This window comes from Sediminimonas qiaohouensis DSM 21189, assembly GCF_000423645.1.
Lineage (GTDB): Bacteria > Pseudomonadota > Alphaproteobacteria > Rhodobacterales > Rhodobacteraceae > Sediminimonas > Sediminimonas qiaohouensis.
In genome coordinates this window covers 1-184202 of sequence record NZ_AUIJ01000003.1, presented here as the reverse complement: position 1 = coordinate 184202, position 184202 = coordinate 1, and the positions used below count along the sequence as shown (strand labels likewise).

The following is a 184202-nucleotide window of genomic DNA, read 5'->3' as shown; positions in this document are numbered from 1 at the left end:
CGCCCTCTTCGACGCGCGCGCCAAGAAGCACGTACATCGTCGCATCGCCGCCATCGTCGAGGATCATGTTCGCCGTGCCCTCGGAAAACTGGAAAATCCGGTCGCAGTAATCCCAGTATTCCTCAAGCGTCTCGCCCTTCACCGCGAACACGGGCGTGCCGCCCTCGGCGATCGCCGCCGCAGCGTGGTCCTGCGTCGAGAAGATGTTGCACGACGCCCAGCGAACATCCGCCCCGAGCGCAACAAGCGTCTCGATCAGAACGGCCGTCTGGATCGTCATGTGCAGGCTACCCGCAATCCGCGCGCCCTTCAGCGGCTGCGCGCCTGCAAACTCCTCCCGAAGCGCCATCAAACCTGGCATCTCCGTCTCAGCAATCGCCAACTCCTTGCGACCATAAGCCGATAGTGAAAGATCCTTGATTATGTAATCCGTGGTCATTTGTTCCGGTTTGTTCATTGTATCGTTCCTTTATCTTTTTTGATCCCGCGCGCGGGGCATCACTCGGCGGCTTGGGTGGCACCAAAGGTACGGGCCAACTCATCGGCCAGATCGGTACGCTCCCAGGAGAAACCGCCATCATCGGTGGCGTCACGGCCAAAGTGGCCATAGGCCGCGGTGCGGGTGTAGATCGGGCGCAGCAGGTCCAGGTGCTCGCGGATGCCGCGCGGCGTCAGGCGAACCATCTCGCGCAGGGTGCGCGCCAGCTTGTCTTCGTCCACACGTCCGGTGCCCAGCGTATTGACGTAGACGGCAACCGGCTCGGGGACACCAATGGCATAGGCCAACTGGATCTGGCACTTGTCGGCAAGCCCTGCGGCCACGACGTTCTTGGCCAGGTAGCGGGACGCATAAGCCGCTGAGCGGTCAACCTTGGTCGGGTCCTTGCCCGAAAACGCGCCGCCGCCATGCGGGGCCGCGCCGCCGTAGGTGTCGACGATGATCTTGCGCCCCGTAAGGCCCGCGTCGCCATCGGGGCCGCCGATGATGAACTGCCCGGTGGGATTCACGATCAGGCGGTCATCGGGCAGGCTCCAGCCATCGGGGAAAGCGCCCTCGATATAGGGTTTGACCATTTCGCGCACTTCGTCCTGGCTCACGCCCTCGGCGTGCTGGGTCGAGACGACGACAGTGTCCACGCCAACCGGCTTGCCGTTTTGATACTTCAGCGTGACCTGGCTCTTGGCGTCGGGGCCAAAGCCGGGCTGCTTGCCCGATTTCCGATCCTCGGCCATGTGGCGCAGGATGCGGTGCGAGAACTGGATCGGGGCCGGCATCAGCTCGTCGGTCTCGTTGCAGGCATAGCCGAACATGATGCCCTGGTCGCCGGCACCCTCTTCGCCCTTGTCGCCCTCATCGACGCCCATGGCGATGTCCGACGATTGCGCGTGCAGGCGGCAGACGACCTCGGCGGTTTTCCAAGAAAACCCGGGCTGATCATAGCCGATGTCCTTGATCGCGTCGCGTGCGATCTGCTCGACATCCTTGAGCACGCTGTCGGGGCCGCGCACCTCGCCGGCGATGGTGACGTGATCGGTGGTTGTCAGCGTCTCGCAGGCAACGCGCGCCTGCGGATCGGCGGCCAGGTACGCATCCAGAACCGCGTCGGAAATCCGGTCACACACCTTGTCGGGGTGCCCTTCGGACACCGATTCGCTGGTAAACAGCCAGGTCTTGTCGCTCATCTCGTTCCTCTCCTTCGATATTGAGTTGCGCCTGCGTTGATCAGGCGATCTTGCGGGGCTCACCCTCGTCGTCGCGATTGCGCGACGGGGTATAACCCAGGCTGGGAGCCAGCCATTTTTCCATCTCCGCAAGGCCCATTCCCTTGCGATCCGCATAGTCGGCCACCTGATCGGGGCCCAAACGCCCGATCCCGAAATAACTGGCCTCGGGGTGCGCGAAGTAGAACCCCGATACCGCCGCCGCAGGCCACATCGCAAAGGAATCCGTCAGGCTGATGCCGGTGTGACGTTCGGCATCCAGCAGCTCAAACAGCTTGGCCTTTTCGGTGTGGTCGGGGCAGGCCGGGTAGCCCGGCGCTGGCCGGATACCGCGGTAATTCTCGGCGATCAGGTCATCGTTCTCCATCGCCTCGCCCGGCGCATAGCCCCACAAGGAGCGGCGCACGCGGGCATGGAGCGCCTCGGCAAATGCCTCGGCCAGCCGGTCGCCCAGGGCCTGCACCATGATCGCGTCATAGTCGTTGCCCTCGGCCTTGAACTTGTCGGCAAGCGCGTGCACTTCGTCGCCCGTCGTGACGGCGAAACCGCCGATCCAGTCCGGCGTTCCCTTGGGCGCGACGAAATCGGCCAAGCTCATATGTGGCTTGTCACCGCTCTTGCGGCCTTGCTGGCGCAGTTGCGGCAGGCGTTGCGCCACGTCGCGGCGCGTCTCGTCCGTCCAGACCAGCACATCATCGCCCTCAGAGTTCGCCGGCCACAAGCCCACGACACCGCGCGGGGTGAACCACCCCTCGTTCACGATCTTGTCCAGCATCGCCTGCGCGTTTTCATATAGCTCGCGCGCCGCAGGCCCCTTGTCCGGGTGATCCAGGATGTCGGGGAAACGGCCTTTCATCTCCCACGTGCTAAAGAACGGCGTCCAGTCGATGTACTCGCGCAGCGTCTCAAGCGGCATGTCGTCGATCACGCTCAGGCCCGGCGATTGCGGCGCGGGCGGGGTGTAGTCATTCCAGCCGCCGTCGAACGCGTTGGCGCGTGCCGCTTCGATCGCGGTTGTCGCCCTGTCGCCGGTTTTCGATGCCCCGGCACGCATGGTTTCCTGCTCCTGCGCGATCTCGGCCAGGTAGGCAGGACGTGCCGTTTTCGACAGAAGCTTGGACACCACGCCAACCGCCTTGGAGGCATCATCGACGTGGATCACGCCGTTGTCGTATTCCGTCGCCACCTTCAGCGCCGTGTGCTTTTTCGAGGTGGTCGCGCCGCCAATCATCAGCGGCAGGTCCATTCCCTGCCGCGTCATTTCGCCGGCGACCTCGACCATCCGGTCCAGCGACGGCGTGATCAGTCCCGACAGCCCGACGATATCGGCTTTTTCCTCTTTGGCTTTTGCCAGGATATCCTCGGTCGGGACCATGACGCCCAGATCGACAACGTCGTAGTTGTTACACTGCAGCACGACGCCTACGATGTTCTTGCCGATGTCATGCACATCGCCCTTGACGGTCGCCATCAGCACCTTGCCCTTGGCCGACGTATCGCCCGAGCGGCGCTTTTCCTCCTCCATGTAAGGGAGCAGATGACCAACGGCGGTTTTCATCACGCGGGCGGATTTGACGACCTGCGGAAGGAACATCTTGCCATCGCCGAACAGATCGCCAACCACGTTCATGCCGTCCATCAACGGCCCTTCGATCACATCCAGCGGCTTATCAAGTTTCTGGCGCGCCTCTTCGGTGTCAGAGATCACATGCTCGGTGATGCCATGCACCAGGGAATGGGTCAGCCGCTCTTCGACGGTGCCTTCGCGCCATTTCGGGTCTTCGGTCTTGGAGGCCTCGCCGGTGCCCTTGTACTTGTCGGCGATCTCGAGCAGGCGATCAGTCGCGTCGTCGCGCCGGTTCAGCAGCACATCCTCGACATGCTCGCGCAGCTCGTCTGGGATATCGTCATAGACGGTGATCTGCCCCGCATTGACGATCGCCATGTCCAAGCCCAGCGGGATCGCGTGATACAGGAATGCCGAGTGCATCGCCTCGCGCACAGCGTTGTTGCCGCGGAACGAGAACGACACGTTCGACAACCCGCCCGAGACATGCGTGTGCGGCATTGCCTCCTTGATCATGCGGGTCGCGTCGAAAAAAGCGTTGGCGTAGTCGTTATGCGCCTCGATGCCCGTTGCGACCGCGAAAATGTTGGGATCAAAGATGATATCCCACGGATCAAAGCCGGCCTTTTCGGTCAACAGGTCATAGGACCGCTTGCAAATCTCGAACTTGTGCTGCGCGGTTTCGGCCTGCCCACCCTCGTCAAAGGCCATGACGACCACCGCCGCGCCATAGCGGCGGATGGTGCGCGCCTGTTCAAGGAACGGCTCTTCGCCTTCCTTGAGCGAGATGGAATTGACCACCGAGCGGCCCTGCACACATTTCAGGCCCGCTTCTATCACCTCGAACTTGGAGCTGTCGATCATCACCGGCACGCGGCTGATGTCGGGCTCCGACGCGATCAGGTTCAGGAACCGTGTCATCGCCTCGGCGCTGTCCAGCAGACCCTCGTCCATGTTGACGTCGATGATCTGTGCGCCGTTCTCGACCTGGCTGCGCGCCACGTCCAGCGCCGTGTCATAATCGCCGTCCATGATCAGCTTCTTGAACTTGGCCGATCCGGTGACGTTCGTGCGTTCGCCGATATTGATGAAATTGGCTACCGAGGTCATACAGCGCCCTCCTTGATCGCCCCGGCATCGACGCCGGGGGCTTCGAACATCTCAAGACCGCTCAGACGCATCCGCGCGACCTTTTCAGGAACCACGCGCGGCGCCTTGCCGGCGACCGCCTCCGCGATGGCGCGAATGTGGTCCGGCGTCGTCCCGCAGCAGCCGCCAACAATGTTGACAAGCCCCGCATCGGCCCATTCGCCCAGATGCGCCGCAGTTTCCTCTGGCGTCTCGTCATAGCCGCCCATCTCGTTGGGCAGGCCAGCGTTGGGGTAGGCGCTGATGCGGGTATCGGCAACCTCGGAAAGGGTGCGCACGTGCTGCCGCATCTCGCCCGCGCCAAGCGCGCAGTTGAGGCCCACCGAAAATGGCCGCGCATGCGCGACGGAGGTCCAGAATGCCTCGGGCGTCTGCCCCGTCAGGGTGCGGCCGGAGCGGTCGGTGATGGTGCCCGAAATCATCAACGGCGGCACCTCGACCCCCTCGTCGCGCAGGGATTCAATGGCATAGATCGCGGCCTTGGCATTCAATGTGTCAAAGATCGTCTCGATCAGGATCAGGTCACACCCCCCCTTGATCAGGCCCTCGGTCGCTTCGCGGTAAGCTCCGGCCATCGTGTCAAACGTCACGGCGCGGTAGCCCGGATCGTTGACATCGGGACTGATCGAACAGGTCTGGTTCGTCGGCCCGATCCCCCCGGCCACCCAGCGGGGCCGATCAGGGGTCGCCGCGGCCTCGGCCGCCTCGCGGGCGAGGCGCACGCTTTCGACGTTCATCTCTTCGACCAGGCCTTCCATGGCATAGTCGGCCTGGCTGATGGCGTTGGCGCCAAACGTGTTGGTGCACAGGATATCCGCCCCGGCCTCCAGGAAATCGCCATGAATGCGGCGGATCATGTCGGGTTGCGTCAAGCTGAGCAGCTCGTTGTTGCCGCCGACATCGCAGGAGTGCTCGGCAAACCGGTCCCCGCGATACGTCGCCTCGTTCGGCTTTTCCTGCTGGATCATGGTGCCCATGGCCCCGTCCATCACCAGTATCCGCTCGGCGGCGTGTTTCCTGATATCTGCTGTCATCGTCTTTTCCGTCCTCTCAGATCAGGCGGCGCATTCCGTTACGGCGCGCACCGGCAGGCCCAGTGCCCGGCATATCGCCAAGGATACGTCGGGCTTGTTCAGGGTATATATATGAAACGCGTCGACGCCAGCGGCCATAAGTCGCTGGCACTGCTGAGTGGCAACGCTGGTAGCGACCATTGCGCGCATCTCGGGCGTATCATCCAGGCCTGCGAACATCTCTTCCATCCAATCCGGGATCGAGGCGCCGCAGCCCTGCGAGAACCTCTTGAGGCTAGCGAAATTGGCAACCGGCATGATGCCCGGCACGATCGGCGCCGTGATCCCCGCGTCGCGGGCCCGGTCGATGAAACGCAGGACCGTATCGGTATCAAACGCATATTGCGTGATCGCGCGGCTCGCCCCAGCATCCAGCTTGCGCTTGAGGTGATCCAGATCACTTTGCGCGCTGGCGGCCTCGGGGTGCACCTCGGGATAGGCGGCGACGGAGATGTCGAAATCGGCCACGTTGCGCAGCCCCGCCACCAGCTCGGCCGCATCGTGATAGCCGTCTTCGGCCAGGCTTTCGCCTTCGGGGAGGTCGCCGCGTAGGGCAACAATCTTGCGGATGCCGCTTGCCCACAACTCTTTCGCCTGCTCATCGATCTGCGCGCGGCTGGCGCCGACGCAGGTCAGATGATGCGCGACAGGCAAGCCGGTGCGGCCCCCCACCATGTCCACCACCTTGGCGGTGCGGTCACGGGTGCTGCCCCCGGCCCCGTAGGTAACCGAGAAATATTCGGGGGCGGCGGCCTCGAGATGATCCACCGTTCGCGCAAGCGTCTTTAGGCCTGCCTCGGTCTTGGGCGGGAACAGCTCGAACGATACTGCAATCTGGTGATCGGGGGTTTGCCCGGTCATCGATGTCACTCCGTTGTTGGGAAACCGGTGGCGAGCCGGGCGCGGCCGATATGGCCGCCCCGGTGCCATTGCTTACGCAGGCTTGCGGAACTGCTGGATGCCCCAGGCGAGATGCCCGGCATCGGCCGCCTTGACCCAGTTCTCAAGCCCGACCGCCATCTTGTCGAGGTACTCGGCAGAGCTGCCGTTCTCGCGCAAGCGGTCGTAGTTTGCCAACAGCTCTTCGCGGACGCGGGCGTAGTGGCTGCGCAACTGCGCGGTCATCTCGTCCTGCTCGACCGTTTCAAAGCCAAGCGTGTCGGCCACTTCACGGTAAAACCGCATCGACCCAAGGCTATTGAGTTGCAGGCGGTCATACACGGGCTGCAAGACACCCGGCGCCACATCGTCGGCCTGCATGGGATCGGTAAAGATCAGATGCCCGCCGGGTTTGAGCACGCGGAACGCCTCGGCCATCACCTTGTCGCGCTGATCCGAGTGCAGGAATGCGTCCTGGCTCCAGACCACGTCAAAGCTATCGTCGTCGGCGGGCACGTCCTCGAACACGCCGTGCCGCACGCCAATCCGATCGGTCAGCTTGGCCGCGCGGATCTTGCCGAGGTTATATTCGTTCTGGGTCTCGGAAATGTTCAGGCACACCGCCTCGCAGCCGGTCTTGCGCACCAGCGTGCGCATCGCGCCGCCATAACCCGCGCCCATGTCCAGTACACGAGAGGTCTCGGTCAGCTTGGGCAGCTTTTCGATCATCGCCTCGATCGTGCGATCGCTGGCGGTGCGGATGTCGCTGGTTTCGTCATAAAGACCGATATGCAGATCCTCGCCGCCCCAAATGGTGGAGTAGAACGTATCGGCGTCGTCGCTATCGTAGTAATCCTCGGTGATGTCGCGAATATCCGTTTCGCCATCAGCCTTGGTGCCACCCCAGCGAACCAGGTGCAGCGCCGATTTTTCCGCCACGTGGATGAAGAAATCCGGCTCGTCCTCGGCATAGGTTTCCTGGAAATCGCCATAGGTGCGCACGCGCTCGAACCCAGCCTCGCCCAGCAGGCGGCGGACATAGTTCTTGCGAATTGGGCACATGTTCAGTGTGAAGGACTCACCATCGGGGAAGGTATAGCGCATCCGGCACAGACCTTCGTCAACGTGATCGGGCTCTGCGGTAACCTGGTCGCCGCAATAGTAATACTTGTGCTTTGTCGAAAAGCCCTGATCCAACATCGCGTCGTAGTTGCGCTGATCCAGGATCAGGATACCGTCATGCTTGAGCGCGGCATAGAATTCGGCCAATGCCCGGCGGCGATCGGATTCCTCGTAGAGGTGAGTGAACGAATTACCCAGGCAGATAATCGCGTCATACTTGCCGTTGATGTCCCGGTTGAGCCAGCGCCAATCGGCCTGCGCCGTCTTGAGGATCAGGCCCCGCGCCTGGCCATTGTGGAACGCCTTGGCCACCATCGCGGCAGAGCCATCGGCGGCTGTCACGTCGAACCCCGCCTCGGTCAGGCGCACCGAATGAAACCCGGTGCCGCACGCCACGTCCAGCACACGTTCCTTGCCGCGGGCGCGCAGAATGTCGATAAAGAACTGGCCCTCGCTTTCGGCGCGACCGCGCCAGTCGATCAACTCGTCCCACTTGTCCACGAAGGACGTGACATACTCCTTGCGATAGTGATCCGTCTCCCGATCGGCCAGCGGGTCTTCTCCGTATACCTGATCGGTCAGCGTCAATTCCGCGTTCTCGGCTTGATAGTCTGTCATGCGTCTCATCGCTCCATTTCTGCTGACACTCCGGCGGCGCACCCGCCGGGTCATCATCCGACCCGCCCGCATCCCTTGGGGGGTGCATTCCGGCCGGCCCTAGAATTTGTTCTTTGTGGCGGCCCGCCTGTTTTGGCGGCCTTGGGGCGCTTTCCGGTTTGCCCGGCACGTTTTCAGCGGCATGTTTATTAATTTGCTTGTCGAAGCTTATTTCGCCGCAAAGCTCCCCTGCTGCTATCGTTTCGCATACTAAAGGCGGCGTTTCAAGCTCTGTAAGCGACACTCCGCAAAGAGCTTCCATTCGCACAACAAACTATCTTTGCGCATTGCCTTTGATGCGCATTGCAGCAATTTGAGTAAACCTGGCGAGGCCGAACTCGCCTTCGGAACGCTCCGAACGGCCGATGACCGAGACGAGAGAACCCCCTTAGCCGCCACCACGAAGGCGCGAAACGGCCTCTGCCAACACCTTCAGGCCGGTCGCGAGGTCGGCCTCGTCAGTGTCCTCTTCAAAGGCGTGAGAGATCCCGTCGATGGACGGCACGAACAGCATCGCCGCAGGCATCAGGGCGGCCACGTTGCTGGCGTCATGCAGCGCCCCCGACGGCATGCTGCGCCAGCGATCCGGCGCAACATCCTGCGCGGCGGCGCGCAATGCCGCCTGCTGGTCCTTGTCCATCGCCACCGGCTCCAGCCCCAGCATCGGACCATAGCTCAATTCCATCGCCATATCGCCGGCCACCTCGGTTGCGGTATCGCGAATGATCGCCTCCATCCGCGCCAGCCGATCGGCGTCCATGTCACGCCATTGCATGGAAAACACGCATTTCCCCGGCACGATGGAGTGGGCGCCGGGCTGCACGTCGACATGCCCGATGGTCCAGACGGTTTCAGGCGTCACGACGTTGCGGAACCGATCATTCAGGCGCGTGTTGAACTCCGACAGCGCCTGAAAGGCATCCCGCCTGCGGTGCATGGGCGTGGTGCCGGCGTGGTTTTGCTGCCCTTTGAGCGTGATTCGCATGTCGCGAATACCCACGATGCCGGTGACGACACCCGCCGCTTCCCCCGCCTCATATAGCCATGGCCCCTGTTCGATATGACACTCGATGAACCCATCGAATCGGTCGGGCGCGACAAACCCCTCGGCCAGATGCGCCATCGCGCTGCGGGCCTCGGCAAAGGTGATGCCATCACGATCGGTCAGCGTATCCGCTTGTTCCAACGACAGGTTCCCGGCCCAGATGGAGCTTCCCGTGGTCACGCCAAAGCGCCCCTCCTCATCCTGGAAGCTGACCACCGACACCGCCGGGCCATCCGCCTCGCGCGCGCTGCGGGCGATCTCAAGCGCCATCATCACGCCCAACGCCCCGTCCAGCCATCCACCCTCGGGCTGGCTGTCGCTGTGCGAGCCGAGCAGAAGACTCTTTTCGCCCGCATCCAGCGGCGCCAGCCCCCACAGGTTGCCCACCGGATCGAAATGCGGCGTTAGCCCGGCCAGCCTCATTCGCTCGGCCAGCCACTTGCGCGCCTCGATATCCGCGGGCGAATAGGCGGGGCGCACAACGCCCTTGCCCACGCCGGCGGCGCCAAACTCCCGCAGCTTGTGCAGCTCCGCCAGAAATCTGTCTGTATTCACGTGCATGCCGGTCCCCCCTTGCCTTTACGGCGATCCAACACCGGCGCGCGGGCATTGTCCATGCCCCGGCGCGCCATCGTAAAATCCGCGCACGGTCAGGTCTTTGAGGTTCCGCGCAATGCTCTGGACCGGTGTTGACGTGTTGCGGACGTTGGATTCTGCGCCCTGCGCGAAATAGCGCCCGAAGGGCGCCGCGCATCGCCGCACCGCGGCCCGCCGATGCGCGCCTTCTCAACGTCCACAACGGCCCATCTCGCCATTGGCCAACTTGTGTCAGGCGGAGGACCCTAGTATGCCGCGCGAGACTAGCGAGGGAAGATCACGACATGACACATCTGTGGGTGCGTGCAGAACAGCGCGCCAACGAAGAGCGGGTCGGCCTGACCCCCGAGGGAACGGCCGCGCTGATCGCTGCGGGCATCCGCGTGACGGTGGAAGAAAGCAACATGCGCGCCATCGGCATCGACGGCTATCGCAAGGCCGGGGCGGAAATCGCGCCGCAAGGGACGTGGCCCGACGCGCCGCGCGATGCGATCATCTTCGGGCTCAAGGAACTGCCCGAAGACGGCACGCCCCTGCCGCACCGGCACATCATGTTCGGCCACGCCTTCAAGGGACAGCCCGCGGGCCTACGCCTGCTGGAGCGGTTCAAGGCGGGCGGCGGTACGCTGCTGGATCTGGAATACCTCGTCGATGATAACGACCGGCGCGTCGCCGCCTTTGGCTATTGGGCCGGGTTCGCCGGGGCGGCTGTATCGCTCAAATGCTGGGCGGCGCAACAACATGACAACGCCTGCGGCCCCGTCGCGGTCTATCCCGGGCGCGATGCCCTTCTGGCGGCATTGCGCAACGAGATGGATGCAACGGGCGCACCGCGTCCGCGTGCCATTGTCATTGGCGCGCTTGGCCGTGTTGGCACCGGCGCCGCCGACCTGTGCGAAGCCTTGGGCGTATCTGTGACCAAATGGGACATCGCCGAAACCGCCAGCGGCGGGCCGTTTCCCGAGATCCTGCAGCACGAGATCTTCCTCAACTGCATCCTTGCGCGCCCCGGCACGCCGGTATTCGTGCCCGCCGACGCAACACAGGCCCCGCGCGCCCTGTCGGTCATCGGCGATATCGCGTGCGACCCCGACAGCGACTTTTCCCCGATCAAGGTCTATGACCGGACGACAACCTGGGACCAGCCCGCGCTGCGCGTGCATGACGATCCGGTGCTGGACGTGACGGCGATAGACAACCTGCCCTCGATGCTGCCGGTCGAAAGCTCTCAGGACTACGCGGAACAGCTATTGCCATCACTGCTGTCGTTGACGGCACCCGAAAGCGGCGTCTGGCGCAGGGCCGAGGCAACATTCCAGGATCACATTGCGCGGCTCTGACGGGGCCGGCACAGACACAGCGACAAGGAGGATAAGATGACAATTCACTGGTGCGGCACAGGGCTTTCAGCCATCCCCGGCCTGCGGCGACTGCTTGAGGAAGCGCGCGACATCACCGTCTGGAACCGCAGCGTGGACAAGGCCCGCGATGCGGTTGGCGATCTGACGGACCGGATCAAACCGTTCGACATCGCCGCACTCGACAGCGCCCTGACCGAGGGCGATGTGGTGGTGTCGATGCTGCCGGGCGACTGGCATGTTCCGCTGGCCGAGCTGTGCCTTGCGAAGGGTGCGCATTTCGTATCGTCATCGTACATCGCGCCTGAGATGCGCGCGCTGGACGGCGCCGCCCGCGAAAAGGGGCTGACTTTCGTCAACGAAGTGGGCCTCGATCCCGGCATCGACCACCTGATGGCGCATCGCCTTGTCTCCGACTATCGCGCCTCGGACGCATATGATCCCTCCAACGAGGTATCCTTCATCTCTTATTGCGGCGGCGTGCCCAAGCACCCAAACCCGTTCCGCTACAAGTTCAGCTGGTCGCCACTGGGCGTGCTCAAGGCGCTGCGCTCGCCCTCCAGGTCGATCCGCGAGTTCGAGGAACTGCGCGTTGATCGCCCCTGGAACGCAATCAGCACCTACACCGCCCCCCTGCCCACGCCCGAGGATTTCGAGGTCTACCCCAACCGCGATTCCCTGCCGTTCATGGAGGAATACAATTTCGGGCCGGATTGGCCGGTACGCCAGTTCGTGCGCGGCACCCTGCGCCTGAACGGCTGGACCGATGCATGGTCCGATATCTTTCGCGAGATCGAAACTCTGGAAGGGGACGCGGGCGAGGCACGACTCAAGGAAATGTCCGACCAGTTCTGGCGCGACAACGCCTATGACGAGGGCGAGCCGGACCGCGTCGTGCTGTGCGTTGACCTAAAAGCCGACAAGGACGGCAAGACCGTCTGGCACAAGACCTACGTGATGGATGCATGGGGCGACGAAGGCAGCACCGCGATGGCGCGGCTTGTGTCGATCACCGTCTCAATGGCCGTCAATTCCGTGCTGAAGGGCGAACTGCCCGCTGGGGTCATCGCGGCGCCCTCCGATCCCAAGCTTGTGGAGCGGTGGATGCAGGAAATCGACAGCCAGGCGCAGCACTTGCAGATCGTAGATCACCTGCACGGCTGACCCAGACGCGACCCGGCGCATGAAAAGGGCCCGCCGGCGTGGCGGGCCTTTTGCACCGGATCAGGCTGGCACGGTAAGTAGCGGCGTGTGGCCTTGAGCGGCGGTTGGGCGACCCGGTTGAGAAGCCGCGCGGTGCCGACCGCCGGGTGGGCGCAGCAACGCTTGTGTTACGCACTTTATGCCAGCCAAATACCCCTGCATTTTCAGCAGCTTGATACGCTGCAAAAGCGCCCGCCCGAGGGGGCGGTCGGGCGCTGCGCGGCGGCGCGCAAGCGCGCCTCTATTCCGCGCGGGGCGCTACACTGAACACCCGCATAGTCCCGCAACACCCACATCCGGAAAACAATGCGCCCCGAGAATTCCCTCGGGGGCCTGGCGCCCCTGAGGCCTCAAGGTCGCTATGACCACGAAATAGAAAACGCCCGCCGGTGTGGCGGGCGTTCTCTTGCGCTTTTGATCCCCGAGGGGTGAGGCTTAGCGCGGGGTCTCCTGGGTCATGCCCGTACCCGTTTCGGCGCTGTAGACGCTCACCCGTTCCCCCACGTTGACCTGGTCACGCGGCGTGAAGATCTTGTCGGCATCCACCGAGCGCGAGCTCAGCACCGTGTCGGAGAAATGCGCGGCGTCGATCTGGACGTTGTCACGTGGCGTCAGGGTGCTTGCCGCGCCCGAATGGGGCGTCATGGCGGCAGCTGCGGTGCTCAGTCCAAGAGCGGCGGTCAGTGCGATAAGTGCGGTTTTCATGGTCTATCCTTTCGTTAGGTTGCTTCAGGATCATTCCTGATCTGCAACCAACATGCGCCCTGGAATCGGCTGTTTCAAAACACGTCCGATCACCTGCCCGTGCGCGGATGAGAGCGTGTGAAGACAAGCCCCGCGCTGCGCGGTGCAGCTCCCCGAAATTTCCATGAAAATAAGGCCATGCAACCGGATCAATATGAAACATCACTCACGGATCACGGCCGCGTTTGCCCAAGGTTACCGAATTCGTGATCGCGCTGGCGCCGCCGCCACGGGACGCGCCCGCCCTTCAAGGCGCACCTGCGCACAGGCCCCGCCGCAAATCCGCGCGAGTCACCCCCCGCGGATCAAATGGTCCTCTTCCTCGGACGCCGAAAGGCCAAGCGCCTCAAGACCGTTTTCCAGGTGATCCGACATGTGCGGCGATCCAAGCAGGTAGTCTGCCGTCGGCGTCGTCGCCTCGGCCGCTGCGGTTTCCAACGCCTCGTTCAACTCGTCCGGCTCAAAGCTGCCGCGGCCAATCCACATAAGCGCAACAAGCGATATCTGTTCCTCTTCGGTCAGACGATCCACGAACGCCCTCAATTCGCTTTCGGCGCGGTCGAGCTCGCGCGCCATGAGGATGATGTTGGCAACTTTGGTAACGCTGATATCAAGCATAGGGGGTCCTCCCGGGGTCAATGTTCCTCCGGTTGGTGGCTTATGACAAGGGCGGCGTCCTTGATCCTACGCAAAAAGGCGAAAATACACGCTGTCGGGCAAGAACCGGGACATGCGGAACAGCAGCGAGAACAACGTTGGAAAGCTGCGTGCGAATCGATTTGGGGTGCACATCAGCTCGAAAACCTCGCGCGCGGCGTGATCTGGCTCCATCAGGAAGGGCATGTGAAAATCGTTCTTGTCCGTAAGGCGCGTGCGGATAAAGCCGGGATTGGCAAGCTGCACCTGCACCGGCGTGCGGTGCAGATCAGCGCGCAATGTCTCGGCCAGTGACATGATGCCCGCCTTGGACGCACCATAGCCCACGGCGCCCGGCAATCCGCGGAACCCCGCAAGGCTTCCGGTCAGCACGATATGCCCGGCCCCGCGCGCGACCATGTCCGGCACGACCCGCCCCAACACGCGCATCGCGCCGGTCAGGTTCACGTCCGTCATCGCCGCGCCCGCATCGACCTCCCATTTGCCCGCCGTCATGGGCGTGTAGACACCGGCCAGATACACCACCCCATCCACCGGCCCCACGGCGCGCACGGCCTCGGCGACGTCCTGATCATCGCGCACATCCATCGGCTGAACCGTGGTTGGGCCCGGCAAGGCACCCGCCAGCTCATGCAGCTTACCGGCGTTGCGCGCCGACAAGATCACATGCGCGCCCGCACGGCTCAGGTGCCCGGCAAGCGCCGCGCCAAGCCCCTCGCTCGCGCCAATCAGCCAATACCGCTGTCCTCGCCAATCGATCATTTATCCTCCGCTCGCCTCTGCAGGCCAACGCGCGGGCGTGTCACCGCGACACCTCGTCCACCGGGGGCACGGGTCGCGGCCTATAGCGCGCGCCCTTCCACCACAGCCTGAGCGCCTGCCAATGGATCAACGCCAGAACCCTGCGCGATCCGAACGGCCGCCGCAGGATCGCCCCAAGCAGCCCCAGGGTGCTCAGCCGCCTGCGGGGGCCGACCAGAGTTGCGATGACGCCGCCGTTGCCGCCGGTGAAATCGATCCAGATGCCGATCCGATCGGGCCGGATGTCAAAGCGAAACTCGTAGCGACCCTCGACCGGCTGGAACGGCGAGACATGCAGCACCTTGCGCGCGCGCAGCCTGTCATGCGCCGTGATCGCGACCAGATCATCGCGGTGGCACAGGTAGCAATGGCGATCGCCGAAGGTGTTCGTCACCTCCGCTATGACCACCCGCAACCCGCCGCCACCATCGCGGCAGAGCCAGAACGACACCGGGTTGAACACATGCCCCAAAACCCGGGGCTGCGTCAGCAGCTCGATCCGGTCGTCGCCCGGCAAGCCATGCGCCTCCAGCACATCGCGCACCCAGTCCACGCCGCGCCCTTGCCGGAGCGGCCCACCATTGTCGCTGTCCCACAGCGATACAACATTGCCCCGGTTTCGGGAAAACAAGGCAGGTGCCGTCGGGGTTGGCGCGTCCGGTTCCAGCAGGACATAGTCCACCCCATAGCGGAACGCGTTTTCAACCGCGCCCTTGCGACCGTGCCATGTATGGCCAGCGATATGGTCGATCCTGCTCATTCGGCGGCAATCTCCAACGCCCCGGCGCGGCGGATGGCCTGCGCCACCTCGACGGCGCTCGACAGGCCATCCTCGTGGAACCCGTTGCCCATCCATGCCCCGCAAAACCACGTGTTGCCCGCGCCGTTCTGCGCGCGAATCCGCCCCTGGGCCGCCAGCGCATCCAAATCGTATACCGGGTGGCGCAGCGTGACCTGATCATAAATCAGATCCTCCCGAATGGGCCGCGTGCTATTGAGTGTCACGAAATGCGGATCATCCTGCGGGATCGGCTGTAGCGAATTCATCCAGTAGGTCAAATCGATCCGGTCGCTGCTTTTGCCTGCGGTTTCGGTATAGTTCCAAGACGACCAGACCGCGCACCGTTTGGGCATGATGCTGTCATCGGCATGCAGAACGATATCGTTGGGCTGATAGGCAATCGCGCCCAGATTGGCGCGCTCTTGCATCGTTGCGTCCGACAGCAGCGCAAGGGACACGTCGGAATGGGTTGCAAAGACGACCTCATCGAACCTTTCCCATTCGCCGCCCCGCGCCCGCACCTCGACACCCGAGGGAGTGCGCCGCACGCCGCTCACGGCACACCCAAGGCGCATAACCACGCCCTGCGCGCGCATCGCATCGCCCAAGCGGCGCACATATTCCAGCGATCCCCCCTGAACCGTGTACCATTGATGCTGCCCCGTGTGGCTCAGAAGGGCATGATTGTCGAAAAACCGGATCATCGCATGGGCCGGGAAATCCATGATTTTTTCCACCGGCGTGGACCATATCGCGCCGGACAATGGCAACAGGTAGTAATCGCGGAACCAATCGCCGGTGCCCAGCCGTTCAAGGAATTGCGCCAACGTGAGGCTACGATCCTGCGACACGCGCAGCGCATCGGCGTTGAACCGAAGTATATCCCGCAGCATCCGCAGGAAACGCGGATTGACCGCGTTGCGCTTTTGGGCGAACACCGCCGCCAGATCGGCCAACCCGTACTCAAAATCCCCGCCGCGCAAAGACGCCCCGAAGCTCATGTTGGATTTCACCACTGGCACATCCAGACGGCCAAACAGCTCGGCCATGTGGGGATAATTGGCATAGTTGAACACGATGAACCCGGTGTCGACCGGTTGATCGCGGTTCTTGCCCGCGACGATCGTCCGCGCATGGCCGCCCAGGCGGGGCTCTGCCTCGAACAGGGTAACGTTGTGATCACCCGATAACAGGTGCGCAGCGCCCATGCCGGAAATCCCCGCGCCGATTACCGCAACCTTGCCGTGCACCCTTGGGGCAGCTTCGAATGGCATGTATCATGCTCCGTCTTTTCAATGTCGTTGGCATGTTTACGCCGCGCGGCAGAAACCGGATGACAAAAACTTGCCATTCGTGTGATCCGAAGCGACCGGCGCGCCGTAAGTTGGGTATGTTGGCCGGATCGGATACCTTGATAGACGCAAAAGCCCCTTCGCCGGCACGGCATCGCCGTGCTACGCAAGGGGGTAGTGAAATGTCCGTGAACAAGGCCCAGCCGGTGACGATAGAAACCAAGACCTACGCCCAGGATTGGGTCGCTCATATCGAACGCATACGCGAGACCGGCGATACCCGCGCCTTCGCCGAGCTGTTCCAGCACTTCGCCCCCCGGATCAAAGGGTTCCTGATCCGCTCCGGCGCGAATGAGACACTGGCCGAGGAATGCACGCAGGAGGTCATGGCGACCATCTGGCAAAAATCACACCTGTTCGATCCGACGCGCGCATCGGTGGCGACCTGGGTGTTCACGATTGCCCGGAACCGCAAGATCGACGCGCTCCGAAAACAGCGCCGGCCCGAGCCCGAGGATCTGACCTGGGGCCCCGAGGCCGAGCCGGATCAAGAGGACGCGCTTAGCCTGCAACAGGAATGCGCACAACTGAGCCAAGCCATCGCCGCCCTGCCCGAAAAGCAGAGAAAACTGATTGAAAAGGCATACTTAGGTGAACTGTCCCACAGTGAAATCGCCGAAGAAACCGGTCTTCCCCTTGGCACGATCAAATCCCGCATCAGATTGGCGCTGGATCGACTGCGCCACGCAATGAAATGAATACCTCAATGACCGACATCAAACACCACCTGACCGATGCCTTGCTGATGGCGTACTCTGCCGGCACCCTGCCCGAGGCTTTCAACCTCACCATCGCGGCGCACCTGTCGATGTGCGACGACTGCCGCGCCCGCTTGGGGGCCTTTGATACCGTTGGCGGTTCCGTGCTGGAGCAGTGCAACCGCGCACCGATGGATCAAGGCAGCCTTGAGGCGACGATGGCCCGGATCATGTCCGCCCCCACGCAGGCCGAGGACGGCAAGCCGAAACCCGGGGCCGCATCCGACCTGCCCGCACCGTTGGTCGACTACGTTGGCGGTAGCCTCGAATCGGTGAAGTGGCGCCCCGTCGGCATGGGCGTGAAGCAGGCAATCCTACCCACCTCGCGCGAGGCGACGGCGCGGCTTTTGTTCATCCCCGCCGGCGCCGCCGTGCCCGACCACGGGCATCGGGGGACCGAGCTGACGCTGGTACTGCGCGGGGCGTTTCAGGATGAAACCGATCATTTCGGACCCGGCGATATCGAGGTGGCGAACGAAGACCTGCATCACACCCCCGTGGCCGACATCGGGGCGGATTGCATATGTCTGGCGGCAACCGATGCACCGCTGCGTTTTCGCGGCCTCATCCCGCGTATCGCGCAGCCATTCCTGCGGATTTGACGGGCGGGGAGCGTGGCCGCTCAGGTCCGCCCGAACAGCCGCTCTATATCGGATAGCTTTAGCTCGACATATGTCGGGCGGCCATGGTTGCACTGCCCCGAATGGGGGGTGGCCTCCATTTCGCGCAGGAGGGCATTCATCTCTTCCGCGCGCATGCGGCGTCCTGACCGGATCGACCCGTGGCATGCGACGCGGCTCAGGATGGCCTCGAGTCGGGATTGCACCGACAGGCTCTCGCCCTCGTCCGTCAACTCGTCCACGATATCCAGAACCATGGCGCGTGCATCTACTTGGCCCAGCAACGCAGGCGTTTCCCGCACCGCGACCGCGCCGCCGCCGAACGGCTCGATCACCAGCCCGAGGCGCGCTAGGTCGTCCGCGCGCTCAAGCAGGCGGGCGCTGTCGCCCTCGGACATCTCGACGATCTCGGGGATCAGCAACGCTTGTGCCGCGACGCCGTTTTCCGCCAGTTGCCGCTTGAGTTTCTCGTAAACCAGCCGCTCATGCGCTGCGTGCTGGTCCACGATGACCATGCCGTCCTCTGTCTGGGCGACGATGTAGTTCTCATGCACCTGCGCACGCGCCGCACCTAGTGGCAAGCGCTCGGACACCCCTTCGCCGGTATCGTCGTCCATCACTGCGGGCGCGCCGGAAACCGGCTCGACCCGGGCGCTGTATCCGGCGCCGAGGTCGGCAAACCCAGGGACCTGCGCCTGATAGGCGGCCGCGCGTGCGCCGGGCGAGGGGGTGCTCATTTGGTAGGGTCGCGCGGCATTTTCGCTCTGCTCGGGGCGGAACGCACCCAGCGTCGCGCTGGCCACGGTCGAGGACGCGCGATGCCCCGCCTCGGCCAGCGCGTGACGCAGCGCCGATACAATCAGGCCGCGCGCCAGCCCCGGATCGCGGAATCGCACCTCGGATTTGGCGGGGTGCACATTGACGTCGACCAACTGCGGGTCGCAATCGAGAAACAGCGCCGCCACCGGGTGCCGGTCACGGCTGAGGAAATCGTGGTAGGCGCCGCGCAACGCACCGACCAAAAGTTTGTCGCGCACGGGGCGGCCGTTGACGAACAGAAACTGCGCCACCGCCGAGCCCCGCGAATAGGTCGGCAACGCGGCATACCCCGTCAGGTGCAACCCCTCGCGCTGCGCGTCGATGGGAAGGGCGTTCTGCGCGAACTCCGCCCCCAGAACCCGAGAAAGCCGCCCGTGCAGGGCGTCGAACATGTCGCCGGTTTCCGCATCCGCGCGAAAGCTGACGCGCCCTTCGCCGCCGCCGGACACGTCCCGTAGGACAAAGCTGATGAACGGCTCGGCCATGGCCAGCCGTTTGACCACGTCCGAGATCGCCTGCGTTTCGGCCCGGTCGCTGCGCAGGAATTTCAGGCGCGCGGGCGTCGCGTGGAACAAATCGCGCAGCTCGACGACCGTTCCGGTATTGAGCGCCGCAGGCGCAACGCTGCCCACTTGGCCGCCGCTGACGGAAATGCGTGCTCCGTCATAGCCCTGTGCGCGGCTGGTAATGGTCAACCGCCCAACCGCGCCGAGGCTCGGCAATGCCTCGCCGCGAAACCCGAAGGTGTGAATATCAAGAAGGTTTTCACCGTCGATCTTGGACGTGGCATGGCGCGACAGCGCCAAGGGCAGCTGATCGGGCTCAATGCCGCAGCCATCATCGACCACACGGATCAGGCTCTTGCCGCCTTCGGCAATCGCCACGTCGATCCGCCGCGCGCCCGCGTCGATGGCGTTTTCCAACAGCTCCTTGACCGCCGAGGCGGGGCGCTCGACCACCTCGCCGGCGGCGATGCGATTGATCGCCGCATCGTCAAGTTGCCGGATGTTAGGGCGGATATTGGGGGCGTGCGTATTCATGCCACAAAACCTAGCATGTCACCCGCGATTCTGCCACAGGGTTTGCGCGGCGTTCAGCCCCCGGTGGCAGAGTTATACCACGCGATGATCGCCTCGCGCTCTTCCCCTTCCATCCATGACAGATTCGCCGGCGGCATCGCGTGGCTCAGGCCCGCCTGAAGGTATATCGCGCGCGCCTGCCCGGCGATACGCGCCGGCGTGTCCAGGTGTACCCCCTTGGGCGCCCAGTGCAGGCCGGGCCAGCCCGGCTCGGCCGTGTGACACATGGAGCAGCGGCCAAGCACGATGTTCTGCACCTCGTCGAACCCTTCGGCGCTGGCAAACTGCGTGGCGGCGCCATTCATCGCCTCGCTCTCGGGGTCGGCACCATGCATCGGCGCGGTGCTCAGCCACATGATCGCGGCAAAGATCAGCGCGCTCAGACCCCAAGTCCACCACGGCCGCCCCTTGCGGGCATGCATAGAGTTGAAGAAATGCCGGATCGTCACCCCCATCAGGAACACCAGGCTGGCAATGATCCAGTTGTTGTCCGTCGCAAAGGACAGCGGGTAGTGATTGGACAGCATCAGGAAGATAACCGGCAGCGTCAGGTAGTTGTTGTGTGTGCTGCGCAGCTTGGCGATGCGGCCATATTCCGGGTCGGGCCGCCGCCCGGCAATCAGGTCGGCAACGACCACCTTCTGGTTGGGGATGATTACCAGGAACACGTTGGCCGTCATGATCGTGGCCGTCACGGCCCCGACATGCAGTAACGCCGCCCGCCCCGTGAACACTTGTGCGTACCCAAAGGATATGGCCACGAGGACCACGAAGAGCACCACCATCAGAAACGTCGCGTTGGTCTTGAGCGGCGATTTGCACAGCGCGTCGTAAATCAGCCACCCCACCGCCAAAGACGCTGCCGAGATGCCAATCGCCACCGGCACAGAGATATCCATGACCGCGGGGTCGATCAGGTAAAACTCGGCGCCCCAGTAGTACACCACCGCCAACAGGGCGACACCCGACAGCCATGTGGCGTAGCTTTCCCATTTGAACCAGGTCAGATCCCCCGGCATGTTATCCGGCGCGACCATGTATTTCTGGATGTGGTAAAACCCGCCGCCGTGCACCTGCCATTCCTCGCCATCGGCGCCCGAAGGCAGGGTGCGATCACGGTGCAGGCCGAGATCCAGCGCGATAAAGTAGAACGAAGAGCCGATCCATGCGATCGCAGTGATCACATGCAGCCAACGTATGGCAAATTCCAGCCACGCGCCCAGTGTCACCACGTCCAGCATCGCACTCTCCCTCGCTCGGTTCCTGCCTGACAGGCTATCGCAGGCACAACTTGTCTGTTAATCCTGCAAATCATGAGAACAGTTTCAAGAATTGCCTGAAAGTGGCCTATATCAACAATATCCGCATGTTCGTGCGCGTGCACGATCTGGGCAGCATGAGCGCCGCCGCCCGCGATCAGCGCACCTCGCCCGCCGTTGCCTCGGCCCGGATTGCGGAGCTTGAGAAGTATCTGGGCGTGCGCCTGTTCAACCGCACGACCCGCGCCCTTAGCCCCACAGAGCACGGGCGGCGGTTTTATAATGGGGCCTGCCGGGTGCTGGAGGCAATCGAAGACGCCGAATCCGACGTCATGGAAACCAGCCGCACGCCGCGCGGCACGGTCTTTGTCGCGGCGCCGTTGGGGTTGGGCAGGCGGATCATCGCGCCCGCCATTCCCGCCTTTCGCACCGACTGGCCCGAGGTTGATATACGTCTGCGCCTGTCGGACCGCGCGATCGACCTGACGGGCGAGGGCCTGGACATGGCGTTTCGTCTTGGGCCGCTGGACGACAGCGATTTGAAGGTGCGGGTCATCGCCGATTGCCCACGTGTCCTGTGTGCCGCGCCTGCGTACCTAGAGCGGCGGGGCATCCCGCGCGACGGTGCCGATCTGCTGGCACAGGGGCATGATTGCCTGATGCTGCGGTTTCCCGGCGCACGCGAATTCCGCTGGCCCTTGCGAACACCGGACGGGCCGCGCCCGTTCGAGGTGTCTGGCCCCCTGGAGTCCGACGATGGCGAGGTTTTGACAAACTGGGCGCTTGAGGGGGCTGGCATTGTGATGAAACCCCTGTTCGAAGTGGCGCCGCACCTGGCCAGCGGCGCATTGGTCGAGGTTGCCCGCGACACGCCGCCGGTATCCGTGCCCCTGGCCTGCCTGTCGCCCAGCCGCCGGCATCGCGACCTGAAGGTCAGATTGCTAAGCGATTTCATGGCCACCCGGTGCAAAGAGGCATTGGCAAACCTACATGCGATGCACCGCCCCGGCCCCGCGCCGGAAAACACCCAACCGCAGGAGACCCCTTTATGAAGACCGAAACAGTCGAAAACGCCGTTCTGGAAACATGGACAGTGGAAGAGGTGGCAGACGCCTTCGACAGGGACGACATCGTGCTGATCGATGTGCGCACGCCGCAAGAGTACATGTTCGAGCATATCGAGGGTGCGCTTTTGATGCCGATGTCGTTCTTCAGGGCGGACAAGCTGCCGGGCCAATCCGACAAGCGGATTGTTTTCCATTGCGGCTCTGGTGTGCGGTCCGAGCGCGTCGCGCGCGCCGCCATCGCCGCCGGGTTTGACCGGGTGTCGCATATGGGCGGCGGAATGGCGGCGTGGAAAGAGCGCAAGCAGCCCTATATCGGCACCAACATGGCCACCGGCGCGCCGCAGGCCGTCACTGCCTGAGCGCCTTGTCAGGCAGCCGCGGCACGGCGGCGGGCGCGGGCCTGCCGCCTGTCGGTATAGATCAGGTAAATCGCCAGCGCGGCCACCACCACCGCGCCGCCCAACACCATCGCGGGCGTGGGCGACTCGTCGGTGCCCATCCAGACCCATAGCGGGCCAAGGATCGTCTCAAGCAGCAACAGCAGGCTGACGTTCGAGGCGTGCGTGAACCGCGATGCCAGCGACAGCGTCATGAAGGAGACGGGCAGGATCACCAAGCCCGTCACCGCGATGGCCAGAACACCGCCATCGGTCATCACCCCGGGGCCGGTCAGGACCACCCCCATCATCCCGGCCAAAAGCGCCCCGCACCCGATGCTGAGCAAGATCGGCACGGTGGGCCTTGCCCGGATCACCACGAAGTTGAGCGCAAGCGACGCCGCAACCGACAACCCCGCCAGCGCACCCCATAGCGTATCGAGGCGCAGCGCGGGCGCCCCCGCCCCGTGATTGCCGCCGAACACGGCCACGCCGATCCCTGCAAGAACCACCGCGATGGTGAGCCATGTCGACGGGTGCGTTGCCTCGCCGATCACGAGGCGCGCGAAAATAGCGGCGAATACCGGCACCGTCGCCACCCCGAACAGCACCACCGAGACCGGCGCGGTGGCGATGCCAAAGCTGAACAGCGTCGCGTTGAAAAACTGGCACACCACGATCGTCAGCCCCGCGCCCGACGCAAACGCCTGCAGATCGGCGCGGCGGCTTCCGCCACGCATGACCGCCCAATAGGCCAGCAGGACACAGCCCATCAAACTCCCGCGCCAGCCCAGCATCTGGAACCCGTCCATGTCCGACCAACGCATCAGCAACGTGTCCGGCGTCAGCACCAGCGCACCGAACAGCGCAAGGAATATCCCGAACATGGGGTGGCGTTGCATGGTCTCTCCTGTGGGGCGGGTGTGCTACCGCGTGGTGATAGCCGCAATTCCGCGCGGATCCAAGGGATGGCCGTAAAAGGTCCGGACACGCGCAGCAACGAAAAAACCCGGGCGCTTTCACGCCCGGGCCAGTCTGTAAGCCTGATCAGGAAGGAACGATCAGCCTTTCGCGAACTCGGGATAAGCCTCCATCCCCAATTCGGCCATATCGAGACCGTTGATCTCGGTTTCCTCGTCCACGCGAATACCCATCACGGCCTTGAGGATCAGCCACACGACCGCCGAGGTCACGACAACGAACACACCCACGATCACGATCGAAATCAACTGCGTACCAAACGATGCACCGTCATTTGTTACCGGAACAACCAGCGTGCCCCAGATACCGGCAACAAGGTGCACCGGGATCGCGCCGACAACATCGTCGATCTTGAGCTTGTCGAGCATCGGCACCGCGAAGACGACGATCACGCCGCCAACGGCACCGATCAGGGTTGCCGCGCCCAGGCTGGGCGTCAGAGGTTCGGCGGTGATCGACACCAGGCCGGCCAACGCCCCGTTGAGCACCATCGTCAGGTCAGGCTTCTTGTACAGGACCTGCGACAGGATCAGCGCGGCAACCGCGCCGCCCGCCGCGGCGGTGTTGGTGTTGGCAAAGATGCGGCTGATATCGGCCGCGTCTCCGACGCTTCCCATCGCCAGTTGCGATGCGCCGTTGAAGCCGAACCAGCCCAGCCACAAAATGAACGTGCCGAGAGTCGCCAGCGCAAGGTTCGAGCCCGGGATCGGTACGGTCTTGCCGTCCTTGTTATATTTGCCAATACGCGGGCCGAGGATGATCGCGCCGGTCAGAGCCGCCCAGCCGCCAACCGAGTGCACGATCGTCGAGCCGGCGAAATCCGAAAACCCGATTTCCGACAGGTAACCGCCGCCCCAGCTCCAGCTTGCCTGAATCGGGTAGATCAGCGCCGCCAGAACCGCCACGAAGATCAGGAACGGCCACAGCTTGATCCGCTCGGCCACGGTGCCCGAAACGATCGAGGCGGTGGTCGCGACAAACATCAACTGGAAGAAGTAATCCGACCCGGTCGAGGCATAGTCGTACGCATCGGCGTTGGCCGCCGTGACGCCCACGGGCTCAAGGATCGCAACGCCAAGCGCGCCCAGCCACGACGGCACCATCCACCCATCGCCGGGATACATCAAAACGTAGCCGATCACGTAGTACATGATGGCCGCGATCGAGAAGAGCGCGATGTTCTTGGTCAACTGCATGGTCACGTTCTTGGCGCGCACGAGGCCGGCCTCAAGCATGGCAAAACCGGCCGCCATCCAGAACACCAGGAAACCGCCGATCAGGAACAGCAGCGTGTTGAAGATAAAGACGGAGTCGGTCGGCACAGCCACCGCTGCCTCCTGTGCAGAGGCAAGGCCGGGCAACAGCGTCAATGCGCCAACCAGCCCAAGTTTCTTTGTACGTGTCATTTGCATCTTTCCTTTCGAGGGAATGTGTTCACTGTCTCGGGCACGCGGATCACAGGGCATCTTCGCCCGTCTCCCCGGTGCGCACGCGCATCGCCTGCTCAAGATCCAGAACGAAAATCTTGCCGTCACCGATCTTGCCGGTTTTCGCCGCGGCGATGATCGCTTCGGCAACCTGGTCGGCCATCGCATCGTTCACCGCGATTTCCAGCTTGATCTTGGGTACGAAGTTCACGGCATATTCGGCGCCGCGATAAATCTCGGTGTGGCCGGATTGGGCGCCAAAGCCCTTGATCTCGGTCACCATCATGCCGCGCACGCCGATGTCGGTCAGCGCTTCGCGAACCTCCTCGAGCTTGAACGGCTTGATCGTTGCTATGACTAGTTTCACCTTGATCCCCTTGTGGTCTGCGGCGAGGTGCCCCGCCTGTTTGCAGTTGCAGCAAAGCCGCCTCTTCCCCAGCCACGAAAGGGAATCATCGGGATCCCACTCGCAAAATTGCAGATATGTGCACAAAATTTCACCAAATATGACGATTTGCGTAATTTGTGTGCATGATTTATATGGCTTGCGATCCTCACACAGGGTCAACATTTCGTCGGCCAATGCGTATGATGCGGCAAACAAGGCAAAGCCCGGGCAGAGCAGAACATGAGTGATTCAGGCCGAAAGAAGTCGCGTCTCGTGGCTGATAAACGCTATTCCAAGCGCAAGCCGGCGCCGCAAAAGCGCCGCAAGGCCCCCGCCCGGCGCCGCCCAAAGCGCGGTGCGCGTGTGCGCAATCCCCTGCTGCGGCTGTTTCTGTGGATCGCGCATCTGATCTGGCGCGTGACATGGGCGTTAGGCTGGCGAATCGCGCTGGTCAGCGTGCTGATCATCGGCATTGCGACCGGGTATGTTTACGCGACCCTGCCGCCCGCGGGCCAACTGCTTGATGGACGGGCAAGCGGCTCTGTAACGCTGATGGACCGGGAAAACGCGGTGTTTGCCTGGCGCGGGGACCAGTTCGGCGGCGTGGTCACGGCCGAAACCGTCTCGCCGCACCTAAAAAACGCGGTCATCGCTACCGAGGACAAGCGATTTTACAGGCATATAGGTCTGGACCCGATCGGAATCGCCGGCGCGATCCGCATCAACCTGCGCGAGGGACGCGGGCCGCTGTCGGGCAACGGTGGATCGACCATCACGCAACAGACCGCGAAACTGCTGTGCCTTGGCGTGAAATACGACCCCGATGTGTGGGAAAGCGAAACCGCCTACGAGGCGGATTGCCGCGAAAGCTCGCTCTGGCGCAAGGCGAAGGAGGCCATCTATGCCCTCGCGCTTGAGGCGAAGTATACCAAGGACGATATTCTGTCGATCTACCTGAACCGCGCCTACATGGGCGGCGGCGCCTACGGGGCCGAGGCCGCGTCGCAGCGGTTCTTCGGCAAGTCCGCGGCACAGCTTACCCCCGCCGAAAGCGCGATCCTTGCCGGGTTGCTAACCGCGCCGACGACGTTGGCGCCCACCAACAACCTTGAACGCTCGCGCAATCGCGCGTCTGTGGTGATCGGCCTGATGCGCGATCAGGGGTACCTGTCGGATTCGGCCGCGCGCCAGGCCCTTGCGAATCCGGCAACCCTGTCCGAGGCTGCGGAATCGCGTGCGGGTGGATACTTTGCCGATTGGGTGATGTCATCGGGGCCCGATTTCTTTACCCGCAACACCAGCGAAGATGTGATCATCCGCACCACCCTTGATCAGCGCATCCAGAAGGCCGCCGAGGATGGCCTGACCGAGATATTCGAGAACAAGGTGCGCGATGATTCCGAGGCGCAGGCTGCGGTTGTCGTGATGTCCGCCGATGGCGCCGTGCGTGCGATGGTCGGCGGGCGGCAGACCAAGGCGATCGGCGCGTTCAACCGTGCCACGCAGGCCCTGCGGCAGACCGGCTCGGCGTTCAAACCCTTTGTCTACGCGACCGCGCTTGAACTGGGGTATTCGCCGCTCGACACGGTAGAGGACGAACCGCTTACCATCGATGTTCCCGGCTCTGGCCCATGGTCACCGAAAAACTACGACCGCAAGTTTCGCGGCACCGTCACGCTGGCCGAGGCGTTGCGCAGCTCGCTCAACGTGCCGGCGGTCAGGATCGCGCAAGGCGTCGGATTGGACCGAGTGCGCCGAGTCGCCGCCGATTTCGGGATCGAATCCGACCTGGCGCTTGGCCCGGCATTGGCGCTTGGCGCGTCCGAATCAACCCTGATCGAGATGACGGGCGCCTATGCTGGCATCCTGAACGGCGGTAGCGCCGTGACGCCCTATGGCCTGGAGAACCTGACCATGCTGGGCGAGAAAGAGCCCGTCATGACCGCCACCGGCGGCATCGGTGAGCGCGTCATCCGGCGCGAGGCCGCGCAGAAGCTCACGTGGATGATGAACCGTGTCGTCAACCAAGGCACCGGGCGCCGCGCGGCGCTTGATGGCTGGCAAGTGGCGGGCAAGACGGGCACCACACAGGCCGCGCGCGATGCGTGGTTCATCGGCTTCACCGCCGATTACGTGGCAGGCGTCTGGATGGGGTATGACGACAACACCCCTCTGACCGGGGTCACCGGATCGGGCCTGCCCGCGGAAATCTGGCACGAGGTCATGACCCGCGTCCACGAAGGCGCCGCGCCGCGCCCCCTGCCCATGCAAGAGCCGGATGCCGCCACGCAGCCAGACCCGCGCGCCCCAAACCGGCGCTCCCGCCCCGAAAGCGGGATCGAGCGGCTGCTGCGTAGCATTCTGGGTGGCGGCTGAGGCGCGGGCGGGCGTTAGCCAGCCTTGCGAAGGTCCGCGATCATGCGATCGATATCGCCGCCGCGTGCATCCAGCATGGCGCCGATCTCGGTGCGTTCGGTCAGCAACATGTTGATGCCTTCGATGAACAGGTTGAAGAACTTGTCTGCGCCGCTCCTGTCGGACACGAGGAAACTGACCGCGAAAGGCGCCTCGCCCCGCAGGTGTGCCGTGGTCTTGACCTCGTAGAAGCTCTTTACCTTGCGGGCGCTGTCCACGACGATCCGGCCGCCGATGAACTCGCGAAAGCGCTTGCCATATTTCACCGAGATGTAGCGCGCGAACACGTCCGTGAATTCACGCAACTGCGCCGCCGAGGCCCGCCTTGCATCAACCCCAAGGGCATACCGCGCGATCGTGGGCACATCGGCGTAGCGATCGAATATCTTCTCGAAATCGCGGAACATCTGGGATTCAGAGCGGCCCGAGGAAATCACCGCGTTGATCTCGGCCACCAGCTTGTCCACCAGCACCTTGGCCCGTGCCTCGTCCAGCGCCCAAGCCATGCCCGGCCGCATCGCCAAACCCACGGCACCAACCGCCAGGCCAAGCGCCGCGCGGCGGCTGAGGCTATTCGGCGTAGGGGTCTGCATACGGGTCTGCGTAGGGATCTGCATATGGGGCCTCATAAGGGTCTGCTACACCGGCATCGTCGGCCGAGTCATAGGGGTCGGCATAAATGGCATCCATATCCCCGCCCAACTCGAAACGGCGCGACTGCAAATATATCATCCGCGCCTGCGCATAGCTATCGGCGCTTTCATACAGCACCGAATCAACCATGTCGCTGTAGCGGTTCCTTTCGCCAAGGCGCTTGGCCACGCTGGCGGCTCTGATGTAGTGGCGGTCGGGGCTTGGCAGGGCATAGGTTAGTGGATTGGTGAATAGATCCACCAGCTTGCCCACTACGTCGCGCTCGGTCGAGGGGCCTAGGACCGGCAATTCGATATAGGCCCCCTCGCGAGCGCCCCACACATGCAGGGTTTCGCCAAAATCGGTATCTTCCTCGTTCACGCCGAATTCCGACGCCGCGTCGATTATCCCACCAAGCCCGAAGGTCGAGTTGATCGCGAACCGGAAAAGATTGATCGCACCGCCGCGCGCATCCCCCTGCAAGACATTGTTCACGATCAAGCTGGGCGCCGACAGGTTGTCGGCGAAATTGCCGACATTTTCCTGCATGCCCCTAGGGATGACGCCGCCATAGACCTTGCCGGCGGGGCGCACGAACGTTCTGTCCAACGCACGATTGAGCTCATGCGTCTTGCGGTTGCTCTGCTCATAGGGATCGAAGATGCCGCCGCGTGTTACTGATGGATCAGGCGCCGTGCAGGAGGCCATGCCCAGCACGACCGCGAGGGCGGCAAACCGTACAAGAACATGGGCGCGGAAGCGGATCATCGGAAATTACCAGGACCAGTGCGAAATGCGTGATACGTCCTGTAACCTAATTCGTCGTGCGGTTGAACCCATACCGCATGAATGTGTTGCACTGAAGCTGTGGCAGATGGGCGACAATCGGCATGCCTGCCCGTTGGCCCGGGGGCGCCGCACGACGCGCGCCGGAATTCGATTTTCAATTACTGTAATTCCGGTTAGCGTCCGCGCGAATACCATTGTCGGAGGATCCAATGACCAGCGCCATCGAAACACGTCTTGCCGATCTGGGCGTCACCCTGCCCGACGCGCCCAAGCCTGCCGCCAACTACGTTCCCTTCGTGCAGGTGGGCGACATGGTCCATATCTCGGGGCAGATCGCCAGCGACTCGAGCGGATTGATCACCGGCAAACTGGGCAACACCATGTCCACCGACGAGGGTGCAAAGGCGGCGCGGGCCTGTGCGATCGCCCTGCTGGCGCAACTCAAATCCGCCTGCGACGGCAATTTGGACAGGCTGGTGCGGGTGGTCAAGCTGACCGGATTTGTTAACTCTACCCCAGACTTTACCGAGCAACCGCAAGTCATCAACGGAGCGTCGGATTTCATGGTCGAGGCATTGGGCGATGCCGGGCGCCACGCGCGGGCCGCCGTATCGGCGCCATCGCTGCCCATGGGCGTGGCGGTAGAAATCGACGGGCTGTTCCAGATAGCATGACAATCCTTCCCGATGCCTTCCTGAAGGCCCCGATCGCTCATCGTGCACTGCATGACCTCGCGGCAGGGCGCCCGGAGAACTCGCTCAGCGCGATCCGTGCCGCGATCAAGTCCGGCTACGGGGTGGAGATCGACCTGCAACTGTCCTCGGACGGGCAGGCCATGGTGTTTCACGACTACGACCTGGGCCGCCTGACCATCGAAGACGGCCCGATCCGCAAGCGCAGCGCCACGGAACTGGCGCGCATTCCGCTCAAGGGCGGGCGCGACACCGTGCGCACCCTGCCCGAGGTGCTTGGACTGGTCGCCGGCCAAGTTCCCCTGCTGATCGAGATAAAGGACCAGGACGGCGCCATGGGCGGCAATGTCGGGCGCCTGGAGCAGGCAACCGCTGACGCCCTCGTCGGGTACGAGGGCCCTGTTGCCGTGATGTCGTTCAACCCGCATTCGATGCTGAAGATGGCCACGCTGGCCCCGGACGTGCCGCGCGGATTAACGACCTGTTCCTATTCGCCCGAGGATTGGCCACTGCTGCCTGCCGGGACACTGGACCGGCTGCGCGGAATTCCCGACTATGAGCATGTCGGCGCCAGCTTCATCAGCCACGAGGCACGCGATTTGAACCGCGCCCGCATCGCGGACCTGGCCACGCGCGGCGCCGCGGTTTTGTGCTGGACGATCCGCACCCCCGAGCAAGAAGCCGAAGCGCGCAAGGTTGCCCGCAACATCACCTTTGAGGGCTACCTACCCCCGATCCCGTCTTGAACACGCCGCACCCGGCTCCAGTTTCATGGTGCGAGGCAACAAATGGACGACCAGGTGAGCGAGACGATCGAAGTCAATGTGCACGGCGCGCTATCGCAGATCGCGCAGGCCGATTGGGACGCCTGCGCCGCCCCCGAAGCAGCCGATGGCGGGCGGCCGGACGATCCGTTCACGAGCTACCGCTTCCTGCGCGCACTTGAGCTTAGCGGCTCGGTCGGGCCGGGCACCGGATGGCAGCCGCGCTACCTGACGGCGCATCAGGACGGGCAGATGATCGCCTGCGCCCCGCTTTACGCCAAGGGACACAGCCAGGGCGAATACATTTTCGATCACAACTGGGCACACGCCTACGAGCGCGCCGGCGGCCGCTACTACCCCAAGCTGCAGATCGCGGTTCCGTTTACACCCGCCACCGGGCGCCGTTTGCTGACCAGGCCGGGCCATACAAGCGTGGGCCGCGCGGCGCTGGTGCAGGGGGCGCAGCAACTGGCGCAGGAAAACGGTCTATCCTCGGTCCACATTACGTTTTGCACCGATGATGAGGCGCGGGCCGCCCCCGACCTTGGGTTAATGCACAGGATGACGCAGCAATACCACTGGCACAATCGCGGGTATGCCGGGTTCGACGACTTCCTCGCCTCGCTCAATTCCCGCAAGCGCAAGATGATCCGCAAGGAACGGGCCCGCGCAAACGGGTTCGGAGGCACGATTCGCACGCTGACCGGGGACGAAATCGCGCCAGGGCACTGGGATGCGTTTTGGACGTTTTACCAGGACACCGGCGCACGAAAGTGGGGCATGCCCTACCTGACCCGCGAGTTCTTTGATCATGTGCAAGACACCATGCGCGACGACGTGGCGCTGGTGCTGGCCGAACGAGGGGGCCGGCCGGTGGCCGGGGCGCTCAATTTCATCGGTCGGCAAGCGCTTTTTGGCCGGTACTGGGGCTGCGTCGAAGAGCACCCCTGCCTGCATTTCGAATGCTGTTACTATCGGGCCATGGATTTCGCCATAGACCATGGGCTTGCACGCGTCGAAGCAGGGGCGCAGGGTGAACACAAGATCGCGCGGGGGTATTTGCCCGCGCAGACCCATTCGCTGCACTGGTTCAACGACCCCGGTTTTGCCGACGCCGTTGAAAAATACCTGGAGGCCGAACGCGCCGCGATCAGCGAAGACATCGAAATCCTGACGGAATATGGCCCGTTCAGAAAAGCGAAAGTGGAGGAACAGCAATGACCGAAAAGCTAAGTGAAACAGGTCGCAAAACCATGCTGGCGCCACTGTTGGACAACGGTTGGCTCATGGCCGAGGGGCGCGACGCGATCACCAAGACCTTCGAGTTCGCCGATTTCACCGACGCGTTTTCCTGGATGACGCGCGCGGCCCTCTGGGCCGAAAAATGGAGCCACCACCCCGAGTGGCGAAACGTCTACAAGACGGTCGAGGTGACCTTGACGACGCATGACGTTGACGGCCTGAGCGCGCTTGACGCCAAGCTGGCGCGCAAGTTCGATCAGCTTGCCGGCGAATAGACGCAGCGGGTGGGGGGCTGTCTGCCCCCCACACCCCCCGAGGATATTTCCGGCCAGAAGAAACACGGGAACCCGCGGGAATTCCGGCTACTGATCCAGGTGGGTGCGTGCGTAGGCATCGTACCAGTCCAGACAGCCGGGGTTAGCCATGGCGTCGGGCGTGGCGACCTTGTCCATCGGCTGCCCCAGGAGCCGCTTCTTGATCGGCACTTCCATTTTCTTGCCGGTCAGGGTGTAGGGGATATCCGGCGCGGCAACGATCCTGTCGGGAACATGCCGGGGCGATACGTTTTGCTTGAGGCCCGCAATGATCCTGTCTTTCAGGGCCTCATCCAGTTCGGACCCCTCGGTCAGGCGCAAGAACAGTATCATGCATGACTCCTGCCCCAGGTATTCCAGATCGACGACGAGGCTGTCGGCCACCTCGGCGCAATCTTCGACCACGCGGTAGATGTCGGCGGTGCCCATCCGGATACCGTGGCGGTTTATGGTGGCGTCGGATCGCCCATAGATGATCGCGCCGCCCTCGGGGGTTATCTTGACCCAATCGCCGTGCCGCCAGACGCCGGGATAGGTGCTGAAGTAGCTGTCGTGCAGGCGCGACCCATCAGTGTCGCCCCACAGGTAGAGCGGCATCGACGGCATTGGCATGGTGCAAACCAGCTCGCCCACGTCGTCGATCACCGGATTGCCCGCCTCATCATAGGCTTCTACCTTGGCGCCCAATGCACGGCACTGCATTTCGCCCACGCGAACAGGCAGCATGGGATTGCCCGCAAGGAACGCGCCGGCAAAATCCGTGCCGCCGGCGATCGGCGCCAGCCAGATATCGGGGCGGACAGTATCATAGACCCAGGTATACGCCTCGGGCGGCAGCGGTGAGCCGGTCGAGCCCAGCATGCGCAGATGGCTCAGATCCGCGATTTCGCGCGGGACGATCCCGGCCTTCATACAGCCGGTGAACCAGGCCGCGCCGGCACCGAAAGCGGTCAGCCCCGCATCGTCGATGAACCGCCACAACCGCCCCATGTCGGGCACGCTGGGGCTTCCTTCGGCCAGCGCGATGGTCGCGCCGACCAGCAGCCCGCCCACTTGGGCGTTCCACATGATCCAGCCGGTCGAGGTGAACCAGGAAAACACGTCATCCGGCCCCAGATCAGAGTGCAGGCCAAGCAGCTTGAGATGCTCAAGCACCACACCGCCATGGCCATGCACGATCGGTTTTGGGCTGCCGGTGGTCCCCGAGGAATAGACCACCCAGAGCGGATGATCGAAGGCAACAAGCTCTGGTTCGAAATCGGCCTCATCAGTAATCAACGCCGAGAAATCATGGCGCCTTATCTGCTGCGGCGGCACGACCGGGGCGGCGTCATCCATGCTGATCCAGTGGGTCAAGCTGTCCAGCCCGGACAGAAGCGCCTTGACCTCGTCGGTGCGATCATACCAGCGACCGCCGAACTCGTAGCCCGAGGCGGTGAAAATCACCTTGGGGTCAATCTGGCGGAACCGATCGAGAACCGTGGCCGCCCCCATGTCCGGCGCACACAGCGACCAAACCGCGCCCACGCTGGCCGCGGCAAGGAATGCCACGACCGTCTGCGGCGTATTGGGCAGATAACCAACTACCCGATCACCAGGGTGCACCCCCATATCGCGCAGGGCACTGGCCAGGCCGGAAACCTCTGCCTGCATCTGTTGCCAGCTCAGCTCGGTAGTAGTGCCGTCCTCGGCCTGATGGATGATCGCGGCGCGGTCGGGGCGCACGTGGCGCATCACCTGCGCGGCGTAGTTCAGGCGCGCGCCGGGGAACCACTCGGCCCCGGGCATTTCGCGCCGCACCAGAACGGCGGAATGCGGCGTCGGCGAGCGCAACTCGAACCAATCCCAAAGCGCCTGCCAGAACGCTTCGGGTTCTTCGGTGGACCACGTCCACATCTGCGCGTAATCGTCGAAGTTCAGGCCGCGCGCTTGCGCAAGCCACGCCATGAAGGCGGCCATGCGGCTATTGTCGCTCAATGCCGCGGGCGGCACCCAATCTGCGCTCATGCTGTTTTTCCCTCCCCGGTATCTACCCGACACATCAGGGAGCAGAGCGGCGCGCAGGTCAAGCACCCGCACGCCGATCATCCGGGTAGCGTTGTCGCTGCCGCCCGCCCGATCACATGGAGGCCAATAGCGCCTCGCCGCCCGACACCTCGCATTGACCGGGGCTTTCCTCGGCTTGCAGGATTGTGACCTCGCCATCGTCGACAAGCATGGCGTAGCGCCGCGAGCGGCCGATCAACCCTGCCGGCGGTGCGTCGAAATCCATGCCGATGGCGCGGGTGAACTCGCTACCCGCATCGCTGAGCATGGTGATTCCGGCGTCCGAAGCGCCCGTCGCCTCGCCCCAGGCCTTCATCACGAACGGATCGTTGACGCTGATGCAGATGATCTCGTCCACGCCCTTGCTGTCAAATTCTTCCTTAGTGCGGATGAAGCTGGGCAAATGCGCGGAATGACAGGTTGGTGTAAACGCCCCGGGAACTGCAAAGATCGCGACCTTGCGGCCCTTCAGACGCTCGCGCAACGGCACTTGCTGGGGCCCCTCATCGCCCATCTGTACCAATGTCACATCGGGGAGTTTGTCACCTGCGGAGATGGTCATGTTGTTCTGCATCCTCATGAATTGCGTTTGCCGTCGGGTGCGATATAGGCTGCGTCGGGCGCGTTGCAAATGGATTGTCGAAACACGAGGGACCAGCATGGATGATGTCGTCGTCATAGGCGCGGGGCAGGCCGGTGCGTCACTGGTTGCCCGGCTGCGAAGCCAGCGTTTCGAGGGGGGCATCACCCTTTTGGGGGCCGAACCCGTTGCCCCGTATCAGCGCCCGCCGCTATCCAAGGCGTATCTGCTGGGTGACATGGACGTGAGCCGCCTGCTGCTGCGGCCCGAAAGCTATTACGCGGAGAACGCCATAACCCTGCGGACCGACACCACCGCCGCCGCCATCGATCCGGACGCGCAGCGCGTGACGCTGGCAGATGGGGAAACCGTGCCGTTTGGGAACCTTGTTCTGGCCACCGGCGCGGTGCCGCGGCGCCTACCTGCCAGCGTGGGCGGCGATCTGGAGGGGGTGCACGTGGTGCGCACACTGGCCGATGTTGACGCACTGGAACCCGCATGCCAGCCCGGCGCGCGGCTGTTGATCATAGGCGGGGGGTATATCGGGTTGGAGGCTGCGGCAGTCGCCGCAAAGCTGGGCCTGCACGTCACCCTGATCGAGGCGTCCGAGCGCATCCTTGGCCGAGTGGCGGCGCCGGAAACGGCGGATTTCTTCCGCGATCTGCACCGCGCGCACGGCGTGAATATCCGCGAGGGCGTGGCGCTTGATCACCTGACAGCCGAGGAAGGCCACGTCACCGGCGCCCAATTGGCCGATGGCAGCACCCTTTCCGCCGATCTGGTGATCGTCGGGATCGGCATCACCCCCGACACCGCGCTTGCCGAGGCGGCGGGCCTTGCCATCGACAACGGCATAGCCGTGGACGAACAGGGCCGCACCAGCGCGCCCGGCATATGGGCGGCAGGCGACTGCGCGGCGTTCCTCCATGACGGCGGGCGGCTGCGGCTGGAATCGGTGCCAAATGCCATCGACATGGCCGAATGCGTGGCCGACAACATAATGGGCGCCGAAACGCCCTATGTGCCGAAACCGTGGTTCTGGTCCGACCAATACGATGTCAAACTACAGATCGCGGGGTTGAATACCGGCTACACCGATGTCTTCACCCGCCCCGGCACGCGCGAAGGTAGCGTATCGTTCTGGTACTATGCGGGCGATCGCCTGCTGGCTGTGGACGCCGCGAACGAGCCGCGCGCCTACATGATCGGCAAACGCCTGATCGAGGCGGGCCAATCCCCGGCCCCCGAGCAAGTTTCAAACCCGGATACCGACCTCAAGGCGCTACTGAAATCATGAGGATCATCGCCGGAAAGTGGCGCAGCCGCGCCTTGGCCTCGGTCGGCAAGGGCGATGCCGGCGCGCATTTGCGCCCTACCACTGATCGCACCCGCGAAAGCCTGTTCAGCATGCTTGCGGGCGGGCGTTTCGACGATCCGATCACCGGCGCGCGGGTGCTGGACCTGTTTGCCGGCACCGGCGCACTGGGCCTTGAGGCGCTATCGCGCGGGGCGGCGCAGGCGACGTTCGTCGAAGATGGGCGCAAGGCGCTGTCACTGCTGCGGCAAAACGTGGAAATCTGCGGCGCGCAAGAGCACTGTACCGTGTTGCGCCGCGACGCGCGCCGCCTGGGCGCGAACGAGGGCGCCGCGCATGACCTTGTGTTTCTCGATCCGCCCTATGGCAAGGGGCTGGGCGAGAAGGCCATGACTGCCGCGCTCAAAGGCGGCTGGATCGCCCCCGGTGCGCTTGTCGTTTGGGAAGAAAGCGCCGAGATCGTGCCGCCAGAGGGTCTTATGCCGCTGGACAGTCGCCGCTATGGCGATACGCAAATCACGCTCCTGCGCGCCCGTTAAGGTACGAACCCGAAATCGTGAAGAAATTTCAGCCCAAATTGTGGTATCTTGGATGTGACAATCGGATCGGCCGTCCCTCCGGCCATAAGAGCAACCCTTTGTGGCCGCTGGCGAGACGGGTGCGCAACAAAGGAGGACGCAATGGTCAAGACGATTGGAAATCCGCTGTCTTGGATAGCGCATGTAGTGACCGAAACCGGCCACACTGCCGAAACGGTGACCGGGAACCTTGGCAGCAGGGCGTCGGGCCCACCCAAGGTAAACACGATAGGGCTGGATGCGATCGGGCACGCCTTACGGCTGGGGCTTGACGATTTCGCGGCATTTCGAACCGACGTGGTCTTTCTGGTGGCGATCTACCCGGTCATCGGCATCCTGCTGGCGCTGATGGCGTTCGACATGGCGCTGCTTCCGCTGTTCTTTCCGGTCGCGGCGGGCTTTGCGCTGGTCGGTCCGGTGGCTGGTATCGGGCTCTATGAGATGAGCCGCCGCCGCGCGGCGGGCGAGCCTGCGCGGTGGGGCTTGGCACTCGGCGCGCTGCGCGCCCATGTGGTGGGGCCGGTGATGGTGCTGGGGCTTTACCTGCTGGCGCTGTTCACGCTGTGGATGTTTGCCGCCAACGCGATCTACATCTCGACCCTCGGCCCCGAGGCCCCCGAAAGCATCCGCGGGTTCCTCGGCGACGTTCTGACCACGCCGCAGGGCTGGGCCATGATCGGCCTGGGCATGGGCGTGGGATTTCTGTTCGCGCTGGTGGTGCTGATCACCAGCCTGGTGTCATTCCCGATGCTGACGGACAGGCGCGTTGGCATCCCGGTGGCTGTCGCGACATCGCTGCGCGTAGCGCGTGCGAACCCTGTTACGGTCCTGACCTGGGGGCTGATCGTTGCGGTTTCCCTGGCCGTGGCCGCGATCCCGATGTTCGTGGGGCTGATCATCGTCATGCCACTTCTCGGGCATGCCACATGGCACCTCTATCGGTCCGCGGTGACGTTTGAGGACTGAAAAACTGCTGCGCCGGCGGGTGGCCGCGCGCCGCCACCCGCCGCTTAACCCTAGCCGTAGGTCGGGTGAAACTTGCCCGCGGGCGAGAGCGTGAAAATTTCGAACCCCTGCGCGGTTACGCCAATCGAATGCTCGAACTGTGCCGACAGGCTGCGGTCGCGCGTGACTGCCGTCCATTCATCCGCAAGCACCAGTGTCTCCGGGCGGCGGAGGTTCACCATCGGTTCAATGGTAAAGAACATCCCCTCCTCAAGAACCGCGCCGGTGCCCGAACGACCGTAATGTAGAACGTTGGGCGGCGCGTGGAACACACGGCCCAGGCCATGGCCGCAAAAATCGCGCACGACCGACATGCTGTTTGCCTCGACATAAGCCTGAATGGCGTGGCCGATATCTCCAAAGGTGTTTCCGGGCTTCACTGCTTCGATGCCCTTGAACAGGGCGTCGTGGGTGATCTGGATCAACCGTTCGGCCTGGCGGCTCGGCTTGCCCGCGACATACATCCGGCTGGTATCGCCATACCAGCCGTCCACGATCACGGTCACGTCAATGTTCAGGATGTCGCCATCTACAAGAACGTCATCCTTGCGCCGCTTCTCAAGGTCTTTTGACACTGTCTCGGCGCCGCTTTTGGGGATCGGGGCGCCGGGAATCCCGTGACAGACGACATGATTGAGGCTGATGCAGCTTGCATGCTGATAGCCGCGATACCCGATAGTGGCCGATTTCGCGCCGGCGGCGTCGACCTTTTCCTCGATCAGGCGGTCGATCTCGGCCGTGGTCTGACCGGGATAGACGTGCTCGGCGATCTCATCCAGGATCGTCGCCGCCAGATGGCCAGCCCTGTGCATGCCCTCAAAATCGGCAGGCTCGTGGATGCGGATGCCGTCGCGTGTCATGCGGCCCTTGTGCTGATCGTTCAACTGCCGTCTCCGTCCGAAAATCATCACAGTCATCTAAGCCGAAATGCCGTGGTGCACAACCACGGCTCAGGCAACATGCGGCAGGGGCGGGCCCAATGTGATCGCACGGGGTGTGATTTGCGTGGCAAAGCACAGCGTCTCGACCCCTTTGACGGTCGCCCGTGCATGAGCGTCGGCATAGGCCGGGTCGATATCCGCGGCCAGCGCAAACCGACCGCAATCGGTGCGCTGCACCAGGTACAACATCACCGCCCGCGCGCCCGCCTGCGCCATTGCCGCCAGTTCCTCAAGGTGCTTGGTGCCCCGCTTGGTCACGCTGTCGGGAAACTCGGCCAGGCCGGGCTGCCGCGATAGCGTCACGCTTTTTACCTCGACATAGGCATCGCGCCTCCCCTGCCCGGTGAGCAGGAAATCGATGCGACTTCCCTGCGCGCCATACTTCACCTCGGGGCGGACCGCGTCATAGCCCGTGAGCCCGGGCACCGCGCCAGCCTCCAATACCTCGCGCAGCATCCGGTTGGGAACGCCGGTATCCACACCCGTGAAATGGCCCTCTCCATGCTCCACCAGACGCCAGCCAAATTTCAGCTTCTTGCGCGCGTCATCGTTCGGCTCCAGCCAGATACGCATGCCTGGCTCGGCCAAGCCCAGCATCGAGCCGGGGTTCGCGCAATGGGCGGTCACCTCGCGCCCGTCGTCAAGGCGGCAATCCGCGAGGAACCGCTTGTAGCGGCGGATCAGCACGGCAGGCACAAGGGGGGTTTGAAAGCGCATGACGTGCGGCCTATACCGAAGCCATACCCTGTTCAAGGAGAGCGCCATGACCAACCCCACCGCCGCGATGCTTGTGATCGGGGATGAAATCCTGTCGGGGCGCACGCGCGATTCCAACATGCACTACCTCGCCGGTGAGCTAACCAAGGCAGGGATCGACCTGCGCGAGGTGCGCGTTGTCAGCGATGACGCCGAAGCAATCGAAACCGCGGTGCGGGCGTTGGCAGACGCCTATGACACCGTGTTCACCAGCGGCGGCATCGGCCCCACGCATGATGACATCACCGCCGATTGCATTGCCCGCGCATTTGGCCGCGCCATCGGCGTGCGCGACGATGCCCGCGCCATCTTGGAGGCCCACTATCAGCGCAGCGCGCAAGAGTTGAACGAGGCGCGCCTGCGCATGGCCCGCATCCCCGAGGGGGCAACCCTGATCGAAAACCCGGTAAGCGCCGCGCCGGGCTTCACCCTTGAGAACGTGCATGTCATGGCTGGCGTGCCCGCGGTATTCCAGGCCATGGTCGCCAGTGTCCTGCCCACCCTGACGGGCGGCGCACCGCTGATGTCGCAAACCCTGCGCATCATGCGCGGTGAGGGCGAGATCGCCGGCCCCTTGCGCACCTTGGCCGAGGACTTTCCCGACCTGTCGATTGGATCTTACCCGTTCCAGTCGGATGGTGTTTTCGGCGCACAGATCGTCATTCGCGGCTCTGACGGCGCGCGCGTGGATGCCGCGATGCACCGGCTCTGCGAGGCATTCGGCCAATGATGCCCGATGCACGGCAATTGATGGACGTGTGCGATGCCACATGGCCGGCGGCCGCAACGCGCCGGCTTGGCCCGTGGCTCCTGCGCGAGGGACAGGGCGGCGGGCAGCGCGTGTCGGCCACATCGGCAAAGGCCCCGCCCACCGAGGATGACATCGCGTCGGCCGAAGCGGCGATGCAGGACATGAATCAGCCCCGCCTGTTCCAGATCCGCCAAGGCGATTCGGAGCTGGATGCATGGCTGGACGCGCGCGATTACGCTGTCGTCGATCCGGTCACCATCTGGGTGGCACCGGCCACGGCCCTCGCGACACAACACGCCCCACGCGTGACTGTCTTCACCGTGTGGGAGCCGCTGGCGATCCAGATCGATATCTGGGCCAAGGCCGGGATTGGACCGGGGCGCATCGCCGTGATGCATCGCGCGCCGCAACCCAAGACCACGCTGATGGGGCGCATCAATGACCACCCCGGCGGCACCGCTTTTGTGGCCGTGCACGGCGGCACCGCGATGATCCATGCGCTTGAGGTGCTGCCGCATCAGCGCCGGCACGGCATGGCGCGCTGGTTCATGCACGAGGCGGCGTTCTGGGCCCAGGACAACGGCGCCAGCCACATCGCCGCGATCTGCACGCAGGCCAATGCCGGGGCCAACGCGCTCTATGCTTCCCTCGGCATGGAGGCTGTGGGACAGTATCACTACCGCAAACACCGCGAGGACATGACATGAGCAAATCCGACCTGCCCACCGCCCTGAACCTGCCGCCGGTCGATCCGTTGCCCGAGGCGACGCAGAAGTATTTCGACATCTGCCAGGAAAAGCTGGGCCTCGTGCCCAATGTGCTGCGGGCGCATGCCTTCGACATCGACAAGCTGAACGCCTTTTCGGCCCTCTACAATGACATGATGCTGGCCGATAGCGGGCTGAGCAAACTGGAGCGCGAGATGATCGCCGTGGTGGTGTCATCCATCAACCACTGCTTTTACTGCCTCACCGCGCACGGGCAGGCGGTACGTGCCCTGTCCGGCGATCCCAAGCTGGGCGAGATGTTGGTGATGAACTACCGCGTGGCCGACCTGGACGAACGGCAGCGCGCGATGCTGGATTTCGCCGCCCTCGTCACCACCGCCAGCGCCACGATCGAAGAACACCACCGGCAAGCCCTGCGTGACGTGGGATTCAGTGATCGGGACATCTGGGATATCGCCAATGTCGCGGCCTTCTACAACATGACGAACCGCGTTGCGTCGGCCACCGACATGCGCCCCAACGACGAGTATCACGCGCAAAACAGATGATCCGCCTTGCCGTCATATGCGCCTGTGCCCTCTTGCTGAACTGTGTTGCGCAGGCGTCGGCGGCGCAGGTGCTGCGGCTCCCCTCGCATGCGCAAACGATTACCGAAGATACGGCGTTCCCGGATAGCTACGCGCTCCCCACCGGGCCGTACGCCGATGGACAGCTCCCCGAGCGCGTGGTCGAGGGGCGCGTCACCCGCCAGACATGGCGCATCCCCACGCAGGGGATCACCACGCTTCAGATCCTCGCACCGTTGCGCACGCAGCTGGACGAAGCGGGGTACGAGGTTCTGTTCGAATGCGACACGCGCGCCTGTGGCGGCTTCGACTTTCGATTTGAGACCGAGGTCCTGCCGCCGCCCGATATGTATGTGAACCTTGCCGATTTCCGTTTTCTAAGCGCACAGATCGGCAATCAGAGCCATATCGGCCTGCTGGTTAGCCGCAGCGAAAACTCGGGCTTTGTGCAACTGATCCACGTGGCCAAAGCGGGCATACCGCCGGACAGTGTTGCAAGACCCGATCCAGTTGATGCCCCCCAAGCGCCCGCCAATGCGCAAGAAACGCCCGAGCCGCACTCGTTGGCTCAGGCCATTCAGCAAAATGGCCATGTTGTTCTATCGGACCTGACATTCGATACTGGCTCGTCCGACCTTGGGCAGGGGGATTTCTCGTCCCTGGCCGCATTGGCGGATTTCCTTGCCGCTGATCCCGCGCGGCGCATCGCTCTTGTCGGTCACACCGACACCGTCGGCGCACTTGATCGCAATATAGACCTGTCGCGCGCCCGCGCCGCATCGGTTCTTGAGCGGATGGTCACGCTCTACAACATCGACCGCACGCAGCTTGCCGCCGAAGGGGCGGGCTATCTCGCGCCCCGGGCCAGCAATGCCACCAAGGCCGGACGCGATGCCAATCGCCGAGTCGAGGCGGTGCTACTTGGCACGCCCTGACGGGGATATGCCAACCGCGTCGCAGCAATTGGAGTCATTGGTTTGCAGTGTCTGGCGCTATCGTCGGGGGCGCTCGCGGGTGTGATATGCTTGCAGGAAACTTGGCACCTGCATTCATGGAGCGGCGCAATGATGGACGGAACTTTTCAGGACAACGACATCGAAAAGGTCGTGGCGGCGGACCGCGCCAATGTCTGGCATCACCTGAGCCAGCACAAACCATACGAGACATCCGATCCCCGCGTCATCGTCGAGGGCAAGGGCATGCGCGTCTGGGATCAGAAGGGCAAGGAACTTCTGGATGCCGTCTCGGGTGGTGTGTGGACGGTGAACGTGGGTTATGGGCGCGAGGAAATCGCGAATGCCGTGCGCGACCAGTTGCTCAAGCTCAACTATTTCGCAGGCACGGCGGGGTCGATCCCCGGCGCGATGTTCTCGGAAAAGCTGCTGTCGAAGATGCCGGGGCTTTCCCGCGTCTATTACTGCAACTCCGGGTCCGAGGCGAACGAGAAGGCCTTCAAGATGATCCGCCAGATCGCGCACAAGCGGCATGGCGGGCGCAAGCACAAGATCCTCTACCGCGAACGCGACTATCACGGCACCACGATCGGCTGCCTGTCGGCGGGCGGTCAGGAACAGCGCAACGCGCAATACGGCCCCTTTGCGCCGGGCTTTGTGCCGGTGCCGCACTGCCTTGAATATCGCGCGCAGTGGGATCTTGCGGGCGAGGATTACGGCCGCGCCGCCGCCGACGCCATAGAAGAGGTCATCCTGCATGAGGGCCCCGATACCGTCGGCGCCCTGTGCCTTGAGCCGGTCACCGCAGGGGGCGGCGTGATTCCCCCGCCGCCGGGCTATTGGCCACGTGTGCAAGAGATTTGCCGCAAGTACGACATCTTGTTGCATATCGACGAGGTGGTTTGCGGCGTCGGGCGCACAGGCACCTGGTTCGGCTATCAGCAATACGGAATCGAACCCGACTTCGTCACCATGGCCAAGGGCGTCGCCAGTGGCTATGCCGCCATCGCGTGCTGCGTGACGACCGAGGCGGTGTTCGACATGTTCAAGGACGACGCCGACGATCCGCTGAACTATTTCCGCGACATCTCGACCTTCGGCGGATGCACGGCCGGCCCTGCCGCCGCTCTGGAAAACATGGCGATCATCGAGCGCGAGGATCTGCTGGATAACACCACCGCCATGGGCGATTACATGCTAGACCAACTCGGCGCGCTGATGGACAAGCATAAGGTCATCGGCGACGTGCGCGGCAAGGGTCTGTTCCTAGGGGCAGAGCTGGTTTCCGACCGAGGCAGCAAAGACCCCGTGAGCGAAAAACAGATGCAGGCGGTGCTGGCCGATTGTTCGGCGCAAGGCGTGATTATCGGGGCGACCAACCGGTCGCTTCCCGGCCTCAACAACACGTTGACCTTCTCGCCGGCCCTGATCGCGACGAAGGCCGATATTGACCAGATCACCGGCGCTGTCGACGCCGCATTGGGCCGGGTGTTCGGGTAGTCAACACGGGTGGGCGGCAGTCGCCCACCCGTTGTTTGGCCTCGCGCCAGCGTTCGCTACCTAGCAAATGGGTCCCGCGCGCCGTCCGATTCTGGCCTGTAGCGGACATTTTGCGACCGGCTGAGGGGCCGCGCTGTGCCCGACCGCCGTGTGGGCGCAGCAACGGGTGTGTTACGCACTTTATGCCAGCCAAGTACATCTTCGTTGTCAGCAGCGTCATACGCTGCAAAAGCGCCCGCCCGTCACGCCGGAGGCGTGCCGAGGATAAGCGGCGCACCTCTGGTGCGACGGGGCGGTCGGGCGCTGCGCGGCGGCGCGCAAGCGCGCCTCTATTCCGCGCAATGGTGCTAAACCTCAACGGCAGCTCAAGCCCATTCATGCCTCCCATGGGATGTCAGATAATCAACAGGCAGCCTCGCCCACCGTCAGCCCAACGCTATGGCTTAACGAATTTCGCCCCTGTCATGGAGCGCCGCGCGCCGTCAGAACCGTCATCCGCACGCAAGAACCTTTTCCCGCCCGTCGCCATCTTCGCCCGCAACAGATCAAGTGCGGGGCCAAGCTCACTCCCCAAGGCGACCTTCCCCTTGCGCGATTCCGCCTTGGCCGAGACGATGGACACAATGCGCACCTTGCCATCGCTGAACGAAAACACAGGCGCACCCGATGCGCCGAACTCAACCTCGCAGGACATGATCAGTATCCCGCCATCGCGTCCCAGCACATTGCACACCTCTTCCAGCGATGGCACCTCGGCGCGCCCCTTGGCGTAGGACACAACGCCAATCCGGTCCCCGGTGCGCGGGGCGGCATCGGTTCCGAACGGAACGATCCGCGTCGTGCGCACAGGGCGCAACAACTCCAACAACGCCAGATCGTGCCGTACCCGGTTCATCGCGACGCTGTCGTCATAAACGTAATCGGGATGCACGATACCGCGACTGACCTTGCGATAGGCCTCTGCCCGGCCATTGCGCCAGCCCGCGCGAAATTCGATCCGATCCGTGTCGATCCGCTTGCCCGTGTTCTGATCATACAGGCAATGCGCCGCCGTCAGGACAAGGTTGGGCGTAATCAGCGCCCCGGTGCAGAAGCCCAGCCCATCGATATCAAGCCGGCCAACGGCCTCCCAGCCACGCGAATCGTTTCCTGTCTCCAGGGGCGTCAACACGCTGTCCTGCGCGCGGATTGCCGAAGCCAGCAGGAATGCGACAATCGCGATGAAGTAGATGCGTATCATTGGCCCCTCGGGATAGCTGACCCCCCGGTCTTACCCGGCAAATCGGGCACCAATTTGGCCTTAACGCAGCATCGGAATGGCCGGCTCGGAGACGTCGCGCGATTTATCGAACGCAGGCGGGCGCGGCCCGCCCGTCACCCAATCCAGCAACTCGACCGTATGCACGACCGGCACGCCGGTTCCCGATCCGATCTGCATCATGCAGCCAATATTGCCGGTGGCGATCACATCGGGCTGCTTCGCCTCCAGCGTACGCACCTTGCGATCCTTGAGTTGCTTGGAGATCGTAGGCTGCATCAGGTTGTAAGTCCCCGCCGAGCCGCAGCAAAGATGGCTATCCGCCGGCTCGACCACGTTGAACCCGGCACGCTTGAGCAGCGCCTTGGGTGTCGATTTGATCTGCTGGCCGTGCTGCAACGAACACGCCGCATGATAGGCAATGGTCATATCCTGCGGCGTGCCCTCGGGGATCTCGAGTTGCTCCAACAGCTCGGACACGTCCATCGCGCGGGCCGAAACGCGGGCCGCGTCCTCGACCAGCGGGTCGTTACGGAACATGTGGCCGTAATCCTTGACGGTGGTGCCGCAGCCCGACGTGTTGATGACGATGGCATCCAACCCGTCGCCATCCATTTCCGCCGCCCACGCGCGGATGTTTTTCGCCGCCGTGGCGTGGCTTTCGTCGGTCTTGCCCATGTGATGCGTCAGCGCCCCGCAGCAGCCAGCACCCTTTGCCACCACCACGTCGCATCCCAACCGCGTCAACAGGCGGATCGTGGCATCGTTGATATCGGTGTTCAGCGCCCGCTGCGCGCACCCGGTCATCAGCGCCACGCGCTTGCGCCGCGGCGTTGTCGCCGTATGCGTCTGCGGATCGTCGTTGCGGCTAACCGGCGGGATCTTCTTGGGCGCCATTTCCAACATCGCACGCAGGCGCGCATCGGGCACCAGCCGGGAGAAGGGGCGCGCCACCTTGGCCGCGAGCAGGGCCACGCGAAACCGCATCGGATAGGGCAGGATACGCGCCAGAACCCACCGCAATGCGCGCTCGCCCATCGGGCGTTTGTAGTTCTGTTCGATATAATCCCGCGCGTGATCGACCAAGTGCATGTAATGCACACCAGATGGGCAAGTCGTCATGCACGCAAGGCAGCTCAGGCAGCGGTCGATATGTTTGACCGTCTTGGCATCCGGCACACGCTCGTTCTCCAGCATGTCCTTGATCAGGTAGATGCGCCCGCGCGGGCTATCCAATTCATCGCCAAGCACCTGGTATGTGGGGCAGGTTGCCGTGCAGAACCCGCAATGAACGCAGGCCCTGAGTATCTGGTTCGACCGCTCGATCGCGGGGTCTTGCAGTTGCTCTGGTGTGAAATTGGTCTGCATCAGCCCATCAACCCCGGATTCAGGATACCTTTCGGATCGAACTTTTGCCGCAGCCCGGCCGTGAGCGCCGCGACCGGCGCGGGCTCGGGCTGGAACACCGAAACGGCGCCGCGTAGCGCGTCCGGACCCTTGATTAGGGTCGCGTGCCCGCCTCCGCCCTGATTGATCAGGCGGTCCGCGACGGCCTCTTGCAAGCCACGGTGCAGCCACGCGGCCCCGTCCGCTACATCGTCGCCGCCATGGGCCTTGGCCAGCGATGCCGCCTCGTTTTCAGACAGCGCGATCCAGCATTCTCCGCCGGCCCAGTCCATCAGGTAGTCACAATGCGCCCGTTCCGACATGGCAGGCAGCAACCCGGCGTAGACCGCGCTTGGTTTCATCGAAACCCGCCATAGGGCATAGGCGTCTTGCAATGGCTCCACATCCCTGATCTTGCGCCATAATTCCGCGCTCGAGTCCGGTGCGGTTTCGACCGTCACCTCACCCAGATCGTACAGCCGCGATTTCAACTGCTCTACCCTATAGGCGACGGATCCAGAGAACCCTTCGAGCCGAAGATGCACCGCCGAGGCGGAGCCGGGAACATGCGCCGCGCCTGTTACCTCGAACGGGCTGGTGATCGCGCGAGTCATCGCATCCAGCGCGCCGCCGCCCTCCGCCCCGTGCACGGTAAGCGTCGCCACCGTTTCAGGCGTCGGCAGCACCTTGAGGCTGATTTCGCTCAACACGCCCAGCGTGCCGCGGCTTCCGGCCATAAGACGCACTAGGTCATAGCCGGTTACGTTCTTCATGACCCGTCCGCCGTTCTTGAGGATGCGTCCCGCCCCATCAACAAACCGCACCCCGAGCAGGAAATCACGGCACGCGCCAACGGCGATCCGGCGCGGCCCGCTGACATTGCCGGCCACGACACCGCCGATTGTCGGCGTGCCCTCAACGCCAAGTATCCCGCGGTGGTCCATCGGCTCGAATGCCAACCTTTGCCCGTCGGCTGCCAGCGTCTGTTCGATCTCATCCAATGGCGTTCCGGCTTTTACAACCAGGGTCAGCGCACCGGGTTCATAATCGACGACACCGCTCAACCCCGCAACGCTCAGGGCTTCGCCCTGCACAGGCCGCCCGATGGCGCGCGTGCCGCCGCCCAATACCCGGATCGGCCCCTGCGCGTCGCGTATACGTTCGGCCAGTGCCACCTCGGTTTCAATTACATCCATGCCATTTCTTCTTTGTCGGAATTCTCTGGTGTGCTGTGCCAGCCCAAGGCCACGAGGGGAAAGGCGTCCGCGCTACGCCGCGCGTCGCGAGTCCGATAAATCAAGGGGGAAAACCTTGGCGGGGTTCAGAAGCCATTTGGAATCGAACACATCCTTGACCGCCATCTGAATGTCCAGATCGTCTTGGGAAAACTGCGTGGTCATCAGGTCGCGCTTTTCGATGCCAACACCGTGTTCGCCCGTCAGGCACCCGCCAACCTCGACGCATAGCTTGAGAATTTCCGCGCCGAATTCCTCGCATTTCTCAAGATCGCCGGGCTTGTTCGCATCGAACAGGATCAGCGGGTGCATGTTGCCATCCCCTGCGTGAAACACGTTGCCGACATCCAGCCCGTATTCGCGGCTCATCTCGCCGATACGGCGCAGGACAAACGGCAACTGGCTTACCGGGATGGTGCCATCAAGGCACATGTAGTCGTTGATCTGCCCCATCGCCCCGAATGCCGATTTCCGGCCCAGCCAGATCCGCGCGCTTTCCTCGGACGACCGGCTTTCGCGCAGCTCGACCGGATTGTGTTGGCGCGCGATGTCCAGGATCAGCGCAAGCTGCTCGTCGATCTCGGCATCCGAGCCCTCGACCTCGACGATCAGCAGCGCCTCGCAATCGGGGTATCCTGCGCCCGCGAACGCCTCTGTCGCGCGAATGCAGGGGCGATCCATGAACTCGATCGCGACGGGCAGAACACCGGCCTTGATGATGTCGGAAACGCACGCACCTGCCACTTCGTTGCTGTCAAACCCCATCAGAACGGGCCGCGCCCCTTCGGGTTTGGCAAGGATGCGCAAGCTGGCCTCGGTCACGACGCCCAGCTGGCCTTCAGAGCCGCAAATCAATCCCAGAAGGTCAAGCCCCCCGGCGTCCACATACGCGCCGCCCAACTCGACGATGGTCCCGTCCATCATCACCATGGTCACGCCCAGCAGGTTGTTGGTGGTCACCCCGTATTTCAGGCAATGCGCGCCGCCCGAGTTCATCGCGATATTCCCCGAGATGGCACAGGCCAGTTGGCTGGACGGATCGGGCGCGTAAAAGAAATCCTCTTCTTCGACGGCGCCGGTGACGCTCAGGTTGGTGCGCCCCGCCTGCACTCGTATGACGCGGTTGTCATAGTCGGTTTCCAGCACCTCGTTCATCCGTGCGATGCCAAGGATCACGCAATCGGCCGTCGGCAACGCGCCACCGGCCAACGAGGTGCCCGATCCGCGCGGTACCACGGGAATGCCCATCTCGTTGCAAATCTTCAAAACCTCGGCGACCTCCTCGGTTGACGAGGGCAGAACCACCGCCAAGGGGGCGCATTTGTAGGCGACAAGCGCGTCGCATTCATACGCTTGCGTCTCGACAGGGTTTTCAATGATCGCATCGTGGGGCAATACAGACCGCAACCGGGCAATCAAACCCGCCTTGTTTGCCAGGATTTCTGGCTTTGGCTCTGGCATTTCCATGAAAACCCCCTTTGATTGGTAATAAAATATACCCAATTTCAGACATAAGCAAGCTTGGTCTTGGCGTCCGCTGCTTACTTGTCACCGCAATACGTGCCGCAATCGGCCCAGTCGGCCCCGCGGTTACCACCATTTGCGCCCACACGCAGTCGTGAAATGCGCGTGCGGGCAAGCCCCGCTACAATGGCGGCATGATACGCAAAACACTGTCCCTATTCCTACTGGTAATATGTACGCCGGCCCTCTCTGAGGCGCCGGTGGTCGAAGATGTCGACGTTTCGCACGGCGATATCGGCTGGCGCATGGCAGTTACCCTCAGCCATCCCGATACGGGATGGGATCACTACGCGGACGGGTGGGAGGTTCTGGATGCTGCAGGCAACAGGCTGGGCTATCGCAAGCTGCATCACCCGCATGTCAACGAGCAACCCTTCACCCGGTCCCTGACCGGCATCATGGTGCCCGACGGCGTGCATCAAGTTCTGGTCAAGGTGCGCTGCTCTCAGGACGGATGGGCCGGAGAGGCCGTTGCCGTCTCGCTTGAACGCTGAGAGTCGCGATCAACGCCGCCCCTCGCGCAGCCAACCCGCCAGTATGAACGCCGACGCCAGAAGCAGCACCAGCCACCCCGGCAAAAGCGCCACGCGCGTGATCGAAATCGTCTCGTAGGCATTACGCGGTGTCAGGCCTATCCATCCGCGCCCGGCAGCGGGCCGCCCTTGCCGCACGTCACGGATGCGCGGCAACCCGTCCGACAGGGGCATCACGCCGCCGCGCAACGGCCCGATGACCGGCTGCAATACGTCGCCGGTGGCAATGGTGGCCTCGAACTCGCGCGGGGCAGCAGGGCCAAGGCCCACAACGGCGTCCTGATCCCCTTCCTCAAGGCGGTAAAGCCCGATTTGCGGTCCCTCGTATTCCGCCTCGAAACGCCCCGGCTGAACCTCGGTCAGGGGCACTTCGGTCCGCTCGCCATCCGGACGGGTAATCATCACCTTCCCGACGTCCTCACCCAAACTGCGGCGGATGATGCGCATCGTCTGCCCGGTCGCCTCGGCCCAAAGGGCCTCTTCCTCAAGCTCGGGTTCCTTCATCATCCAATGGGCCAACCTCCGCAAAAGCTCCAACTGCGGGCCACCACCTTCGAAACCGCGATCCCATAGCCACGCCTGATCGGACGCCAACAACGCGATCCGCCCTTCGCCGACGCGGTCAAGCATAAGGAGCGGCCGGTCATCGGCGCCGTTCATGACCACATGCCCCTCTTTGGGCGTGATATCGATCTGGCGCATCCACCGGCCCCAATCGCCGGTCTTCGCCTCGCCCTCCACCAGGCCCGATGTCACCGGATGGCGCAGGCCCAGGTCCGTGATCTCGGGGGTATAGCCCCGCTCGATCATCCGCGCCGTGGGATCGCCCGGAATGATCTGCCCCAAGGGCGAGCGGTGGATCGAATCGGCGCTGGCAAAGTCAGATCCCGCCGCGACCAGGACGGCGCCGCCCTTTTCGACATAGTCGCGCACGTTATCAAGGTACAGCGACGGCAGGATGCCCCGCCGTTTATACCGATCAAAGATGATAAGATCGAAATCGTCGACCTTTTCAAGAAACAGCTCCCGCGTGGGAAAAGCGATCAGCGACAGTTCCGACACCGGAACGCCGTCCTGTTTCATCGGGGGGCGCAGGATCGTGAAGTGGACCAGGTCAACGGAACTGTCTGATTTGAGCAGGTTGCGCCATGTGCGCCCGCCGGGGTGTGGCTCGCCCGACACCAGAAGAACGCGCAGACGGTCCCGCACGCCGTTGATTTGCACCAGGGCCGAGTTGTTGCGCGCGGTCAGCTCTCCCTCGGCCTCGGGCACGGAAAAGCGGATCACGTTGCGCCCCCCGTGCGGCAGGGTCAGCGGCAGCTCGACCTCGCGCCCGATCGGAACGTCAAAGCGCTGCGGCTCTTCGCCATCAAGCGAGATATCAAGGCTTGCCGTCTCCACACCCTCAGGGGCGGCGCCCATATCCTCGATCCGCAGCGTCAGGGTGACAGGCTCATCCAGGATGGCAAAGGCCGGCGCCCCCTCCACGATCAGGCGGCGGTCCCAATCCTGCGGCTGCCCGGTATGTAGCAAGTGCATCGGTGCAGGCAGGTCCGGCGCGTGCTTCATGTCGTGCACACGCCCGTCGCTCAGCGCGATGATGCCCGACACGCGCCCGCGCGGCACTTCGGCCAATGCATCGCCAAGCGCCTGCATCATCAGGGTTCCCGCGTCGCCCTGACCATCGCCCAGATCGACGCGGCGCACCTCGGTGTTCGGACGTTGCTCCAGTGCCGCACCAAGGGCTTCGGCGGCTTGGCCCGTGCGCGCACCGCGATCCGCCAGCCGTTGGCTGGCACTGCGGTCTTCCAGCAGCAGCACGATATCCGACAGCGGATTGCGATCCTCGCGCTGATAGGACGGCCCGGCAAGCGCGGCAATCAGAACCGCACCGGCCAGCGTCCGCAGCGCCCAGCCCGACAACCCGCGCCAAAGCGCCACACCGCCCCCCAGCAGGATCGCCGCCGCCAGTACGGCAAGTGCCCACCAAGGCAACAACGGATCGAATATGATCTGCCCGTTCATTGCCCCAGCCTTTCCAGCAGTGCAGGCACGTGCACCTGATCGGATTTGTAGTTGCCAGTCAGCACATGCATGATCAGGTTCACCCCGAACCGATACGAAATTTCGCGCTGACGCTCACCGCCGCGCCCGCGACCCACCGGGAACAGGGCATTGCCGCGTTCGTCCATGGCCCACGCGGCGGCCCAGTCATTGCCGCCGATGACAACCGGCGTCACCCCGTCGTTCAGGTCGCGAAACGGCATGCCTTCGACCTTTTCGGCATCTGGCGGTGCGGCCTCGACCCAGATATCGCCGCCCGGATGGCGGCCGGGGAAATCCTGCAGCAGGTAGAAGGCGCGCGTCAGAACATGATCGTCCGGCACGGGCTCCAGCGGCGGAATATCCAGCGGCGCGGCGAGTTCCTGCAACTTGCGGCCATTGGGGCTGGAGGCGCCGAACCCGGCTATATCGGCATCGCGCGTATCAAACAGGATCATCCCGCCGGACCGAAGGTAGCGGTTGAGCTTTGCATAAGCCTCTTCGGACGGGGTGGGTTGATCAGGTGTAATAGGCCAATACAAAAAGGGAAAGAACGCCAACTCGTCGGTTTCCAGGTTCACGCCCATCGGGTCTGCCGGCTCCACCGACGTGCGGAAAAAGAGCGTCTCGGACAGCCCCCGCATCCCTGCATGCGCGGTATCGTCAACCCTCTCGTTCCCGGTCAGGACATGCGCCAGAACCACCTCTGACGTGGCGGCGATCGCGAAGGCGTCATCGCCACCCTCCGCTTGCGCGCGAACGGGGGCGGGCATTGCGCCGCCCCACATCAGGCACAGAAGGAACACGCCCGCCGCCGTGCGCGCCGCTGTCAGGCGGCCCGACACGATCAGCGATGCCAGAACATCAGCCATCATCAACGCGATTGCCACGCTCAGCAAGTGGCCGGTCAGCGGCGTTTCAGGGGGTTTTTCCATCCCCTCCACCGGGATGCGCGCGGGCCACGTGACCGGGGTCAGGTCCGCATCGGCCTCCACGACATGCCGTGCGATATAGCGATCCGCGCTGCTATAGACACCGGGGCGCAGGTCGGGGCCAAGCGGCGCGCTCAGCACATCCTCGCCCGCGACACCGGGCAATGTTGCCGCGTCCTGCACCCGGCCCAGACCATCCAGCACGCGCTGCGGTTGCCATGTCTGCCCTTCCAGCGCTTCGGCGTCCGGCCGCGAAGTAAGCGATGCGGCAGAGAGCCGCTCAAGCATACGCACGAACAGGCCGGACAACGGCAGGGTGGACCATTCCGCCGTGGCGGTGACATGCATCAGCACCACCTGCCCCGCCCCGATATGCTTGCGCGTGACCAAGGGCGTGCCATCGTCAAGCTGCGCGATCACCCGGTCGGCCAGTGTCGGATCGGGCTGCGCCAGGACCTGCGCGCTGACCTTCACGTCCTCGGGCGGTTTCAGCCCGGTAAAGGGGCTCCCCTTGGGGAAAGCGGCCAGCGATTTGGGAGATCCCCAACTCATCGCGCCGCCTACACTTCGCCCGCCCGCCCGCAATCGCACGGGCATCAGCGCGTCCTCTTCCTTGCGGCTCACTTCGCTGGCGGCAAGGCGCGGACCGGCAAAGCGCAGCAGCAGCCCCCCCTTCTCGACCCATTCCAGCAGCCCCTCCTGCTCGGCCTGAGACAGCTTCGCGACATCCGCCAGGATGATGACATCGGGGTTGGCGGGCAACACGTCCATCAAGGCACCGTCAAGCAGATTCGCCGATGGGGCGAGCGCCTGCCGCAGGTAGTAAAGCGGCGACAGAAGCTCCAGCCCCTCGCGGTTGTCCTGCCCGGCGATCAGCGCGATCTCGCGCCGACGCAACGTGTCATCGCCAAGCGCCACAGCACCTGCGCTGCGCTCTCCGTCGATCTGGAACCGCTCGACACGCGCGCGCAGCTCGGCGGGCAGTGTCATGGCGCCGCTGACCTCTCGCGCGCCGGCGTCGAACCCAAGCGTTTGCCGGGCCAGAACCCGCGGCACACCAGCCGGATCAACCCCGTGCGCCGCGACAACGATGTCACGCGCCCGCCCCCCGACCGAGCGGCGCGCGCGCAGTTGCACGGCGCCATCCTTGAACTGCGGCGGCATCAGGGCAAGCGTGGGTTTGCCGCTCTCGTAGGTGCGGACCGGGCCGTGCTGCTCAAGCGCGGCCAGTAACCGGCTTCGCCCCTCGCGCGCCAATCCGTCGGACATCCAGTACGTCTCGTACCGGCCGTCAGGTAGCAATGACATTGCGGCGTCGGTCATCTCTTGCGTGGGTTGCCATGGCTGCGGCTCAAGACCGACAAGGCGCGATTGCACAGCTCCGGCGGCCTGAAACTCGGGTCGCTCGGGCGTGGTCAGGCGCATGATCGCGACGGGGCGCGAATTGCGCCCCGCTTCGGCCAAGACCCTGTCCAGCACCTGCTTGCGCGCCTCCCAACCCGCGGCGCCCGCCCATGTGCCATCCAGCACCACCAGAAGCGGCATATCCGGCGCCGCGCGCTTTTCCTGCGGATTGAGAACCGGACCCGCCAAGGCGACGATCATCGCGGCCACCGCCAGCATCCGCAAGAGCAGCAGCCACCAAGGCGTGCGATCGGTGACGGTGTCGTCATCGCTGAGCCCCAGAAGAAGCGCCACACCGGGAAAGCGGCGCTTTATCGGGGCGGGCGGTACCGCGCGCAGCAACAGCCACAGAACCGGCAGCGCGGCAAGGCCCAGCAACAGCCACGGCGCGGTGAAGGCCAAACCGGGGATCATACCGCCCCCCCGCCATCAAGCGCACGCCACAGCCACAACAAGGCGGATTGCGCGCTATCGTCCGTGTGGTGGCAGTGATATTGCCACCCCGTCACCCTGGCCAGATCGTTCAGCGCAGCCTTGCGCGCGGCCAGCCGTTCAAGATAGCGCGGCCTGAGCGCATCGGCCTTGAGCGTTTCATGCGACACAGACCCGCCAATGCTTTGAAACCGGGTTCTGCCCTGAAACGGGAACGCCTCTTCGCTGGGGTCGAGAACCTGCACCAGAACGCCGTGCACGCCCTTGTCCGCCGCGGTTGTCAGCGCCGATTGCACCGGCTCCAGGTCCCCCATGAAATCCGACAGCATGATGGCCCGCCCATGGGCGATCATGCCGCCGATCTCGGGCAGGCCATAATCGGCCTCGTCTTCGCGGGTGAACGCCTGCGCCAGCCTCATAAGCTGTGCCCGGCCCCTGCGCGGCGGGGGGCCGTCGCCCAACAATCCGACACGCTCGCCGCCGCGATCCAGCAATATCGACACCGCCAGCGCCAACAGCCGCGCACGATCAAGCTTTTCCGGCACGGCATCGGAACTGCCAAAGCGCATCGAGGCGGATCCGTCCACCCACAGCATGACCGTCTGCGCGATCTGCCATTCATGTTCGCGCACGAACTGCGTGTCCCCGCGCGCAGAGCGGCGCCAATCGACATTGCGCAGGCTGTCGCCTTGCTGCATCGGGCGGTATTGCCAGAAATCGGCGCCAAGACCCGCGCGCCTGCGCCCGTGCTCTCCCATCAGAACCGCACCTGCCAACTGCTCGGCCTTGGCCAGCAATGGCGGCAGCGGCGCGGCTTGATCCTCGGCGCGCGCCCTTAGGGTGCGGGCATCTGACATCAAGCAGCGGCCTCCTTGCCGGTCACGCCGTTTATGGTTTCCGCAATCAGATCAGCAAGGCTATCGCCGCGCGCGCGGGCCGCGAAGTTGAGGGCCATGCGATGGACCAGCACCGGGTGCGCCACCGCCGCCACATCCTCGACCGACGGCGCCAGCCGCCCCCTGAGCATCGCCTCGGCCCGCGACATCAGCATCAACGCCTGCGCCGCGCGGGGGCCGGGGCCCCAAGCCACGGCCTGGCGCACGCGCTCGGATGCGCTGGAATCCTCGGGGCGCAGGGCGCGCACCAGGTCCAGGATCACCTCGACCACCGCATCGCCAACGGGCATGCGGCGCAACAGGGTTTGCGCCTTCAACAGGTCGGCGTCAGTGAAAACGGCATGCGCCTCGTCCTCCTGTGCGCCGGTGGTGGCGATCAGGATATCGCGCTCTGTGCCCCTGTCGGGATAGGTCACGTCGATTTGCACCAGGAACCTGTCCAACTGCGCCTCGGGCAGGGGATAGGTGCCTTCCTGCTCGATCGGGTTCTGGGTGGCCAGCACGTGAAACGGCGCACCAAGCGGGCGATCCTGCCCTGCGACGGTGACCTGTCGCTCTTGCATGGCCTGCAGCAACGCCGATTGCGTGCGGGGGCTAGCGCGGTTGATCTCGTCCGCCATAAGCAATTGGCAAAACACCGGCCCGGGGATGAACCGAAAGGCGCGGCGCCCCTCTGCATCGGTATCCAGAACCTCGGACCCGAGGATGTCCGCCGGCATCAGATCCGGGGTGAACTGAATCCGGTTGCCATCAAGGCCCATCACCGTGGACAGCGTCTCGACAAGCCGTGTCTTGCCCAAGCCCGGCAGCCCCACAAGCAACCCATGCCCTCCGCACAAAAGCGCCGACAAAGCCAGGTCAACAACCCGTTCCTGCCCTATGAAACGGCGGGTAATCGACGCCCGCGCACTCGCCAGCCGCTCCTCCAGCGCCTCGATCTCGGGAACCAGATCTTCTTGATCGGACATGGCAAATCTCCTGCTGCGATACTACCTTTGTGTAAGAGTGTATCGCGCGAGAGGGAAATGGCAAAAGCAATGAGCGGACAAATGAACGTGACCCCAAGCGCCGAAAGCATCGCCGCCTCGGCCAAGGCCGCCCAAGGCAAGGGCCTGCCGCCGGTACACAAGTGGGACCCGCCGTTCAGCGGCAACCTCGATATGCGTATCGCACGCGACGGCACGTGGTTCTACCAGGGCACCCCGATCACGCGGCCGGCACTGGTGCGACTGTTCTCGACCATCCTGCGAAAGGACGGCGACGACTATTTCCTTGTCACGCCAGTAGAAAAGGTTGGCATCGAAGTCGATGACGCGCCGTTTGTCGCGGTGGATTTCACGGCAGAAGGCAGCGGGCAAGAGCAGGTCCTGACCTTTGAAACCAACGTGGGCGACACCGTGGTGGCGGGGCCGGATGCCCCGATTCGCGTCGCGCGCGATGCGGAGACGGGGGAGCCGTCTCCATACGTGATGGTGCGGGCGGGGCTGGAGGCGTTAATTGATCGCAAGAGCTTCTACCGGCTGGCCGAGATCGGCACGCATCACCACGACGGCGGGCAGGATTGGTTTGGCCTTTGGTCGCAGGGCGTTTTCTTTCCAGTGATTCCGTCCGAGGAATTGCCGCAGAAATAGGCGCTATTTATCCTTATCTCGCAATGACTTGTCCCGCACGAGCCCCTCTTGCGCGACGTTGGCCACAAGCCGCCCGTCACGGGTAAAGACGCGGCCACGGTTAAACCCCCGCGCGCCGCCGGCCCAGGGGCTATCCATCGAATACAAAAGCCAATCGTCCATGCGGAAATCATCGTGAATCCAAAGCGCGTGATCGAGGCTAGCAAATTGCATATCCGGATCAGTAAACCCGCGCCCATGCGGCAGCATGGAAACGCCTAACAGCCCGAAATCAGAGGCAAAAGCCAGCGCTGCGCGGTGCAGGCGAGCATCGTCGCCGATGGGCGCGCGGACGCGAAACCAGAGGTTTTGCACCGCCTCGCGGGCGGAGGGATCGAACGGTGGGCGCAGAACCGTGGGGCGCATCTCGATCGGGCGAGGGGTGCGCAACCACTTGAGGAACGTATCGGGCAACTGATCGGCCAGACGCTCGCCGAGCTGCTCTTCGTTTTCCAACTGATCAGGGCCGGGAACGTCCGGCATTTCGTCCTGGTGGCTCAACCCCGGCTCGGTCACGTGGAAGGATGCAGCGAGGTTCAGGATCGGTTTGCCGTGCTGGATGGCAACCACCCGGCGGGTGGTGAAGCTACCGCCGTCGCGATCCCTTTCTACTTGATATAAAACAGGTTTCGTGGCGTCACCCGGCCGCATGAAATAGCCATGAAGCGAATGCGCAGGGCGGTCGGTATCGACAGTTTCGGTAGCCGCCATTAGCGCCTGACCAATCACCTGCCCCCCGAATGAACGGCCCCGGCCGCGGGGGGTGGCGATGCCGCGAAAGAAGTCCTGCTCGACCGGTTCGACCGAAAGGACGCGCACCAACGCGGCGGCCAGATCGGCATCGGTGGGGGGTGTTTTGCTATCGCTCATGCGCCTATCCTTTCGTCTTGCGCCCTCAACGGACGCCAAAAGACGCCCGATTTCAAGCGCAATACCGGGGCACCGCGCGCCCCGGTCACGATCGGCGATTCGCCCCAAACGGACGTTTCAGGCCCTGAACCGTCGATTCGCGCGCTAGCGCACAACGTAGACCGAGCATTCGGCGTGGGCGACGACATGGCTGGCCGTGGTGCCCAGCAGGTAGTCCTGAATCCGGGGGTTGGCAGCCTCGATCACGATCAGATCGACATTGCGCTCGTCCGCCAGCTTGACGATCTGCCGGTGCACCGCGCCCTTTCGCACGATCGCCTCAAGCTCAACCCCCTCGGCGGGGTTGGCTTCGATGAATTTCTGCAACTCCCCGGTCCAGTATTTCTCGGAATCGTAGATGTTGAGATTGCGCTCGAACTCGGGCGCGATGGTCGCGACGATCAGCTTGGCACCGCGACGCTGCGCCATTTCGACGGCTTCCTCGTAGGCGCGCTGTTCCAGCTTCACGTGACGCAGGTTTATCGGGCAAAGGATCAGCTTGGTTTCGCGGGACATGGGGCACCTTTCTGGGGCGACAAGCGGTCAGAATGCACGCCCCTACCCGATTCGGCCAACTTGCTGCGCCGCAGAAACGGCAAACCAGGAAGGAAAAACGGCATTCGGAGTGCGTGGGAATTCGGGGCTGAGCCGGGATCGGATCGACGAGGTGTTGGCGGCGTATGGCCTTGGGCGATCGTAGAATGACCCGTGCGGCCAACACTCCCCCTTCGTCCGCATCCCTGCCGCCTATATCGATGCTGCCGCATCGTTTGTCCCCGGATGGCGGGATATTAGACAAAGCAGTGCCGCAAGAGCGATCTGCCTCGCGCGCGTCCGCGTCGTGGTCAGAAAGGAAATTAACAGTCGTGTGCCTGAACAATCTTGATGTTACCCAATCGGGACAGAGGCCGTAGCACATGTTGGCCCAGGATATCCTGCCGTTGTCTGGGATTTATTGGGGAACAAGACCACAAAGATAAAGGTAATCAAAATGAATCTTCCAGAATCCACGAAACCCGTCGTCTGGGGCGCAATCGGCGGCGCGGTCGTCGCCATTATCATCGGATTTGCCTGGGGCGGCTGGGTGACCGGCAGCACAGCACGTAACATGCAGGCAGCCGGAGCAGAAACAGCCATCGTGCAGGCATTCACACCGCTCTGCGTGGCAAAAGCCGAACGGCAGCCAGAGAAAATCGCGTTGCTGAAGGAAGAATCCCGCTATCAGCGCGACAACTTCGTGGTCGACGCCGGATGGGTCGACAACGTGAGCGAGAAATATCGCTCGGATGTGGCGGATTCCTGCGCCGATACGATCGTCGAGGGAATGAAATAAGGCGCAATATGAGCAGGCTGCGGGAGTTCGTCGCGGCCTGTTCAGGCTCTCTTTTTCACCCTATTGCCCACGAATACCCGGCATGGTGATGGCTGCCCACTCGGGCGTGCCCGCTTTAATGCGCCTCGGCCCAGTTCATGCCCTGTCCCGCGTCCACGGTCAGCGGCACATCGAGCTTGAGCACCGGGGCGCAGGCGCCCTCCATCACCTCGCGGGCGCGGTCGATGAGGGAATCGACGCTATCCTCGGGCACCTCGAATATCAATTCGTCATGCACCTGTAGCAGCATCGTCGCACCGGTGCCGTCTATCGCGTCCGGCATGCGGATCATGGCGCGACGGATGATGTCGGCGGCGGTGCCCTGGATCGGCGCGTTGATCGCGGCGCGCTTGGCGAACCCGGCGCCGGGGCCCTTGGCGGTGATCTCGGGCGTGTGGATCTTGCGGTCAAAGAGGGTCTGAACGAACTTGTTCTCCTTGGCGAAAGCGACGGTATCGTCCATGTAGGCGCGGATCCCCGGGAACCGTTCGAAATAGCGATCAATGAATCCCTGCGCTTCGGACCGGGGAATGCGCAACTGCCGCGCGAGGCCAAAGCCGGAAATGCCATAGATCACGCCGAAATTGATCGCCTTGGCCTTGCGGCGGACATCCGGCGTCATCTCGTCCATAGGCACATCGAACATCTCGGAGGCCGTCATGGCGTGAATGTCCTGCCCGTCGCGGAACGCCTTTTTCAGGGCGTCTATCCCGGCGATGTGGGCCAGGATGCGCAACTCGATCTGGGAATAGTCGAGACTGACCAGAGCATTGCCCGGCTCGGCGACGAAAGCCTCGCGGATGCGGCGGCCCTCTTCGCTGCGCACGGGAATGTTTTGCAGGTTCGGATCGGTAGAGGACAGCCGCCCGGTATTGGCGCCCGTCTGCATGTAAGAGGTGTGCACGCGGCCCGTGTCGGGGTTGATGTGCTCTTGCAGCGCATCCGTGTAGGTGGATTTCAACTTGGCCAGCGCGCGCCAGTCCAGAACACGGGCGGGCAGGTCATGCTCGGCCGCCAGATCCTCAAGCACATCGGCGCCGGTGCCATAGGCGCCGGTCTTGCCGCGCTTGCCGCCCTCCAGCCCCATCTTGTCGAACAGGATCTCGCCCAATTGCTTGGGGCTGCCCACGTTGAACGTCTCGCCAGCCAGTTCGTGTATCTCGGCCTCGAGGCCGGCCATCTTCTGGGCGAACTTGCCCGACATGCGCGACAGGGTGTGCCGATCGACCTTGACGCCGGCGCGCTCCATCTCGGCCAGCACCGGCACAAGGGGGCGCTCAAGCGTCTCGTAGACGGCGGTAACGTGAACCTGATGCAGCTGCGGCTTGAACATCTGCCACAGGCGCAGCGTGATATCGGCATCCTCGGCGGCGTATTTCACCGCCTCGGCAATGGGAACCCTGTCAAACGTGATGGCCGATTTGCCCGTGCCGATCAGGTGCTTGATCGGGATCGGCGTGTGCGCAAGGTACCGCTCCGACAGGGTATCCATGCCATGCCCGTGCAGGCCCGCGTTCATCGCGTAGGACATCAGCATCGTGTCGTCGAACGGCGTGATGTCGACCCCGAAACGGGCCAGCACCTTGGCGTCGTACTTCATGTTCTGCCCGATCTTGAGGATCGCATCATCGGCAAGAACCGGGCGCAGGGCATCCAGCACCGCATCGCGGGGCAACTGCCCCTCGGCCAATGCATCCGACCCAAACAACCCCTCGGATTCGCCCTCGCCCTTGTGGGTCAGCGGGATATAGCAGGCGCGCCCGGCCTCGACACAGAGCGATATACCGACCAGGTCGGCGGTCATCTCGTTGAGCGAGGTCGTCTCGGTATCCACCGCCACGTAGCCCCGCGCGCGGATCTCGGCAATCCAGCGATCCAGCGCGTCGTGCGTGGCGACGCATTCATATCCGGCCGGATCGAACGGCAGGTCCTCGGGCGTGTCGGCGGCGCCTGTGTCGCGCTCGGCGCCGCGCGGATCGGTGTCGGGGATGACCGGCGCTTCGACATGCAGGGCGTCGGCAATCCGCTTGGACAGGGTGCGGAACTCCATCTCGGCCAGAAAGTGCAACAGGGGCTCCGGCTCGGGCTCGCGCACCTCGAGATCATCAAGGGTGAAGTCCAGGTCCATCCCCTCGTCAAGCTGCACCAGCCGCTTGGACAGCTCGATCTGCTCGCGCTTGTCGATCAGGGTCTGGCGGCGCTTGGGCTGCTTGATCTCCTCGGCGCGGTCCAGAAGCTCTTCGAGCGAGCCGAACTCGTTGATCAAAAGCGCCGCCGTCTTGATCCCGATCCCCGGCGCGCCGGGCACGTTATCGACGCTGTCACCGGCCAGCGCCTGCACATCGACGACACGCTCGGGCGGCACGCCGAACTTCTCGATCACGCCATCGCGGTCGATGCGGCGGTTCTTCATCGCATCCAGCATCTCGACCCCGCCGCCGACCAGCTGCATCAGGTCCTTGTCGGAACTGATGATCGTCACCCGCCCGCCCGCATCGCGCGCCTGGCAGGCCAGCGTCGCGATGATGTCGTCGGCCTCATAGCCCTCAAGCTCCTTGCAGGCGATGTTGAACGCCTCGGTCGCGCGCCGGGTCAGGGGGATCTGCGGGCGCAGGTCCTCGGGCATCTCGTCGCGGTTGGCCTTGTACTGATCGTAAAGGTCATTGCGGAACGTGTGGCTGCCCTTGTCGAAGATCACCGCCACGTGAGTCGGCGCATCGCGATCCGTAGCGTTGCCGTCGATGTAGCGCTGCAACATGTTGCAAAACCCGGCCACCGCCCCGATCGGCAGCCCATCGGATTTGCGGGTCAACGGCGGCAGCGCGTGGTAAGCGCGGAAAATGAAGGCCGACCCGTCGATCAGATGCAAATGGCACCCCTTGCCGAATGTCATGCGCGCGCTCCCTTGGTGATCTGCAACTGCCGGTATGCCACGGCCCGGCCACCGCTTCCAGTGGCTTCCTGCCGGCTATCAAAGCGGTGTGGCTGCGCCACGCTTTATACATGACCATGGGGGCCTTGCCCCCGCCGCGCGTGCCGCGCGCCTCCCCCAGAGTACTTTGGGCAAGATGAAGCGCATGGGACTTTGCTGTGCTTCATCTTGCCGGCAAATACTCACACCGGAGGCGCCCAAGGGGCGGCGACGCAAGATAAAGCGCGCCCCGAAGGGGCGCACCGCTATTGACGTGCGGGGGGGCGTCAGACCTTGCCTTCGAACTCCCGGTGAATGAACTTCGCGTCGCAATAGGGGCATTCGATCCAGCCCTGATCGTGCGGTATCTGAAGCCACACGCGGGGGTGGCCGAGCGGGCCTTCGCCGCCGTCACAGGCGATGCGCCATTTGTCCACGACCTTGGTTTCCGGGGCTTCGATGGTCATCTGGGGTCATTCCCTTTTGGATGGAACTGAACTAGATCCGTTATGAGCGATCATAAACGCGGGGGCAAGGGCACCATGGCAAGCAACGCCATCGAAATCGAGCAGCTACGCAAGACATATGCCGGCGGCAAGGGCACTGCGCCGCATGAGGCGCTGAAGGGCATCGACCTGAGTATACCGACCGGGTCGGTCTTTGGCCTCCTGGGGCCGAACGGGGCGGGCAAGTCGACGTTGATCAACATCCTGGCCGGGCTGGTCATCAAGACATCGGGCCGGGTTCGGATCTGGGGCTTTGACCAGGATGTGAACCCGCGCCAGTCGCGCGCGTCGATCGGGGTGATGCCGCAGGAGCTGAACCTTGATCCGTTCTTCAAGCCGCGCGGCGCGCTGGAGGTTCAGGCGGGGCTGTATGGCGTGCCGAAATCGCAGCGCCGCACCGACGAGATCCTGCGGCTGGTGGGGCTGGAGGACAAGGCCGACGCCTATTCGCGCACCCTGTCGGGGGGCATGCGGCGGCGGTTGCTGCTGGGCAAGGCGCTGGTGCATCATCCGCATATCCTTGTGCTGGACGAGCCGACGGCGGGCGTGGATATCGAGCTGCGCCAGATGCTGTGGGCCAATGTGCGGCGCCTGAACCAGCAGGGGATGACGATCATCCTGACCACCCATTACCTGGAAGAGGCCGAAGAGATGTGCGACGAGATCGCGATCATCAACAAGGGGAGCGTGGTGGCCTGCGACAGCACCGCCAACCTGTTGGGGCGGATCGACAGCAAGACCATGGTGATCCAGCCCGCCAGCCCGCCCAAGGCCCTGCCCGTGGCCGCGGGCGTGGAGGTGGAGCAGCGCGCCGATGGTGCGCTGGCGCTGCATTACCACGCGCGGCAGACCCCCGCCGAGGCGGTCCTGGAGGCGGTGCGCGCCGCCGGCATCTCGATCAGCGACGTGCGCACCGAACAGGCAGATCTTGAGGACGTGTTCCTGACCCTGACGCGCGGGGCGGCCTAAAGCTCGCTCCAGCAGGGGAGCGGATTGCCCGGCGCGGGAGTGGCTGCGTGCACGCCGCGGGCGATGGCGCGCGCCATGCAGGTGGCCGCCGCGTGCCCGAGATAAAGCGTATCGGACAGCGGATCGCCAAGCGGCTGCGCGCCGGTGGCGGCGGCAAAGATCAAATCGCCATCCATCGGCGTATGCGCGGGCAGCAGCGCGCGGGCGAGCCCGTCATGCGCGGCGGTGGCCAAGCGGGTGCATTGCGCCTGTGTCAGCGCGGCATCGGTGGCGATGATGCCGATGGTGGTGTTGGCATGCGCCGACAGCTTGGTCTGCGGCAGGTGCGGATCGGGAAAGGCATGCGCCGGGCCAAGGCCGCCGAACTCGGCGCCGATCTCGAACGGGGCGGCCCAGAAATGCGGCCCCTGCCCCACCACCGCCGAGCCGAGCGCGTTGACCGCCACCAGCGCCCCCACGACATGCCCCGAAGGCAGCCGCATCGAGGCCGAGCCAAGCCCCCCCATCAGCGTGGCAGTGGTGGCCCCGGTGCCGGCGCCGACGCTGCCCAGGGCGAAATCGGCGGCTGCGTCCTCAAGCGCGCGCGCGCCGAGGCGCTTGTAGGGGTTTTCCGGCCAATCCTTGTCGCCGCCATTGATCAGGTCAAAGAGGATCGCGCCGGGCACGATCGGCACGCGCTGATCGCCGACGGCAAAGCCGCGCCCCTGCGCGCGCAGGGCATCGGCCACGCCCGACGCGGCGTCAAGGCCGAAGGCCGAGCCGCCCGAAAGCACCAGCGCATCAACCTGCTCGACCGTCTTGTCGGGGGCGAGCAGATCGGTTTCGCGAGCCCCCGGCGCACCGCCCATGATATGCACACCGGCGGTCAGCGGCGCATCAGACAGCAGCACCGTCGCGCCTGTCTTGACGTGGGTGTCTTGCGCGTTGCCGACGCGCAGGCCGGGCACGTCGGTAATCAGGTTGGCGGGACCGGGGGCGGCTGTCATGCGTTTGGTCTCCGGGCGATTTGGTTACTGGCCGAAGCGGCCAAGCGCGCGGTAGTCGATCCCTTCCAGCGCGGCAAGCAGGGTTTCGACATCCGCACCGTTGGCCTTGATCAGGATGCGGTTATCCACGAGGCCGGTCATCTCGCCATCCTGCACGATGAATTTCTGCCGCCCGACGCGCTCAATCTGCGCACCCATCAACCCGGCGTTGGAGATCATCGCGGCCATCGCCGATACCATCGGGCTATCGGCCATCAGGGTGATGGTATAGCCGGCACCGCCGTCTTCGGGGGTATAGTCGGCCTCGGCCCCGGTGCCGCCGCCCATCATGCCCATTGCGCTACCGATGTCGGGCTCAAGCGTGCGGGTCCAGCCATCCGGCGCGGGGGGCAGGAACTTCTCCAACACCTCTGCTTTCATGGCGGCAAGGCGCTGCTTGGCGAAGTCCAGCTCTTCGATGGCGTACTGAATATCGCCCTCCTCATAGGCAGAGCGCGCAGCATCGAGCGCATCGGTGATCTCGTCCGCGGCGGCGGGGGCGGTTGTCAGTGACAGGCAAAGCAGCGCGAGCGCGACAGGCTTCATTGTTTTCTCCCTCGTTGTGCGATCATCGGGGCGGAGTGTGCGCGCGCGGCGCGCGGCATTCAAGCCCGTGTCTGTTGCGGTTCCCCCTTTGCCGCGGGGCGTCAACCGTCGTATGAGGGAACGGCCCGCGCCACCGATTCCGGCCGTGGGCCCGCGCAGGAAGGGAGCCGTGATGTTTTACGTGAAATGGGGTGTTCGGATCGTGATGTTGCTGCTGGTGGCGGCGTTCCTGCATTACACCTTGCCGCAGCACGATATCGCGCGGATCAACGACACCTATGAAAAGCGCGTCGATTTCGGCGCCAACAGCATTTTCTGGGCCAGCGGCGGATCGGGGAACGCCAGCGGCACGGTCAACCGCGACGTGTTTTTCATCCAGGCGTTCCGTGCAGACGAAAAACCGATGGTTTACCGAAACGAGGATACCGGCTGGGGCTGGCCGCCGTATTTCAAATTCGACACGGCGAATCTGCAGGCGGAGGCGTCGAACCTGATCAGCAAACCGGGCGAAGGCACGACGCAATGGGTCGCGATCCGGCACTACGGATGGCGCAGCGAGTTGCTGTCGATCTTTCCCAACGCGGTCAAGGTGTGGCCGGTGGAGGGGCCCGATGTGCGGATCATCCCGTGGCGCAACATCGTGATCCTGGTGGTGCTGTTCGCGACCTTCTGGGCGATCCGGGTGCGAGTGCTGCGGTTCTGGGACAGGCGCGTGGCGCCGATGTTCGACAGCGGCGAATAGGGAAGCCCTAATCCAGAAGGCGCAGCGCATCGCGCGCGATCTGGCGTTCCTCGTCGCAGGGGATGACGTGCACCGGCACGTCGCCCAGGAATGACAGGTGCCGCGTGATCGCGTCGCGCACCGGGGCGGCGTTTTCGCCGATGCCCCCGGTAAAGGCGATGGCGTCCAGCCCGCCCATCGCCACGATCGCCGATCCCGCCTGCCGCGCCGCCCAGTAGCAATAGTGATCGACGGCGAACCGCGCGCGCGGGTCGTCGCCCGACAGCAGCGCGGCCATGTCCGCCGTGCCGCCCAGCGCGCGCAGGCCGCTGTCGTGGTTGAGCAGATGCGCCGCCCCCTCCAGCCCGTGATCGGCGGCAAGGCGCAGAACCGCCATGCCGTCGATCTCGCCGGGGCGGGTGCCCATGACCAGCCCGTCAAGCGGTGAATACCCCATCGAGGTGGCCACCGATCGCCCGTTTTGAATGGCGCAGAGGCTGGCGCCACCGCCAAGGTGTAGGGCCAACAGGCGCTTCGGCAGGTCGTCGGGGCGCAGCGCCTCGACCAGCGCGGCGTAGCTGAGCCCGTGAAAGCCGTAGCGGCGGATGCCCTTGGCGCGCTCGGCCTCGGGCAGGGCGTAGGTGGTGGCCAGATCCGGGCAGGTGGCATGAAAGGCGGTATCAAAACTGCCGAATTGCGGCAGGTCCGGCGCGCGGGCGGACAGCGCCCGAATCGCCGACAGGTTATGCGGGTTGTGCAGCGGTGCCAGCGGCGTGCAGGCATCGATCCGCGCCAGCACGTCATCATCAAGGCGCGCCGGGGCGATCAACGTGGCGCCGCCATGCACGATACGGTGCGCCGCGCAGCGCAGGCCATCGGGGGTAACGCCGCGATCAGACAGCGCAGACAACAGATGATCCAGTGCCGCGCCATGATCGGGGGCGGGAATGGCGGTATCCGTGCCATCCACATGCAGGCAGGCGTCGCCGCCGATACCGGCCACTTCGGCAGTCAACTGGCGCGTGAGCGCGCCGGTGAACAGCGCGATCTTGATCGAGCTGGAGCCCGCATTGACGACCAGGATCATTGCCCGCCCCCCGCCGCCGCGATCACGCCCAGCGCCGCCGAGGCAATCCGCGCCGGTGCCCCCTGCGCGCGCGAAGTCAGCAGGATCGGCACCTTGGCGCCCAGCACCACGCCCCCCGCGCAACAGCCCATGCCCAACATCATCAGCTTGAACACGGCGTTGCCGGTGGTGATATTCGGGGTCAGCACGATATCGGCATCCCCCGCCACGGGCGATGCGTAATGCTTGGCCTCGGCCGCCGCGCGCGAGAATATCAGGTCAAGCGCCATCGGCCCGGCCACGTCGGCCTGCGGCAGGGCGGTGCGCGCCCACGCGGCGATCTGTGCCGCCTCGACCGAGTTGCGCAGCGACGGGATCGGGTCCTCGTTCGCCGACAGGATCGCGGCCTTGGGCCGCTCAATGCCCAGTTGCCGCGCCAGCGTGATCGCGTGGCGCAAACAATCCTGCCGGGTGGCGATATCGGGGTCCACGTTGAGCGCGCCATCGGTCAGCAGCAGGGGCCGGTCGGAATGCGGCGCGGTGATGTGAAAGACATGGCCGCAGCGCATGCCATCGGCCCGCAAACCGGCGGCGCGCGGCAACAGCGCCTTGAGGAAGGCCGAGGTATGAACCTGCCCTTTCATGATCGAATCCACCTGGCCGATGCGGGCAAGTTCGGCGGCCTTGGCGGCGGCGGTATCGCGGGGCGCGTGGATCAGGCGCAGGTCGCTTATGTCCCAACCGATCGCGTCGGCGGTGGCGCGGATCTTGTCGCTATCGCCGATCAGGATTGGCTCGGCCAGGCCGGCCTCGGCCGCTTCGCGGATGCCGGAGAGGGGATTTTCGGCGCCCGCGTTGACCAGTGCCACGCGCGGCACCGGCAGGCCGTGCGCACGATCCAGCAGGCGGCGGGGTGCGTCGGCGGTGATGGGGGACAGGAAGGGAAACGGATCTTGCATCATGGCGCCTTGGGTTTTGGGGCTGCGCCCTGCATGGCACGGCTGAATGACGAATGCACGACCGCCATCCGCCGCATCAGGCGCGGGCCTGCGCAGCGGCCAGACGGGCGACGCCTTCGGCGATCCGGTCGGCGGGGATCGAGGAATAGGCAAGGCGGTAGAAATCATGCCGTGGGCGGGCCGGGTCGAAGAAGGACCAGCCCGGCTCGATCAGCACATCGCGGGTCTTGAGGGTGGCGGCCAACGCGGCGCTATCGAGGCCATGCAAGGTGCGCATCCAGAAGGCCGAGCCGCCGAACGCCCCCTGCCCCGCGACCGACAGGCCATGCGCATCGAGCGCGTCCTGCATGACGCGCCGCCGCTCGGACAGGACGCGGCCCATGCGCCGGATCTGCGCATCGTAGTGGCCGAGGCTAAGGAAATAAGCCGCCGTGCGTTGGATATGGCCGGGCGGATGGCGCAGGACAGTGGCGCGCAGGGCGCGGGCCTCGCGGATAAACGGCTCGGGGCCGACGAGGTAGCCAAGGCGCAGGCCCGGAAACAGCGATTTGGAAAAGCTGCCGATGTAGATCACGCGGCCATCCTCGTCGAGGGACTTGAGCGCCGGAGAGGGGGCCGAGAGGAACGACATCTCGAACTCGTAATCATCCTCGACGATCAGGGCGTCGAGGTCGCGCGCGCGCTCCAGCAGGGCATGGCGGCGCGCAACCGGCATGGTGGCCGAGGTCGGGCATTGGTGCGAGGGGGTGGTGAACACGACATCGGTATCGTCCGGCAGGGCCTCGGGCGGGAGGCCATCGGCATCCACATCCACCGCCGCGAGATTGCAGCGCGATTGCATCAGGATATCGCGCTGCGCCGGGTAACAGGGGTTTTCCACCGCCGCCACGCGCCGTTGATTCAGCAGCACCTGCGCCGCCAGCCACAGCGCGTTCTGTGCGCCCATCGTCACCAGGATTTCCGACGGCCGCGCCAGTATCCCCCGGCGCGGCAGGGTGTGGCGGGCGATGAATTCGATCAATTTGGGATCGTCACGATCGTAAAGGTCCGCCGTCAGCGCCGAGAAATCCCGCGCGCCAAGCGCCTGAAGCGCGCAAAGCCGCCAGTTGGCATGGTCGAACAGGGCCGGGTCGGCCTGCCCGTAGATGAAGGGGTAGCGGAAACTGGCCCAATCGTGCTGTTTCTCGCCGGTGGCACCGCCGGTAAACCGCTGCCCGATGGCGCGGGTCCAGTCCACCGCGTCGCGCCGGGGTGGCGCGGGGTGATCGGGGCGCGGCTCGGGCGCAGTGGGCGAGACGTAGAAGCCCGAGCGCCCGCGTGAGGTGAGGTAATCGCTGGCCTGCAACTCGGTATAGGCCAGCGTCACGGTGATGCGCGAGACGCCCAGATGCGCCGCCAGCTTGCGGGTCGATGGCAATTTCTCGCCCCGCTGGAACCGGCCCGACAGGATGCCATTGGCGATCATCGCCCGTATCCGGGCCTGAAGCGTGCCCTGATCCTCTGCCGCCAGAAAGAATGTCTCGACCGGAATTGCCATTCGCGCAGGTTATACTGGACCTAGCGGGAGGGCAATCTGGTCTGATGGTGTGCGTGGTGTTTTCAGGTGGGGTGTGGGCCGGATTGCCCGGAATAAAGGCGTCGCACGCGCCGCCGGGCAGCGCCCGACCGCCCCCAGGGCGGGCGCTTTTTCAACGTCACAATACCGAAAGATCGTTCGATGTGGCTGCACGATAAAGTGCCTCGCTCACCCCTTTCAAACGCCCACCCGCGGTCGGGCACTACCCTTTGTTGCGCTTTGAATAGATGCGTTTTTCATTCCACATTGCGGAGCGGCTCCACCTGCAACCCACATCAGACGGAAACACGATCTACGGTAGACGCCATGGCGCAACCAGTTTGCCACGCGCATCACCCCGGCCTTCAGATCAATCCGTTCTGGGCGAACAACGCCTTTAGGTCGGCCTCGGGGCGGGCGCCGTAGTGGCCGATCACCTCGGACGCGGCGACGCAGCCCATGCGGCCCGACACCTCAAGCGACTGGCCGTTGGCCATGCCAAAGAGGAACCCGGCGGCAAACTGATCGCCCGCGCCGGTGGCATCGACGGGGGTAACCTCTTGCACCGGGACGGTCACGGTCTCGTCGCCCTGCGCCAGCACCACGTCATGCCCCGAGCGGGTGCAGACGATCAGCCCGCTCTCATTAGCGGCGGTTTCCAGCGCGGTGCCGAGGTCGTCGGTTTCAAAAAGCGCGCGCCATTCGTGTTCGTTGCCGATGACGTAGTCCAGCTCTTGCAGCAGCTTGCGGAAATCGGCGCGGTGACGATCGACGCAGAACGGATCGCTAAGCGCGATGCCGGCCTTGCCGCCGCCCTTGCGGCAGGCGCGTGCGGCGGCCTCGAACGCCTGTTTGCCGCGGGGCTTGTCGTAAAGGTACCCTTCGAGAAACAGTATTTCGGCCGCGCCGGCCACCTCGTCGGGGACATCGTCGGGGCCCAGGTCGGCCGAGATGCCAAGGTAGGTGTTCATCGAGCGCTCGCCATCGGGCGAGACGAAGATCATGCTGCGCGAGGTGGGGTGATCGGCCTTTTTCACCGGCACCGGGGGATTGACGAAATCGGTGCCTCCATTGGCCATTTCATCGGCATAGAAGCGGCCCAGGGCATCGGCGCGCACCCGGCCGATGAACGCGGTGCCAAGCCCGAGGTTGCCCAGCCCCGCAAGCGTGTTGGCGACCGATCCGCCGGGGCGGCGGGTGTGGCTTTGCATCGCGTCATAAAGTAGCTCGCCGCGCTCGCGCTCGATCAGTTGCATGACGCCCTTCTGGATGCCCATGCGATCCAGAAACGCGTCATCGGACGGGCAGATGACATCGACGATGGCGTTACCGATGCCGACAACCTGGTATTTGGTCATGGTGTTTTGTCCTCGTATAAGCAGAGATCGCGGATCAGGCAGGCGCTGCATTTCGGCTTGCGGGCGACGCAGGTATAGCGACCATGCAGGATCATCCAGTGATGCGCGTGGCGCTGGAAATCGGCGGGAATGTTGTCTTCGATGGCGCGCTCAACGGCGATGACATCCTTGCCCGGGCACACGCCCGAGCGGTTGCCGAAGCGAAAGATATGGGTATCAACCGCCTGCGCGGGCATGCCCCACCACATGTTCAGCACCACGTTGGCCGTCTTGCGCCCGACACCGGGCAGCGATTGCAGCGCAGCGCGGGAGTTGGGCACCTCGCCACCGTAATCATCGACCAGGATGCGGCTGAGCTTGATGACGTTTTTCGCCTTGTTGCGGTAAAGGCCGATCGTCTTGATGTACTCGATCAGCCCCTCCTCGCCCAGCTCCAGCATCTTTTCGGGGGTATCGGCCACCTGAAACAGGGCGCGCGTGGCGCGATTCACGCCCGCATCGGTGGCTTGCGCGCTAAGCGCGACGGCAACGACAAGGGTGAAGGCGTTGACATGCTCAAGCTCGCCGCGCGGCTCGGGCTCGGCCGCGTGGAAGCGGGTAAAAATCTCGCGTATCGCGTGGTAATCCAGTTGCTTGGCCATGGTGCTTTCTATGCCCGCACGCGCGGGCGGGGGCAAGCGAAAGCACCTGCGGCGAAAGCGCAAGTTCCGGGTCGCGGCGTGGGGGCGATGCGCGCTATTGTGCGGGCAAGAGGATGAGGCGATGATGACCGACACCGACCAGAGCGATACCTACCACTACCACGTGATGCGCCGCGCAATTGCCGAGATCGACGCCGCCGACGCGCCCTTGACGCTGGATCAACTGGCCGAGCGGATGGGGATGAGCGCGGCGCATTTCCAGCGCCTGTTCACGGCGTGGGTGGGCGTGTCGCCCAAGCGGTATCAGCAATACCTGACGCTGGATCACGCGCGGCACCTGCTCAGGGCGCGGTGCAGCACGTTGGAGGCGGCGCAGGGCGCCGGCCTGTCGGGGGGCGGGCGGTTGCATGATCTGTTCCTGCGGTGGGAGGCAATGAGCCCCGGCGCCTATGCACGGCGCGGCGCGGGCCTGACGATCCGGTACGGCATGTTCCAAAGCCCATTTGGCGAAGTCTTGGCAATGGGCACCGAGAAGGGCCTGTGCGGCATGGCCTTTACCGGCGAGGTGGGCGAGCAAGCAGCATGGCAGGACATGAGCGGCCGTTGGCCCGAGGCGCGGTTTGTCGAGGACGCGGATGCCCTACGCGATTGGGTCGATGCGGCCTTTGGCGGGGGCGGCGCGGCGCGGCTGCACCTGATCGGGGCGCCGTTTCAGATCAAGGTGTGGGAGGCGCTGCTCAGGGTGCCGACGGGGCATGTGACCACCTATGGCGAAATCGCAAGCGCCATCGGCAACCCGCGCGCGGTGCGCGCCGTGGGAACGGCGGTGGGGCGCAACCCGGTTAGCTGGCTGATCCCGTGCCATAGGGCGCTGCGCAAGTCCGGGGGCTTGGGCGGGTATCACTGGGGGCTGCCGGTGAAACGCGCGATGCTGGCGTATGAGGGCGCGCGGGCCGATGCCGGGGACGATGCGGCGTGATCCTCGTGCTATGGATTGAGAAGGGCACACCGCCAGGTTCGCGCCCGACCCCGAGGGTGGGCGCGGCAAGGCTTGGTGCAAGGTTTACGCAAAACACCAGCGCTGCAACTTGTCGTGACGTTGACCCAATTTGCGCCCGCCGTTTTGCCGAAGGCAAACCTGTGGTTTGACGGGGGCGGGGTCGGGCGCGGACCGGATCGCAGGCGATCCGGGGGCAAAATACGTATGGTGCGCGGTTTGCCGCCGACAAAAGTCGGGTTTCATCTTGGGTCAGGGGCGCGTGCCATATATAACGGTCTGGAAACAGGAACCTGACACGAGGCGACCAGAATGACTTTTGCAAGTAAATCCGTCCTGCTGCTGGCAGGTGCATCCCTTTTGACAGCGACCGCTTGTACCGATCCGGCAGACCCCTATTCGGGCCGGCCCGGCGACAAGACGCAGCAAGGGGCGTTTCTTGGTGGGCTTTTGGGGGCCGCCACCGGCGCATTGACCAGTGACGACAAGACAAAGGGCGCACTTGTGGGCGGCGCTATTGGCGCGGGTGTCGGTGCCGGGATCGGGTATAACCTTGACAAGCAGGAGGCCGAGCTGCGCAACCAGTTGGGCAGCGAGGCAACGGTGCGCAACACCGGCGACCGCCTGATTGTGACGATGCCGCAGGATATCCTGTTCGCCACCGACAGCGCCGAGGTGAGCGCGGTCCTGCGCGACGATCTGCGCGCGGTCGCGCGTAGCCTTAACAATTACCCGCAATCCAGGGTTCAGGTGCTTGGCCATACCGACAACACCGGCAGCGCCGCGTATAACCTGGATCTGTCGCAGCGCCGCGCAGGCGCGGTGTCGAGCCTGCTTATCACGTACGGTGTCAGCGCCAGCCGAATCACGAGCGTCGGACGCGGCGAGGATCAGCCGATCGCGTCGAACCTGACGCCGGAAGGCCGCGCGCAGAACCGCCGCGTCGAGATCGTGATCCTGCCGCAGGGGTCGTGATCGCAGCCAAGCCATGTGGCGCGCCTGCGATGCGGGCGCGCCGTTTTTATTGGTGAGATGCGCGGCGGTGCAGCGCGGCCAACCCGGCCTGTGCCGCATCGGCGGCGCTCAGGCGCTCGGGCCGCGCACCTTGGGCAGACAGGGCATCTGAATACGCCTCGGCCAACGGGTCATCCCCGATCAGGATGATCTGCTGACCCAGCCAATAGGGGCGCGCGGCGGCTAGCTCCGCGCCGATCAGGTGGCCCAGTATGGCCGCGACATTGCCGCCAAGATCGGCCTGCGCCAGGTGCGCGGCCAGTCGCTCGGGGCGGGCCATGGTATCGCCAAGGGCCTGCGCATCGGCACCACCATCACCACCCAGAAGCCGGGACAGGCGCGGGGTCAGGAAGCTGGCGAAGCTGACAACCTCGCCGGCGCTGACATGCGTCCATTGCGTTTTGTCGGCGTCCGGCAATAGCGCCACACCGTCCCAGTTGGGCCGCTGCGCCAAGGTGCCGGACAGGCGCAGGCAGGCGGTGGCGGGCAGCAGGCCAGGCGGCGCATCTTGCGATAGTGGCGAGGGCGCGCCGGCCTGGGGCAGGATGGCGGCGGGCACGGGGCGCGCGGGCGTGGCGGCGCGATCACTGACGATCAGTGCGCCGGCGTCGCCCAGATGCGCCTGCACCTGCGCGGCACTGTCGCCATGCGCCGATGCGGCCACCTGCCCCGCCCCGTCAAAGGCCCAGCCTTGGGCGGTCTGCGGCCCCTCTTCGATCCCGATCCATACCACATCTGACATGCGCCATGTCCTACGCGGGTGGCGCGGGCCGGTCAATCAGGCCGATTCCACCCCGTGCCGTGAGCCAAGCGCGCGTTGTGCGTCGTATTGCGACAGGAACACCTGCCCGGTCATGTCATCAAGGAAATGGCTACGCTTGAGGCGGTCCATCACGGGGCCCTTGACCTCGGACAGGTGCAGGGTAATGCCCATATCGGACAGGCGGCGGTTGATCTCTTCCAGGCTTTCCAGCGCGGACATATCGATTTCGTTCACAGCCGAGCACATCAGCACGACATTGCGGATCGGCTCGTCGCGCGCGACGCGGTCATAGACGTAATCCTCAAGGAACCGCGCATTGGCGAAATAGAGGCTTTCGTCGATCCGCAGGGTCACCAGCGTCGGGTCGGTTTCGACCTTGTGGCGCAGAATGTTGCGGAAGTGCTGCGTGCCGGGGACAAGGCCCACCTCGGCCACGTGGGGGCGCGATGTCTTGTAGAGGAACAACCCGATCGACAGGATCACCCCCGCCGATACGCCGGTTTCCACGCCGAACCCGAGGGTCAGCACGATCGTCGCGGCGACGGCGGCGAAATCCACCCGCGAATAGCGCCAGGTGCGCGACAGGATCGAAAAATCAACCAGGCTAAGTACGGCAACGATGATCGTCGCGGCCAGCGTCGCCTTGGGCAGGAAATAAAGCAGCGGCGTCAGCAGCAGCGCCGCCAGCAGGATACCAATGGCGGTAAAGGCCCCGGCGGCGGGCGTTTCGGCGCCAGCGTCGAAATTGACGACCGAGCGGGCAAAGCCGCCGGTGACGGGGTAGCCGCCTGTGACGCTGGCCGCGATGTTGGCGGTGCCGAGGCCGACCAGTTCCTGATCGGGCACGATCCGCTGGCGCTTCTTCGCGGCGAGCGTTTGCGCAACGGACACGGATTCGACGAACCCGATGATCGAGATCAGCAGCGCCGACACGAACAGCGACGACCACAGATCGGCGTCAAAGGCGGGCAAGGTCAGGGGCGGCAGGCCCATCGGCACCTCGCCCACAATGGCAACGCCGTACCCGTTCAGGCCCAGCACCCAGACCGCCAACGTGGTTACCGCGACCGCACCGACCGGGCCGGCCTTGGTCAGGATATCGGCGCTACGCGCACCGAAGCCCGAGCGCAGCAACAGCGGCTTGAGCCCCTTGCGCACCCAGAACAGGAACGCGGTGGCCGCGACACCGATCACGGCGGTGATCGGGTTCATCGCGGCGAGGTTTTCCAGCAGCGAGCCAAGCAGCGTCGGCAGGGAATGGCCATGCGCCTCGACCCCGAGGATATGCTTGAGCTGGCTGGTCGCAATCAGGACCCCCGACGCGGTGATGAACCCGGCGATCACCGGGTGGCTGAGGAAATTCGCGACGAACCCGAGGCGCAGCAGCCCCAGCACCGTCAGGATCAGCCCCGAAATCAGCGCCAGCGTGCCCGCCGCCACGGCGATCTGCGCCGGGTCGGTCAAGCCCAGGTTGCCCACCGCCGCCGCCGTCATCAGCGACACCACCGCCACCGGCCCCACCGCCAGCGCGCGGCTGGTGCCGAACACGGCATAGGCCACCAGCGGCAGGATCGACGCATAAAGCCCCATTTCCGCCGGCAGACCCGCCAGCAGCGCATAAGCCAGCGATTGCGGGATCAGCATGATCGTCACGATCACCGCGGCAATGGCATCCGATGTCAGGGTGTCGCGATCATAGCCTTGGGTCCATTGCAGGATCGGCAGGTGACGCGCGAGGCGGGCACGGCCGGGAAGGGGCGGTTTCATGTCCATGTCCTTGGCGTGTGGCGGGGCGGGCGAAACGGGCGCGCGGGGGGCTTAGCGGGCAGAGACCTTTTCGGGTTTGGCCATCCATTCCCGGCCCCGCAGCATCGCCTTCCAGTAAACCGGCGGCAAGAGCTGTTCCTTGAGCCACCACGCCGCGCGCGTCGGTTTGGTGCCGTTGATCACCCATTTGGGGAAGCTGGGCAGCAGCGCCCCGCCATAGCCAAACTCGGCCAGCACGATCTTGCCCCGCTCGACCGTCAGCGGGCAGGAGCCGTAGCCGTTGTAGATCGCCGTGGGGGATTTACCGTCGATGTCGTCGGCCACGTTTTCCGCCACCACCGGCGCTTGCATCCGGGCCGCGGCGGCGGTTTTCGCGTTGGGGGCGTTCATCACGTCACCCAGCGACCAGATATTGTCATACCGCGCGTGGCGTAGCGTGGATTGGTCCACGTCCACCCATCCCGATGCGGCGTCAGCCAGCGGCGAGACGCGGATGAAATCGGGCGCACATTGCGGAGGGGTGACGTGCATCATGTCGAATTCGACCGTGACGGATTCTGGGTCGGTGCCCGGTTTTTTCACCTCGAATGTCGCGGTTTTCGCCGGGCCGTCCACGGCGACGAGGTTGTGGAAGAAATCAAGCTGCGCGCCGTATTTCGCGATGTATTGCTCAAGCGCGGGCACGTAGTCCTTGACCCCGAACAACACGCCGCCGGCGTTCATGAAATGGATGTCGATATCGCTCAACACGCCCTCGCGGAACCAGTGGTCGCCCGACAGGTACATCGCCTTTTGCGGGGCGCCGGCGCATTTGATCGGCATCGGCGGTTGCGTGAACAGGGCGCGGCCCTTTTTCAGGCCCTTGACCAGTTCCCACGTATAGGGGGCCAGATCATAGCGGTAGTTGCTGGTCACGCCATTGCGGCCCAGCGTCTCAACCAGCCCGTCAACGGCGTGCCAATCCAGCTTGAGCCCCGGGCAGACGATCAGGCGGTCGTATTTCACGACGCGGCAGCCATCGAGGATGACAGCGCTGTTGTCCGGCTCGAACGCGGCGACGGCGGACTTGATCCAGTGGACACCCTTGGGGATCAGGCTCCCCATCGTTTTGGCGGTGGTTTGCGGGTCGAACACGCCGCCGCCCACCATTGTCCAGCCGGGTTGGTAATAGTGCACATCGGCCGGGTCCAGAATGGCGATATCCAGGTCGGGCTTGCGCGCGCGCAGGCTGGAGGCGACGGCGATACCTGCTGCGCCGCCGCCGACGATCACCACGTCAAAGCGCGCATCGCCGGTGTCGGTGGGCGTCTTGCCGCCATTGGCGATGCGGCGGGCGACGCCGGCCATGTCATAGCCAGCGGCCTGCGCCGCAGACAGGATTTCGGGCACGGGGCGGCTGGCCGCGGCAGACAGGGACCATAGAGTGGCCGAGCGGGTGCCAGTGCGGCAATAGGCCAGCACCGGACCGGGCAGATCGCGCAGCGCGGCGCCGAAAGCGGCGGCATCGTCATCCGACACCTTGCCAGAGACAACGGGCAGGTAGCGCGCATCGATGCCGGCCTTTTCCGCCGCGGCGGCAATCTCGCTATACGCTGGCTGATCCGAACCTTCGCCGTCGGGGCGGTTGCAGATGATCGCGCGATAGCCCTGCGCGGCCAGATCGGCAACGTCATCGGGGGCAATCTGTGGGGCGACGGCAAGCGCGTCTGAGATCCTGCGGGGGTCCATGCACATCCTCTCGGGTGGTAAGGCAATAATGGAATATCGATAACGTATTAATTAGTTTGAATATGAAAATCAACCCGTGGCGTGCCGCCAGGATGCCGCAGGCGGATCTATCGCGCGATCGTCACGGGCGGATCGAGCGGGAATTCCCGCAGGTTCGCGGTGCTGCCGATGCGGTCCACCACGGCAAAGAGGCCCGGCGCATGCAGCGGCGTCAGCACCCCGTGCCATGTGCCGCGCAGCAGGTTGACCCCCTGCCCCGGCGCAGCGATGAACGCGCGCACCGGGCCGGGCGCGCCGCCCGCGTCGGGCGCGACGGTGATCAGCCATTCGTCCTGCGCCATCGGGATGAACGCCTGCGAACCGTCGGGGTGCCGCTCCAGCAGGTCAAGCCGGTACGGCAGGTCGCGCGGCGTGGCGCGAAAGACCGAGATGCCGGCGCGGCCATCCGGCCCGAAATCAAGCCGCGCGCGATCATGCCAGCGCCCGCAAGCGCCCGCGTTGATCAACAAGTCGGGATCGCCCGCAGCCTCGAGCACGTCACCGAAGGGGGCGAAGGCGTCAGCGGTCAGCGGTTCGGTCTTGATGACGGACATGCGCGGTCCTTGCAGGAAATGGCGGTATCAGACGTTCAGCGACAGGTCGGGGTGGCGGTTCACGTCCTTGTAGAGCAGGTAGCGAAACGGCCCGTCGCCGGTGGCGATGCAGGCCTGCGGGCAGAAGGCGCGCAGCCACATGAAATCACCGGGCCCGACGGTTACCCAATCGGTGTTGAGCAAGTAGCGGGCCGTTCCCTCCAACACGTAAAGACCGTGCTCCATCACGTGGGTTTCGGCAAAGGGGATGCGGCCGCCGGGCTGAAACGTGACGATGTTCACATGCATGTCGTGGCGCATATCGCCGGGATCGACAAAGCGCGTGGTGGCCCAATTTTCAGTGCCCGGCATCGGGGTGGGGGCCATGGCCGCGTCCGATGTAACGAAGGCGGGCGGCGGCGACAGGTCGGACGCGGGGGTATAGCGTTTGCGAATCCAGTGGAACCGCGCCGGATCGTCCGTCATGTTGCGCACCTGCCAGCGCGCAGTGTGCGGCAGGTAGGCATAGCCGCCAGCGGCCAGATCGTGGCGCGCGCCGTCGATGGTCAGGCGCAAGGTGCCGGAGGCGACGAACAGCACCGCCTGCGCCTGCGGGTCAGGCTCGGGCGTGTCAGAACCGCCGCCGGGGGCCAGCTCAACCGCGTATTGCGCAAAGGTTTCGGCAAAGCCACCAAGCGGGCGGGCGAGTATCCAGGCGCGCGCATCGCGCCAGCCGGGCAGGTTCGAGGCGGTGATATCCCGCATCGTGCCCGCGGGCAGCACGGCATAGGCATCGGTGAACACCGCTTCGCTTTCTGAGGGGTCCTGATCCTGACCGGGCAGGCCGCCGGGTGGGAAGGCGTAGGAGGTCATAGCATCTCTTCCAGACGCAGGCGGGCGATACGCTCAACCTGCGTGCAGGCTTCGGCGAATTCGGTTGCGGTATCGTTGGCAAGGCGGCGCTCGAACGCGGCGAGGATGCTGGCCTTGTCATGATCGCGAACCGCGATGATGAAGGGAAACCCGTGCCGGGCGGTATAGGCGGTGTTCAACTCGGTGAAGCGGGCGCGCTCGGCATCGGTGAGCGCGTCGAGCCCGGCACTGGCTTGTTCGCCGGTCGATTCGGCGGTCAGGCGCTTGGCCGAGGCCAGCTTGCCGGCCAGATCGGGATGGGCGCGCAGAACGGCGCGGCGCGCGTCCTGGCTGGCGGCGCGGAAGGCGCGGGCAAAGGCGTTATGCAAGCCTGCCGCGCTATCGTGGGCGGGGCCAAGCTCTAGCTCATAGGCGCGCTCGGCCACCCATGGGGAATGCTCAAACACGCCGCCAAAGCGGGCGACAAAGGTATCGCGATCCATCGCCGAGGGGCGCGCGGCGCGCGGTGCGGGCGGGTGATGCGCGGCCCAGTGGCGGGCAATGTCGATGCGGCGGGGGCACCAGACATCATCGAACTGGCGGATATGATCGATGAAGCGCTGCACGCCCGCCAGCTTGCCGGGGCGGCCCGCGAGGCGGCAATGAAGGCCCACGGTCATCATCGCGGGGCGGCCTTCGTGGCCCTCGGCGCGCAGCACGTCGAAGGCATCGCGCAGGTAGGTAAAGAACTGATCCCCGGTGACATAGCCGGGGGCGGTGGCAAAGCGCATGTCGTTGGCCTCAAGCGTGTAGGGGATGACCAATTGATCGCGCGCACCGACCGCGCGCCAGTAGGGCAGATCGTCGTCATAAGTGTCAGAGACGTAGTCGAACCCGCCCTCCTCGGCCACGAGGCGAAGGGTGTTCATGCTGCATCGCCCGGTATACCAGCCGCGCGGGCGGGTGCCCGTCACCTCGGTATGCAGGCGGATCGCGTCTGTGATGGCGGCGCGCTCCTCGTCCTCGGGCATATCGCGGTGTTCGACCCATTTCAGGCCATGACTGGCGATTTCCCAGCCTGCGTTCTGCATCGCCTCGACCTGCAGGGGGCTACGCGCCAGCGCGGTGGCGACGCCGTAAACGGTGACGGGGATACCCGCGCCCGTGAACAGCCGGTGCAGCCGCCAGAAGCCGGCGCGCGCGCCGTATTCATAGATCGATTCCATGTTCCAATGGCGCTGCCCCGGCCACGGCTGCGCGCCCGCGATATCGGACAGGAACGCCTCGGATGCGGGATCACCGTGCAGGATGTTGTTTTCGCCGCCCTCTTCGTAGTTGATCACGAATTGCACCGCGACACGCGCGCCGCCGGGCCATGCCGGATCGGGCGGGTTTGGGCCGTGGCCGGTCATGTCGCGGGGATAGCGGGGCGGTTGCATCATGATCCTCTTGCGGTGTTGCGCGGCCAGTGTAGGCCGGGCACCGCGCCGCGATCTTTCAAAAAATCGTTGAAACAGTTTCCGGGTGCGGCGGGTGATGCAATCTGGCTATGGTATGAGGCACAATGCAAGCCCCGGAAGCGGATGAGCGGAGGCCACATGCCGAACGGATACCTGACCACCCATGTTCTGGATACAGCGCGCGGATGCCCGGCGGAGGGCATCGAGATCGTCCTCTACCGCATCAACGGCGCGGGGCGCAGCGAACTGGCCCGCGCGCGCACCAACGCCGACGGGCGCACCGATGCGCCTATCCTGCCGCAGGATGCCTTTGGCGTTGGGGTGTACGAGCTGGTGTTTCACGCCGGTGCCTACCTTGAGGCAAGCGGCGCGTCGGCGGATGCGCCCCGGTTCCTGGACGAGGTGCCGATCAGGTTCGGGATATCGGACGCGCAGGCGCATTATCACGTGCCGCTGCTGCTATCGCCCTACGGGTATTCCACTTACCGCGGCAGTTGATGCGACACCGCCCGCGCGGGCGGTATCGCGTGTCGTGGCGGGAGTATCAGGCCCAGCGGCCGGTGGCGCATAGCATCACGGTGAAATCATCCGCATCCGCGGCGGCCCCCTGACGGATCAGCGCGATGCCGGGCAGTGCGGCGCTATCGGGCGCGTCCATTGCGGGGCTGCACACGCGGCGCAGCGGGTCGCCCGCCACATCGCCCGATGGCACCCCTTGCGCCGCTATGACGGGCGGCGCGGCAAAACCCGCCGGGAACGTCCAGTCAAAGCCCGGGGCGGTGCGATAGGGATCGGCCCAGGTGCCGCTACCGGCGGCGGTGATCGTGCCGAGGCTGATCGCGTGCGTGCAAATCTGCGTGCCATCGGCAAGGCGCAGATACTCGCCGGTGGCGGTGCTGCCGCGTTCAATCACCGCGCCGGTCGGCACGCCGCCCGCCTGCGCCACAGCGCCCAGCAGGTTGCCGGGGCCATAACCCCAATCGGCCCGCATCAGGCGTCCCGGCGCGGTGTCATCGGCGCTTTGCTGCACAGCGGTGCCGCTGACCGCGCCGGTGGCGGCGTTCAGGCGCAGCGCCTCGTGCCATGTGGCGCCGTCTGGGCTTAGCTTGATGGTGAAATCATCGGTGCCGGTGGTGCCCATCTCGGCGCGGCCGGACCATCCGGTCTGAAACAGAAGGCTGGCGGTGTCGCCGGTGGCGGATTTGTTGACCTTGACCTGATGGCCCGCGCCTGCGTGGCTGAACAAGGTGGCCTGTGCGGCGACGGCAAGGCGGTTGACCGCATCGCTGCTGGTGGCGATGCCCAGCCCCGGCAGGTCGTCCAGATCGCGGGGCGGCTCGGCCCATTGCGCCCCGTCGAAAACGCGCAGCGCCGCCTCGGCCGCGATATAGGCCATCCATCCGGTACGCGGCGTCAGGAACACCCAGCCGCCGTTGAGCAATAGCGCCACCTTGCCATCGTGCCCGTCCCATTGCGCCGTGGCGCCGGGGGCGACGATGTGGCGGGCGCCTTCAGTGGCATCAGTGGGCGGGACGGTGCGATCACGGTCCGCGACGGCAAGTTGCGTCAGCGCATCAAGGCGCGCGATAGCCTCGTTATGGGTGACGTGTTTTTGGGCCTGCGCGGGCAGGATATAGGGCAAATCAAGATGAGGGGTGGCGTCGGTCATGGTGTCTCTCCGCAGTGGGGTTGCTGCGGCGAAGCCTTGTCAGGCGAGGTAAATTCACCGTTGATCGAGCGCGCGTAGGGGCAAGGCGGCGGCAAGGCCCGTCGAGTCCCGGCGCCGACGGTGCATGGCAAAGAAAACCGGCGCGCGGGGGGGGCCGCGCGCCGGGTCGTGCTGCGTATGGCCAGCCGCCGAGGCCGCCCCGGCCGGACCCTTTTCTTACATCTGCGCAGCCTCGCGGGCCGCCTTCAGCCACTTATCGACCTGATCTCGGTTGTCCTCGATCCAGGTGGATGCCTGCTGTTTCAGGTCTTCGGGGCTATCGGCGCCGTCGTTCATCTGCGCGTTCTGATCAAAGATGTCGCCGATCGGAATGCTGACCTGTTTCAGCAACTCGGCCGCGGCCGGGTTGTTTTCCAGGAAGTCCGAGTTGGCAACCGGCCGGATATCGTTGGCCGGCCAGCCAAGATCACAAGGCTGTTCGCCCCGGCACCCTTCAAGCCCCTCGACGGTGGTCGCATCGGCGAGGTCGGCCTGATCTTCGGGCAGCTTGGTTTCCTTCATCTGGAGCCAGACCACGTCCTCGCCCGGCGGTAGCTCACCAACGGTCCAGTTCGGGGTCCAGGTGTAGAAGAAAATCGGCTGACCGTTCTCATAACGGCCCAGCGCATCGGCCATGGACGCCGAATAACCCGCCTTGATCGCGTTGAAATCGTCATCCCAGCCGTAGGCCTCGAAGTGATGCGTGATCACCGTCTCGCAGCCCCAGCCCGGCGGACACGCGACCAGGTCGGCCTTGCCGTCGCCATTGGCATCGAAAAGCTTCTGGATGTCGTCCTTGGTCAGGTCCTCGACGTAGTTGATGTCGTGCTCTTCGGCTGTCTTCTTGTCGATCAGGTAGCCTTGAAGCGCGCCGCCCTTGGCGACATAGCCGATCTTCTCGGCGCCCTGGCTGAACGCATCCTCATAGGAATTATGCAGCGGGAACCAACCGTTGACCCACAGATCGACATCGCCCTGTGCGACCGACTGATAGAAGGGCGGGTTATCCAGCGTGGTGATACGCGAAACGTCATAGCCCAACTCCTGAAGCAGTTGGCTATACACCTCGGCTTGCCACCAGCCGGTATCCCAACTGGCCCGCGCCATGTCGATCGTGGTGCCGGAGCCCGGCTTCATGTGCGCATCGGCGTTGGCGCTAATCGGCATCGCCATCATCGCGGCAGCGGCTGCGCCGGTCGTCATCTTCAGGATCGCTTTCTTGTTAATCATCTTGAAAGTCCTCCTTTTTCTAGTTTGCGTCGCGGAGCGCTCAAGCGCGGCCCGCGGCAATGATGCGGCCCGCCGGCAGCGCGCGCGGGGCCGCCAAGGATCGTCAGGACACGCGCCGCCCGGTCTCGGGCGATGTTGCCGGTGTCCCTAATCTGAAGAACGACTTGAGCGTCTCCAGAAAACCCGGTGTTTTCGTCGGGGAGTCACTGCCCAGCGCCTGCGTGATCCGGTCAAGGATCATCGCCAACAGGACAATGCCCAACCCGCCTTCGGTCGCGGCGCCAACGTCCAGGCGGCCAAGGCCGGTATAGACTGTCAGGCCCAGCCCCCCGGCCCCGATCAGCGCGGCGATAACCGCCATCGACAGCGCCAGCATCAGGGTCTGGTTCAGACCGGCCATGATGGTGCGCAGAGCCAGCGGTAGCTGAACCTCCCACAGCACCTGACGCGGCGACGAGCCAAAGGCAAAGGCCGCCTCGATCAAATCCTCGGGCACCGAACGGATGCCCAGGTTGGTCAGGCGGATAATCGGTGGCAGCGCGAAAATGATCGTGGCGATGATGCCGGGTGCCATACCCACCCCGAACAGCATCACGATGGGGACAAGGTACACGAAGGGCGGAATCGTCTGCATGATATCCAGCACCGGGCGGAGGCCCTTTTCAAACCCGTCGCGCCGTGCCGCCGCGATGCCCAACGGCACGCCCACGATGGCGCAGAACAACACCGCCGTCAGGATCATCGCCAAGGTGGTCATTGTCTGGGTCCAAACGCCGATAAGGTCCACGATGGCCAGACTGATTAGCGTGAACAGCGCCAAGCCGCGGCTGGCCACGGCCCAGGCGACAAGCGCCACGGCGATTGCGAACACGGGCATCGGAATGGCCTGCAATGCCATGTCCAACCCTTCGAGAACGACGGTAATCGGAACCTGAATGGCCTGGAACACGTCGCGGAAGTTGGGCACAAGCCAGCCCTTGATCGCCGACTCGACCCACGTATCAAGCGGGATTTCGAACGTGTCGGATGGTTGCCACATGGTGTTCCCTCCGGTCAGGCCGACAGGACGGATGCGGCCTCGGCGGCCTCCTTGTCCGCCGGTGCATCTTCGTGCTGCGGCGTGTTGTTGTCCTGTGCGAGCAGGTCAAAGACCGACTCGGGTGTGACGACCCCCACGAAGCGCCCATCGCCGTCAATCACCGCGACAGGCAGCCCAGACGCACAGGCGCCATAGATCGTGAACAGATGCGTATCGGGGCGGGCCGTGGGGGCATCGGGGCTCATGACATCTTCAAGCGTTGCATCGCCGTTGCCTTCGGTCTCGGCCAAGGCCCGGCGCGTCACGATCCCGGCCAACTCACCGCCTCGCATGACGTGCAGGGCATCGCGGCTCAGCTCATCCAGGCGGCGGCGCGCATCGGCCACGCCATCCTGAGCCGGGTCGAGCGATTCAGGTGCCTTCATGACGCTTTGCACATCGAAAACGCGGGCGCGGTCAACATCCTGCGTAAAGGCGGCGACGTAGTCATCGGCGGGGTTACCTACAATTTCCTCGGCAGTGCCGACCTGCACGAAACGGCCCTCTTTCATGATCGCGATGCGATCACCCAGGATAAGGGCCTCGTCCAGGTCATGCGTGATGAAAACGATGGTTTTCTTTAGCTCGCGCTGTAGCTCCAGCAGCTCGTTCTGCATGTCGCGGCGGATCAGGGGATCGAGCGCCGAAAATGGCTCGTCCATCAAAAGGATCTCGGGATCAACGGCCAAACCGCGCGCCAGCCCGACGCGCTGCTGCATACCGCCGGACAGGGCCGAGGGCCGCCGATCGGCCCATGCCGACAGGCCAACCTTATCCAGCGCGTCAAGCGCGCGCTTGCGGCGCTCATCGGCGGAAACACCCGCCACCTTGAGCCCGTATTCCACGTTCTCGCGCACGCTCTTGTGCGGGAACAGCGCGAAATGCTGGAACACCATCGCGACCTTGTCGAGCCGCAGCCGCCGCAGTGTGGCCTCATTGGCGCGGCGCAGGTCTTCGCCATCGACGAAGATCTCTCCATCGCTGGCTTCGATCAGCCGGTTCAGCATCCGAACCAGCGTCGATTTGCCCGAGCCAGACAGGCCCATGACAACGAAAACTTCGCCTTCTCCGACGGTGAAATCAACCGACTGCACGCCAATCGTCTGCCCGGTTTCGGCGAGCACATCATCTTTCGTCTTGCCATCGCGGATCATGGCAAGCGCCGTGTCCGGATCATCTCCGAACACCTTGGAAAGGTTCTTTACTTGAATTTTATCGGTCAAGCGTGGCCTCCCATTCCAGTGAGCAGGAGTAACGCGGATTCGCCGCGCGCTTGGCGTTGAATGTAATTTCTGTTCAGTGATTTTACAACCACCCGCAACCTGAACCGACGACGAAGCGGGCCGCGACGTGTATGAAAAACAGGCCCTGCGCGGCTAGAACGCCCCCATGCTCAGGCCCGCCGCCATCGCCTCGCCAAGGTCGCGGCAGTGCGCGAGTTCGTCCTCGGGAATGGTCTTTTCGGCCAGGATTTGTTCGGGCGTCTGGGCATGGGTGCAGATGATCAGCGGCGGCTGCACCTCCTTGAGGCGCCAACCTTGGGCAATGCGCGCGGTCTGACGCGCGGCATTTTCCCCGTCGGATCCGGCGCATACCATTTGCGCATAGGGGCGCGCCTCGATCCGGCCGAGAACCGGATAGTAGCATCGGTCGAAGAATTCCTTCATCTCCCCCGCGATCGCCGCCAGGTTCTCAGGGGCGCAGAAGATATACCCATCGGCATTCAGAAGGTCATCCGGCCCGGCCTGATCGGCGGTCTTGAGTGTGGTATCTGCCTCTGATCGCGCGGCGGCGGCGGCGGCTTCGGCCATTTGGCGGCTGCCGCCTGTGCGTGAGAAATAGACGATCAGCAGCTCCGCCATGGCGCCCCCAATGCCGTGCTATGCGCGCGCGCAATCACGCGGCGGGGAAATGATGTCCGCCATCCAGAAAAAGCGATTATTTTCTCGACACTTGAGCCTGGCGGGATCTTGATGGTGACCGCGACCCGGGGCTTCGTTTTGTGGCGACATGTGGGGCACATCCGGTGACTGTAGCGGAATGCACAAAGAGCGTCGAGCGCCGGGTCGTGGTCACCAGTCGCCGAAGGGGGCTGCGCTCACTCGGAAGTGCGGTCTGCCAGAAAGGCCGTGAAGGCGGCCCAGCTCGCCGCATCGGCGCGCGCGTTGTAGCGATCCGAGCCAAACACGGTGAAGGCGTGCGGTGCGTTGGAATAAACCTCGATCGTGTAGGTGTTCCCGGCTTCCTCAAGCTCCGAGGCGAGGCCGGTGACATCTTGTAGCGTGATCGATGTGTCGGCGCCGCCATGCATCACCAGCAGCGGCGGCTCGTCCCCATCCCAGGACTGGCCTTCGGGCGTCGAAAGCCCGCCGTGGAATGTCGCGTAGCCGCGCGCCTCCGCGGTCATGTCGCTGCGGGCCATTTCCAGCGCCACGGCCCCGCCAAAGCAGTAGCCAATGACCACCATGGCCTCGGCCTCCGACCGCTCGCGCGCTTGGGCCACACCGGCTTGCAGCAGCGCACGCATGCGGGTGCGGTCCTGGTAAAGCGCGCCGGTCGCCGCGCGGCGGTGATCGACCGTTTCGGTTGGCGTGTCGTCACCGAACATGTCGAGGGCGAACGCGTCATACCCCATCTCGGCCAGCATGTCCGCGCGCTTGCGTTCATAGTCCGTCAGACCGTCCCAATCGTGCACGATCAGAACAAGGCCCTGCGGATTCTCCGCGGCGGCCCAGTAGCCGGTCAATGCATCGTCGCCGACCGAGTAGGAAACGGCATCCGCGATCGCGGGTGTTGCAAGCAAGGCGGTTGCTACGGCGAAATACTTGATGTTCATTTCGGGTCTCCCTCTGCGTTGGCTGTCTTATCAGTTGTGGCGTTCGGGTGTGTCGTCCCTTGCAATATGGATCGGTGGATGCGTCTGGCAATGCTGTTGCGTGCGTGGGGCAGGTAGTGGCCGCCGTGAAAGACGGCGGCAGTGCCACGCGCCAGACCTCGGCGTCCGTCAGCGCCGTGCGAAGCTGTGCCCTGAAAGCCAGCCGACGATCCATCCGCCGAGGTGAGCCTGCCAGGCGAGGCCACCAGAGAGGAAAGCGAACAAGGCGACATTGGCGGCGACAAGTGCCAGGATTGCCATGAGAACCGGCTGCACCGCCAAACCAGATTGCCGCCGCATCCGGTATTCCGCGGCTTGCCACAGGCCGATCAAGCCGAAGGCTGCGCCGGAGGCTCCGATCATCGGTCCGGCGCCGGAGGACAAAAACCCGAAACATGCCGCGCCCCCGACAGCCGCAAGGAACAGCACCAAAAGCGTCCTGGCCGCGCCAATCTGCATCGAAATGAGTTTTCCCAGCGACAGCAGGATGACGCTATTCAGGGCAAGGTGCATGAACCCGCCATGCAAGAAGGCGTAGGTGATGAACATCAGAACGGTCTGGCCGGGATAGGCCGGCGATGTCGCGCCAGAAAAAACCGGCTGCCAGAATGCCCCAAATACGAAGGCGGGCCATCTCAGGCTCTCCGACCCGAAAACGCCAGACTGCGAAAGACTTAGAATCACTTCGATCGCAGTCATGATGCCCACGAGGATCCACAGGAACCCCGGCGCACCGGCCTGCGGCGCTTGTCGGGGCGGTTGCCGGTCTCTTGGGGATGAAGCGGTCATGGTCGGTAGATAGCCCTTGCCGATACAGGAGCCAAGATCAAACCGGCCGCGACCGCCTTTCGCATGGCAGTTGGAATGGCGGAAAATCAACGCATTGCGCGGGTTTGTCATCGAATAACACGATCCCCGACAGGCCCTGTGATCAGCTAACACCGGCGCGGCTATCGGATGGCATGGCGGCGATATTGGGTATCTGGGGCAGCCCGGGGCAAGGTTTGGTTATCGACACGGCGCAGGCCACGACACGCCACGAAAGGCAGGCACACAGCGCCGGGTCGGGAGAAATCGGAAACCTTTTACCCACGGGAGACAGACCAATGACCATCACAACCACCATTCGCACCGCCGCCTTTACCCTGATGATGGGGGCCGGCTTTGCCACCGCTGCCGCAGCAGGTGGCAACTCCGTTGTCATCGAGCAGTGGGGCGCCGGCAACGCCGTCGGTGGCGCACAGTCGGGCCACGGCCAGCGCCTGTCGGTTTATCAGGACGGCTGGAGCAACACCTCGATCAACACCCAGGACGGCAACCACAACCGCACCGTCGTCGGCCAGCGCGGCCATCGCAACACGGTCGATACCGATCAGCGCGGCAGCGACAACATTGCCGGTGTCGCGCAATTCGGCGGCCACAACGACGCCGAAGTCGATCAGCGCGGCCGCCGCAACGCCGTCGGCGTGATCCAGGCCGGCCACGGCAACAGCGCCCAGAGCACGCAGCGCGGAAACGGCAACGTCGCCGTCATCGTGCAGGACTGAGCCCGCTCGCCGGGGCGGCGGTACCTGCGCCGCCCCCGACACCTCACCAAGGGAGATACGCCATGATACCCTTCACACCCCATACCGCCCTCGCCGCCGCTTGCGCGCTTGGCCTTTCGGCCGCCGCGTTCGCATCGGCTAGCGGCGGATCCGGCTCAGGCCACACGGCCGAAAACGGGCCGGTTCGCTGCGAGATCGCGGTCAGCCAGTCGGGCAGCAGCCTGACTTACCGCGCCCGCGTTCACGCCGATCATGCCGTCGAAGGCACGTACCGGATGACCATCAACCGGGTCGGCACTACTGGCTCGGCGATGATTGATCAGTCGGGCCGCTTTTCGGCGGCGCCGCGCCGCCCGGCCGAGCTTGGCCAGGCCACGCTTGGCGGCAACCGCGCGCAGTATAGCGCCGAGCTGTCGCTTGACTGGCAGGGCCAGACACTGACCTGCACCGACCACCGCGGCACGACCGATCTGTGATCGGCCGCGCGCGCCACCTCACCAACCAGATCCAAGGGAGACACGATATGAAACCCGTCATCAGCACATTTTCCGCCATCGCATTCGCAGCCGGGCTTGCCCTGTCGGGCGGGCTTACTGCCCCGGCCCAGGCCGGCGGCAACCTGAGCGTGGAACTTACCCCCCGCAACGCCGAAGAGGAACGCGCCATGCGCGTCGGCCTGGGCATCTATGCCGTTGTCCAGAACGCCAAGCAGGCGGCCAACGTCAACCAGCGCGGCAACGGCAATGCCGCCGCCATCGGCCAGCGCGGCAATGGAAATTACGGCGCCGTCCATCAAGAGGGCGACGGTCACGACGCGTCCCTGCGCCAGTCGGGCAACGGAAACGCCTATGGCATCTTCCAGTTCGGCGACGGCGCAAGCGGCCACGTCAACCAGCGCGGCAATGGCGGGACCGGCATGCTGATCCAGTATGGATGGAAATAAATGACGCGCAGCAAACACGCGCAAGACAGCGCCATGAAGGAGGGGACGCAACCACCGTTGTGTCCCCTCCTTCGTTTGGTTGGCCCTAGAAAGGGTTTGTTGATGGTGTGAAGGTCCCCGTGTCCGAGGGTGCCACTATCGGAACCTATGTTGCGAACGCTGCCGATGCCCCGGCCTCGGCACTTTGATAGGTCACGCACTGGGTCCGGATCAGACCGAGACAGCGGCGCGCAGATCGTCCTTGGACAGATCGCGCTTTGGCCCCTTCAGGCGGACCGTGCCGCGTTCGAGCACGTAAAATCCGTCGGCGAGGCCATAGGCGAAGTCGAAGTATTGCTCAACCAGCACGATCGCCATGTCGCCTTGGTCACGCAGGTATTCGATCACCTCGCCGATCTGCTGGATGATGTTGGGCTGAATGCCCTCGGTGGGCTCATCCAGCAGCAAAAGACGGGGCCGCGTGATCAGCGCCCTGGCGATGGCAAGCTGTTGCTGTTGGCCACCGGACAGATCGCCACCGCGCCGGTTGGCCATTTCGGCAAGGACCGGGAACAGCTCGAATATCTGATCGGGCACGCGCCGCTCGGCCCGATCGAGGCAGGCAAAGCCCGTCTCGAGGTTTTCGCGTACGCTCAGCAGCGGGAAAATGTCGCGCCCCTGCGGGACATAGGCGATGCCGGCCCGCGCCGCGGCATAGGCGGTGAGGCCGCGCAACTCCTGCCCGGCCAGTGACAGGCGGCCGCCGCTGGCCGGGTGCCGCCCCGAAATGGCCTTGAGCAGGCTGGTCTTGCCCACGCCATTGGTGCCCATCACGACGGTGACGGCCCCGGTCGGTGCCGTCATGTCGATGCCGTGCAAGATCTGGCTCTGGCCGTAATGAAGGGTCAAGTCGCGTGTTTCCAGCATCGGTTTATCGCCCCAGGTAAACGTCGATCACGTCGCGGTTCTGCGTGACATGGTCGAGTGAGCCTTCCGCCAGCACCGCGCCCTCGTGCAGCACCGTGACCTTGCAGCCCAGGCGGCGCACGAAGTCCATGTCGTGTTCGACCACGATCACCGCGCGGGTCCGGGCCGCGCGCTGCAGCAACTCGGTGGTGCGCTCGCGCTCGATCAGCGTCATGCCGGCCGCCGGCTCGTCCACCAGCAACAGGCGCGGCTCTTGCGCCAGCAACATACCGATCTCCAGCCATTGTTTCTGCCCGTGGCTGAGCTCACCGGCGGGACGCTGTAGCGCATCCGAAAGCCCGATCTCGTCGGCCAGCGCCGCGATGCGCCCGGCTGCGGCGCTGCCCTCGCGGTAGAACAGCACCTTGAACGGACCGCGCGGGTTGCGCAGCGCCATCGCGAGGTTCTCGCGCACGGTTTGCGCCTCGAACACCGTCGGTTTCTGGAACTTGCGCCCGATCCCGGCGCGCGCGATCCGGCTTTCGGACATCGACAGCAACGAGACGCTTTTCTCGCCCCACAGGACGCGGCCGGTATCGGGCCGGGTTTTACCAGTGACGATGTCCATGAAGGTGGTCTTGCCTGCCCCGTTGGGGCCGATCACCGCGCGCAGCTCGGGCTCGGCTATTTGCAGCGACAGGTTGTTGATGGCGCGGAACCCATCAAAACTGACGGAGACGCCGGAAACCTCCAGAAGCGTGTTCATTCGGCAGGCCCCTCTTCCTTGCGTTTTGCGCCGTCATCGGGGCCGTAGTCGCCCACGCGCACCGGCGCGACGCGGTGCGCGACAAGGTCGAACAGCCCGCCGATGCCCTTGGGAAAGAACAGCGTGACCGCCACGAAGCCCACGCCGAGCAGCACCAGCCACCAGTCGGTCCAGCGGATCGTGTAAACGCCCAAATCGACATCAGGCGCGCCGCCCCCGGTGAACCAGCTTGACAGCACCGACACCAGCGCCGCGCCGATGACGGCGCCGTAAAGCCGCCCCCGCCCGCCGATGGCCACCCAGACGGCCAGGTAAATCGACGCGATCGGCGCCACCTCGGCGGGGTTGATGATGCCCGCCTGCGGGTAATAGAGTGCGCCGCCGACCCCGGCGACCACCGCCGTCAGGGTGAACACGAACAGCTTGTAACCCTCGACATTGTAGCCAAGGAAACACACGCGCGCCTCGTCGTCGCGGATGCCCCGGATGACGCTGCCTATCTTGCCCGAGACCACCCAGGCAAACAGCAGGTATCCCAACCCCAGCGCCAGCGCCGACCCCCAGAAGAACCAGATCGAAACCTGCGCCTGCGGCACGCTTTCAAGCCCGGGCAGGTTCTGCAGCCCCGACAGGCCGTTGTTTCCGCGCAGCCCGCTGTCGTTTTGAAACAGGTAAAGCGCCAGTGCCAGCGTCATCGCCTGCGTGAGGATCGACAGGTAGACCCCCGCGACCCGCGCGCGAAAGGCCAGCCAGCCAAAAACCAGCGCCAGCAGCCCCGGCACGAGCACCACCATCAGCAGTTGCAGTGTCAGGCTGTGCGAAAATGCCCAGATCACCGGGAAGTCGGTGGCGCCCACCACGCCGAAGATCTGCGCGCCGATGGCATCCTTGATCTCGGTCCCGGTGGGCGGCAGCACCTCGTTGGTCATCTGGTCAAGCACGATCTGCTCGGTCCGGGCATACATCAGCCACATGCCGATGGCATAACCGCCCAGCCCGAAGAACGCGAAGTGGCCGAGGCTGAGGATCCCGCAATAGCCCCAAACCACATCCATCGCGATGGCCACAAGGCACAGGCACAGCATCTTGCCCAGCGTCTTGACGAAGGAGGTCGATATCAGCCCGACGCCCGTCGCCTCGGACAGCACGGTCACGCCGAGGGTGAACAGCGCCAGCGCCGCGATGAACCACAGCACCGAAGGGTGGCGCGCGGCGAAGGGTCTGGTGGGTGTCGCTTGGTCGGGCATGGATCAGTCTCCTGCGGCGCGGCCCTTGAGGGCCATGATGCCCTTGGGCCGGACCTGTATGAACAGGATGATGAAAAGGATCATGTAGGTCTGCGCCGCCAGCGTGTTCGACGGGTTGAACCACTCGATCCCCTTCTGGAAGAAGCCGATCATCGTGGCCCCCGCCAGCGCGCCAAAGACGTTACCGACACCGCCCACGACCACCGTCATGAAGCTTTGTACGATGTAGTCCTGCCCCATTTCCGAGGTCACCTTGGCATAAAGCCCGATCGCCACCCCGGCGATCCCTGCGATGCCCGAGCCCAGCCCGAAGGTCAGCATGTTGATGCGGTCGGGGTTGATCCCCATCGAGGCGGCCATGCCGCGGTTCTGAGTGACCGCGCGCACCTCGAGGCCCAGCCGCGTGCGGTTGAGCACGAACAGCAGCAGCCCGAGGAACAGCAGCGCCAGAACGAAGATCGCGATGCGGATATAGCTGATCTGTATCACGTCGTTGATCACGAGCGCGCCGTCCAGCCACCCCGGCGAGGTCAGCGGCCGCGCCTGCGTGCCAAAGATGTTCTTGGCCAGCTGCTGTAGCGCAATCGAGATGCCGAAGGTGGCCAGCAACGTCTCAAGCGGCCGGTGATAGAGCCAGCGGATCACCAGCCGCTCCATCGCGACGCCGGCGCCGAAGGTCACGGCGAAGGCCAGCGGCAGCGCGACAACCAGCGATAGCGTGTAGTCGGGCACGACAAGTTGCACGAGGTAGCCGGTATAGGCCCCCATCATGATGAATTCGCCGTGCGCCATGTTGATTACCCCCATAACGCCAAAGGTGATGGCCAGCCCGATCGCCGCGAGGAAATAGATCGACGCCAGCGACATCGCGTCGAGGGTCAGATCCACCGCCTTGCCCGCGGCGAGGCGCATGGCGACGGACGCCTGCGCGTCGCGTGCGGCGTCGGTGATGCGGCTGTCGACCTCGCGGTAGACCTCGAAGAATACGTGCTCCTGCAACGCGCGGGCCTGCTCGGCGGGCGTGACCAGCGGCGGCACCGCACCATCCGTCGCCAGCACCTTGTAGGCGCGCACGCGGGCCGCCTGCGTGTCCAGTTGCGCGACCGGCACGCCACCCACCCGCGCGCCGTCGATGCGGGCCGCGAGCGCGTCGCGGATGTCCGCAGCGTTGACCACGGCGCGTGCGCGCCCCGCGTCCACCAACCGCGCGTACGCCTCGGCGCGGCTCAGATCATCCGATCCCGGCTCAAGCACCCGGGCGATGTTGGCATCGCGCGGCAGTGCTTCGGCTACGCCGGGGCGCGCTTCGAGGATCTGGCTCAGGACCGCGCGGGTTTCGACGCTGATGTCGTCCGACAGCCCCGCGATCGCGGCGATCCGCGCATCGGCCACCTTGCCGTAGCGCGCGACCAAGTAGGCGGCCAGCCTGGTCTTGCGGGCCTTCAGGGCCGGATCGGTCTCGCCGGGTATCGCGGCCTGCAATGACTTCAGGTGCGAGGGTTTCAGGGACCGGCCGATCGCCTGAACGGCATCGCGGCGCTTTTCGATGTCCGGATCGGAAAGCTGGAACACCACAAGGGCATTGCGGATCTCGCGACGCACGCCGCCGTTGGGCTTGACCTCTTCGATGGCGTCCCTGGACACGCCGGTTCGGACCGTTTCCGCGCCAGGGATGGCGAAGAGCGTGTAGGTGTCGTCCTCGGCTTCCTCGGCATAGAAGAATTGCCCGTCGGACACACGAACCGCGACTTCCTTGTCCTGCCAGCGTTCAAGAAACGTCTGAACGCCCGGCAGCCCCGAGGCCAGCAGATCGTCGAGCACCACGCCCACGGTGCGCCGGCCCGGATCGGCGACCTCCGCGTGGTGGGATTGCAGGACCTTCTGAAGATCCTGCGCCCGGCCCGTGACCGGCAGCAGAACGGCACAGACCAGCGCCAGCATGATGAAGCGAAGCATGAGAGCCCTCCGAAAGAGCACCGGGGCGCGGATCGTCCGCGCCCCGGCCACGGATCAGTAGTTCGACTTGATCTGAACGCAGGACTCGGAAGTGCTGTCGTACATGCCGCAGCCCAGTTCCGGCCAGTTCGAGACCAGCTTCGCAGAGTCGGGCAGGAAGTCCGTCCATGCATCGCCGGGGACCTCGTCGGTCTTGCTGATGATGTCGAACTGCCCGTCGGCCTGGATCTCGCCGATCAGCACCGGCTTGGTCAGGTGGTGGTTCGGCAGCATCTCGGCGGTGCCTCCGGTGAGGTTGGGCACGGTCTGGCCGTACATCGCCGCGCGCACGGTATCCACGTCGGTGGTGCCCGCGGCCTCGACCGCCTGGATCCACATGTTGAACCCGATGTAATGGGCCTCCATCGGGTCATTGGTCACGCGGCTTTCGTCGCCGATGAAGGCGTGCCAGCTATCGATGAACGCCTCGTTCTCGGGCGTTTCGGCGGACATGAAGTAGTTCCACGCGGCCAGGTGTCCGACCAGGTTCTCGGTGTCGAAGCCTGACAGTTCCTCTTCGCCGACCGAGAAGGCGACCACGGGGATGTCCGCGGCGTCCACGCCAGAGGCGGCGAGTTCCTTGTAGAAGCCCACGTTGGCGTCGCCGTTGATGGTCGAGATCACGCCGACATTGCCACCGCCGGCCGCCAGTTCCTGCACGTCCGACACGATGGTCGACCAGTCGGAATGGCCGAACGGCGTGTAGTTGACGAAAATGTCCTCCTCGGGGATGCCGTTGTCCTGCAGGTAGGATTGCAGGATCTGGTTGGTGGTGCGCGGATAGACATAGTCGGTGCCCAGCAGCGCGAACTTGTCGATGCCCAGCTCTTCGAGGAAGTAATCGACCGCCGGAATCGCCTGCTGGTTCGGCGCGGCGCCGGTGTAGAAGACGTTCTTTGAGCTTTCCTCGCCCTCGTATTGCACGGGGTAGAACATCAGGCCGTTGAGCTCTTCAATGACGGGGAGCACGGATTTGCGGCTAACACTGGTCCAGCTGCCGAAGATCACGTCGACCTCCTGCACGGTCAGCAACTCGCGCGCCTTCTCGGCGAATAGCGGCCAGTCAGAGGCGGGATCGACCACCACCGGCTCGATCTCGCAGCCCAGCACGCCGCCCGCGGCGTTCTGCTGATCGATCAGCATCAGCATGGTGTCCTTCAACGTCGTCTCAGAGATCGCCATCGTACCCGACAGCGAATGGAGAACGCCCACCTTGACCGGGCAATCCTGCGCGCTAGCGGGTGCGGCCATCGCCCCCAAGGCGGCGGCGGTGAACATGCATTTGGTAAGTTTCGTCATTTTTTCTTCTTTCCGCGCGGGGCGGGCCAGTGCGATTGCGCATCAAGGCGCGATCACTTAGCGTACTCCCCGCGACGCTTTGCGTTGCATTTCGTGTGGCGACCGTTTTCGTGGTTCAGACGGGCGGCCGTCACACACCCTTTCCCTGTTTCCAGACGCCCCGCGGATCGAGGCCCCCGAACGTTGCCGCAATGCAGCATGTCCGGCAAATGCTTGACCTGGTGATCGCGCGGCGCACCGCGAGAGTGATGAATTTTTAGCGCCCCAGCCGGTGAATCGCGCAATAATTCAGCAAGAAAATCAGGTCCGGTACAAAATTTGCAGCTTTTGGGTGCCGTTGGCGGTTTGCTGTGCTTCGACAGAACGGAGCACGCACAAAAGGACCAACGCCATCACGCTCGTGACACCGGACATCGCCCCAGACGCGCCCCGCGCCCCGCGTCCCCAGCGCACGCGCGGGCGGCTTCACGTCGGCGCCGCGCGCCGGGCGCGCACGACGCGGCTGGCCGCGCTGGATCAGTCCGGTGCGCTCAAGTCCGTCTTTCCCCGGGCGCACGACAGGCTTGAGGCGATCATGGTGAACACCGCGGGCGGCATCACCGGGGGCGACCGGCTATCCGTCTCGGCCACGACCGGGCCCGGCGCGACGCTGTGCCTGACCACGCAGGCGGCCGAGCGCGCCTACCGCGCCGAGGGGCCGGTGCCGGGTCGGGTCGAGACCCGGCTTGACGTCGCAACCGGCGCAACGCTGTTCTGGCTGCCGCAGGAGCTGATCCTGTACGACGGCTGCGCCCTTGAGCGGCGCTTGACCGCGGCGCTGGACCCGGCGGCGCGGCTCTTGTTTGCGGAACCGGTCCTCTTCGGCCGCGCGGCCATGGGCGAGACGCTTCGCACGGGCCTGTTCCGCGATCGCGTGTCGATCACCCGGGGCGGCAGGCAGATCTATCGCGATGGGCTGGACCTGAGCGGGGCGATCACGGATCGGCTCGCGCGCCCGTCCGTCGCTGACGGCGCGGCCGCGATGTGCAGCCTCGTCTATGCCGCCCCCGAGGCACAGGCAGAGCTGGCCCCGCTGCGCGCCCTGCTGCCCATGAGCGGCGGCGCGAGCCTGCTGGCGCCCGACCTGCTGATCATGCGGGTGGTGGCGGCGGACGGTCACGCGCTACGCCAGACCCTGTTGCCGGTGCTTGACCGGCTGACCGGCGACAGCCTTCCCAGATCATGGAGACTTTGAGCGCATGAAACTCACCCCCCGTGAGAAAGACAAGCTGATGGTGGCGATGGCAGCCGAGGTCGCCCGGCGGCGCCTTGCGCGCGGCGTCAAGCTCAACCACCCCGAGGCGATCGCGTTGATCACCGACGCGGTGGTCGAGGGCGCGCGCGACGGCCGCCCGGTGTCCGAGATGATGACCGCCGGCGCGCAGGTGATCCGGCGCGAGGATTGCATGGAGGGCGTCCCCGAAATGATTGGCGAAGTCCAAGTCGAGGCGACGTTCCCCGATGGCACCAAACTCGTCACCGTTCACGATCCAATCCGATGATGGCCAATCCGATGAAGGAGCCCCACATGAGACAGCTTTTCCTGACCCTGCCCGCCCTGCTGGTCGCACATCCCGCCGCCGCCCACGGGGGCGCGCACACGCACCCGCACGATGGCGCGCAGTGGCTGGCGGTGACATCCGCACTGGTCGTGGCGGCGCTGATCGCGCTGGCGTGGAGCAGGCGCAAATGATCCCCGGAGAGGTATTTGCGGCCGACGGCATGCTGACGCTCAACGCGGGCCGGCCGGTTACGGTGCTGATGATTGCCAACACCGGCGACCGGCCCGTGCAGGTGGGCAGCCACTACCACTTTGCCGAGGCCAATAGCGCGTTGGAGTTCGACCGCGCGGCGGCGCGCGGCCTGCGGCTCGACATCGTATCCGGCGCGGCGGTTCGGTTCGAGCCCGGCCAGCGCCGCGAGGTGGCGCTGATCCCGATCGCGGGGGCGCGCCGGGTCTTCGGGTTCAATCAGCAGATCATGGGAGAGCTGTGATGCCCGCCACGATCCCCCGCAGCGACCACGCCGCGATGTTCGGCCCGACCACCGGCGACCGGCTGCGGCTGGCCGATACCGAGCTGGTGATCGAGGTCGAGCGCGACCTGACCGGCCCCTACGGCGAAGAGGTCAAGTTCGGCGGCGGCAAGGTGATCCGCGACGGCATGGGCCAAAGCCAGGCCACGCGCGCCGGCGGCGCGGTTGACACGGTCATCACCAACGCGCTGATCCTCGATCACTGCGGTATCCTGAAGGCCGACATCGGTCTGCGCGACGGCCGCATCGCCGGCATCGGCAAGGCGGGCAATCCCGACACCCAGCCCGGCGTCGACATCGTGATCGGCCCCGGGACCGAGGTGATCGCCGGCGAGGGCCGGATCCTGACGGCTGGCGGCGTCGACAGCCACATCCATTTCATCTGCCCCCAGCAGATCGAGGACGCGCTGCACTCGGGGATCACCACGATGCTGGGCGGCGGCACCGGGCCGGCCCACGGCACGCTGGCCACGACCTGCACGCCAGGGCCGTGGCACATCGGCCGGATGCTCCAGGCCGCCGACGCTTTCCCGATGAACCTTGGCTTTGCCTGTAAGGGCAATGCCTCGCAACCCGGGGCGCTGGTGGAACAGGTCGAGGGCGGGGCCTGCGCGCTCAAGCTGCACGAGGACTGGGGCACCACGCCGGGCGCCATCGACTGCTGCCTGTCGGTGGCCGATGACCACGACGTGCAGGTGATGATCCACACCGACACCCTCAACGAGTCGGGCTTTGTCGAGACATCGGTCGCGGCGATGAAGGGCCGGACAATTCACGCCTTCCACACCGAGGGCGCGGGCGGCGGGCACGCTCCCGACATCATCCGCATCTGCGGCGAGGAACACGTATTGCCGTCCTCGACCAACCCGACGCGGCCCTATACCGCCAACACCATCGAAGAGCATCTCGATATGCTCATGGTGTGCCACCACCTGGATAAGCGGGTGCCCGAGGACGTGGCCTTTGCCGAAAGCCGCATCCGCCGCGAAACCATCGCGGCCGAGGACATCCTGCACGACATGGGCGCCTTTTCGATCATCGCCTCGGACAGCCAGGCCATGGGCCGGGTGGGCGAGGTGATCATCCGCACGTGGCAGACCGCCGACAAGATGCGCAAACAGCGCGGGCGCCTGGCCGACGAGGCGGGCGACAACGACAACCTGCGCGCCCGCCGCTACGTGGCCAAATACACGATCAACCCGGCGATCGCGCAAGGCATCGGGCACGAGACCGGCTCAGTGGAGGTGGGCAAGCGCGCCGATCTGGTGCTGTGGGATCCGGCGTTTTTCGGGGTCAAGCCCGAGATGGTACTGATCGGCGGCACCATCGCGATGGCGCAGATGGGCGATCCCAACGCCTCTATCCCGACGCCGCAGCCGGTTTATTCGCGACCGATGTTTGGCGCCCACGGCCGCAGCGTCGAGAATTCGGCGGTGAGTTTCGTCTCGTCCGCGGCGCAGGCGGCTGGCATTCGCGGCGCGCTTGGGCTGAGAAAGCAGACCCTGTCGGTGCGGGGCACCCGCGGGATCGGCAAGCGCGACCTCGTGCTCAATGACGCGCTACCCCGGATCGAGGTGAACCCCGAAACTTACGAGGTGCGCGCCGACGGCGAGTTGCTGACCTGCGAACCCGCCAAGACACTGCCGATGGCGCAACGCTATTTCCTGTTCTGAGGACCGACCATGACCGAGCTGCCCCTCGCCCAGACCCTGAAGCGCGCCGGCGACTGGACCGGCGGAGCCGAGACTTGCACGCTGGACTACGACGCGCGGTTCCTTCGCCGCAAACGGATGACCACCGACGGGGGCGCAGAGTTCCTTGTCGATCTGCAGCAGACCGTGTCGCTGGAGGACGGCGATGCCCTGATCCTCGCCGATGGGGGCGCGGTGTGCATTCGCGCCGCCACGGAACCCGTGTTCATCGTCACCGGGGCCAACCTCGCGCGGCTGGCATGGCACATCGGCAACCGCCACACGCCCTGCCAGGTCGAGGCCGACCGCCTTGTGATCCGCCGCGATCCGGTGATCGGGCACATGTTGAATCATCTCGGCGCCACCGTGACCGAGGGCCAGGCCCCCTTCCGCCCCGAGGCCGGCGCCTACGGCCATGGGCGCACCCATTCGCACGCCCACGGGGCGACGGCGCATGCCGTGTGACGCGGATGTGCTGACGCTGGCGCAATGGCTCTCGCCGGCGTACCCGGTGGGGGCTTTCGCCTATTCGCACGGGCTGGAGTCCGCGGTGGCCGACGGGCGCTTGCGCGGTGCGCATGAGTTGGAAGCGTGGCTGCACGACGTGATCGGCCACGGCACGGGGCGCAGCGACTGCATGCTTCTGGGCGCCGCGCACCGGGCGGCGCCGGCGCAGTGGCCCGAGATCGACGAGGCCGCCCGCGCCTTTGCCGCCGGCCGCGAACGCCTGCTTGAGGCCGAGGCGCAGGGCCGTGCCTTTGCCGCCACTACAAACGCGATATGGGACCTTGCACTGCCGCCCCTGGTGCTGCCGGTGGCCGTGGGCGCCGCGGCTGGCCTGCGCGGGCTGCCCGCACCGCTGACGGGCGCGATGTACCTGCAGGCGATGGCCAGCAACCTGCTGCAGGCCGCGCAACGGCTGGCACCGATCGGCCAGACCGCGGGGCAGCGCATACTGGCCCACCTTACGCCGCTTTGCCGCGATGTCTCGGGCGAGGCGGTCGACGCGCCCCTCGATTCGTTGTCGAGCGCGGCGTTCCTGTCCGACATCGCCGCGATGCGGCACGAACCCATGGAACCGAGGATCTTTCGCACATGACATCTTTGAACGGGCCCCTGCGGGTCGGCATCGGCGGCCCCGTCGGCGCCGGCAAGACCACGCTGACCGCGCAGCTCGCCAAGGCGCTGCACCCTGGCTACGGCCTCGGCGTCATCACAAACGACATCTACACGCAGGAGGACGCCGAGGCGCTGATGCGCATGCAGGTGTTGCCCCGCGACCGGGTGATCGGGGTCGAAACCGGCGGCTGCCCGCACACGGCGATCCGCGAGGATGCCTCGATCAACCTTGCGGCCATCGCGCAGCTTGAGGCGCGGCATCCGGGCCTTGAGATCGTCCTGATCGAATCCGGCGGTGATAACCTTTCCGCGACCTTCAGCCCGGAACTGGCGGACATCACGCTCTATGTCATCGACGTGGCGGCGGGCGAGGACATCCCGCGCAAGGGCGGCCCGGCGATCACCCGCTCGGACCTGCTGATCGTCAACAAAACCGACCTCGCGCCACATGTCGGCGCCTCGCTTGAGGTGATGAAAGCCGATGCCGCGCGTATTCGTGAGGAGCGCCCCTTCGTGATGGCCGCCCTGCGCCATGGGCGGGGCGTCGAAGAGATCGTTGATGCGCTACTGCGCCTCGGCGGGCTTCGGCCCGCGGCCTGAGCCCGCAGCACCCGCGCCCGTAAGGACGGCACCAATTCAGTACGGAGGAGAGGATTCGCATCTGCCGCCCGATACCCCAATTTGTCGGGGTATTGGGTGGGGTCGCTTGGTCAGCCATGAGGAAAGCGCACCCGCCAAATGGACAAAAGCCCCTGTTTTAGGGGCATTTCGCGCGTCCATGTTGGGGAGAAATGGTGCCCAGGAGAGAATTATCGGCGGCGGAGACGCGATTTCCGCCGCCCTGAAAAAGCTCCCACTTCTCCGACACTTGGAGCCTGAACAGGTCGGATAACCGACAAAGACCGGCGGCTCCGTTGTGTGGCAAACTGTGGAGCACCTTTTTTATGAGCTTACCCAATTGCGTCGATGGCGTTGAGCGCCGTGGTAATGTCTACTACCTCCGCTGGCGGGTTCCTGCGGAATTCCGCACCGTAGAGCCCAGGACCGAAATCAATCAGTCCTTGAAAACCCGCGATGAAGCAGAGGCGAGAGCTGCTGCCTTCTTGAAAAAGAACGCGCTTCGGAAGGTTTGGAAGGCCCGCCTGCTGCAAGAAAACCAGGGGCCCTCGGCCGAGGCCTTCGAAGCTGCGGTGGCGCTGCTTAACGACCTTCAGCTGCCCTATATCCCGATCCAAGGCCTCTTGGCCGGGTCGCTCGAGGATCTGGTCGACAGGATCGAGAAGCTCGATGTCATTTCTGCAGACTCGCCCGTGATACCTGCGGCACTCGGGGTCTGCGACGTCCCCCACATAAAGATCCGCGATATGCCAGAGATCATGGAGGAGCGATGGGAGCACAAGGTGAAAGGGAAGCACCACGATCAGATGCGGCAGTGGCGCAACCGCTACAAGCACGCCGCACGAATCTTCTCTGAAGTCGTCTCGAACAAGAACGTGCATGAGATCACAGAGGACGACGCGCGGCGATACTACAATCATTGGCAGAATAGAGTGAATTCCGGGAGTATCTCGGATGACCAGGCCATCAAGCGCCTTCGGTATCTGAGGCAAATGATTGCCGAGTTTCATGAGCTTGCAGGGACTCTTCCGAGCCAGATTTTCAACCCGGTCGCCGGGTTCAAGATCAAATCGAGGCCGAAAAAGGACAGATCCTCAAACCAAGGAGGGAAGCCCGCGCTTCCTGTCGCATGGGTGCGAGACCTCGTCAGCGGCAGACTGACCGAAGTGATCGAAACCGATGAGCGTGTCGATATCGGGATTGTCGCTGCCGAAACGGGGTGCCGGCAGACTGAGATCGTTCACGTTCCGCCCGAGGACATCATCCTCAACCATCCAATCCCGCACTTACGGATCAGGTATGTCGAAGAGGGAGAGCACGCCCGCGACATCAAGAATCTCGCATCCATCAGGCTCGTTCCTCTCCTCGGCGCTGCACTCGAAGTAATGCGTCGCCATCCAGAGGGCTTCTCCCGGTATCGATCTAAAGGCAGTTTCTCAGGCGACATCAATAAGTTCATGAGGGACAATGGGCTCTTCCCCCCACATCCCGAAGGTGGAAAGCCCTATACCTTCGGCGGCACGAGGCACACCTGGGAAGAACGCGGCCGGGCTGCAGGCATGACAAACGAGGAACGAGCATTTCTCCTCGGCCATTCCGTCGGCAAGCTTCGTGGACGCCCGGTCTACGGCGACGGGCCGGAACTCAGGCTTCGCGCGCTCTATGCCGAGCTGGTCGCCTTTCCCACGGAGACGTGGCGACCGCGCCCACACGCAGAGATCTGGAGCCTCATCGAGGCCGAATTCAAGGCCCAAGGATATCGGGTCGAGTAAGCCTTTTCCGACCATTTCGAAACGATCCGACCTCCTCCGGAGGAAAGAGGAAGGATCGTTTCATGACTCCGGAAAGGCTCGAAGCCGCATACAAGATAATCTTGGAAATCCTCCGCGCCCGACCGGAGGATGGTCGCAAGCTCGTCCCCATCGCGCAGCACCTGGAACGCGAGCTTCAGGCGCTCCGGAGCGAGGAGGACGACTACGAGCGCTACATGCGAATGGGAGCCTGAGAGATGGGATTTCTGCTCGCGCGGAGCTTTCACGTCTCAGCTTCAGGGCCGGCGAGGGTCCAACAAACAGCCGCCGCATAGGTGGTTCGGGGACGGGGATTTGCCGGCTCGCCGGTCGATTTCATCTTTTCCTCGGCTCCGGCCTATCATGAGCCGCCGCGTGGGCGGATGAGAAGAACAGGGCGTCGGCTTCCGCATTCAGCTGCGCGGGCCGACGGCCTTTCCGCCCGTCGCTCACGCCACATTGCAACCATTCGAGCCATAGTCCGGCGCTGCGATGCATCTCCCGAAGCGGCCGTTCGAGCTTTAGGCTGCTCATCAATTCCTTGAACAGAAATTTAGGGTGCGCTCGGCGTATCCCACGAGTTCGGCATCGTTGATCGATACCGTCTGCCAAGCCGGGTTAGTGTCGTGATGAAAGCGGTTCGCGTAGGCCAATAGCTGCTTCAGCTCCTTAACGTTCGCTTCCGACAGTATCTCGTCCTGCCCTCCGAGTTTCTGCTCGCACTCGATCAGGAAGTTCCCGAGAAGGCGCTCCGGCGGACAGTAGGCGGGGCATGCGACCCGCATGTAGCTCTCGAGGATGTGCCGGAGAGCGGCAGCTACTTCGCGTTCCTTGGTATGATCGGCGCTATGAAGGTAGTCCCGAACGAGCTTGTGCCGTCGATCGTGCTCGGTCACCGCGTCCGCAGAAACGTCCCACGCAATGATCGTGGAGCCCGGGTTACCGCGCGCGATCCGAGCGGAAGAGCGGCCGTTCTTGTCAGCCGACGCCCACAGGTCGCAAAGGAAAGGTTTCGAGTGGGATAGCACAATGATCTGCCGGACTTGGTCGTACAGCTCCCGCATGACCTCCATGGTCGTCAGTGATCGGTGTTCGTCCAGGCTGGTCATCGGATCATCGATCACGAGGATCTTGTCGGCCAGGTTGCCGGCCTGCTCGAGCGACGAGAAGAAGAAGGCGAGAGCGAGTGTGTTTCGATCCCCCGCGCTAAGGGTGGTCCGGAATGACGGGCCGGCGCCGGCCGTCAACGGAACGTTCTCATTGTTGATGACCACGTGGTAGTTGGCGGCGGAGCCGCCGCGGTTGTTCACCGAGGTCACCGAACCGAGCCGGAAACCCGCGTTGAATTTCACGAGATAGTCATTGATGGAGACCTCGTAGGCCGGAAAGATTGTCTCGCGGTAATTGTCAAGTGCTTCTCGCGCCTTCGTCCTGGCCGCTTCCGTCCTGGCCTTCTCGGCCTTCTCTTTCAGATACTCATCGCATTTCGCCGCGACGTCCGGCAGAAAGCGAGCCTTGATAGCCTTCAGCCGCACGAGGTCGCCTTCCAACGCAGATATATCCGCGGACGCGGCTTGCTCTTTGACCGTCTTGATCGCCTCATTGCAGGCCAAGAAATTGTCAGAGGCCTCAGCCACCGACCTCCGCTGCGCTTCGAATGCCGCGACGGCTTCGGCGGCCTGATCGGGCAGCTGAAGGGGCTCGAGAGGCGAAGCCGCCTTGGCCCGAAGTATCTCAAGAACGCCTTCGCGGGCGGCTGTCCATGCGCGGACGACCGCCGCGGTATCGATTTGGATGTCCGGGATCGGTGTGAAGGCCTTCCAGAAGTCGCGGGTCTCCGAGGCGTCCCGCACAGATCGCTCGAAACCAGCCATCACCTCGCCGTCGTGGTCGGCCGCGACCCCTTGGCCGAGGGTTCGAATGTCTTCCTTCAGCTGGGTGTATGCTTCGCTGAAGTAGGCTTGATAGTGCGGGATCAGGGTGGAACCTGCAAGGTCCTGGGCGCAGAAAGGGCAAGACCTGTGATCGAGGCCCGTCGACGCCGCTTCAATCCGTGGCATGCCCTCAGCGACCCAGCTCTCTCCACCCCGGCCAAGCTTCCTCAGGTGGTCTCGCACTCGGGCTGCCGCGCCGGCTTCGAGGTCCGGGAGGCTTCTACTCAGCAAGTCGCGGATCCGGTCCAGATCGAAGCCTGGCAAATTGAGTGCCTGAAACGCCGCGCGCTGGTGAATCGCTCCGGCGGCCTTTGCGGCCGCCAGCCGCCGCTCGGATTCCTCGATCTCCTTTCCGATCTCCTTGTTCTGGCTGAGGCCACAAAAGGCATCGACATTGAAAGGACCGCGGGCCGCCGCTGGGATAGCTTCCTGCTTAGCACGAAGGTCCTTGTTGTGGTGCTCGATCCGTTCGACATGGCCTTGGAGCGCTCTGCTCAACGCAACGCCCTGCGCACCGAGGATCAGCTCGTGCAGGTTCTGTCGATGGCTGGTTTCGATCTCGATCCCGGAGCACACGTTCTCGGCGACGAATGCATCATCGAAGACGTGGATCTCGGGCTGGGTCGCGGACCAGGCGCCTTCCCTGAATATCGCCGGCGCGCCCGACAGCTGAATTATCACGTGAGGCTCGTGTTTGGCCTTCAAACGCTTTCGATTCTGGATCAAGGACGGATCACCTGATGCGAGAGATTTAAGGATGGCCGAGAGCGTCGTCTTGCCTCGACCGTTCTCCGCGTAGATCACCGAAAAAGGGGTCAGCGGCACCTGGGCGCCAGAGGAAGCATTATCGAATTGCCCAACATTCCGAAGTAGTGAAATTTGCTCGATCGTCATTTCTGATCTCATGCCGTGTGCTTGCTGTATTTTTATAGCCCTCATAGCGGCTCAGTGCGAGCCTTCGCCATTTCCATGGCGAATTTTCATGTCGCGCGGCCAAGGGTACGGTTTCCGGCTCATCGTGACGGAGAAAAGGGCATGCAAAGAATTCTGCTGCGAGTGTCCGTTTTCGTCGACTTCATTCGGATCGTTCGCCAGACCAGCGAACGGCCGCTCCCCGCCTTCCATGACATCTCTATAGCAACGTCGGCCTTGTCAACTCGCCGCGACTGCATTCCTCATCTGATCCGCCATCTCAACGCCGTGGGCCACCTTGCGCACCATGAGGAATACGTTTCCCGTGGTGCGGGCCCAGATATTTCCGATCGCGTTCTTTTCGCGGGCCTCTGGAGCGCCGATGAGGTGCTCGCCCTTGTATTCAACGACGAAAATTCGGCCGTCACGGAGCCGCGCTACGAAGTCGGGGTAGAACCGCCGGCCGATCCGGGGCAGCGAAAAGGAATTGCGGTGCCGCGCCACGTTCCGCACCCAGACCTCGACCTCATCGAGGCTGTCGAGGCTCCAAGCACACTGGAATTCCTCGCCGTTTAGGTCTCCATCGATGAGCGGCGCCCGGTCGGCCCCGAGCAAGTGGCGCTTGAACCGAAAGGCTCCGATCGTTTGCGTAGGAACGTTCTGGTAGATCGTGTCGTCGAACCTAACGACGCGGCTGTCGGTCCAGGTCGGTTTCGCCTGATCATCGAACAAAGCCATCTGGTGCGCTCGGGTCTTTTCCTCGTCGCGAATCGCCTGGATTTTCCACCGGATGCGCGCCGCGATCTGGTGCTGCCAGTCGATCAGTGTCCGGATACTGACCTCCCTGTTCGTGACAAGGTCAACCACCACGGCGGCGATCCAAGGCAGCATCTCGGCTTGGGGTATGTCCGGCACCCGACATTCCCGCTCCAGCCATTGTACGAGCGATGCCTCGAGGTCGGCTTCCGTTGGAGCATGCAGGCCCGATAGGATCGGCTGCTCTTCAGTCATGCGGCTGTAAACCAGCTTTTCGCCTTCGAGGTCGATCTCGATGACGTCCTGTGACCGGTGGAAGCTCAGCTCCTGTTCAGTCAGCCGTGCGGGATGGCGATCCAAGGACCAGTCGACGCGCTCCATGATCGCGTCGGTCTCGGCGAGGAAGGTCTCGCCCGCCATCTCCACCAGAAGCTGGGGGATCTCGATGACGTAGCCTTTCTGGGCCAGCGTGCGGCTGGCCTCAACGGTTGCCCGGTGCTTTTTGAGTTGGGCATCGAAGTGGGCGTGATCCTTCTCAGGAGTCATCTCGCGGACCCCTTGGGCGACCTCGTCGGTCACCTCACCCTTGACGCCGACGACCAACGTGCCGTCATCGCGGTGAATGTAATCGACGCCAGCATCTTGCATCCCATTGAGGCGCTCACGAGCATCCTCGCTGTCCGGAACCGTGAACTGGAGGACCGGCTTCGGACGTACAGGATCCGGATCAAAGAGCTCCCCCTGGTCATTCTGCTCCACACCACGAGGCTTCAGTGACTCTCGCACCTCCTCGTCCGTGAACCCCATATCGATCAGCTTGTCCGTCAACGCCTGGGCTGCCTCTCGGAACGATGGCTCCGAGACATGAGCGTAGGCGCAGTTCAGGGCCGCGTCCTTCCGGCGTGCCGCATAGGGCATCCGCAGGACCCGCCCCAGAAGCTGCTCAACAGCGCTCCGACTCTGGAGCCTCTGGGTAGCGCAGAGGACATAGGCCGAGGGGCAGTCCCAGCCCTCCTTCAACGCGTCCACGGTGATCACGTGGCGGGTCTGTTCCGCGGGATCACGCAGGTTGACGCCGTCCAGCTCGCGCTGCTCCCCGGTGGCAATCTTGATCCGGTCCTCCAGGATGAGCTTCTCTTCGATAAGGTATTTCTTCAGCTCCGCCACCGTCGGGTGACCATTCCGCGCCTGCGCTTGGTAGAGCACCACCGGCCGGATATGATCTCTGTCCCTCTTCGCCTTCTCCTCCAGCATGTTCCGCGTCGCCACGGCACCCGTGACTGCCTCTCGCCAGTCATCATGCGGCCGGACACGGATCGGGAGCTTGATCATCTCCTCGTCCTTCAGCGCGCTCGCTGTGACGGAGTGCAGGATATTGTTGCGGTTCTTCGGTGTCGCGGTGAACTCAACGATGGCGGCCGGCCGGATTCGGGCCTGCACCTCGCGGGTCAGGCCTGATACGGCGTTGTGCGCCTCGTCCACGATCATCAGGGGCCGCTGGTGATAGAGCAGGTTGGCAAAGGAAAACTTCACCGCCCCCTCGGTCAGCATATCGTTCTCGGCCGCTTCCTCGGGCGAGACGACCTCCATACCCTCAGTAGGCACGCCGGAAAAATGGGGCTCCAGCTCTTCGTGGTGGGAATAGACCTTGCGGCCGGAGGTATTCGCCACCCGAAAGGCCTGAATCGTGGAGACGACAATGCACGCCGACCGCGACAGGTCCTGCGGGCGCAGCATCTCGAACTCGGTGATATCGAAGACGCGGACATGGCCGCCGAAATTTTCATCAAGCCTGCGACGGTAAGGATGCGTCCGGTCCTTCAAGGCCTCCAGCGTCTGGGTCTTGATTGCGTCCGACGGCACGAACCAGAGCGTCAGGGGCCAGGTCCGGCGCAGGTAGCTGCGGGTGGCCAGACGGATCGTCTCGGCCGCCAGCAGGGTCTTGCCGCCGCCGGTCGGCAGGCGCAGGCAGACATAAGGCACGTCAGGAAGCGCCTCGAGCGACTTGTAGGCCCGTGGCTCCGGTTTCCACCCCTCGAGCCGGGCAAGCTTCTCCTGCTCCTCCACGGCGTGCTGGAAGGCATCGGACGGGCCAGTGGCGAGGGCACGGGCGAAGAAAGCGTCGAGCGTATCCAGCGTGTCTTTCTGGTAGGTCTTGAGCTGCATGGTCACGTCCTCGCCGAGATGTCGTAAGGGGTCTGGCGGAACAGGATGCCCTGATCCTTCAGGGTGGCTTCGGACAGGCGGCAGGCGGCGCCGTAGACGACCAGATCACCCTCGAAGTCCGGCGCGACCGCGGCGAGGTCGTCGCGGATCAGCTTCAGCACTGCGCGTGTCAGGACATTGCCGCCCCCGGCGCTGCGGTCCTTCAGGATACCGTTGTAGAGCAGGGCCACGGCACGCTCGTCATGGACGCCGAGCAAAGGCCCGGCCGGCGTGTCGGTCATCGGTTGCCGGGTCTCGGAGAACCAGACGTGACGGGCAAGGTCGGCGAAGCGGATCGCCGGATCGATCCGGCCGTCCTCGTCGAAGACCTCGGGGCCGAGGGTGCAGAAGCGGAAGCCGCCGCCGCCCTCCCATCCGACATCCTTCGAGATGCCGCCCTGTTCGCCCTCGATGACCTTCTGCAGGCGCAGGGCGCAGTGGGTGCGGGCATGCTCGCCCATCTCGACCCCGATCCATCGGCGGCCCATCTTGTGCGCGACGGCCGCCGTGGTGCCGGAGCCGAGGAAGCTGTCGAGGACGAGGTCTCCAGGAGTGGTGGCGATATGGAGGATCCGCGAGATTAGCTTCTCTGGTTTAATCGTATCGATCGGCTGTACATTCGGGAGCAGTTCTCTCGCGTGAGCTTTCGCCTGCCGGGTGGTGTGTTCATTTGTCCATATGGTCTCGTTGGGACGTTTTGGATCACTGCTCGCGAATTCTCGGCTGTATGGAACCCAGACGATTTTGCCCTGCCTTTCTCGCTGCTTCCAGATAAGACGGCCTTCCTTGCGCAGTTGGTCAACTCCCTTCTTGCCGAAGGCCCAGTTGGCTTCACGCCCATCGTCGTGAATTGGCCATGCGTCCGTTCCATCTGGAGCTTCGATTGGAAAAAACATTGTCGGTCTGTCAGCCCGCAAAGAGTTCTTTCCATTCTTCTTAATCAGGCGGTCACGGTGGGGACGCGGCTCTTCGTCGGTCACGCGATAAGAATCAAGGAGCCCTTCATCGCTCTTTTGTCGGAAACCAGCCTGCTCAGAATTCTTTTCATAGACGAGAACGAATTCATGGTCCGGTGTAATTGGGACCTTGTTATCGTTCGGGCTGTCCACTTTCCTCCAGATGAAGGTGCACCGAAAATTCCTTCGGCCGAATAGTTCGTCCATGACGACCTTCAGGTAGTGACCTTCGCGATCATCGATCGACACCCAGATCGACCCGTCCTCGCTCAGGAACTCGCGCAGCAGCATCAAGCGGGGTACGACCATGGCCAGCCACTTCGCGTGCTCGAGGCTGTCGTCGTAATGCTCGAAGGCCGACCGGGTGTTGTAGGGCGGGTCAATGTAGATGCACTTCACGCGGCCCGCGTAGAAGGGCAAGAGTGCCTTCAGCGCCTCGAGGTTGTCGCCCTGCACCAGCAACCCCTCGTCGCCGTCTCCGAAGCTCAGGTCGGGCACCTCGTCGAGCAGCCGATACGGCACTCGATCCGCCGCCCGCAGATCCTCATCCCTCGTCAACCAGTGCAGAAGCGGCATGCCCGTCCCTTTTCTTGCCACCCGGATCTTCGCGGCCCGGCTCGTCGTCGGCAGGATAGGGGATGAGTGTGTCGGGGGGAAGCAATCAGGTAGAATTCATTCCCAGCCGCGACGAATATCGATCCGATTGCATTTCGGGCAATGAATACTGGACGTCGGCCGCTTTTCCTGTCGAGCCTCTTGTTTTTCGTCTTCACTCAGCACCTCGGCCGAGAAACGATGGCCGCAATTATTGCACCGGAATGGGATCGTCTCAGGCAAGGCTCACCCCCGCTTGCTCGAGGAATTCTGTCCAAAGGCTCTCTGCCGCCTGATGCGGCGTCATGCGATCTTCCTGGTTGCCCCGCATGAAGTTCATCGTGGCCGTCAGGAACATCTCATACTCATCGTGCTCAACGTTGAAGCCGCCATTGGAAGTATTGTCCGCCGCGTCTTCAGCGTAGACATAGGAGATGTCTCCGAAACCGTGGCCGCCCGTCGAGCATCGAATAGTAATGTGCGCGGTCCCGCCCTGTATCCGGCTCCGATTCACCACGGTGCAGGAGAATTTCTTGTCGGACCTCGCCGTGAACCGACCACGGAGTTCCTCGAGGGCATCCAGTTCGGCCGCTGCCTGCTCGAAATAGCTCCGGATCTCATCGAATGCTCGATCTCGGAAGTCACTCCGGTCGATGTCGTCGAAGTGCCGCTGGACCCGATACTTCCGTGGTGGCTCGCCCGAACGGGTTGCACCCCCCGGTTCCGGCTGCGCCGACGCCGGCGCCTGTTCCATGTCATCGAGGACGCGTGCAACTTCTTCGACAATGTTCAAGAACGCGGTGTTCTCATTGGTCCAATTGCTGATCGGCTTCCCGTCCTTGGGCAGCGCCTTGAGCTTCTTGAACGGGCTCGACTTCCAGTAGCAGTCTTCCACTATGATCGGGATTACTCGTGCTGTTCCCTCCTCGTGGCGCTCCATTGCCCGGGTCATCTCGGTGTCCATGCAGTAATCTGAGTTCAGGAAATCGGGGCTGATGAGCAGGAAGACTATGTCGCAGGCCTCCAACTCCGCCGAGATCTCCCCGCCGATTTCGCCGCCGGCCCGAATCTCGCGGTCATACCAGGTTCCGATACGTCCATCCCGACGAAGGGGAGACAGGTGGGTCTTCAGCCTTTCCAGCGTGCCCTCATCGCGGTGGGAGTAGGAAACAAAGATCTTCATAATGGCGCCTGTTCGTTATTTGTTCTGGACAATACAGATCGCCATGGAGACCGTCAACGGCGCCGCCGGATTAGAGATCACTCGTCTGAAAGCCCCAAAAACTGACGGTCCCTCTGGTTCTTGATCATGGCGTCGATGGCCGCCTTCACCCGCCTTTCGTTCTCGGGAGACAGCGTGGCGAGGTAAGCAAAGAACGCGCCGCCATAGATGATCTTCCTGCGGGTTTCGGCGCGCCTCTCTTCCTCCTTCGCTTTCTGCATCAGGTCGGATCGGCGTGCCTTCTTCTGTTCGATCTCGCGATCCAGCGCCTCGATCATCTTTCGGCTTCGCGACATCCCTTGGTTCCTTTCATCGTGAATCTCGAAGGGGATGTCGTGCCCGGGTCGGCGCTTCGCTCGAAGTTTCTTGCGACCAAGAATGATTGCGGTGGTTTCGGAACCTGACGACCCAGGAGGTCGGAAGGCGCAATTACGCAAACTCCGTTTGCCGCGCGCCTGCAGCGGGCCTTTTTTCGTAGCGGGATCCCGGCCGCGGCCTGATCTCCCTCGGCATGAGACACGCTGCATGCCATTTTTCCATCTCACCACTGACTCGTGGCAAGACCGCCGGGGCCGTTGCCCGGGCCGCCTACATCGGGCGCTACCGCCTGCACGATGAGCGGACCGGGCAGACCTTCTCCTACACCCGCCGGGGCGGGCTGCTGGAGGAGGGGACGGTCAACTGGAGCGGGGGCATTGAGCGCCTCTGGAACCAGGTCGAGCGCTCCGAAACCCGCAAGAACTCGCGGCTGGCAAGAGAGATCAAGGTGGCGCTTCCTGTCGAGCTGCCGCTCGACGAGATGCGCCGGGTTGTCCATGGATACTGCTGCAATTTGGCCGACCGGTATGGACTGGCTGCGCAGTGGGTCATCCACGCATCGAAGTTTCACGACAGTGACGACGGCAGGCGCGTCGAGCGCCTCTATCGGCAGGGGAGTATGGACTGGGAAGAGTATCTCGGCATCCTCTCGGACCCCGCACGCACCAACCGAAATTTCCACGCGCACATCCTGATATCTAATCGGAAGAAGGACCGCGACACCGGAGTTTTCAATGAGAAGATCCGATGTCTGGACCATGCCAGAACCGGCCCTGAAGAAATCCAGAATATGCGGGACGAGTGGGAAATTCGCGCAAACTCCGCCCTGAAGCGCGTAGGTGCGGATGTGCGGATCGACCTGCGGTCCAACGAAGCCATGGCGGCTGCAGGACATGCGCCGGACGGTTTGGTCGTGCAACCGCATGTCGGGCCAAGGGCAAGCCACGGCGCCGCGCCCAACTACCCGCGCCGTGTGAAGGCGCGGAAAGAAATCCGGAAGCACAACGCTGGGATCTGGGTCGCCTGGGAGCAGCGCCGCGCTCTCGAACGGGAGCGGGCGCGGCTCGAGGCGTCTGAGCGGGTTGCGGCGGAGCGGGAAGCGGCCCGCAAGGCCGAGGCCGCTGCGGAGAAGCGCAAGATCGCCGAGGCGCGTACGGAACAGGAGGCACAAGTGGCAGCGCGTGAGGCGGTGCACATCTCATCCCCGCGGGGAGGATACGAAGACGTCATTGCTATGGCGCAGAGTGGCGCGAAGATGGAAATGCCTCCCGGCGAGGACCTCGAAATCGACCCCGAGACCCATCATTATGAAGGGTCGACGACCCCGTTCCAGAAAGCGATCAAGGTCAGGAGGCGCGTCACGGTCAGGGAGCGCGTGAGATCTCGCTGAAGATCGGCCCTCGCTGGAGTCGCGGCGATCGAACCGTCATGAAAAACGGGTCCGATACGCACGCTCCCGGTAGGCGAGAACAGCCCGCTGTTCCTCAGGCCAGGATTCATATTCGAAGGAGTAGAGCGATGTGTATCCTTTCGCGATCTGGCCATCGCGCCAGGCAAGCGCGTCGGCGCGCTCCGTCTCGAGCTCTTCCCGGAAACCCTCGGGGGTGGACCGCTGCGCATGACGAACGAGGCGGGCATGGTTGCTCTCGCCGTGGCGCAGGTCACGCTCTTTTTCGACGACCCGCCGGATCGCGAGCAACGATACATCCCGGAAGTCGATGGACTGGTAGGGTGCATACTCCAAGACCCTGCGTAGAAGTGCCTCGATGTCCGCGTTGGACAGCCGGAATGCCTGATGCCGCCCCTCGGTCAGGAACTTCTTGGCAGCGTCCTCGGCGATCCATCGAAAGCATCCCGAACGAAGATCCTTCGCGCCTTGCTCGGGCGAGGCAAAGATCGTGACTGACGCGGCGAATTGCCTTGGGGAAGGCGCCTTGCGCTTCAGGTTCTCGCGCACATTGACCTGTTTCAGGTTGCCGTTGCCATGGAAGGCGAGAGAACACAGCACGGGCATCTGGAAGTCATGACGTGCCAGAAGCCGACGCGCTTCGGCGAGTGTCATGGCGTCGTATTCGCGTTGAAACGGCCGGACCGCGGCGATCAGCTTCTGCTTTAGATTGCCGGGGATCTGAGGGGCGGGGGCTATCATTGTGCTCTCCTGGTGTTGCGTTCAAGAGAAGATTTGGAGTCGATCATCGGGGCGCGGAAATGCCCCGTCGTCGTTTTTCTGCGCCTATTGGATGACGGTTTGGTGCCACTTATTTTCGAGGGCTTCGGCGTTCAGGGTGGTCTTGCACCCGCTTCCGGCTGTGATCTCGATCACGCATCGCGTGCCTGGTGGGAATTTGTACAATTTGCCGCGTTCCCAGAGGGTCTTGGCATGCGCAGCCTTCACCGCAACCTCGGAAACGAAGTCATCGATCATGTCTTGGCGCGGACCGATCAGATAGCCGTGTCCAAGGATCGCGCTGACGCGAAGGGCCGAGTTCGTCCATGACCGACTGGACCGACACCATGTCACTCGCCACGGGGCCTGCTTCGGCGGGTCCTGCGGGAGCACCGAGATGCGGGACGTAGTTGGCTCGAGACGAACGGGAATGCGAGGGAGGAGGAACCTTGGGCGGTTCTTGCCGCCGTGCAGGCAAGCAAGCGAGAGGAAAATGAGGTCGTGCAGGGTGCGGCATTGCCTAACCTGCTCGGTCCGCATGATCGCGAAGGCCTTTGTCGGCTTCCGGAACGCCGCTGAGAATTCGTTGCCGAGTTGGAACCGAAAGACCCGTCCCTGGACCGTCGCTGTTTTCAGGATGTTCTGATCGGCAAGTTCCTCGCATGCATCATGGATCCAGCGGTTGTCCTTGGCCTTCTCTGGTCCGACGGCCGCAGCCAGGCTGCTGGTGCGCACTCTGTGTTCCCTCGGGAAATGCGCGGGCACGAGTGCCATCTTGCCCCTGAGGGCAGTGTCGAGGGCGTAAAGCAGCCCATAGATAAGCCTGAGAGCGAGGAAGCTGCGTTCATGGTTGCAAAGGAAATTCACGACGTGCTCAGGAACGACATATGTATCATTGATCGGCATGGGAGCTCCGGGTTGAGGTTACCCGAAGCAATTGGTCCCCGACGGACCCCGTCCAAAATGCAGGTCGCCCCGTTCAGATGCTGGATCGCCCCGCGTCGCCGTGCATGTCGCCCCGGCCATCTGCTGGCTGAACCCGGACAACAAGACCTGAACCAATGAACGGCCGGCTTCGGATGGGTGAACGTGACGTTGCGAAACCCGTTTTTGCCGCCTAAGACTCAAGCCAAGCCAATGTTATGGTTCAATTTTTGAGTTTGTGAATTCTACTACACCCACAATTTTTAGTACGGGACGGGGTGGCTCAAAGCAAAATCGTTCTCCCGTGTCAACGGCCCTTCACTGTGAGAGTCGTTGACACGGGAGAACGATAGATGGACTACGAACCCCAGCTGATTTTCCGAAAGCCGGCCATCGCTGACGAACTCGCTCGGACTGCCGCGCGGTGCCGATACATCCACCGCAGCACGCCTGCTTACACGCTTGTCGCGATTGCCTTCCTTGTCGATGGGAAAACGATCGTCCTCGACCCACGACTTGCAGAGCGTGATGTCGAATTCGACGAGGATCCCCTCATCCAGACGGCCGTCTCCGCTCTGAAAATCCAGGGGTACCCGGGGCATCATCTGCCTGAAGAGCTCGAATTGTGCTCACCCGCGTGGTTCCGGATCCGCGCCGTCTTTGTGAGACGCGGATCCGGAACAACACCGGTGTCAACGCGAAGGTGACGCTGACCAGGCCAATCCCGGCCGGTCCTCACGAAAGAGGTTCTCATGTACCTTCGTCTAAATGACCTGCGACGCGGGGCCAGCCCGGTCCCGCGTCCCGACCCTCTGCGGCGCGTCTTCACGGACAAGCAGGACGCGCTGTCGAACGCCGCCGGGCTGCTTGCCGGTGATCGCGGCCTCCGGCTTGTCGAGACGATCGCCGAGGCGCTGCAACGCGGTGCCGGGCGTTCCCAATCGACGCGCACAGTCCTGCGCGATCTGCTCGGGGTCCTATCGCTCGAGCATGTCCACGACGACACACGGCCCGAGGCCGGGTTCTTCGCCGACATCGACCCTGAAGACCCCGTCGTGGAGGAGATCTGCCTCCTCACCGACGAACTCCGAGACGCCATCGAACGCGCGGATGCTGCTCCCGTGCCGGCGTCACGGTTCGGAGCCGTAGCGTAATCCCGCGTGACGCCTCCGCACCGCCGTGCCTCTCCCACGGCGGTGTCTGACCGCGCCAGCTTGAGCAATCGCGATGATGGCATCGCGAGCTGGACGCGAGAGGTTCCGACATGAACCAGATACTCTACCCGAGCTTCACCCAGTCGATCCAAGCGTCCATCGCAGGCCGCCTGCACGGCTACTTGGACGGGCATGGCCCGAGCCTTGATGCGCTGCTTCGGCAAGCACGCGCGGAGCCGAATGTCGCCGAAGTGGATGCGCTCCGCGGTCTCGCATCCCGAGTGCATACGGCAGGCGATGCGAAAGAACTGGTCATCCGGATACGCAGCTGCCTCGAGGAGCTTCTATGCGCGATCGGCGAGCCACTGGTCGAAATCAAGGGCGCGCACAGCGAGCCCGACTTCGACCAGGCCCTGAGGTGGCACGCTGCTCGGCTTACAGATCTCGAGCGCGACCTGAAGCTCGCTTTCCGGATCTGATGTGCCAAGCCCGACGTCCATCTAAAAACCGACCCGTGGGGCAATCTGTGGGGCAGAATCCGGCAATCAACCAACGTAAAGCCCTGAAAACCAAGCATGCTTGAATTTTAGGCTTGACGAATGGTGCCCAGGAGAGGACTCGAACCTCCACGTCCATACAGACACTAGCACCTGAAGCTAGCGCGTCTACCAATTCCGCCACCTGGGCAGGTGTCGTGAGCACGGCGTTTAGACGCGCCCGGGGGCGGTGTCAACGCAGATTTGCAGGAATTTTGCCGTGGCATCATATCTCCTTGTTCTGCATGGCAAGGAAGGCTAGGAAAGTCCCTGAATTCGAGAGCCGGAGGCATCCTAATGTCGAAACTTGTGACCATCTACGGCGGTTCGGGGTTTGTCGGGCGCTACATCGCGCGGCGACTGGCCAAGAACGGCTGGCGTGTGCGGGTTGCTGTGCGCCACCCGAATGAGGCGATGCACGTCAAACCCTACGGCGTTCCCGGGCAGGTCGAACCGGTGTTTTGCAACATCCGCGATGACGCCTCGGTGCGTCAGGTCATGCAAGAGGCGGATGCCGTCGTCAATTGCGTCGGTGTCCTGAACGAGGTGGGGCGCAACAAGTTCGACGCGGTACAGTACGAAGGCGCCGAACGGGTCGCCCGGATCGCAGCCGAGAGCGGCGTGGATCGCATGGTACAGATCTCGTCGATCGGGGCCGACAAGGACGCCGACAGCGAATATTCACGCACCAAGGCAATGGGCGAGGAAGCGGTCCAGAGCCACATGCCGAACGCCGTGATCCTGCGCCCGTCGGTCATGATTGGGCCCGAGGACAACTTCTTCAACCGGTTTGCGGGCATGACGCGGTTCGGTCCGATCCTTCCGGTCGTGGGGGCCGCGACCAAGTTCCAGCCGGTCTATGTCGACGACGTGGCGCATGCCGCCGTGCTTGGCGTTGAGGGGCAGGCCGCGCCGGGCATTTACGAGCTGGGCGGGCCCGAGGTTGAAACCTTCCGCGCGCTGATGCAGCGGATGCTGAAGATCGTGCATCGCCGGCGCCTGATCGTGAACATGCCGTTCTTCATCGCCCGGGTCATGGCGTTTGGCTTTGACATGGTGCAAAAGGCCACGCTGGGCCTGATTACCAACGGCGTTCTGACGCGCGATCAGTTGCACAACCTGCGCCGCGACAACGTGGTGAGCGAGGGTGCACAAGGGTTTGACGCGCTTGGCATAACGCCCAAATCCATGGCGACGATCCTGCCCGAGTACCTGTGGCGGTTCCGGCCGTCGGGGCAGTATGACGACATACGCGATTCCGCCCGCAACATGCGGACGGATCAGCTATAGGCCAACGCCAGCAGCAGTAGCCCCAAAGCGATGCGGTAGATCACGTAGGGCGTGAAGCTGACCTTTGAGAGGAAGCGCATCATCATTGCCAGGGCGCCATAGGCGGCGATGAACGATAGCGCCGCCGCAATGGCAATTCCGCCCAGCATGTCGGGCGATAGCCCCCCCTGCTCCACCGCCCTGAGGCCCAGAAGGCCGCCCGTGGCCAAGGTGATCGGGATCGACATCAGCATCGAAAGGCGCGCTGCCTCGTGCCGCTCGTATCCCAGCGCGCGCGCCGAGGTCATGGTGATGCCCGAGCGGGACACCCCGGGGATAAGCGCGACGGCCTGCCAAAGGCCCATGATCGCCGCATCGCGCCACGACCACCCCGGTGCGGTTTTGGCTTGCGGTGCGACTCGGTCGAACCACCAAAGGGCGATGCCAAACAGGATCATCGTCCAGCCGATGACGGTGACCGAGCGCAGCGCGCCGTCGTAGCCCGAGAGCGCAAGAAAGGCGCCGAACACCACCGCGGGCACCGTCGCCAGGATCAACAGACCGGCAAGGCGGGCCTGCGGCGTGTCGTTTCGCCGCCGCGCGATGTGCCACAGCCCGGCAAAGGCCGACAGGGATTCGGCGCGGAAATAAAGGATCACCGCGAAGATCGATCCGATATGAACCGCCACGTCCAACGCAAGGTCATCGGCCGTCACACCGGCGATCCGATGGATCAGAATCAGGTGCGCCGACGAGGAAATCGGCAAGAATTCGGTGATGCCCTGAACGATGGCAAGGAGAGCAAGCAGGTATAGCGTCATGATCAACCCTTTCGCGTCCCTCAATAACGCGTTGATCAAAAAAGGAAATGCATAATTTAGGTCCGGATCGGCCATTATTTGCCTAGTGCGGACGCCGAAATGAATGCCCAGTCGGCGAATTTTTTCTTAATAGGTCAGCATTGCATACTTTTATTGCTCCCATACATGATTTAAAAGGTGTCGATCCTGAGAGAACGGAGGCTGTGCTGTGGCCAAGCAACCCATGTTGAAATTCGTGAACGTCCAACGCGCCATGCCGGAGAAGCGTGTGCCCAATCTACGGCGCGAGGACTTCCACGAGATTTACGCCGAGTTCGCGGACGAGAAAGCCGCCGAGCAGGCCAGCCGGTGCAGCCAGTGCGGCGTGCCCTATTGCCAGACGCATTGCCCTCTGCACAACAACATCCCCGACTGGCTACGCCTGACAGCGCAGGGGCGGTTGCAGGAGGCATATGAGCTAAGCCAGGCGACCAACACCTTCCCCGAGATCTGCGGCCGTATCTGCCCGCAGGACCGCCTGTGCGAAGGCAACTGCGTGATCGAGCAATCGGGCCACGGCACGGTGACCATCGGCGCGGTCGAGAAATACATCACCGACACCGCGTGGGAACGCGGCTGGGTCCAACCCATCGCCCCGAAAACCGAGCGGGAACAATCGGTTGGTATCATCGGCGCGGGGCCCGGCGGACTGGCGGCGGCGGATGTGCTGCGCCGCGAGGGCGTGCAGGTGACGGTCTATGACCGCAGTGATCGGGCCGGCGGGCTGATGACCTACGGGATTCCGGGTTTCAAGCTGGAGAAGGACGTTGTCATGCGCCGCAATGCCCAGTTGGAGCAGGGCGGCGTTGAATTTGTCCTGAACTGCAACGTGGGCGAGGATATCAGCTTTGACGCGATCCGCGGCAAGCATGATGCGGTCCTCATCGCCACCGGCGTTTACAAGAGCCGCGATTTGGAAGCGCCCGGAAGCGGCGCGGACGGGATCGTGCGAGCCATTGATTTCCTTACCGCAAGTAACCGTCACGGGTTCGGCGACGAAGTGCCGGAATTCGAGGATGGAACGCTTAATGCGGCGGGCAAGCGCGTCGTGGTGATCGGCGGGGGCGATACGGCGATGGACTGCGTGCGCACGGCCATCCGGCAGGGCGCGGAGAGCGTGAAATGCCTCTATCGCCGCGACCGCGCCAACATGCCCGGCAGCCAGCGAGAGGTTGCCAATGCCGAGGAAGAAGGCGTTATTTTCGAATGGCTTAGCGCTCCCAACGGGTTCACCGGCAACCCGGTTGACGGCGTGATGGTCCAAAAGATGCGCCTGGGCGCGCCCGACGTGACCGGGCGGCAAAGCCCCGAGGTGATCGAAGGGGCGGATTATGTTGAGCCCGCCGACATTGTGATCAAGGCATTGGGATTCGAGGCCGAAGACCTGCCAACGCTTTGGGATCAGGACGAATTGGACGTGACCCGCTGGGGCACGGTGAAGGCGCAGTTCGAGACCGGCGCAACCAGCATGGAGGGCGTTTTCGCCGTGGGCGACATCGTGCGCGGCGCATCGCTGGTGGTGTGGGCGATCCGAGACGGGCGCGACAGCGCGGCGGCGATCCTTGAGTACCTCGATGCGCCGCAACGGGCCATCGCTGCGGAGTAGCTGTATCACGTCGGTATTTTGTCGGTGCGCCGAGACACCGGAACGAGACAGAAGGACAATAGTCCTGACCCACCGAGTAAAGGAAGGGTAAAGAACGATGACGAAACTGGATCACAACTGGGCCGTAGCCGAGGAAGCCAAGCGCAAGTGGATGGCCGAGAACGGGATGTACTCCGAAACGGACGAGCATTCCTCCTGCGGGGTTGGCCTTGTCGTGTCGATCGACGGCAAGCCGGCGCGGAGCGTCGTTGAGGCGGGGATCGATGCGCTGAAGGCGATCTGGCACCGCGGCGCGGTGGATGCCGACGGCAAGACCGGCGACGGCGCGGGCATTCACGTGCAGATCCCTGCACCGTTCTTTTACGACCAGATCCGCCGCACCGGGCACGAGCCCGACACCAGCCGCCTGATGGCGGTGGGCCAAGTGTTCTTGCCGCGCTCGAACTTTGGCGCGCAGGAGACGTGCCGCACCATCGTGGAAACCGAGGTGCTGCGCATGGGGTATTACATCTATGGCTGGCGGCACGTGCCGGTGAATATCGGCTGCCTGGGCGAGAAGGCCAACGCCACCCGCCCCGAGATTGAACAGATCCTGATTTCCAACACCAAGGACGTGGACGAAGAGACGTTCGAGCGCGAACTGTACGTGATCCGCCGCCGGATCGAGAAGGCCGCCGCCGCCGCCCATGTGACCGAGCTATACATTGCGTCGCTGTCGTGCCGCAGCATCATCTACAAGGGCATGATGCTGGCCGAGCAGGTGGCCGAGTTCTATCCCGATTTGCAGGATGAGCGGTTTGAGAGCGCGTTCGCGATCTATCACCAGCGGTATAGCACCAACACCTTCCCGCAATGGTGGCTGGCGCAGCCGTTCCGAATGCTGGCCCATAACGGCGAGATCAACACCCTGAAGGGCAACCTCAACTGGATGAAGAGCCACGAGATCCGGATGGCCAGCGCCGCCTTTGGCGACATGGCCGAAGAGATCAAGCCGATCGTCGCGCAGGGGTCATCCGATAGTGCGGCACTGGATGCGGTGTTCGAGGTGCTGGTGCGCGCGGGCCGCAATGCGCCGATGGCCAAGACAATGCTGGTGCCCGAATCGTGGTCCAAACAGCGGGTGGAACTGCCGCCCGCGTGGCGCGACATGTACGCCTATTGCAACGCCGTGATGGAGCCGTGGGACGGCCCCGCCGCATTGGCCATGACCGATGGCCGGTGGGTTTGTGCCGGGCTGGACCGTAACGGTTTGCGCCCCATGCGCTATGTCGTGACGGGCGATGGCCTGCTGATCGCGGGGTCCGAGGCGGGCATGGTGGTGGTGGACGAATCCACCGTGCGCGAAAAGGGCGCCTTGGGCCCAGGGCAGATGATCGCCGTGGACATGGCCGAGGGGAAGGTGTTTCACGACACCGAGATCAAGGACGCGCTGGCCGCGAGCCAGCCCTTTGGCGACTGGGTCGGCCGGATCAAGGACCTGGACGAAGCGCTGCTTGGGCTATCGGAAAAGCCGATCTTTGCGGGCGGCGAGCTGCGCAAGCGGCAGATCGCGGCGGGTTACAGCCTTGAGGAGCTGGAGCAGATCCTTGCGCCGATGGCCGAGGACGGCAAGGAGACGCTGGCCAGCATGGGCGATGATACGCCCAGCGCGGTTCTGTCGAAGAAGTATCGCCCGCTGAGCCATTATTTCCGCCAGAGCTTTAGCCAGGTGACGAACCCGGCGATCGATTCGATCCGCGAGTTCCGGGTGATGAGCCTCAAGACGCGGTTCGGCAACCTCAAGAACGTGCTGGACGAGTCGAGCGCGCAGACCGAGATCCTGGTGCTGGAAAGCCCGTTCGTCGGCAATGCGCAGTGGGATGAGTTGATCAGCCATTTCAACGCCGCAGTGCACGAGATCGATTGCACCTTCCCGGCGGGCGGTGGGGCGGACGCCCTGCGCAAGGAATTGGAGCGCATCCGCGCCGAGGCGGAGGATGCCGTGCGCTCGGGCACGGGGCACCTGGTTCTGACCGATCAGCACCAGTCCGAAGACCGGGTGGCGATGCCGATGATCCTGGCCACCAGCGCGGTGCACAGCCACCTGACGCGCAAGGGCCTGAGGACGTTCTGTTCGCTCAACGTGCGGTCGGCGGAATGCATCGATCCGCATTATTTTGCCGTGCTGATCGGCTGCGGCGCGACGGTGGTCAACGCCTACCTCGCCGAGGATAGCCTTGCCGACCGGATCGAGCGCGGGCTGCTTGAGGGCACCCTGACGGAAGCGGTGCGCCGCTATCGCGAGGCGATCGATCAGGGGCTTTTGAAGATCATGGCGAAGATGGGGATCAGCGTCATCTCGTCCTATCGCGGCGGCCTCAACTTCGAGGCGGTGGGCCTGAGCCGGGCGATGTGCGCCGAGTATTTCCCCGGCATGCTCAGCCGGATCAGCGGCATCGGCGTCAGCGGCATACAGCGCAAGGCCGAGGAAGTGCACGATCTGGGCTGGCGCGGGGGGCGCGACGTGCTGCCGATCGGCGGGTTCTACAAGGCCCGCACCAAGGGCGAGACGCATGCATGGGGCGCGCAATCGATGCACCTGCTGCAGGCGGCGTGCAACGGCGCCTCCTACCAGATGTGGAAGCAGTACACCGCGCGAATGCAGGCCAACCCGCCGATTCACCTGCGCGATCTGCTGGCGTTCAAGCCGCTGGGCAAGCCGATCGCGTTGGAAGAGGTGGAAAGCATCACCGCAATCCGCAAACGGTTCGTGACGCCGGGGATGAGCCTTGGCGCGCTGAGCCCCGAGGCGCACAAGGCGCTGAACGTGGCGATGAACCGGATCGGCGCGAAATCCGATTCCGGCGAAGGCGGCGAGGATCCGGCGCATTTCGTACCCGAGCCAAACGGCGACAACCCCAGCGCCAAGATCAAGCAGGTCGCATCGGGGCGGTTCGGCGTGACGGCGGAGTACCTCAACCAGTGTGAGGAGCTTGAGATCAAGGTGGCGCAGGGTGCCAAGCCCGGCGAGGGCGGGCAGCTACCGGGTATGAAGGTGACCGACCTGATCGCGCGGCTGCGCCATTCCACCAAGGGCGTGACCCTGATCAGCCCGCCGCCGCACCACGATATCTATAGCATCGAGGACTTGGCGCAGCTGATCTATGACCTCAAGCAGATCAACCCGCGCGCCAAGGTGACGGTCAAGCTGGTAGCCTCCTCGGGCGTGGGGACCATCGCGGCGGGCGTGGCCAAGGCCAAGGCCGACGTGATCTTGATCTCGGGGCATAACGGCGGCACCGGGGCCAGCCCGGCAACCAGCATCAAGTATGCCGGCCTGCCGTGGGAAATGGGCCTGACCGAGGCGCACCAGGTGCTGGCGATGAACAAGCTGCGCGAGCGTGTCACGTTGCGCACCGATGGCGGTTTGCGCACCGGGCGCGACATCGTGATGGCGGCGATGATGGGGGCCGAGGAATACGGCATCGGCACCGCCGCCCTGATTTCGATGGGGTGCATCATGGTGCGGCAGTGCCAGAGCAACACCTGCCCCGTGGGCGTGTGCACGCAGGACGAAGACCTGCGCGCCAAGTTCACCGGCAGCGCCGACAAGGTGGTCAACCTGATCACCTTCTACGCGCAGGAGGTGCGCGAGATCCTCGCCAGCATCGGCGCGCGCAGCCTTGACGAGGTGATCGGACGGGCGGACCTGCTATCACAGGTCAGCCGCGGGAGCGCGCATCTGGACGACTTGGACCTGAACCCGATGTTGATCACTGTCGATGGCGCGGCCGATATCACCTATGACCGGCTGAAGCCGCGCAACGCGGTGTCGGACACACTGGATGCCGAGATCGTGCGCGACGCCGAGCGGTTCCTGCAGGACGGCGAGAAGATGCAGCTTTCCTACGCGGTGCAGAACACCGACCGCACCGTGGGCACGCGGATCAGCAGCCATATCGTCAAGCGGTTCGGCATGCGCAACACGTTGCAGCCCGATCACCTGACGGTGAAGCTGTCGGGCAGCGCGGGGCAAAGCCTTGGCGCGTTCGCGGCGCCGGGGCTAAAACTGGAGGTATCAGGGGACGCCAACGACTATGTCGGCAAGGGCCTGTCGGGGGGCACCGTGGTGGTGCGCCCGCCGATGGCCAGCCCGCTGGTGGCGTCGGACAACACCATCATCGGCAACACGGTGCTTTATGGCGCCACTGGCGGGTACCTGTTTGCCGCGGGCCGCGCCGGTGAGCGGTTCGCGGTGCGCAACTCGGGCGCGCATGTGGTGATCGAGGGCTGCGGATCGAACGGGTGCGAATACATGACCGGCGGCGTTGCCGTGATCCTGGGCAGCATCGGGTCGAACTTTGGCGCCGGGATGACCGGCGGCATGGCGTATCTCTATGACCCCGAGGGGATGGCGAGCCGGCTGATGAACATGGAAACGCTGGTAAGCGGCCCGGTCACGGTGGCGCATTGGCACGACGAGCTGAAGTCCCTGATCGAGCGGCACGCCGCCGAGACGGGCAGCCGTAAAGCCGCCGACATCCTGCAGCATTGGGACATCGAGCAGGGCAATTTCCTGCAGATCTGTCCCAAGGAGATGCTGGACAAGCTGCCCGCGCCGCTGAGCCACGACGAGCAGGAGGCGGTGCCGGCGCAATAGCGCGCAAATGAGCCAATTGGGTGCGTAGCCATGCCAATGGCTACCGCCCGACACAAGGCGCGCAATGATGGTCTTACCTGGCACGCACATGGCATGAATGGCCTGTTGATGCCTTTGACGCATTGCACCAAAGCGCGGAATCGAGGCGCGCTTGCGCGCCGCCGCGCAGCGCCCGACCGCCCCCTCGGGCGGGCGCTTTGGCGGGCGTATCAAATGATTGATAACGCAGAGGCGTTTGGCCGGGATAAAGCGCGATCCACAAGCGTTGCTGCGCCCACCCGGCGGTCAAGCACTGCGCGGCTTCTCAATTGATCGCCCTATGTCCGCTCAAGGCCATTTCAAGCCCCCGGAACCGGAAGGGGCGCGGGACCCTTTCGTCAGGTGGCGAACACTAGTGGTTTTCTCGGGCCGCCACCGCGCCTATAGCTGTAGCACATGGCACGTCGAAAACGCACATCCGCCAAACGCGAGTCGGCCCTCGCAAGCCGCCTTCGGGCGTGGCGCCAAAAGACAATGCGCACGGCGTTGCGGCTGGTGCTGTTGGTGGCGGGCGCTGTTGTGCTGTGGGTGCTGGCCTATTCGGTGATCAACCCGCCCAGCACGCCCTACATGCTAAGCGAGAAGGCGCGGCTGGACGGGGTGAGGCACCAATGGGCCGCGTGGGAGGATATCGCGCCGCAGATGCCGCGTGCCGCCGTGGCGGCGGAGGACGCGAATTTCTGCCTGCACTGGGGCTTTGACATGGGGGCGATCCGCGCGGCGCTGGCCGATGGGCGGCGGCGGGGGGCCTCGACCATAAGCCAGCAGGTCACGAAGAACGCCTTTTTGTGGCACGGGCGAAGCTGGCTGCGCAAGGCGCTGGAGGCGCTGATCACGCCGGTGGTTGAGCTGACATGGTCCAAGCGGCGCATATTGGAGGTGTACCTCAACATCGCGGAGTTCGACGAGGGCGTCTTTGGCGTGGAAGCGGCCGCGCAGCACTATTTCGGGGTGCCCGCCAGCAAACTGAGCGGAACGCAGGCCGCGCGCCTTGCCGCCGTCCTGCCGGCGCCGCAAGACCGCAGCGCAGCACGGCCGTCTGGTGCGCTGCAAAAGCGGGCGGCCGCGATCATGGACGGGGCGGCCACCATCCGCCGCGATGGCCGCGCAGCGTGTTTCGAGGATTGAAAACCGCCCGTCAAAGGGGCATTGAGGGTACACTCCAAAAGAGCGAAGGCACGACCCGACCATGGCCAAACTGTATCATGTTCCCTTGTCCCCGTTTTGCCGCAAGGTGCGTCTGAGCCTCGCCGAGAAGCGGATCGAATGCGAGTTGGTCGAGGAACGCTATTGGGACAAGGATGCCGATTTCCTGCGCCGCAACCCGGCGGGCAAGGTGCCGGTGCTGCAAATCGGCGGGCGCACCATGTCCGAGAGCGCGGCGATTTGCGAATACCTAGAGGAGGTCCACCCCGAGCCGCCGCTGATGCCGCGCGGCGCCGATGCGCGTTACGAGGTGCGGCGGCTGGTGGCGTGGTTCGACGACAAGTTCCACCACGAGGTGACATCGAAGCTGCTGTATGAGCGGGTCAACAAGAAGATCACCGGGCAGGGGTTTCCCGACAGCCGCAACGTCAAGGACGGCGCGCGGGCGATCAAGTATCACCTCGATTACATGACGCAGCTTCTGGATCGGCGCCGGTGGCTGGCCGGGGACGTGATGACATTGGCCGATTTCGCCGCCGCCGCGCATATCAGCGCGCTGGACTATATCAGCGATGTGGATTGGCACCGATCAGATTCGGTCAAGGACTGGTATGCCAAGATCAAGTCGCGCCCGGCGTTTCGCGGTATCCTGGCCGACCAGGTGCCGGGGTTTCCGCCGCCGGTGCATTATGCCGACCTGGATTTCTAAGAAAGGGGGCTTTGCCCCCCGGCCTGCGGCCTCCCCCCAGGATATTTCGGGCCAGAAGATGCAATGGATGCTTTGAAGGACAAGCTGATTGCCCGCGCCCTTGAGGAGGGGTTCGATGCCTGCCGCCTGTGCCGGCCCGGTGATGTGCCGCAGGTGCCCGGGCGGCTACAGGCGTTTCTGGGCAAGGGGTATCACGGGCAGATGCAATGGCTGTCCGATCGGGCCGAGTGGCGGGGGCAGCCGCAGGTGTTGTGGCCCGAGGCGCGGACGGTGATCATGCTGGCCCAAAGCTATGGCCCGGAGCATGATCCGCTGGAGGTGCTTGAGCGGCAGGACCGGGCGGCGATCTCGGTCTATGCGCAGAACCGCGATTATCACGATCCGCTGAAGAAGGCGCTGAAGCGGTTGGCGCGGTGGCTGATCGCGGAGGCGGGCGGCGAGGTAAAGGTGTTTGTCGATACCGCGCCGGTGCCGGAAAAGCCATTGGGGCAAGCCGCCGGCATCGGGTGGCAAGGCAAGCATACGAACCTTGTGTCGCGGGACCTGGGGAGTTGGTTTTTCCTGGGGTCGGTGTTTACCACGCTGGATCTGGAGACCGATGCGCCGGAGGCCGATCATTGCGGCAATTGCCGGGCGTGTCTGGACGTGTGCCCGACCAATGCGTTTCCCGCGCCCTATCAGTTGGATGCGCGGCGCTGCATTTCCTACCTGACGATCGAGCATCACGGCCCGGTTGACGAGGAATTGCGGCCGGTGCTGGGCAACCGGATTTACGGCTGCGACGATTGCCTTGCGGTGTGCCCGTGGAACAAGTTCGCCGTGCGCGCGCGCGAGGTGAAGTATCACGCGCGCGATGACCTGATGGCGCCGCCACTGGCCGAGCTGGCGGCGCTGGACGATGCAGCGTTTCGTGCCCATTTCAGCGGCAGCCCGATCAAGCGGATCGGGCGCAACCGGTTCGTTCGCAATGTTCTGTATGCGATAGGCAATTCCGGCGATCCGGCGCTTTGCGAGGTGGCGCAGGGCCTGTGCGAGGACGCCGACGAGACCGTGCGCGACGCGGCAAGATGGGCGGTCATGCGCCTGCGGACGGGTTGAATTTTGCACATGCGGCCCATGTTAGACCCAAGGATGCAAGGGAAGATCACGATGCCGAAATACGAGCGAAACCCCGATGTGGTGGCGTCCCTGACGCCAGAACAGCATTGGGTCACGCAGGAAAACGGGACGGAGCGGCCGGGCTCTGGCAGGTTGCTGAACAACCACGAGCCGGGGATTTATGTTGATATCGTGTCGGGCGAGCCGTTGTTCGCGTCGAGCGCCAAGTACGAGTCCGGCTGCGGCTGGCCCAGCTTCACCAAGCCGATCGAGCCCGCCCATGTGCGCGAGTTGAGCGATAACAGCCTTGGCATGACGCGCACCGAGGTGCGTAGCGCGCATGGCGACAGCCACCTTGGCCACGTCTTTCCCGATGGCCCGCGCGAGGCCGGCGGCCTGCGTTATTGCATCAACTCGGCCAGCCTGCGGTTCGTGCATCGCGATGACATGGAGGCCGAGGGATACGGCGACTACCTGGATCAAGTGGAGGATGTGACATGAGCGAAGAACGCGCGGTTCTGGCGGGGGGCTGTTTTTGGGGAATGCAGGACCTGATCCGCAAGATGGACGGGGTGATTTCCACCCGCGTCGGGTATAGCGGCGGGGATGTGCCCAACGCCACCTACCGCAACCACGGCACCCATGCCGAGGCGATCGAGATCATCTTTGACCCTGAGCGCCTAAGTTATCGCAGGTTGCTGGAGTTCTTTTTCCAGATCCACGATCCGACCACGGTGAACCGGCAGGGCAATGATATCGGAATGAGCTATCGCTCGGCCATCTACTACGTGAACGAGGCGCAAAGGCAGGTCGCGCAGGACACCATCGCGGATGTCGAGGCAAGCGGTCTTTGGCCCGGCAAGGTGGTGACCGAGGTGGAACCCGTCGGTGATTTCTGGGAGGCCGAGCCGGAGCATCAGGACTACCTGAAACGGTTGCCCAATGGATATACCTGCCACTTCCCGAGGCCCGATTGGGTGCTGCCGGAGCGGGTGAAGTAGGCGAGAAGGGGCGCCCGAGTGGGGCGCCCCGAAACCTGTGTCATGTGACCGCGTAGAGCGGATCAGAAGCGGAAAGCCACGCGCACTTGCAGAGTGGTTGCCGACATATCGATGCCGCCACCGTTGAAGTTGCTGAAGTCGTGATAGAGCAACTCACCGCCCACAGTGGTATTCTGGGCGACGAAGGTTTCATAGCCCACACCGGCGAACCAGCCGTTATCGGTGGCGGAGGTGCCGCCTGCACTTGTCTTCATCCGGGCCGCACCGGCGGTCGCATAGATCAGGCCGTTTCCGGTCGCTTGACCGATACGCCCCTTGAGGCGCCCGATGTGATCGACATCCGTTCCGCCCACGGTAACCCCGGTGGCGTCAATATCGAGGCCAAGACCGTAGACGGTGCTGCCGCTTTGCCAGTCGTAGCCCGCAATAAAGCCACCGATGACGCCGTCATCGTTGGCGCCGGGCGACTCGTCCACACTGGCATAACCCAGCTCGACACCTGCGTAGCCGCCTTGCCACTGGGGCGCGGGGGCCGGTGCGGGCACGACGGGCTCCATCGGGGCGGGATCGACCGAGCCTGCGAAGGCCGGCGCAGAAAGCGCGGCTGCGAGAACGGCGGCTGTTGTTGTGATTTTGAGCATGATTTCCCCCTACCTTTCGGGACTTGAGACACAAAAAACGCGCGAAGGCACCGCCCTCGTTAGTTACAACAATACTCGCATTGGGGGTTCCAGGCAATCTGCGGCGAAAACTTCGCGTGGGGGCGCGTTTTTTTCGCATCAGTCTTGCAGCTATCCTGCCGCGTCGCGCGTGTCCCTATGCGCGTACATGTCGGGAAATCATCTGGCTATAACTGCGCGGGGGGTGGCCCGCCAAGCCGGGAGCGGGCGCCCGAAGGCGCCCGTTCGTGTCGCTGCTTGCGCGGGGTTCAGAAGCGGAACGAGCCGCGCACCTGAACGGTGTTGGCGTCGATATCCGTGCCGCCGCCGCCGAAGTTGTCGAACTGGTGGTGCAGCAATTCGCCGCTGACCGAGAAGGTGTCGGTCACCATGTGCTCGTACCCCGCGCCGAAGAAGTAGCCGTCGTCGTCGCCGCTGGAGGCGGTGTAGGCGCGCGCGCCACCCGCGGTTGCGTAGGCCAGTCCGCCATTGCCCAGGTCATAGCCGCCGCGCACCTTCAGCCGGGCAACGTTATCGAGCGTGATGCCGCCAGCGGTGATGTCGGCGAAATCATAGTCCAGCCCGGCACCAACGACCCACTGGCCAAAGTCGAAGTCGTAACCGGCGTGCACACCGCCGATGGCGCCGCCGTCGTCGGCCGTTCCGGTGTCGAGCGAGCCATAGCCCAACTGGCCACCGACATAACCGCCGGTCCAGTCAAAGCCCACTGGCGCGGCGGGGGCGGGTTGCGGGACAACCGGGTCGGGCTGCGCCGGGGCGTTGGAGCCCGCATAGGCCGGCAGGGCGAGCGCGGCAGTTGCTGCGGCGGCGAGGATGAATGGTGTCTTGATCGTCATGGTCCTGTCCTTTTCGCATTTGTGCTCGATACGCCCGCATATCGCGGCCGTCTGAACCGGACCTACGGATTTCATTTGCCCGTTCAAGCCTGCCGCCGTTCAGCAAATCGTGATCGCCTTGGCGGGAACCTGCGCATGCTTCGGCGGCGGTTTGCAAGCCGCCCGGACGGGGGTCAGGAGAACAGGTTTTGATAGGTTTCGCGCAATGCCTTCTTTTGCACCTTACCCATTGTATTCCTTGGTAATTCCGGAACAAAAATACAGGTCTTCGGCTGTTTGAACCGGGCCAGCCGTGAGCCGATTTCCGCCATCACCTCCGCCTCGGTCATTGCGCGATTTTCCGCCACGATGACGGCGATGACCGCCTCGCCGAAGTCGGGGTGTGGCACGCCGATCACAGCGGACTCGGCGATGCCCTCGATGTCGTCGATCATCGATTCGATTTCCTTGGGATAGACGTTGAAGCCGCCGGTGATCACCATGTCCTTGGCGCGGCCGACTATGGTGATGTAGCCATCCGCGTCCTCGGTGGCCTGATCGCCGGTGATGAACCACCCGTCGGGGCGCAGTTCCTCGGCGGTCTTCTCTGGCATTTGCCAATAGCCTTGGAACACGTTGGGGCCGCGGACCTCGATCACGCCGATCTCGCCGCGGTCCACGGGCGTGCCGTCGGCGTCCACGATGCGCAGCTCGACCCCCGGCAATGGGAAGCCGACAGTGCCCGCACGGCGCTCGCCCTCGTAGGGGTTGGAGGTGTTCATGTTGGTCTCGGTCATGCCGTAGCGTTCCAGAACGGTGTGCCCGGTGCGCGCCTGCCATTTCTCATGCGTGTCGCGCAGCATCGGGGCCGAGCCGGAGATGAACAGCCGCATGTTCGCCGCCCGGTCGCGCGTCAGGCGGGGGTTGTCCAACATCCGGGTGTAGAAGGTCGGCACACCCATCAGGGCGGTGGCGGAGGGCATGGCATCCAGAACGGCATCGGCGTCAAAGCGGGGCAAGAACACCACCGACGCCCCAGACAAAAGCGCCACGTTGGTGGCCACGAAGAGGCCGTGCGTGTGAAAGATCGGCAAGGCATGGATCAGCACGTCATCGGGCGTAAAGCGCCAGTAGTCCACCAGGGTTTCCGAGTTCGACGCAAGGTTTGCGTGGCTGAGCATCGCGCCCTTGGACCGCCCCGTCGTGCCCGAGGTGTAAAGGATCGCCGCCAGGTCATCGGCCCCGCGCGGGGTGGCGGCAAAGGGCGTGCCGGGCGCCGGGCGGGCCTGCGCCAGCGTGCCCTGCCCGTCCGCATCGAGCGTGAACAGGTGTGCCGCGCCAGCCAGCGGCGCGATATCATCGGCGCGCGAGGGATCGCAAACCACGACCGAGGGCGTTGCATCGGTCAGGAAATAGGCGACCTCATCGGCGGTGTAGCCGGTATTGAGCGGCAAGAACACGCCCCCCGCCACGACCGTCCCGAGGTACAGCTCCAACGCTTGCAGGCTTTTCTCGACCTGCACGGCGACGCGATCCCCGGGCGACAGCCCCGCCGCCACCAGCGCCGCCGCCATCCGCTGCGCCCCGCCGAACAGCGCGCCATAGCTGACATCGGGCTGCCCGTCCGCGCGCCGCGCAAATGGCGCGTCCGGCGCGGTGCTGGCGTGGCGGGCAAGGCATGAAATCAGGTGATTGTCGTCGAACATGGGGCCTCTCGGGGTGAAACGGGATCGCGGCGAGTGTTCGCGCGCGGACGCGGCAAGATCAAGGGGCATGATGGCCTTGCGTGGACATTGGGCGATCGGGTGAGGGGGTCGCGCATCGGCGGGCCGTGGTGCGGCGATCCTGCGTTGGTGCGGGGCACTTTATCCCCGCCAAATCCGAAAAACCCCAATGCATTGCGCATACGTCAACCAAATCGCCGTGCCGTCATGCCAGAGGCGTGCCTATGATGGGCGGCGCCCCTTTGGGGCGACGGGCGGCCCGGCGATGCGCGGCGCCTTTCGGGCACAATTTTGCGCAGAACACGGTAGCCCAATGTCCACGAAAGGCCATCGTCGGCCCGCCGCGCCGGGAACGTCGTGTCCAGCGGCGAACACGGGCACTGATTGACCTTTCCCATCCGCCGGATCAGCATGGCCGCACCGCGCGCAGGAAAGGACCCCCGCACATGCACCCGATCAAGGGAATCGCGCTCAAGCTGGCCTCGGTGATGATGTTCATCACCATGGCCTCGCTGATCAAGGCCACGTCGGACCACGTGCCGCCGGGGCAGGCGGTTTTCTTTCGCTCGTTCTGCGCAATGCCGGTGATCATTGCGTGGCTTATGCTGCGGGGGGATTTGCGCACCGGGCTGAAGGTGGCATCGCCCATGGGGCATTTCTGGCGCGGGTTCGTGGGCACCGCGGCGATGGGGATGATGTTTGCCGGGCTGGGCCTGCTGCCGCTGCCCGAGGTGACCGCCATCGGGTATGCCGCGCCGCTGCTGACGGTGGTTTTTGCTGCGATGTTCCTGAGCGAGCGGGTGCGCCTGTTTCGCATGGCCGCGGTGGCCTTGGGCCTTGCCGGGGTTCTGGTGGTGCTGGCGCCGCGCCTGACGCTGCTGGAGGGGGAGACAATGCAAACCGCCGAGGCGGTCGGCGCGATGCTTGTTCTGACCGGGGCGATTTGCGCGGCGCTGGCGCAGATCTACATTCGCAAACTGGTGCAGACCGAACAGACATCGGCGGTGGTGTTCTATTTCTCGCTGACCTCGACGATCCTTGCGATGCTGAGCTTGCCGTTTGGCTGGGTCGTGCCCGCCGCGCCGGAGGCCGGGTTGCTGATCCTTGCGGGGGTATTGGGGGGGCTGGGGCAGATATTCCTGACCTCTGCCTATCGCTTTGCCGGGGCGTCGGTGGTGGCGCCGTTTGACTATGCCTCGATGCTGTTCGCGATCGCCATCGGGTATTTCGTGTTTGGCGAGGTGCCGACCGCGCAGATGCTAAGCGGTGCGTCGCTGGTGATCGCGGCGGGCGTCTTGATCATCTGGCGCGAGCATGCGCTTGGCCTGAGACGCGCGCGGGCGCGGTCGGGAATGACGCCGCAGGGGTAAGCCGTACCAAGGGGTGCCTTATTCGACCGGCGCGACCACGCCCACCATCGGCCCCAGCGGCAGGCCCACATCCGCCCGACCCAGCGCGGGCGCGAACAGGCGCGAGATATTGCCATCAAGGTACAGCGCCTGCTGCACGCCCAATGCATCGCGGAACATTTCCGCGAACTCGAAAAACGTGACCGGGCTATGGGAGATGGCAAACCACGCCATGCGCCCATCGGGGCCGGTGCCCACGCCGTTGCGCACGCGGCGCGAGGTGCTGTCGGGCAGGAACCGCGGGTGCACCGCCCCATCGATCAGCAACATCGGCCCCGATTGCGTGGCATAGGTGCAGGCCGGCGCCACCGCCATGTAGTGCCCGGTTTCCATCACATCGGCGCGGCCCTTGCGCAGGCACAGGACACCGTTGGGCAGCATCCCGAAGTTGCCCGGCCCGGCGCCTTTGATCACGCGCATGATCTGCTGTCCGCCTTCGATGTAGTGGCCTACGGGGCTGCGATCCGGGTGATACATGCCCGCGTTCATCGCGAAAACCAGGCGCTGGCCCTTCTTGTGCAGGGCCGCATCCAGACGCCGGAAACTGCCCCACGGCTTGCCCGCGTCATCATAGAGAAAAAGCCGCAGCACATCCTGCGCGGGGACGGCACGGCACACGGTATAGCCCTGCCCCGCGTGGGATATGTCGTGGCATTCGGCCGCGTTGGCGGCACCGGCATAGGACATCAATACCCCCAGCAGCACAGTGGCTATGCGGGGGGCGCGCATGTCACTCCTCGATATCCCGGCGGACATCCTCGCGCGAGAACAGCTCGCGCGCCTCGTCCAGCCGATCGAAGGTTTCATCCAGTTGGAACCGGATCTCGGGCGCGAACTTCAGGGTCAGCTTGCGGCCGATCATACGCCGCAACTCGCCCTGGTTACGCGCCAGCAGCTTGACCACCTCGTCCTGCCCCTTGCCGCCGAGCGGCAGCACATAGGCCGTGGCCACGCGCAGGTCGGGCGACATGCGCACCTCGCCCACGGTGACGGACAGGCGGTTCAGGTCGGTATCGTGGATATCGCCGCGCATCAGGATATCCGACAGCGCACGGCGCACCAGCTCGCCAACGCGAAGCTGTCTTTGGCTGGGTCCGGGGCCGTCGTGGAATTTGTTCTTTGCCATGGGTGCGCATCTAAGGGTTCAGGCGGGCTTTGCCAAGCGTGGCGTGCTTCGCTATCAGGACATGGAACACGAAAAGGAGCGAGGCAATGACAGATCTGCCGGGAATCGTCGTCACGGGCGTATCGGGCCGCATGGGCCGGATGCTGGTGGACACTATCGTGCAAAGCCCGCGCGCCCGCCTGATAGGCGCGGTCGAGCGGTCCGGGCACGATTGGATCGGGCAGGATGTCGGCACCGCAATGGGCGGCGCGGCGCTTGGCGTGACGGTCACCGATGACGCGCACGGGGCGCTGGCGAATGCGCAGGCGGTGATCGATTTCACCGCGCCCGCCGCCACGGTGGAGTTCGCGGCGCAGGCCGCGCAGGCGCGTGCGGTGCATGTCATCGGCACGACCGGCCTGTCGGACGACGACCTTGGCCACCTGAGCGCCGCCGCGCGCCACGCGCCCATTATCCGCGCGGGCAACATGAGCCTTGGCGTCAACCTGTTGGTTCAACTGACAAAACGCGTGGCGGCCGCGCTGGATGATGATTTCGATATCGAAGTGATCGAGGCGCATCATAACCGCAAGGTAGATGCCCCCTCGGGCACCGCGCTGATGCTGGGCGAGGCGGCGGCAGAGGGGCGCGGCGTGCGTCTTGCCGATGTGCGCGACGCGGGCCGCGACGGGATGACCGGCGCGCGGCGGCGCGGCGATATCGGGTTCACCGCGATCCGTGGCGGCGACATCGTGGGGGAACACGACGTCCTCTTTGCCGGCACGGGCGAGCGGATCACCCTGCGCCACGTTGCCACGGACCGCGCGGTATTCGCGCGCGGCGCGCTCAAGGCGGCGCTATGGGGGCAGGACAAGGGGCCCGGCGAATACGACATGCTGGACGTTCTGGGCCTCAAGGACGGCTAAGCCTTTTCCGGCGCGTCGCCTTGGCCAAGCCGCGAGATCAGAAATCTATCGCGATGCCCTTCTTTTCCCAATCGCCGTAGCGCACGGGTTCGGGGCCGTCGCCGCCGCCCAGCTCCTTTGGTAGCTGCGCGGCATCGGATGCCTTGCGGCGCGCTTCGGCTTCGGCAAGGGCGCGCTGCGCGGCAGGGGGAAGGGATTTTTCGGCGTCGCTCATGGCATGGCTTCCTTACTGCTGTGCCTCTTGATATACGCCTGCCCCGAGCCAGAGCAAGGACCGCAGCCATGACATCCCCCGCCCCGACCCCGCGCGGCAGCGCCGTTTTCCTGCTGGATCAGGTTCTGGGCGAGAGGCGCCTGATGCCCGAGGCCCTGTCGGGCGGCGCCCTGCACCGGCTTGACCCCGCCGACCGCGCCCGCGCGCAGCGCCTTGCGCTGGATACGCTGCGCGGGCTGGAGCGGGCCGATCGCCTGCTGGCGCGGCACCTGCGCAAGGCGCCGCCACTGCATGTGCGCAACGTGCTGCGCCTTTCCACGGTCGAGATATGCCAGGGCGGGGATGCGCATGGCGTGGTCAATGACGCGGTGTCGATCGTCGCCGCAGACAAACGCCGCGCGCCGATGAAGGGGATGGTCAACGCCGTGCTGCGCAAGATCGCCGCCGAAGGGCCCGGGGCATGGGGCAAGCTGCGCGTGCCGCGCCTGCCCAAATGGCTGCGCGCGCCGCTCAGCGATGCCTACGGCGCGCCCATCGTCGCCGCGATGGAGGCCGCGCATTTCGCCGGTGCGCCGCTGGACATCACCGCGCGGGACGATCACGCCGCCGTGGCGCAGATGCTGGGCGGCACGCTACTGCCCACCGGCACGGTCAGGCTACCGCAGGGCGGGCAGGTCTCGGGCCTGCCGGGGTTCGAAGACGGGCAATGGTGGGTGCAGGACGCCGCCGCCGCCATGCCCGCGCGCATCCTGGCCGCGCAGCGCGGCGAGGCGGTGCTGGACATGTGCGCCGCGCCGGGCGGTAAGACCATGCAACTGGCCGCCGCCGGCGCGGATGTGACCGCGCTGGACATATCGCCCGCGCGCATGGACCGAGTGCGCGAGAACCTGGCCCGCACCGGGCTGACGGCCACCACGGTGGTTGACGATGCGCTGGCGCACGAGGGACGCTATGACGCGATCTTGCTGGATGCGCCCTGCTCGGCCACGGGCACGATTCGCCGCCACCCGGACCTGCCACACGCGCAGGACGGATCGAACTACGGCGCGTTGATGGAGCTACAGGCGCGCATGATCGACCACGCCCTTGGCCTGCTGGCCCCCGGCGGGCGGCTGATCTACTGCACCTGTTCGCTGCTGCCCGACGAGGGCGAATGCCAGGTCGAAGAGGCGCTTGCCCGCCATCCCGGCCTAGCCACCGACGCCGCCGCCCTCAACCTTCCGGGGATCGCGCCCGAATGGATCACCCCCGAAGGCGGCTTGCGCCTGCGCCCCGACTATTGGCCGGACTTGGGCGGTATGGACGGGTTCTATATCGCCGCGCTCATTCGCTAAGCCCTGCTTCATCTTGCCCAAAATACTCTCGGGGGGTATCGCGCCTTGGCGCGATGGGGGGCGGACAGCCCCCCGCGCACAACACGGGTGACAGGCGCGCCGTCGGTGGGTATGATCGCACCAAGACGCCGCAAGTGCGTGAGAGGCCCGTGCAGATGCCCACACCCAACAGCGTTTCGGCGCGGCTCACGCGCTGGATGAACCGCGTGCACGCGCGGGCGAGTAGCATTGCGCGCCCGGCCACCGGCTTCGTCAGCCAGCCAGAGCCGCGCACCATCGGATCATATGCGCGGGGGCGGCAGTTGCTGGCGGGCAACTACCTGTTCGCCGGGCATTTGATCGAGGCGCCGGGCCGGTCCCCGTGGGGGATCATGCCGCCGGACGCCGATTTTGCCGACGCGCTGCACGGGTTTCGCTGGCTCGATGACCTGGCCGCGGTGGGCGACGCGACCGCGCGGGCGCGGGCGCAGGCGTGGCTGTGGGAATGGATCACGCTTTATGGTCGCGGCCTCGGCCCCGGGTGGACGCCCGAGCTGACCGGCAGGCGCATGATCCGGTGGATTCACCACGCGCTGTTCCTGCTGCGGGGGCAGGACGCCGAACAGGCGCAGGCGTTTTACCGCGCGCTGGCCCATCAGGCGATTTTCCTTGGCCGCCGTTGGCAGGCGGCGGCGCCCGGCCTGCCCCGGTTCGAGGCGATGACGGGGCTACTCTATGCTGGCCTGTCGTTGCAGGGCATGTCCCGGTTCACCGAGCGCGCCGCCCGCGCCCTGGCCCGCGAAAGCCGCACGCAGGTGGACGACCAGGGCGGCATCCCCACCCGCAACCCCGAAGAGCTGCTGGAGGTGTTCACCCTCCTGACATGGGCGTCAGCGGCCCTGTCCGAAGATGGCCAGAGCGCCAGGCCCGATCACCTTGAGGCGATCGAACGGATCGCCCCCGCCCTGCGCACGTTGCGCCACGCCGATGGCGGGTTGGCGCGGTTTCATGGTGGCGGGCGCGGCGCCGAGGGGTTGCTGGACATGGCCCTGACCGCGTCGGGCACGGGCGGGCGCCGCGCGCCTGAGGGGTTGTCGATGGGCTATGCCCGCCTGAGCGCCGGGCGCACCAGCGTCATCATCGACGCAAGCGCGCCACCCACCGGCACGGCATCAAAGGGCGCGCATGCCTCGACCCTGGCGTTCGAACTGACATCGGGGCGGCGGCCGCTGATCGTCAATTGCGGGTCGGGCGCCAGTTTCGGGGCCGAATGGCGCCGCGCCGGCCGCGCCACGGCCAGCCATTCGACATTGGCATTGGCGGGGTATTCCAGTGCCCGGCTGGGCGAGGGGCGCACGCGCGGCGAATGGCTGACCGATGTGCCGAACGCCGTGCCGGTGGAAATGAGCCATGCCCCCGATGGCATCCGGTTCCAGGGCGGGCACGACGGGTACTTGCGCACCCATGGCCTGACCCACGCGCGCACGATCGAGCTGACGTTCGAGGGGCGCGGTATGATCGGCGAGGACCTTTTGCTGGCGATCGAGGAGCCGGACAAACGCCGCTTTGACAAGGCACTGGACGAAAGCCGCCTGGAAGGGGTGCCGTTCCAGATCCGGTTTCACCTGCACCCGGATGTGGAGCCCTCGCTCGATATGGGGGGGGCGGCGGTGTCAATGGCGCTCAAGAGCGGGGAAATATGGGTGTTTCGCCATGATGGCGCGCTGGAAATGACGTTGGAGCCCAGTGTTTACCTTGAAAACGGGCGATTGAGGCCACGTGCGACCAAACAAGTCGTTTTATCCGGCCGCGCAATGGATTATGCGACACGCACCCGGTGGTCGCTGGCCAAGGCGCAGGACACGCCCATCAGCATTCGCGATCTGAACCGGGAAGAGTTGGACCTGACCACCTGAACCTATCCGGGGAACCCGAAAGATGACCGAGATGACCAAGCTGCGCCGCGCGCTGATTTCCGTATCCGACAAGACCGGCCTGATCGAGCTGGCGCGCGCGCTGGATGCGCGGGGGGTTGAGCTGATTTCAACGGGGGGCACAGCCAAGGCGATGCGCGAGGCGGGCCTGACGGTGCGGGACGTCTCGGATATCACGGGATTTCCGGAAATGATGGACGGGCGCGTGAAAACCCTGCACCCGGCGGTGCATGGCGGGCTATTGGCGCTGCGCGACAACGACGCGCATGTCGCCGCGATGACGGCGCATGGCATCGGCGCGATCGATTTGCTGGTGGTGAACCTCTATCCGTTCGAAAAGACGGTTGCCGAGGGCGCCGATTACGACACCTGCATTGAGAACATCGACATCGGTGGGCCGGCGATGATCCGCGCGGCGGCCAAGAACCACGCCTTCGTCAACGTCGTGGTCGACGTCGAGGATTACGACAAGCTGATCGGGGACATGGATCAGCACGGTGGCGCAACCTGCCCGAAATTCCGCCGAAAGCTGGCGCAGACGGCCTATGCCCGCACCGCCGCCTATGACGCGGCCGTGTCCACGTGGATGGCGGATGCCATCGGGGAGGCGGCCCCGCGCCGCCGCGCGGTGGCCGGGCAGTTGGCGCAAACCCTGCGTTATGGCGAGAACCCGCATCAAAACGCGGCGTTCTACGTCGATGGGTCGAACCGCCCTGGCGTGGCAACCGCCGAGCAGATGCAGGGCAAGGAACTCAGCTATAACAACATCAACGACACCGATGCGGCGTTCGAGCTAGTGAGTGAGTTCCTGCCCAAGGACGGCCCGGCCTGCGCCATCATCAAGCACGCCAACCCATGCGGCGTGGCGCGCGGCGCAACGTTGAAGGAGGCCTACTCGCGCGCCTTTCAATGCGACCAGACCAGCGCGTTTGGCGGTATCGTGGCGCTGAACTCCAAGCTGGACCTGGAAACCGCGCGGGAAATCGCGTCGATCTTTACAGAGGTCGTGATCGCGCCGGGCGCCGATCAGGACGCCAAGGACCTGTTCGCCACCAAGAAAAACCTGCGCCTGCTGATCACGCCGGGCCTTGCCAACCCGGCCGAGGCGTCGCTGACATATCGGCAGGTGTCGGGCGGGTTCCTGGTGCAGGACAAGGATAATGGCCATCTGAACATGAATGACCTGAAGGTCGTGACCAAACGCGCGCCCAGCGATCGGGAGATGGCCGACATGCTGTTTGCGTGGCGGGTGGCCAAGCACGTCAAGTCGAACGCCATCGTCTATGTCAACGACGGCGCGACCGTGGGCGTCGGCGCCGGGCAGATGAGCCGCGTTGACAGCTGCCGCATCGCCGCGCGCAAATCCGCCGACATGGCCGAGGCTTTGGGCCTGCCTGCGCCGCTGACGCAAGGCTCGGTCGTGGCGTCGGACGCGTTCTTTCCGTTCGCTGACGGGCTGCTGACCGCGGCCGAGGCAGGGGCGAGGGCCGTGATTCAGCCCGGCGGCTCGATGCGCGACGACGAGGTGATCGCCGCCGCGGACGAGGCGGGGCTGGCCATGGTGTTCACCGGCATGCGCCATTTCCGGCATTAGGCGTAGGGCACAAGGGAGGCACGAAATGACGCGGCTGGTATTCTGGGTCGGCTTTTGGGTGTTCTTGGTCGATCAGGCCTCGAAATACCTTGTCGTGCACTGGATGGCCCTGCGCGAGCTGGGGCGCATCGACGTGCTGCCGCCGTTCCTGAACTTGCGGATGGCGTGGAATACCGGCGTCAATTTCGGCCTGTTCTCGCAAGACAGCGATATCATGCGGTGGGGCCTTATTGCGCTGGCGCTGCTGATTTCCGGCGCGGTTCTGTGGTGGGTGCATCGCGACCCGCCCGGGCGCGTCGGCTTGGTCGCGGCGGGGCTGCTGGTGGGCGGTGCGATGGGTAACGTGGTGGACCGTATTCTTTACGGGGCGGTGGCGGATTTCCTGAACATGTCGTGCTGCGGCATTGCCAACCCCTATGCCTTCAACCTGGCGGATGCGGCGATTTTCGCGGGCGCCCTGGGATTGGTGTTTTTTGCCGGAGAGAAAAAGGCCCCGTGACGCCCGCCTTTCGATCCGCTAAGTCTGAGGGCGAAGAAATCAGGAGGGTGGCAATGCGGATGCCGCGCGCGATGATCTTGGTAGCGGGCCTGCTGTTGGCGGGCTGTTCGGGGGACGGGGCACCACCCGAGCTGCGGAGCTTGCAGCCACCGGGCGAAGGGCCCGACGAATTCTCGGTTTTGCCCAGCAAGCCGTTGGAAACGCCGGACAGCTATTCCAGCCTGCCAACGCCCACGCCCGGACAGGGCAACCGCACGGACCAGGACCCGGTCGCAGATGCGGTGGCCAGTTTGGGCGGGCGGCGCTCGGCGCTGCGCGAGGGCGGCCCCGTGCCGCAAAGCGACAGCGCGCTGGTGCAACACGCCACCCGCAACGGCGTGCCCGGCAATATCCGCCAGACGGTTGCCGCCGAAGACGAGGAATTCCGCCGTCGGCGCGGGCGCTTTACAGCGATCAAGATTGCCAACACCGACCGCTACAAGCAGGCCTACAAGCCGCAGATCCTTGATCCCTACGCGGCCTTGCAAAAGTATCGGCGGCTTGGGGTCGAGACACCTTCGGCGCCGCCCGGTGGTGGCTAGGGGCGCTGTCACATAAGCGTCAGGCAGCCTTGAAGCCACCGCAATGGCCTGTATCTAAGTGGATACGTCACCGCCACGACTTCGAGGAGGTCCATTCATGTTGAGCGCGATAGCGACCCTGCTGGGTTTGACCCTGTTGGCCCCTGCGGCGATGGCTGCCAGCGATCAGGTCACCAATTTTACCCTGGATAACGGGATGGACGTTGTCGTGATCGAGGATCATCGCGCGCCGGTCGCCGTGCACATGGTCTGGTATCGCGCCGGTGCGGCGGATGAGCCGCCGGGCGTATCGGGCGTGGCGCATTACCTTGAGCACCTGATGTTCAAGGGCACCGATACGCTTGAGCCTGGCGAGTTTTCGGCGACGGTGGCCCGGCAGGGCGGCAAGGACAACGCCTTCACCAGTCAGGATTATACCGGCTATTATCAACGCGTCGCCGCCGACCGGCTGGACCTGATGATGCGGATGGAAGCGGACCGCATGATGAACCTGCGGTTGGCCGGAAAGGACATCGTGACCGAGCGCGACGTGATTCTGGAAGAGCGCAACCAGAGGGTCGAAAACGATCCCGCCGCCCTGTTTCGCGAGCAAAAGCAGGCGGCGCAGTACATGAACCATCCCTACGGCATCCCGATCATCGGCTGGCGGGCCGAGATGGAGGAGTTGAGCCGCGAAGATGTGTTGGCCTTCTATCGCACCTATTATGCCCCCAACAACGCAATCCTTGTGGTGGCGGGCGACGTGACGCCGGACGAGGTTCGCACCCTCGCGCAAAAACATTATGGCGCCCTCCCGGCCAACCCGGACCTTGAGCCGCGCAGCCGCCCGCAAGAGCCGCCGCAAACCGCCGAGCGGCGCCTGGTCATGCGCGATGCGCGCGTCGGCACGCCCTATCTCAGCCGGTCCTACCTTGCGCCCGAACGCGACAGCGGGGCGCAGGAAAAGGCGGCGGCGCTGTCATTGCTGTCGGACCTGTTGGGCGGCGGGCAGACATCGGTCCTGGCGGAAAAGCTACAGTTCGATGCCTCCGTCGCGGTGCATACCGCGGCCTATTACAGCGGCACGTCGCTGGACGACACGACGTTCGACCTGATTATCGTGCCCGCCGATGGCGTTAGCCTGCAACAGGCCGAAGAGGCTCTTGATTCCGCCCTGGCCCAGTTCATGTCTGATGGCGTCGATGCGCAGGAGCTGGAGCGGATCAAGCTACAGGCCCGCGCTAGCCAGATCTATGCCCGCGATAACGTGCAGCGGCTGGCGCGGCGCTATGGCGGGGCGTTGACGCAGGGCCTGACCGTCAAAGACGTACAAGCATGGCCCGACATCATCCAATCGGTCACCGCCGACGACATCATGGCCGCCGCACGCGACGTGCTGAACAAGCGCCACGCGGTCACCGGCTACCTCGACAAGGAGGAGGTCACGCAATGATCCGACAAACCGTTGGTCCGCTCATGGCCGCCCTGTTGGCGGCGCTATTGCTGGCGGCGCCGGGCGCGCGTGCCGCTGTCGATATCCAAAAGGTGGAAACCCCCGGCGGCCTGACCGCGTGGTTGGTGGAAAACCACGACATCCCGTTTACCGCGCTGGAACTCCGGTTTCGCGGCGGCGCCGCGCTGGACAGCCCCGACACCGCCGGCGCGACCAACCTGATGAGCGCCCTTCTTGAGGAGGGATCAGGCGACATGGACGCGCGCGCCTTTGCCCGCGCCCGCGATTCGCTTGCGGCATCGTTCGACTATGACGCCACCTCGGACGCGGTGCGCATATCGGCCCGGTTCCTGAGCGAGAACCGCGATGAGGCGATCGAGTTGCTGCGGCAGAGCCTGATCAACCCGCGCTTTGACCAAAGCGCTATCGAGCGCGTGCGCGCGCAGGTCATGTCGAAATTGCGCGCGGACGCGAATGACCCGCGCCGCATGGCCTACAAGGCCTTCGACGATGCTGCGTTCGGCGATCATCCCTATGCCATCCCGACAAGCGGCACGCTTGATACCGCGCCGGACCTGACGCGGCAGGATATCATGGACGCCCACGCCGGCGCCCTTGCCCGTGACCGGGTCTATATCGGTGCGGTCGGGGATATCACCGAGGATCAGCTTGCCGCGCTGCTGGATAAGCTGCTTGGCGATCTGCCGGACAAGGGCGCGCCGCTGCCGCCCAAGGCCAAGCCGGATTTCAACGGCGACACGCAGGTCATCAAGTATGACACGCCGCAATCGGTCGCGGTATTCGGACAAGATGGCGTCACCCTTGACGATCCGGATTTCTTTGCCGCCTACATCCTCAATCACATCCTCGGCGGTGGCTCGTTCGAAAGCCGCCTTATGCAGGAATTGCGCGAAAAGCGCGGGCTGACCTATGGCATCAGCACCTATTTGGCCGATCGCGATCAGGCGACGCTGTGGATGGGATCGGTCGCGTCCAGCAACCAGACCATGGCGCAGGCGGCCAGCATGATCCGCAAGGAATGGGCGAAGATCGCCAATGATGGCGTCACCAAGCAGGAGTTAGAGGACGCCAAGACCTACCTGACGGGCGCCTACCCCCTGCGGTTCGACGGCAACGCCCCGATTGCGAACATCATCGTGGGCATGCAGATGCAGGGGCTGCCCATCGACTATGTCCAGACGCGCAACGACCGCGTGCGTGCGGTTTCCTTGGAGGATGTGAACCGCGTCGCGCGTGAACGCCTTGCGCCGGATGCGCTTTCTTTCATCATCGTCGGCCAACCGGATGGCATTGCCGCATCGAATTGAGGTGATCCGATCACAACGGCTGTGCGCCTGCGCAGCTTGTCACAGCGGCCAAAGCGGTTAGGTGTGTGTGTGAACGAGAACAACAGGTGCGAAATGTCGAAAATCAAACTTCTGGGCATGTCCGGCTCTCTCCGGCAAGGGTCTTACAACACGCAGCTTCTGCACGAGGCCGAGCGCCACTTTGACGGGGCCGAGATGACGCTGGCGGATCTGAACCTGCCGCTGCTCAACCAGGATATCGAGACGACCACCGGCATCCCCGAAACTGTGCAAACCCTTGCCGATCAGATCGCCGAGGCTGACGCGGTGGTGATCTCGACGACCGAATACAACAAGGGCATTTCCGGGGTTCTCAAGAACGCGCTGGACTGGATCAGCCGGACCAAGGAAAATCCCCTGCCCGGCAAACCCGTCGCGATCATGTCCGCCGCCGCCGGCCGCGCGGGGGGTGAGCGCGCGCAGGTGATGCTGCGCAATTGCCTGGTGGCGTTTCGCCCGCGCCTTTTGCAGGGGCCGGAATTGTTCGTGGCCAAGCCATCCAACGAATTCGACGAGGACGGCCGCCTGATCAACGCCTCCTACACCAAGAAACTCACCAGCCTGATGGAGGCCCTGCGCAAGGAAATCCCCTAGGCACGGTTGGCGATCTCGATCAGGTTCCCGTCGGGATCGCGGATATAAATCGACAGGATCGGCCCGGTCGCCCCCGTGCGCGGCACCGGACCTTCCTCAACCTCGATGCCACAGTCGGCCAAATGCCGCTGCCAGTCTGAAACAGGCTGATCGCTCAGAAAACACAAATCCGCCGCGCCGGGCGCGGGATGTGCCGCGTTGGGATCGAACTCGGCGCCGCGTTGATGCAGGTTGATCTTCTGCACGCCAAAGCGCAACGCAAAGCGATCCGGCCCATCGGCGGGTTGAAAGCGAACCGGCTCCATCCCCATGACATCGCGGTAAAACGCAATGGTCGCGCCGATATCGGCGACGGTCAGAACCAGATGATCAAGCACCTGAACGCGCGGCGTCATTTCCCGTTGCCCCCTCTCGTGCATCTGCCTAGGCTCCAAACATGCAAGATGAAGCCCCCTCGCCGGTTCGTCAAAGCGATATCATGGATCCCGCCCGCGCGGCCGCCTTTCTGGCGACGCTGGGGCGCGCGGGCACGCTCGCCGCGGGCGATCCCCTGCCGCCGTTTTTTCATCAGCTTTACTTCTGGCAGGCCCGCCCGCCCGGCGACCTGGGCCGCGACGGGCACCCGCGCCCCGGAATCGGCGCCATCCCGGATACCGGCCTGCCGCGCCGAATGTGGGCCGGTGGGCGGCTGGAGTTCCACGCGCCGCTGATCGCGGGCACGCCGGCGCAAAAGACCACGACGCTGCACGAAATCACCCGCAAGGAGGGACGCAGCGGGCCGCTGGCCTTTGTCACCCTGCGCCACGAGATCACCCAGATCGGGCAAGCGCGCGTGACCGAGTGGCAGGACCTCGTCTACCGCAACGACCCCGCCCCGGACGCACCCGCCCCCACGCCGCCAACCGCCCCGCGCGATGAGGACATATGCGAAGAGGCTGAGTTCAACAGCACGATGCTGTTTCGCTATTCGGCGCTGACGTTCAACGGCCACCGCATCCACTATGATCTGGACTATGCCCGCGATGTCGAAGGGTACGCCGGCCTGGTCACCCACGGCCCGCTGCTGGCGCAGCTCTTGATGCTTCTGGCGGACCGCGAACTGGACCGAATGCGCACCTTTTCCTTTCGCGCCACCGCGCCGCTCATGCATTTTGAGACGGCGCAGCTTTGCTGGAGAACCGGCGGAACGCTCTGGGTGCGCGGCCCCGATGGACGGCTTTGCATGAGCGCCAGCGCACACTAGGCTGCTTCATCTTGCCAAAATACTCATTGCGCCGGTCGCGGCTCAATAACTGGCCTCGGGGCGGAATCCGTCGGGGATGGCATCGCGCCCCTCCAGCACCAGGTCGGCCATCACCGCGCCCACCTTGGGCGCCATGCCAAAGCCGATCTTGAACCCGCCGTTGGCGATGAACTCATCCGCGCGCAAGGGATGCGATCCCAGGACCGGCGCGCGGGACCGTGCGCGCGGGCGCAGCCCGGCCCAACGCTCAATCACCTCGGCGCCCGCCAACGCCGGAACCGCGGCCTCCGCGCGGGCCAGAACCTCGTCAAGCTGCGCGTCGGTTTGCGAGGGGTCGTCGAAATCCCGTTCGCTGGTCGATCCGACGGCGACCGTTCCATCGGCATGCGGCACGACAAGGGCGCCACCGGCAAAGATCTGCGGGCAATCGCGCCGATCCAGGCGCAGCAGCGCCGCCTGCCCCTTGACGGCATTGCCGAACGCGCGCGGCCTCTGCGCGTTGATCTCCTCCAGCCCGGCAACGCCGGTGGCCCAAACCACGCGGCCCTGCGCCGCGCCCTCGTGCAGCACCTCGCCGCCCTTCGCGCGGATCGCCGCAACCAGCGCCGTGCAGGCCATGCGCGGATGTAGCCGCGCGCTCAGGCTGTCCTCGATCAACCAGCCGCTGGCGCTTTCGGGCGCCCACGCCCCAAGATCGCCGCGCGGACGCACGCGCCACTCCGCCATCCCCTGCCACAGCTCTGCCGCGCCTTGCGTGCGCTGCCGTGCAAGCGCAAGCGCGGCGTCGTCCGCGACCGGCTGCAACCGGCCCAGCCGGGCATAGCCCGCCTTGTGCCCCGAGACCTGCGCCACCTCATCCCAGAACCCCTGCGCCATGATCAGGCTGTCAAGCTGGAACGCCTTCTTGTCGTTCCATTGCTCGGGCACATGCGGGGCCAGCGCGCCGACCAATCCGCCGCTGGACCCCGCGCCGGGGCCATACGGGTCGATCACGCGCACAGTCGCGCCGCGGCGGGCGCAGGACCACGCCACTGACAGCCCGAATATACCCGCGCCATAGATCGTCACATCCGCCATTGCCATTGCCTGCCCTCCGCTGCATCCTCGCGCCATCTTTAACGGACGACCCCATGCAAGACCAGCAATCGCAAGTCGAATGGCGCGGGCGCGACGTGCCCGTCTCAACCCGTTTCGACGACCCATATTTCAGCCTCGAAGACGGGCTGGCCGAGACGGCGCACGTGTTTTTGCACGGCAACGGCCTGCCGGGGCGGCTCAGGCCGGGGTTTCACGTGGCCGAGCTGGGCTTCGGCACGGGGCTGAACCTGTTGGCGACGCTGGATCTGTGGCGGCGCAGCGGACAGGTGGGCACATTGCGGTTCACCTCGTTCGAGGCGTTTGCCCTGCCCGCGCCCGACATGATCCGCGCGCAGGCGGCGTTCCCCGCGCTATCGGGCATCGCGACCGAACTGGCGCCGTTCTGGCGCGCGGGCGCGACGCGGATCGCGCTGCCTGATCTGGAGTTCACCCTGATTGAGGGCGATGCCCGCGATACCCTGCCCGGGTGGGGCGGGATGGCCGATGCGTGGTACCTGGACGGGTTTTCCCCCGCCAAGAACCCCGAGCTGTGGCAACCCGCGCTGATGCAGGAGGTTGCCCGCCACACCGCGCCGGGCGGAACCGCCGCCACCTATACCGCCGCCGGGTTCGTACGCCGCGGGTTGCAAAGCGCGGGCTTTGCCGTCACGCGCGCCAAGGGCCATGGCCGCAAGCGCCACATGACAACCGCCAAAAAACCCGTGGAGGGCCAAGTTGCACAATGAAATCAACACGCGGCTCGGGATAGGGCTGATGATCCTGACGACCTTCATCTTCGCGATGCAGGACGGCATCTCGCGCCACTTGGCGGGGGAATACAACGTGCTGATGGTCATCATGATCCGCTACTGGTTCTTCGCCGCCTTCGTGATCACCATTGCCGGGCGCAAGGCGGGGGGCCTGCGCGCCGCCGCGCGTACGACACAGCCGATCCTGCAATCGTTTCGCGCGCTGCTGTTGGTGACCGAGATCTGCGTGATGGTCCTCGGGTTCACCCTTTTGGGCCTGATCGAAAGCCATGCCGTCTTTACCGCCTATCCGCTGCTGATCGCGGCGCTGTCAGGGCCGGTTCTGGGCGAGCGGGTCGGCTGGCGTCGCTGGGCGGCGATCGGAGTGGGGTTCATTGGGGTGATGATCATCCTGCAACCGGGGTTTGGCGTGTTCCGCGTCGAGGCGGTTGTGCCCTTGCTGGCGGCGTTCATGTTCGCGCTTTACGGCCTGCTGACGCGCTATGCCGCGCGCCGCGACAATGCCGCGACCAGCTTTTTCTGGACCGGGATCGTTGGCGCAATCGGGATGACCGCCGCCGGCGCCTGGTTCTGGGAGCCGATGACAGGCCCCGATTGGGGTTGGATGGGGCTGCTGTGCATCACCGGGGCGTTGGGGCACTGGACCCTGATCAAATGCTACGAGGTGGCCGAGGCATCGTCGGTGCAGCCCTTCGCCTACCTGCAACTGGTGTTCGGCTCCATGCTGGGCCTCACCGTGTTTGGCGAGGTGATCCGCACCAATGTCGCCATCGGTGCGGGGCTGATCGTGGGGGCGGGCCTATTCACCCTTTGGCGTGAGCGGCAGAACGCTTGATCCGACAAGCTCCTCGCTGAACGGAACCGGGTGCGGATCACGGCCCAGACGCGCGCGGTAAATGGGCAGGGATTCGGCCACGCGCATGACGTAGTTGCGCGTCTCGCGGAACGGGATGTGCTCGATCCAGTCGATCACGTCCATGCCGCCCTCGCGCGGGTCGCCGTTCTTATCGATCCAGCGGGGCGGGCGCGCGGGGCCGGCATTATAAGCCGCCGACACCATCACCACGTTGCCGCCAAACTTCCACCCCAGCCGCGCGAGATAGGCACTGCCCAGCCGCGCATTGTAGCGCCAATCATCCAGCACGCGGCGCGTGTCGTGATCGGACCGGCCAAGCGCCCGCGCCATGTCCGAGGCCGTGCCCGGCAGCAGTTGCATCAGGCCCAGCGCCCCGGCGCCACTGGCGACGCGGTGGTCGAACTCGCTTTCGCGGCGGGCAATCGCCAGGGCCATTTCCATCGGCACCGGCAGGTCCATCTGTCGCATGGGGTGCAGCGCGTAATAGGGCCCCGGCAGGATGATGCCCCGCCCCGCCGCCAGCTTGCCGATCATGACGGCAAGGTGCGGCTGATCCAGCTCGATCGCCATCGCGCCCATCTGGCCCAGTGCGGTGCGGTCGAACCCATCGGCCAGATGCAGCAGGAACCGCTCCGCCAGCGACACCTCGCCCGCGTTCATCGCCAGCAGCCCAACCCGGAACAACGGCGCACGGGTGAATTCGGCCTCCCGCCAGGGGGCAAACGCCTCGGTGCCCGCAAGCGCCGGATCGGGGGATAGCCCCGCAGCCTCGGCCGCCAGAAGGCCGTAGAAGCTGGTTTGATGCGCGGCCCCGAGGGCAAAAGCGGCGCGCGCGGCCTCATCATCGCGCCGCGCCCGATGCGCCCGGCCCAGCCAATAACCCGCCCTGCCCAACGAGATCGGCGTGCTGACCGCATCCCTGAACCGCTCGAAATGGGTAAGCGCAAGGTCGGGGTCATCCAGGTAGCTAAGCGCCAGGTATCCCGACAGCCACTCAAGATCGGCGAAATTCGCGCCCTCGCTCAGGTGGTGCGATGCGGCGATCTTGTAGGCGGCGCGCCCCTGCCCCTCGCGCATGCGGGCACGCGCCAGCCAGCGCCGCCAACCGGCCCACCGTTCCGGTTTACCCAGCGCCTCGGCGCTTTCGCTGCGTTCTAGCAACAGCGCGATGGCGTCGTCGCTGCGGCCCTTGCGGATGCGCCACAGGAATCGCTCATGCGCGAGGCCCGGATCATCCGACAGGGCATCAGGCACCGCCGCGATCAGGTCATCAACACCGGGACGACCCGCGCGCAAGGCCAGCCGCGCCTCGGCCAAGGCCTGCCAACCATCGGGCAACAGCGGCAAGAGGGCTTGCACTTGCTCGGGGTCGTCTTGCCAAAGCAGCATGTCAACGCGCGCCACGTGATGCGGCGACAGCAGGTCGTCATGCGCGGTTAGCATCGCCTGCTGATCCTCGACCGTCATATCCAGCGTCCGCCACGCCAGGACCAGATCAGCCTGCGCATCCCCCAACCGCCCCGCCGATTTTAGCGCGCGCGCATGGGCCAACGCCCCCGCCCCGGTGCGCGGACGATTGTCCCCTGCAAAAAGGCGCAAGACCTCGGCGTCATCGGCGGCGTCCAGCATCCCCTCGGCCCGCAGGCGGATCAGGCCAAGACCGGGCCAATCGCTGTGCGCGTCAAGAAACGCCAGCGCCTCGGGCAGGGTGCCGGCGCCATCGCGCAGGCGCGACCATTCGATCAGAGGCACGGCGGAGGGCCCGGCGCGGCGTGCAAGCTGCGCCGCGATGTCCCAGTTTCCCGATTGCGCCGCCTCCAACGCGCTGGACAAGGGGCGCGGCCCCTCCTGTGCCATGGAAACCGGCGCGGCAAACGCAAACGCCACGGCAAGGAACAATGAAATCGGGCGCATGCGTCTTGCCTTTCCATTCCGACAGGGGATAGACAGCCGCAGCTTAATTGCGCACCGCGCGCGGGGCAATTCACGAACTTGGCAGTGGATCAAGCCGCGGTTAGGGTGCGCTCATCCCAATGCGGCAGGGTAATATCCCGCCACCAACGAAAACGAAGGAGCGTGTCATGTTCAAAGGGTCCATTCCTGCCCTGGTGACGCCGTTCAAGAACGGCGAGCTGGATCTGGAGACGCTTCGCAAACTCGTGGACTGGCACGTTTCCGAAGGATCATCCGGCCTTGTGCCCGTCGGCACCACCGGCGAAAGCCCGACGCTCAGCCACCGCGAACACGAGCACGTCATCGAAGAGGTGGTCAAGGCCGCGGCGGGCCGCATCCCGGTGATCGCCGGCGCGGGATCCAACAGCACCCATGAGGGCATCCGCCTGATCCGCCACGCCGAAGAGGTGGGCGCGGATGCGGCGCTGGTGGTCACGCCCTATTACAACAAGCCCACGCAGGGCGGGCTTTATGCGCATTTCAAGGCCGTGCACGATTCGTGCAACTTGCCGATCATCATCTACAACATCCCCGGCCGCTCGGTCATCGACATGAGCCCCGCAACCATGGGCGAGCTGGCCAAGCTGCCGCGCATCGTGGGGGTCAAGGACGCCACCGGCGATCTGGCCCGCGTGCCGCGCACGCGCATCACCTGCGGCACCGATTTCATCCAGTTGTCGGGCGAGGATGCCACCGCGCTTGGCTTCAACGCGCACGGAGGCGTGGGCTGCATTTCCGTCACCGCCAACGTCGCCCCGCGTCTCTGCGCAGAGTTTCAGGCGGCCACGCTGGCCGGTGATTATGCCACGGCGCTGGACCTGCTTGACCGCCTGATGCCGCTGCATGACGCCGTGTTCACCGAGCCGGGCGTCGTCGGCGTCAAATACGCGATGTCGCGGCTGGGACTGTGCAGCGCCGAGGTGCGCCTGCCGCTGGTAGAGCTAAGCCAAGAGACCCGCGAGTTGGTGGATAACGGCCTGCGCCACGCCGGGCTGCTGTGACCTGACGCGCGCATAAATTGAATGCGCGCGCAGATCACCCTGCGCGCGCCAAATTTCCAATGCTCTGGCCTGCGCCAATCAAATCCCGCAGTCGATGATCGCCTTTGCCAACACCGGCACGGTATCCCGGTTCAGCCCGGCGATGTTGAGCCGCGAATCGCCCACCATGTAAATTGCGTGTTCTTCGCGCAGCTTCGCCACCATCTCGGGGCTGGTGCCCAAGCGCGAGAACATGCCGCGATGCTGCGCGATGAAGCCGAACCTGTCCGAGCCCGACAACCGCTGCAATTCACCTGCAAGTTGCTCGCGCAGACCCAGCATCGAATTGCGCACATCCTCCAGCTCCGCCGCCCAATCGGCGCGCAGCTCCGGCGTTTGCAGAATCATCGTCACCACCCGCGCGCCGTGATCGGGCGGGAAGGAATAGTTCTGCCTGTTCAGGTAGTTCAACGTGCCTTGGGTCAGGCCGCGCAGATCGCTGTCCTGCGCCACGGCCATAAGGATGCCGGTGCGCTCGCGATACACGCCAAAGTTCTTGGAGCAGCTCGCCGCGATCAGGCATTCGGGCACCATTGAGGCCACCAGTCGCGTCGCGGCGGCGTCCTCTTCCAACCCATCGCCAAATCCCTGGTAGGCGATGTCGATCATCGGCATCGCGCCTTTCTTCAGCATCAGGTCAATCACCGCCTGCCACTGCGTCAGGTTCAGGTTGGCGCCGGTCGGGTTGTGGCAGCAGCCGTGCAACAAGATCACGTCGCCCGCCTTTGCCTGCTCCAGATCGGCCATCATGCCGTCGAAATCGACGCCGCCCGTGGCGCTGTCGAAGTAGCGGTAGGTGACGGTCGGCATCTCCATGAACTTGAGAATGCTCAGGTGGTTCGGCCATGTCGGATCAGACACGAAGATACGCGCATCGGGATTGGCCATGCGGATCATCTCGAACGCCTGGCGCACCGCGCCTGTGCCGCCCGGTGTGGCCGCCGCGGCCACCTGTTCCCGGCTAACAGCATCACCCAGAACCAGATCGACCATCGCGTCGCCAAACGCCGGATCACCCGCCAGCCCGACATAGGCCTTGGTGGTCTGATCCTGCCAAAGCTGCTTTTCGGCGGCCTTGACCGCGCGCATCACCGGGGTGACGCCCTCGGCGTTCTTGTAGACACCGACGCCAAGGTCGATCTTGCCCTCGCGCGGGTCGTCCTTGTACATCTGCATCAGCTGCAGGATCTTGTCGGCGGGTTGTTCTTTCAGATTGCTGAACATCTCAGGCGTCTCCTGTGGCGACGGGCACGGTGGGGAATGCGCCCCATTCCGCCCATGATCCGTCATATAGCGAATGATCTGTCTTGCCGATCCGTTCCAGCGCAAGGCTGATGATGGCGGCGGTCACACCCGACCCGCAGGTGGTGATCGCGGGCTTGCTCATGTCAACGCCCGCCGCATCGAACACGGCGCGCAGATCGTCGGGCGATTTCATGGTGCCATCGGCGTTCAGCAGATTGCGGTAATACACGTTCCTGGACCCCGGCACATGGCCCTTGCGCAGGCCCTCGCGCGGCTCTTCTTCCTGCCCGGAAAACCGCCCCGGCGAGCGCGCATCGAGGATCTCGTAATCGCCCAGTTTGGACGCCGCCGCCACCTGCGTGACATCCTTGACCATCTGGTTTTGCCGGCGCACCGTCATGTGCCTGTCGCGCACCATAGGCGGCATGTCCTCCACCTCGCGGCCCTCGGCGACCCACTTGGCCATTCCACCATCCAGAACGGCAATGTCCGGCTGACCCATCAGGCGGAAAAGCCACCATACCCGCGCAGCGGAAAACAAGCCTTGCGTGTCATAGACCACGACCTGATGCCCGTCGCCAACGCCCATCGCACGCATGCGCGACATGAACTTTTCCACCGGCGGGGCCATGTGCGGCAAGTCCGAGCGCAGATCGCTGATCTCGTCTATATCAAAGAACCGGGCACCGGGAATATGCGCGGCCTTGTATTCGGCATAGGCATCGCGTCCCTCGTCCGGCATGAACCACGTCGCATCCAGAATCCGAAGATCGGGATCCTTCATATGCGCGGCCAACCACCCTGTTGAAACCAGCGTCCTCGGATCGTCATGTGCCATGGAGACCCCCGTTTTGTATCCCCCATTGCCTACATCGGGGGGGCCGCACTGGCAAGACCGTGAGCGCCCTGCGCCAGCATGCAAATTCATCTTGCCCGAAATACTCCGGGGGGGCGCGTGCGCAGCGCGCGCCGGGGGCAGCGCCCCCTGCTACCCGTGATCCTTGAGCAGGCGCTGCTTCTGGCGGCTCCAGTCGCGCTTGGCCTCGGTTTCGCGCTTGTCGTGCTTCTTCTTACCCTTCGCGATCCCGATCTTGATCTTCGCCAGGCCCCGGTGATTGAAATACAGGACCAGCGGTACCAGGGTCATGCCCTTGCGCTGCGTCGCGTTCCACATCCGCGCCAGTTCCTTGCGCGTGGCAAGCAGCTTGCGGCGCCGCCGCTCTTCGTGCTTCCACGTCTTCGCCTGCTCGTATTGCGGAATATGGCTGTTGACGAGCCACAGCTCGCCATCCTCAACCGCGGCATAGCTTTCGGCGATATTGGCGCCGCCCTGGCGCAGGGATTTCACCTCGGACCCTTCAAGGACGATACCGCATTCGATATCTTCTTCGATCGCGTAATCGAACCGCGCGCGGCGGTTCTCCGCGATGACCTTGTAGTTCGGATCTGCTTTGAGCTTGGCCATGATCGCGCGTCCTATCTTGGGCGGCGGCTACTGTCCACTGCATAGTTCCGGGCTAAGGCCTGCTGGTTCAACCCCCGGCTCATGCCATGTCGACATTCCCGATCAAGATCGCCGTCATGTCCAGGGTGTGATCGCCATAAATCGGATCGAGGTCCAGTTGAATTGCCGGAGCCGCCATCGTGCCTACATCCGCGCTGGTGGTATCCGTGCCGGGCGGCAGGAAAAGCCAACGGGGCTCTGCCCCGGGCGATTCCAGGCCCACCGCGTGCCGCAGGATTGCCAATGCGTCGGCGACGGTCACCGCGCCATCCCCATTCATGTCGGCGGCCAAAAGATGCATCGCCCCCGCAGGCCCCCAACTCGGGGTCAGGCCAACCGACATGCGCAGCGCCTCAAGCGCATCGGCCACCGTAATCCCGGTGGAGCCGCCTGCGTCGTAGATCTTGGTCACTCGCACCTGCCCGGCGGTACCGTCGCCCAGATCCAGGCGGTATTGCCCCGCGCTGGCTTCGCCCAAGGCCTGCGGTGCGGTTGCCAGATCCGCGACGAACGTCACATCTGCGCCTTCCAAGGCCATGGTGCTGGCGCCGTCCGATATTGCAACAGAAAGCGCCGCACGGCCTTGGCCTTGCTTCAGGACCATTGCCTGCTCGGTATCGTCGGCGGGCAGGGCATCCAATGCCGCATCCAGATAGGTAAGATCGCCATTCGTCACCAACAGATCAAGAACCGCGTTGTCGAAGGTTGATGTGCCGGGGAAAAGCCCCGCCGCCTCGGCCTGTAGGCTCGCCTCGGTGATTTCGGCTGCGCTGAAATCCCCAAGCAAGACCGCATCGGCAGGAAAATCCGACAGGTAAAACCCGTCCGGCGATTCCCCGGGGTCATAGGAAAACAGGCTCTGATCAAGGGTTTTGACACGCCAATCGTCGCTATAGAGACCGTAGAGGTCACCGGGCGCGAGGGGCCGGTCGAGGGCGGTGCCACCCGCGAGGGCGATGTCGTTGTTGGGGTTTGCGTCCCCATCGCCAAGCAGCCCCTGCAAGCGCCCGCCATAATCCGCGCGGTTCAGGGTGGCTCCGAAATCCACCCGGTCGCCGCGCAGGGTTGCCGACACGCGGCTATCGCCCGCGTTCACGATGCCATCGGCCCCCGCAAAGACCAGCGAATAGGTTCCATCGGCCAAATAGAGCCTATCAAGGCCTATATCGACATATCCGTCGGCCCCGATTGACGTTGCAACGCCGTCGATCGAAAGCGGCGTATCATCCGCCGCATCGATCATGACCTCGCCCGCCGCAGTCCGGATCGCGATGGCCTGATTGGTTGTCACATCCGGACCCGCCGCCGTTAGCCGCGCCTGCACTTCAAACCCTGCCTGCAACCCGGTGTCGCGCAACAGGACGAACTCGCCCGCCGCGTGGAAATCATAGCCAACGCCGTCAAATGTGCGCAGATGCATGTCGGCCCACGCCCACATCGCCGCGTCCTCTGCAGGCGGGTCTGGCGGCATGGTTAGGGCCTGAGCCCCGGTGTATTGCGCCAGGTCCACGAGGCCACCCGCGAACTGGGCCACCTCCACACCGGTCAGCCAATCCGCGCCATCCGCAGCCAAGCCGCCCACATGCGTGATCCACAGGCCGTTACCACTGGAATCAACCTGTATGTCATACTCGCCCACCGGGGCGAAATATACAGCCGTGTCATGCCCGGTGCCGCCTGACAGCATGTCATCGCCGCCGCCGCCAATCAGGGTGTCATCGCCGGCATACCCATTGATGCTGTCGGCCCCCTGCCCCCCGGTCAGGACGTCAGTCGAGTCCGTCCCGTCGAGCAAAAGCGCATCAGGCTCGGGGGGCACCGTGGTTAACGTCTCGAACGGCATATACCGGGCAGGTCCCAGCAGATCGAGGGCGCGCAGCACGTCCGCAGCTAGCGGCGTACCATCGGCAGTTTGTATGCCAAGCACCTCATATCCAAACTGAATTTGGGCGCCGTCTGCAGTCTCGGCAATCTCCAATTGGTCCGTGTTGCGCAGGAATGTCCACGCCGACAAATCGATCCGATCGATACCGGGCTGAAAGTCCGCGATAAGATCTGCCTGCCCATCCTGCGACATGACAAAGATATCCGCACCAGCGCCACCATACAGGGTATCGGCACCTCCCCCGTCGCCGATCATGTCGGCCCCGTCGCCTGCGCGCAGATCATCGTCGCCCGCGCCCCCGATCAGCAGGTCGTCAAATTGCCCCCCTGCGATCAGGCCACCGGCACCGCCCACCGCGATCACCCCGCCCGCAGTTTGCAGATCATAGCGCAGCGTGGTCAACCCCGGCTCGCTCTCGCTGCTGACCAGGACACTCAGGGCACCGTTCGCCCCGGTCAGGGCGATCGCCGATGGGTTATCCAATGTCATCCCAAGCGTGTCGGCCTGCGTCGCAAGTATCACAAGGCGCCCGCCGGGCAGCATCTCGAACAGGCTCAAGCCGTCATCCGATCCTGCGGCGGCAATGTAAGCACGCCCGTCGACAACGACCGAGTCGATCAGGGTCACCCCAGCAAAGCGGCTGTCGCGCCCATCCATGATGTGATCGCGCAACGTCAGGTCGCCCGTATGATCCACTTCGAACACGCTCAGCGTGCTGCTGCCAGAGCCGCCGACAATGGCGAAATCGGACCCGTGCGCCGATATGGTCGACAAGACACCGGGGGCGTTGATGCCGACCCCCTGCGCCGCGCCCAGGCGCGCAACCTCGGTCAGTTGACCCTGGGCGTCCGGCAGGTAACTGATCAAGGCATGATCGGCCTCCGAGGTTGCCAACACGATGCCGCTTGCGCTGTGCGCCAGTGCCGAAACGGATGTCTCAAGCGCAGGCGCGGGCGCGGCAAGAGTGGTGAGCGTCCCCCCGGCCACCCGCCACGCCAGCGGCGCGGGCGCCCCGGCCACAAATCCATAAAGGACAGGATCCGTGCCCCCGGGAGGGACCTGCGAAAAAGCGCCCTGCAACCTATCGGGCGGCAGATCACCAGACAGGGCAAGCGCGGCACCGAATGTGCCATCGCTGGCCAAATCCACAATGTGAACGCCGGTCGTCCCGAACCCGGAGAAAATCGCAACATCCTGCCCGTCCAATGTGCCGATGGACAAATCACGCGTCACCCCGACCGCCATGCCCTGCGGCAAAGGCACGGCATCGGCTTGCCAAGGGATACCGTCCGCACCAATGCGATAGGCGCGGGCGCCCGACAGGTCGGGGCCATCCACGACATATGCGACCGGCTCATCAGCCGCCGCATGCACCGTGATTGCCGAGACCCCTGACAGGTTCACGTACTGCGCGCCTGCAAGGGCGGCAACAAGTTCGAAAGACGAGCCCCCCATGGCACACCTCACCCATATCCACCGGGCGTAATGGTGCACCTCGAATGCGCGCGAGCGCGGCACGGCCTGTGACGAAACAGGGGCGTTTGTCGGCAACTCTAGTCGAATTGCATATAGCAACCGCGCGCCCCATCAGCGCGGATCAGCGGGTTTTCAGACGATCAATGAGGTGTGAAACGCCGCGGCGCGTGTCAGCCGGGTACGCCCATTACGGCCCTGTTCGCGCGGCCAATATACGGTTGAGCATCAGGCCAATCCCGACCCCCGCCAACGCCCCGATACCATCGGCAATCAGGTCGGCCCCTTCGGCAAAACGCCCGGTCAGGGGCTGTATCAGCTCCAGCGCCCCGCCAAACACGATCACACACAGAACAACGCCCAAGACGCGGCCCGGATATAGCATCGCCGCAGGCACGCTCAGCGCTCCAAAGGCCAGCATGTGATGCAGCTTGTCGCTACCGCCCGGTTGCGGAATGGCCTGCGCCGGCATCAGCATCGCGACCGCGATAAATGCCGCCAGCCCCCATATCGCGGCCCGGAGCGCCGGCCGCCACCGCGTGGGCACGTGTGTTTGTCCTGTTGGCATCGCCCCTCCTTGGCCCAGCCTCCCGGCTATTCCACCGTGACCGATTTGGCCAGGTTGCGCGGCTGATCCACATCCGTGCCCTTTTCCACCGCCGTGAAATAGGCCAGCAACTGCACCGGCACAGCATAAACGATGGGCGCGAAAATGCTGTCGAACGTGGGCATTTCTATCCCGTTCCAAAGCCCCTCGCTGGCCAACTCCAGGCCTTGCGCGTCGCTGATCATCGCGATCTGCCCGCCGCGGGCCATGACCTCTTGCATGTTCGACACCGTCTTGTCGAACACGGCATCATGCGGGGCCAGCACGATCACCGGCATCTCTTCGTCAATGAGGGCAATGGGGCCGTGCTTCAACTCGCCGCTGGCATAGCCCTCGGCGTGAATATAGCTGATTTCCTTGAGCTTGAGCGCCCCCTCAAGCGCCAGCGGAAACATCACGCCGCGCCCCAGGAACAGGGCATGACGGCGGCGCGCCAACTGGCTGCTGACCGCCTGAATCCGATCCTCGCAGCGCATCGCCTCGCTCACCATGCCCGGCACGTGCCGAAGCTGCGCCTCCAGCGCCTCGATCCGGGTGGTGTCCTGCGTGTCGCGCTGCTCAGACGCGCGCAGGGCCAGCACCGCCAGAACGACAAGTTGACAGGTGAACGCCTTGGTCGATGCGACCCCGATTTCCGGCCCGGCAAGGATGGGCAGCGCAATATCGCTTTCCCGCGCGATCGAACTTTCGGCCACGTTCACGATCGCCACGCTGCGCGCCACCTTGCCCGCGCAATAGCGCATCGCCGCAAGCGTATCGGCGGTTTCCCCCGATTGGCTGACGAAAATGGCCAGCGTTCCCTTTGACAGGGGCGGCTCGCGATAGCGGAACTCGGACGCGATATCGACCTCGACCGGCAGGCCCGCCAATTGTTCGAACCAGTATTTCGCCACCGAACACGCCAGCGCCGCAGTGCCGCACGCCACCATCACGACGCGATCTATATCGGCGAAATCCACCCCCTCGCGTAGCAATTGACGGCCGGTTTGATCGCGCAGGTAATACTCGGTCGCCTCGCCCAGAACCGAAGGCTGCTCGGCTATTTCCTTGGCCATGAAATGCTTGTACCCGCCCTTGTCGGCGGCATTGGCATTCACGCGCACCCGCTTGCGCGGGCGGCTGACGGGGTGAAACCCAGCATCAAGAAAATCCGCGCCGGCCCGGGTGATGACCGCGATGTCGCCCTCTTCCAGATAGGTGATCTCGTCGGTCATCGGCGCCAGCGCCAGCGCGTCCGAGCCGACATACATCTCCTGCTCGCCCCAGCCCACGGCAAGGGGGCTACCCTTGCGGGCGGCGATGATCAGGTCTTCTTCGCCATCGAACAAGAAACACAGGGCATAGGCCCCTTCCAGCCGCGCCACCGTCAGCTTGGCCGCCTCGACCGGGGTGCTGCCCTGCTCCATGTACCAGTTGCACAGCATCGCAACGGTTTCAGTGTCGGTATCGGTTTCCGGGACCACCTGGTGTTCCGACAGAAAGGCGCGCAAGTCGCGGAAATTCTCGATGATGCCGTTATGCACGACGGCAACCCGGCCGCGCGCGTGCGGATGGGCATTGGATTCGTTCGCCGCCCCGTGCGTGGCCCATCGCGTGTGCCCGATGCCCGCCGTGCCGCGCAGTGGCTCATGCACCAGGATATCCGACAGGTTCACCAACTTGCCCAGCGCGCGGCGGCGTTCCAGGCGGCCATCGCTGATGGTGGCAATGCCCGCACTGTCATAGCCGCGGTATTCCAGCAGCTTCAGCCCCTCGACCAGTATCGGCGCGGCCTGATGCTTGCCCAATACGCCTACAATCCCGCACATAGCCTATCCATCCGTTTCTTGCCTGTTCTACTTTGCCCGCTTCGCCTTGAGGGCGAGCAGCTTGTCGCGCATCCGCCGCGCCAGTCCGGGCTTGTTCACCTGCGGTGCCCGCGCAATGCCCAACGCCCCGTCGGGCACATCGCCGGTAATGACCGACCCCGCTGCCGTCATCGCGCCCGCGCCCACGTCCACCGGCGCGACCAGCGCCGTGTTGGTGCCGATGAACGCGCCTGCGCCCACCTCGGTACGGTGCTTGAAAACCCCGTCATAGTTGCAGGTGATCGTGCCTGCGCCGATATTCGCGTCATCGCCGATCCGGGCATCGCCGACATAGGACAAATGGTTGATCTTGGCGCCGGCGCCCAGCTCGGTGTTCTTGGTTTCCACGAAGTTGCCGACCCGCGCCTGCGCGCCGATCCGGGTGCCCGGACGCAAGCGGGCATAGGGCCCGACAACCGCGCCCGTACCAACATGGCAGCCCTCAAGATGGCTAAAGGCACGCACGCGCGCGTCATCGGATACCGTGACACCGGGGCCGAATACCACGTGCGGCTCAACCGTCACATCGCGGCCAAGGCGCGTGTCATGCGCAAAGAACACCGTTTCGGGCGCGGTCAGCGTCGCGCCATCCGCCATCGCCCGCGCCCGTGCGCCCGCCTGGTAGGCGGCCTCGGCCCGGGCCAGTTCCGCGCGGGAGTTGATGCCCATCGTCTCTTCTTCGGCGCAGACCTCGACCGCGCAGCGCAGGCCATCACCCTCGGCCAGGCCCACGATATCGGTCAGGTAGTATTCGCCGTTGGCATTGTCGTTCCCGACGCGCGCGATCAACGCCTCAAGCAGCTGCCAATCGGCACATACGACGCCCGAATTGCACAGCGTGATCCGCAGCTCATCGGGCGTCGCATCCTTCGCCTCGACGATCCGAACCAAGCGCTCATCCTCGACGATCAAACGCCCGTAGCGCCCCGGATCCGCCGCGTCAAAACCCAGCACGACGATATCCGCACCGGCGCTGCGCCGCTCCCGCATCCGGTGCAGGGTTTCGGGACGGATGAAGGGCGTATCACCATAAAGCACGATCGCATCCCCGGAAAACCCGGTCAGGGCATCGCCGGCCTGTGCCACCGCGTGGGCGGTGCCGAGTTGCTCTTGCTGCTGCGCGATGCGCGCCTCGGGGGTCTGCTCGTGAACCCGCCGCGCCACTTGGTCGCCGCCATGGCCCGTCACCACGACACAGCGATCCGGCGACAACGCCCCGCCCGCCATCATCGCGTGCCCGATCAGCGGCGCACCCGCGACCTCGTACAGAACCTTCGGCAAGTTCGATGCCATGCGCGTGCCACGCCCGGCGGCAAGAATGATCAATGACAGTGGCATCGCGGGGGTTTCACCTTTCATCCAATGCGGTCTTTTTTCGGAGTTGCAGGGCGCCTAGGCGGTCCGCGTCTTTGGGGCTGCGTCGGTTATCGCACCTGCGATGTTGTCGACCACATCCTGCATCAATGCCTCGTCCTCGCATTCCACCATCACCCGGATCAACGGCTCGGTCCCCGAAGGGCGGATCACGAGACGCCCGGTGCCGCCCAGCCGCGTTTCCTGTTCGGCAATCGCCGCGCGCACCATGTCCGATGCCAGCGGATCACCCCCCGGCGTAATCGCAAGGTTTTCCAGGTGCTGCGGTACAGGCGTGAAATTGTTCAACAGCGCGCTGGCGGGTTTGCCCGTCTCCACCATCGCCGCCAGGAATTGCAGCCCGGCAATCAGGCCGTCGCCGGTGGTGGTGTAATCGGTCATCACGATATGGCCGGACTGCTCTCCACCAAGGTTGAAGCCGCCCGCGCGCATCCGTTCCACCACGTAGCGGTCGCCGACCTTGGTGCGCTCCAACGTCAGGCCCCGCTCGGTCATGAAACGCTCAAGCCCCAGGTTGGACATCACCGTCGTAACCAGCGTGCCGTGTGCCAGGCACCCCGCCTCGGCCCATTCGCCGGCAAACAGCGCCATAAGCTGATCACCGTCGGCCACGCGCCCGTTTTCATCCAGCACGATCAGGCGGTCGGCATCCCCGTCCAGGCACAAACCCAGATCGGCGCCCGTCTCGCGCACCAGGCGCGCGGCGGCCTCGGGCCGGGTCGATCCGCACTCGTGGTTGATGTTGGTGCCATCGGGCGAAACGCCCAGCGTGACGACCTCGGCCCCCAATTCCCACAGCACCTCGGGCGCCACCTTGTAGGCCGCGCCGTGCGCGCAATCGATCACCACCTTCAGGCCCGACAGCCGCTTGTTGCGCGGGAACGTCGTCTTGGCATATTCCACGTAGCGGCCCCCGGCATCTTCGATGCGCCGCGCCCGCCCGATATTCGACGGCGACGCGGGCCTGATGTCACCATCAAGGATCTCTTCGATCTCGGCCTCCGCCGCATCGCGCAGCTTATAGCCGTCAGGGCCGAAAAACTTGATCCCGTTGTCCTGGTGCGCATTGTGGCTGGCCGAAATCATAACGCCCAGGTCGGCGCGCATGGACCGGGTCAGGAACCCGACCGCCGGCGTCGGCACCGGACCCAGCAACAGCACGTTCATCCCCGTCGAAGTAAGCCCCGCAGTCAGCGCGTTTTCGATCATGTAACCCGACAGGCGTGTGTCCTTGCCGATGACCACGCGATGCCCATTCAGGCCATCGCGGCGAAAGAACCGCCCCGCCGCGGCACCCAGCCGTAGCGCCATGTCAGCAGTCATGGGATAGCTGTTGGCTTCGCCGCGCACGCCATCCGTGCCAAATACTCGTCGGGCCATGCAAGCCTCCAAAACTGAAATAAGCGCCGCAAGGGGCGAATTTGACCACGTGTTAAAGCACGCAGAGCGCGCATCCAAGGGAAAGCGGCATCAACCGTCGCCAGATCGCGGCGCAAGGGCGGAGTTCTGCCTATAGTGTCGCATTCTCAGATAGTTATAAGACAGTCAGCGCGGCGAAATCATCCTTACAGTGAAACACAATGAAATACTTTGCGAACCGCTGCCGCTCGGATCGCCCCGACTAACCTCTCGGCCATGTCGGGGCGGATCACCTCAAACTAGATTGGCAGTTGAGCGTTGAAATCAGCCATATCACCCAACAGGACCGCATCCAGCGATGCAAACGCGCCGGAGGCCCCGATTGCCGCGATATCAACGCCCTCTTCAACGGGTACAGATGTCCTGTCAGCGCCGGATACATCCAGGTCCGGATCAAGGAACACCCATTTCGGTGCCGTGCCCCCCGGACTGTCCAGACCCACGGCGGCGCGCAGCACCTCCAATGCGTCGGATACCGACACCTGACCATCGCGCGTGACATCGGCGGCGACGAAGTCCATGCCGTCCGCCGTGCCCCAGCTTGGGGTGAAACCAACCGCCAAGCGAAGCACCTCCAATGCATCGTTGACCGTTATCATGTTCCCCGCATTGGTGAATTCCATCGTGCCGCCCGCGCGTCCACTTGCGCCGTCGCCGACTTGCACCTGGTAATCGCCGCCCGTCAGGTCGTCGGCCAGGATCCTTGCGGTTGAGCTGCCGGTGGAAAACCCGATCTGCGCCCCTTCGACGGTATCCCCCAAGCGATCCGTTACCGATATATCCAACGCCGCCCGGGTTTGCCCCTGATCGAGCGTTCCGGCAACCGTTGCGGTTTCGGGCGCGGCAACCTCTTCGTTCGCGGCACTGTCGACAAAGCCTTGATCGCCGGTCAGCAGGAAATCCAGTACGGCGTTGTCATAATTCACGGTCCCCGGCTGCAACCCCGCGCCCTCCGCCGCCTGATGCGCGACTTGCTGATCCTGGGCGGCGAAATCGTCCACCGTCATGACCGATCCCGGTTTGCCTGGGTCAAAGAACCCCGCGAGCGTCTCACCCGTGTCGTAGGTGAACAGGCTCTGACCCTCGCTATCGACGCGCCAATCGTCACGATACCCGCCATAGAGGTCATCGAACGCCAGCGGCCGCAGCAACACCGTGCCATCGGCGCGGGCGACATCGTTGGTCATGTCGCCATCGCCGTCGCCCAGCAGACCCTCCAGCTTGCCGGCCACCTCGCTACTGACCCGCACGCTCAGGTCAACGCGGCCGCTATGCACGACGACGCTGACTTGCGTATCACCTGCGTTGAGCGTGCCATCGCCGCCCGCGAACACCGTGGTATAGGTGTCGCCGACGCGGTAGATGCGATCCGCGCCCACCTCTAGAAACTCACCATCCGCCAGCGCCTGCGCCACGCCATCCACCGACAGGGGCGAGGCATCTGTGCTGTCGATCATCACCTCGCTGCCATTGGCCGCGCGCATCGCGATAGCGGCGTTGACCGAAACGTTGGGCACCGGGTTTCCCAGATCGTCGGTCGCTTCGGTCATCCGCGACTGGATCTCGAATCCGTTCACGTCCTGCCCGGCCTGACCGCGCAGCAGAACATACTCGCCAACCGCGTGGAAATCATACCCAAGCCCATCCAGCGTCAGCAGATGCGGATCGCCAATAGTCCAGGCCGAAGGGCCCGTGGGCGGCGGCGGCGGTGATGTACCACTATCGGCAAACAGTAATTTCTCGATCGAGATAAGAGTGATCGTATCCGTGCCGATCGTCACGGTATGGTCGCCCAGACCGTCCGAGTTGACGACCGCCTGCGCCTCATTCACGTCGAAATAGACACTATCCGTCCCGGCGCCGCCATCAACAGTGTCGTTGCCGCCATTGCCGATCAGGGCGTCGTCACCCTCAAACCCCGCGATAATGTCGTCGCCCGCCGTGCCCGTCAGCGTGTCGTCGCCGACAGTTCCGAGAACCTGGTTGTTGTTCTCAATGACCACGCCGGTGAAGTCGGACAACTGAATATCGATGTCTGGGATAAAGGTGCCGCTCGGAACCACGCCCGCGCCGGTAATGCTTGCGTCCAGCACATTAAACTGGGCAACCGTGGTCGGTATGCTCAATGCGTCTCCCCCAATTGGGAAGATCAGGTCGACGGCGCCTTGGCCTTGGTCACTTGGAACCTCGAAGACCATGATGACATGGCGCCCATCCGGGGTATCGATATAACCAATCGAATCGACCGCGTTTTCAGGCAGCCCCGCAGCACCTCCGGGCACATCGGGGCCGTATACCAGAACCCCAAACGCTTCGCCGCCGCCTATGTCAACCACCGGCGTGCTTTGCTCACCAGGGTATGGAGTGGCATTCAAAACCGAGTAGTTTATGAATCCCTGACCGTCTGGAAACGAAACACGCAATGTGACAGCCGATACATTCTGAACGACTTCCGTTTCTGTCTCTGGATCATATCCACGTTCGACAGCAAAGCCCGTAACACTAAACGTGCTCATGACAACCCTTTCAAAAATATACGCTTTTCAATAAACTTCTGTAAAAATCTTCACTGAAATTAAGAAATTGTTTCGAAGATCGCTTTACTCCGAACAGAAGTCAATATCATCGGCGGGTCTGAAATCCTTACCCGCGTCGGCTCGGTCACTCGCGCAGTGCACGTTCCTTTACCCGCACCACGGGCCGCGTCAGGTATTCCAGCACCGTCTTGCGGCCAGCCAGAATATCAACCTCGGTGATCATGCCGGGGATAATTTCGACCTCGACACCATCGGCATCAAGAAACCTGTCATCGGTGCGCACCTGGACCACGAAATGCTCTTCTGCATCGCGCTCGGACCGCTTTACCGCGTCGGCGCCGATGCGTGTGATCTCGCCATCAAGGCTACCATAGCGCGAAAAGTCATAGGCGGTGATCTTTACCTTGACCGGCTGCCCCGGATAGACAAACGCGATATCTGCGGGCCGCACATACGCCTCGACCAACAGGGTATCATCAAGCGGCACGATCTCGATCAGGTCTTCGCCCGGACGCGCAAGCCCGCCCAAGGTCGAGCGGTGAATCCGGTTCACGATACCGCGCACCGGCGCACGGATTTTCGCGCGCTTGGCCCTGTCCCGCAGGGCCGGCAACGATGGTTTCAATACCGCCAGTTCGGCCGTCGCAACGGCGAAATCCGATAGCGCCGCCGACTGGTAGCGCGAGCGCTGTGCGCCGATCTTGTCCTCGATCTCGTTCAACGCGGCCTCAAGCCGCGAAATCGCCGCCTGCGCGCGCGCGCTGCGGCCCTGCATTTCGAATTCCTTGCGGCGAAGCTCCAGCAAGGTCGTTTCCGGCTCCACCCCGTGTTCTACCAATGGCTGAATGATAGCACGCTCTTCGGCCAGCAGCGACAGGGTTGCCTGCGTGGTATTCAACTCCACGCGGCCCTCCTGCAATTGTTGCCGCCGTTGCACGCGCTGCCGCTCAAGAATGCCGATCTCCGCACGCAACTCCGACAACCGCCCGTGATAAAGCGACGTCTCCGAGCGAACCACCTCGGGCGCCCGCGCCACCAGTTCGGGCGCAAAATGCAGATCCCGATCCTCTATCTGGGCGCCCAGCCGATCGATGCGGGCCATCAACCCGTAGGCGCGCTGCTGTTCCTGATCAAGCTGGCTATCAAGCTGCGTGCCATCCAGCTCCATAAGAACCTGATTTTCCGCGACAATCTCACCCTCATTAACGAACAACGCCTGCAACACGCCCGGCTCTGTTGCCTGGATCACCTGTATATCGCGCGATGGCACGATGCGCCCCTCGGCGCGGGTGACATCGTTGATCTCGGTCTTGGCGGCCCAAACAACCGAAATGGCAAGAAACACCAGGATCGCCGCCAGCAACAAGGATCCCCGAAACGGCGAGGTTCCCCGCATTTCGCGTGCCAGCACCTCAAGGTTTCGCGCCACCGCCATGCGCTTACACCCGTAGCTCGGCGTCGGCGCCCGCAGCCGCCCTGGGCCGCACGGTCGCCCGGTTCAGCATGGATTTGGGACCATCCATGCTGACCTTGCCGTTGTCGATGACGATGATGCGATCCACCAGCTCCAGCAGGCTGGTGCGGTGCGTGACGACCACCATCGTGCGGTCGCTCAGCTCCTGCTTGAGGTTCTTGATCACCGCCGCTTCGTTCTGCACGTCCATCGACGATGTCGGCTCGTCCATCAGCACGATCGGCGGGTGCCCCACCAACGCGCGGGCAAGGCTGATTGCCTGCCGCTGGCCGCCCGACAACCCCTCGCCCCGCTCGGCCAGAACCAGATCATAACCGGACGGGTGCTTGGAAATGAAATCCTCCACCCCGGACAGGCGCGCCGCCTTGAGGATATCGGTATCATTGGGCCGTATCGCCCCGATCGAGATGTTTTCGCGCACCGTCCCGCTAAATAGCCACACATCCTGCAGGACCGAGCCAACGTTGCGGCGCAAATCGCCCGGGTCGATCTGGCGAATGTCGATCCCATCCACCAAAACGGCGCCCTGCTTGGGCTGATACAGCCCCAGCATCAGGCGCGCGATGGTGCTTTTGCCCGATCCGATCCGGCCAAGGATCGCCACCTTCTCGCCCGGCTTGATGGTGAATGACACCCCCCGCAGGGCATCTACCGCCTGATCGGGATAGGCAAAATGCACGTCTTGGAACGTGATCTCGCCCTCCAGCACCGGTCGCGAGATCCAGCTTTGCCCCTCGGGCCGTTCGCTATCGGCCTGCATCAGGGCATTCAGGCTCCGGTACGAACTGCGCGCCTGGTTCAGCCGCGTCAACGTCTGCGCCAGTTGCGCCAATGGCGCCAGCGTCCGCCCCGTCAGGATGACACTGGCGATCAGCGCGCCCATGCTCGCCTCGCCCGAGGTGATCAGGAACACGCCGTAGAACACGATCATCACCTGCGCGGCCTGCTGCGTAAAGGCGGTGGCGTTGATCGCGAATTGCGTCACCGCGCGGCTTTTCATGCCATGATCGGATTGCCGGGAAATCGCGTCTTCCCACCGCGCGCGCATCCGACGCGACGCGCCGACCGACTTGATCGTTTCAAGCCCGACAACCGTTTCCACCAGGACGCTCTGTTTCGATTGCCCATCGGCAAAGCTCTGCTCGGCGAGCCGCGCCAGGACCGGCTGCACCGCGATCCCCACGATCAAGACCACAGGCACCGCTATCGCCGGCACCAGCGCCAGCGGCCCGCCGATCAGGTAAACCACCCCGATGAACAGCACGATGAACGGAAGATCGACAACCGCCACCAGCGTCGCCGAGGTGAAGAACTCGCGCAGCGTCTCGAACTCGCGGAGGGTACTGGCCATTGCGCCGGTCGATCCCTTGCGCGCGCCCATCTGCATGTCCAGCAACTGATCGAAGATACGCCGCCCCATCGCCATATCGGCGCGCTGCCCGGCGCGATCGATGAACCCCGCGCGCAACGATTTGATCAAAAAGTCGAAAAACAGCGCGATACCAACCCCCACGGTCAGCGCGATCAGGGATTCAATCGCCTCGTTCGGCAACACGCGGTCATAGACCACCATGATGAACAATGACGTGGACAGGCTCAGGAAATTTGCCAGCATCGCCGCAAGGATAACCTGGGCATATGCCCACCTGTTCTGCGCCAGCGTGGACCAGAACCAATGCCCGCTGCGCCCGATCCGCTGCGCCGTGATGTCGTCACGGTGCAATGCCCGCATCAACAGGGCATAGCCCGTATAGGTTTGCGCCAGCTTGTCGCGCGTGATCTGCCCCAGGGCATCGCCCAGGTCGGGGTCATAAATCACCAGCGCGCCGTCGGGGCGCACGTCGTGCAGGACAACCGCCCTGCCTCGGTCCAGCAACAGGATGGCAGGGGATAGCGTGCCGTCGAAATCCGCGAGCTTGCGCTTGCCGAACCCCGCCTGGATGCCCGCCCGTTCCGCCGCGGTGATCGCCGCGCGAATATCCAGCCCACCATCGCCCCCTGAATGAGCCGCATGCAGGCTGGCCAAGGTCGTGGGCCGATCCAGCGATGCCGCCACATGAAGCAGGCATTTCTCAAGCGCCGTCGTCTGGTTCGGCCCAATACCCGGCCCGTGATCTTCGGGGGCAGGGGTCGGCCGCGCGATGCGCAGATCGGCTGCGGTGCCATCGTTCTGCACGTTCACGGACGCATCCATCATATGCCACGATCCAGATCAGCCACGATATCGAACGCATCCAATATGTCGCCCGTCAGGCTCAGCGCGGCATAGCCCGTCAGTGCCAGTTCCCGCTCTGCCGTGATCAGGGCCTCGCCCGCGTTATACAGATCGCGCTGCGCATCCAGCAGCCCCAACAGGTTCTGCCGCCCGATCGAAAACCGGTCCAGCGCCGCCGCAACTGCGGCCTCATTGGCGTTAACCGCATCGCGCGCAGCGGCGATACGCGCGCTGCCCGCACGTTGATCGGCGCGCACATCCGCAAGCGAACGCACGATGTCCCGCCTCAGCGCCTCGCGCTCTGCTTCTAGCTGCTGCATACGGGCCTCGGCGCGGCGGATCGCGGCCTTTTGCCGGCCCTGAAGGCCCAGATCATAGTCAAGGCCAAGGTTGACACCGACATCAACGCCGGACTTCTTCAGGTCGCGCTGACCGGTCACCCCGAAGGACACCATCGGCCTGCGCGCGGCGCGCGCCGCCGCCAGATCGCCCTCCGCCGCCTTCAGGCTGGCACTCAAACTGCGCAACCGAGGGCTGTCATGCGTGATCTGCACATCGCCGCCCCCTGGCAGCGGCGGCGCTTTTGGTGTGTCCGAAATCGTGGCAGGCGGCATCGTGTCGAACACCTGGCTGTAGGCGGAAATGGCGCGGTCGCGCTGCACGCGCGCCTCAACCTCGCGGCTGCGCGCACTGGCAAGGCGCGACCGCGCGGTTTCCAGGTCCGCACCGGCCCCGGCGCCGGCTGTTACCCGCTCTTCGATCTGCGACAGGATGCGCGCATGTGCGCCGCGGTTGCGCTCGGCCAGCCGCAGGCGTTGCCGCGCCGAGTGCAGGTCCTGATGCGCGCGCACCGCCTCATAGGCCGCGGTGGACAACTCTGAGATACGGTCGCTGCGACTTTGCACAACCCTGGCTTGCGCGGCCGCGGAGCGACTACGGCTCGCACCGCCGTCATAAATCAGTTGCGTCACCTCGACCAAGGGCGTTGTGCGCGAAGGCCCGTTCAGGGCGCTGGTTGCCTCGGCACCCAGTGACACCTCGGGCAGGAAAGCGCCCGATTCCGCCTGCACGCCCGCCTCCGCCTCGCGCATGGCGGCGCTGGCCAAAAGCAAGGCCGGGCTACTACGCACCGCGACCGCGATGCGCCGGCCAAATTCGGTATCAGCCAAACGAGTGGAAACCCGCGCCGACCGCAGCGTTGAAACCGCACTCGCCGATGCCGAACCCTCGGTCGCGCTCATTGGCGCGACCACTTCGGTGTCGCGCGCTTGTTCGGTGCATCCTGCGAACAGAGCAACCACAGCTAACGCGAAACCAACCCGCTGACACGGGCGGCGCGCTGGTTCTGGTACCATGAGACCCCTCAGGTTCTATCTTTTCAGGCCGAAACAGCGGACAATCATTTACTCACATGAAAAAATGAACACTGTCTTAACGCTCACCTTGCTTAATGCTCACTTTGATCAAAATCCTGCGCCTCTGCCAGCGCGTCTAGAAAATCGCTAAGTCGCTCGGACCGCTCGTCTTTAAATACCCCTGCACTTGTACCCTCGGGCGGCAAATTTTCAACGTGTTTTTCAACATTGTGCAAAAAAGCGACATGCGAAAGCGACACGAAATGCGCAAACGCCAGCGCCAGCGCACCAGAGCGAAATAGCTGCGAAATTACCGTGTCGCTCAGTGCCTGAAAACGCGCCCGATCGATTACCTGGAACTCCGCAAGATCCGCCATGCCGGGCTGATCCGGATCGACCTGTTTCATGACCCCCGCCCGCGCCAACGCGACAGAGGCAAGCTGCGTCTTGCGCGCAGCGATGGTGCGCTGGCGGAAAAACTCGACAACCTCCGCCAGCCCTTTGCCCATCTCGCCATCGGCTTCGAAAAAGGGCTCGTCATCCGGATTGTCCGAGATCAGGCCACTTGCCTCATCCACCAGCAGGGCCATCTGTATTTCTTCGCCAGGTCCGCCCTCGGGTTGGCGCCCTGGCCGCGCGCCAAACGGGTGCACCCGAAGGATCGACGGCACATAATGTGCCCGCCAGCTTCCGTTCGCGGCGACGAAGGCACTGTTCCCTACCGGCGCCGACCGCAACAGGGCCATAGGCGCGCACCACTGTGCGCCCTTCGGGCCGGAGGGGCGGAACAGGATGGGAAAATTGGCCGCTATCTGTTCGTGCTCGCCCGATACGATCGGAACCTGCCGCAACCCGCGCGCAAAGTCGTAGGACGTGAACCGCCGCCAATACCTGCCACCGTGCCGCGATTGGCTGACCGGGACGAACTGGCTGGGCATCGCTGTCTCGGTCATGGCCATGCGGTCCCGGATTTCACCTGCTGCGGGCACACCCCGGGTTACGGAACGTAGGCGTCGAAGCCGATGATGTTCTGCGTCGTTGCGTCGGACAGCGCGCCAATGCCGTCGAAATCCGCATAAACCGACGTTCCGGTCACCGCCCCGCCAGCCCCGATATCGACACTGATCAGGCTCGCATCGGTGTCGTCCCCGGCCAAAACAAACAGCCTGTCATTATCCTGCAATCCAACTAACCCCTCGACAGCCGTCTCTACCGTGGCCACCGCCGCATCGCCCAGCGCCGTGGAAAACACCAAAAGCCCGACATCCGCACCAACGGTGTCGCCGCCCGCAACCATCTGGAATTCGCTGCCGGTGCCGCGCAGGGCCGCGTGGTCCAGTCCGACAAACCCGATCCGATCCGCCAGCGGGCCGGACACGTCGAACCCGGTAACCGCGTCGGTGCCATTGTCGGCAATTGCAGCCTCGAACAGAACGATGTCTGCGCCAGGTGCGGTGGAATCGATGGAGTCATCACCCCCACGCCCTTGCAAAACCGTATCATTCGCCTTTGCGGTCAGGGTGTCCGCGTTGGCGGTACCTATCATGCTTGTATAGTTGCCAGTGTCGCTGTTGTTGATGTCCAGCTCTATAATGCTGCTGCTGTTCTCGACATTCATGGCGAATTGCACCAGCGGATCGGTTGCCAGATCGATCGATGCATCCAGAAAACCAGTAGCGCCGAAAATCACCTCACCGGTCGCCGCGTTAGTGTCATTCGTGAGCGCGGCCAAGCCAGTTGCGTAAGTCGGCGCAGGCGTGGACAGATAGCTTACCACGCCCGTATCAAAGCTGACTCCCTCGCCCAGGGCCACACCCCTGTCCGCCGGCAATTCGAACCGTGGGTCGGCCATGATATCAAGGGTCAGTTCCCCGCCAGCTTCTGCGCTGGCATAGAGGTATGACGCCGCTTCCTCGTAGCCGACGGCATCCTGGCTGGCCGTGGCCGCGGCACGCGCCGCCGCGTTGCTGACATCGGCGGTAAAGCTGTATGTTTCCCCGACGATCAGGGAATCAATAGCCGCGGACGGCACCGCATAAGACCACTGCCCGCCACTGACTGTTGTCGTATCGTTGATCAAGGTTGTGCCGCCGCTGTCTTGCACGATCACGGTCACCAATTGTCCATCTTCAACGCCCCGGGTCGTCCCATCAAGGGTCGTTGCGTTTGGATCCAGATCCGCGAGAATCAACGCGCCGTCATCACCGACCTGGTTCAACACGATGACCGGCTCGAAATCCGTCGTGACGGCTTGGCTGTCGGTCGCCGGAACCATCGGATAGTACCCGTTCGAGACGCTGGCCTTCACGCTCAGGGATGCCAGGTCCGGCAACCCCGCGATATCGCCGGCCGAGAATGTCGCCGTCCATGTGCCATCTGCCCCGACCGTGCCGGTTGCCGTTGCTTGCACGACATTGCCGCCATCAACGATCTCGACGGTCACGGTATTCGTTTCAGGCGCGAAAACGGTGTCGCCATCGACGGTCAAGCCCCCCTCGTACTGATCCAGGCCCAGCACGATTGCCGGGGCCGGGGTCGTGATGTCGATGCTGGGCGACAGATCCACGCCAAAGCCCAGGTTGGCCGTGGTCGGGTTGCCCGCCGCGTCCGAGATGCTGGCACCGATAGTCGCCGTGGCCGACCCGCCCAACTCGGCCAGGATGGTCGAGGTGGCAACCTCCACGCTCCACAACCCGCCCACAACGGTCGCGGTCAAAGGCGTGGCATTGCCAATTGTCACCGTGACATCGCGGCCATTCTCATCCGAGGTCCCGCTCAGGGTCACGGTGCCCAGATCCGCACCACCCCCATCAAGAAGGTCGGCGACAAGCATCGTTCCACCTTCGCTGATACCGCCAAGGTCGCTGATGGCTAGGGTCGGCGCCACGAAATCCGTGTCGATACTCGTTGTGGCCTGCACCGCCGGGTTGCCCGCCGCGTCGCTCACGTCGGCGGTCAGCGCCAGCGTGTCGCCACTGCTTAGCCCGCTCAGGTCCGCCGCCGGGATGTCCGCGCTCCAGGCACCCGACGCCACCGTCGCGGTGTATTGCGCACCGTTGAAGCCAACGGTCACCTCCTGCCCGTCCTCGGCATCGGTGGTCCCCGAAACGGTCAGCGGATTGCCCTGCTCCGCCGCGTTGATCACGTCATCAACCGCGATCGGCGTGGTGATCGCAAGCGTAGGCGCGACCGTGTCGATGCCCAAGGCGCTGTTCACACTCGCAATCGGGTTGCCGTTCAGGGTGCCGCTTGCGGCAATCTGGTAAGCGCCGTCGGTGGCGGGCAAGTCGGTCGCCGCCGCAAAAGTCACGCTCCAATCGCCGTTGGCATCCGCTGTCGTGGTCTTCTGAACCCCGTCGATCGTCACCGTCACATCGGCATTCGCCAGCGTCGCGCCCGTCACGTCCAGATCCACCGCAGCCGTCGCCGCGTTCAGGACCAAGCCATCCGCCGGCGCGTCGATCTGGAACGGCGGCGCTGTGAAATCGGCCGGCACGGTCGCGCTGTCGGTCGCGACGTTGCCCGCCACGTCCGTGACCGTCACGCTGGCCCCGATCGACGTCACGTTGGTGCCGAACGCCTCCATGTCCGCTTGCGGGATCGTCACGCTCCAGGTGCCGCCCGTCACGGCCACGGGGCCGTAATCCGTACCGCCAAACGTCAGCGTCAGCATTTGGTTGTCCTCGACGCCACCGCTCGTGCCGGTCACCGTCAGGTCAAAGAACTGGTCAACTGTCGCCAGCCCATCAACGCCACCGATCGCGTCGATGGAAACCGTCGCCACGAAATCCGTGTCGATACTCGTTGTGGCCTGCACCGCCGGGTTGCCCGCCGCGTCGCTCACGTCGGCGGTCAGCGCCAGCGTGTCGCCGCTGCTCAGCCCGCTCAGGTCCGCCGCCGGGATGTCCGCGCTCCATGCACCCGACGCCACCGTCGCGGTGTATTGCGCACCGTTGAACCCAACGGTCACGACCTGCCCGTCCTCGGCGTCGCTCGTCCCCGAAACGGTCAGCGGATTACCCTGCTCTGCCGCGTTGATCACGCCATCAACCGCGATCGGCGTCGTGATCGCGACAACTGGCGGGATTGTGTCAACGACGATGGTCGCCGAGCCGGCGTTGACCTCTTCTTCGATGGGGTTGTTCTGGTCATCCACACCGGCTTTGGTCGCGGTAAAGGATGCCTGCTGTTCTCCCTGCAAATTGTTCTGCACCGATTGCTGCAGGGCCGGGCTCAACACGGGCAATTGCCACTCGCCCGCCCCGTCCTGATACGCGATCAGCGTCACGGCATCGGGGCCCTCGCCGATGGTAACCTTGACATCTTCCGCGTCGCCCGCCGGCGCCGTTCCGACCAGGTCCTGTACCGAGGGCGGCGAAACCGTGGTGTCCGTCAAGTTATAGTAGGTGGGACCAACATCGCCATCACCGCCGCCGCCACCGGCACCCAAGGCCACCCCAGCGAGGCCCAGGCCCGCGGCACCCGCCCCCGCGGCACCCGCGGCGATCCCGCCGCCAGCCAGACCTGCCTGTGCCGCGGCCAGTTCAATTACGAAATCCGCCGCCGCCTGGCTGATGGCCAGCGCCCCGTTGGCAGTCACACCGACATCCACCGCCGCAACCTGAACGACTTGGCCATTGGTCAACGTGAGGTTCAGCGCGCCACCAACTTGCTGCTGCACCGACGCGACACCCTGGATATCCGAAAGGCTGACCAGACCCCCAGCCGCCTGGGCCTGCGCCAGGGCCGGAAGCGCCAGCGCACCCAACCCGAGTGTCGCCGCCAGCCTTTTCTGATTTCGATCGATCCAATCACGTATGAACGCCCTGCGCTCTGCCTGATTTTTCTTTGTTCCAAGTTCCGCGCGGTCGACGTCAAGCAACTGGTCGAATTTCATATCTAGGCCTCTTAGAAAGATAATTGTTCAATGGATTAACGGAAACAATGCACAGTGTCATCTAAAAGTGTTCGTTTGACCAGTTTACCCCCCATATGCGCCATTTCCAGTACGAAATGACACAACACGAAATTGCGCCCGCTCTGCCGTTCGGCAGGCTGAACATATCCGTTTGCAAAAAGAAGGTGGTGCCGGTGATAGGACTCGAACCTACGACCCCATCATTACGAATGACGTGCTCTACCAGCTGAGCTACACCGGCCCGTGGGGCGGGGCTATAGCACCCGGTCCCGGAATGGGAAAGCCCTATTTTTCGCGCGCGTCCGTATCCGCCTCGTCCGCCTCTGGCGTCACGATTTCGGCCTCTGATACATCGGCGGCGGTGCTATCCTCGTCCGGCGTTTCATCGCGGCGCGGTCCCACGATCAGCGGCAGCATCTCGGTCCCCGTGGGTGCCACCACATCCGGCGCTGGCGGCGTGGTCCAGCTTAGCGTGTCGAAGCTGTGGCAGTTTTCACAAACGGGCACCCATTCGCGATGGATATTGTGGCACTTGTCACATACCCATTGCGGCCCCCGCGGCGCAGCAAGGGCGCGCGTCAGCCATCCCTCCACCACCGCATCGCTGGCCCCCTCGCCGCGCTCGACCGCCGCCATGATAGTCAGAACTCGTGCATCCGGGGCCGTTTCGGCCAAATCGCCCAACGCGCGGCGCGCGGCCGGGAAATCCTCGGCTGCGATATACAGCTCCGCCTGCAACAACTTGCTTTCGCGGTGATCAGGGTTGGCCTTGATCAACTGCGCAAACCGTTTCAACCGCACCTCGGGCGTCTCGTCCGGCGCGATCTCGGCGAATGCGGCGGCCAGGTCGGGATGCGGGCGCACCGCCCATGCCTTTTTCAACACGCGCGCGGCTAGGCGCGCCTTACCCTTCTCGATATGGCTCCGCGCCGCCAGGCACGCCGCCGGCACCAGGTCCGGCGACAGGCGGTTTGCCTCGATCGCCGCCTCGCGCGCCTCTATCGACTTGCCCTCGTCCATCACATCGCGCGCCTCGGACAGGGCCAGAACCGCATCGCGCCGCTTGTGCACATCGCGCGGCAAGGCCCCGCTCTTGAGCTTGGCGCTCAACGTCTCGCGCGCGCCTTTCCAATCGTGCTTTTCCGCTTGCAGCTTGAGCAGAATGTCCTGCGTCTCGCCATGGCGCGGCTTGATGGCGAACGCCTTTTGCGCCAGCTTCAGCGCGGTATCGGTATCCCCCACCGACAGCTTTTGCTTCATGATGCCGCGCACCCCGACAAACCGCGTGGCATCATCGGCCAGCAGTCGCTTGTAAACCTGTTCGGCCTTCTTGTGATCGCCCGACATTTCGGCGGCCTGCGCCGTCAACAGGTTGGTCAGCTCGGGCTTGTGCAGGAACTTTTCGGCCTTGGCGGCCTTGGCCATCGCCAGCCGCCCCTCACCGGATGCCAGCGCCAGCAACCCCTCTGATAGCGCCTGAAATCCCTTCCGCTCGCGGTTGCGGTCAAAGTACCGCGAAATCGCGGTTTCATCGCCGTTGATGAACCGCAAAACCGCCACGACAAGCGCAGCCAGCCGCAGGAACAGCCAAACCGCCAGCACCAGCAGCACCAGCGCAATCACCGAATTCAGAGGCGTCAGGTTCACCTCGATCCCGGCAAAGGCGACGCGCACGCCCCCTTCGAGATCCAGCAGATACGTCGCCCCGGTCGCGGCTGCGGCCACGAGGATGACGAAAACAACAATCTTGATTAGCGACCAAAGCATTCCGGCAATCCTCAGTTCGAGTTCAGCGTTTGCGCCAACGCTTCGGCTGCGGCGGTGGCGTTGCGCCGGGTGGTCGCATCACCGATCCAGCCAGACAAGACTGCGCGTGCCTCTTCGGGCAATTGCTCGACCTCGGCCAGCGTATCGGTCAGGCGGCCATCGCGCAGCGCGGCCTCGGCCCGCGACAGGACGGCGTCGGGGTCGCTCCCCTCGCGCGGCTCCAGCGATCGCAGGCCCAATTGCGCCCGCAGGAACCCCATCACATCGCCTGTCGCCTCACCCGAGGCCTGCCGGGCCTTGGCCAATGCCTCGCGTGCCAATTCGGGGAACCGCTCTTGCAGGCTCGCCAATGGCTCGACGCCATCCGCGGCCACCGCTTTCAGATCGCCGGGCACCTCCACACCGGCATCGCGCAAATCGGCCACCGCCGCCGCGAACCCCGCGCCGGAGTCCAGTGCCGCCCCAATCCGGCTCAGCGCGGCGCGGGTCATCGCCTCCTGCGCTGACATCTCTGCCTCGGCTCGTTGCTCCTGCGCGGTTGAGGCGAGGTTTTCGATCTCGGCACGCTGTTCGGCCAACGCCTCGCGCAGCGCGCTCAACTCTTGCTTTAGGGCGGGGTCCGGTTGCGTCGCCCCTTCCCCCTCGGCGGGCCTAGCGTACAGCTCATCGAGTCGAGTGGACGTTTCGGACGCTTGAGTCTCAAGCGCGCTCACCGTTTGCGAAATGTTGTCGATCCGGTCGGCGTTTTCCTGTGCGGCCGCCGCAGCCTGCGCGACCTGATCGGCGGAGCCTTGTGCCGCTGAAACCCTATCTTGCAGATTTGAAATGGTTTTTTGCTGCTCAATGAGCGTGCTGCGGATGTCGTCAAGGCGCGGATCGGGGATCAAATAGCGCCCTGCACCGAATCCTGCGGCCGCGGCCACGACACCGCCCAGAATCATCGCCAACACCACGCTGCGCCCGGTATTTGCGCTGTCCTCTTGCGATGTCGTTACCTGCGCGGGCTCCTCCGGGGCGCTGTCATCAGTCGCATCCGGGGCATCCTCAACTTTGTCGTGATTCGCCGTCTCGCCGGCCCGCTCGACCGCGTCTTGCGGGGCCTCGTCTGCGGACTCGCTGACATCGCCCTCCTCGGCGGCGGCATGTGTACCATCTTGTTCTTGAACGTTTTTATCTTCTTCCGATGTCTCGTTTACATCCTGATCCCGCTCTGTCGGGTCGGTGGCATCCTGAAATTCCGAGTCCTTCTTTCCCGAGGTCGGTTCCTTTTTTGTCACCGGCGGCCACCCTTTCGAATCCCAAGTCATTCAATACGTTTTTCCCGACCTTACTGTGCGGCTCAATGACCCTCAAGATCATCCGCTGCGGCCAACAGTCCATCGATCGCCTCCAGCATGGATTCCATCGTTGGCTGCTTTGCCACACTCAGCTTGGCCGCCTCTATCGTCACCGCTTCGGCAACCTGCGCACTCATCGCCGCCACGAGGACCGGCGCCGATCCTTGATGCTGCGATGAAAAGATCTCGGCGGTGCGGGGCGAAAATAATGGCACGATAACAGGTGCTTGGCCATTCAAGAGGGTCGCGGCCTGGGGCGTGAGCGGCTGTTCGGCCTGGGTATAGAGCACCGCTTCGCGCGTGGGGTATCCGGCGTCCGACAGCCGCTCCGCCACGGCGCCGCGCGCGTGCCGACCGCGCACGTGCAACAGGGGCCCTTCCGGCGCATCGGCCAGAATTCGCCGGATCAACGCCTCCGCATCGCCACCGGCCGAAACCGCATCCAACCCCGCCTCGCGCGCCGCCTCCGCAGTGGCATCTCCGACGGCATAGGCGGGCAGCTGGACATGGGGACAAAGGTTAACGAACGCTTGCACCGCCGTCGCGGAGGTAAAGATCAAACCCTTGATCCCCGAAACGTCCGGCGCGCGCAGCTCGAACTCCGGCTCGATCAAGGGCGAGATACAAACCCGAACCCCCCTTTTCTCCCAATACCCAACCAACCGCCCCGCCGCCGCCATAGGCCTGGTAAGAAGGATCGTTGCGTGCATTTCAGAACCGGGATTGTGTGGCTACAATGCTGGTGGTAGCTGCTGCGTTGCAAACTTGCAACTTACTCGGGTCAAGGTCGCGATGGAAGACAACCTCACAATACTGGCTTTGGAAAGCAGCTGTGACGACACGGCCGCCGCCGTTGTGCGGCAGGCCAAAGGCGGCCCGGCGCAGATCCTTTCGTCGGTTGTTTTCGATCAGACCAAACTGCACGCCACGTTCGGCGGCGTGGTCCCCGAAATCGCGGCGCGCGCGCACGCGGAAAAGCTGGATGTTTGCGCAAAAGAGGCTCTAATAAAGGCTAATGTGTCCCTCTTTGATCTGGATGCCGTGGCTGTAACGGCCGGTCCTGGCCTGATCGGGGGCGTCCTTTCGGGGGTCATGTGCGCACGCGGCATCGCCGCCGGCGCGGATCTGCCCCTGATCGGGGTGAACCACCTTGCCGGGCATGCCTTGACGCCGCGACTGACCAACAATGTGCGCTACCCATACCTGATGCTTCTGGTATCTGGCGGGCATTGCCAGTTCTTGATCGCTCATAGCAGCAGCGACTTCACCCGCTTGGGCGGCACGATTGATGATGCCCCAGGCGAGGCGTTCGACAAGACCGCGCGCCTGTTGGGTTTGACACAACCGGGCGGCCCCGCTGTGCAACAAGAAGCACAAGCAGGGGATCCAACGCGTTTTGCATTTCCGCGCCCGATGCTGAACAAACCGGGATGCGATATGTCTTTCTCTGGCCTGAAAACCGCACTGCGCCGCGCCCGCGACGAGATCATTGCGCAAAAATCCGGCCTGACGCGACAAGATCGCGCCGATCTTTGCGCCAGCTTCCAAGCTGCAGTGACCGACGTTTTGAGCGAAAAATGTCGCCGCGCAATTGAGATTTACATGACCGAAGCGCCGTCTGAGCCCCTGATTGCCGTAGCGGGCGGCGTCGCGGCGAACACATCCATTCGGGCCGGCCTGGAGCGCACAGCGCATGAAAACAACTGCGCATTTCTTGCGCCGCCGCTATCGCTGTGCACTGACAATGCGGCGATGATCGCCTATTGTGCACTCGAACAGTATAGAAACGGCGACCGCGGAAAAGGCGAGCTTGTCGCCCGCCCGCGGTGGCCGCTCGACCGACATAGCCCCGCCATGCTGGGCAGTGGTCGCAAAGGAGCCAAGGCATGATCGCAATCATGGGGTCTGGCGCGTTCGGAACAGCCCTTGCAGTCGCGCTAGCTGCAGACGGAACACCGGTTTTCCTATGGGGCCGCGACCCAGAGCAAACAAGGGATATGCAGATCAGGCGGAATAACGCCCGTCACTTGCCCAATGTGCGGTTACCCGACTCCGTTGTTGCGTCTTCCGAATTAGATACTATTCCAGCCAAAACCCCCGTTTTGCTATCAATCCCAACGCAACAACTTCGCGCCGCGGTCAACCAAAGCAAGCACGCCTTACATGATCACCCGTTGATTGCTTGCTGCAAGGGGATCGAGCTGGAAACCGGCAAAAGCCCGACAACGGTTCTGGCTGATATCCTGCCCAAATCGACCCGGGCAATCCTGACTGGACCGAGTTTTGCAACAGATATTGCGAACGGCCTTCCAACCGCACTCACGCTTGCATGCGAGGACAAGGACGCGGGGCGGGCGCTTCAACAGGCTCTAACAAGGCCGAATTTGCGCATATACGGGACACGCGACACGACCGGCGCGGCGCTCGGGGGCGCATTGAAGAACGTCATGGCAATCGCGGCCGGCGCGGTTCTGGGTGCGGGCTTGGGCGAAAGCGCACGCGCGGCCCTGATGACGCGCGGCTATGCGGAAATGAAGCGCATGGCGATAGAACTTGGCGCTCACCCCGATACCCTTGCTGGCCTTTCGGGGTTTGGCGACCTGGTCCTGACTTGCACCTCTGACAAGTCGCGAAACATGCGGTTTGGCCTTGCTTTGGGTCGAAGTGAGGCGTTTGACCAAAAAGCGACCGTAGAGGGTATCGCAACCGCCCGCGCAGTTCATTCGCGTGCCGGACAGTTGGGGATCGAAATGCCGATCACCGCTGCGGTTGTAGCAATGCTCGACGGGGCGTTGAAATTGCCCGAAGTTATGGAAATGCTGCTTTCGCGCCCACTCAAGGAGGAATGAATGCTGATCGCTTTGATCGCGCACGACAAGCCGGGTGCCCTGGACATCCGCAAAGCCAATCGTGACGCTCACCTTGCCTATATCAAGGCCACCGGGGTGGTTGATCAGGCCGGACCGCTTCTTGATGAATCGGATCGGATGATCGGGTCTTTGGTCATTCTCAACGTGGATGACATGGCTGCTGCGCAAGACTGGGCAAACAACGACCCCTACGCCAAGGCCGGCCTGTTCGAAAGCGTACAGTTGATTCCGTGGAACAGGGTAATCGGGTAATGCGGTACTGGTTATTCAAGTCCGAGCCATCCACATGGAGCTGGCAAGATCAACTCGCCAAAGGTGACGCTGGCGAAGAATGGGACGGTGTGCGCAACTACCAAGCGCGAAATTTCATGCGCGAGATGCGGGTCGGAGATAAAGGGTTTTTCTACCATTCGCAAAAGGAAAAGGCGATTGTCGGAGTTGTCGAGGTCATCGCCGAAGCGCACTCCGACAGCACGACAGATGATCCACGCTGGGAATGCGTTGACCTGCGAGCCGTATGCAGCGCGGTGCGGCCCGTCACACTTGAGGAGATCAAGGCCGACGGCCGGCTCGACGAAATGATGTTGTTGCGTAACTCGCGCCTGTCTGTACAGCCAGTTACCGCAGACGAGTGGAATATTGTCTGTGATCTGGCAGGTATAGCGCCGCGCTGATGCAAGGCTCGGCTACACTGTAATGTAAAGCGGAGGGCTCCGGCCAAGCCAGAACCCTCCGTCACCCCACGTGCTCCCTACGCACCACACGTGATCTCTTGGAATTAGGTCCTGGCCGTCCTGGCCATGCAAGAACGATAGCCTTTCCTGTCCTCCGCGCAAACCGATAAGTCCATAAAATTTGGATCAAAGAAGGAATACGCGGATCAGGCGAGGATTGCCTCACGCCTGAAGTGCTTCGTCAGCATGTAGTATACGACGGCTCTGTTGCACAAAGCGCGTGAGGGATTCATGTCGCGAATCCAGTGTGGTAGCTGGGCGACATGAGCAGACCCACACCCCCAACCTACAAGACCAGGAACTGGCCGGCCTATAACGAAGCGCTCAAGCGCCGTGGCTCGCTGACAGTCTGGTTTGACCCGGAGATGATCTGGGAGGCTGCGCCGACCGGTAAGCGCGGTCGGCAGCAGACCTACAGCGACACCGCTATCCAGACATGCTTGACGATGAAAGTGTTGTTCGGCATGGCGCTACGCCAGACCACAGGCTTCGTCGAGAGCCTGCTGCATTTGGTCGACCTGGACTGGCAGGTGCCCGACTTCAGCACGCTGT

The 184202-nt window shown here is 64.2% G+C and carries 166 protein-coding genes and 2 tRNA genes; 71 read left to right on the top strand and 97 right to left on the bottom strand.

The window, feature by feature from the left end; genetic code table 11:
* The 7 genes from G568_RS0105005 to G568_RS0104975 all read right to left on the bottom strand — a co-directional run.
* On the bottom strand, window positions 1-439 hold a 439-nt coding region (locus G568_RS0105005), incomplete at its 3' end, for an adenosylhomocysteinase (RefSeq protein ID WP_026756998.1).
* A 59-nt stretch (window positions 440-498) separates the two neighbouring features.
* Entirely contained in the window at window positions 499-1683 is a 1185-nt protein-coding gene (gene metK, locus G568_RS0105000) for a methionine adenosyltransferase (RefSeq protein ID WP_026756997.1), read from the bottom strand.
* Window positions 1684-1723: 40 nt separating this feature from the next.
* Complete coding sequence (metH, locus tag G568_RS18305) at window positions 1724-4399, bottom strand: methionine synthase (protein WP_026756996.1); 2676 nt, start codon at window positions 4397-4399, stop codon at window positions 1724-1726.
* Window positions 4396-5472: a homocysteine S-methyltransferase family protein gene (locus tag G568_RS20860; RefSeq protein WP_051202763.1), complete on the bottom strand. Its 1077-nt coding sequence runs from the start codon at window positions 5470-5472 to the stop codon at window positions 4396-4398. Before G568_RS20860 ends, metH begins: the two co-directional genes overlap by 4 nt.
* 21 nt (window positions 5473-5493) lie before the next feature.
* Window positions 5494-6372, bottom strand: coding sequence for a methylenetetrahydrofolate reductase [NAD(P)H] (metF, locus tag G568_RS0104985; RefSeq protein WP_026756995.1), 879 nt, complete (start codon window positions 6370-6372; stop codon window positions 5494-5496).
* A 72-nt stretch (window positions 6373-6444) separates the two neighbouring features.
* Window positions 6445-8130, bottom strand: a complete 1686-nt coding sequence (locus G568_RS0104980; RefSeq protein ID WP_211222237.1) for a glycine/sarcosine N-methyltransferase — start codon at window positions 8128-8130, stop codon at window positions 6445-6447.
* 427 nt (window positions 8131-8557) lie between these two features.
* Window positions 8558-9775 (bottom strand): hydantoinase/carbamoylase family amidase, encoded by a 1218-nt coding sequence (locus tag G568_RS0104975; RefSeq protein WP_026756993.1) that lies wholly within the window; start codon window positions 9773-9775, stop codon window positions 8558-8560.
* Between the two features lie 320 nt (window positions 9776-10095).
* Here G568_RS0104975 and G568_RS0104965 point away from each other — a divergent pair, with 320 nt between their 5' ends.
* Both G568_RS0104965 and G568_RS0104960 read left to right on the top strand, forming a co-directional pair.
* Window positions 10096-11151, top strand: a complete 1056-nt coding sequence (locus G568_RS0104965) for a saccharopine dehydrogenase (RefSeq protein ID WP_026756991.1) — start codon at window positions 10096-10098, stop codon at window positions 11149-11151.
* Window positions 11152-11187: 36 nt separating this feature from the next.
* A complete protein-coding gene (locus G568_RS0104960; protein ID WP_026756990.1) occupies window positions 11188-12333 on the top strand; it encodes a saccharopine dehydrogenase family protein in 1146 nt (381 codons plus the stop codon).
* 474 nt (window positions 12334-12807) lie between these two features.
* Here the strand turns inward: G568_RS0104960 and G568_RS0104950 are convergent, their stop codons facing one another.
* The 5 genes from G568_RS0104950 to G568_RS0104930 form a co-directional block, all read right to left on the bottom strand.
* Complete coding sequence (locus tag G568_RS0104950) at window positions 12808-13077, bottom strand: hypothetical protein (RefSeq protein ID WP_026756988.1); 270 nt, start codon at window positions 13075-13077, stop codon at window positions 12808-12810.
* 330 nt (window positions 13078-13407) lie between these two features.
* Window positions 13408-13734, bottom strand: a complete 327-nt coding sequence (locus G568_RS0104945; protein ID WP_026756987.1) for a DUF3775 domain-containing protein — start codon at window positions 13732-13734, stop codon at window positions 13408-13410.
* A gap of 66 nt (window positions 13735-13800) precedes the next feature.
* The gene (locus G568_RS0104940) at window positions 13801-14535 is read right to left on the bottom strand and encodes an SDR family NAD(P)-dependent oxidoreductase (RefSeq protein ID WP_026756986.1); all 735 of its coding nucleotides are present in this window, start codon (window positions 14533-14535) and stop codon (window positions 13801-13803) included.
* A gap of 40 nt (window positions 14536-14575) precedes the next feature.
* Window positions 14576-15334, bottom strand: a complete 759-nt coding sequence (locus G568_RS0104935; protein ID WP_026756985.1) for a DUF1365 domain-containing protein — start codon at window positions 15332-15334, stop codon at window positions 14576-14578.
* Window positions 15331-16629 (bottom strand): NAD(P)/FAD-dependent oxidoreductase, encoded by a 1299-nt coding sequence (locus tag G568_RS0104930; protein ID WP_026756984.1) that lies wholly within the window; start codon window positions 16627-16629, stop codon window positions 15331-15333. The genes G568_RS0104935 and G568_RS0104930 overlap by 4 nt, the downstream gene beginning before the upstream one ends.
* A gap of 200 nt (window positions 16630-16829) precedes the next feature.
* Between G568_RS0104930 and G568_RS0104925 the strand changes: the two genes are divergently transcribed.
* Window positions 16830-17405: a sigma-70 family RNA polymerase sigma factor gene (locus G568_RS0104925; protein WP_051202761.1), complete on the top strand. Its 576-nt coding sequence runs from the start codon at window positions 16830-16832 to the stop codon at window positions 17403-17405.
* A gap of 8 nt (window positions 17406-17413) precedes the next feature.
* A complete protein-coding gene (locus tag G568_RS0104920; RefSeq protein ID WP_026756982.1) occupies window positions 17414-18067 on the top strand; it encodes a ChrR family anti-sigma-E factor in 654 nt (217 codons plus the stop codon).
* Between the two features lie 20 nt (window positions 18068-18087).
* Here G568_RS0104920 and mutL read toward each other — a convergent pair whose 3' ends face one another.
* Together mutL and G568_RS0104910 are read right to left on the bottom strand one after the other, a co-directional pair.
* Window positions 18088-19944 carry a DNA mismatch repair endonuclease MutL gene (gene mutL, locus G568_RS0104915; protein WP_026756981.1) on the bottom strand — a complete coding sequence of 619 codons (1857 nt, stop codon included), beginning with the start codon at window positions 19942-19944 and terminating at the stop codon, window positions 18088-18090.
* Window positions 19945-19997: 53 nt separating this feature from the next.
* Window positions 19998-21224, bottom strand: a complete 1227-nt coding sequence (locus G568_RS0104910) for a urate hydroxylase PuuD (RefSeq protein WP_026756980.1) — start codon at window positions 21222-21224, stop codon at window positions 19998-20000.
* A gap of 101 nt (window positions 21225-21325) precedes the next feature.
* On the opposite strand from G568_RS0104910, the gene G568_RS18300 reads away from it, so the two are divergent.
* Together G568_RS18300 and G568_RS0104900 are read left to right on the top strand one after the other, a co-directional pair.
* The gene (locus G568_RS18300; protein ID WP_051202759.1) at window positions 21326-22294 is read left to right on the top strand and encodes a LysR family transcriptional regulator; all 969 of its coding nucleotides are present in this window, start codon (window positions 21326-21328) and stop codon (window positions 22292-22294) included.
* Complete coding sequence (locus G568_RS0104900; RefSeq protein ID WP_026756979.1) at window positions 22291-22668, top strand: rhodanese-like domain-containing protein; 378 nt, start codon at window positions 22291-22293, stop codon at window positions 22666-22668. The genes G568_RS18300 and G568_RS0104900 overlap by 4 nt, the downstream gene beginning before the upstream one ends.
* A gap of 8 nt (window positions 22669-22676) precedes the next feature.
* Here the strand turns inward: G568_RS0104900 and G568_RS0104895 are convergent, their stop codons facing one another.
* The 3 genes from G568_RS0104895 to G568_RS0104885 all read right to left on the bottom strand — a co-directional run bounded on the left by G568_RS0104895 (window position 22677) and on the right by G568_RS0104885 (window position 25461).
* Entirely contained in the window at window positions 22677-23588 is a 912-nt protein-coding gene (locus G568_RS0104895; RefSeq protein ID WP_026756978.1) for a DMT family transporter, read from the bottom strand.
* A 159-nt stretch (window positions 23589-23747) separates the two neighbouring features.
* Window positions 23748-25073, bottom strand: coding sequence for an ammonium transporter (locus G568_RS0104890; RefSeq protein ID WP_026756977.1), 1326 nt, complete (start codon window positions 25071-25073; stop codon window positions 23748-23750).
* A 49-nt stretch (window positions 25074-25122) separates the two neighbouring features.
* Complete coding sequence (locus G568_RS0104885) at window positions 25123-25461, bottom strand: P-II family nitrogen regulator (protein WP_026756976.1); 339 nt, start codon at window positions 25459-25461, stop codon at window positions 25123-25125.
* Window positions 25462-25722: 261 nt separating this feature from the next.
* Here G568_RS0104885 and G568_RS0104880 point away from each other — a divergent pair, with 261 nt between their 5' ends.
* Window positions 25723-27858, top strand: coding sequence for a transglycosylase domain-containing protein (locus G568_RS0104880; protein WP_026756975.1), 2136 nt, complete (start codon window positions 25723-25725; stop codon window positions 27856-27858).
* Between the two features lie 14 nt (window positions 27859-27872).
* Here the strand turns inward: G568_RS0104880 and G568_RS0104875 are convergent, their stop codons facing one another.
* Complete coding sequence (locus G568_RS0104875; RefSeq protein WP_026756974.1) at window positions 27873-28490, bottom strand: MlaC/ttg2D family ABC transporter substrate-binding protein; 618 nt, start codon at window positions 28488-28490, stop codon at window positions 27873-27875.
* Window positions 28468-29298: an MlaA family lipoprotein gene (locus G568_RS0104870; protein WP_245582881.1), complete on the bottom strand. Its 831-nt coding sequence runs from the start codon at window positions 29296-29298 to the stop codon at window positions 28468-28470. Before G568_RS0104870 ends, G568_RS0104875 begins: the two co-directional genes overlap by 23 nt.
* A gap of 230 nt (window positions 29299-29528) precedes the next feature.
* Here G568_RS0104870 and G568_RS0104865 point away from each other — a divergent pair, with 230 nt between their 5' ends.
* The 4 genes from G568_RS0104865 to G568_RS0104850 are packed head-to-tail and all read left to right on the top strand — an operon-like array spanning window position 29529 to window position 32292.
* On the top strand, window positions 29529-29993 hold the full coding sequence (locus G568_RS0104865) for a RidA family protein (protein ID WP_026756972.1): 465 nt from the start codon (window positions 29529-29531) through the stop codon (window positions 29991-29993).
* Window positions 29990-30757 carry a glycerophosphodiester phosphodiesterase family protein gene (locus tag G568_RS0104860; RefSeq protein WP_026756971.1) on the top strand — a complete coding sequence of 256 codons (768 nt, stop codon included), beginning with the start codon at window positions 29990-29992 and terminating at the stop codon, window positions 30755-30757. Before G568_RS0104865 ends, G568_RS0104860 begins: the two co-directional genes overlap by 4 nt.
* A gap of 42 nt (window positions 30758-30799) precedes the next feature.
* Window positions 30800-31996 (top strand): GNAT family N-acetyltransferase, encoded by a 1197-nt coding sequence (locus G568_RS0104855; protein ID WP_026756970.1) that lies wholly within the window; start codon window positions 30800-30802, stop codon window positions 31994-31996.
* Complete coding sequence (locus G568_RS0104850) at window positions 31993-32292, top strand: 4a-hydroxytetrahydrobiopterin dehydratase (RefSeq protein ID WP_026756969.1); 300 nt, start codon at window positions 31993-31995, stop codon at window positions 32290-32292. The genes G568_RS0104855 and G568_RS0104850 overlap by 4 nt, the downstream gene beginning before the upstream one ends.
* An 87-nt stretch (window positions 32293-32379) precedes the next feature.
* Here G568_RS0104850 and G568_RS0104845 read toward each other — a convergent pair whose 3' ends face one another.
* Window positions 32380-34338 carry an acetoacetate--CoA ligase gene (locus G568_RS0104845; RefSeq protein WP_026756968.1) on the bottom strand — a complete coding sequence of 653 codons (1959 nt, stop codon included), beginning with the start codon at window positions 34336-34338 and terminating at the stop codon, window positions 32380-32382.
* A 112-nt stretch (window positions 34339-34450) separates the two neighbouring features.
* Window positions 34451-34939, bottom strand: a complete 489-nt coding sequence (locus G568_RS0104840; RefSeq protein WP_026756967.1) for a peroxiredoxin — start codon at window positions 34937-34939, stop codon at window positions 34451-34453.
* Between the two features lie 97 nt (window positions 34940-35036).
* Between G568_RS0104840 and G568_RS0104835 the strand changes: the two genes are divergently transcribed.
* The 3 genes from G568_RS0104835 (at window position 35037) to G568_RS0104825 (ending at window position 37816) form a co-directional block, all read left to right on the top strand.
* On the top strand, window positions 35037-36254 hold the full coding sequence (locus tag G568_RS0104835) for an NAD(P)/FAD-dependent oxidoreductase (RefSeq protein ID WP_026756966.1): 1218 nt from the start codon (window positions 35037-35039) through the stop codon (window positions 36252-36254).
* Window positions 36251-36811, top strand: coding sequence for a 16S rRNA (guanine(966)-N(2))-methyltransferase RsmD (gene rsmD / locus G568_RS0104830; protein WP_026756965.1), 561 nt, complete (start codon window positions 36251-36253; stop codon window positions 36809-36811). The genes G568_RS0104835 and rsmD overlap by 4 nt, the downstream gene beginning before the upstream one ends.
* 141 nt (window positions 36812-36952) lie before the next feature.
* The gene (locus G568_RS0104825; protein ID WP_026756964.1) at window positions 36953-37816 is read left to right on the top strand and encodes a DUF2189 domain-containing protein; all 864 of its coding nucleotides are present in this window, start codon (window positions 36953-36955) and stop codon (window positions 37814-37816) included.
* A gap of 50 nt (window positions 37817-37866) precedes the next feature.
* Here the strand turns inward: G568_RS0104825 and map are convergent, their stop codons facing one another.
* Window positions 37867-38772 (bottom strand): type I methionyl aminopeptidase, encoded by a 906-nt coding sequence (gene map / locus G568_RS0104820; protein WP_051202758.1) that lies wholly within the window; start codon window positions 38770-38772, stop codon window positions 37867-37869.
* Between the two features lie 33 nt (window positions 38773-38805).
* Window positions 38806-39513: a DNA/RNA nuclease SfsA gene (sfsA, locus tag G568_RS0104815; RefSeq protein WP_026756962.1), complete on the bottom strand. Its 708-nt coding sequence runs from the start codon at window positions 39511-39513 to the stop codon at window positions 38806-38808.
* Between the two features lie 46 nt (window positions 39514-39559).
* Here sfsA and G568_RS0104810 point away from each other — a divergent pair, with 46 nt between their 5' ends.
* From G568_RS0104810 to G568_RS0104790, 5 genes are all read left to right on the top strand, one after another.
* Window positions 39560-40282: a competence/damage-inducible protein A gene (locus G568_RS0104810; RefSeq protein WP_026756961.1), complete on the top strand. Its 723-nt coding sequence runs from the start codon at window positions 39560-39562 to the stop codon at window positions 40280-40282.
* Window positions 40279-41010 (top strand): GNAT family N-acetyltransferase, encoded by a 732-nt coding sequence (locus G568_RS0104805; RefSeq protein ID WP_026756960.1) that lies wholly within the window; start codon window positions 40279-40281, stop codon window positions 41008-41010. The genes G568_RS0104810 and G568_RS0104805 overlap by 4 nt, the downstream gene beginning before the upstream one ends.
* Window positions 41007-41579 carry a peroxidase-related enzyme gene (locus G568_RS0104800; RefSeq protein ID WP_026756959.1) on the top strand — a complete coding sequence of 191 codons (573 nt, stop codon included), beginning with the start codon at window positions 41007-41009 and terminating at the stop codon, window positions 41577-41579. The genes G568_RS0104805 and G568_RS0104800 overlap by 4 nt, the downstream gene beginning before the upstream one ends.
* The gene (locus G568_RS0104795; protein ID WP_026756958.1) at window positions 41576-42532 is read left to right on the top strand and encodes an OmpA family protein; all 957 of its coding nucleotides are present in this window, start codon (window positions 41576-41578) and stop codon (window positions 42530-42532) included. The genes G568_RS0104800 and G568_RS0104795 overlap by 4 nt, the downstream gene beginning before the upstream one ends.
* 132 nt (window positions 42533-42664) lie before the next feature.
* Window positions 42665-44050 carry an aminotransferase family protein gene (locus G568_RS0104790; RefSeq protein ID WP_026756957.1) on the top strand — a complete coding sequence of 462 codons (1386 nt, stop codon included), beginning with the start codon at window positions 42665-42667 and terminating at the stop codon, window positions 44048-44050.
* A gap of 436 nt (window positions 44051-44486) precedes the next feature.
* On the opposite strand, the gene G568_RS0104785 is transcribed toward G568_RS0104790, so the two are convergent.
* The 4 genes from G568_RS0104785 to G568_RS0104770 form a co-directional block, all read right to left on the bottom strand.
* Entirely contained in the window at window positions 44487-45290 is an 804-nt protein-coding gene (locus G568_RS0104785; protein WP_051202757.1) for a trypsin-like serine peptidase, read from the bottom strand.
* A gap of 60 nt (window positions 45291-45350) precedes the next feature.
* On the bottom strand, window positions 45351-46676 hold the full coding sequence (glcF, locus tag G568_RS0104780; protein ID WP_026756955.1) for a glycolate oxidase subunit GlcF: 1326 nt from the start codon (window positions 46674-46676) through the stop codon (window positions 45351-45353).
* Complete coding sequence (locus G568_RS0104775; RefSeq protein ID WP_026756954.1) at window positions 46676-47890, bottom strand: FAD-binding protein; 1215 nt, start codon at window positions 47888-47890, stop codon at window positions 46676-46678. Before G568_RS0104775 ends, glcF begins: the two co-directional genes overlap by 1 nt.
* A gap of 72 nt (window positions 47891-47962) precedes the next feature.
* The gene (locus G568_RS0104770) at window positions 47963-49396 is read right to left on the bottom strand and encodes an FAD-linked oxidase C-terminal domain-containing protein (RefSeq protein WP_026756953.1); all 1434 of its coding nucleotides are present in this window, start codon (window positions 49394-49396) and stop codon (window positions 47963-47965) included.
* 191 nt (window positions 49397-49587) lie between these two features.
* Here G568_RS0104770 and G568_RS0104765 point away from each other — a divergent pair, with 191 nt between their 5' ends.
* Window positions 49588-49947 carry a hypothetical protein gene (locus G568_RS0104765; protein WP_026756952.1) on the top strand — a complete coding sequence of 120 codons (360 nt, stop codon included), beginning with the start codon at window positions 49588-49590 and terminating at the stop codon, window positions 49945-49947.
* Between the two features lie 9 nt (window positions 49948-49956).
* Here G568_RS0104765 and G568_RS0104760 read toward each other — a convergent pair whose 3' ends face one another.
* The 4 genes from G568_RS0104760 to G568_RS0104745 are packed head-to-tail and all read right to left on the bottom strand — an operon-like array spanning window position 49957 to window position 56661.
* Complete coding sequence (locus G568_RS0104760; RefSeq protein WP_026756951.1) at window positions 49957-52011, bottom strand: membrane protein; 2055 nt, start codon at window positions 52009-52011, stop codon at window positions 49957-49959.
* Complete coding sequence (locus G568_RS0104755) at window positions 52008-54779, bottom strand: DUF4159 domain-containing protein (RefSeq protein ID WP_026756950.1); 2772 nt, start codon at window positions 54777-54779, stop codon at window positions 52008-52010. Before G568_RS0104755 ends, G568_RS0104760 begins: the two co-directional genes overlap by 4 nt.
* Window positions 54776-55654, bottom strand: a complete 879-nt coding sequence (locus G568_RS0104750; protein ID WP_026756949.1) for a DUF58 domain-containing protein — start codon at window positions 55652-55654, stop codon at window positions 54776-54778. Before G568_RS0104750 ends, G568_RS0104755 begins: the two co-directional genes overlap by 4 nt.
* Complete coding sequence (locus tag G568_RS0104745; RefSeq protein WP_026756948.1) at window positions 55654-56661, bottom strand: AAA family ATPase; 1008 nt, start codon at window positions 56659-56661, stop codon at window positions 55654-55656. Before G568_RS0104745 ends, G568_RS0104750 begins: the two co-directional genes overlap by 1 nt.
* A 69-nt stretch (window positions 56662-56730) precedes the next feature.
* On the opposite strand from G568_RS0104745, the gene G568_RS0104740 reads away from it, so the two are divergent.
* Window positions 56731-57324 carry a DUF1285 domain-containing protein gene (locus G568_RS0104740; RefSeq protein ID WP_026756947.1) on the top strand — a complete coding sequence of 198 codons (594 nt, stop codon included), beginning with the start codon at window positions 56731-56733 and terminating at the stop codon, window positions 57322-57324.
* A 3-nt stretch (window positions 57325-57327) separates the two neighbouring features.
* On the opposite strand, the gene G568_RS0104735 is transcribed toward G568_RS0104740, so the two are convergent.
* Together G568_RS0104735 and G568_RS0104730 are read right to left on the bottom strand one after the other, a co-directional pair.
* Window positions 57328-58233: an acyl-CoA thioesterase gene (locus G568_RS0104735; protein ID WP_026756946.1), complete on the bottom strand. Its 906-nt coding sequence runs from the start codon at window positions 58231-58233 to the stop codon at window positions 57328-57330.
* Window positions 58234-58377: 144 nt separating this feature from the next.
* Window positions 58378-58788, bottom strand: coding sequence for a universal stress protein (locus tag G568_RS0104730; protein ID WP_026756945.1), 411 nt, complete (start codon window positions 58786-58788; stop codon window positions 58378-58380).
* A gap of 475 nt (window positions 58789-59263) precedes the next feature.
* Here G568_RS0104730 and G568_RS18295 point away from each other — a divergent pair, with 475 nt between their 5' ends.
* Window positions 59264-59605 carry a hypothetical protein gene (locus G568_RS18295; protein WP_157084289.1) on the top strand — a complete coding sequence of 114 codons (342 nt, stop codon included), beginning with the start codon at window positions 59264-59266 and terminating at the stop codon, window positions 59603-59605.
* A gap of 115 nt (window positions 59606-59720) precedes the next feature.
* Here G568_RS18295 and polA read toward each other — a convergent pair whose 3' ends face one another.
* Window positions 59721-62537: a DNA polymerase I gene (gene polA / locus G568_RS0104720; RefSeq protein WP_026756944.1), complete on the bottom strand. Its 2817-nt coding sequence runs from the start codon at window positions 62535-62537 to the stop codon at window positions 59721-59723.
* 305 nt (window positions 62538-62842) lie between these two features.
* Window positions 62843-63022 carry a zinc-finger domain-containing protein gene (locus G568_RS0104715; RefSeq protein WP_026756943.1) on the bottom strand — a complete coding sequence of 60 codons (180 nt, stop codon included), beginning with the start codon at window positions 63020-63022 and terminating at the stop codon, window positions 62843-62845.
* 75 nt (window positions 63023-63097) lie between these two features.
* Between G568_RS0104715 and G568_RS0104710 the strand changes: the two genes are divergently transcribed.
* Entirely contained in the window at window positions 63098-64030 is a 933-nt protein-coding gene (locus G568_RS0104710; protein ID WP_026756942.1) for an ABC transporter ATP-binding protein, read from the top strand.
* Here G568_RS0104710 and G568_RS0104705 read toward each other — a convergent pair.
* Together G568_RS0104705 and G568_RS0104700 are read right to left on the bottom strand one after the other, a co-directional pair.
* Window positions 64027-65016: a P1 family peptidase gene (locus G568_RS0104705; protein ID WP_026756941.1), complete on the bottom strand. Its 990-nt coding sequence runs from the start codon at window positions 65014-65016 to the stop codon at window positions 64027-64029. The genes G568_RS0104710 and G568_RS0104705 overlap by 4 nt on opposite strands.
* A gap of 24 nt (window positions 65017-65040) precedes the next feature.
* Window positions 65041-65601 (bottom strand): hypothetical protein, encoded by a 561-nt coding sequence (locus tag G568_RS0104700; RefSeq protein ID WP_026756940.1) that lies wholly within the window; start codon window positions 65599-65601, stop codon window positions 65041-65043.
* A gap of 172 nt (window positions 65602-65773) precedes the next feature.
* Here G568_RS0104700 and G568_RS18290 point away from each other — a divergent pair, with 172 nt between their 5' ends.
* Window positions 65774-66343 carry a DUF1523 family protein gene (locus G568_RS18290; RefSeq protein WP_037373686.1) on the top strand — a complete coding sequence of 190 codons (570 nt, stop codon included), beginning with the start codon at window positions 65774-65776 and terminating at the stop codon, window positions 66341-66343.
* A 7-nt stretch (window positions 66344-66350) separates the two neighbouring features.
* Here the strand turns inward: G568_RS18290 and G568_RS0104690 are convergent, their stop codons facing one another.
* The 5 genes from G568_RS0104690 to nth form a co-directional block, all read right to left on the bottom strand.
* Entirely contained in the window at window positions 66351-67409 is a 1059-nt protein-coding gene (locus G568_RS0104690; RefSeq protein ID WP_026756939.1) for an acetate/propionate family kinase, read from the bottom strand.
* Window positions 67406-68347, bottom strand: coding sequence for a phosphate acyltransferase (locus G568_RS0104685; RefSeq protein ID WP_037373704.1), 942 nt, complete (start codon window positions 68345-68347; stop codon window positions 67406-67408). The genes G568_RS0104690 and G568_RS0104685 overlap by 4 nt, the downstream gene beginning before the upstream one ends.
* A gap of 76 nt (window positions 68348-68423) precedes the next feature.
* A complete protein-coding gene (gene pdxR / locus G568_RS0104680; protein ID WP_026756937.1) occupies window positions 68424-69884 on the bottom strand; it encodes a MocR-like pyridoxine biosynthesis transcription factor PdxR in 1461 nt (486 codons plus the stop codon).
* A 383-nt stretch (window positions 69885-70267) separates the two neighbouring features.
* The gene (locus tag G568_RS0104675; protein ID WP_026756936.1) at window positions 70268-71260 is read right to left on the bottom strand and encodes an adenosine kinase; all 993 of its coding nucleotides are present in this window, start codon (window positions 71258-71260) and stop codon (window positions 70268-70270) included.
* Window positions 71257-71901, bottom strand: coding sequence for an endonuclease III (gene nth, locus G568_RS0104670; RefSeq protein WP_026756935.1), 645 nt, complete (start codon window positions 71899-71901; stop codon window positions 71257-71259). The genes G568_RS0104675 and nth overlap by 4 nt, the downstream gene beginning before the upstream one ends.
* 124 nt (window positions 71902-72025) lie before the next feature.
* On the opposite strand from nth, the gene G568_RS0104665 reads away from it, so the two are divergent.
* Both G568_RS0104665 and G568_RS0104660 read left to right on the top strand, forming a co-directional pair.
* Window positions 72026-72880 carry a methylated-DNA--[protein]-cysteine S-methyltransferase gene (locus G568_RS0104665; RefSeq protein ID WP_026756934.1) on the top strand — a complete coding sequence of 285 codons (855 nt, stop codon included), beginning with the start codon at window positions 72026-72028 and terminating at the stop codon, window positions 72878-72880.
* Window positions 72881-73210: 330 nt separating this feature from the next.
* Window positions 73211-73873, top strand: a complete 663-nt coding sequence (locus G568_RS0104660; protein ID WP_026756933.1) for a YiaD family glycine zipper/OmpA-like lipoprotein — start codon at window positions 73211-73213, stop codon at window positions 73871-73873.
* Between the two features lie 46 nt (window positions 73874-73919).
* On the opposite strand, the gene G568_RS19660 is transcribed toward G568_RS0104660, so the two are convergent.
* The 6 genes from G568_RS19660 to puuE form a co-directional block, all read right to left on the bottom strand.
* Window positions 73920-74654 (bottom strand): 2-dehydro-3-deoxygalactonokinase, encoded by a 735-nt coding sequence (locus G568_RS19660; RefSeq protein WP_051202754.1) that lies wholly within the window; start codon window positions 74652-74654, stop codon window positions 73920-73922.
* 36 nt (window positions 74655-74690) lie between these two features.
* Window positions 74691-76442: a SulP family inorganic anion transporter gene (locus G568_RS0104650; protein ID WP_037373700.1), complete on the bottom strand. Its 1752-nt coding sequence runs from the start codon at window positions 76440-76442 to the stop codon at window positions 74691-74693.
* Window positions 76443-76493: 51 nt separating this feature from the next.
* Complete coding sequence (locus G568_RS0104645; protein ID WP_026756931.1) at window positions 76494-78170, bottom strand: bifunctional protein tyrosine phosphatase family protein/NAD(P)/FAD-dependent oxidoreductase; 1677 nt, start codon at window positions 78168-78170, stop codon at window positions 76494-76496.
* Between the two features lie 107 nt (window positions 78171-78277).
* Window positions 78278-78763 (bottom strand): ureidoglycolate lyase, encoded by a 486-nt coding sequence (locus G568_RS0104640; protein ID WP_026756930.1) that lies wholly within the window; start codon window positions 78761-78763, stop codon window positions 78278-78280.
* 27 nt (window positions 78764-78790) lie between these two features.
* A complete protein-coding gene (locus tag G568_RS0104635; RefSeq protein ID WP_026756929.1) occupies window positions 78791-79615 on the bottom strand; it encodes a bifunctional allantoicase/(S)-ureidoglycine aminohydrolase in 825 nt (274 codons plus the stop codon).
* Window positions 79612-81033: an allantoinase PuuE gene (gene puuE, locus G568_RS0104630; RefSeq protein WP_026756928.1), complete on the bottom strand. Its 1422-nt coding sequence runs from the start codon at window positions 81031-81033 to the stop codon at window positions 79612-79614. Before puuE ends, G568_RS0104635 begins: the two co-directional genes overlap by 4 nt.
* Window positions 81034-81192: 159 nt before the next feature.
* Here puuE and uraH point away from each other — a divergent pair, with 159 nt between their 5' ends.
* The gene (uraH, locus tag G568_RS0104625) at window positions 81193-81552 is read left to right on the top strand and encodes a hydroxyisourate hydrolase (RefSeq protein ID WP_026756927.1); all 360 of its coding nucleotides are present in this window, start codon (window positions 81193-81195) and stop codon (window positions 81550-81552) included.
* Window positions 81553-81598: 46 nt separating this feature from the next.
* Here the strand turns inward: uraH and G568_RS18280 are convergent, their stop codons facing one another.
* The 7 genes from G568_RS18280 to G568_RS0104590 form a co-directional block, all read right to left on the bottom strand.
* Window positions 81599-82723 carry a DUF2793 domain-containing protein gene (locus G568_RS18280; RefSeq protein ID WP_037373685.1) on the bottom strand — a complete coding sequence of 375 codons (1125 nt, stop codon included), beginning with the start codon at window positions 82721-82723 and terminating at the stop codon, window positions 81599-81601.
* A 216-nt stretch (window positions 82724-82939) separates the two neighbouring features.
* Window positions 82940-83992, bottom strand: a complete 1053-nt coding sequence (gene proX / locus G568_RS0104615) for a glycine betaine/L-proline ABC transporter substrate-binding protein ProX (RefSeq protein WP_026756926.1) — start codon at window positions 83990-83992, stop codon at window positions 82940-82942.
* 103 nt (window positions 83993-84095) lie between these two features.
* Complete coding sequence (locus G568_RS18275; RefSeq protein ID WP_051202752.1) at window positions 84096-85031, bottom strand: ABC transporter permease; 936 nt, start codon at window positions 85029-85031, stop codon at window positions 84096-84098.
* A gap of 14 nt (window positions 85032-85045) precedes the next feature.
* Window positions 85046-86293 carry a quaternary amine ABC transporter ATP-binding protein gene (locus G568_RS0104605; protein ID WP_026756925.1) on the bottom strand — a complete coding sequence of 416 codons (1248 nt, stop codon included), beginning with the start codon at window positions 86291-86293 and terminating at the stop codon, window positions 85046-85048.
* A 153-nt stretch (window positions 86294-86446) separates the two neighbouring features.
* Entirely contained in the window at window positions 86447-86932 is a 486-nt protein-coding gene (locus G568_RS0104600; RefSeq protein WP_026756924.1) for a flavodoxin family protein, read from the bottom strand.
* Window positions 86933-87168: 236 nt separating this feature from the next.
* The gene (locus G568_RS0104595; RefSeq protein ID WP_037373683.1) at window positions 87169-87906 is read right to left on the bottom strand and encodes a dienelactone hydrolase family protein; all 738 of its coding nucleotides are present in this window, start codon (window positions 87904-87906) and stop codon (window positions 87169-87171) included.
* Between the two features lie 168 nt (window positions 87907-88074).
* Window positions 88075-88734: a rhomboid family intramembrane serine protease gene (locus G568_RS0104590; RefSeq protein ID WP_026756922.1), complete on the bottom strand. Its 660-nt coding sequence runs from the start codon at window positions 88732-88734 to the stop codon at window positions 88075-88077.
* A 317-nt stretch (window positions 88735-89051) separates the two neighbouring features.
* On the opposite strand from G568_RS0104590, the gene G568_RS20475 reads away from it, so the two are divergent.
* From G568_RS20475 to G568_RS0104575, 3 genes are all read left to right on the top strand, one after another.
* Window positions 89052-89492: a hypothetical protein gene (locus G568_RS20475; RefSeq protein ID WP_037373681.1), complete on the top strand. Its 441-nt coding sequence runs from the start codon at window positions 89052-89054 to the stop codon at window positions 89490-89492.
* 62 nt (window positions 89493-89554) lie between these two features.
* Entirely contained in the window at window positions 89555-89968 is a 414-nt protein-coding gene (csgH, locus tag G568_RS0104580; protein ID WP_026756920.1) for a curli-like amyloid fiber formation chaperone CsgH, read from the top strand.
* A gap of 47 nt (window positions 89969-90015) precedes the next feature.
* Window positions 90016-90435, top strand: a complete 420-nt coding sequence (locus tag G568_RS0104575; protein ID WP_051202750.1) for a hypothetical protein — start codon at window positions 90016-90018, stop codon at window positions 90433-90435.
* A gap of 210 nt (window positions 90436-90645) precedes the next feature.
* Here G568_RS0104575 and urtE read toward each other — a convergent pair whose 3' ends face one another.
* Genes urtE through urtA form a run of 5 tightly spaced genes read right to left on the bottom strand, consistent with a single transcriptional unit; the run spans window position 90646 to window position 96627 of the window.
* Window positions 90646-91341 (bottom strand): urea ABC transporter ATP-binding subunit UrtE, encoded by a 696-nt coding sequence (urtE, locus tag G568_RS0104570; protein WP_026756918.1) that lies wholly within the window; start codon window positions 91339-91341, stop codon window positions 90646-90648.
* Between the two features lie 4 nt (window positions 91342-91345).
* Complete coding sequence (urtD, locus tag G568_RS0104565; RefSeq protein ID WP_026756917.1) at window positions 91346-92086, bottom strand: urea ABC transporter ATP-binding protein UrtD; 741 nt, start codon at window positions 92084-92086, stop codon at window positions 91346-91348.
* On the bottom strand, window positions 92083-93333 hold the full coding sequence (urtC, locus tag G568_RS0104560) for an urea ABC transporter permease subunit UrtC (RefSeq protein WP_026756916.1): 1251 nt from the start codon (window positions 93331-93333) through the stop codon (window positions 92083-92085). Before urtC ends, urtD begins: the two co-directional genes overlap by 4 nt.
* 3 nt (window positions 93334-93336) lie before the next feature.
* Window positions 93337-95289: an urea ABC transporter permease subunit UrtB gene (urtB, locus tag G568_RS0104555; protein WP_026756915.1), complete on the bottom strand. Its 1953-nt coding sequence runs from the start codon at window positions 95287-95289 to the stop codon at window positions 93337-93339.
* Window positions 95290-95343: 54 nt separating this feature from the next.
* Window positions 95344-96627 carry an urea ABC transporter substrate-binding protein gene (urtA, locus tag G568_RS0104550; protein ID WP_026756914.1) on the bottom strand — a complete coding sequence of 428 codons (1284 nt, stop codon included), beginning with the start codon at window positions 96625-96627 and terminating at the stop codon, window positions 95344-95346.
* Window positions 96628-97027: 400 nt separating this feature from the next.
* Between urtA and G568_RS0104545 the strand changes: the two genes are divergently transcribed.
* From G568_RS0104545 to G568_RS20205, 10 genes are all read left to right on the top strand, one after another.
* Window positions 97028-97861, top strand: a complete 834-nt coding sequence (locus G568_RS0104545; protein WP_245582880.1) for an urease accessory protein UreD — start codon at window positions 97028-97030, stop codon at window positions 97859-97861.
* 4 nt (window positions 97862-97865) lie between these two features.
* Complete coding sequence (locus tag G568_RS0104540) at window positions 97866-98168, top strand: urease subunit gamma (protein WP_026756912.1); 303 nt, start codon at window positions 97866-97868, stop codon at window positions 98166-98168.
* A 26-nt stretch (window positions 98169-98194) separates the two neighbouring features.
* Window positions 98195-98359 carry a peptidase M23 gene (locus G568_RS18270; protein ID WP_157084287.1) on the top strand — a complete coding sequence of 55 codons (165 nt, stop codon included), beginning with the start codon at window positions 98195-98197 and terminating at the stop codon, window positions 98357-98359.
* Complete coding sequence (locus tag G568_RS0104530; RefSeq protein ID WP_026756911.1) at window positions 98356-98661, top strand: urease subunit beta; 306 nt, start codon at window positions 98356-98358, stop codon at window positions 98659-98661. Before G568_RS18270 ends, G568_RS0104530 begins: the two co-directional genes overlap by 4 nt.
* Window positions 98661-100373: an urease subunit alpha gene (gene ureC, locus G568_RS0104525; protein ID WP_026756910.1), complete on the top strand. Its 1713-nt coding sequence runs from the start codon at window positions 98661-98663 to the stop codon at window positions 100371-100373. Before G568_RS0104530 ends, ureC begins: the two co-directional genes overlap by 1 nt.
* Before the next feature lie 9 nt (window positions 100374-100382).
* A complete protein-coding gene (locus tag G568_RS0104520; protein WP_026756909.1) occupies window positions 100383-100856 on the top strand; it encodes an urease accessory protein UreE in 474 nt (157 codons plus the stop codon).
* Window positions 100846-101490: an urease accessory protein UreF gene (locus tag G568_RS0104515; RefSeq protein WP_026756908.1), complete on the top strand. Its 645-nt coding sequence runs from the start codon at window positions 100846-100848 to the stop codon at window positions 101488-101490. Before G568_RS0104520 ends, G568_RS0104515 begins: the two co-directional genes overlap by 11 nt.
* On the top strand, window positions 101487-102110 hold the full coding sequence (gene ureG, locus G568_RS0104510) for an urease accessory protein UreG (RefSeq protein WP_026756907.1): 624 nt from the start codon (window positions 101487-101489) through the stop codon (window positions 102108-102110). Before G568_RS0104515 ends, ureG begins: the two co-directional genes overlap by 4 nt.
* 344 nt (window positions 102111-102454) lie before the next feature.
* On the top strand, window positions 102455-103900 hold the full coding sequence (locus tag G568_RS0104505) for a DUF6538 domain-containing protein (protein WP_026756906.1): 1446 nt from the start codon (window positions 102455-102457) through the stop codon (window positions 103898-103900).
* Between the two features lie 62 nt (window positions 103901-103962).
* Window positions 103963-104133: a hypothetical protein gene (locus G568_RS20205; protein ID WP_157084285.1), complete on the top strand. Its 171-nt coding sequence runs from the start codon at window positions 103963-103965 to the stop codon at window positions 104131-104133.
* 318 nt (window positions 104134-104451) lie between these two features.
* Here G568_RS20205 and G568_RS0104495 read toward each other — a convergent pair whose 3' ends face one another.
* From G568_RS0104495 to G568_RS18260, 6 genes are all read right to left on the bottom strand, one after another.
* Window positions 104452-106746, bottom strand: coding sequence for an AAA family ATPase (locus tag G568_RS0104495; RefSeq protein ID WP_026756905.1), 2295 nt, complete (start codon window positions 106744-106746; stop codon window positions 104452-104454).
* A gap of 51 nt (window positions 106747-106797) precedes the next feature.
* Window positions 106798-106977 (bottom strand): hypothetical protein, encoded by a 180-nt coding sequence (locus G568_RS20200; protein WP_157084282.1) that lies wholly within the window; start codon window positions 106975-106977, stop codon window positions 106798-106800.
* Between the two features lie 27 nt (window positions 106978-107004).
* Window positions 107005-109686, bottom strand: a complete 2682-nt coding sequence (locus tag G568_RS0104490; RefSeq protein WP_026756904.1) for a DEAD/DEAH box helicase — start codon at window positions 109684-109686, stop codon at window positions 107005-107007.
* 2 nt (window positions 109687-109688) lie between these two features.
* Window positions 109689-111257 (bottom strand): site-specific DNA-methyltransferase, encoded by a 1569-nt coding sequence (locus G568_RS0104485; RefSeq protein WP_026756903.1) that lies wholly within the window; start codon window positions 111255-111257, stop codon window positions 109689-109691.
* 253 nt (window positions 111258-111510) lie between these two features.
* Complete coding sequence (locus G568_RS18265; protein WP_037373679.1) at window positions 111511-112458, bottom strand: toll/interleukin-1 receptor domain-containing protein; 948 nt, start codon at window positions 112456-112458, stop codon at window positions 111511-111513.
* Window positions 112459-112535: 77 nt separating this feature from the next.
* Entirely contained in the window at window positions 112536-112775 is a 240-nt protein-coding gene (locus tag G568_RS18260) for a hypothetical protein (RefSeq protein WP_157084280.1), read from the bottom strand.
* A 233-nt stretch (window positions 112776-113008) separates the two neighbouring features.
* On the opposite strand from G568_RS18260, the gene G568_RS18255 reads away from it, so the two are divergent.
* Window positions 113009-114205, top strand: a complete 1197-nt coding sequence (locus tag G568_RS18255; RefSeq protein ID WP_051202747.1) for a MobA/MobL family protein — start codon at window positions 113009-113011, stop codon at window positions 114203-114205.
* A gap of 36 nt (window positions 114206-114241) precedes the next feature.
* On the opposite strand, the gene G568_RS0104465 is transcribed toward G568_RS18255, so the two are convergent.
* Together G568_RS0104465 and G568_RS0104460 are read right to left on the bottom strand one after the other, a co-directional pair.
* Complete coding sequence (locus G568_RS0104465; protein ID WP_026756902.1) at window positions 114242-114964, bottom strand: hypothetical protein; 723 nt, start codon at window positions 114962-114964, stop codon at window positions 114242-114244.
* An 84-nt stretch (window positions 114965-115048) separates the two neighbouring features.
* The gene (locus G568_RS0104460; RefSeq protein ID WP_026756901.1) at window positions 115049-115888 is read right to left on the bottom strand and encodes a hypothetical protein; all 840 of its coding nucleotides are present in this window, start codon (window positions 115886-115888) and stop codon (window positions 115049-115051) included.
* A gap of 371 nt (window positions 115889-116259) precedes the next feature.
* Between G568_RS0104460 and G568_RS20195 the strand changes: the two genes are divergently transcribed.
* The 3 genes from G568_RS20195 (at window position 116260) to G568_RS0104445 (ending at window position 117539) form a co-directional block, all read left to right on the top strand.
* On the top strand, window positions 116260-116613 hold the full coding sequence (locus G568_RS20195) for a hypothetical protein (protein WP_157084278.1): 354 nt from the start codon (window positions 116260-116262) through the stop codon (window positions 116611-116613).
* A gap of 45 nt (window positions 116614-116658) precedes the next feature.
* A complete protein-coding gene (locus tag G568_RS18250; protein ID WP_051202746.1) occupies window positions 116659-117060 on the top strand; it encodes a hypothetical protein in 402 nt (133 codons plus the stop codon).
* Between the two features lie 110 nt (window positions 117061-117170).
* Window positions 117171-117539 carry a hypothetical protein gene (locus G568_RS0104445; protein WP_026756899.1) on the top strand — a complete coding sequence of 123 codons (369 nt, stop codon included), beginning with the start codon at window positions 117171-117173 and terminating at the stop codon, window positions 117537-117539.
* 121 nt (window positions 117540-117660) lie between these two features.
* Here G568_RS0104445 and G568_RS0104440 read toward each other — a convergent pair.
* Window positions 117661-117747 (bottom strand) — tRNA-Leu (locus G568_RS0104440).
* 146 nt (window positions 117748-117893) lie between these two features.
* Here G568_RS0104440 and G568_RS0104435 point away from each other — a divergent pair.
* Window positions 117894-118886, top strand: coding sequence for a complex I NDUFA9 subunit family protein (locus G568_RS0104435; RefSeq protein WP_026756898.1), 993 nt, complete (start codon window positions 117894-117896; stop codon window positions 118884-118886).
* Here the strand turns inward: G568_RS0104435 and G568_RS0104430 are convergent.
* Window positions 118877-119686 (bottom strand): undecaprenyl-diphosphate phosphatase, encoded by an 810-nt coding sequence (locus tag G568_RS0104430; protein ID WP_026756897.1) that lies wholly within the window; start codon window positions 119684-119686, stop codon window positions 118877-118879. The two genes, G568_RS0104435 and G568_RS0104430, sit on opposite strands and share 10 nt — an antisense overlap.
* A gap of 208 nt (window positions 119687-119894) precedes the next feature.
* Here G568_RS0104430 and G568_RS0104425 point away from each other — a divergent pair, with 208 nt between their 5' ends.
* From G568_RS0104425 to msrA, 7 genes are all read left to right on the top strand, one after another.
* Window positions 119895-121331 (top strand): NAD(P)-dependent oxidoreductase, encoded by a 1437-nt coding sequence (locus G568_RS0104425; RefSeq protein WP_026756896.1) that lies wholly within the window; start codon window positions 119895-119897, stop codon window positions 121329-121331.
* Between the two features lie 97 nt (window positions 121332-121428).
* Entirely contained in the window at window positions 121429-125970 is a 4542-nt protein-coding gene (gene gltB / locus G568_RS0104420) for a glutamate synthase large subunit (protein WP_026756895.1), read from the top strand.
* Between the two features lie 435 nt (window positions 125971-126405).
* Entirely contained in the window at window positions 126406-127137 is a 732-nt protein-coding gene (mtgA, locus tag G568_RS0104415; RefSeq protein ID WP_026756894.1) for a monofunctional biosynthetic peptidoglycan transglycosylase, read from the top strand.
* A gap of 61 nt (window positions 127138-127198) precedes the next feature.
* Window positions 127199-127864: an FtsZ-binding protein FzlA gene (gene fzlA / locus G568_RS0104410; protein ID WP_026756893.1), complete on the top strand. Its 666-nt coding sequence runs from the start codon at window positions 127199-127201 to the stop codon at window positions 127862-127864.
* Window positions 127865-127927: 63 nt separating this feature from the next.
* Window positions 127928-128962 (top strand): tRNA epoxyqueuosine(34) reductase QueG, encoded by a 1035-nt coding sequence (gene queG / locus G568_RS0104405; protein ID WP_026756892.1) that lies wholly within the window; start codon window positions 127928-127930, stop codon window positions 128960-128962.
* A 51-nt stretch (window positions 128963-129013) separates the two neighbouring features.
* Window positions 129014-129463, top strand: coding sequence for a peptide-methionine (R)-S-oxide reductase MsrB (gene msrB / locus G568_RS0104400; protein WP_026756891.1), 450 nt, complete (start codon window positions 129014-129016; stop codon window positions 129461-129463).
* Window positions 129460-129963 carry a peptide-methionine (S)-S-oxide reductase MsrA gene (gene msrA / locus G568_RS0104395; protein WP_026756890.1) on the top strand — a complete coding sequence of 168 codons (504 nt, stop codon included), beginning with the start codon at window positions 129460-129462 and terminating at the stop codon, window positions 129961-129963. Before msrB ends, msrA begins: the two co-directional genes overlap by 4 nt.
* A gap of 62 nt (window positions 129964-130025) precedes the next feature.
* Here the strand turns inward: msrA and G568_RS0104390 are convergent, their stop codons facing one another.
* The 3 genes from G568_RS0104390 to G568_RS0104380 all read right to left on the bottom strand — a co-directional run bounded on the left by G568_RS0104390 (window position 130026) and on the right by G568_RS0104380 (window position 133164).
* Window positions 130026-130604, bottom strand: coding sequence for an outer membrane protein (locus G568_RS0104390; protein WP_026756889.1), 579 nt, complete (start codon window positions 130602-130604; stop codon window positions 130026-130028).
* 287 nt (window positions 130605-130891) lie between these two features.
* Window positions 130892-131479, bottom strand: a complete 588-nt coding sequence (locus G568_RS0104385; protein WP_037373696.1) for an outer membrane protein — start codon at window positions 131477-131479, stop codon at window positions 130892-130894.
* A gap of 173 nt (window positions 131480-131652) precedes the next feature.
* Complete coding sequence (locus G568_RS0104380; RefSeq protein ID WP_026756887.1) at window positions 131653-133164, bottom strand: malonate--CoA ligase; 1512 nt, start codon at window positions 133162-133164, stop codon at window positions 131653-131655.
* A gap of 464 nt (window positions 133165-133628) precedes the next feature.
* On the opposite strand from G568_RS0104380, the gene G568_RS0104375 reads away from it, so the two are divergent.
* Window positions 133629-134552 carry a DMT family transporter gene (locus tag G568_RS0104375; RefSeq protein ID WP_026756886.1) on the top strand — a complete coding sequence of 308 codons (924 nt, stop codon included), beginning with the start codon at window positions 133629-133631 and terminating at the stop codon, window positions 134550-134552.
* Window positions 134553-134570: 18 nt separating this feature from the next.
* Here the strand turns inward: G568_RS0104375 and G568_RS0104370 are convergent, their stop codons facing one another.
* A complete protein-coding gene (locus tag G568_RS0104370; RefSeq protein ID WP_051202744.1) occupies window positions 134571-135320 on the bottom strand; it encodes a phosphodiester glycosidase family protein in 750 nt (249 codons plus the stop codon).
* Window position 135321: 1 nt separating this feature from the next.
* Window positions 135322-135717 carry a 30S ribosome-binding factor RbfA gene (gene rbfA / locus G568_RS0104365; RefSeq protein WP_026756884.1) on the bottom strand — a complete coding sequence of 132 codons (396 nt, stop codon included), beginning with the start codon at window positions 135715-135717 and terminating at the stop codon, window positions 135322-135324.
* Between the two features lie 86 nt (window positions 135718-135803).
* Between rbfA and dapB the strand changes: the two genes are divergently transcribed.
* Window positions 135804-136622: a 4-hydroxy-tetrahydrodipicolinate reductase gene (gene dapB, locus G568_RS0104360; RefSeq protein ID WP_026756883.1), complete on the top strand. Its 819-nt coding sequence runs from the start codon at window positions 135804-135806 to the stop codon at window positions 136620-136622.
* Window positions 136623-136659: 37 nt separating this feature from the next.
* Here dapB and G568_RS18245 read toward each other — a convergent pair whose 3' ends face one another.
* Window positions 136660-136836 (bottom strand): DUF1674 domain-containing protein, encoded by a 177-nt coding sequence (locus tag G568_RS18245; RefSeq protein WP_037373676.1) that lies wholly within the window; start codon window positions 136834-136836, stop codon window positions 136660-136662.
* Window positions 136837-136904: 68 nt separating this feature from the next.
* Between G568_RS18245 and G568_RS0104350 the strand changes: the two genes are divergently transcribed.
* From G568_RS0104350 to G568_RS0104315, 8 genes are all read left to right on the top strand, one after another.
* The gene (locus G568_RS0104350) at window positions 136905-138170 is read left to right on the top strand and encodes an RsmB/NOP family class I SAM-dependent RNA methyltransferase (protein WP_026756882.1); all 1266 of its coding nucleotides are present in this window, start codon (window positions 136905-136907) and stop codon (window positions 138168-138170) included.
* Between the two features lie 155 nt (window positions 138171-138325).
* Window positions 138326-140065 carry a heparinase II/III family protein gene (locus G568_RS0104345; protein ID WP_026756881.1) on the top strand — a complete coding sequence of 580 codons (1740 nt, stop codon included), beginning with the start codon at window positions 138326-138328 and terminating at the stop codon, window positions 140063-140065.
* A gap of 22 nt (window positions 140066-140087) precedes the next feature.
* Window positions 140088-141677 (top strand): bifunctional phosphoribosylaminoimidazolecarboxamide formyltransferase/IMP cyclohydrolase, encoded by a 1590-nt coding sequence (gene purH / locus G568_RS0104340; RefSeq protein ID WP_026756880.1) that lies wholly within the window; start codon window positions 140088-140090, stop codon window positions 141675-141677.
* A gap of 25 nt (window positions 141678-141702) precedes the next feature.
* Window positions 141703-142176, top strand: coding sequence for a signal peptidase II (lspA, locus tag G568_RS0104335; protein ID WP_026756879.1), 474 nt, complete (start codon window positions 141703-141705; stop codon window positions 142174-142176).
* Window positions 142177-142229: 53 nt separating this feature from the next.
* A complete protein-coding gene (locus G568_RS0104330; RefSeq protein WP_026756878.1) occupies window positions 142230-142757 on the top strand; it encodes a DUF3035 domain-containing protein in 528 nt (175 codons plus the stop codon).
* Between the two features lie 97 nt (window positions 142758-142854).
* Complete coding sequence (locus tag G568_RS0104325) at window positions 142855-144189, top strand: M16 family metallopeptidase (RefSeq protein ID WP_026756877.1); 1335 nt, start codon at window positions 142855-142857, stop codon at window positions 144187-144189.
* Window positions 144186-145517 (top strand): M16 family metallopeptidase, encoded by a 1332-nt coding sequence (locus G568_RS0104320; protein WP_026756876.1) that lies wholly within the window; start codon window positions 144186-144188, stop codon window positions 145515-145517. The genes G568_RS0104325 and G568_RS0104320 overlap by 4 nt, the downstream gene beginning before the upstream one ends.
* 93 nt (window positions 145518-145610) lie before the next feature.
* Window positions 145611-146150 carry an NADPH-dependent FMN reductase gene (locus G568_RS0104315; protein WP_026756875.1) on the top strand — a complete coding sequence of 180 codons (540 nt, stop codon included), beginning with the start codon at window positions 145611-145613 and terminating at the stop codon, window positions 146148-146150.
* Here G568_RS0104315 and G568_RS0104310 read toward each other — a convergent pair.
* A complete protein-coding gene (locus tag G568_RS0104310; RefSeq protein ID WP_026756874.1) occupies window positions 146147-146545 on the bottom strand; it encodes a VOC family protein in 399 nt (132 codons plus the stop codon). The two genes, G568_RS0104315 and G568_RS0104310, sit on opposite strands and share 4 nt — an antisense overlap.
* Window positions 146546-146586: 41 nt before the next feature.
* On the opposite strand from G568_RS0104310, the gene G568_RS0104305 reads away from it, so the two are divergent.
* Complete coding sequence (locus tag G568_RS0104305; RefSeq protein WP_026756873.1) at window positions 146587-147393, top strand: HTD2 family dehydratase; 807 nt, start codon at window positions 146587-146589, stop codon at window positions 147391-147393.
* A 42-nt stretch (window positions 147394-147435) separates the two neighbouring features.
* Here the strand turns inward: G568_RS0104305 and G568_RS0104300 are convergent, their stop codons facing one another.
* On the bottom strand, window positions 147436-148470 hold the full coding sequence (locus G568_RS0104300) for an NAD(P)/FAD-dependent oxidoreductase (RefSeq protein WP_037373671.1): 1035 nt from the start codon (window positions 148468-148470) through the stop codon (window positions 147436-147438).
* A gap of 53 nt (window positions 148471-148523) precedes the next feature.
* On the opposite strand from G568_RS0104300, the gene mnmC2 reads away from it, so the two are divergent.
* Both mnmC2 and G568_RS0104290 read left to right on the top strand, forming a co-directional pair.
* Window positions 148524-149216 (top strand): tRNA (5-methylaminomethyl-2-thiouridine)(34)-methyltransferase MnmC2, encoded by a 693-nt coding sequence (mnmC2, locus tag G568_RS0104295; protein ID WP_037373670.1) that lies wholly within the window; start codon window positions 148524-148526, stop codon window positions 149214-149216.
* Window positions 149206-150075, top strand: a complete 870-nt coding sequence (locus G568_RS0104290) for a DMT family transporter (protein ID WP_026756870.1) — start codon at window positions 149206-149208, stop codon at window positions 150073-150075. The genes mnmC2 and G568_RS0104290 overlap by 11 nt, the downstream gene beginning before the upstream one ends.
* On the opposite strand, the gene G568_RS0104285 is transcribed toward G568_RS0104290, so the two are convergent.
* A complete protein-coding gene (locus G568_RS0104285; RefSeq protein WP_026756869.1) occupies window positions 150040-152010 on the bottom strand; it encodes a lytic transglycosylase domain-containing protein in 1971 nt (656 codons plus the stop codon). The genes G568_RS0104290 and G568_RS0104285 overlap by 36 nt on opposite strands.
* Window positions 152011-152177: 167 nt before the next feature.
* Between G568_RS0104285 and dapA the strand changes: the two genes are divergently transcribed.
* Window positions 152178-153050, top strand: a complete 873-nt coding sequence (dapA, locus tag G568_RS0104280) for a 4-hydroxy-tetrahydrodipicolinate synthase (protein ID WP_026756868.1) — start codon at window positions 152178-152180, stop codon at window positions 153048-153050.
* A 78-nt stretch (window positions 153051-153128) separates the two neighbouring features.
* Here dapA and G568_RS0104275 read toward each other — a convergent pair whose 3' ends face one another.
* The 18 genes from G568_RS0104275 to G568_RS0104190 form a co-directional block, all read right to left on the bottom strand.
* Window positions 153129-154313: an amino acid aminotransferase gene (locus G568_RS0104275; RefSeq protein WP_026756867.1), complete on the bottom strand. Its 1185-nt coding sequence runs from the start codon at window positions 154311-154313 to the stop codon at window positions 153129-153131.
* Window position 154314: 1 nt separating this feature from the next.
* Window positions 154315-155172: a 3-mercaptopyruvate sulfurtransferase gene (gene sseA, locus G568_RS0104270; protein WP_026756866.1), complete on the bottom strand. Its 858-nt coding sequence runs from the start codon at window positions 155170-155172 to the stop codon at window positions 154315-154317.
* A gap of 150 nt (window positions 155173-155322) precedes the next feature.
* Entirely contained in the window at window positions 155323-155799 is a 477-nt protein-coding gene (smpB, locus tag G568_RS0104265; RefSeq protein WP_026756865.1) for an SsrA-binding protein SmpB, read from the bottom strand.
* Between the two features lie 79 nt (window positions 155800-155878).
* Window positions 155879-159178 carry a VWD domain-containing protein gene (locus G568_RS18240; RefSeq protein WP_037373668.1) on the bottom strand — a complete coding sequence of 1100 codons (3300 nt, stop codon included), beginning with the start codon at window positions 159176-159178 and terminating at the stop codon, window positions 155879-155881.
* A gap of 208 nt (window positions 159179-159386) precedes the next feature.
* Complete coding sequence (locus tag G568_RS0104255; RefSeq protein WP_051202740.1) at window positions 159387-159743, bottom strand: VanZ family protein; 357 nt, start codon at window positions 159741-159743, stop codon at window positions 159387-159389.
* A 47-nt stretch (window positions 159744-159790) separates the two neighbouring features.
* Window positions 159791-161611: a glutamine--fructose-6-phosphate transaminase (isomerizing) gene (gene glmS, locus G568_RS0104250; RefSeq protein ID WP_026756863.1), complete on the bottom strand. Its 1821-nt coding sequence runs from the start codon at window positions 161609-161611 to the stop codon at window positions 159791-159793.
* 27 nt (window positions 161612-161638) lie between these two features.
* Entirely contained in the window at window positions 161639-162988 is a 1350-nt protein-coding gene (gene glmU / locus G568_RS0104245) for a bifunctional UDP-N-acetylglucosamine diphosphorylase/glucosamine-1-phosphate N-acetyltransferase GlmU (RefSeq protein ID WP_026756862.1), read from the bottom strand.
* Between the two features lie 54 nt (window positions 162989-163042).
* Window positions 163043-164404: a phosphoglucosamine mutase gene (gene glmM, locus G568_RS0104240; protein ID WP_026756861.1), complete on the bottom strand. Its 1362-nt coding sequence runs from the start codon at window positions 164402-164404 to the stop codon at window positions 163043-163045.
* Window positions 164405-164682: 278 nt separating this feature from the next.
* On the bottom strand, window positions 164683-166779 hold the full coding sequence (locus tag G568_RS0104235) for a VWD domain-containing protein (protein WP_026756860.1): 2097 nt from the start codon (window positions 166777-166779) through the stop codon (window positions 164683-164685).
* 325 nt (window positions 166780-167104) lie between these two features.
* Window positions 167105-168415 carry an HlyD family type I secretion periplasmic adaptor subunit gene (locus G568_RS0104230; RefSeq protein ID WP_026756859.1) on the bottom strand — a complete coding sequence of 437 codons (1311 nt, stop codon included), beginning with the start codon at window positions 168413-168415 and terminating at the stop codon, window positions 167105-167107.
* A 4-nt stretch (window positions 168416-168419) separates the two neighbouring features.
* Window positions 168420-170651 (bottom strand): type I secretion system permease/ATPase, encoded by a 2232-nt coding sequence (locus tag G568_RS18235; RefSeq protein ID WP_245582878.1) that lies wholly within the window; start codon window positions 170649-170651, stop codon window positions 168420-168422.
* Window positions 170648-171838 carry a TolC family protein gene (locus G568_RS0104220; RefSeq protein WP_026756858.1) on the bottom strand — a complete coding sequence of 397 codons (1191 nt, stop codon included), beginning with the start codon at window positions 171836-171838 and terminating at the stop codon, window positions 170648-170650. Before G568_RS0104220 ends, G568_RS18235 begins: the two co-directional genes overlap by 4 nt.
* Window positions 171839-172116: 278 nt before the next feature.
* A complete protein-coding gene (locus G568_RS19655) occupies window positions 172117-172962 on the bottom strand; it encodes a SapC family protein (RefSeq protein ID WP_245582882.1) in 846 nt (281 codons plus the stop codon).
* A 59-nt stretch (window positions 172963-173021) separates the two neighbouring features.
* Window positions 173022-176921, bottom strand: a complete 3900-nt coding sequence (locus G568_RS0104210; RefSeq protein WP_026756856.1) for a hypothetical protein — start codon at window positions 176919-176921, stop codon at window positions 173022-173024.
* Between the two features lie 186 nt (window positions 176922-177107).
* Window positions 177108-177183 (bottom strand) — tRNA-Thr (locus G568_RS0104205).
* A gap of 44 nt (window positions 177184-177227) precedes the next feature.
* A complete protein-coding gene (locus G568_RS0104200; RefSeq protein ID WP_026756855.1) occupies window positions 177228-178709 on the bottom strand; it encodes a heme biosynthesis protein HemY in 1482 nt (493 codons plus the stop codon).
* Between the two features lie 11 nt (window positions 178710-178720).
* Window positions 178721-179986: a COG4223 family protein gene (locus G568_RS0104195; RefSeq protein WP_157084274.1), complete on the bottom strand. Its 1266-nt coding sequence runs from the start codon at window positions 179984-179986 to the stop codon at window positions 178721-178723.
* 62 nt (window positions 179987-180048) lie between these two features.
* Window positions 180049-180726 carry a uroporphyrinogen-III synthase gene (locus tag G568_RS0104190; RefSeq protein ID WP_281168977.1) on the bottom strand — a complete coding sequence of 226 codons (678 nt, stop codon included), beginning with the start codon at window positions 180724-180726 and terminating at the stop codon, window positions 180049-180051.
* Window positions 180727-180838: 112 nt separating this feature from the next.
* Between G568_RS0104190 and tsaD the strand changes: the two genes are divergently transcribed.
* The 5 genes from tsaD to G568_RS0104165 form a co-directional block, all read left to right on the top strand.
* Window positions 180839-181936 (top strand): tRNA (adenosine(37)-N6)-threonylcarbamoyltransferase complex transferase subunit TsaD, encoded by a 1098-nt coding sequence (gene tsaD / locus G568_RS0104185; protein ID WP_026756852.1) that lies wholly within the window; start codon window positions 180839-180841, stop codon window positions 181934-181936.
* The gene (locus G568_RS0104180) at window positions 181933-182895 is read left to right on the top strand and encodes an NAD(P)H-dependent glycerol-3-phosphate dehydrogenase (RefSeq protein ID WP_026756851.1); all 963 of its coding nucleotides are present in this window, start codon (window positions 181933-181935) and stop codon (window positions 182893-182895) included. The genes tsaD and G568_RS0104180 overlap by 4 nt, the downstream gene beginning before the upstream one ends.
* Window positions 182896-183168, top strand: coding sequence for a YciI family protein (locus tag G568_RS0104175; protein WP_026756850.1), 273 nt, complete (start codon window positions 182896-182898; stop codon window positions 183166-183168).
* Window positions 183168-183590, top strand: a complete 423-nt coding sequence (locus G568_RS0104170) for an EVE domain-containing protein (RefSeq protein WP_026756849.1) — start codon at window positions 183168-183170, stop codon at window positions 183588-183590. The genes G568_RS0104175 and G568_RS0104170 overlap by 1 nt, the downstream gene beginning before the upstream one ends.
* A gap of 323 nt (window positions 183591-183913) precedes the next feature.
* On the top strand, window positions 183914-184202 hold a 289-nt coding region (locus tag G568_RS0104165; RefSeq protein WP_026756848.1), incomplete at its 3' end, for an IS5/IS1182 family transposase.

Coding starts and splice junctions, on each gene's coding strand:
- G568_RS18270 (WP_157084287.1), top strand. CDS start 98,195: ATGAGACAGCTTTTCCTGACCCTGCCCGCCCTGCTGGTCGCACATCCC.
- G568_RS0104980 (WP_211222237.1), bottom strand. CDS start 8,130: ATGACAGACTATCAAGCCGAGAACGCGGAATTGACGCTGACCGATCAG.
- G568_RS0104515 (WP_026756908.1), top strand. CDS start 100,846: ATGCCGTGTGACGCGGATGTGCTGACGCTGGCGCAATGGCTCTCGCCG.
- G568_RS0104705 (WP_026756941.1), bottom strand. CDS start 65,016: ATGACAGCCGCCCCCGGTCCCGCCAACCTGATTACCGACGTGCCCGGC.
- G568_RS0104595 (WP_037373683.1), bottom strand. CDS start 87,906: ATGAACATCAAGTATTTCGCCGTAGCAACCGCCTTGCTTGCAACACCC.
- G568_RS0104945 (WP_026756987.1), bottom strand. CDS start 13,734: ATGCTTGATATCAGCGTTACCAAAGTTGCCAACATCATCCTCATGGCG.
- sfsA (WP_026756962.1), bottom strand. CDS start 39,513: ATGCGCTTTCAAACCCCCCTTGTGCCTGCCGTGCTGATCCGCCGCTAC.
- G568_RS0104200 (WP_026756855.1), bottom strand. CDS start 178,709: ATGCTTTGGTCGCTAATCAAGATTGTTGTTTTCGTCATCCTCGTGGCC.
- urtC (WP_026756916.1), bottom strand. CDS start 93,333: ATGCCCGACCAAGCGACACCCACCAGACCCTTCGCCGCGCGCCACCCT.
- G568_RS0104645 (WP_026756931.1), bottom strand. CDS start 78,170: ATGGACCCCCGCAGGATCTCAGACGCGCTTGCCGTCGCCCCACAGATT.
- G568_RS0104735 (WP_026756946.1), bottom strand. CDS start 58,233: ATGAGCGATAGCAAAACACCCCCCACCGATGCCGATCTGGCCGCCGCG.
- sseA (WP_026756866.1), bottom strand. CDS start 155,172: ATGGCACATGACGATCCGAGGACGCTGGTTTCAACAGGGTGGTTGGCC.
- G568_RS0104685 (WP_037373704.1), bottom strand. CDS start 68,347: ATGCAAGATCCGTTTCCCTTCCTGTCCCCCATCACCGCCGACGCACCC.
- G568_RS0104770 (WP_026756953.1), bottom strand. CDS start 49,396: ATGGAAATGCCAGAGCCAAAGCCAGAAATCCTGGCAAACAAGGCGGGT.
- G568_RS0104285 (WP_026756869.1), bottom strand. CDS start 152,010: ATGCGCCCGATTTCATTGTTCCTTGCCGTGGCGTTTGCGTTTGCCGCG.
- G568_RS0104860 (WP_026756971.1), top strand. CDS start 29,990: ATGACAATCCTTCCCGATGCCTTCCTGAAGGCCCCGATCGCTCATCGT.
- glmU (WP_026756862.1), bottom strand. CDS start 162,988: ATGCCACTGTCATTGATCATTCTTGCCGCCGGGCGTGGCACGCGCATG.
- G568_RS0104320 (WP_026756876.1), top strand. CDS start 144,186: ATGATCCGACAAACCGTTGGTCCGCTCATGGCCGCCCTGTTGGCGGCG.
- metH (WP_026756996.1), bottom strand. CDS start 4,399: ATGACCTCGGTAGCCAATTTCATCAATATCGGCGAACGCACGAACGTC.
- tsaD (WP_026756852.1), top strand. CDS start 180,839: ATGGAAGACAACCTCACAATACTGGCTTTGGAAAGCAGCTGTGACGAC.
- G568_RS0104865 (WP_026756972.1), top strand. CDS start 29,529: ATGACCAGCGCCATCGAAACACGTCTTGCCGATCTGGGCGTCACCCTG.
- dapB (WP_026756883.1), top strand. CDS start 135,804: ATGACAGATCTGCCGGGAATCGTCGTCACGGGCGTATCGGGCCGCATG.
- G568_RS0104430 (WP_026756897.1), bottom strand. CDS start 119,686: ATGACGCTATACCTGCTTGCTCTCCTTGCCATCGTTCAGGGCATCACC.
- G568_RS0104790 (WP_026756957.1), top strand. CDS start 42,665: ATGGACGGAACTTTTCAGGACAACGACATCGAAAAGGTCGTGGCGGCG.
- G568_RS0104660 (WP_026756933.1), top strand. CDS start 73,211: ATGACTTTTGCAAGTAAATCCGTCCTGCTGCTGGCAGGTGCATCCCTT.
- G568_RS0104300 (WP_037373671.1), bottom strand. CDS start 148,470: ATGGCGGATGTGACGATCTATGGCGCGGGTATATTCGGGCTGTCAGTG.
- G568_RS0104730 (WP_026756945.1), bottom strand. CDS start 58,788: ATGTCCCGCGAAACCAAGCTGATCCTTTGCCCGATAAACCTGCGTCAC.
- ureG (WP_026756907.1), top strand. CDS start 101,487: ATGACATCTTTGAACGGGCCCCTGCGGGTCGGCATCGGCGGCCCCGTC.
- G568_RS0104190 (WP_281168977.1), bottom strand. CDS start 180,726: ATGGCGGCGGCGGGGCGGTTGGTTGGGTATTGGGAGAAAAGGGGGGTT.
- urtA (WP_026756914.1), bottom strand. CDS start 96,627: ATGACGAAACTTACCAAATGCATGTTCACCGCCGCCGCCTTGGGGGCG.
- purH (WP_026756880.1), top strand. CDS start 140,088: ATGACCGAGATGACCAAGCTGCGCCGCGCGCTGATTTCCGTATCCGAC.
- G568_RS0104800 (WP_026756959.1), top strand. CDS start 41,007: ATGAGCAAATCCGACCTGCCCACCGCCCTGAACCTGCCGCCGGTCGAT.
- G568_RS20860 (WP_051202763.1), bottom strand. CDS start 5,472: ATGACAGCAGATATCAGGAAACACGCCGCCGAGCGGATACTGGTGATG.
- G568_RS18275 (WP_051202752.1), bottom strand. CDS start 85,031: ATGTGGCAACCATCCGACACGTTCGAAATCCCGCTTGATACGTGGGTC.
- G568_RS0104490 (WP_026756904.1), bottom strand. CDS start 109,686: ATGCAGCTCAAGACCTACCAGAAAGACACGCTGGATACGCTCGACGCT.
- mutL (WP_026756981.1), bottom strand. CDS start 19,944: ATGAATACGCACGCCCCCAATATCCGCCCTAACATCCGGCAACTTGAC.
- G568_RS0104765 (WP_026756952.1), top strand. CDS start 49,588: ATGATACGCAAAACACTGTCCCTATTCCTACTGGTAATATGTACGCCG.
- G568_RS0104390 (WP_026756889.1), bottom strand. CDS start 130,604: ATGCTCAAAATCACAACAACAGCCGCCGTTCTCGCAGCCGCGCTTTCT.
- G568_RS19655 (WP_245582882.1), bottom strand. CDS start 172,962: ATGCCCAGCCAGTTCGTCCCGGTCAGCCAATCGCGGCACGGTGGCAGG.
- G568_RS0104920 (WP_026756982.1), top strand. CDS start 17,414: ATGACCGACATCAAACACCACCTGACCGATGCCTTGCTGATGGCGTAC.
- rsmD (WP_026756965.1), top strand. CDS start 36,251: ATGAGGATCATCGCCGGAAAGTGGCGCAGCCGCGCCTTGGCCTCGGTC.
- puuE (WP_026756928.1), bottom strand. CDS start 81,033: ATGCAACCGCCCCGCTATCCCCGCGACATGACCGGCCACGGCCCAAAC.
- ureC (WP_026756910.1), top strand. CDS start 98,661: ATGCCCGCCACGATCCCCCGCAGCGACCACGCCGCGATGTTCGGCCCG.
- G568_RS0104325 (WP_026756877.1), top strand. CDS start 142,855: ATGTTGAGCGCGATAGCGACCCTGCTGGGTTTGACCCTGTTGGCCCCT.
- G568_RS19660 (WP_051202754.1), bottom strand. CDS start 74,654: ATGTCAGATGTGGTATGGATCGGGATCGAAGAGGGGCCGCAGACCGCC.
- metK (WP_026756997.1), bottom strand. CDS start 1,683: ATGAGCGACAAGACCTGGCTGTTTACCAGCGAATCGGTGTCCGAAGGG.
- G568_RS0104845 (WP_026756968.1), bottom strand. CDS start 34,338: ATGAGCGCAGATTGGGTGCCGCCCGCGGCATTGAGCGACAATAGCCGC.
- urtB (WP_026756915.1), bottom strand. CDS start 95,289: ATGCTTCGCTTCATCATGCTGGCGCTGGTCTGTGCCGTTCTGCTGCCG.
- G568_RS0104795 (WP_026756958.1), top strand. CDS start 41,576: ATGATCCGCCTTGCCGTCATATGCGCCTGTGCCCTCTTGCTGAACTGT.
- G568_RS0104305 (WP_026756873.1), top strand. CDS start 146,587: ATGCAAGATGAAGCCCCCTCGCCGGTTCGTCAAAGCGATATCATGGAT.
- G568_RS0104960 (WP_026756990.1), top strand. CDS start 11,188: ATGACAATTCACTGGTGCGGCACAGGGCTTTCAGCCATCCCCGGCCTG.
- G568_RS0104530 (WP_026756911.1), top strand. CDS start 98,356: ATGATCCCCGGAGAGGTATTTGCGGCCGACGGCATGCTGACGCTCAAC.
- G568_RS0104940 (WP_026756986.1), bottom strand. CDS start 14,535: ATGATCGATTGGCGAGGACAGCGGTATTGGCTGATTGGCGCGAGCGAG.
- nth (WP_026756935.1), bottom strand. CDS start 71,901: ATGGCCAAGCAACTGGATTACCACGCGATACGCGAGATTTTTACCCGC.
- G568_RS18245 (WP_037373676.1), bottom strand. CDS start 136,836: ATGAGCGACGCCGAAAAATCCCTTCCCCCTGCCGCGCAGCGCGCCCTT.
- G568_RS0104505 (WP_026756906.1), top strand. CDS start 102,455: ATGAGCTTACCCAATTGCGTCGATGGCGTTGAGCGCCGTGGTAATGTC.
- G568_RS18260 (WP_157084280.1), bottom strand. CDS start 112,775: ATGATCGAGGCGCTGGATCGCGAGATCGAACAGAAGAAGGCACGCCGA.
- G568_RS0104575 (WP_051202750.1), top strand. CDS start 90,016: ATGAAACCCGTCATCAGCACATTTTCCGCCATCGCATTCGCAGCCGGG.
- G568_RS0104900 (WP_026756979.1), top strand. CDS start 22,291: ATGAAGACCGAAACAGTCGAAAACGCCGTTCTGGAAACATGGACAGTG.
- G568_RS0104170 (WP_026756849.1), top strand. CDS start 183,168: ATGCGGTACTGGTTATTCAAGTCCGAGCCATCCACATGGAGCTGGCAA.
- G568_RS0104935 (WP_026756985.1), bottom strand. CDS start 15,334: ATGAGCAGGATCGACCATATCGCTGGCCATACATGGCACGGTCGCAAG.
- fzlA (WP_026756893.1), top strand. CDS start 127,199: ATGGCCAAACTGTATCATGTTCCCTTGTCCCCGTTTTGCCGCAAGGTG.
- G568_RS20200 (WP_157084282.1), bottom strand. CDS start 106,977: ATGGAAGGCGGGGAGCGGCCGTTCGCTGGTCTGGCGAACGATCCGAAT.
- G568_RS0104805 (WP_026756960.1), top strand. CDS start 40,279: ATGATGCCCGATGCACGGCAATTGATGGACGTGTGCGATGCCACATGG.
- G568_RS0104600 (WP_026756924.1), bottom strand. CDS start 86,932: ATGGCGGAGCTGCTGATCGTCTATTTCTCACGCACAGGCGGCAGCCGC.
- G568_RS0104640 (WP_026756930.1), bottom strand. CDS start 78,763: ATGTCCGTCATCAAGACCGAACCGCTGACCGCTGACGCCTTCGCCCCC.
- G568_RS0104210 (WP_026756856.1), bottom strand. CDS start 176,921: ATGAAATTCGACCAGTTGCTTGACGTCGACCGCGCGGAACTTGGAACA.
- G568_RS0104825 (WP_026756964.1), top strand. CDS start 36,953: ATGGTCAAGACGATTGGAAATCCGCTGTCTTGGATAGCGCATGTAGTG.
- G568_RS0104925 (WP_051202761.1), top strand. CDS start 16,830: ATGTCCGTGAACAAGGCCCAGCCGGTGACGATAGAAACCAAGACCTAC.
- G568_RS18290 (WP_037373686.1), top strand. CDS start 65,774: ATGTTTTACGTGAAATGGGGTGTTCGGATCGTGATGTTGCTGCTGGTG.
- G568_RS0104975 (WP_026756993.1), bottom strand. CDS start 9,775: ATGCACGTGAATACAGACAGATTTCTGGCGGAGCTGCACAAGCTGCGG.
- G568_RS0104665 (WP_026756934.1), top strand. CDS start 72,026: ATGACCGACACCGACCAGAGCGATACCTACCACTACCACGTGATGCGC.
- G568_RS0104785 (WP_051202757.1), bottom strand. CDS start 45,290: ATGATACGCATCTACTTCATCGCGATTGTCGCATTCCTGCTGGCTTCG.
- csgH (WP_026756920.1), top strand. CDS start 89,555: ATGATACCCTTCACACCCCATACCGCCCTCGCCGCCGCTTGCGCGCTT.
- G568_RS0104750 (WP_026756949.1), bottom strand. CDS start 55,654: ATGTCAGATGCCCGCACCCTAAGGGCGCGCGCCGAGGATCAAGCCGCG.
- G568_RS0104870 (WP_245582881.1), bottom strand. CDS start 29,298: ATGATCCGCTTCCGCGCCCATGTTCTTGTACGGTTTGCCGCCCTCGCG.
- G568_RS0104930 (WP_026756984.1), bottom strand. CDS start 16,629: ATGCCATTCGAAGCTGCCCCAAGGGTGCACGGCAAGGTTGCGGTAATC.
- G568_RS0104180 (WP_026756851.1), top strand. CDS start 181,933: ATGATCGCAATCATGGGGTCTGGCGCGTTCGGAACAGCCCTTGCAGTC.
- G568_RS18280 (WP_037373685.1), bottom strand. CDS start 82,723: ATGACCGACGCCACCCCTCATCTTGATTTGCCCTATATCCTGCCCGCG.
- glmM (WP_026756861.1), bottom strand. CDS start 164,404: ATGGCCCGACGAGTATTTGGCACGGATGGCGTGCGCGGCGAAGCCAAC.
- polA (WP_026756944.1), bottom strand. CDS start 62,537: ATGACATTCGGCAAGGGGTGCCATTTGCATCTGATCGACGGGTCGGCC.
- G568_RS0104385 (WP_037373696.1), bottom strand. CDS start 131,479: ATGACGATCAAGACACCATTCATCCTCGCCGCCGCAGCAACTGCCGCG.
- G568_RS18255 (WP_051202747.1), top strand. CDS start 113,009: ATGAGACACGCTGCATGCCATTTTTCCATCTCACCACTGACTCGTGGC.
- G568_RS0104910 (WP_026756980.1), bottom strand. CDS start 21,224: ATGCTGGACGTGGTGACACTGGGCGCGTGGCTGGAATTTGCCATACGT.
- G568_RS0104810 (WP_026756961.1), top strand. CDS start 39,560: ATGACCAACCCCACCGCCGCGATGCTTGTGATCGGGGATGAAATCCTG.
- G568_RS0104350 (WP_026756882.1), top strand. CDS start 136,905: ATGACATCCCCCGCCCCGACCCCGCGCGGCAGCGCCGTTTTCCTGCTG.
- G568_RS0104880 (WP_026756975.1), top strand. CDS start 25,723: ATGAGTGATTCAGGCCGAAAGAAGTCGCGTCTCGTGGCTGATAAACGC.
- urtD (WP_026756917.1), bottom strand. CDS start 92,086: ATGAACACGCTTCTGGAGGTTTCCGGCGTCTCCGTCAGTTTTGATGGG.
- G568_RS0104760 (WP_026756951.1), bottom strand. CDS start 52,011: ATGAACGGGCAGATCATATTCGATCCGTTGTTGCCTTGGTGGGCACTT.
- G568_RS20205 (WP_157084285.1), top strand. CDS start 103,963: ATGACTCCGGAAAGGCTCGAAGCCGCATACAAGATAATCTTGGAAATC.
- rbfA (WP_026756884.1), bottom strand. CDS start 135,717: ATGGCAAAGAACAAATTCCACGACGGCCCCGGACCCAGCCAAAGACAG.
- map (WP_051202758.1), bottom strand. CDS start 38,772: ATGACTGTGATGATTTTCGGACGGAGACGGCAGTTGAACGATCAGCAC.
- G568_RS0104375 (WP_026756886.1), top strand. CDS start 133,629: ATGCACCCGATCAAGGGAATCGCGCTCAAGCTGGCCTCGGTGATGATG.
- G568_RS0104330 (WP_026756878.1), top strand. CDS start 142,230: ATGCGGATGCCGCGCGCGATGATCTTGGTAGCGGGCCTGCTGTTGGCG.
- gltB (WP_026756895.1), top strand. CDS start 121,429: ATGACGAAACTGGATCACAACTGGGCCGTAGCCGAGGAAGCCAAGCGC.
- G568_RS20475 (WP_037373681.1), top strand. CDS start 89,052: ATGACCATCACAACCACCATTCGCACCGCCGCCTTTACCCTGATGATG.
- G568_RS0104175 (WP_026756850.1), top strand. CDS start 182,896: ATGCTGATCGCTTTGATCGCGCACGACAAGCCGGGTGCCCTGGACATC.
- mtgA (WP_026756894.1), top strand. CDS start 126,406: ATGGCACGTCGAAAACGCACATCCGCCAAACGCGAGTCGGCCCTCGCA.
- G568_RS18250 (WP_051202746.1), top strand. CDS start 116,659: ATGTACCTTCGTCTAAATGACCTGCGACGCGGGGCCAGCCCGGTCCCG.
- G568_RS0104520 (WP_026756909.1), top strand. CDS start 100,383: ATGACCGAGCTGCCCCTCGCCCAGACCCTGAAGCGCGCCGGCGACTGG.
- lspA (WP_026756879.1), top strand. CDS start 141,703: ATGACGCGGCTGGTATTCTGGGTCGGCTTTTGGGTGTTCTTGGTCGAT.
- G568_RS0104875 (WP_026756974.1), bottom strand. CDS start 28,490: ATGCAGACCCCTACGCCGAATAGCCTCAGCCGCCGCGCGGCGCTTGGC.
- G568_RS0104465 (WP_026756902.1), bottom strand. CDS start 114,964: ATGATAGCCCCCGCCCCTCAGATCCCCGGCAATCTAAAGCAGAAGCTG.
- G568_RS0104965 (WP_026756991.1), top strand. CDS start 10,096: ATGACACATCTGTGGGTGCGTGCAGAACAGCGCGCCAACGAAGAGCGG.
- proX (WP_026756926.1), bottom strand. CDS start 83,992: ATGATTAACAAGAAAGCGATCCTGAAGATGACGACCGGCGCAGCCGCT.
- G568_RS0104230 (WP_026756859.1), bottom strand. CDS start 168,415: ATGGCGGTGGCGCGAAACCTTGAGGTGCTGGCACGCGAAATGCGGGGA.
- G568_RS0104950 (WP_026756988.1), bottom strand. CDS start 13,077: ATGAAAACCGCACTTATCGCACTGACCGCCGCTCTTGGACTGAGCACC.
- glcF (WP_026756955.1), bottom strand. CDS start 46,676: ATGCAGACCAATTTCACACCAGAGCAACTGCAAGACCCCGCGATCGAG.
- G568_RS0104675 (WP_026756936.1), bottom strand. CDS start 71,260: ATGACCAAATACCAGGTTGTCGGCATCGGTAACGCCATCGTCGATGTC.
- dapA (WP_026756868.1), top strand. CDS start 152,178: ATGTTCAAAGGGTCCATTCCTGCCCTGGTGACGCCGTTCAAGAACGGC.
- G568_RS0104850 (WP_026756969.1), top strand. CDS start 31,993: ATGACCGAAAAGCTAAGTGAAACAGGTCGCAAAACCATGCTGGCGCCA.
- G568_RS0104445 (WP_026756899.1), top strand. CDS start 117,171: ATGAACCAGATACTCTACCCGAGCTTCACCCAGTCGATCCAAGCGTCC.
- G568_RS0104380 (WP_026756887.1), bottom strand. CDS start 133,164: ATGTTCGACGACAATCACCTGATTTCATGCCTTGCCCGCCACGCCAGC.
- mnmC2 (WP_037373670.1), top strand. CDS start 148,524: ATGCAAGACCAGCAATCGCAAGTCGAATGGCGCGGGCGCGACGTGCCC.
- G568_RS0104890 (WP_026756977.1), bottom strand. CDS start 25,073: ATGACACGTACAAAGAAACTTGGGCTGGTTGGCGCATTGACGCTGTTG.
- G568_RS0104835 (WP_026756966.1), top strand. CDS start 35,037: ATGGATGATGTCGTCGTCATAGGCGCGGGGCAGGCCGGTGCGTCACTG.
- G568_RS0104435 (WP_026756898.1), top strand. CDS start 117,894: ATGTCGAAACTTGTGACCATCTACGGCGGTTCGGGGTTTGTCGGGCGC.
- pdxR (WP_026756937.1), bottom strand. CDS start 69,884: ATGGCAATTCCGGTCGAGACATTCTTTCTGGCGGCAGAGGATCAGGGC.
- G568_RS18295 (WP_157084289.1), top strand. CDS start 59,264: ATGAATCTTCCAGAATCCACGAAACCCGTCGTCTGGGGCGCAATCGGC.
- msrA (WP_026756890.1), top strand. CDS start 129,460: ATGAGCGAAGAACGCGCGGTTCTGGCGGGGGGCTGTTTTTGGGGAATG.
- smpB (WP_026756865.1), bottom strand. CDS start 155,799: ATGGCCAAGCTCAAAGCAGATCCGAACTACAAGGTCATCGCGGAGAAC.
- G568_RS0104310 (WP_026756874.1), bottom strand. CDS start 146,545: ATGACGCCGCGCGTTCAGGTGCTTGATCATCTGGTTCTGACCGTCGCC.
- G568_RS0104315 (WP_026756875.1), top strand. CDS start 145,611: ATGTCGAAAATCAAACTTCTGGGCATGTCCGGCTCTCTCCGGCAAGGG.
- G568_RS0104700 (WP_026756940.1), bottom strand. CDS start 65,601: ATGAAGCCTGTCGCGCTCGCGCTGCTTTGCCTGTCACTGACAACCGCC.
- G568_RS18235 (WP_245582878.1), bottom strand. CDS start 170,651: ATGATGGATGCGTCCGTGAACGTGCAGAACGATGGCACCGCAGCCGAT.
- G568_RS18265 (WP_037373679.1), bottom strand. CDS start 112,458: ATGAAGATCTTTGTTTCCTACTCCCACCGCGATGAGGGCACGCTGGAA.
- uraH (WP_026756927.1), top strand. CDS start 81,193: ATGCCGAACGGATACCTGACCACCCATGTTCTGGATACAGCGCGCGGA.
- G568_RS0104485 (WP_026756903.1), bottom strand. CDS start 111,257: ATGCCGCTTCTGCACTGGTTGACGAGGGATGAGGATCTGCGGGCGGCG.
- G568_RS0104650 (WP_037373700.1), bottom strand. CDS start 76,442: ATGAAACCGCCCCTTCCCGGCCGTGCCCGCCTCGCGCGTCACCTGCCG.
- metF (WP_026756995.1), bottom strand. CDS start 6,372: ATGACCGGGCAAACCCCCGATCACCAGATTGCAGTATCGTTCGAGCTG.
- G568_RS0104755 (WP_026756950.1), bottom strand. CDS start 54,779: ATGATCCCCGGTTTGGCCTTCACCGCGCCGTGGCTGTTGCTGGGCCTT.
- G568_RS0104275 (WP_026756867.1), bottom strand. CDS start 154,313: ATGTTCAGCAATCTGAAAGAACAACCCGCCGACAAGATCCTGCAGCTG.
- G568_RS0104855 (WP_026756970.1), top strand. CDS start 30,800: ATGGACGACCAGGTGAGCGAGACGATCGAAGTCAATGTGCACGGCGCG.
- G568_RS0104540 (WP_026756912.1), top strand. CDS start 97,866: ATGAAACTCACCCCCCGTGAGAAAGACAAGCTGATGGTGGCGATGGCA.
- G568_RS0104740 (WP_026756947.1), top strand. CDS start 56,731: ATGAGCGGACAAATGAACGTGACCCCAAGCGCCGAAAGCATCGCCGCC.
- G568_RS0104460 (WP_026756901.1), bottom strand. CDS start 115,888: ATGCCGATCAATGATACATATGTCGTTCCTGAGCACGTCGTGAATTTC.
- G568_RS0104715 (WP_026756943.1), bottom strand. CDS start 63,022: ATGACCATCGAAGCCCCGGAAACCAAGGTCGTGGACAAATGGCGCATC.
- G568_RS0104690 (WP_026756939.1), bottom strand. CDS start 67,409: ATGATCCTGGTCGTCAATGCGGGCTCCAGCTCGATCAAGATCGCGCTG.
- G568_RS0104345 (WP_026756881.1), top strand. CDS start 138,326: ATGCCCACACCCAACAGCGTTTCGGCGCGGCTCACGCGCTGGATGAAC.
- G568_RS0104635 (WP_026756929.1), bottom strand. CDS start 79,615: ATGACCTCCTACGCCTTCCCACCCGGCGGCCTGCCCGGTCAGGATCAG.
- G568_RS0104495 (WP_026756905.1), bottom strand. CDS start 106,746: ATGACGATCGAGCAAATTTCACTACTTCGGAATGTTGGGCAATTCGAT.
- G568_RS0104590 (WP_026756922.1), bottom strand. CDS start 88,734: ATGACCGCTTCATCCCCAAGAGACCGGCAACCGCCCCGACAAGCGCCG.
- G568_RS0104745 (WP_026756948.1), bottom strand. CDS start 56,661: ATGTCCGATCAAGAAGATCTGGTTCCCGAGATCGAGGCGCTGGAGGAG.
- G568_RS0104775 (WP_026756954.1), bottom strand. CDS start 47,890: ATGGATGTAATTGAAACCGAGGTGGCACTGGCCGAACGTATACGCGAC.
- G568_RS0104840 (WP_026756967.1), bottom strand. CDS start 34,939: ATGACCATCTCCGCAGGTGACAAACTCCCCGATGTGACATTGGTACAG.
- G568_RS18240 (WP_037373668.1), bottom strand. CDS start 159,178: ATGGGGGGCTCGTCTTTCGAACTTGTTGCCGCCCTTGCAGGCGCGCAG.
- G568_RS0104370 (WP_051202744.1), bottom strand. CDS start 135,320: ATGCGCGCCCCCCGCATAGCCACTGTGCTGCTGGGGGTATTGATGTCC.
- G568_RS20195 (WP_157084278.1), top strand. CDS start 116,260: ATGGACTACGAACCCCAGCTGATTTTCCGAAAGCCGGCCATCGCTGAC.
- queG (WP_026756892.1), top strand. CDS start 127,928: ATGGATGCTTTGAAGGACAAGCTGATTGCCCGCGCCCTTGAGGAGGGG.
- G568_RS0104710 (WP_026756942.1), top strand. CDS start 63,098: ATGGCAAGCAACGCCATCGAAATCGAGCAGCTACGCAAGACATATGCC.
- urtE (WP_026756918.1), bottom strand. CDS start 91,341: ATGCTGGAAACACGCGACTTGACCCTTCATTACGGCCAGAGCCAGATC.
- msrB (WP_026756891.1), top strand. CDS start 129,014: ATGCCGAAATACGAGCGAAACCCCGATGTGGTGGCGTCCCTGACGCCA.
- glmS (WP_026756863.1), bottom strand. CDS start 161,611: ATGTGCGGGATTGTAGGCGTATTGGGCAAGCATCAGGCCGCGCCGATA.
- G568_RS0104895 (WP_026756978.1), bottom strand. CDS start 23,588: ATGCAACGCCACCCCATGTTCGGGATATTCCTTGCGCTGTTCGGTGCG.